Here is a 220,608-nt window from a genome sequence, read left to right on the forward strand (position 1 = left end):
CGACGAGACAACCGCCTTCCAGCAACCATCCCAATCCGCCGCCACAGTTCCATCTGAAACTCTAGAGCGAAGGACATCGTCGCCAGCAGCGCCGCCGCCCTCGTCAGTGATCGGGCTTATAGACCCTACCCCTTTTCTAAGTCAACAGCGCAGATGAAAGTTTTTTGACAATTTTATAAGTCACTGAATTTGAATATGTATTTCCGGCATCGGATTCCGATGGCGGAAATCGGGCCTTAGTCATGCCGAACCGAGGGTCGATATGCGATCTTTCCGCCTACTTCCTCACAAGACAACGCCCAAAGCCCGGTCGGCATCCGACATCGCCTATATTGCGCGCGCGCCAGCAATTGCTAGTTTGCCGCTCTGATGGCCGCCGGCCGCAACGAATGGAGCAACTGCATGCTAGTCCTCGATGAAGCCCAAACCCGCGAAGCGCTTGCCTGGCCCGCCCTGATCGACGCCATCGCCTCGATGTTCACCGGCACTTGCGTCACGCCGGTCCGGCATCATCATGAGGTGGAGGTGCCCGGCGAGGCGGCAGCGACGCTGCTTCTCATGCCTTCATGGGTGCCCGGGCAATATACAGGGGTGAAGGTGCTGACCGTCTACCCCGATAACGCCAAGCGCTCATTGCCGGCGATCTTCGGCACCTATCTTCTTTCTTCCGGCAAGACCGGCGAGATGCTCGCTGTCGTCGACGGCGGCGAGCTCACGGCGCGGCGTACCGCCGCCACCTCGGCGCTCGCCGCGCGCCACCTCGCCCGGCCCGACGCCGAGGAGCTCCTGGTCTGTGGTACCGGGCGGCTGTCGCTCAACCTGATCGAGGCGCATGCGCAGGTTCGGCCGCTCAAGCGTATTCGCGTATGGGGGCGCAATGCCGGGAACGCCGAGAAGACCGCCGCGGACGCCCGCGCGCTCGGCTTTGATGCCAAGGCCGTCGCCGATATAGAGACCGCCGCCCGCACGGCGGACATCATCTCCTGCGCGACCCTGTCGCAGGCGCCGCTGATTTGCGGCGACTGGCTGAAGCCCGGCGCGCATCTCGATCTCATCGGCGGGTTCAAGCCGGATATGCGCGAAGCCGACGACACGGCTGTGGCGCGCGCAAGCGTCTTCGTCGATACCCGCGCCGGCGCCATGAGCGAGGCCGGCGACATCGTCCAACCCCTCAAAACCGGCGTGTTGACGCCCGGGGGCATCCGCGCCGAACTCAGGGAACTCGTGGCGAAGGAGCACCCCGGCCGCCAATCCACTGAGGAGATCACCTTCTTCAAGTCGGTGGGTGCGGCGCTCGAGGATCTGGCCGGCGCCATCCTCGCCTACGAGAGCGCCCGCTCCGGACAGAAGTAAGAGATCGTGGTCAATCTTCCCGAACTACCCGTATCGCATGTGCTTGCCGAGATCTCCGAAGCGCTTGGCAAGGAACGGCGTGCGGTGCTTTCCGCGCCGCCCGGCGCCGGCAAGACGACGCTGGTGCCGCTCTACCTGCTCGACGCGCCGTGGCGTGGCGACGGGCGCGTCGTCGTGCTGGAGCCACGGAGGCTGGCGGCGCGGGCCGCGGCCGGCCGCATGGCCTCGCTGCTTGGCGAACAGGTCGGCGAGACGGTCGGCTATCGCATGCGCCTCGATAATCGCGTGTCGGCAAAAACCCGGATCGAAGTCGTGACGGAAGGTGTCTTCGCACGCATGATCCTCGACGATCCCGAGCTTTCGGGCGTGTCGGCGGTGATTTTCGACGAGTTCCACGAACGCTCGCTGGACGCCGACTTCGGTCTGGCATTGGCAATCGACGTGCAGTCGGCGCTGCGCGAGAATTTGCGCATCCTGGTGATGTCGGCCACGCTGGATGTGGCACGGGTCTCGGCCCTTCTCGATCAGCCACCGGTCATCGAGAGCATGGGACGCAGCTTTCCCGTAGACATTCGTTATCGCGACCGCCCGGGCGGCGAGCGTATCGAAGATGCGGTGACGCGCGCCATCCTCGATGCCCACGCAGAGGAAAAGGGTTCGATCCTGGCCTTTCTGCCGGGACAGGCGGAAATCACCCGCACGGCCGAGCGGCTGACGGGCCGGTTCGGACCCGAGACGGCCATAACGCCACTTTACGGCAATCTTACTCAGAAGGAGCAGGACGCGGCGATCCGGCCGGCGCCGGCCGGCACGCGCAAGATCGTGCTCGCCACCTCGATCGCCGAAACTTCGATCACCATCGACGGGGTGCGCATCATCATCGATAGCGGTCTGCAGCGTCTTCCGGTCTTCGAGGCCTCGACCGGGATTACGCGCCTGGAGACGGTGCGCGTATCCCGCGCCTCGGCCGACCAGCGCGCCGGGCGCGCCGGACGAACGGAACCGGGGATGGCGCTCCGCCTCTGGCACCAGGGTCAGACGGCGGCACTTCCCGCCTTCACACCGCCGCAGATCCTCTCGAGCGATCTGTCCGGGCTTGCTCTCGACCTTGCCCATTGGGGCGTGCAGGATCCGGCAAGCCTTGCCTTCATCGACCAGCCCCCGGCAACCACGCTTGCCGAAGCACGCGCTTTGCTTGCCCAACTCGGCGCGCTCGATCGGCAAGGCAGCCTGACGGAACGCGGGCGGCTGATGCGGGCACTTGCCCTGCCGCCAAGGCTTGCCGCCATGGTGATCGCCGCAGGCGATTTCGGCCAGGCGCGGGAAGCAGCGCTTCTGGCGGTGCTGTTGACGGAGCAGGGGCTCGGCGGCAGCTCCATCGATCTCGAAGATCGGCTGCGCCGTTTCAAGGCGGAGCGAGGCGAGCGCGCCGAGGCCGCCCGGCGGCTGGCCGGTCGGCTCGCGACGGCCGCGGGCGGAAAGGGGAAGGACGGCGGCGCGCCCGTGCTTGCCGGCCAGCTGCTGCTTCACGCCTTTCCCGACCGCATCGCCCTCCAGCGCGGGGGGCGCGGACGCTTCGTCATGGCGAACGGCCGCGGCGCGGAGATCGCCGAGACCGAACGGCTCTCAGGTTCCCCAATGCTTGTCATCGCCGACCTGACCGGGCGGGCGGCGCAGGCGCGAATTCTCTCGGCGGCGGAAATTTCGCGTGCCGACGTCGAGGCGCATCTGCCAGGCGAAATCGTCACCGAAGAGCAATGCGTCTTCGACAAGGCAAGTTGGCAGGTAAGGGCGCGGCGGGCGACCCGGCTTGGCGCCATTGTCTTCGAGGAAACGCCGTTGCCGCGTCCGGCAGGCGACGCCGTCGTCAAGGCGTTGGCGCAGGGCGTTTGCGAACTCGGGCTTGCCGTTCTGCCCTTCTCCAAGGAGGCATCGCAGTTGCGCGACCGGCTGGGCTTCCTCCAGCGCACGCTCGGCGACCCGTGGCCGGATATGGGCGAGGCAGCGCTTATGGCGCGTCTCGACGAATGGTTCGTGCCTTTCCAGGCAGATGCGCGCGGGATTGCGGACATTTCGGCAAGTGGGCTCACGAACGGACTGATGTCGCTGGTGCCGCATGAGCTGCAGCGCGATCTCGGCCGGCTGGCGCCGACGCATTTTACGGCGCCAACGGGCCAGCGACATCCGATCCAGTACGACGGCGAGGAGCCGATGCTGACCATTCGGGTTCAGGAGCTGTTCGGTCTGAAAGTGCACCCGGCCGTCGGCGGCGGGAGGCTGCCGCTGCTGCTGGAGCTCACCTCGCCCGCCCATCGGCCGATCCAGACGACGCGCGACCTGCCGGGCTTCTGGGCGGGCTCCTGGCGGGATGTGCGCGCCGACATGCGCGGCCGCTACCCACGGCATCCCTGGCCCGAAGACCCCGCCGAGGCACTCCCGACGACACGGGTAAAGCCCCGTGGTACATGACGGGCACGCGGATTCTTCGAAAGGACAGGCTTGAATGGCAGAGACGGATGTGACGCTTGAGGGCGGCCGCCAGAGCAGCCGGCGCCTGCGCCTTCAGACACTGGTTCGCCTGCGCTGGCTCGCCGTCGGGGGCCAACTGGCGACGGTGCTGATCGTTGCGTTCTGGCTCGGCTTTCCGCTGCCGCTGCTTGCCTGCGGCGTGCTGATTGCCTGCCTCGCCTGGCTCAACTTCTTCCTGACCATACGCTATCCCGCAACGCACCGGCTGGAGCCGCCCGCCGCCTTCCTGCTCCTGGCGCTCGACCTCCTGCAGCTGTCGGGACTGCTCTTCATCACCGGCGGGTTGGCCAATCCCTTCTCGGTGCTGGTCTGCGTGCCGGTCATCATTTCCTTTGCCTCGCAGCCGATCCGCTACGGCATGGCGCTGATCGGCCTCGCCATGGTCTGCATCACCGTGCTCGCACTCTCTCCCTTTGCGCTGCCCTGGTACAATGGCGTTCCGGTCAACATGCATAACGTCATGCAGCTCGGCGTCTGGTGCGCGATCGCCTCGACCATGGCGTTCGCCGCCTTTTATGCCTATCGCGTGTCGATGGAGGCGAGCCAGCTTGCCGAGGCGCTGGCTGCGACCGAGCTCGTATTACTGAGAGAAAAGCACCTTTCCCAGCTGGATGGGTTGGCCGCCGCGGCCGCCCATGAACTCGGCACACCCTTGGCGACCATCAGCGTTGTTGCCAAGGAAATGGAGCGTGAGCTCGGGCACGACGAGCGCTACCGCGAGGATGTGGCACTGCTCAGAAGCCAGAGCGAGCGCTGCCGTGACATCCTTCGACGACTGACGACGCTCTCCTCGGAGGGTGAGATACACATGAGCCGGCTGTCGCTCTCCTCGATGATGGAGGAAATCATCGCGCCGCATCGGGAATTCGGCATCGTGGTGGACTTGATCGAAAAGGCACCGCGCGCCGGCGAACCGGTGCTCAGCCGAAATGCCGGCATCATGTACGGTCTCGGCAACCTCATCGAAAACGCCGTGGACTATGCCCGGGAGAAGGTGACCGTCACCGTGGAGTTCGACCCTGCGACGCTGGTGATCACCATCGAGGACGACGGCAGCGGCTATTCGCCGGACATTCTGACGCGAATCGGTGAGCCCTACGTTACGGCCCGCCAGAAGGAAGACACAGCCGGCGGCCTCGGGCTTGGCCTCTTCATCGCCAAGACGCTGCTCGAGCGATCCGGCGCGACGCTTGCCTTCGCAAACCGCGATCCGGGCACGCCGGGCGCTCGCATCCGTATCGAATGGCCGCGCATGCTGATCGACAGCAATTCGACAAAATGAATTTCCGCGCATAAAACGGTCCCGACCAGTCAGAACGAGGGGCGGCCCACCGCAGGGATTGAACAGAATGATGGAAAAAGACCATGCCCCCGCCGGGGACGCCAACCCCGGTGCTCATGCCGACGATCATATCGGCCCAGACCCCAGCCTTTTGATCGTCGATGACGACGGTCCGTTCCTGCGGCGCCTGGCACGCGCCATGGAATTGCGTGGCTTTGCCGTCGATACGGCCGAGTCGGTCGCGGAAGGCGTCGCCAAGTCCAAAGCCAGGCCGCCGAAATATGCCGTGGTCGATCTCAGGCTCGGCGACGGCAACGGTCTCGACGTCATCGAGGCGATCCGCCAGCGCCGTGACGACACGCGCATCATCGTGCTTACGGGATACGGCAACATCGCAACGGCAGTGACGGCCGTGAAGCTCGGCGCGCTCGACTACCTCGCCAAGCCCGCCGACGCGGACGACGTCTATTCCGCGCTCACGCAGCGTCCTGGCGAGAAAGCGGAAGTTCCCGAGAATCCGATGTCTGCGGATCGCGTCCGCTGGGAACATATCCAGCGCGTCTACGAGATGTGCGAGCGGAACGTGTCGGAAACAGCAAGGCGCTTGAATATGCATCGCCGCACCCTGCAGCGTATCCTAGCCAAGCGCGCGCCGAAATAATGCCGGGCGCTATTCGATGGGAAGCGGCTTTCCCGTCGCCCATTCCGCCAGTAGCAGTCGCTGGGCGGCGATGCGGGAGAAGGAAAGCGTCACGGATTTGCGCGTCGCCGGCGGCAGGCGGTGTTCCGGTGCCTCGCGGATCATGTGAGCGCCATAGCCGTCGGAGAGGATCAGTCCGCAATCTTCAGGGAAAATGTCGAGCGGCACATCCTTGTGGGTGGCGAAAAACAGCCGGTCGCAATGCCGCCGGTAGTCCGGCCATTTGCGGTCGACGCGAAAATCCTCGATAGACGACTTGATTTCAACGATCCAGATCTCACCTTTGTCGGTGAGGGTTATCAGATCGGCGCGACGGCCGCTGGCGAGCGGCAATTCCGGTAGAACGGCATGGCGCATTTCGTGCAGCAGCTTCTGGACGCCTTTGCGCACCAGCATCGCCCTTTCGGACTGACGGCCGTCTATTAGCGGATTATTGTTGTAGAGGCTTAATATCGTCATGAGTTACCGTGGGGACAGGGCAAGCATTGTTGCAAAAAAACCATTCGGGCTTATATTGCACCGCAACGGGTCTTTGCTGCCATAGAGCCGCTTGCAATGCCGAGTTTAATCGCAAATAAACCGTTCGCAAAGATGGTTAGACAACCGCTTTCTCCCGACCCAAACATTAAGAGACGTCCATGCGTATCCGCAATGCAATGACTGTGTTCGGCCTTGTCGTGACGCTGGCAGCGACCAGCTACTCTGCGACGGCCGCCGGCGCCCAGCTCAGCTCCGCCTCATCTGCGAAGCCTCTGCAGACTTTCGACGACGCCTACGGCGTGACACCGGATGCGGGCTTCTCGCTGCCGGCGATCCCGATCCAGAGGGTGAAGCCGGAGTTCCGCCGCCAGATCGTCAGCTACCAGTCCGACGAGCGCCCCGGCACGATCATCGTCAACACGCGCGAACGTCATCTCTACTACGTGCTCGGCAACAATGAGGCCGTTCGTTACGGCATCGGCGTCGGCAAGCAGGGCTTTGCCTGGGCGGGCACGGCCTATGTCGCCTGGAAGCAGGAATGGCCGACGTGGCACCCACCGAAGGAAATGGCTGTCCGCCGTCCGGAAATCGCGAGATACGTCGATGACGGCATGGGCCCGGGCCTTGAAAACCCGCTCGGCGCGCGCGCGATGTATCTCTACAACGACAAGGGCGAGGATACGCTCTTCAGATTGCACGGCACGCCGGAGTGGTCTTCGATCGGTACGGCGGCTTCCTCGGGCTGCATCCGTCTCATGAATCAGGACGTGATCGACCTCTATAGCCGTGTCCAGCCGGGCCACAGCACCAAGGTCATCGTCATTCAGTAAAGTCTTGGGCAAGCCCAACGACAAGGCCGCCGGCGGAAACGCTCGGCGGCCTTTTTCGTTCTGCGAGATATCTCGCTGGGGGCTGCCTCAGGCCGTGGGCCGCGCCTTCAATTCCCGGCGGCGGCGGTGGAGTACGGGCTCGGTATAGCCATTCGGCTGCTCGCGACCCTGCAGCACCAGTTCGAGCGCCGCCTGGAAGGCGATCGAGTTGTCGAAATTGACCGCCATCGGCACATAGAGCGGATCGTCGGCGTTCTGGCGGTCGACGACGGCCGCCATGCGCTTCATCGTCTCGATGACCTGCGCCTCGGTAGCGACCTTGTGGAACAGCCAGTTGGCCATGTGCTGCGCGGAGATGCGCAAGGTCGCGCGGTCCTCCATCAGGCCGATATTGTTGATGTCGGGAACCTTCGAGCAGCCGACGCCATGGTCGACCCAACGCACGACATAGCCGAGGATCCCTTGCGCGTTGTTGTCAAGCTCGCGCTGGATTTCCGCAGGCGTCCAGTTCGGCCGGGTCGCGACGGGCACCGACAGAATGTCGGAAAGCTTCGCACGTGCGCGATCCTTGAGACCCTGCTGCACGCGCGCGACGTTGATGCGGTGATAATGCGTCGCGTGCAGCGTCGCCGCCGTCGGCGACGGCACCCAGGCGGTGTTGGCGCCGGCTTTCAGATGCGCGATCTTCTGCTCCAGCATGGCCGCCATCAGGTCGGGCATGGCCCACATGCCCTTGCCGATCTGGGCATGCCCGGCGAGGCCGCATTCGAGCCCGATATCGACGTTCCAGTTTTCATAGGCGGCGATCCAGGCGGCCTGCTTCATGTCGCCCTTGCGGATCATCGGTCCCGCTTCCATTGAGGTATGGATCTCGTCGCCGGTGCGGTCGAGGAAGCCGGTATTGATGAAGACGACGCGCTCGCGCGCGGCACGGATGCATTCCTTGAGGTTGACCGTGGTGCGGCGCTCCTCGTCCATGATGCCCATTTTCATGGTATTGCGCGCCATGCCGAGCAGCTCTTCGACGCGTGAGAAGATTTCGACGGCGAATGCCACCTCCTCCGGCCCATGCATCTTCGGCTTGACGACATACATTGAACCCATGCGCGAATTCTTGGCGCGGCCGTTCGGCCCGATATCGTAGAGCGCGATCAGGCCGGTGACGACAGCATCCATGATACCTTCGGGCACTTCGTTGCCGTCCCTGTCGAGGATCGCCGGATTGGTCATCAGGTGGCCGACGTTGCGCACCAGCATCAGCGAGCGTCCGTGCAGTTCAAAGCTCGAACCGTTCGGCGCCTTGTATACGGGGTCGGGGTTCAGGCTGCGCGTGAAGGTCTTGCCGCCCTTGGCGACCTCTTCGGTCAGATCGCCTTTCATCAGCCCGAGCCAGTTGCGATAGACCGTCACCTTGTCTTCCGCATCGACCGCCGCGATCGAATCCTCGCAGTCCATGATGGCGGTGATCGCGGACTCCAGGCGGACGTCGGAAATGCCGGCGGGGTCGGATTTGCCGATCTCGGTCGTCTGGTCGATGACGATCTCTATGTGAATGCCGTTGTTCTTAAGAAGGACGTGCGTCGGTGCGGCAGGCTCGCCGCGATAGCCGGCAAAATGGCCCTGATCCGCAAGAGCGACATGCTCGCCGTCCGTTGCCGTCAGCCACAGCGCCCCGTCCTTGACTGTCAGGCCGGCGATATCCGCCCATGTCGCCTCGACGAGCGGGACGGCGGTGTCGAGAAAATCGCGAACCCAGGCAATGACCTTTTCGCCACGCTTCGGATTGTAGCTCCTACCCTTCTCGGCGCCATCCTCCTCGGAAATCGCGTCCGTACCGTAGAGCGCATCGTAGAGCGAGCCCCAGCGAGCATTGGCGGCGTTTAGCGCATAGCGTGCGTTCATGACGGGCACGACGAGTTGAGGGCCTGCTATCGTCGCTATCTCCGCATCGACGCCGGAGGTCGAGACCGCGAAGTCCGACCCTTCCGGCACGATGTAACCGATATCACGCAGGAACGCCTCGTAGTCCTCGATGTCCGAAGGCGCACCGTTCTTGCGGTACCAGTCGTCGATCACGGCTTGCAGCGTGTCGCGCTTGGCGAGCAGCGTGCGATTTTTCGGCGCCAGCTCATGCACGATCGCGGAAAAACCCGCGAAGAACCGGTCCGCGTCGATACCGGTCCCCGGCAACGCCTCGCGGATCAGAAAGTCGTGCAGCGTCGCGTCGATGGCGAGCCCGTTCCTATCAATGCGCGTCATGAAATTCTCCCTTCATTGCCGCTGTCGGCCAGCGCATAACCTTCTCGAATCGGACGTGATTTAGAAGAAGATCATACGCAGATCAAAGCACTCGTCACGCTGCCACTTTGAGGCCATTCGGTGCACAGCCAATTTGGCGATAGTCGGAAAGATTTTCGCCATTATGGAAACAATCAGTCGACGGCGATACGCGGCCGGCCGCTGGCAGTGGCGACGAAACGTGCCTCGACAAGCTTGCGATTGCCCTCGATCTCCGGTGCGTCGATCTGTTCCTCTAGGGAAACCACCGGATCGTCGGCGCCGTTCAGACGCGCATGCTCGACGGCCGCAGCCGTAGCGCGGCTGCGGGCGGCCATGAAACACTCCACCTCGCCGATGAAACGCTGCGGCTCGCCGACACCGCTCAGCACATAGATGCCGTCCTCCGGCATGGTGACGAAAACGGTCGCGACGGCGCGCACGCGGCCGACCACCGCGCCGACCGCATTGGCTACGTCGGCATCGGCGGGGATGGCGCTTTCGCTTGAGAGCATGTCGGCGATCGCCGGATAATAGACCGATGCCGATGCCCCAAGGCCTACCAGCGGCCGGTCGAGCGAGACGGCAAAGCGCACGATGCCCGGCGCCCGCGTCAGCGCCCGCCCGACGGCCGCGGATTTCGACGGGTCGATTTCGCTTGCGCCGTCGTCGGCAAGGCAAGCGGCCAAGATGACGTCGGCGGACTGGCGCGTCAGCCTGGCAACGATCTTTTGCGCCAGCTCCTCGATCGTCGTCGCGATCGGTTTCGCAGATCCGTCCTTGATGCGCATCGCAAGCTGCAGGCCGAGCCGCGCCGCTTCGGCGTTCCACTGTCCTTGGCCACCAAGCGCGTGCATGGCATCGGAAGGCGTCAGCCCGCAAAGATGCACGAGGCCGCGCGCGACCAAACGGTCGAGCGTCGCCCTCTGCGGTGTCGTCGTCAGAAGCTGGTCGAGGGCTGACGGCACGGCGCCGATCCTTTCGAACAACGCCTGCTCTTGCGGCGTCAGGCCGCTCGCCAGATGATCGGGAACGCCGGTGCGCACGGCAAAACGGCCGTCGTGGCGCCCGAGGTGCCGCGCCCGTAGCTGTCGTTCGAGAACGGGAAGTATCGCCTCGGGGTGCGAATGCGCGGCAAGGCTGAGCGGCAGCAACCGGCGAGGCCCGAGTTCGAAAGCGGCGGTCAGGCCGCGCTCGTTGATCTTCACCTCGGAATCGCCGCCAAGCCCGTAGGTCCGCATCGCGACCGCTTCGACCATCGTACGAAAACCGCCGACGACTGCGCCGTCCGCATCCAGCCGCGGGCTGCCATTATCCAGAACCGCGACGTCCGTCGTCGTGCCGCCGATGTCGGAGACCACCGCGTTGTCGAGGCCAGTGAGATAGCGAGCGCCGACGAGGCTTGCCGCCGGACCGGAAAGGATCGTTTCGATCGGCCTCAGCTTCGCTTCCGTCGCCGAGACCAGAGCGCCATCGCCCCGCACCACCATCATCGGCGCCGTGATGCCGCGCGCTTCGAGAAAGCCCTCGCACGCGCCGACCAGCCGATCGATCATCGAAACGAGCCGGGCGTTCAAAAGCGTCGTCAGCGCCCGGCGCGGGCCGCCGAGTTTCGAAGAGAGCTCATGGCTGCAGGTGACGGGCAGGTGCGAGATGTCGCGAATGCAGTCGCGGACGCGGATCTCGTGAGCGGGATTGCGCACAGCGAAGTAGCCGGCCACAGCGAAGGACGACACACTCTTCGCAAGCTCGGGAAGCGCTGCCTCCAGCGCCGAAAGATCGAGCGGCTGTTCCTTGCCGTGCACGTCGTGGCCGCCGGGCAGGAAGATCACCGGATCGGAGCCGAGCGCGTCCGACAGCCCGTCGCGCTTCAGGTCTTCGGGGCCGAAACCGATCATCACGAGACCGGCCCGGCCGCCCTGCCCTTCCACCAGCGCGTTGGTCGCAAGCGTCGTCGACAGCGAGACCAGACGGATCGCCGAAAGCTCCGCACCTGCCTTGGCAATCACCGCGTCCACCGCTCCCGCGATGCCGATCGCCAGATCGTGGCGCGTAGTCAGCGATTTTGCCTTGGCAAGAACGCCGTCGGTTTCATGGAAAAGAACCGCATCGGTATAGGTGCCACCTGTGTCGATGCCGAGCAAAAGATGCGAAGTCACGCGCGTGTCGAAGTCCCTGCGGCGGAAAGTGGCCTTCTTATGCATTGTTCCGACGGCGGGCGCCACACTCTATTGCGGCATCGGCCGCCGGTTTACCCGTTAACACCAGATGCGCAGCTACACTCCACGCCGCGCGACGCGCATCGGCAGGCCGCCCTGTGGCTGTGTCGTCAATTTCTGCACGGGCCACGGGTTGGTCTTCGACGTTAGGTCGAAGCGGTAGTCGCGCATCAGGACGCCGAGCGCGATCACCGCCTCCTGCAGGGCGAAGGTCGCGCCGATGCAGACGCGCGGGCCGGCACCGAAGGGCAAATACTGGAATCGATTGATGCGGCTCCGGTTCTCCGGCAGGAAGCGCTCCGGCATGAAGGCGCGCGGCCGGTCCCAATAGAGCGCATGGCGGTGCAGCGTCCAGGGCATGATGAGAACGGTGATGCCGGCGGGGATCTCGACATATTCGCCGGAGGGGCTGATCCAGGAATCATCGGCGATCGCCGCCCGGTTGATCGACGGCGCGGGCGGATAAAGGCGCATCGCCTCCTCGAACGCCGCCCGCACGTATGGCATCCGGTCCAGCCATTCGACTGGCGGGGCGGTCGGCACCACCCGGTCGATTTCCTCTTCCATGGCGGCGCGGATATGCGGCACGTTCGCGACGCAATAGAGCGTCCAGGCAAGCGCCCGGGCGGTCGTTTCATGACCGGCGCCGATGAAGGTCAGGATATTGTCCTCGATCTCCTCCATGGTGAGGCCTTCGGGGCCCGCCTGCTCGAGCAGAAGCGTCAGGAAATCGTCCGGTGCCGCGGCGCGATCCGTCCGCATCTTCTCAAGGCGTGCATTCATCGTGTCGCGAACGATGCCGCGAAACTTGTCGAGCACTTTCTGGCCGCCGATGCGCGTCAGCCGCGGGACCCAGGAAGGAGCGCGCAAGAGATCCATGGGATCGACACGGCCCATGCGGTGCAGGAGCTGATTGACGTCGTCGGCGAAGTGACCGCTGGAGGAGACGATCTCGCCGGAAAACAGCGTCTCGGCGAGGATTGCGAAGGTCAGCTCCGTCATGTCGACGGCGATGTCGAAAACCTCTCCCGTCGGTCCTGCACCGGCATATTTCTTGGCGTAGTCCTCGCTTTGGCGCAGCATCTGGCCCGCGAAACCCTGGGCATGGCGCGGCGTGAAAACCGGGGCGAGGGCCTTGCGCGAGCGCTTCCATACCGGCCCCTCGGCTGTCAGCAGCCCATCGCGCAGGATCGGCCGGAGCACCAGTTGGCGGATGTCCGACATGCGGTAGTTTGCGGCATTGTCGACCAGCACATGCTTGATCATGCCGGGATCGTTGACGATCAGCGTTCGCTCACTAAAGAAGCGGGTGGCGATCCACGGCAGCGTATAGGAAGGCTCGCCCCAAAGTTCGAGTGGATTGCGGAGGATGGTGCGGATGATCTGCAGCCGCGACGGCGGTTTGTTGCGCGGGATGGGCGCAGGCGGCGAAAACGGTTCGGGGATCATATCCATGCCAGCGCTTTCCTTGCCCCCGCGCCCCCGCTACTCAATCGGAAACTAGAGCAGCGACTTCAGGTCGTCCAGCTTGTCGTTGATCAGCCAGCCGTAATAGTTTTCCTCCGGCCACACGGTCTGACCAGAGCTGCGGTTCCTCGCGGCAAGCGCGGCGGCGCGCTGGCGCGAATTGCCGACATTGTAGAGCGTCGCAGTCAGGCCCGGATTGTTAGAAATATCCATGCCTGCGATCGAGCGGTAGTCGTCGATCGATTTGCGGATCGATGCCGCGACGAAGGCAAGCGACATGTCCGGATCCATGATGGCGTTATAGACATCCGCCGCCTTGTGCTCGTCGAGTTTCGCAACGCCGGAGGTGCTTGCCACCAGATCCGACAGCATCAATGCCGTCAGCGGGTTGACCTGGCCGAGCCCGAAGGTCTGGCCGGCATAGAAGGGCTGGAAGAAGACGGCGCTGAAACGGTTGTTGGGAAAAGATTTTCCATCAACGGTCCGGCCCCGGAAGGCGCTGTCCCAGACGTCCTCACGGCAGGTCCAGAGACTGTAGGAATCGCTTTTGGCCGCGCAGGCTGAAAATTGCGGCCGGGCGACGAAGTCGGCGATACTTTCGCCGTCATAGGCGAAACGAAAGCTCGATCCCGCATAGGACGCGGCCTTGACGTAATAGGACTGCAGGCCGTCATAAGCATCGACATTGTAGGTATGCTCGCCGACCAGCGCGCCGATGACATGGATAGGCTCGATGCCGTAGGCGCGCGATATCGACTTTATCTTCGACATTAGCTTGGTGTCGGTCGCGAGCAACGCGCGCACCTTCTGATATTTCCGCTCGAAAGTGGAGTTCGTACCCTTTGTCCGGCGCACGGAAGCGCCCGGGATCGCCGGCTGCTCGGCGTTGCGATTGCCGGGCGGCACCACGAGAACGCTCGCGGCCCGTGCGGGTATCCAGGCAAGGCTCAGAACGGCCACGAGAAGGGAAATCAGAATGCGTCGCACGTTCGGCAGTCCCGCAAGAGGGTTCATCGGTTGTTCGTTCTTATCGCAATCTCGAGGGAAGAACGCCTCGCGCTTTTCCTGAAATTGCACCAGAGCGGTTGCCCTGTACCACAATCTTGACCGAATGATGCCGGGCGGCGCTTTGATATGGAAACGGGCCCTCCCATAAAAGGAAGAGGGCCCGCTGTCGAGAGGCGACGCTATCGCGCGGCAATCGATCCCACCGATCGCCTCAGAGAATGAAGCGCGACAGGTCGGTGTTGTTGGCGAGATCGCCGACATGCTGGCGTACATAGGCGGCGTCGATATTCACGGTCTGGCCGCCGCGGTCCGGCGCGTCGTAGGAAATCTCGTCCAGCACCCGTTCCATGACGGTCTGCAAGCGGCGGGCGCCGATGTTCTCCACCGTCGAGTTGAGATGAACGGCGACTTCGGCCAGAGCGTCGATGGCATCGTCGGTGAAATCGAGGGTCAAGCCTTCCGTTTCCATCAGCGCCTTGTACTGGCGGATCAGGCTCGCTTCGGTTTCCGTCAGGATGCGCCGGAAATCTTCCTTCGTGAGCGGCTTCAGTTCGACGCGGATCGGCAGGCGACCCTGCAGTTCGGGCAGCAGATCGGACGGCTTGGCGACATGGAAGGCGCCGGAGGCGATGAATAGGATGTGATCCGTCTTCACGGGGCCGTACTTGGTCGACACGGTCGTGCCTTCGACGAGCGGCAGCAGGTCGCGCTGCACGCCCTCGCGGGAGACACCGGCGCCCATGCCGCCATCGCGTGCGGCAATCTTGTCGATCTCATCGAGAAAGACGATGCCGTCATTTTCGGCCGCACGCACCGCTTCCCGGGTAATCGCCTCGTTGTCGATCAGTTTGTCGGATTCGTCGCGGATCAGCTCGGCATAGGATTCCTTGACCGAGGTGCGGACCTTCTTGGTACGACCGCCCATGGCTTTGCCGAACATCTCCGACAGGTTCAGCAGGCCGATATTGGCGCCGGGCATGCCGGGAATCTCGAAGCCCGGCATGCCGGAGCCGGCATCGGCCACTTCGATATCGATCTCCTTGTCGTCCAGCTCGCCGTTGCGGAGCTTCTTGCGGAAGCTGTCGCGGGTCGCCGGCGAGGAGGTGGAGCCGACCAGCGCGTCGAGCACGCGTTCCTCGGCGCTCATATGCGCTTTGGCCTGCACCTCGGCGCGCTTCTTCTCCCGCACCAGGCCGATGCCGACCTCGACAAGGTCGCGAATGATCTGCTCGACGTCGCGGCCGACATAGCCGACTTCGGTGAATTTCGTCGCTTCGACCTTGATGAACGGCGCGCCCGCAAGCTTGGCGAGACGGCGGGAGATTTCCGTCTTGCCGACGCCGGTCGGACCGATCATCAGGATGTTCTTCGGCATGACTTCGTCGCGCAGATCGGGCTGCAGCTGATGGCGGCGCCAGCGGTTGCGCAGCGCAATCGCGACCGCCCGCTTGGCCTCATGCTGGCCGATGATGTAGCGGTCGAGTTCCGAAACGATCTCTCTGGGGGAGAAGGTGGTCATTGTATATTCTCCTGGCGGTCCAGGGCCATGAGCAGCGCCCGACCGTAATTCGTAGTTGTTTCGCCAAGTCCTGGAAAGCCCGTCTTGCAACGGGCGCCCTTATTGGGAGCCCATTGTTCGGATAGGAAGCGGCAAGTCGGCTGCTGTAGCATCGCGAAAGGCGTTGCCTGTCATTCCGCGTCCAGCGTTTCGATCACCACGTTGTGATTGGTGTAGACGCAGATATCGGCGGCGATGTCGAGCGCGCGGCGGGCGACCTCTTCGGCGGATTTATCCGTGTCCATCAGGGCGAGGGCAGCCGCCAGCGCGAAGTTGCCGCCAGAGCCGATCGCCATGGCGCCATGTTCCGGCTCCAGCACGTCGCCGTTGCCGGTGATCGCCAGCGTCACCGACTTGTCGGCGACTATCATCATCGCTTCGAGATTGCGCAAGTATTTGTCTGTGCGCCAATCCTTGGCAAGCTCGACGGCCGCGCGCATCAGTTGCCCCGGATACTGCTCCAGCTTCTTTTCCAGGCGTTCGAGCAGGGTGAAGGCGTCGGCGGTGGCGCCGGCGAAGCCGGCGATCACGTCGCCCTTGCCGATACGGCGGACCTTGCGGGCATTGCCCTTCATCACCGTCTGGCCGAGGCTGACCTGGCCATCTCCCGCCAGCACCACCTTGCCACCCTTTCGAACAGTCACAATTGTTGTCATGAAACACCTTTAGGCCCGTTGCGGGCGTTCGCTTGGGACCACTCGCCGGTCCCGTTGTGCCCTATGTAAGAGGGCTTTGGCCGATTGCAAATGCCACGCTCTCTCAATTCCGTGCACGCTCGCCCGGTCGTCAGGCAGCATCGTGCTCTAACTTCTGGATATTTCCGCAAGTGCCTGATAAGGGACAGCCATATTCCGATGGAGCAGGCCATGGCAGAGACCGCAACAAGCCGTACGGCAACCGTTTCCCGCAAGACCAACGAGACGTCCGTCTCCGTGACCGTCGACCTCGACGGTGCCGGCAAGTCGACGATTTCGACGGGCGTCGGCTTTTTCGACCATATGCTGGAACAGCTGTCGCGGCATTCGCTGATCGACATGGAGATCAAGACCGAGGGCGATCTGCACATCGACGATCATCACACAGTCGAAGATACCGGCATCGCTATCGGCCAGGCTCTCGCCAAGGCGCTCGGCGACCGGCGCGGTATTGCCCGCTACGCCTCGATCGACCTTGCCATGGACGAAACCATGACGAAGGCGGCGGTGGACCTTTCCGGCCGGCCGTTCCTCGTCTGGAACGTTGCCTTCAGCGCGCCGAAGATCGGCAGCTTCGACACCGAACTGGTGCGCGAGTTCTTCCAGGCTCTGGCGCAGAATGCCGGCATCACCCTGCATATCCTCAATCACTATGGCGCAAACAACCACCATATTGCCGAGACATGCTTCAAGGCCGTTGCGCGCGCGCTTCGCGCGGCGACCGAGATCGATCCGCGGCAGGCAGGCCGCGTCCCCTCGACCAAGGGCACGCTCGCATAAGCAGCGGATCCCGATCATGAGGAGCGACCATGGCAAGCTATCTGATCCTGACGCCGCCGGGCGGGGCTGATCGCGATCAATCAAAAACGCGGTTCGTCCGCGACGGCTTTTCATTTCTGGCCTTCGTCTTCCCGACTTTATGGCTGCTCTGGCATCGGCAATGGCTTGCGGCGATCGCCGCGTTTTTGCTGCAGGGGATCGGCGGCGAACTGATGAGCCGTGAGGGATTTGGTCCCGCCGGCTTCGCCATCCTTTTCGGAACTGGCCTCCTCGTCGCTCTCGAGGGCCGGAAACTCTATGCCGACAGTCTTGTCGCGCGCGGCTGGAAAGAAGAAGGCCTTGTCTCTGCTTCGCGGCTTGGCGTGGCCGAGGATATCTATTTCGCAGGCGCCGAGAACGATCCCAACGAGGATATCACGATTAAATCATCGGATATTCCAACTCGATCGGCACCGGCCGCCCGTTCCGGCGGCCCCGCGCTTGGTCTCATCGGCTATGACGGAGGACGCTAGAGAATGCGCGTGGCCATCATCGACTATGGTTCGGGAAATCTCCGCTCCGCCACAAAGGCGTTCGAGCGCGCCGCCCGCGAGGTAGGCGTCTCAGCGGAAATCGACCTGACGGACAAGGCCGAGCGCGTCGCTACGGCAGACCGCATCGTCCTTCCGGGCGTCGGTGCCTATGCCGACTGCCGCCGTGGCCTCGGCGCCGTCGCCGGCATGATCGAGGCACTGACCGACGTCGTCGAGCATAAAGCCCGCCCTTTTCTCGGTATCTGCGTCGGCATGCAGCTGATGTCGTCGCGTGGGCTCGAAAAGACGATCACCAACGGTCTCGGCTGGATCAAGGGCGACGTCATCGAGATGACGCCGGATGATCCTTCGCTGAAGATCCCGCAGATCGGCTGGAACACTTTGGAACTAAAGCATCCGCACCCTCTCTTCGACGGGATTCCGACCGGCGCTTCCGGCTTGCACGCCTATTTCGTGCACTCCTACCATCTGGCGGCGGCAAACGCCGATGACATCGTCGCGACGACCGACTACGGCGGCCCGATGACCGCGGTTGTCGGCCGGAACAACATGGTCGGCACCCAGTTCCATCCGGAAAAGAGCCAGAAGCTCGGCCTCGCCCTGATCGCCAATTTCCTGCGCTGGAAGCCGTAAAGCGGCAGCGCGTCGAACGGACAGAACCCATGATCCTTTTTCCCGCCATCGACCTCAAGGACGGCCAGTGCGTTCGCCTGAAACTGGGCGATATGGACCAGGCGACGGTCTACAATTCCGATCCGGCCAACCAAGCCAAGTCCTTCGAGGACCAGGGTTTCGAGTGGCTTCACGTTGTTGACCTGAACGGCGCCTTCGCCGGCGAAAGCGTCAACGGCGCGGCCGTGGATGCAATTCTCGCCGCGACCAAGAACCCGGTGCAGCTCGGTGGTGGCATCCGTACGCTCGCGCATATCGAGAAATGGCTGTCGCGCGGGCTTTCCCGCGTCATCCTCGGCACGGTCGCCGTGCGCGATCCGACGCTCGTGATGGAGGCGTGCCGGCTGTTTCCGCACGGGGTCGCCGTCGGCATCGATGCCAAGGGCGGGAGGGTAGCGGTCGAGGGCTGGGCGGAGGCCTCGGAACTCGGCGTCGTCGAGCTCGCGAAACGCTTCGAAGGCGTTGGCGTGACCGCGATTATCTACACCGACATCGACCGCGACGGCATTCTGGCTGGCATCAACTGGGCCTCGACGCTGGAACTGGCAGGCGCTGTCTCCATCCCCGTCATCGCTTCGGGCGGGCTTGCATCGCTTGACGACGTTCGCCGTATGCTGGAACCGGACGCTCGAAAACTTGAAGGTGCAATATCCGGCCGTGCCCTCTATGATGGTCGCATCGACCCGAAGGAGGCGCTGGCCCTGATCAAGGCGGCGCGGGCGAAGGAAGCTGTAGAATGACCCTCAAGGCCCGCGTCATCCCCTGTCTCGACGTCAAGGACGGCCGCGTCGTCAAGGGCGTGAATTTCGTCGATCTCATCGATGCCGGCGATCCGGTGGAGGCGGCCAAGGCCTACGACGCGGCCGGCGCCGACGAACTCTGCTTCCTCGACATCACCGCCTCGTCCGACAATCGCGACACCATCTTCGACGTTGTCGCCCGCACGGCCGAGCAGTGCTTCATGCCGGTGACGGTCGGTGGCGGGGTTCGTGCTGTCGCCGATATCCGCAAGCTGCTTCTGTGCGGCGCCGACAAGGTCTCGATCAATTCCGCGGCGGTGAAAAACCCCGACTTCGTGGCGGAGGCGGCAGACAAGTTCGGCAATCAATGCATCGTGGTGTCGATCGACGCAAAGAAGGTGTCGGGCCTCGGCGAAACGCCCCGCTGGGAGATTTTCACCCATGGCGGCCGCCAGCCGACCGGCATCGATGCCGTCGAGTTCGCCGGGAAAATGGTCGAGCGCGGCGCCGGGGAATTGCTGGTGACGTCGATGGACCGTGACGGTACGAAGAGCGGCTACGACATCGATCTCACCAAGGCGATCGCCGACAGCGTCCGCGTGCCGGTGATTGCGTCGGGCGGTGTGGGAAATCTCGACGACCTCGTTGCCGGCGTGACGGAAGGCCATGCGACGGCGGTGCTCGCCGCGTCGATCTTCCACTTCGGCACCTATTCCGTCAGCGAAGCCAAGCACTATATGGCCCATCACGGCATCGCCATGCGCCTTGACTGACAGCAGAAGAGAGATGCCGATGAGCAGCTTTTCCCTTTCCGATCTCGAAACCATCGTCCGCGAACGCGCGAAAGCCCCGCCGGAGCAATCCTGGACGGCCAAGCTCGTTGCCGCCGGCCAGTCGAAGGCAGCAAAGAAGCTGGGCGAGGAAGCAGTCGAGGCGGTGATTGCCGCCGTCACCAACGACCGGCAGAACCTCACCTATGAGGCGGCCGACATGCTCTATCACCTTCTCGTCGTCTTGAAGATCGCCGACATTCCGCTTGCGGACGTCATGGGCGAGCTCGAACGCCGAACCACCCAATCCGGCCTTGCGGAAAAGGCCAACCGGCAGCCATCATGACGGTCGCGACGCCAAACACGCCGGCACACGAGCCGCTCGATCATTTTCAGGCGAATGCCTATTCGCCCTACCATTTCTTCACGTCGGAGGAATGGTCGCGATTTCGCGCCGACACGCCGCTGACCTTGACGGCCGACGAAGTGTCGCGGCTGCGCTCGATGGGCGATCCGATCGATCTCGACGAAGTGCGCCGCATCTATCTCTCGCTGTCGCGGCTGCTGTCCTCGCACGTGGAATCGTCACAGATCCTGTTCGAGCAACGCAACCGGTTCCTCAGCCTGTCCGACGTCGGCAAGACGCCTTTCGTCATCGGCATCGCCGGCTCGGTTGCCGTCGGCAAGTCCACGACGGCCCGCATCCTGAAGGAGCTTCTGCGACGCTGGCCGTCGAGCCCGAAGGTCGACCTGATCACGACCGACGGCTTTCTCTATCCGAACGCCGAGCTGCAGCGCAGGCGGCTCATGCAGCGCAAGGGGTTTCCGGAAAGCTATGACACCGCAGCGCTCTTGCGCTTCCTCTCGGCGATCAAGGCGGGCCAGCGCAACGTTGCCGCGCCCTGCTATTCGCACCTCGTCTATGACGTCCTGCCGGGAGAGTACAAGACCATCGACCGCCCCGACATTCTGATTTTCGAGGGCATCAACGTCCTGCAGTCGCGCAACCTGCCTGTGGACGGCAAGATCGTGCCGATGGTTTCCGATTTCTTCGATTTCTCGATCTATATCGACGCCGAGGAGAGCCTGATCCATAACTGGTACGTGCACCGCTTCATGAACCTTCGCCAGACGGCCTTCCGCGATCCGAACTCTTATTTCCATCGCTATGCCTCGATCTCCGAGGAGGAGGCGCTGGCGGTGGCAGAGGGGCTATGGAAGAACATCAACCTGAAGAACCTGCGCAACAACATCCTGCCGACCCGCCCACGGGCGGATCTCATTCTGCAAAAGGGCAGGAACCACCTGATTGAGCGCGTAGCGCTGAGGAAACTCTAGTTTCGCGTAATTGCGGACAGAAAAGACGCTAACCGCCCAAGATTCACCGGCGCGAACGCCTATGGCGACACACGTCGTAACGTCAGGTTTATCCGGCCGCCGTTCTTCAGAAGCGTTGAGGTTCCCGCGTGGATCCGGTCGACGCCGTGAAAGCAGAGCCTCCCCTCGCCGCCGAGCACAACGATATCGCCGCTTGCAAGCTTGAAGGATAGCGTCGGATCCTTGCGCTCCGGGCCGCCGACGCGGAACAGACAGCTGTTGCCGAGCGAGATGGAAAGGACCGGGGCGGCGAGATCCTGTTCGTCGCGATCCTGATGCAGGCCCATGCGAGCATCGTCGTCGTAGAAATTGACGAGACAGGCCTCCGGCGGCTTTTCATAGCCGGCTATTTTGTCCCAGAGAGCGAGTAGCTGCTGCGGCATTTCAGGCCAAGGCCGGCCGGTAACGGGATGCGTCGGCTGATAGCGGTAACCGCGCGCCTTGTCCGTCACCCAGCCGAGCGGGCCGCAGTTGGTCATGCGCACGGACATCGGCCTGCCGGTGCCAGGCATCACGGGGACGAAGAGCGGCGCGTCGGCCACGACGGCGCGGATCGCCTCGACCAGGGCTTCCTGAGCGGGGCGATCGAGATAATCTGGCAGATGGCGAATTCCGTTTGGCAGGAGCATGACGGTTTCCCGAATTCGGCGCTTTGACAAATAGCCTGCTGGCCGTCACTTGACGACCCGAAAGAGCATGGTCATTCGCCGCCCGGCCTGCCCCGCATCTTCTTTACTTCCGATCGCCCCGATTTTTCCTTTAGACGCCGTTCAACCGAGCCTTTCGTCGGCTTGGTTTTCTTGCGCGGCGGCGGCGGCGGGGCTGCCGCTTCGAGGATCAGCTCTTTCAGCCGTTCGCGCGCGTCCTCGCGGTTGCGGTCCTGGCTGCGGTGGCGACTTGCCTCGATCATCAGCACGCCGTCCTTCGAAACGCGCCTTCCTGCGAGTTTCAGTGCATTGGCCTTCACGCGCTCGTTGAGCGCCGGCGAGGCCGCGATGTTGAAGAAAAGCTGGACGGCGGACGACACCTTGTTGACGTGCTGGCCGCCAGGCCCGCCCGCCAGAACGAACTGTTCCGTCAGTTCCCAGCCGGCAATGACGATCCGGTCGTTGATGTAAAGCGCTTCGCTGGCCATGATTTTCTCCGCGCCCGTCTATCCCATATTGTCCGCGCCTTGAAAACCACCTTGAGCGCCGAGTCTGGACACAGAAAAGCCCGGCAACAACGCTGCCGGGTTTCACGTGAATCAGCCAATTCAAATTTCTACAGCGTCTCTTGCGGCGCTGCGTTTTGACTATTCGGCCGCGATCTTCAGACCGGGGGCCGCGTCGCGGACGGGACCGTCTACATGGTCCTCGAACTTCGTGAAGTTGTTGATGAACATCTCCGCCAGCTTCCTTGCCTGCGCGTCGTACGCGGCTCCATCGGCCCAGGTCGAGCGCGGGTCGAGGATGGCGCTATCAACACCCTCGACCGCAACCGGCACAGCGAAACCGAAATTGGCATCGCTGCGGAACTCGGCATTCTCCAGCTCACCCTTGAGAGCAGCCGAAAGCAGACGACGCGTCGCCTTGATCGGCATGCGGCGGCCGGTGCCGTATGCGCCACCGGTCCAGCCGGTGTTGACGAGCCAGCATTCGACACCATGGCGGCTGATCAGCGCCTTCAAGAGATTGCCGTATTCGGCAGGATGCCGCGGCATGAAAGGAGCGCCGAAGCATGTCGAGAAGGTTGCTTCCGGTTCCGTCACGCCCTTTTCCGTTCCCGCGACCTTGGCGGTGTAGCCGGAAAGGAAGTGGTACATGGCCTGATCGGGCGTCAGGCGCGCGATCGGCGGCATGACGCCGAAAGCATCGGCCGTCAGCATGATGATCGTCTGCGGATGGCCTGTCATGCCGCTTTCCGACGCGTTCGGAATGAAGTGCAGCGGATAGGCGGCGCGGGTGTTTTCCGTGAGCGAGCCGTCATCAAGGTCCGGGATGCCTTCCTCGTTGAGGACGACATTCTCGAGCACTGTGCCGAAGCGGCGGGTGGTTTCGTAGATCTCCGGCTCGGCCTCGGCCGAGAGACGGATCGTCTTGGCGTAGCAGCCGCCCTCGAAGTTGAAAATCCCGTTCTCACCCCAGCCGTGCTCGTCGTCGCCGATCAGCGTGCGCGTCGGATCTGCCGAGAGCGTCGTCTTGCCCGTCCCCGACAGGCCGAAGAAGACCGCAGCATCGCCTTCCGGACCGACATTGGCCGAGCAATGCATCGGCATGACGCCCTTTTCAGGCAGGAGGTAGTTGAGCACGGTAAAGACCGACTTCTTCATTTCGCCGGCATAGGAGGTGCCGCCGATCAGGATCAGGCCGCGGGTAAGATCGCAGGCGATGGCGGTTTCCGTTCGGCAACCGTGGCGCTCGGGATCGGCGCGGAAGCTCGGCAGATCGATAATCGTCAGCTGGGCCGCGAAATCCGCAAGCGTGGCGCGATCCGGGCGGATCAGCAGATTGCGGATGAACAGCGAATGCCAGGCGAATTCCGTCACCACGCGCGTCGGCAGAGCGTAGTCGACATCGGCGCCGCCGACGAGATCCTGAACGAACAGGTCCCTGTCTTTCGCATGGGCGAGCATATCGGCGTGAAGTACGGCGAAATGCGCCGGCGACATCGGCTTGTTGTTGTCCCACCAGATCTGGTCTTCGGTGGCAGCGTCGCGAACGACGAACTTGTCCTTCGGAGAACGGCCTGTGTGCTGGCCGGTGATGGCGCGAAGAGCGCCGTGGGCGGTGAGTTCCGCCTCACCCCGGCGAATCGCCTCTTGATAGAGCTGAGCCTCGGAAAGATTATAGCGAACGCTTGCCGCATGACCCAATCCGATCGTTTCCAGCCCCACTTTGAGGTTGTGCTCTCCGAACGACTCCATCGCTACCCATCCTTTGCTACGGCTCGTCGCCATTAAATCTGGATCGACGGTAGTGGGCTTCCGGAGAAAACACAAGATGGCGCGATCCAGAAAATTTAATGATATCAGTTATTTAATCGATTTAAAAGAAATTATCTAATTTTAAATCGTTTGAAGTGGTTTCACGCGTTCAATTTGTCGCACAACCTAACCGAGAACTAGCGCAACGAATGTAAAGTCCGCCCCTTTATCTTTGCCACAATTTGTTCCACCTTTATCCCGATAAGCGCGCCGGTACCGCCGACCAAGTTGGCAAACCACCTGGGCTGGAATCCAAATCCGGGAGATGCGCACTGATGACGGAGACGAATACCATGCAGACAATCGCGCTCGTTGACGACGACCGCAACATCCTCACTTCGGTGTCGATCGCGCTGGAAGCCGAGGGTTACAAGGTCGAAACCTACACCGATGGCGCTTCGGCGCTCGATGGTCTTCTCGCCCGCCCGCCGCAATTGGCCATCTTCGATATCAAGATGCCACGTATGGACGGCATGGAACTGCTGCGGAGGCTACGCCAGAAATCCGACCTGCCGGTGATCTTCCTGACGTCGAAGGACGAGGAGATCGATGAGCTGTTCGGCCTGAAGATGGGCGCTGACGACTTCATCACCAAGCCGTTCTCGCAACGCCTTCTCGTCGAGCGCGTAAAGGCGGTCTTGCGCCGCGCTTCTGCGCGCGAGGCAAGTGCCGCGGCAGGCAGCTCCGGGTCCCAGCCGAAACCCGGCGCCGTCGTCCAGGCGCGATCGCTCGAGCGTGGCCAGCTGGTCATGGACCAGGAGCGTCACACCTGCACCTGGAAAAACGAGGCGGTTACACTGACCGTCACCGAATTCCTGATCCTGCACTCGCTTGCACAACGCCCAGGCGTGGTGAAGAGCCGCGACGCGCTCATGGATGCGGCCTATGACGAGCAGGTTTACGTCGACGACCGCACCATCGACAGCCACATCAAGCGGCTCCGCAAGAAATTCAAAATGGTCGACCTCGATTTTGATATGATCGAGACGCTCTATGGCGTGGGATATCGGTTCCGCGAAGCCGCCTGACAGAGTATAGGGCGGGTAAGATGAAAGGCGTGCGGGCAGGATTTCTGAAATCCTGCCCTTCGAGAGGGCCAGGGGTTTGGCGCAGCTGGTGCAGGACAGAGACATAGACGACGCGGACAGCGCAAGCGGTAGCCGCCTATCCGGACGCCGGTGGACCCATCCCTTCACCATCATCCGCCGCATATTCGGCAATGCCGTCTTCTCGAGCCTGACGCGACGGATTCTGTTCTTCAATCTCGCCGCCTTGCTGGTCCTCGTCGGCGGCATCCTCTACCTCAACCAGTTTCGTGAAGGCTTGATCGACGCGCGCGTCGAGAGCCTTCTGACCCAGGGTGAAATCATCGCCGGCGCGGTCGCAGCCTCCGCTTCCGTCGACACCAATTCGATCACCATCGATCCGCAGAAATTGCTCGAACTGCAGGCCGGACAGAGCATCACGCCGGTTCCAAACGACGAGGATCTGGAATTTCCGATCGATCCGGAAAAGGTGGCGCCCGTGCTGCGTCGGCTGATTTCACCGACGCGGACGCGCGCCCGTATCTTCGATGCCGATGCCAATTTGCTGCTCGATTCGCGCCATCTCTATTCCCGTGGCCAGGTGCTGCGTTTCGATCTGCCGCCGGTCGAGGACGAGGCGCAAAGCTGGTCCGACTGGTTCAGCGGCCTGCTCAACAAGATCCTGCAGCCCGGCAACCTGCCGGTCTACAAGGAGGCGCCGGGTGGCGACGGCTCGATCTATCCGGAAGTCATGAACGCGCTCACCGGCGTGCGCGGCGCTGTCGTCCGCACCACCGAAAAAGGCGAACTGATCGTCTCGGTCGCCGTGCCGATCCAGCGCTTCCGCGCCGTGCTCGGGGTCATGCTCCTGTCGACGCAGGCGGGCGACATCGACAAGATCGTGCATGCCGAGCGGCTTGCCATCATGCGCGTTTTCGGCATTGCGACGCTCGTCAACGTCGTGCTGTCGCTACTTTTGTCCTCGACTATCGCCAACCCGCTGCGGCGGCTGTCGGCGGCGGCGATCCGGGTGCGGCGCGGTGCCAGGGAGCGCGAGGAAATCCCCGACTTCTCCGCGCGCCAGGACGAGATCGGCAATCTTTCCATAGCGCTGCGCGAGATGACGACGGCGCTTTACGACCGTATCGATGCCATCGAAAGTTTCGCCGCCGACGTCAGCCACGAGCTCAAGAACCCGCTGACGTCGCTACGCAGCGCCGTGGAGACACTGCCGCTTGCCCGGAACGACGACAGCAAGAAGCGCCTGATGGACGTCATCCAGCACGACGTCCGCCGCCTCGATCGGCTGATCAGCGACATTTCCGATGCTTCGCGGCTCGATGCCGAGCTTGCGCGCTCCGACGAGAAGGTGCTCGACCTCGAGGTGCTGCTGCGCGATATGATCGACATCTCCCGCCAGGTCGGCCACAGCAAGCGAGCCGTCCTCATCGAGTATTCGGTCGAGCGGAAGGCGGGCGCGAAGACGAAGTTCCTTGTCAGGGGACATGACCTGCGCCTCGGGCAGATCGTCGCCAACCTCATCGAGAACGCCCGTTCCTTCGTGCCGGAGGACGGCGGGAAGATAACCGTGCGCCTGGTGCGAACGCGTACCCGCTGCGTCGTCTACTTCGAAGACAATGGTCCGGGCATCCAGGCCGAAGACATCGACCGCATTTTCGAGCGCTTCTATACCGACCGGCCGGAATCGGAAGGCTTTGGCCAGAACTCCGGTCTCGGCCTGTCGATCAGCCGCCAAATCGCCGAAGCACATCGCGGCTCGCTGCGCGCCGAAAACATGCTGGACGGCACGGGCGCGATCACCGGCGCGCGCTTTACCCTGACGCTACCCGCCGAGGCGCATTCATGATCGGGAAGGCGGCCAACGTCCACGCCACGGCAATCGTGGTCGAGACGACCGGCCTCATCTTCGTCGGCCCGTCGGGAAGCGGCAAATCCTCGCTCGCCTTTTCCTGCCTTGCGGAGGCGCGCGCCCTCGGCCTGTCGGCGGTGCTGGTCGCCGACGACCAGGTGTTCCTCTCATTGGATGGAGCCGATGTCGTGGCGCGCTGTCCGCCAACTATTGCGGGGCTCATGGAGGTGCGCGGAACCGGCATCATCAGCCTGCCCTATCAGTCGCAAGCCGTGCTGCATTATGCCGTGATGCCGATTGATCTTGCGGTTGCCGACCGGCTGCCGCCGGAGGACGAACGCCTCGATCTTGCCGCCGACATCTCCCTGCCCCTCATCCGGATTTCCTCTACGGCGCGCAATCCGCTGGCCATCATAATGGCGAAAATCCCCGTGAGCGGGCGCTGATCGGGCCCGCGCTCGACACTCAGGCCCCCTGAACATTCATTTTCGGCTTGCACTTCGCCTTTTCATCGACAAGATGAGCCCCCACCGGGTGGACGTATTTGTTGCATTGCGATATTGCCCACCTGTTTGCCTATGCGATGGGAGCAGTAATATCATGATCGGACTTGTGCTTGTCACTCATGGCAAGCTGGCTGAAGAGTTTCGGCATGCGGTGGAGCATGTCGTTGGTCCGCAGAAATTCATCCAGACCGTCTCTATTGGTCCCGAGGACGACATGGACCAGAGAAGGCAGGATATTCTTCAAGCTGTCGCAGGCGCAGACGATGGACATGGCGTGATCATCCTCACCGACATGTTCGGCGGCACCCCGTCCAATCTCGCAATTTCCGTGATGAGCAGCGGCCACACCGAGGTCATCGCCGGCGTGAACCTACCGATGCTGATCAAACTCGCCGGCGTACGCGGCGAAAACAATATGGAAAAGGCCCTGGTCGAGGCATCCGAGGCGGGACGGAAGTATATTAACGTAGCCAGCCGCGTATTGAGCGGCAAATGAGAGACGGCGATGACTTCGCATTCGAAGGAACTTCTGATTATCAATAAGCGCGGTCTGCATGCGCGCGCTTCCGCCAAGTTCGTGCAGACGGTTGAAGCCTACGACGCCGCCATCACCGTATCGAAGGATGGCACGACGGTCGGTGGCACATCGATCATGGGCCTGATGATGCTTGCCGCGAGCCCCGGCTGCAGCGTGCTCGTCACCGCCAGCGGCAATCAGGCGACCGAAGCGCTCGATGCGCTCGATCGGCTTGTCGCCGACAGGTTCGGCGAAGAAATTTAGCTTGCCGCACCACATAAAGACATAAAGACTTCTTTATATCCTCATTGCCTTCCAGCCGGAAGCCTGCTAAACGGGCTTATCTTCGCACCTCTGCGTGCTATCCCAGGCATAGGTCCGCCGCTGGCGGTCCGGCTGCCTCATCCAGGCTGGAGACCTTCATGAGCACTGAAAAGGACTACGTCGTCGCCGATATCGGCCTTGCGGATTTCGGCCGCAAGGAAATCACGATCGCGGAAACGGAAATGCCGGGCCTGATGGCCTGCCGCGCCGAATTCGGCCAAGCCAAGCCGCTGAAGGGTGCACGCATTACCGGCTCGCTGCACATGACGATCCAGACCGCCGTGCTCATCGAGACGCTGGTGGCACTCGGGGCCGAGGTTCGCTGGGCTTCGTGCAACATCTTCTCGACGCAGGACCATGCCGCGGCCGCGATTGCCGCCTCGGGCGTCCCGGTCTTCGCCGTCAAGGGTGAATCGCTCAAAGACTACTGGATCTACACCGACAAGATCTTCCAATGGGCCGACGGCGGCCTCTCCAACATGATCCTCGACGACGGCGGCGACGCCACCATGTACATCCTGCTCGGCGCCCGCGCCGAAGCCGGTGAAGACGTGCTGTCGCACCCGCATTCGGAAGAAGAGGAAATCCTCTTCGCCCAGATCAAGAAGCGCCTTGCCGCAACGCCCGGCTGGTTCACCAAGCAGCGCGATGCCATCAAGGGCGTCACCGAAGAGACCACGACCGGCGTCAATCGCCTGTATCAGCTGAGCCAGAAGGGCCTGTTGCCCTTCCCGGCGATCAACGTCAACGACTCGGTTACGAAGTCGAAGTTCGACAACAAGTACGGCTGCAAGGAATCGCTGGTCGACGGTATCCGCCGCGCCACCGACGTCATGATGGCCGGCAAGGTCGCCGTCGTCTGCGGTTACGGCGATGTCGGCAAGGGTTCGGCCGCCTCGCTCTCCGGCGCCGGCGCCCGCGTCAAGGTCACCGAGGCCGATCCGATCTGCGCGCTGCAGGCCGCCATGGACGGCTACGAGGTCGTTCTGCTTGAGGACGTCATCAGCTCCGCCGACATCTTCATCACCACCACGGGCAACAAGGATGTCATCCGCATCGACCATATGCGTCAGATGAAGGACATGGCGATCGTCGGCAACATCGGCCACTTCGACAACGAAATCGAAGTCGCCTCGCTGCGTAACCTCAAGTGGACGAACATCAAGCCGCAGGTCGACCTGATCGAGTTCCCGAAGGGCAACCGCATCATCCTCCTGTCCGAAGGTCGTCTGCTCAACCTCGGCAACGCGACGGGCCATCCGTCCTTCGTGATGTCGGCTTCCTTCACCAACCAGACGCTGGCCCAGATCGAACTCTTCACCAAGCCCGCCCAGTACGAAAACAAGGTTTACGTCCTGCCGAAGCAGCTCGATGAAAAGGTTGCGCGCCTGCATCTCGACAAGCTCGGCGTGAAGCTGACGCAGCTTTCGCAAGAACAGGCTGCCTATATCGGCGTGACGCCGCAGGGTCCTTTCAAGTCGGACCACTATCGCTACTAATATTGCGGTTGAAAACCACTACATCTTGTAGCCCTGGTCTTGACAAAGACCAGGGCTTATTTTTTGGACGCCGGCCTTTCCGGCGATTCCCTGAGGCAGTATTGTTTTATGACATGATTCGCGGCGCGCTGATTGGCGAGGCCACGGATATGGGATGTCTTGTCGAGAATGCGGCATACTAAGGACGGAGACAGACCGAGAATGTCGGACCCAAAGGACGATCTGCCAAAGGCGGCGGACGCGCAAATTCGCGCAACCGCAGGCATGCCAAGCCTCGGCGGAACGATGCTTTTCTTCAAGAAGCAGCCGCGATATCGGACCGGCCGATCTGGCCCGCTGGCGCGGCTCCTGCAGCTTTGCGCCTCGGGGACCGCAATCGCCGGTCTCGCCGGCCCCGTGTTCGCGCAGTCTGAAGCGCCAGTCGTCCGCCTCTTCACCTCAGCCGAAATGGTCACCTCTTCACTCGTGCTCGGCATCATCTCGGCGGCACTTCTTTCGACGATCTGGCTGGTGCGGCAGCGCGGTAATCTCGAAACCGAGAGCCGCGAGATCCGCACCGCCCTTTGCGACGCCAACCAACGCATTTCCCGCTACCAGGCGCTGATCGCCGACAAGAACCGCCGCGTCGTCATCTGGGACGGCCCGAACACCCGTCCGGAGATGCTCGGACAGCTTCCCGTCGAGACCGGCGCACCGCAGGACAGCGAATTCCTGGCTTTCGGAAAGTGGCTCAAGCCATGGTCGGCGGCCGAACTCGAAAAGGCGATCGACCAGCTGCGCGGCAGCGGCCAGAGTTTTGACATGGTCGTCGAAACCGGTCGCGAAGAGGTTCTGGAGGCCCAGGGCCGCATCTCCGGCGCTCGTGCGTTCGTTCGCTTCATCGCGCTCAACAATCTTCGCGCGGAACTTGCCGAACTGAAGATCGAGCGCGACCGTCTGATGACGTCGATCTCGGCGTTCCAGGGTCTGCTCGACGCGATCGACCTTCCCGTCTGGCAACGCGACGGGGAAGGCAAGCTCAGCTGGGTCAATCAAGCCTATGGCGAAGCCGTCGAGGCTGTGACGCCCGATGAAGCGGTTCGTGAAGGCCGCGAAATCCTGAGCACGGCCGCTCGCGAACGCATCCGGGCATCAGCGACGCCCGAATCCCCTTTCCATGACAAAATTTCTACCGTCGTCGGCGGCAATCGCACCTTCTTCGACGTCGTTGACGTGAAGGTGCGGAATGGCTCGACCGGAATTGCCGTCGACGTATCCGAAATCGAGGCGATCCGCGCCGAACTCGAGCGGACGCTTAAGGCTCACGCCGAAACGCTCGACCATCTCGGCACGCCGGTGGCCATCTTCGATGGCGCCCGCCGCCTGCAATTCTATAACCAGGCTTTCGTTCAGCTCTGGCAGCTCGACATCGGCTTCCTCGAAACCAAGCCAGACAACAGCGAACTGCTCGATCGCCTGCGCTCGGCCAAGAAGCTGCCGGAACAGCTGAGCTGGAAGTCGTGGAAGGAAAACGCGCTCTCGGTCTACCGCTCGCTCGACACGCAATCCGACCTCTGGCATCTGCCCAACGGCCAGACGCTTCGCGTTTTCGCAACCGCGCATCCGCAAGGGGGCGCCACCTGGGTTTTCGAAAACCTGACCGAGCAGGTCGATCTCGAAACGCGCTACAACACGCTGGTCATGGTACAGGGCGAGACGATCGACCACCTTTCCGAAGGTGTCGCGGTGTTCGGCCCCGACGGCCGCATCCGCCTCTCCAACCCGGCCTTCCGCGCGCTTTGGGGCGTGACGGAGGCTGACTCCAAGCCCGGCACCCACATACAGGCGCTGGCCGAAGCCTGCTCCGCTTCGTATGACGGCGCCGACGGCTGGAAACGTTTCGCCGAGCAGATCACCAGTTTCGACGACGAGCGCCCCTCCTCCCAGGGCACGCTTGAACTCTTCTCCGGCCTGGTGCTCGATTTTGCCGTCACGCCGCTGCCCAACGCACAGACGATGCTGACCTTCGTCAACAAGACGGACAGCGTTCGCGCCGAACGCGCGCTGACCGAAAAGAACGATGCGCTGCGGAAGGCGGGCGAACTGAAGAACGACTTCGTGCAGCACGTCTCCTACGAATTGCGCTCGCCGCTTACCAACATCATCGGCTTCACCGATCTCCTGAAAACGCCGGGAATCGGCACGCTCAACGAGCGGCAGGCGGAGTATATCGACCATATCTCCACGTCCTCGGCCGTACTCTTGACCCTCGTCAACGACATCCTCGACCTTGCCACGGTCGACGCCGGCATCATGCGGCTGAACTACTCGGAAATCATGCTGGACGACCTTCTCGACGACGTGTCGATCCAGATCGCCGACCGGCTGCAGGAAAGCGGCGCATCGCTGGAGATCATCGCCCCCGCGCGCCTTGGCAGCATCGTCGCTGACCAGCAAAGGCTGAAGCAGATTCTCCTCAAGCTCTTGAACAACGCGGCCAATTTCGCCCCGGCAGGGTCCGTGATTACCCTCCAATGCCGCCGCGACGGCAGCGATTTCGTCTTTTCGGTCGCCGACAAAGGCCCCGGCATTCCGGAAGATCTGATGCGGACCGTGTTCAATCGCTTTGCCTCCGGCGCGAAGGGCACCAAGCGTGGCGGCGCCGGCCTCGGCCTTTCGATCGTCGAGAGTTTCGTCAGCCTCCATGACGGCCAGGTGTCGATCGACAGCCAGCCTGGCCGTGGCACCATTGTCACCTGCAGGATTCCCTCCGCGCAGCTGCCTCACTCCGTCGCGGCAGAATGACCAACGGAAGCGACATTGCGCTCTTTCTCCCCGACGAGGCGGCGACCGCGCGTCTGGGCGAGGATCTGGCGCTCGCCCTCAAGCCCGGCGATTGCCTGGCGCTCTCGGGCGATCTAGGTGCCGGGAAATCGTCACTCGCCCGTGCCCTTCTGCGGGCGGTCGCCGATGACGACGCGCTCGAGGTACCGAGCCCCACGTTCACCCTGGTGCAATCCTACGCGCTACGCGTCCCAGTCTCGCATTTCGACCTCTATCGTCTCGGTGATCCGACCGAATTGACCGAACTCGGCTTCGACGAAGCGCTGCAAGGCGGCATCTGCCTCGTCGAATGGCCTGAAATGGCCGAAGGGGAATTACCGCCCGACCGCATCACGCTCCGGTTCGAACATCAGGGCGACGGCAGGCAGGCGACGATTGCCGGGCCGGAAAAGCAGATTGCCCGCATCCGCCGCGTGCTGGCAATCCGCGCCTTGCTCGACTTGCATGGCTACACTGACGCCCGGCGCCGGTTCCTGACCGGCGACGCGTCGCTGCGTGCCTACGAACAGATCTGGCCGGCCGGCAACGGGCCACGTCTCATCCTCATGGATTGGCCGCCTTTGCCGGAGGGGCCACCGGTGCTCGACGGCAAGCCCTATCCAAAGGTCGCGCATATCGCTGAGGATGCCTATCCTTTCGTGGCGGTCGCCAACGTCCTGCGTGAGCACGGCTTTGCCGCGCCCGAAGTGTTTTGGGCCGACTACCAGCAGGGCATTCTCCTGATTGAGGATCTTGGGACCGAAGCCATCGTCGACGAAGGCGGCCAGCCGATTGCCGAGCGCTACCGCCAAAGCGCCGCCGCCCTTGCGCATCTGCACGGATTGACCATCCCGCGGGATATCCCGGTCACGGCATCCCATATCCACAGCATCCCGGACTTCGACCGCACCGCAATGACGATGGAGGCGCGGCTGCTCCTCGACTGGCATCTGCCCTTCAAGCGTGGGGAGCCTTCGACCGAGGCCGAGCGCACCGAGTATCTGGCGATCTGGGGCCATCTCATCGACCTGTTGCAGCCGGCGGAAAAAAACCTGCTGCTTCGCGATTTCCATTCCCCAAACATCATCTGGCGACCGCAGGAGCATGGGCTGAAGCGGATCGGCATCATCGATTTCCAGGATGCGATGATCGGGCCGACCGCCTACGATCTGGCGTCATTGGTACAGGATGCCCGCGTGACGATCGATCGCCCGCTGCAGCACCAGCTGCTGCAGGAATATCTTGCGCTGCGGCGGCGCCAGGCCGGTTTCGACGAAGAGGGCTTCCTGCAGGCCTTCGCGATCATGTCGGCGCAGCGAAACTGCAAGCTTGCCGGGCTTTGGGTCCGGCTGAAGCAACGCGACGGCAAGCCCGGCTATCTCAAGCATATGCCGCGCACGCTTTCCTATCTGCAAGCTGCCTTCGAGCATCCGGCGCTTGCCCCCTTGCGCGATTGGTGCGCAAGGGCTGGAATAGGCGACGACGAATCATAGATCCGGATCCAATGATCATCAGACAAGCCATGGTGCTCGCCGCGGGTCTCGGCACCCGCATGCGCCCGGTGACAGACACCATTCCAAAACCGCTGGTGAAGATTGGCGGCAAGCCGATGATCGACTATGGGCTGGACGCCCTCGTTGCCGCCGGTGTCGAAACGGCAGCCGTCAACGTTCACTATCTCGCCGAACAGATGATCGATCACCTAAGCGCCTATTCCGGCCTCGACATCGTCGTTTCCGATGAGCGCGAGCGGCTGATGAATTCCGGCGGCGGGCTGGCCAAGGGCCTGGAACTCCTGGACCGCGATCCGGTCTTCGTGATGAACGCCGATCTCTTCTGGATCGGAGAGCCGCACGGCAAACCCAGCAACCTCGAACGCTTAGCCGGCTTCTTCGATTCCGCCACAATGGATATGGCGCTTCTCTGCGTGCGCCTGGAAAACACGACCGGCCACGACGGCAAGAGGGATTTCAGCCTGGGCGAGGACGGGCGGCTGACGCGCTATCGCGAGGGTTTGCCGAACCCGGTCGTCTATGCCGGCGCTATCGTCCTTAGTCCCACTCTTTTCGACGACGCGCCGGAGGGCGCCTTCAATCTCAATATCTATTTCGATCGTGCAATCGCGGCGGGCCGGCTCCATGGCCTCGTGCTCGAAGGGCATTGGCTGACGGTCGGCACGCCGGAAGCGATCGGCGAGGCGGAAGAGACGATCCGCAAATTTTCGGAGATTGCCTAAGCGATGGCCGCCGGGGGCGGACAACGCGTCCTGACTATCCCTTCGGGTCTTCCCTTCCTGAAGACGCTCGCGGCCGCCCTTTGCGACGGCCGGTTGACGGAGCATTTCCGCCACGATCCGTCCGATCCGCTGTCGCTTGCCAGGGTGACGATCTTCCTGCCGACGCGGCGCGCGGCGCGCGTGCTGCGCTCGGAATTCGTCGACCTGCTCGGCGGCCGTTCCGCCATCCTTCCAATCATCCGCCCGCTTGGCGAAACGGACGAAGACAGCAGCTATTTTGACGAGGCACTGCCGGAAACCCTCGATCTCGCCCAGCCGCTTTCGGCTACCGCGCGGCTGATCGAGCTCGCCCGCCTGATCCTTGCCTGGCGCAACAAGCTGCCGCAGATCGTGCGTGACATTCATTCGGATTCGCCGCTGGTTGCGCCGGCAAGCCCCGCCGACGCCATCTGGCTTGCCCGCAACCTCTCCGAACTTATCGATTCTCTCGAGACCGAGGATCGCGAATGGGCGGAACTTTCGGCGCTTGATGCCGAGGATCATGCACTCTGGTGGCAGCTGACCGCACAATTCCTCGAAATCGCCAGCCAGTTCTGGCCGGCCCGGCTCGGCGAACTCGGCAAGTCGTCGGCTGCGCGAAACCGGAACGCTCTGCTGCGCGCCGAAGCCAAACGCATTGCCAGCGCCAAACACAGCGGCCCGATCATCGTTGCGGGCTCTACCGGCTCGATGCCGGCCACGGCCGAGCTGATCGCCGCCGTTGCGGCACTTCCTCAAGGCGTCATCGTGCTGCCAGGCCTCGACCGCGCCATGCCCGACGCCGATTGGATGCTCGTGGCGCCGGACTTGCGAAAGGGCGACCGCGCCGACCCGACAAGCTGCAGCCATTCGCAGTACGGTCTGGCACTTCTACTGAAGAAGCTCGGGGTGACGCGCCGCGATGTCGAGGCGCTGGCGGAACCCGACGACAATCAGACACTGCGCGCGGAGATCCTGTCGCGGGCGCTGGCGCCGTCGGCAGCGACCAGTGGCTGGGGCGAATGGCGCAAGCACCTCGCTCCCGGTGCGCTTTCCGGCGCCTTTGCCGACGTCGCCATGATTGAAGCGGCCAACGAGCGCGAGGAGGCGACCGCAATCGCGATCGCGCTGCGGTTGGCGCTGGAAAAACCCGGCAGAAACGGACGCGAAAGCCAGGCCGCGCTGATCACCCCGGACCGCAATCTGGCGCGCCGCGTGACGGCTGAACTTTCCCGCTTCGGCATCCTCGCCGACGATTCTGCCGGCACACCGCTCGCCTCCACGCCGCAGGGAGCCCTGACCCAGCTGCTTCTCGAAGCCGCGCTGCGCCCAGGCGATCCCGTGGCGATCGTTTCGCTGCTGAAACATCCGCTAGCGCGCTTCGGCCTCGAAGCGGAAAAGCTTGCTGCGGCTGTCGGAGCACTCGAATTGTTGGCACTGCGCGGCGGGGTCGCCGAGGTGGATATCGGCTTGCTGGAGCCGCTGCTCGCCCGCCGCCTTGCTGAGCAGTCCACGGAACGTCATCCGCCGCAATGGCGCCAGGCGCTGCCGGCGGAAGCTGCCGACTGGGCCGCCGATCTTGCCCGCCGCGTGGCAAACGCCACCGAGCCTCTCGTCTCCGCGCTGGTCGGGCGCAAGTCTCAAGAGCAGGGATTGACGACGGGATTTCCCCTTTCTGCGTGGGCCGAGCGCACCGGCAAAGCGCTGGAGGCGGTTGCTGCGGACGAGCGCGGCAACCTCGCGAACCTCTGGTCGGGTGAAGCCGGAGATGCGCTTGCCAGCCTGCTCCGCGACGTCATCGCAACTGACGGGCAGCTCGAAGCCGACGGCCCGCAATGGATCGACATCGTCGCCGCATTGCTGGCCGGCCAAGCGGTGAAGCCCCGCGCGCTGAGCCACCCCCACCTCTTTATCTTCGGCACACTGGAAGCCCGTCTGCAGAGCGTCGACACGCTGATCCTTGGCGGGTTGAACGAGGGTTCCTGGCCGGGGCAGACCGCCAACAATCCTTTTCTTTCCCGCTCGATGAAGACCCAGATCGGCCTTGAGCCTCCGGAACGTCGGATCGGCCAGCTTGCGCACGACTTCGAGATGGCGAATGGCACGCGCCACCTGATTTATAGCCGCGCTCTAAGGCAAGGCTCGACTCCCACCGTCGCCTCCCGCTGGCTGCAGCGACTGACAGCGCTTGGCGGCGAGGCATTCGAAGCAGAGATGAAGGCGCGGGGCGTCCGCTATCTCGACTGGGCAGCAATGATCGACGCGGGAGACGACCAGCAACCGGCGCAGCGACCTTCGCCGAAGCCGGCTATAGCGTTGCAGCCGAAGAGCTATTCCTTCAGCGAGGTCGGACGGCTGCGCCGCGACCCCTACGCGATCTATGCAAGGCGCGTACTGAGGCTCGATCCGGTGGGTCCCTTCAACCACGATCCCGGAGCAGCGGAGCGCGGAATACTCTATCACGATATTGTCGACCGCTTCGTCCGCGAGGGCCACGTCGCGGGAACGCCGGCGGGCGTGCAGGCGATGGAGCGCATCCTCACCGAACTCTTCGATGCCGAACGTCTGCCGCCCCATATCGACAGCGTCTGGCGACCCCGCTTCCGCGAGGTCGCGCGCGCTTTTCTTGCCTGGGAAAAGGAGCGCCGCCCACAGCTTCGCCACACCTTCACCGAGGCGCGTGGCGGCGTGGAAATCGAAGCGCTCGGCATCAAGCTCACCGGCGTTGCCGATCGGATAGACCTTAAGCCTGACGGCAATGCCGACATCATCGACTACAAGACCGGCTATAGCCCTTCGCCGGCGCAGGCACGCGCGCTGCTCGACCCGCAACTGGCGCTCGAGGCCTATGCACTGAAGGCGGGCGCCTTTCGAGAGGCCGGTCGGCTGACCCCGGAGGATCTGCTTTACGTCCGCCTGCGGCCGGGCCACCGTTTCAAGGTCGATGCCGTCAACAACGAACTGTCAACCCGGGACAGGAAAGCAAAGTCGGCTATGGATCTCGCCGAGGAGTCGATCGAGCAGTTCGCGAAATTCGTGTCGATGCTGCAATCGGGCGAGAAGGGTTTTTCCTCGCGGCTGATCCCGGCGCAACAATTCGAGTATGGCGGCGACTACGACCATCTTGCCCGCGTGGCGGAATGGTCCACGGCCGAGGCCGAGGAGGCCGGCGGCGATGAGTGAGCACGCACCGCTTCCCGAAGGCAACGACCCTGGAACCTGGCTCGGCTGGACGACGATCCAGCAGTCGCTTGCTTCGGATCCCGCACGCTCCGCCTGGGTTTCCGCCAATGCCGGTTCGGGCAAGACGCATGTGCTGACCCAGCGCGTCATCCGTCTGCTGCTCGCCGGCGCACGGCCCTCGGCCATCCTTTGCCTGACCTATACCAAGGCTGCGGCCTCGGAGATGTCTAACCGCGTCTTCTCACGGCTGGCGGAGTGGGCGACCCTGCCCGACGAGGCTTTGGAGCGGAAGATCGCGGAGATCGAAGGCGAGCCGCCGGGTCCTTTGAAGCTCGCGGCCGCGCGTCGGCTGTTCGCCAAGGCGCTGGAAACACCGGGTGGGCTGAAGATCCAGACCATACACGCCTTCTGCGAGGCGCTGCTGCATCAATTTCCACTGGAAGCCAATGTGGCGGGGCACTTCTCCGTGCTCGATGACCGAGCCGCGACGACGCTGCTTGCCGATGCGCGCCGCTCGCTCCTAACCGCAACGACACCGGAAGAGGACGCCGGTCTCGCGGAAGCTTTCGCGCATGTGCTCGACATCGGCGACGAAACGGGCCTGGAAACCCTGCTCGGGGACATCGTCGCCAATCGCAACGCGATCAGGCAATTTGCGCGGGCTGCCGCCATCGAGGGCGGCATCGATGCAAGCCTTCGCGCCCGCTTCGGCCTTTCTGCCGGCGACAGCGAGGCCGGCATACTGCATCAGTACTGGCCGCTACCCGGTCTCTCCGGCGCCGCGCTCAACCACTACCTCGAGCTTGCCGAGGAACGCGGCGGCCCCAGAGCGAAGGCGATCGCGGCGGGGCTGCGCCGGGCGGTTGGCGAGCCGGATCCGGCAACGCGGGCCGATATTCTGGAAGAGGTGCTGCTGACGGCGAAGGGCGAGCCCAAATCCCACGGACAGTTCTTCGTCGGAGCGATGCTCGCTGCCGCGCCCGAGCTTGCCGACGCCGTCGCGACGGCCCGCGCGCATGTCCTTTACTGCCGCGACCGGCTGCGGCGCGCGCGCCTGCACCGCGCCACACTTGCTGCGCTCACCCTTGCCGACCGACTTAATCAAGACTACGAGGCGCTGAAGAAGCGGCGCAGCCAACTCGACTTCGACGACCTGATCACGCGCACCGCCGAGCTTTTGACAAAGAGCGGCGTCGGTCCCTGGATCCACTACAAGCTCGATCAGGGGATCGACCATATCCTCGTCGACGAGGCGCAGGATACCAGCCCCGTACAGTGGACTGTCATTCAGTCGCTCGCCGAGGATTTTTTCGCCGGAGCCGGAGCGCGGCCTGGGCTGCGCACGCTCTTTGCGGTCGGCGATGAAAAGCAGTCGATCTATTCCTTCCAGGGTGCGCGGCCCGAACGCTTTTCCGAGGAAAGCGAGCGCACCCGCCGACGCGTGATCGCGGGAGGGCATGCTTTTTCCCCGGTGCGCCTGCCACTCTCGTTTCGCTCCACCGCCGACGTGCTTTCCGCGGTCGACCACGTCTTTTCCGACGTCGAAAACGCGCGGGGCTTGAGTGCGCTCGGTGATCCGATCGTGCACCTGTCGAGCCGCATTGGTCATGCCGGCGCCGTCGATCTCTGGGATATGATCGCGCCTGAGCCGGCGCCGAAGGACGAGGATTGGACAGCGCCTTTCGATGCGACGCCGGAAAGCGCCCCCGCCGCCATCCTCGCCCGCCGCATCGCCCATTCGATCGCGACGTTGGTCGGTCGCGAGACGATCATCGAAAAGGGGAAGCTGCGCCTCATCGAGGCGGGCGACATCCTGATCCTGGTGCGCAAGCGTGATGCCTTCGTCAACGCACTGACGCGCGCGCTTAAGCGGCGTGGCAACATCCCCGTTGCGGGTGCCGACCGGTTGGTCCTGACCAGCCATATCGCCATTCAGGATCTCCTGGCGCTCGGGCGCTTTCTGCTGCTGCCGGAAGATGACCTGTCGCTGGCGGCCGTGCTGAAAAGCCCGCTCTTCAATCTCTCCGAGGATGATGTCTTTTCGATCGCCGCCCTTCGCGGCGAAGGTCGAAGCGCCTGGGACCACTTGCGCGCCTTCGCCGCCGACGGGCATAAGCGTTTTGCCGACGCCGTCGAGCGCCTGAAGCTCTTCATGGGGCTCTCGAAGTCCCTATCCGTCCACGATTTCTACGCGCGCGTGCTCGGCGGCCATGGCGGACGGCGGCAGTTTCTTGCCCGGCTCGGCACCGAGGCGAGCGACATTCTCGACGAATTCCTGACCTTCGCGCTCGACCACGAAACGGCAGGTCTGCCGGGACTGCAATCCTTCGTCTCGACGCTGGAACTGCAAGCGCCCGTCGTCAAGCGCGAGCAGGACAAGGGCCGCAATGAAGTCAGGATCATGACCGTGCATGCCGCCAAGGGGCTCGAGGCGCCGATCGTCTTTCTCGTCGACGGCGGCTCGAAGCCGTTCACCCACACCCACCTGCCGAAGCTGCGGCTCATCGAAACCGCCGGTGAGATACCGACGCCCGCCTGGGTACCGGTCGGGGCGCTTGCCAATTCCCTGACCAGGAAGGACGACGCGCGCGTTCAACGCTTGGCGGAGGAGGAATACCGCCGCCTGCTCTATGTCGGCATGACGCGTGCCGCCGACCGGCTGATCGTCTGTGGCTATCGTGGTGTTCGCGAAAACCACGACACCTGGCATGCGATGATCCGCGCCGCCCTTTGCAGGCATGAGGAGCACTGCCAGCCGGCAAGCTTCTCGGGGCCTGATGGCGAATGGCAGGGACTTACCTGGCGCGTGCGGCCGATCGAGCGGCAGCTGGAACATGCCGAGTCACTCACGAAACGCGAGGAGCGCGCTGCCCTGCCGGAGAGCCTATCGCGACCCTTGCCGCCGCAGCGGGACCTGCCTCGGCCGCTCAGCCCCTCCGGCGTCGGCATTATCGTCGACGACGGGGCGGACGATCTTCTCCTTGCCTCACCGCTCTTCTCGGAAAAAGCCAGCTCTAGTCGGGCCCTGGAAAAGGGCCGGCTGCTGCACCGGATGCTGCAGGCGCTGCCTGATCTCCAGCGCGAAGACCGCGCCGATGCCGCGCGCCGCTACGCTGAGCGCGCCGCGCGCCATTGGCCCCGTGAAGAGCGGGAGACGCTTGTCAAAGCGGTACTCGCTCTCCTCGATCATCCCGATCTGCAGGGCGTCTTCGGTGCCCATGCGCAGGCCGAGGCCTCGATTATGGGCACGCTGACGCTGCAAGGGACGAACTACGCGGTTTCGGGGCGCATCGACCGGCTTGCCGTGCTCGAGGACCGTGTCGTAATCCTCGACTACAAGACCAATCGCGTCGCGCCGGAAACGGCGGGAGACATTCCCTTCTCGCATCGCGCCCAGCTTGCGATCTATCGCGAGATCCTTGCGCCACTTTATCCCGGCAAGCCTGTGGACTGCGTTCTCGTCTATACCGAGAACGTCGCGATCTACCGGCTGACCGAGACAGCCCTTGCATTCGCGCTTGCCCACATCAAGACAAAGTGAAATACCGGTCATTGCAATTTCGACCGTGCACCATCACATGTGCGACAACTACCAGTCCCTGCAAAGGAGCAGCCTATGGCTACCGTGAAAGTCGATACCGCCAACTTCCGGTCTGAAGTTCTGGAATCCGTCGAGCCCGTCGTCGTAGATTTCTGGGCTGAATGGTGCGGCCCGTGCAAGATGATCGCGCCGAGCCTGGAAGAGCTCGCCGTCGAATTCAAGGGCAAGGTGAAGGTCGCCAAGCTTAACATCGACGAAAATCCGGAACTCGCCGCACAGTTCGGTGTGCGCTCGATCCCGACGCTTGCCATGTTCAAGGCCGGCGAAGTCGCCGATATCAAGGTCGGCGCCGCCCCGAAGACCGCTCTTTCGAGCTGGATTTCGAACGCCGCCTGAACGGTATCGACCCGCAGCATGCGAAAAGCCCGGCTCAGTCCGGGCTTTTTTGCTTTCCAGCGCTGTTACGCGGCGTCGGGCGCATCCGCCCAGAGAACGACGAGATCCTCGCGGAACGCAAAGCGCTTCAGATGGTCGGCAACCACCGTCTGCATCCGCGTGCGCGTCTCTTCATCGGCAACGCCAAGCGTCATCGTCAGCGCGTCATCGCTTGCATCGAACGCGACGTTGGCCTGCGGACCGAAGGGAACGCGTCCGTGACGCTCGTTGAACTCGACCTCGAATTTGTGGCTCCAATGCTTGCAGAGCTGCTGCAAGTAACGGCTGGCGTTGCTGGTTTGAACGATCGAAACGGATGTCGGCATGCTTCTCTCCAATAAAGTTGGCTAGAAAAAGAAAGTTTCCTGCATAGCGCTACGCCAAGGCGTGGCAAGGGCATGGCTGGGGATCTGTGCACAGTCTGTTTCAAGAATGTGTGATTTCGAAAGCCTCAGCTGTCGCTATGATCCGCGGCGTCGGATGAAACGGGAGAGACGCTGTGCTGGTGGATGGAAAGTGGACCGAAGATTGGCAGCCGGTTCAGGCAAAGGATGAGAAGGGCGGCTTCGTTCGCCAGATCTCGACATTTCGCAATTGGGTGACGCCCGACGGACGCCCAGGGCCGACGGGGACGGGCGGTTTTGCCGCCGAGCCTGGACGCTACCACCTTTATGTCGCGCTGATCTGCCCATGGGCCTCGCGTACGCTGATCGGCCGCAAGCTGAAGGGACTGGAAGACGCGATCTCGGTTTCCGTGGTCGAGCCGGTACTGACGACGCAAGGCTGGCGCTTCGGTGACTATCCCGGCGCCACCGTCGACCACGTCAATGGTGCTGCCTACCTTCACCAGGTCTACACCAAGGCCGACCCGCATATGAACGGCCGCGCGACGGTACCGCTGCTTTGGGACAAGAAAGCGGGAACCGCGGTCAACAACGAGTCCGCCGATATCCTCCGGATGATGAACGATGGTTTCGGCGATCTCGCCCGCGGTCGGATCGATCTCTATCCTCGGGCGAGACATGAGGAGATCGATGCCTTCAACGCCCGCATCTACCCGGCGCTGAACAACGGCGTCTACCGCAGCGGCTTTGCGACGACGCAACTCGCCTATGATGAGGCCTTCGCCGAGGTTTTCGATTGCCTGGATTGGGTCGAGACCGAGCTCGATGGACGGGATTTCCTGTTTGCCGATCATCCGACCGAAGCCGACATTCGGTTGTTCGTGACGCTGGTGCGCTTCGACGTCGCCTATCATGGGCTGTTCAAATGCAATCTTAGGCGCGTCTCCGATTATGGAAATCTCAGCGCCTTCTGCCGGCGCATGCTCGATTGGCCGGGTGTCGCCGAGACGGTGAGTTTCGACCATATCAAGGAGGGCTACTATTCGATCCGCTCGCTCAATCCGGCGGGGATAGTCCCGGCTGGTCCGGCGATCGACGAGCTTTTCTGAGCGGAAAGGCCGCCTCGACCGCGAACGGAAACCGGTCTATGGTCCCGCCGTCCGAGATTACGGGAGGGGCGAGGATGGATTGGGAGGAGTTTCGACGCTGGTCCGAGAAGGCCGCGAATTGGGGCGCCGACTATCGACAAAACCTTCGCGACCGGCCAGTGCGGGCGCAGACGGCGCCGGGTGAAATCGCCGCGCGCATTGCCGATGCGCCACCGGAAACCGGCGAACGCATGGAGGATATCTTCGCGGATTTCGAGGATATCCTTGTACCCGGCATGACCCATTGGCAGCACCCCCGCTTCTTCGCCTATTTTCCCGCCAACGCCGCTCCAGTCTCTGTTATCGCCGAGTACCTGGTGAGCGCGATCGCCGCGCAATGCATTCTGTGGCAAACCTCGCCTTCCGCCACCGAGCTTGAGACGAAGGTACTCGATTGGCTGCGCCAGGCACTGGCGGTTCCGGACAACTTTTCCGGCGTCATCCAGGATTCGGCGTCGACCGCCACGCTTGCCGCCGTGCTTGTCATGCGCGAGCGCGCGCTCGGCTGGCAAGGGAACGCGAAGGGTCTTGCGGCCCACCCCGCGGTCAGGATCTATGCGACCGGCGAGGTCCATACCTCGATCGATCGCGCCATCTGGATTTCCGGCGTCGGCGCCGACAACCTCGTGCGCGTTCCGACGACAGGACGCAATCGCGGGATGGACGCGACCGCGCTCGAAGCTGCGATCGAGCTGGACAGGAACGCTGGCCTTCTGCCCGCCGGCGTGATTGCCTGCGTCGGCGGCACGAGCACTGGCGCTTGCGACGACATTGCTGCCGTCACCGAAGTCGCCCGCCGGCACGGACTTTACGTCCATGTCGATGCCGCCTGGGCGGGCTCGGCGATGATCTGCCCGGAATTTCGTACGCTTTGGGCGGGTATCGATGGCGTCGATTCCCTCGTCTTCAATCCGCACAAATGGCTGGGCGCCCAGTTTGACTGCTCGGTGCAATTCGTGCGCGATCCTGCAGCCCTTGTGCGGACGCTGGCGATCCATCCCGAATATCTACGGACCCATGGCCACGACGGCATCATCAACTATTCGGAATGGTCCGTGCCGCTCGGGCGGCGCTTTCGCGCGCTGAAACTCTGGTTCCTGCTTCGCTATCATGGGCTTGAGGGCCTGCGGATGATGATCCGCAATCATGTCCGCTGGTCTGAAAAGCTGGCTGACCAGTTCGCCGCCGAGCCGGATTTCGAAATCGTCACGCCGCCCTTTCTCTCGCTCTTCTCCTTCCGCCACCGGGCACCGCAGGGCGTCGATAGCGATGAGCACACGCAGCGGCTGATCAACGCCATCAACAACGATGGCCGGATCTACTTGACGCAGACACGTGTCAACGGAGCGCTCGCGATCCGCTTTCAGGTCGGCCAGTTCGAAACCACCGAAGCTGACGTCGGGCACGCCTTCCATGTCATCGTGAACATTGCCCGCGGGCGAAATCCTTAAATCGCGTGATGACACAGGTGAATGTTTCGTTCATAGGTGGATATGGAAGAATACTTGAGGAAAGGAAACCCCATGAAATTGATGCGTGTAGGCGAGCCTGGCCGCGAAAAGCCGGCGCTACTCGATAAGGACGGCAAAATCCGCGATCTATCCGCGCATGTCGCCGATATCGGTGGTGAGGCGATTTCACCGACCGGGCTTTCGAAGATTGCTGCCCTCGACGTCAACAGCCTGCCGGTCCTGCAGGAAGGACGCGTCGGCGCCTGCGTCGCCGGCACCGGCAAATTCATCTGCATCGGACTTAATTTTTCCGACCACGCCGCCGAAACCGGCGCGACGGTGCCACCCGAGCCGGTTATCTTCATGAAGGCAACCTCCGCCATCGTCGGACCGAACGACGCGGTGCTGATACCGCGCGGGTCGGAAAAGACCGACTGGGAAGTCGAGCTCGGCGTTGTCATCGGCAAAACCGCCAAATATGTAAGCGAAGCCGATGCGCTCGACTACGTCGCCGGCTATTGCGTCTCGCACGACGTTTCCGAACGCGCCTTCCAGACGGAGCGCGCCGGCCAGTGGACGAAGGGTAAGTCCTGCGACACTTTCGGCCCGATCGGACCTTGGCTGGTGACCAAGGACGAAGTCGCAGATCCGCAGGACCTCGGCATGTGGCTGAAGGTCAACGGCAAGACGATGCAGGACGGCTCGACCAAGACCATGGTCTACGGCGTTGCCCACGTCGTTTCCTATCTCAGCCAGTTCATGTCGTTGCATCCGGGCGATGTCATTTCGACGGGTACGCCGCCGGGCGTCGGCATGGGCATGAAGCCGCCGCAGTATCTGAAAGCTGGCGATGTCGTGGAACTCGGCATCGAAGGCCTCGGTACGCAGCGCCAGACGTTCGAGGCCGATCGCTGAAAGATTTGATATAATATCAAACGATTAACGACAGAATGTTGCCGGAAAGCCCGCTTTCCGGCATTTTTTGTGCTTAACATGATGCCTGCATGTTGCCTCGCAGCAAAAAATGGTATGTTTTTATGATGTTTTGAGTTTAAACAATATGGAATGTGCTGTCCGGCAAATCGCCGGGCGCCCTGAAAGGTAAAGTCTTCTATGTTTTACCAGCTTTACGAACTCAATCACGCGGCACTGGCGCCCGTGAGAGCCGCCGCCGACCTGATGCGGCTCGCCTACTCCAATCCCTTTAATCCGCTCTCAAATACGCTGTTCGGGCGTACGGTTACGGCCAGCCTCGAAGTTTTCGAGCGCACGACGCGGCGCTACAGCAAGCCCGCTTTCGGCCTCACGGAAACGGTGGTGGACGGCAGGCCGATCTCGGTTCACGAGACGGTTGGTTGGCGCCGGCCCTTCTGCAATCTCATCCATTTCGAGCGCAGCCTGCCCGCCGGCCATCCCGCGGATCCGCGGATCCTGATCGTCGCGCCGATGTCGGGCCACTATGCGACACTGCTGCGCGGTACCGTGGAGGCCCTGCTCCCGAGCGCCGACGTCTACATCACCGACTGGATCGATGCCCGCATGGTGCCGATGACGGAAGGCAGGTTCGATCTCGACGACTATATCGACTACGTCATCGACATGCTGCATCACCTCGGCCCCGACACGCATGTGATCGCCGTCTGTCAGCCGTCGGTACCGGTACTCGCTGCCGCTGCCGTCATGGAGAAGGCAAACGATCCGCTGTCGCCGTCATCCATGACGCTGATGGGCGGGCCGATCGACACCCGCATCAACCCGACAGCCGTCAACAAGCTGGCAAAGGACAAGCCGCTCAAGTGGTTCGAGGATAGCGTCGTCATGAACGTTCCTTGGCCGCAGCCCGGTTTCATGCGCCCGGTCTATCCCGGTTTTCTGCAGCTTTCCGGCTTCATGTCGATGAACCTCGACCGCCATATGATCGCGCATAAGGACTTCTTCATGCACCTCGTCAAGAACGACGGCGAGCCGGAGAAGCACCGCGAATTCTACGACGAGTATCTGGCGGTCATGGATCTGACGGCGGAGTTCTATCTGCAGACGGTCAAGGAGGTCTTCATGAAGCATTCGCTTCCGAAGGGCGAATTGATGCATCGCGGCGAACGCGTCGATCCGAGCGCGATCCGCAAGGTCGCGCTTCTGACGATCGAAGGCGAGAATGACGACATTTCCGGCGTTGGCCAGACCCATGCGGCGCAGACGATCTGCACCAACATCCCGGACACGATGCGGATGCACTATCTGCAGCCCGACGTAGGACACTACGGCGTGTTCAACGGTTCGCGCTTCCGCCGCGAAATCGCGCCGCGCATCGTCGCCTTCACGCGAGCACAGGCGCGCAGCAGTCGTCCGGCCGTGACCCGCGTCATAAAGGGCGGAAAATCGGCCTGAAGGCCGTATTGAAGCAAAATCTGCTGAAATATCGGCATTGTTTCAAACATATGTCCGATTTTTCCCGACCTGCTTATTGAAGGGTGGGGAAGGGGTAACCACATCGATTCAAGCGGTTCGGCATCTGGCCGGCCGCTTCAAGCGAGGATACCTCACGATGAACCAGTCTGCATTGATTCGGCCGGATTGGACGCCGGCTACCATTGCCTTGATGATACTCGGCTTCGTGGTCTTCTGGCCGCTCGGCCTCGCCATGCTCGGCTATATTCTCTTCGGCGAGCGGCTGAGAGGCTTCAAGCGGGATGTGAACCAGGCCGCGGACGGCATGTTTGCCGGCTGCCGTCAGCATCGCAACCGCTATCGCTCCCACCACGGTACCGGCAATGTTGCATTCGACGATTGGCGTCGCGCCGAACTGACCCGGCTCGAGGAAGAGCGCCGCAAGCTCGAAGAGATGCGCGAAGAGTTCGATACCTACGTCCGCGAACTTCGGCGCGCCAAGGATCTGGAAGAGTTCGACCGCTTCATGCGCGACCGCAAGACAAAGCGCGACGACAACGGCCCGGCTCCCGAGTTCCAGACGCCGTAACCTCTTTTCACCCGTTTCGGACCGGCATCGGCGGATGCCGGTTATTCTTTGCCCGGCAAGGGCACGAATCATATAAAAAGCACCTCATGTTCCCGCTCCTCTCGAAGCCGCGCCAATCTGTCAGGAAGCCGCCTCTCCCGGAAACGCGCACGCTCGACGTGGCCGGCCGGCTGATGCCGCTGACGATCCGCCAGCACGAGCGTGCGACGCGCATCACGCTCAGGATCGAGCCCGGCGGACGGGCGCTGAAGATGACGGTGCCACGCGGCTTGGCAGCGCGCGAGGTGAACGCCTTTCTCGACCGCCATCAGGGTTGGCTGCTGACGAAGCTTGCGAAATTCACCAAAGAGGCGACGATCCGCGACGGTGGAGAAATCCCCATTCGTGGCGTTGCTTGCCGCATTCGGCACACCGGCAGCCTGCGCGGCATCACGGAGCTGATCGAGGTCGACGGAAAACTGGTGCTGAGCGTCAGCGGACTGCCGGAACATGCCTCGCGCCGCATCGCTACCTTTCTCAAGAAGGAAGCACGCGCCGATCTCGATAGACTGGTCGTACACCACGCTTCGGCGATCCGCGCGCCGTTTTCCACCATAACGATGAAGGATACGCGCAGCCGCTGGGGCTCCTGCTCCTCGCAGGGCAATCTTTCCTTTTCCTGGCGCATCGTCATGGCGCCGCCGATGGTCATCGACTATCTCGCCGCCCACGAGGTGGCGCATTTGAAGGAAATGAACCACGGACCGCGGTTCTGGGCGCTCTGCAAGAAACTCTGCCCGCACATGGAAGAGGCAAAGACTTGGTTGAAACGGCACGGCAGCCTTTTGCACGCCATCGATTTCGACTAGATCGTTTCCGTTTTCTTCCCTCGCTCGGCTTTCAGCCAATGCGGCAACGCGCTGTCGAAACTGCCGGTGCATGCGGCGTCAACGCATTGCGCGAGGCTCCCGAAACGCACGCTTCGGCCTGATATTCCCGGACCGTAGTGGGCGTATTTGCCGGAATTCGTCATAAGCGTGCGCGCCGATATCGGGATGATCGGCTCCTCGATCATGCACCAACAGGTGTCGGTGATGAATTCAACATCGAAGGCTTCGAGGCGTTCGATCAGCGATGCCTGGCGGGCGCGATCAAGCGTTTCGCGCCCGCAGGTCACAATGATCCGGACGTTCGGTTGCCTCCGGCGGCCGTCGCAGAGGGCAGTCAGTTTCTGGAACTCCGGTAAAGAGAAATGGGGATTGCCGAGCGAAATCAGATCGATCTCGGTCCGGTTCTCGCCATCGTTGAGTTCAAGCCAGCTTTCAGCGAGATCGTGCGGCAAGATACTTGTGACGCTTAGGCCGGCGCGCAGCCGCGCGATGTCGCCGCCACTCCTGCATTCAGGCGTGATGCCGGCGATGTGAAACATCGGCGCGGCGGACGTGGTCGCGAACGCCGCGCCGAAAGCCTTCAGATCGTCATCGTCGATTTGAGCGCGCTCGAGGCCGACGATCGTTGGGATCCGGCTGCCGGTCAGGCGGCCAACGTGATAGCCGAGCAGCGGGAAGAAGGCGTCGTCGCGGGCATCAACTCTGCTGACATCAACAAGCATCGAGGGCATTCTGCCCGCGTCCAGATGACAATCCGCATAGGGCGCCCTGCCGGTGAGGGCAATGCAGATATCGAGATAGTCCGGATACTTCATGGTCCGCGCGCCAAGGACGCTGTTGGCGTAGACGACGGCGTTCGATTCCGCCCACGCGATCTGCTCGCCGGCGGACGGTGCACCGTCGAGCAGGTAGGGCGCGCATGTAAAGGTCGGCTTTGCGCCCATTTGCACATAGGCGTCGGCAAGCCGGCTTGCGGGCTCGCCGAAGGACGCATCGACGCCCTGCGCGCGCCAACGCCGTTGATCGACGGAAATCGCGTTCAACGTCGTCGGAACCCTCACACGCGCACCCCATGCGCAGAGCTTTTCCGCGAACAGGAGGCTTGCCTCGCCGGTATAGATGCATCCGTCGATATGCGCCTTGGTGACATCGAGAAGTTCGGTTGCGCCAAAGAGCGCCGCCGCCTCGACGACGATCTCCATGGCGATCTGCGCCGCCTTGCCATGGGCGCCGGAAAGCAGCGCCCGGTCCATACCGTTCACCTCGACGGGCGAGCGCGTATCCATCGTCGTGGAAGGTGCCAGGCTCGCGCGCGGAACAGCATCTTCGGAGAGGGTGATCGTGTTGCCGCTGATCGCCGCAAACGACGCATCGGAGAGTGCTTCGAAGTCTGCCTGGCCCAGCAGCACCACGGGGATCGATCGTTCGAAGACCTTGCGCGCCACGATCACCCCAATCGTCAGGATGTCTTCCCTCTCGGTGAAGACGAAGGCGGCCGGTCCTTTGCCGTTTAGCATCAGTTGCAGGAGCACGCTGCTGCCGGAACACGAGCCGCGCCCGCTCGGCATGGCAAGAACAGCACCTCCAAGCAACGCGCCGCACAATGGGTGATGCTGATCGATGATCTTGCCGCTGGCCGGATCGACGCCACCCCAGAAAGAAAGCGGGACCTTGGAGCAAAGAATCCTGCCGCGGGCATTCCCGTCGATGACGGGCTCTGCATGTAAAATCACGAGAGTTGGCTCCCTGGGGTGTTCCGGCGAAGACAATAGGTGCCCGGTTTTAGCCTCGGCCGCCTACCTTGAACAGGGCGATTGCCGCGAAAACCGGCGGGAAAGGCGGTCCAATTCGGCGGGCACGAACGCGCACGTCCGCCGTGGCCGCCGAAATTCCTTTCGCACCTCTGATTAGGCTCGACTCTTTGGTCGTTTCGTGTCACTCCGCTCTACCATGCGACCCGATATCAAGATTTGTGGGCTGAAGACGCCGGAAGCTGTCGACCGCGCGCTGGAGCGTGGAGCGACGCATATCGGCTTCATCTTCTTCGAGAAGAGCCCGCGCTACATCGAGCCGGACGTCGCCGGCGCGCTCGCCGCCCGCGCCCGTGGCAAGGCGAAGGTGGTGGCGGTCACCGTCAACCCGACGAGCGACGATCTCGACGAGATCGTGTCGCTGGTAAAGCCCGACATTCTACAATTGCATGGCGACGAGAGCCCGGAGCGCGTACTCACGATCAAGGCGGTCTACGGCCTGCCGGTGATGAAGGCGTTTTCGGTGCGCGGCCCCGACGATCTGAGGCGCGTCGAGGCCTATATCGGCATCGCCGACCGTTTTCTTTTCGACGCAAAGCCTCCCGCCGGCTCGGAACTTCCGGGCGGTAACGGCGTGGCCTTCGACTGGAGCCTCATGCATTGGCTTGACGACAGTGTCGACTACATGCTCTCCGGTGGGGTCAACAAGGAAAATGTCGCCCAGGCGCTCACATCGACGAATGCATCCGGCATAGACATATCGTCCGGCGTCGAAAGCGCGCCAGGGGTCAAGGACCTTACCAAGATCGACCAGTTTTTCGACGCGGTCGGCGAGGCCTGCGAGCCTTAACCGACTTCAGGGAGTGAAACGTGAACCAGACGCCAAAACTGAATTCCTTCCGTGCCGGCCCCGATGAGGATGGCCGCTTTGGCATCTATGGCGGCCGTTTCGTTGCCGAAACGCTGATGCCGCTGATCCTGGATCTCCAAGAGGAATGGAACAAGGCAAAAAACGATCCCGCCTTCAAGGCGCAGCTGGCTTCGCTCGGCGCGCACTATATCGGCCGCCCGAGCCCGCTCTATTTCGCTGAACGCCTGACGGAACACCTCGGCGGCGCCAAGATCTATTTCAAGCGCGAAGAGCTGAACCATACCGGTTCGCACAAGATCAACAATTGCATCGGCCAGATCCTGCTCGCCAAGCGCATGGGCAAGACGCGCATCATCGCCGAGACCGGCGCCGGCCAGCATGGCGTGGCATCGGCAACGGTCGCCGCTCGCTTCGGCCTGCCCTGCGTCGTCTACATGGGCGCGACCGACGTCGAGCGCCAGGCGCCGAACGTCTTCCGCATGAAACTGCTCGGCGCCGAAGTGAAGGCGGTATCGGCGGGCCACGGCACGCTGAAGGACGCCATGAACGAGGCGCTGCGCGACTGGGTCACCAATGTTTCCGACACCTATTACCTGATCGGCACGGCCGCCGGCCCGCATCCCTATCCGGAGCTGGTACGTGACTTCCAGTCAGTCATCGGCACGGAGGCGAAGGAGCAGATGCTCGCTGCCGAAGGCCGTCTGCCGGACCTGGTCATTGCCGCGGTCGGCGGCGGCTCCAACGCCATCGGCATCTTCCATCCCTTCCTCGACGACGAGGGCGTCAAGATCGTCGGCGTCGAGGCGGGCGGCAAGGGGCTTCAGGGCGACGAACACTGCGCCTCGATCACCGCTGGCGCACCGGGCGTGCTGCACGGCAACCGCACCTATCTGCTGCAGGACGGCGACGGGCAGATCAAGGAAGGCCATTCCATCTCGGCCGGCCTCGACTACCCCGGCATCGGCCCGGAGCATTCCTGGCTGAACGATATCGGCCGCGTGGAATATGTTCCGATCATGGACCACGAGGCGCTGGAAGCCTTCCAGGTGCTGACGAGGCTTGAAGGCATCATCCCGGCGCTGGAGCCGAGCCACGCGCTCGCCGAGGTTATCAAGCGTGCGCCCAAGATGGGCAAGGACGAGATCATCCTGATGAATCTTTCCGGCCGCGGCGACAAGGACATCTTTACCGTCGGCAAGCTTCTGGGAATGGGACTGTAAGAACATGACTGCACGCATGGACAAACGCTTTGCCGATCTGAAGCTGGAGGGCCGCCCGGCGCTCGTCACCTATTTCATGGGCGGCGATCCGGACTACGACACCTCGCTCGGCATCATGAAGGCGCTGCCCGAAGCCGGCGCCGACGTCATCGAACTCGGCATGCCCTTTTCCGATCCCATGGCCGATGGTCCGGCGATCCAGATGGCCGGACAGCGCGCCCTGAAGGCGGGACAGACCCTCAAGAAGACGCTGCAACTCGCGAGCGACTTCCGCAAGTCCGACGACAAGACGCCGATCGTGCTCATGGGCTACTACAACCCGATCTACATCTACGGTGTCGAAAAGTTCCTCGACGATGCGATTTCCGCCGGGATCGACGGCCTGATCGTCGTCGACCTGCCGCCGGAAATGGACGACGAACTCTGCATTCCGGCCCTGAGGAAAGGCGTCAACTTCATTCGTCTGGCTACGCCGACGACCGACGACAAGCGCCTGCCGACCGTTCTCAAGAATACGTCCGGTTTCGTCTACTACGTCTCGATGAACGGCATCACCGGCTCGGCGCTGCCGGATCCGTCGCTGGTTGGCGCTGCCGTCAAGCGCATCAAGGGCCATACCGATCTGCCGGTCTGCGTCGGCTTCGGCGTCAAGACGGCGGAGCATGCCAAGGTCATCGGAGGCTCAGCCGACGGCGTCGTGGTCGGCACCGCAATTGTCAACCAGATCGCTACGAGCCTGACCCCGGAAGGCAAGGCCAGCGCCGACACCATCCAGGCCGTCGCCACCCTCGTGCGCGGCCTCTCCACAGGAACGCGTTCGGCGCGCCTTGTTGCTGCCGAATAAATTCCCCACATTGTCTCATCAATGATTGGGGTTTCAGTCATCAGGAGTCTTTGATTTGAACTGGATCACGAATTACGTCCGCCCGCGGATCAATTCCATGCTGGGCCGCCGCGAGGTGCCGGAAAATCTCTGGATCAAGTGCCCGGAAACCGGCGAGATGGTCTTTCACAAGGATCTGGAAGACAACAAGTGGGTCATTCCCGCCTCCGGATATCATATGAAGATGCCGGCAAAGGCACGCCTTGCCGACCTCTTCGACAACGGCGACTACGAGGCGCTGCCGCAGCCGAAGGTGGCGCAGGACCCGCTGAAATTCCGCGATTCGAAGAAATATCTCGACCGCCTGAAGGACAGCCGCATCAAGACCGAGCAGGAAGACACGATACTGGCCGGCGTCGGCAAGGTGCAGGGGCTGAAGCTCGTCGCCGTCGTGCATGAGTTCAATTTCATGGGCGGCTCGCTCGGCATTGCCGCCGGCGAGGCGATCGTGAAGGCCTTCGAGCGCGCCATTGCTGAAAAATGCCCGCTCGTCATGTTCCCAGCATCGGGCGGCGCCCGCATGCAGGAGGGCATCCTTTCGCTGATGCAGCTGCCGCGCACCACCGTGGTCGTCGATATGCTGAAGGAAGCGGGCCAGCCCTACATCGTGGTCTTGACCAACCCGACCACGGGTGGCGTCACCGCCTCCTATGCCATGCTTGGCGACGTTCATCTCGCCGAACCCGGTGCCGAGATCTGCTTCGCCGGCAAGCGCGTCATCGAGCAGACCATCCGCGAGAAACTGCCGGAGGGATTCCAGACCTCCGAGTATCTGCTCGAGCACGGTATGGTCGACATGGTCGTGAAGCGCCATGACATTCCCGATACCCTGGCGCGTCTCTTGAAGATTCTCACCAAGAAGCCGGCGAATATTTCGTCGAAGGATATAGTCAGCGCGGTACCGATGGCTGCGCGCGCCTGAGCGAGCAGCCGACCGAAAAACGCTGCGGGATGACGCGATGGAACAATCCGCAATGACCGAGGCAGCGCGCGAGATCGAACGGCTACTGGGACTGCATCCCAAGGGCTTCGATCTGTCGCTGGAGCGAATTACCCGCCTCCTGGAAATCCTCGGTAACCCGCATAAACGGCTGCCGCCGGTCATCCATGTCGCGGGCACCAACGGCAAGGGGTCGGTCACGGCCTTCTGCCGGGCACTGCTGGAGGCGGGCGGCTACAGCGTCCATGTCCACACCTCGCCGCATTTGGTCAACTGGCATGAGCGATACCGCATCGGCGTAAAGGGCGGCCGCGGCAAACTGGTCGAAGACGCCGTGTTCGCCGAAGCGCTGCGGCGGGTGGCGGACGCAAACGGCGGCCAGAAGATCACGGTTTTCGAAATTCTGACGGCGGTCACCTTCCTTTTGTTTTCCGAGTTTCCGGCCGACGCCGCCATCATCGAAGTCGGCCTCGGCGGCCGTTTCGACGCGACCAACGTCATGTCCGATCCGGCGGTCTCCGTCATCATGCCGATCTCGCTTGACCACCAGCCCTATCTCGGCGATCGCGTCGAGCTTATCGCCGCTGAGAAGGCCGGCATCATGAAGCCGGGGCATCCGGTCGTCATTGGCCAGCAGGAATATGACGCCGCTCTCGACGTGCTGTTGACGACGGCCGAGCGCCTGCATTGCCCGACCGCCGCCTACGGGCAGGATTTCATGGCGCATGAAGAGTATGGCCGGCTTGTCTATCAGGACGAGTTCGGTCTCGCCGATTTGCCCTTGCCGCGCCTGCCAGGCCGGCATCAATACGCGAACGCCGCCGCCGCCATACGTGCGGTCAAGGCGGCCGGCTTTGCGGTCACCGAGCCGATGATGGACCGCGCGCTCACCTCAGTCGAATGGCCCGGCCGCCTGCAACGGCTGACGGAAGGAACCTTGGTGCGGCATGCGCCCGCAGGCGCGGAAATCTGGGTCGACGGCGGGCACAACCCGGGCGCTGGCCACGTAATCGCCGAAGCGATGGCGAGCTTCGAAGAGCGGCAGTCACGACCGCTGTTTCTGATCACCGGCATGATCAACACCAAGGACCCGGTTGGGTACTTCCAGGCATTCACGGGTCTTGCCGAAAAGGTCTACTGCGTGCCGATCCGACATAGCGACGCGATGATCGATCCGGTCATCCTTGCCAACGCCGCCTATGACGCAGGCCTGATTGCCGAACCGATGTCGACGGTTGGCGACGCGCTGGAGGCCATAAGGCAGGCTCTCCCGGCAACGGGGGTCGCTCCCCGTATCCTGATCGGCGGATCGCTTTATCTCGTCGGTGATGTTCTCGCCGACAACGGTACGCCGCCGCAATAAGCGATCCAAAAAGAAAGCCCGCGCGGCGATGTCCCGGCGAGCTTTCATCTCACGGTATTCGAACTGGCAGCACTCCTGACGCGTTCGCTCAGATGTCGAGGTTCGCGACGTTCAGCGCGTTGTCCTGGATAAATTCGCGACGCGGCTCGACCTCGTCGCCCATCAGGCGGGCGAAGAGCCCGTCAGCGTCGACGGCGTCGTTGACCTTCACCTGCAGCAGCGAGCGGACGTTCGGATCGAGCGTCGTTTCCCAGAGCTGCTCGGCGTTCATTTCGCCTAGACCCTTGTAGCGCTGCATCGACAAGCCTTTGCGGCCGCTCGCGAAAATCGCGTCGAGCAGCGCACGGGGGCCGGAAATTTCCGTATCGCCGTCGCGACGAACGAGGACCGGCGGCGTTGCGTAAATTTCCTTCAGACGCGCTGAGATCTGATCGATGTGCCGCGCGTCGGACGAACCGATCAACGCCATGTCTAGCACGACGGCTTCCTTCACGCCGCGCACCATGCGCTCGAATTTCAGCCCACCTTCGCCGGTGACAGCACCCGTCCAGCCACGTTCCGTTTCCTCGGCGATGAGGTCGAGCCGGCTTGCCACATCGGTGGCGAGCTGTTCTGCACGAGCACCGTCGCTGACGAGATCAGCGTTGAGCGCGCCGGCAATCGCCGCTTGCTCGACGACGGCGCGGTTATAGCGCGAATGCAGCCCGTCGAGCAGGGCACGCAGCCGCAATGCATCGACGATAACCTCGCGCAGATCCTGGCCTGCGCGAACCTCGCCGGTGCCGAGGCGAAGGTTTCCGTCCTCCAGGCCCTGGCCGATGAGATAATCCTCCAGCGCCTGTTCGTTCTTCAGGTACTGCACCGACTTGCCGCGCGTGACCTTGTAGAGCGGCGGCTGGGCGATATAGAGATGGCCGCGCTCGATGAGCGCCGGCATCTGTCGGAAGAAGAAGGTGAGCAGCAACGTGCGAATATGCGCGCCGTCGACGTCGGCGTCCGTCATGATGATGATCTTGTGGTAGCGCAGCTTGTCGGCGTTGAATTCGTCCTTGCCGATACCCGTGCCAAGCGCCGTGATCAGCGTACCGATTTCCTGGCTCGACAGCATCTTGTCGAAGCGCGCGCGCTCGACGTTCAAAATCTTGCCGCGCAGCGGCAGGATCGCCTGGTTTTCGCGCGAGCGCCCCTGCTTGGCCGAACCGCCCGCCGAATCACCCTCGACGAGAAAGACTTCGGATTTCGCCGGATCGCGTTCTGAGCAGTCGGCGAGCTTACCCGGCAGCGAGGCGATGTCGAGCGCGCCCTTGCGTCGCGTCAACTCGCGCGCCTTGCGCGCCGCCTCGCGAGCGGCAGCGGCTTCGACGACCTTGCCCACCAGCACCTTAGCCTCGCTCGGATGCTCCTCGAGCCAGGTGCTCAGCGCCTCGTTGACAAGGCTTTCGACGACCGGACGGACTTCGGAGGAGACCAGCTTGTCCTTGGTCTGCGAGGAGAATTTCGGATCCGGCACCTTGACCGACAAGACCGCCGTCAGGCCCTCGCGGCAATCGTCGCCGGTAAGCTGCACCTTTTCCTTCTTGGTGATGCCGGAGCTGTCGGCATAGGAAGTGATCTGCCGCGTAAGCGCCCCGCGGAAGCCCGCCATGTGGGTGCCACCGTCGCGCTGCGGGATGTTGTTGGTGAAGCACAGCACGTTTTCATGGTAGCTGTCGTTCCACCACATCGCCACTTCGACCGTGATGCCATCCTTTTCGCCATGGATAGCCACCGGCCTGTCGACGAGAGGCTTCTTGGCGCGATCGAGATAGGCGACGAAGGCTTCGAGGCCGCCGTCATAGAGCATCTCTTCCTGCTTGATATCGGAATGGCGCTTGTCGGTGAGCAGGATGCGGACGCCGGAATTGAGGAAGGCGAGCTCGCGCAGGCGGTGTTCAAGCGTGTGGTAGTCGAACTCCGTCATGGTAAAGGTACCGGTGCTCGGCATGAAGCTGACCTCTGTACCGGTCGCATCACCTGCCTCGCCTGTCACCTTCAGCGGCGCGTCGGCAACGCCGTGGGTGAAGCTCATCTCGTGAACCTTGCCCTGGCGGCGAATTTTAAGCTTCAGCCAGGCTGACAGCGCGTTCACCACCGATACGCCGACGCCGTGCAGGCCGCCCGAAACCTTATACGAATTCTGGTCGAATTTACCGCCCGCATGTAGCTGCGTCATGATGACTTCGGCCGCCGACACGCCTTCACCGGTATGGATGTCGGTCGGGATGCCGCGGCCGTTGTCGGTGACGGTGACAGATCCATCGGGATTGAGCGCCACGGTGACGATGTCGGCGTGGCCCCCGAGCGCTTCGTCGATCGCGTTGTCGACCACTTCGTAGACCATATGATGCAGGCCGGAGCCGTCGTCGGTGTCGCCGATATACATACCCGGCCGCTTGCGAACCGCATCGAGTCCCTTGAGAACCTTAATGGAATCGGCGCCATATTCGGTACTTGCGGCGTTCTCGGTCGCGGACGTATCGGTCATTTTTTTGAAGTCTTTCCAGCGTTTTCGAAACGAGCAGGATGCCCTTGACGAATCATCGATGTTTCCGTCCCGAACTTATAGGACGGATGGCCCCACAGTCCAAATATATGGACCCTTAAGCGCCTATAAAATAGGGGATTGCGGCAGTTTTCAGCCGTCTTTGTCGCTATTGTCGAGAACCATCGTCAATCGCGCGATGGCTGCCGGTTCCAGGTGTCGAATTGCGTTCGCAAGCCGGTTGGCAAACGCGGTGTATTCCGGCGCAAGCCCCGAGGTGTCGACGACAACGCGAGGGTCCGAGGCACGCGCCAGCATGAACAATTCCTCGGCCTCGTCCCAGATAATGCTGAAATAGCCGGCAATGCGCTGGAGAAGCTCGAAGCTTGGCACCCCACGCTTTCCATGCTCCAGCGCCGAGAGATAGGCAGGCGTGACGTTGAGCGCAGCCGCCATTTGTTTCTGCGATACGCCCTTGCGCTGCCGCAACCGCCTCACCGCCTCGCCAAAGGGCGTCATGTTTTTTCCACCCGCTGCCGTACCAGCCGAATATAGAGCGCGCCCTCGCCGCCGTGGTGCTGTGCGGCCGCTTCGTAGGACGAGATCAGGAAGCGGAATTCCGGTTTGGAGAACCACAGCGGCACGGCTCGCTTCAGCGCGCCGTCGCTGCCCATGGAGCTTCCCTTGCCGGTAACGACGAGCACGTGGCGCAGACCGCGCGTATGCGCACGCACGAGGAAATCGAGAAGCAGGGCATGCGCCTCGCTCTGGATCAGTCCGTGCAGGTCGATGCGTGCTTCGAGCGGCAGCCGTCCCTTGGCAATCTTGCGCTTGACCGGCCGCTCAAACGGCTGATGCTGGCCGGACGGCTGTTTTTGCTTCTGCGGGGGCGGAGCGTCCGCAAAGCCCACGTCCGCCTTGGGTGTCGGCCGTTCTTCCGCCGTGTCGGCATCCACCGCCGCAAGCAGCTCGTCAAATTCCGCAAGCGCCCCGTGACGACCCTGCATCGGTCGGGCGCTCTTCGCCACCCTGCCCCAGAGAATTCGCTCCTCGGCGGAAAGCTTGCGGTCCCTGGTCATCAGGCAAACCTCGCGGCGGCCGCCTTCGGGACGAGAATGAAGAAATCGGCATCGTTGCGCACCGTGCCCGCCTGCTCTCCGGCCTCGTACCCGGAGCCGGTAAAGATGTCGCCACGCGCGGTCCCGACGATGGCCGTGCCAGTGTCGAGGGCCAGCATCAGGCGCTGGAAAGGCTTGCCGTGGTCGAGATGCGTGAGACTTTCCGAGCGGATGAAGAAAGGAAAGCCGAACGTATGGATCAACCGGTCGACGGCGAGCGAGCGGCCCGCGACCAGCGGTACCTTGGCGGCGGCAATCGGCCCGGCTTCAGGATCGTCGACCTCGGCCTCGCGGAAGAAAATGTAGGATCGGTTGTGCCAGAGCACCTCGTCCACCTGGTCTGGATGGGCATACAGCCAATCGCGGATCGACTGCATCGAAACGGTCTTTGCATCGATCGCGCCGCGATCGATCAGCAGTCGGCCGACCGCGGAGAACGGATGGCCCGCCTTGGCGGCGTAGGTGATACGACGAACGGTGCCGTCCGGATAGCGAAGTCTCGCCGCACCCTGGACATGCACGAAGAAGACGTCGACCTTGCTCTTCGCCCAGGCAATCTCGAGCCCGAGGCCCAAGAGATAGCCGCGATCGATTTCGCCCCGGTCCGGATAGGCTAAGACCTTGCCGACCTTGATGCGGCCGAACATGTAGGAAGCGTCGAGATAGCCAGGGCGGTTCTGATCGTCGAGATCGACGAGATCGTCGGGCCTGCGGTAGAAGGGATAGCGGTAAATATCATCCGGCGTTGCCGAAACCGCGATCTCAGGCTCGAAAAAGGCAGTGACGAACCCACGCTTTCGGCCATCGCGGCGGATAAGAAAGGGCACGCAGCGCGCCTCGAAGAACGCCCTCGCCTCGGCCGCATCGAGCGGTTCGGCCGTGATCGCATCGGCCAGAAGCGGCAAGAGCTCGTCGGCGGTGAGGCCGAGGGCACCGGTGCGGTAGGGTTTGGTGGCGGTTATGTGGTGATGACAGGCCCGCATGGCGCCGAAAAGGCCAGAAGGATCATCGTCCTTCCAGCCCTTCAAATCCGCGAAGCTGATCCGTTCCAGCTTAAAATCCGGGAGTGACGCGCTCATTGTTCCGATTCGGTCGCCACGAGTTTCCAATTGGGATCTCGGGATCGCATATCGCGCGCAAAAGTCCACAGATCGCTGACCTCGGCCACCGCCTCGGCGTCGCCGTCGATCAGATGATCCGCCTTGTCATAGGTCGCCGAGATCATTTGGCTGACGATGCGTACTGTCACCAGCGCCTCGCTCCCGCGCATCTCTACGCGCGTGAGGTCGGCCTTGTCGATGCCGACGAACGTGGACTTGATCTTCTCGCCCTTGGCTTCGCGCTCGGCAATTGCCGCGTCGAAGCCCTCGTAGACTTCGCGCGAGAGCAGGTTCTTCAGCATTTTGCGGTCGCCATCGGCAAAAGCCATGACAATCATTTCGTAAGCCATGCGCGCGCCATTCAAGAATTCCTTCGGGCTGAAGGACGCGTCGGCCATGTTGACTTCGCGCAGCTGCTGGTTGAGCGGCGTGCCTGGAGCCGCGAACGCGTCGATGTCGGCATAGCGGCCCTCGTCTTCCGCGACATCGCGACGGGGCAGCGTCACAACCTTGCCAGCTTCTGGCGTGTCCGGGCCGGCGGCGGCATCGCGCGAAGAGCCGAAGAGATCACGCGGCGGCTTCTCGTTGCCGGTGCGACGGCCGAGAACGCTGCGAAGCTGCAAAAAGATCAGCACCGCCGCCACGAGGAAAAAAAGCGTCACGAAGTCGTTTGAACCCATTTCTTGCCGAAACCGCCGTTAACATCAAAAGTATCAATACCCATATAGTCCGCATCGCTCGATCATTCAAATAGAGGACCGGTATCTTTGTTGCGCGCGATCGATTAACGCTGCGCTGCGTCACCAAGATCAGGACAGACACGATGAGACTCTCCGCCATCCCCTTTCTTCTGTTTCTGCTGCCGCTTGGCGAAATCGCCGGCTTCGTGGTCGTGGGAAAGGCCATTGGGGTATGGGCAACGCTTGCCCTCGTTTTGCTGAGCGCGATACTCGGCGCAACGCTTCTGCGTATCCAGGGTATCGGCATTCTTCAGCGCATTTCAGCCGAGAGCCAGAAGGGTGGCGATCCCGGAAGAGAAATGGTGCATGGCGCGATGATTGTCGTTGCCGCTTTCCTGTTGCTCTTGCCTGGCTTCATCTCCGACATTTTCGGGCTCTTGCTGTTCATTCCAGCCGTCAGAGACATTGCCTGGACCTATCTCCGCCGTCGAATCATCGTCTTCGGATCCTCCTCCGCGTTTCGGAGTGGGCCAGCCGCCGGCCGCTCTTCGCCTCCGCGCAGCGGTCCGATCGTCGATCTCGATGAAGACGATTTTCGTCGCGATTCCAATGGCAATTCGCCATGGGCCGGACCGAAGCGTCTGGACGACTAAAATAGCTTGCGACTGCCCGCCGGCCGCAGGGTTGTAAGCCCCTGTTTGAAGTGTTAGATGGCGACACCCGCTTGCAGCGCCGCGCGTCATGGACGACGGGCAGGGAACGCTGCAAAGCTTGGAAACTACGCAGCCGCGAGGAACAGCTATGGCCAACGACAACAGCAACGGCGCTTCGAACCCGAGCCTCTCGGTTCTAGCCCAATACACCAAGGATCTTTCCTTCGAAAATCCCGGCGCACCGCGCTCGCTGCAGGCGCGCGACAAGGCGCCTGAAATCAATATCAACGTCAACGTCAACGCCAACCCGCTGTCGGATTCCGATTTCGACGTCGTGCTGACGCTGAACGCCGAAGCCAAGGACGGCGACAAGATCGTCTTCCACACCGAGCTCGTCTATGGCGGCGTTTTCCGTGTGACCGGCTTCCCGCAGGAGCACATGCTGCCGCTACTCTTCATCGAGTGCCCGCGCCTGCTGTTCCCCTTCGCGCGCCAGATCATCGCCGACGTCACCCGCAACGGCGGCTTCCCGCCGCTGATCATCGATCCGATCGATTTCGCAACGATGTTCACGCAGCGCGTTGCCGAAGAGCAGGCTCGTGCCCAGGTCAACGTCGTTCCGAACTGATCTGTTGAATGCATCGATCTAACAAAAATGCCCGGGCAGAACCCGGGCATTTTTGTTTGAGGAAGACCGACTGAGAACGGGCCTTTGTCGGCCACCAGAAATCCCAGGCATCTCATTCGTTAGTCGGATTCTAGTCGCTTGTGTTGCTCATTCAGATGGCGAGTATCGCGACCAGATCCCCTTGTCACCGAGCCTTACGACCAACGCCGCATGGGCCTCGCGCTCCATTTCGCTTAGGCGCGGCAACAGTTGACGCGGCCGCGCAAGCACGATGATCTCCTCGTCGAACGCAGCATCTTCATCGGCCTTGCCGTTGGCGGAGGAAGTGCCGAGCCCGAGCGCCGTCTGCCGCCCGCCGATCATCTCGATATAGACTTCGGCCAACAGTTCGGAGTCGAGCAGCGCGCCGTGCTTGGTCCGGTGGGAATTATCGATTCCGTAGCGCCGGCAAAGCGCATCCAGCGAGTTTGGACCCATCGGATGCTTGCGGCGGGCCAGCGCCAGCGTATCGAGCACGCGCTCCGGCAGGATCGGCGGCAGGTCTAGCCTTGCCAATTCCGCATTGACGAAACCCATGTCGAAGGTCGCGTTATGCGCCACCCAACGGCCATCGCCGAAGAAGTCCACGATTTTTTCCGCGACATCCCCGAATGACGGTTTGTCCTTCAGGAACTCGTCGGTGATGCCGTGAACCGCCAGTGCATCCGCATGGACCTTCTGGTCGCCCGGATTGATGTAGAGATGCAGCGTCCGGCCGGTGGGGAAATGATTGACGAGTTCGATGCCGCCGATTTCGATGACGCGGTCCAAGCGATTGTCCAGGCCGGTCGTTTCCGTGTCGAAGATGATTTCGCGCATCAAGTCTCCCCATTCGCGGCGCGTCGGCGCAAATCCGCGATGATGTCGTTCACCTGTCCCCGCGCCGCTTCGATGCCATGGCCGGTATCGACGAGGTAGTCCGCCCGCTTGCGTTTCTCCGAATCAGGCAACTGGCGCGACAGAATCATCGCGAATTTTTCCTCCGTCATGCCCGGCCGGGCAAGTACCCTGTCGTGCTGAAGCTGTGGATCACAGGTGACCACCACGATGCGATCGACACGATCGGCAGCGCCCGATTCGAAAAGCAGTGGAATATCAAGCACGACGAGATCGGCTCCGGCCTGGCTATTCTTTTCGAGAAATTGCTGCTCGCGCTCGCGCACAAGCGGATGAACGATCGCTTCGAGACGCTTGAAGGCATCGGGATCGGCCGCCAGCTGCCGCGCCAAAGCCTGCCGGTCGACGGCGCCTCCCTTTACCGATCCGGGAAAGGCCGCTTCGACAAGCGGCGCGGCCTTGCCGCTGTATAGCTGGTGCACGACAGCATCGGCATCGTTGACGGGTACGCCGGCATCGGCAAAGAGCTTCGCGGTCGTCGTCTTGCCCATGCCTATCGATCCAGTCAGCCCTACGCGGATCATGAGTGTTTTTCCATGTCGGCGATGATCAACTCGCGCAGCTCGTCATCGACCTGCGGATGCCGCCCGAACCACAGTTCGAAACCGGGCACCGCCTGGTGGAGCAACATGCCGAGGCCGTCGACGATCGCAAAACCCTGGGCTTCGGCCTGGGTGAGCAGCGGGGTCTTCAACGGCACGTATACGATGTCGGTGACGATCGCATCGGCCGCCAACGGCCTAAAGTCGATTGCGGGCGTGGCCTCGCCATCCATACCGAGCGACGTCGTGTTGATGAAAAGGGCGGCGCCAGTCATGACTTCGGAAAGGGCGTCCATACCATGGGCATGCACCCGTCGCCCAAACCGGTCCGCCAGCTCGCGCGCGCGCGCGACCGTTCGGTTGATGATGTGGATCTCTCCGATGCCGCGGTCGCGCACGGCCTGGATTACGGCCCGGCTCGCACCGCCGGCGCCGAGAATCACGGCCCGCTCGGCCCGTTCCCAGCCTGACCTGCGGGCGTCGAGATTGGCAGTAAAGCCGCGTCCGTCGGTATTGGTGGCTTGAAGCAGCCCGTCTGTCATCCAAAGCGTGTTTGACGCCCCGATTTCCTCCGACAGTTCGTCTGGCCGGTCCGCAAGCCTGAAAGCGCTTTCCTTGTGCGGGATAGTGACGTTGCCGCCGACGAAACCGGACGATCCATCCTTCAAACGGGCGATGAAGGCAGGAAAGTCATCGACTGCGACTTCCCTCGCTTCGTAGCTCCCATTCAGGCCGTACTTTTTCAGCCAGTAGCCATGGATCATCGGCGAGCGCGAATGGCGCACTGGATAACCGGTGACGAAGGCTTTCGGCTTCAATGTTTCACGTGAATCATCCATCGATCATTCCCAATTCGCGCAATTTTTGCAGAAGCGGCAGCATTGGCAGACCGAGGATGGTGAAATAGTCGCCATCGATCCCGGAGAATAGCTGGATGCCCTCTCCTTCCAGTTGATAGGCGCCGACGCTGCCCAGCGCACGCTCGCCGACCCGCATCAGATGCCGGTCGATGAATTCCGCCGAGAGATCGCGCATCGTTAACTCGGCATGAGACACATGCTCCCAAAGGATATCCCCGTCCTTTGCAAAGGCGATCGCGCTGTTCAGGCGGTGGGTCTTGCCCGAAAGCCGGCTCAGATGGTTTGCCGCATCCGCTCGGTCTTTCGGTTTGTGGAAAACTTCAGACCCCAACGACATTGTCTGGTCGGAGCCGATCACGAGGGAACCGGGAAAGCGTTCGCTCACCTCTTTGGCCTTTGCCTTGGCAAGAACCAGGGCGACCGCGTCCGGCCCCGCCCCCTCCCGCTCGAGCGGCGCCTCGATGGCGCGCTCGTCGATATCGGCCGCGATCGCAGAAAAGGTCAGGCCGGCATTCTCCATGAGCATTCGCCGGAAGGGACTGGACGAGGCTAGAATAAGGGATGCGGTCACGGATTAGCCTTTCGAAGCACTCTATCCCTGCGCTTAACGCAGCTTGGGGCGCAGAGCAACAATCGCGGCCGCCGTCTCCTCGATCGACCGCCTGGTCACGTCTATCAACGGCCAATTGTGCCGGGCGCAAAGCAAGCGGGCGTATTTCAGTTCCTCCGCGATCGTGGCGCGGTCGGTATACTCGTCGCCATTGAACGAAGTGGCGGTACCGAGCACGCGGTTTTCGCGAACCTGGGAAATGCGGTCGGTCGTTGCAATCAGCCCGACGATCAGCGGCTTGGTCGCAGTCAACAGGCTTTCCGGCAGGGGAACGCCATGGACGATCGGGATGTTGGCGGTCTTGATGCCGCGATTGGCGAGGTAGATGCTGGTCGGGGTCTTCGAGGTGCGGCTGATCCCGACGATGACGACGTCGGCGTCATTATAGTCGTCGGGCGTCTGGCCGTCATCGTGATCCATCGTATAGTTGAGCGCCTCGATGCGGGCGAAGTAGTCCGCGTTCATGACGTGCTGCGCGCCGACCCGGCGGCGCGATGCCGTTCCGAGATAGGTCTGGAAAAGCGTCATGACCGGCTCGAGCACATTGGCGCAAGGCACGCCCATCTCGCGACAGCGCTCGTCTATGATGTCGGCGAGTTCACGGTCGACCACGGTATAGAGCACGATCCCCGGGCTTCGATCGATCGCTTCCAGAACCGGCAGCAGCTGTTTGCGGTTTCTCACAAGCGGATAGACGTGCTCGATCGGTTGGCTCGCGTGAAACTGAACCGAAGCCGCGCGCCCGGCGGAGATCAGAGTCTCTCCCGTCGAGTCAGAAATGAGATGAAGATGAAAGAAGCTCCTGCGGTTCTCCACGCTATTTTCCGCTGGCTGTTGATAAGGGTGGACGATTCTGACCTAAGGCCGGGGCTGGGCCCAAGGCAAGGGAAAACCTGCCCACTTTTCCACAATACGGTTTTTTCGGAGTGCTTCAGCATGGGTCTGTGGGCAATGTGGAAAACCTGGCATCCAGTTTTTCCGTCCCCAGCTTATCCACAGATGGGGATTGACGCGACTGCAACATAAGCCATGGATTTTTTTACGCAATTCGACTTTTAGACGCTTTTCTCCGCAAAAGACCGGAATCTGTTCCTTGGCCATCGATCGGACGCGACAAATCGCGCTGCCGGTGAATTCATTTTAATCCTTGATAGAAACAGACTCTAAGAAATAGAAACATTTAGAATCTATTTAGTTCTTTTATGGGGAAGACGCCTTGAGCGAGGAATGCCGGAAAGTCCTACGGGTTTTGAAAGGGGAGACCATCTCTCCTCCTCCGATTTGGCTGATGCGCCAGGCTGGACGCTATCTGCCCGAGTATCGCGAGACCCGTTCCAAAGCTGGAAGCTTTCTCGATCTTTGCTATTCTCCGGATCACGCCGTGGAAGTGACGCTGCAGCCGATCCGTCGCTATGGCTTCGATGCTGCTATCCTGTTTTCCGATATCCTGGTTATCCCCGACGGGCTGAAACGCAACGTCCGCTTCAGCGAAGGCACCGGGCCGGAGATGGATCCGATCGATGTCCGGGGTATTCGAGCGCTCGATGGGAAGGATGTCGTCTCCCATCTCGCGCCTGTCCTTGAGACCGTGCGGCGGCTTCGGGCGGAGCTGCCGGTGGAGACGACCCTGCTTGGCTTCTGCGGCGCTCCCTGGACAGTTGCCACCTACATGATCGCCGGCCGCGGGACACCGGACCAGGCGCCTGCCCGTCTCTTCGCCTATCGTGAGCGGCAAGCGTTCGAGCACCTTCTGATGCTGCTTGCGGAGATATCGGCGGACTATCTGGTGGCACAGATCGATGCGGGTGCCGACGCCGTGCAGATCTTCGATTCCTGGGCGGGCGTGCTCGGGGAAGCGGAATTCGAAGCCTTCGCGGTGAAGCCCGTCGCCCGCATGATTGCGTCGATCAAGGAACGCCGTCCGCAGGCGAAGGTGATCGCCTTTGCCAAGGGCGCGGGCTATCTGCTGAAGACCTATCGCCAACGGACCGGAGCCGACGCAATAGGGCTCGATTGGTCGGTGCCGCTTTCCTTTGCGGCCGAGCTGCAGAGGGAGGGGCCGGTGCAGGGAAATCTCGACCCAATGCGGGTCGTCGCCGGCGGAGAGGCGCTTGACGCCGGGATTGATGCCATCCTGCAGACACTCGGAAACGGCCCGCTGATCTTCAATCTCGGTCACGGAATTACGCCGCAGGCCGATCCGGAAAACGTCGCGACGCTCGTTCGACGCGTCCGTGCGCAAGGGGGTTGAGGGCGATGGAGCGTCAGACGGACGCAGGGCCCGGCGCCTATGCGCGCCGACGGGCGCATATCGCCATCGGCTTTTTCATTCTCCTGGCGGTGGGCCTTTTCGGCTGGCGTCCGGATAATCTCTACCTTTGGATCAAGGCATTCCACATCATCGCGGTGATCTCCTGGATGGCGGGCCTTTTCTACATGCCGCGGCTTTTCATTTATCACACCGATGCCGAGCGCGGCTCGGTCCAGTCCGAGACCTTCAAGGTGATGGAACGGCGGTTGCTGAACGTCATCATGAACCCGGCGATGATGCTGAGCTGGGTCCTCGGTCTCTATCTCGCCTGGTCGGTCTATGGCTTCCACGGTGGCTGGCTGCATGCGAAGATTGCGCTCGTCGTGCTGATGACCATGGTTCATGTTTTCTTCAGCCGTTCGGTCCGTGACTTTGCCCGTGACGAGAACCGCAGGTCGGCTCGCTACTGGCGTTTTATGAATGAAGCGCCGACCGTTTTGATGATCGCAATCGTCATTCTCGTGGTGGTTAAACCGTTCGCTTGAGGGGGCGACACAGGGTCGCGCCGATAATTTGGCTGATTTTCAGCACCCCCCTTGCGGCTCTTCGCCTTAACCGCTATTTTCCCGCCATCTCATCTCGTGGCATGGTTCAGTTCACTCGCCCGCGATCTTCTCGCGGTCTCGAATCCGACAGATACCACCTTCCCCCTTTTTTAGAAAACATAGAGTAACGGTCCCTCTTCATGGCTGAAATGAAGCTTCAAGAACTTAAGAACAAATCTCCGACCGATCTGCTGGCATTCGCCGAATCGCTTGAGGTCGAAAATGCAAGCACGATGCGCAAACAGGAATTGATGTTTGCGATTCTCAAGGTGCTAGCCAGTCAGGACGTCGAAATCATCGGTGAAGGCGTTGTCGAAGTTTTGCAGGACGGCTTCGGCTTCCTACGCTCGGCGAATGCCAATTACCTGCCGGGGCCTGACGATATCTATATCTCGCCCTCGCAGATCCGCCGTTTTTCGCTAAAGACCGGCGATACGGTAGAAGGCCCCATCCGCGGTCCGAAGGAAGGCGAGCGTTATTTTGCGCTGCTGAAGGTCAACACCATCAATTTCGACGATCCGGAGAAGATCAGGCACAAGGTGCACTTCGACAACCTGACGCCGCTCTATCCCAACGAACGCTTCCGTATGGAACTCGACGTTCCCACCACGAAGGATCTGTCGCCGCGCGTCATCGATCTCGTGGCGCCGCTCGGCAAGGGCCAGCGCGGCCTGATCGTGGCGCCCCCGCGCACCGGTAAGACCGTTCTCCTGCAGAACATCGCTCACTCGATCACTGCCAACCATCCTGAATGCTACTTGATCGTGCTTCTGATCGATGAACGTCCGGAAGAAGTGACGGACATGCAGCGTTCGGTCCGGGGGGAAGTAATCTCCTCGACATTCGACGAGCCGGCGGTTCGCCACGTGCAGGTGGCCGAAATGGTCATCGAGAAGGCCAAGCGGCTCGTTGAGCACGGCCGCGACGTCGTCATCCTGCTCGATTCGATTACGCGCCTTGGCCGAGCCTATAACACCGTCGTTCCCTCGTCTGGCAAGGTCCTGACGGGTGGTGTGGACGCCAACGCTTTGCAGCGGCCGAAGCGCTTCTTCGGTGCGGCGCGCAACATCGAGGAAGGCGGGTCGCTGACAATCATCGCGACGGCTCTCATCGATACGGGCAGCCGCATGGACGAAGTTATCTTCGAAGAGTTCAAGGGCACCGGTAACTCGGAAATCGTGCTTGACCGCAAGGTCGCCGACAAGCGCATCTTCCCGGCGATGGACATCCTCAAATCCGGTACGCGTAAGGAAGAGCTACTCGTGCCGCGACAGGACCTTCAGAAGATTTTCGTGTTGCGCCGTATCCTCGCGCCGATGGGAACGACGGATGCAATCGAATTCCTTATCGACAAGTTGAAGCAAACGAAGAACAATCCGGAATTCTTCGACTCGATGAATACCTAATCATTAGCCGGATTCATCTGTTGTTCGAACGGGCTGCTGTAATGCGGCCCGTTCTTTCGTTCCGGCGATCGATTCGGTAGCGAACTAATGGCGCAAGGCGACGGCGATGAATAAGGCGACTGATACTATATACGCCCTTTCAAGCGGCGGACTTCCTTCGGGCGTCGCAGTTTTGCGCTTATCCGGCGACCGCTCGTTCCCGATCACGCAAGCGCTTATCGGATCACTTCCGCCATCAAGACAGGCGGCATTGAAAACGATTCGGACTCGGAACGGTTTAACGATTGACCAAGGGCTCGTTCTTGGCTTTCCGTCGCCTGCTTCGTTTACCGGTGAGGACTGTGTAGAGTTGCATGTGCACGGCAGTAAGGCGGTGATACTGGCTCTATACAACGAATTGGCGAGTTTTGAGCGCTGTCGCATGGCCGAGAATGGCGAATTCAGCCGTCGCGCGTTGGAAAACGGCAAGATGGATTTGGTCGAGGTCGAAGGCCTTGCGGATCTGATTTCGGCGGAAACCGAAATGCAGCGGCGGCTTGCGATCGAGCATAGCAGCGGTAAGCTGTCGGCTCTCTACGCAGGCTGGGCCGACCGTTTGACCCGAGCGCGGGCATTGATTGAGGCAGAGCTCGATTTCGCTGAAGATGACGATGTGCCTGGATCGGTGTCGGACCAGGTCTGGACGGATATGTCCCGGCTCGCCGATGAAGTGTCTGCCCACCTCGCTGGCGCCTCTTTCGGGGAGATCATCCGTGACGGCCTAAAGATCGTCATTGCGGGAGAACCGAACTCCGGCAAATCGAGCTTGATGAACGCGCTCGCAAAGAGAGAGGTGGCGATCGTCACCGATATCGCCGGCACGACGCGCGATGTGTTGCATGTCGATCTGGATATCGATGGCTATGCCGTCAAGCTGTATGACACGGCCGGGCTCCGCGATACGGCGGAGGTTGTTGAGAAGGAAGGCATTCGGCGTGCCTTAAAGACGATCGCAGAAGCGGATCTGGTGCTCTCTCTGGCGGAAATTGGCCGAGACGTTAGGACTGCCTTCGAGGGCTTTGCCGGCAAGGTCATAGGCGTCGGGACAAAATGCGATCTTCACGAGCCGAATGGCGACTACGATATCTTTCTATCCGCCTTGACCGGCGCAGGCTTGGACGAGCTTCATCGGGTTATAGCTGCGGAACTGTCTTTGCGAGCTGAGGGATTGTCTTACGCCTTGCCGAGCCGCCTCCGCCATCGCCAACTGTTGCAGGAGACACTGTGGGCGATACGGTCAGCTTGCGACGCAATCGAAGACGGCCTGGATATACGCGCGGAACACCTTCGCCTTGCCGGGCAGACTCTCGGGCGGATCACGGGGCATGTCGACGTGGAGGATTTGCTTGGCGTGATCTTTTCGGAATTCTGTATTGGCAAATGATTCACGTGAAACAATCTGTCGGCTGCATTTAGGGATAACTGTTTCACGTGAAACGCTTGACTCCCGCGCGTCTTGTGGCAAACAGGGCGCCGAAGCCGGAGCTTTGCAATGTCCCACATATTCTATGATGTTATCGTCGTCGGCGGAGGTCACGCCGGTTGTGAAGCGGCTGCGGCGTCAGCGCGCATGGGCGCGCGTACCGCCCTCCTCACGCACAAGCGCGATACAATCGGCGTCATGTCCTGCAATCCCGCGATAGGCGGGCTTGGCAAAGGCCATCTCGTTCGAGAGATTGACGCCCTTGATGGGTTGATGGGTCGCGTCGCCGACGCAGCCGGCATCCAGTTTCGAATGCTCAATCGCAAGAAGGGCCCCGCGGTCCGCGGTCCGAGGACGCAGGCAGACCGCCGGCTCTACCGTGAAGCGATGCAGCGCGAAATCGCGTCGATCGCCAATCTCGAGGTAATCGAGGGTGATGCCTTTGATCTAAGCATCGAGAATGGCCTTGTTGCCGCTGTTGTTACCAAAGATGGCCGAGTTCTCAATTGCGGTGCGGTCGTTCTGACAACAGGGACGTTTTTGCGTGGCCTTATCCACATTGGCGATCGAAAGATCCCCGCAGGTCGTGTTGGCGAAGAACCCTCGATGGGTTTGTCTTCTACGCTCGCTCGTTTCGGTCTCAACCTTGGCCGCCTGAAAACGGGCACACCGGCACGCCTCGACGGCCGGACGATCGACTGGGACTCTGTCGGCCGACAATCAGCCGATGACGCGCCGGTACCTTTCTCGTTCATGACGGATCGCATTCTCAATCCCCAGGTCGACTGCGGAGTGACGCGAACGACATCCGCCACCCACCGCATCATCGCCGATAACCTTCGCCGTTCGGCGATGTATTCCGGTCAGATCGAGGGGGTGGGTCCGCGCTACTGTCCATCTATCGAGGACAAGATCGTCAAATTTGGCGAGCGCGATGGCCACCAAATCTTCTTGGAGCCGGAGGGGTTGGATGACAATACCGTCTATCCAAACGGTATTTCGACGTCTTTGCCGGCAGAGGTGCAGGACGCCTTTATCCGCACGATCCCTGGCTTGGAACGCGTTATCATCAAGCAGGCGGGTTATGCGATTGAGTATGATCACGTGGACCCGCGCGAACTAAAGTCTTCGCTTGAGGTGAAGAAGATTCCGGGGCTCTTTCTCGCTGGCCAGATCAACGGGACGACCGGGTATGAGGAGGCAGGTGCGCAGGGCTTGCTGGCTGGGCTGAATGCCGCGAGACTGGCAGCTGACGGAGATGCTATTCATCTCAGCCGTGCTGACTCGTATATAGGTGTCATGATCGATGATTTGACCTCGCGCGGGGTCGCTGAGCCCTATCGTATGTTCACGTCGCGGGCTGAGTACCGCCTTTCGCTCCGAGCTGACAACGCCGACGTGCGTTTGACGCCGATCGGCCAGGCGCTTGGTTGTGTCGGGACGGAGCGTTCTCAACGGTTTACAGCGTATCTTGAGGCGCTGGATTCTGCGCGGGCGATGCTTAGGGAGCGCGGTCTGACGCCGAACGAGGCTGCTAAGATTGGTATCTCTTTAAATCGGGATGGCCAACGGCGTAGTGCCTATGAGCTGCTTGCCTATCCCGAACTTTCGATCGATTCGCTATCGCAACGATGGCCGGAATTTCGGGAGCTTTCACCCAAGGTCGCCGCAGCGCTCGAGATTGAGGCCACCTATGCGGTCTATATGCAGCGTCAGAGCGCCGATATCGCTCAGGTGAAGCGCGATGAGAGCAAGGTGATTCCCGGGTCTTTTGACTTCGCTGTGCTTTCCGGTCTTTCCAACGAGTTGAAGCAAAAGCTCGAGAAGGCGCGCCCGCAGAACATAGCGCAGGCTGCAAAGCTTGATGGAATGACGCCAGCGGCATTGTTACTATTGCTGACTCACTTGCGGAAAATGGATGCCGCGCGACCACTAGCTTCTTGAATTCACGTTAGAAGAGTCTTCCGATGCAGTTGAACGGCGTGCGTGTTTCACGTGAAACACAGGAGCGTTTGGAGCTATTTGCCGCGCTTTTCAAAAAATGGGCGAAGTCCATAAACCTGGTCGCACCCTCGACGCTCGAGGATTTGTGGTCGCGCCATATTGCCGATAGCGCACAGATTTTCCAGCTCTACCCCACCCCAGTCACTTGGGCGGATCTCGGTAGCGGCGGTGGATTTCCGGGGATCGTCACAGCCATTTTCCTGGCTGAGCTCGGCGGCGGCCACGTCAATCTGATTGAAAGCAATCACAAAAAGGCTGCCTTTCTCCGCACATGCCTGCGCGAGTGCCATGCCCGCGGTACCGTTCATGCAATGCGAATTGAGGAGGCAACAAAAGCCATTCCTCAGGTCGACGCAATCTCATGCCGCGCTTTGGCCGAGCTGGATCAGCTCTACTCCTATGCCGAACCATGGTGGTCACGAAGCGCAGCGACCCGTATGTTCCTACACAAAGGCCGGGATTACCAGCGTGAGGTGGACAAAGCGCGTGGTAGTTGGGAATTCGATCTGGTAGAACATCCAAGTATCGTCGAGCGCGACTCAGTCATTCTTGAGGTCACGCGGTTGCGGCGAAAAATTCAACCTTGATCGGGTGGCACGCAATGGCAGGCGAAAAGAACCGGATTATTACCATCGCGAACCAAAAAGGCGGCGTCGGCAAGACGACGACGGCCATCAACCTGGCAACAGCCTTGGCTGCCATCGGTGAGCGGGTACTGATCGTCGATCTCGATCCGCAGGGCAATGCCAGCACGGGGATGGGCATAGATCGCCGGGATCGCAAGCTTTCCTCCTACGATTTGCTTGTCGGAACCCATGGCATTTCCGAGGTCGTGCTTCCTACCGCGGTACCCAATCTGCACATCGTACCGTCGACAATGGATCTCCTCGGGATCGAGATGGAAATTGCACAGCAGAGCGATCGCGTCTTCCGTCTGCGTCGGGTGCTGGAAAGCCCTGAGGCTTTGGCGTTTTCCTACATTCTTGTCGACTGCCCGCCATCCTTCAATCTACTGACGATGAACGCTATGGCGGCTGCACACTCCGTTCTGGTGCCGCTGCAATGCGAGTTTTTTGCGCTTGAGGGACTAAGCCAGCTTTTGGAGACGGTGGATCAGGTGCGCCGTTCGGTCAATCCGACACTCGATATCCAGGGCATCGTTCTGACGATGTTCGATGCGCGCAATAATCTCGCGCAACAGGTGGTGAGCGATGTGCGAATGCACCTGGGCGAGAAAGTCTATCACACCCTCATTCCGCGCAATGTTCGCGTTTCCGAAGCACCTTCCTACGGCAAGCCGGCCATTCTGTACGATTTGAAATGTGCTGGGAGCCAGGCTTATCTGCAATTGGCGTCGGAAGTGATTCAGCGAGAGCGGCAACGCAAGGTTGCTGCTTGAGCCGTTTAGCATCCTAATAGTGAGTGATATGCGATGAGTGATGATCTTTCAAAACGGCGCTTGGGTCGTGGACTTGCTGCTCTCATCGGCGAGATGGATCAGCCGGCGCCTATTGAGGCGGGCAAGCCCTCGGTCAATCCCGACCGGCTGGTGCCCATCGAATTCGTCAGCCGGAACCCGAAGAACCCGCGCCGCTATTTCGACGAGGGGGAGTTGCATGACCTGGCCAGCTCGATCCGCCAACACGGCATCGTCCAGCCCGTTGTCGCACGCACTGTTTCGGACGGAAGATTTGAAATAATAGCCGGCGAAAGACGTTGGCGCGCGGCGCAGCTTGCCGGCCTGGTCGAGATTCCGGTGATCGTTCGTGATGTTGACGACAAGACCGCGCTGGAGATCGCAATCGTCGAGAATGTGCAGCGGTCGGATCTCAATCCGCTCGAGGAGGCGCTCGGCTACGAGCAGCTGATTGCCGAGCATGGCTATACGCAGAACGATTTGGGCGAGATCATCGGCAAAAGCCGGAGTCATGTCGCCAATTCGCTTCGCTTGCTGAAGCTGCCGGACCCTGTGCGAGATATGCTTGCGGCTGGAAGCCTGTCGGCCGGACACGCGCGCGCCCTTGTGCCCACCTCCGATCCTTCGGCTCTTGCGAAGACGATCGTTTCGAAGGGGATGTCGGTGCGCGACGCCGAGCGCCTGGCGCAAAACGATATCCGCGCGCAAAACGATCCCCGGCCCGCCATGGCGCGTCGTGATGAGAAGGACTCCGATACTCTGGCGCTTGAGAGGACGCTCTCCGACGCTCTGGGGCTCGACGTCGCGATCAATCACAAAGGCAGTGGCGGCCAGGTACGCATCGCCTATAAGTCATTGGAGCAGCTCGAGGAAATCTGCCGCCTTCTAGAACGGCGCTGACGGGAATTGGCATCGACGCCGGTCCTCCCAATATCGATTGGGCGCGGAAGCTAGGCCTTGCGAGCGGATTGCAGGGTGGTCGAGAGCAATGTGTGGAGAGCTATGCTCTCTTCGAGCGCGCCGCGCTGGCGGCTCTGAAGGATGGCGGCCTGTAAGCGGTTCATCTCCCGCGCTATCGCCGGAGCGTCCCAGTTTCGCAATGCCTGTTCGATAACGGGTTTCCGGCGGAAATGAAGGTGACGGCCAAGCGTCTGCATCACCTGCGCCGGCTGCACTCGCTTCTCTTCCATTTCAGCGCGCATCACATCAAGAAGCTGAAACTGCCGCAGGCAGCCTTGAAGCACGAGAAAGATCGGTGTCTTCGAGCTCACGATCTTCTCCACCGCGCGCAAGTAGGCGTCGGCGTCCCCCTTCAAGATCGCATCGACCGCGTCGTCCGTCGAAATGGCGCTAGCATCGCCGATGATGTCGTTGACGTGCGTATCGTCGATCGTGCCAACGTCCCGGCAATAGAGCGCCAGCTTTTTGATCTCGTTGCGCGATGCGATGCGGTCGCCGCCGAGGAGTTCCAGCAGCCGCTGGCGAGCGTCGGGCGTGATGCGAAGATTGCTCGCCGACAATTCATTATCGATCAAGGCGTTGAGGGCTCGGATGTCATCGGCATAGCAGGGGATTGCGATGACCGCGCGCGATCCTTCGGCCAGCTTACGCAACGTTGCCGTCTTTTTGAGATCGCCTGCTTCAATGATGAGGAAGCTCGCCTCAGGCGGTCGCCCGGCGAGTATCTGCAAGGCGTCGACGAGCCCCTTCTCGTTTGCCGCGCCGCGTACCCAGATAAGCTTCTCGCCGCCAAAGAGCCCAATAGTGTTCATTTCATCGAGCAGTCGTCCGGCGTCGCTATTTAGGTCACCAGCATCCAACTTCAGAAGGGAGAAAGGATCGTCGAGTGCGACCTTGGTCTTTGCAGCGATCGCGGCTGCCCGTTCGGAAACAAGGCCGCGATCGGGGCCATAGATCAGGAACATGCGATGATTGCGCACTGCTCCCTGCAGAAATCCGTCGAATTCGTGAGATTTGATTTCTGCCATGGCCGCGTTCTATCAGCGGCTAAGTGCAGCCGCGATGTCGGCACCCACAAGTTCGGCGACTTCCCGCGCTGCACGATCCTCGGCGTCGCGTTCGGCGCGAAGTTTGGCGAACTCCTGCGTCGGCAAATCGACGAGTGCGGTCGTTGCCCGGCTGCCGGCCTTCAGCACCTTGCCATCGGCGGCCTGCTTGATCACGTAAGATACCGTGACGGTAGTGCGCGCCGCCGCAGACGTATCCGACGACGGAAGATAGATGACGCCCTGCAAAGCGGAGCTGACGCTGAGGCTCACCATATACTTCGGATTGACCGCCTCGCCCGCTCCGCGCCCAGCGATGAAGATCAAGTGGTTGCGAACCTCTAGTCCAACGCGAGTGCCCACGTCCTCGAAACCGACAGAGGCAAGCTTCGCCTTCACGCCGGTGCTTTCGCCGTAAAGCGGGCGCACCTGACAGGAAGAAAGCACGCCGGCGACCACCAGCAGGGAGGCTACGCCTGCAGCGCGGGCGAGCTTTACGATGAAATCAGACGACAATGTTAACGATCCTTTGTGGAACGACGATAATCTTCTTTGGCGCCTGACCATTCAACGCGCTTTTGACTGCATCCAAAGCAAGGACTGCATTCTGAACGGCATCTTGATCTGCCTCGCGCGCGATTGTCAATTCGGCCCGCTTCTTGCCGTTGATCTGCACCGGCAATACGATCTCGTTCTCAACCACCAGGGTCGCATTGAAGGTTGGCCAGGCCGACGTCGAAACAAGCCCGCTGGCGCCGAGCGCAGCTGAGCATTCCTCTGCCAGATGCGGGGTGATCGGCGCGACAATGGCAATCAGGATCTCCACAGCGTCGCGGACGGCCGCGCAATAATCCATTCCGGCGCCGCCGGAAGCGGCTTTGCCGAGCGCCGATGCAAGCGTATTCACAAGCTCGTAGATACGCGCCACGGCCTTGTTGAACGCCAGCTTGTCGTAGTCGCCTTGAACTGCCTTCAGCGTCTTGTGTGCAGCCTGAGAAATCGCCAAAGCCTCGCCTTCGGTAGCCGGATTCGGCTCAACACCTTTCAGCGCGTCGGCGGCTTCGGAAATGAGGCGCCACAGGCGCTGCGTGAAGCGATGCGCGCCCTCGACACCGGCTTCCGACCAGATGACGTCGCGGTCGGGCGGAGAATCGGAAAGCACGAAAAACCGCGCCGTGTCCGCGCCATAGGAGGCGATGATGTCGTCGGGGTCGACCACGTTCTTCTTCGACTTCGACATTTTCTCGATGGAGCCGATCGTGACCTCCTCGCCCGTCGACAGCAGAACCGCCTGGCGCTTGCCGTCGGCCTCCTCGATGCGGATGTCGGCAGGCGCCACCCATTCGCGGCTCATGCCTTGGCCGCGGCTGTAGGTCTCGTGGACCACCATGCCTTGCGTGAAAAGACCCTTGAAAGGTTCCTTGACGTCGACGTGGCCGGTCTCGCGCATGGCTCGCGTGAAAAAGCGCGAATAAAGCAGATGCAGGATCGCGTGCTCGATGCCGCCGATATACTGGTCGACCGGGAGCCAACGGTTGGCAGCCTCGCTGTTGGTGGGCTGGTTCTCCCAGGGCGCGGTGAAGCGCGTGAAATACCAGCTCGAATCGACGAACGTGTCCATCGTATCCGTTTCACGGCGCGCGTCCTTGCCGCAATGCGGGCAGGCGACATGCCGCCAGGTCGGATGCCGGTCGAGCGGGTTGCCGGGCTGGTCGAAGGTGACGTCGTCGGGCAGCTTCACCGGCAGATCGGCTTTCGGTACCGGCACCACGCCGCAGTCATCGCAGTGGATGACCGGGATCGGGCAACCCCAATACCGCTGACGGGAAATCCCCCAATCGCGCAGGCGGAAATTGACCTTGCGCTCGGCCTGAGGCTGATTGCCGATCATGGTCGTCGAAAGCTTGGCCGCCACGGCCTCAAAAGCGTCGGTCGTTGTCATGCCGTCGATAAAGCGTGAGTTGATCATCACGCCTTCGCCGTCGAAAGCGACATCGCCGATTTCGAACGTCGCTGGATCCGCATCTTTCGGCGCGACGACCGCCACGACCGGCAGATCGTATTTGCGGGCGAAGTCGAGGTCGCGCTGGTCGCCCGAGGGGCAGCCGAAGATGGCGCCCGTGCCATAGTCCATCAAGACGAAGTTGGCGACGTAGACTGGCAGCTCCCAGCTCGGGTCGAGCGGATGTCGCACGCGAACGCCGGTGTCCATACCCTTCTTTTCGGCCGTTTCCAAAGCTGCCAGCGACGTGCCAGCGCGCCGGCACTCTTCGCAGAAAGCATCGATAGCCGGATTCGAAGCAGCCGCCTGCTTTGCCAACGGATGATCGGCGGCAATTGCGAGGAACGAGGCGCCAAACAGCGTGTCCGGGCGCGTCGTATAGACGGCGATCTCATGGGTTCCGTCTGGGGCGGTTTCGCGAACCACTTCCCAGCGGATCGTCAGCCCCTCGGAGCGGCCGATCCAGTTTTTCTGCATAAGACGCACCTTTTCCGGCCACTGGTCTAGCGTGTCGAGCGCGTCAAGAAGCTCCTGGCTGAAATCGGTTATCTTAAAGAACCACTGCGTAAGCTCACGCTGCTCGACCAACGCGCCGGAGCGCCAGCCGCGACCATCGATCACCTGCTCATTGGCAAGAACGGTGTTGTCGACCGGATCCCAATTGACCTTGGACTGCTTGCGGTAGACGAGACCTTTCTCCAGGAAGTCGAGGAAAAGGTGCTGCTGATGCTGGTAGTAAGTGACGTCGCAGGTGGCGAATTCGCGGCTCCAGTCGAGCGACAGGCCCATCGCCTTCAGCTGGGTGCGCATCGAGGCGATGTTCTGGTAGGTCCAGGCGGCCGGATGAACGCCCCGTTCCATCGCAGCGTTTTCCGCCGGCATGCCGAAGGCGTCCCAGCCCATCGGATGCAGCACGTTGAAACCGCGGGCACGTTTGTAGCGTGCAACCACGTCGCCCATGGCATAGTTGCGGACGTGGCCCATGTGGATGCGTCCCGACGGATAGGGGAACATTTCCAGCACGTAGTACTTGTCGCGCGGGTCGGAGTTGTCGGTCACGAAGACCTTCTCGTCGTTCCATTTCTGCTGCCAGCGGGGCTCGGCGTCGCGCGGATTATAACGTTCGGTGGCCATGGGGACTCGCATTCCGGAAAATCATGGGGGATTGGCGTGACCTTCATCATGAAACCAACCAAGCGTCAAGTTTGGCGGGTACCGCAAGTGCCCAAACCTAGGTCCGGACGGCGGATTTAGGGCCTCCGCCCTTGGCAACGCTCGCATCCCGCTTTACTGCAATCGCGAGAGATTGAGCAAAGGCGAGGACGACAATGGAACTCAGCGAGCGGCTGGACGATGTGCGGGCGCGGATCTCCGCTGCGGAAACCAACGCCGGGCGGTCCCACGGCGCGGTTCAACTCGTCGCGGTCTCCAAGACTTTCGAAGCCGAGGCTATTCGTCCCGCGATTGCCGGTGGACAGCGCGTCTTTGGCGAAAACCGCGTCCAGGAGAGCCAGGGCAAGTGGCCTGACCTCAAGGCCGAAACGCCGGATATCGAGCTGCATCTGATCGGGCCGCTGCAGTCCAACAAGGCTGCGGACGCAGTCGCTCTCTTCGACGTGATAGAGACCGTGGACCGGGAAAAGATCGCGCGCGCCCTTGCCGACGAGACAAAGCGGCAGGGAAAGCTGGTTCGCCTCTATGTTCAGGTCAATACCGGGATGGAGCCGCAAAAGGCGGGGATCGCGCCGGAAGAAACCGAGGCCTTCGTCGAACTCTGCCGCGGTGAACTGGGACTTCAGATCGAAGGGCTCATGTGCATTCCCCCCGCCGAGGAAAATCCCGGACCGCATTTCGCGCTCCTGGCAAGGCTTGCGAAGCAATGCGGCCTTGATCGGCTGTCCATGGGCATGTCCGGCGACTACGAAACGGCAATTGCTTTTGGCGCCACCAGCGTTCGCATCGGTTCCGCGATCTTCGGAGCGCGTTAAAGGCGCTGCTTTCTTCGGGCTTCAGTCCCCGCTCTTCCTTCGCGGCCTTGCAGGCCCTGGGAGAAAAAGATGCTTACCGGTGTGGCTGCGGAAGAATACCGTCGGCCTTGACGAATGCCGCCAGCATTCGCCGAACCTAAAATATGGTGAAGCGTCGTTGAGAGATTTTTAACCATGTACTGCGATTGTCCTTGTCAACGGCAGTCACCTTTGTTTGCGCGTACCGACGCATGATGCCCCGCCGTTTGCCGGTGCAAATCCGGAATGTCCCCCCAACTAAATCCTGAGAACCAAGGGACACCTATCGTGAGCAGCATTAAGACGAACAACGCAGCTATGGCTGCCCTCCAAACCCTGCGCAGCGTCAACTCCGACCTGCAGAAGACGCAGAACGCGGTTTCCTCTGGCTATCGTATTTCCAAGGCTGCCGACAACGCCGCCTATTGGTCGATCGCGACCACCATGCGCTCCGACGACAGCGCCATGTCGGCCGTCTCCGACGCCCTCGGCCTCGGTGCCGCGAAGGTCGATACCGCCTATACCGCGATGGACAACGCCATCGACGTTGTCTCCCAGATCAAATCCAAGCTCGTTGCCGCTACCGAAGACGGCGTCGACAAGAAAAAGGTCCAGGAAGAAATCACGCAGCTGCAGGACCAGCTGCTGAGCGTTGCCCAGTCCGCCTCCTTCTCGGGCCAGAACTGGATGGCTGCATCCGGCGGTGACACGGCTTCGGTCGTCTCGTCCTTCGTTCGCGACGCAAGCGGCGGTGTTTCGGTCAAGCAAACCACCTACACGTTCAACACCAGCTCCTCCGGCAATGTGCTCTTCGGCATGGTCAGTGGCACCACCACCGTCTCGACGACTTCGGGCATTCTCGGGTCGGCCTACGCGTTCAATGGCACGTCGGCTTCCGTCTATAGCCTCAACATCGCGAGCATGACTTCCGGCGATATTGCTGGCGCTTTGAGCATGGTCGAATCCGCTCTCACGGTCATGACCGGCGCCGGTTCCCAGCTCGGCTCGCTATCAAACCGCATCGATCTGCAGACGAGCTTTACTTCGGCTCTGCGCGACTCGATCGAATCCGGCGTGGGCAAGCTTGTCGACGCCGACATGGAAGCCGAATCCAGCCGCCTGTCGGCGTTGCAAACGCAGCAGCAGCTCGCGGTTCAGTCTCTGTCGATCGCCAACTCCTCGTCGCAGAACATCCTCACGTTGTTCCGCAGCTAATCGGCAGACGGTCGATGCGGGCTCGCCCGACCTTTTTCCAACGCATCAAAAAACCCGCCTCGGCGGGTTTTTCATGTCTTATCGGTGCTGGGAAGCGGCGAGCGCAACCTCAGTAGTGGTCGTCGTCATCCTGGGGGGTCGAAGACTTCAGCGACTTCAGCTTGGCGAAGACGGCATCGGCGTCGATTTCCTTCTCTTCCTCGCGCTCGTATCTGAAGCCGAGCTTCTCGGTCTCCTGAGCCGGCTGCAAGGTGGCGCCGAGTTCGGCAGCGGTCGGCAGCGGACGACCCTTGGCCGCCTTTTCAACTTCCATGTCGAGGTCGATCTGGCTGCAGAGGCCGAGCGTTACCGGATCCATTGGGGTCAGGTTGGTCGAGTTCCAATGAGTGCGGTCGCGGATCTGCTCGATCGTCGACTTAGTCGTGCCGACGAGACGCGAGATCTGTGCATCCTTCAGCTCGGGATGGTTGCGCACCAACCAGAGAATGGCGTTCGGACGATCCTGGCGCTTGGAGACCGGTGTGTAACGCGGCCCGCGGCGCTTTGATTCCGGCACGCGAACCTTAGGCTCGGAGAGCTTCAGCTTGTGGGCGGGGTTGGCTTCGGCGCGGGCGATTTCATCGCGCGAAAGCTGTCCGGTGGAGATAGGATCCAGGCCTTTGATGCCCTGCGCGGCTTCGCCATCGGCAATCGCTTTGACTTCCAGCGGGTGCAGCTTGCAGAATTGCGCGATTTGATCGAACGACAATGCGGTGTTGTCGACAAGCCAGATCGCCGTTGCCTTCGGCATAAGCAATTGTTGAGCCATAGATATAGTCCTTCTATCGTTCGCGTCGGCGTCGCGATCCGTGGGTAGCACCACATTGTCCGAGAATATGGCCCTATATAAACGCAGCGCAATACAATTGCAATTCTTACGGACGAAATGACCTTTGTCTAATTGCCGTCGTAACTTGACCTGCTATTGATTGCCGAAAGGGTCGTTCATTCTCCGCTCAAAAGAGCATGATCGGCAGGCATTTTGGCTTGGAGGAGAGCATGTCGGAAAAGATCTATCCGGTTCAGCAACCGGCGAAAACACGCGCCCTGATCGACAAGAAAAAATACCGCGCTTGGTACGAGGAGAGCGTCGGCAATCCGGACAAGTTCTGGGGAGAGCACGGCAAGCGGATCGACTGGTTCAAGCCCTATACCAAGGTCAAAAACACCTCCTTCAAGGGCAAGGTATCGATCAAGTGGTTCGAGGACGGCATCACAAACGTCTCCTACAATTGTATCGACCGTCATCTCGAAAAGCATGGCGACCGCGTCGCGTTGATCTGGGAAGGCGACAACCCCTATATCGATAAGAAGATCACCTATAACGAACTTTACGAACACGTCTGCCGCATGGCGAACGTGCTGAAGAAGTACGGCGTCAAGAAGGGCGACCGCGTCACCATCTACATGCCGATGATACCGGAGGCCGCTTATGCGATGCTCGCCTGCGCCCGCATCGGCGCGGTTCACTCGGTCGTCTTCGGCGGCTTCTCGCCAGATGCGCTCGCAGGCCGGATCGTCGACTGCCAGTCGACGTTTGTCATCACCTGCGATGAGGGTGTTCGCGGTGGCAAGCCGATCCCACTCAAGGAAAACACCGATACCGCCATTGATATCGCGGCCAAGAATTTCGTGATGGTCGAAAAGGTGCTGGTCGTGCGCCGCACCGGCGGCAAGACCGGTTGGGCACCCGGCCGCGACCTGTGGTACCATCAGGAGGCGGCAAGCGTGAAGGCGGAGTGCCCGCCCGTAAAGATGAAGGCGGAGGATCCGCTCTTCATCCTCTATACCTCGGGCTCGACCGGCAAGCCGAAGGGCGTGCTCCACACGACGGGCGGATATCTCGTCTATGCGGCGATGACGCACGAATACACGTTCGACTACCACCCCGGCGATGTCTACTGGTGCACCGCCGATGTCGGCTGGGTCACCGGCCACTCCTATATTGTTTATGGCCCGCTCGCGAACGCTGCGACCTCGCTGATGTTCGAGGGTGTGCCCAATTTCCCGGACCAGGGCCGTTTCTGGGAAGTCATCGACAAGCACAAGGTCAACATCTTCTACACGGCGCCGACTGCGCTCCGTTCGCTGATGGGCGCCGGCGACGCCTACGTGACACGCTCCTCGCGTTCGAGCCTGCGCCTGCTCGGCACGGTCGGCGAACCGATCAATCCGGAAGCCTGGGAATGGTACTACAACGTTGTCGGAGACGGCCGGTGCCCGGTCATCGACACCTGGTGGCAGACCGAGACCGGCGGTCACATGATCACGCCGCTGCCCGGCGCCACCGATCTCAAGCCCGGTTCCGCGACCCTGCCCTTCTTCGGCGTGAAGCCGGAGCTGGTGGACAATGAGGGCAATGTCTTGGAAGGGGCGGCCGATGGCAATCTCTGCATCACCGACAGCTGGCCGGGGCAGATGCGCACGGTCTACGGTGACCACGAGCGGTTCATCCAGACCTATTTCTCCACTTACAAGGGTAAGTACTTCACCGGCGACGGATGCCGACGCGATGCCGACGGCTATTATTGGATCACCGGCCGCGTTGACGACGTGTTAAATGTTTCCGGCCACCGGCTGGGCACTGCCGAAGTCGAATCGGCGTTGGTCTCGCACCATCTGGTCTCGGAGGCCGCGGTCGTGGGCTATCCGCATGCGATCAAGGGTCAGGGCATCTACTGCTATGTGACGCTGATGGCCGGTCACGAGGGGACGGATGCGCTGCGGCAGGAACTGGTCAAGCACGTGCGCACCGAAATCGGACCTATTGCGACGCCGGACAAGATCCAGTTCTCGCCCGGCCTGCCGAAAACCCGCTCCGGCAAAATCATGCGTCGCATTTTGCGCAAGATCGCCGAAGACGATTTCGGTGCGCTTGGCGACACCTCGACGCTAGCGGATCCCGCTGTCGTGGACGACCTCATCGCCAATCGCCAGAACAAGGTCGCTTGATGGTCAAAACGACACCCGTCGGCAAAACGGCGGGTGTCGACGGCGTCAATTCTCGTCCGGACAATGCACGATCGGCTTGCGACCGCCATCGTAGGCCGTCGCGTAGCCGGCCGCGAGCATATACCGAGCAGGATTCCGGCCGTCGCCCAAGGTAACGTCGGCGAGGATACGGCCGAAGTATTTGTCGCCGGAAATGTGCGACAGCTCGATTGCTTCCGTCGTGGCTGTCATTTCCTGTAGCGCCGCCTGCGCCTGTTCGGCCGCGTGACGTGTGGTTTCGCAATGTGCATGAAGTTCCGGCGCATCGATGCCGCGTAGTCGGACATAGACCTCGATCGTCTGCTGCGGCCAAGGGTTGGCATCGACCAGAAGCGTGTCACCGTCGATGACGCGTACAATCCTGGCCGAAACCGGCCCGGCAATCATATCGCCGCTACCCGCATAGGCGGGCATGCAAGATAGGATCGCAATGGCGAGCGTCGGGACGAGTTTGAAACAAATCATGAACAGGAAATAATTCCTGCAATCGATTCCGTCAATAGGAATATTTACCGATAAACACGACGCGGCCGGAGCGGCTAAAAATCGATCGCTCGGCCGTTGATTTCCCAGTCGCCGAAGCGCGCCGGATCAGGACCGCCTCGGCCGCCGATCTCGCGCGGCCGTGGGGTCGCGGCTTCCGCGTTCCGCCGCTCCTCGGCCTCGGCAAGCGCGCGCTTGGCGGCGGGCGAGAGGGGCTTGCGCGGCGGACTGGCGGCGGCCCCGTTCTCTAACGTCTGGCTGTTGTCGTTGTCCGCTGTCTGCATGGCGTTGTAGGTCCCAAAACATTGAAATGGACGGGCGAATAACCAAATCATAGTGCGCGTGGGCGAGAATAAAAAGATGATCCCCGCATATTCGACGGAGAGCTTGATATGAATCTCGTGCGTACTGCCATGCTGCTTGCCTTCATGACGGCTCTGTTCATGGCGGTTGGCTATTTGATCGGCGGCCAGAGCGGCATGATGATCGCGCTCGTCTTCGCCGCCGGTATGAATTTCTTTTCCTATTGGAATTCAGACAAGATGGTGCTGTCGACCTATAGCGCACAGGAGGTCGATGAGCGCAGCGCGCCGGAGTACTATCGCATCATCCGCGATTTATCCCATAATGCCGGCCTGCCGATGCCCAAGGTTTATCTTTACGACAACCCGCAGCCGAATGCCTTTGCCACCGGACGCAATCCGGAAAACGCCGCCGTTGCCGCCTCGACAGGCCTTTTGAATGCGCTGACGCCGCAGGAAGTCGCGGGCGTCATGGCGCACGAACTGGCGCATGTGCAGCATCGCGATACGCTGACCATGACGATCACAGCGACGCTTGCCGGCGCGATCTCGATGCTCGGCAATTTCGCCTTCTTCTTCGGCCGCCGTGACAATAACAATCCGCTCGGCGGTATCGGCGCTTTAGTCGCGATGATCGTGGCGCCGCTTGCGGCCATGCTGGTGCAAATGGCGATCAGCCGTACGCGCGAATACTCCGCCGACCGGCGCGGCGCCGAAATCTGTGGCAATCCGCTCTGGCTCGCTTCCGCCCTCGGCAAGATCGCCCGCGGCGCCCAGATCATTCACAACGAGGATGCCGAGCGTCATCCGGCGACGGCGCACATGTTCATCATCAATCCGCTCTCCGGCGAGCGCATGGATAATCTGTTTTCGACGCATCCGAACACGGAAAACCGTATTGCCGCGCTGCAGGACATGGCACGTGGCATGGGCGGCGACGGTTCTTTTTCGGCATCCGGGTCGACCGGGCCGGTCAGGGCTGCTAATCCGGTGCGCAAATCGCGCTCTGTTCCGGATGCGGGCTCGGGTCGCGGTGGTTCGCAACCGCCGAAAGGACCATGGTCTTGAGCGCAGACAGCACAAAAGCCGCCAACAGCAGCAAGAAATTCCAGGGTAAGGCAAAGACGGCCGAGAGTTCGGCCGCTCCCTTCAAACCTGGCCTTGCCGCGCGTCTGGCTGCTGCAAAGATTCTCGGCGCCGTCATCGACCGCAAGACGCCGCTCGACGGCATGCTGGACGCAGAGGGCGGCAATCCGGCGTATCGGGCGCTCAGCGAGAGCGATCGGGCGCTGGTTCGCGCTATCCTGAATTCGGCGTTGCGGCATCTGCCGCGCATCGAAGCGGCGATCGGCTCGCTGCTTGAAACGCCGCTGCCGGAAGGGGCGCGCGCGCTCCACCATGTACTGGTCGTGGGGGCGGCACAGATTCTCTATCTCTCAGTGCCGAACCATTCCGCGGTGGATCTCGCGGTCGAACAGGCCAATCAGGATCCGCGCAATCGTCGCTTTGCCAAGCTCGTCAACGCCCTGCTGCGGCGGATCGGTCGCGAGAAGGAGGAAATCCTCGCGCGTGTCGCGGCAGTGCCCGCCATTCCGGCCTGGTTTCTCGAACGGCTGGAGCGCGCCTACGGCGTTGAAACAGCGCTCAAGATCGCCGAGGCGCAGCTCGAGCCCGCGGCAGTCGATCTGACGGTCAAAGGCGATGCGGAGGGGTGGGCGAAGCGGCTGAACGGCGCGGTGCTTCCGACGGGCGGCGTGCGGCTTGCCGCCTTCGACGGCACCATTCCGTCGCTTGAAGGATTTGCCGAAGGCGCGTGGTGGGTGCAGGACGCGGCCGCAAGCATTCCGGCCAGGCTTTTCGGCGCGCTTGCTGGAAAACGGGTCGTCGATCTCTGCGCCGCGCCCGGCGGCAAGACTGCGCAACTCGTCCTTGCAGGGGCCGAGGTCACCGCGCTCGAGCAATCGCCCAATCGCCTTAAGCGCCTTTCCGCCAACCTTGGCCGCCTCGGGTTCGAAGCCGACACGGTTCTGTCTGATATGGCCAAGTACGAGCCAGCCGAGCTCTTTGACGCCGCTCTTCTCGACGCGCCCTGTTCTTCGACCGGAACGACACGGCGCCATCCGGACGTTCTCTGGAGCAAGGGGCCAGAAGACATTGCCAAGCTTGCGGGCGTGCAAGAGCGCATGTTGCGCCAGGCGCTCAAGATGGTGAAGCCCGGCGGCATCGTCGTCTTTTCCAACTGCTCGCTCGATCCGCAGGAGGGCGAGGAGGTGGTTGCCCGTGTGCTCGCCGACACGCCGGACATCGAGCGCGTGGCCGTGCCGGCGGCCGAGTGGCCGGGCCTTGAAGAGGCAATCACGCCGGCGGGTGAATTCCGCACCCTTCCGACGATGCTGCGTATGGGCGAAGGTTTCGCTTCCGGTCTCGACGGCTTCTATGCCGCGATCCTGCGCCGCCTGCCTTAAGAGGTATAGGGACGCATGTCCTGTCTTGGAACGATCATTTCGGCTGAATTGACGCTCCGGTAACCGCCTCTTAACCATGGTGGTTGAGAATGCATATATTCGAAAGTATCCCATAGGCGGTTGTTCATTTGTACGTCCGGGAAGCATGGCGGCGGATGTCGCGTCGCGCGGCGCTGGCGCGCTTGCGCCTTACCCGCCACGCGGTGCGCGTGCCGGAGCGCCTCATTGTCGCGCCCACCGATCTGCGCAGCATCGATCCGTTCGTCGCCGAAGAGATCCTGCGCGGCCGTATTCCCTTGGCTGGCCGCACGCTGGAAATCGGCGACAAGTCCCCCTTCTCGCTCGAATTGCCGTCGCAGGGGTTCGCGGCCCGCCTTCACAGCTTCGGCTGGTTGCGGCACATGCGGGCCGATAAGAACGATCACAGCTGTGCGGTCGCGCGTTCAATCGTCAATGATTGGATAAGCGTACACGGTCGCCGCATCGAAGGGGTCGCCTGGCGGGTCGACACGGCAGCGCAACGCCTGATCGCGTGGCTCTCGCATTCGCCGGTAGTCCTTCAGGGGACAGATGGCGGTTTCTATCGGCGCTTCATGAAGTCGCTGATCTTCCACATCCGCTTTCTGCGTCGCGTCGCTGCGACGGCGCCGGATGGTGAAGTGCGCTTTCGCGTCCGCATCGCGCTCGCCATGGCCTCGGTCGCTGTCCCCGCGCGCTCCTCGACGCTACGCGCCGCCGGCCAGGCGCTGGACCGCGAAATCGACCGGCAGATACTACCTGATGGCGGGCACATCTCGCGCAATCCCCGCGCAGCGCTCGATCTTCTCCTGGATCTCCTGCCGCTCCGGCAGACCTACGTCAATCTCGGCCACGACGTGCCGGCGCGCCTTATTCCCGGCATCGACCGGATGTACCCGGCGTTGCGCTTCTTCCGCCACCAGGATGGCGATCTGGCGCTGTTCAATGGCGCGACCTCGACGCTTGCGACCGAACTGATGGCGGTACTGCGTTACGACGAAACTGGGGGACAGCCCTTCAAGGCGCTGCCGCATGCACGATATCAGCGACTTGCGGCTGGCCAGGCGGTGATCATCGTCGATACCGGCACGCCGGCCTCCGTCGATCTGTCGCGGCGGGCGCACGCGGGTTGCCTTTCCTTCGAAATGTCGGCCGGCAAGCACCGCTTTATCATCAACTCGGGTTCGCCGAAGTTCGCCGGCAATCGCTACGTGCAGATGGCGCGGGCGACGGCGGCGCACTCGACGGTCACGCTCAACGACACATCGTCGAGCTCGTTCTCGCGCTCGGATTTTCTCGGACCCGTCATCATCAGCGGCGCGCGCAACGTCACCGTCGAACGATCGGAGCGCGAGGATGGCCGCGATGTCGTGCTTGCCTCGCACGATGGCTATCTTGCCTCCTTCGGCCTGCTTCATGAACGGGAGCTGACGCTGAACGCGAGCGGCACGATCCTGACCGGCCGGGACCGCTTCCTTGCCCCGGAAGGACGCAGCCCCGCGAAGGGCGAGCATCGGGCCTCGGCGCGCTTTCATGTCCATCCTTCCATCGTGTTGATTCAGAACGAAACCGACTCCGTGGTCATGACCGGGCCGGATGGGGAGACCTGGATGTTTACATCTCCGGGCAACGAGGTGCGGATCAGCGAGGACGTGTTCTTTGCCGATGCCTCCGGCATCCGAGCCTCGGAGCAGATCGAGGTGGCGTTCTCCATTGCGGAAAAGCCGGAGATCCGCTGGTTCCTGTCGAAACGGCGCTAAGAAATCCCAGCCGATTGCCTCGTTGAGGTTTCCTCCCGGGCGAAGCTATGCTAACGCGCCCTCAGGCCCGTAGCCAATAAATACCGTTGTGTTTTCGCCAGTGCATCCGAAGGGGATCGCCGGCGCAATCTCATGTTTTTCCCGCGCGCTGAACCCGGAGAAATCCCATGGCCGTCGTTTCCAAGAAAATTCCCGCACCCGACAAGGTGAAGGTCCGCACCGCTCTTCTCTCCGTCTCCGACAAGACGGGCATCGTCGAGCTGGCACGGGCGCTGAGCAAACAGGGCGTGCGCCTGCTGTCCACCGGTGGCACCCACAAAGCGATAGCCGCCGCCGGCCTTGCCGTCACCGACGTTTCCGCCGTCACCGGCTTTCCGGAGATCATGGACGGCCGCGTCAAGACGCTGCACCCGAAGGTGCACGGCGGGCTGCTCGCGATCCGCGATGATGCCGAGCACCAGGCGGCGATGAAGGAGCATGGCATCGAGGGCATCGACCTCGTCGTCATCAACCTCTACCCATTCGAGGATGTCCGCGCCGCGAACGGCGACTATCCGACGACGGTCGAGAACATCGACATTGGCGGCCCGGCCATGATCCGCGCCTCGGCCAAGAATCATGCCTATGTGACGATCCTCACCGATCCCGCCGACTACCCGGCGCTGCTCGAGCAGCTATCGGCCGAGACGGGCCAGACGGCTTATGCTTTCCGCCAGCGCATGGCAGCCAAGGCGTTTGCCCGAACGGCGGCCTACGACGCCATGATTTCCAACTGGTTCGCCGATGCGCTCGACATCGTCACCCCGCGCCACCGCGTCATCGGCGGCGTTTTGAAGGAAGAAATGCGCTACGGCGAAAACCCGCATCAGAAGGCAGCCTTCTATGTGACCGGTGAAAATCGCCCAGGCGTATCGACGGCGAGCCTGCTGCAAGGCAAGCAGCTCTCCTACAACAATATCAACGACACCGACGCAGCCTACGAGCTGGTTGCGGAATTCCGTCCCGAAAACGGGCCGGCCTGCGCGATCATCAAGCACGCCAACCCCTGCGGCGTCGCCACCGGCCCGAGCCTCGTCGAGGCCTACAAGCGAGCGCTCGCCTGCGACAGCACCTCGGCCTTCGGCGGCATCATCGCGCTGAACAGCCTGCTCGATGCGGAAACAGCAACCGAAATCGTCAAGCTCTTCACCGAGGTGATCATCGCGCCGGCCGTCAGCGACGAGGCCAAGGCGATCATCGCCGCCAAGCCCAACCTTCGCCTGCTTTCGGTCGGTGCACTGCCGGATCCACGCGCCGGCGGGCTTACGGCAAAGACAGTTTCAGGCGGGCTCCTGGTCCAGAGCCGCGACAATGCGCTCGTCGAGGATCTCGACTTGAAGGTTGTGACGAAGCGCGCGCCGACGGCGCAGGAGCTGGAAGACATGAAGTTCGCCTTCCGCGTCGCCAAGCACGTGAAGTCCAACGCCGTGGTCTACGCCAAGAACGGTCAAACCGCCGGCATCGGCGCCGGCCAGATGAGCCGCGTCGATTCCGCCCGCATCGCGGCGATCAAGGCAGAGGATGCCGCCAAGGCCATGGGGCTTGCCGAAGCGCTGACGCGCGGCTCGGCTGTCGCTTCCGAAGCTTTCCTGCCGTTTGCGGACGGATTGCTTTCGGCGATCGCTGCCGGCGCGACGGCAGTCATTCAGCCCGGCGGTTCCATGCGCGACCAGGAGGTGATCGCGGCCGCCGACGAGCACAACGTCGCCATGGTCTTCACCGGGGTCCGGCATTTCCGTCACTGACGGATATCCGCATACTTCAGAAGTATATCTCGGCCCGGCTTCCGCCTGGCCGAGCTTTTTTATTGGGCTTGGCGATCGGCCGGATAGGGCGTCGGTATGAGCAGGATGAGGCCGCCGGCGAGGAACAGGATCAGCGTCGCCATGCCGAGCCGCGCGGAACCGCTGCCATAGGTCATTGCCGAGAATAACAGCGTGCCCATGAAGCTCGTGGCGCGGCCGGAAAGCGCATAGATGCCGAAATAGCGACCGGCCTCGGAGACGTCGACGCTACGCGCCAGATAGGAGCGCGACGAGGCCTGAACCGGCCCGAAGGCGAGGCCGATCAGCAGGCCATAGAGGACATAGGCTCTTTCCGCCGCCGTGCCGAAAAGTCCGTTGCTGTCGGCGGTGGAGAGCGGCACCAGGCCGAAAAGCGTGAATCCCGGTCCGGTTGAGATGATGCCGACGGTGGCGACGAGCAGCAGGATGAGGCTGATGACGATCATCGTTTTCGAGCCGAGCCGGCGGTCGAGACGGCCAGCAATCAGGCAGCCGAAGATCGCCACGACATTGAGGATGATGCCGTATATGCCGATCTCGATGGTGGCCCAGCCGAACATGCCGGCGGCGAATGTGCCGCCGAGGATTAGGAGCGCATTGACGCCGTCCTGGTAAACCATGCGGGCAAAGAGAAAGCGCGCGATGCCGCGCCTTGCCTTCAGTTCGGAAAGCGTGGCGCCGAGCTCGCGCAGGCCTTCGCGGACGGCGGCGCGGAAGGGGATGCCGCGTGCGGCATCCGGCGTGAAGAAGAACATCGGCAGGATGAAAATGAAGTACCAAACCGCTGAGATCGGGCCGGTAATGCGGGCGTCCTCGCCGCTTGCGGCATCCAGGCCGAAGAGCGGCTGAAGGCCGAGAATGGTCTTGCCTGTATCGGGTTTGCCGGCGAGCAGCGCCACCACCGCGATGAGTACGATCATGCCGCCGAGATAGCCAAGCCCCCAGGCCGTATTCGAGAGGCGGCCGACCTCATCCTTGCTCACGAGCCGCGGCATCATCGAATCGTTGAAGACAATCGAAAACTCGGCCGAGACGGAAGCGAAAATCATCAAGACCACCGGCCAGATAATCGGCGAACCGGGGCTGGCGTACCAGAGGCCGAAGAGGCAGGTAATCTTGATAACGGCGAAGAAGCCGATCCAGGGTTTGCGCGCCCCGGACTGGTCGGCGATGGAGCCGAGCACTGGAGACAGAAGCGCTATAATGATGGACGAGATCGTCGCCGTGTTGCTCCATGCGGCTTGCGCGGCCACCGGATCGCTCGTCAGTCGTGAAACGAAATAGGGCCCGAAGATGAAGGTGGTGACGACCGTGAAGAACGGCTGCGCCGCCCAGTCGAAAAGCATCCACCCCCAGATGCCGCGCGCCGGCACCTTAGCCGGCGTGTCTTCATTCGAATATGCGATTTCCAAGCCCTGCTCCCGACACTCCGCCGGCGCATGACCGCTCTACCGATGTCACTCGGGAAAACCTCTGCGCACGCTCCTTGGCATAAAAAATTTGCAACGTCCGCACAACGCGCGGACGTTGCAAAAGACTGCGCGACTGTCTCACCCCGCCCGGTCGCGCGCAAGGTCGGTGAGCAGTCCGGCCGCCACTGTCATGCGCGCAAGGTTCGGATCGCCGCCCTCGCTGAGACCCGAAAGCTCCTCGGCGATACGATTGATCCGATTGCGGTCGCAGGCATGCCAAGCCTGGACCGGCTGCTTTTCCTTCGGGTGATCGCTAAGCGCGGAAATGACAATATCGCGGCGGGCGCCGGCGATCTGGTCGAGACTGCGCGCCAGCGCCAGGCTTTCGTAGTGATCGGCCGTGACGATGCGATTGCCGGAGGCAAGCAACCGGCTGATGCGGAAAGTCTGCGATACCGCGAAGTAGCTTTCCGCCGCACGCGCCAGCGCGTCGCCGGTGCGCTCGGCGATCTGCATGATCTCCGGCACGAGCATGAGTGCCGCAAGGCTGGCGACCTCACCGGCAAATTTTTCCGGCAGGCCTGCGGCGACGTACTCGGCCTGCCGCGCTGCGATCTCCGCGGCAAAATCGGCCGGCAGGTTGGCTAAAAACACCGGCCGCAGCTTCTTCGTGGCGCTCTGAAGCCGGCTAATGGTTTCCGCCATTTCACCCTTGACCATGCCCGTCTTTACCAGGAAGCGTGCAAGCACGACGTAGATATGGCCGATCTCGCCATAGATCCGGTTCTGCATCTGGCCGCCGACGCGCCCATCGAGAGCGTCGGTCTCGGTCCATAACCGTTCGAGGTCGAAGCCGTCCCGCGCGAGAACCGCGGCCTTGACGACGTCGGGAGCAGACGCACCCGTCGCATCCATCATACTGACGGCGAAGCCCGGGCCGCCGCGGTTGATCGCCTCGTTGGCGAGCGCCGTAGCGATGATTTCGCGGCGCAGGCGGTGGTTGGCGATGTCGGATGCGTGGCCGCGCTGCATCTTGACGGGGAAATAGCCGTCAAGCGTTGCGGTGAAATACGGATCGTCCGGCAAACCGCTCGCCACCAGTGCGTCGAAGAGAACAATCTTGGCGTAGGAAAGCAGCACGCCGATCTCCGCGCGCGTCAGCGGCTTGCCGTTGGCATAACGCTCGGCGAAGGTCTGCTCGTCGGGCAGCGTCTCGACTTTGCGGTTCAGTTGCTTGGCAGCTTCCAGCACGTTCATGAAGCGGGAAAGCTCCAGCCCGTTGCCAACGCCGCGACGCTCGGTCAACGAAATCGCCAGGGATTGCAAATAGTTGTTTCGGAGCACGAGTCCGCCCACCTCCTCGGTCATCGAAGATAGCAGTTGGTCCCGTTTGCCGCGGGTGAGCCGCCCGTCGTGCATGGCCGAGGCCAAGGCGATCTTGATGTTCACCTCAACGTCGGACGTGTTGACGCCGGCGGAGTTGTCGATGGCGTCGGAATTGCAGCGGCCGCCCTTCAATCCGTAGGCGATGCGTCCCTTCTGAGTAACGCCGAGATTGGCGCCCTCGCCGATGACGCGGGCGCGCACGTCCTCGGCCGTGACGCGGATTGGGTCGTTGGTGCGGTCGCCGACTTCCGTGTCGGTCTCGGCCGGCGCCTTGACGTAGGTGCCTATGCCACCGAACCAGAGGAGATCAACCGGTGCCTTGAGGATCGCCGTCATGATCTCGAACGGCGTCGCCACCGTCTTTTCGAAGCCAATGGCGGCCGCTGCCTGCGGCGTCAGCGTTACGGATTTAGCCGACCGCGAGATGATCATGCCGCCCTTCGACAGCAGGCTCTTGTCGAAATCCTGCCAGCTGGAGCGGGCCAGGTTGAACAGCCGCTGCCGTTCGGCAAGCGTCTTTGCCATGTCCGGATCGGGATCGATGAAGATATCGCGATGGTCGAAGGCAGCGATCAGGCGAATTTTCGGCGAGAGCACCATGCCGTTGCCGAAGACGTCGCCGGACATGTCGCCAACGCCGACGACGCTGAACGGCGTCGTCTGGATGTCGATGTCCAGTTCGCGGAAGTGTCGCTTGACGGTTTCCCACGCGCCACGGGCGGTGATGCCCATCTTCTTGTGGTCGTAGCCAGCCGATCCGCCTGACGCGAAGGCGTCGTCCAGCCAGAAGCCGGCTTCCTGCGCCAGCGCATTCGCAGTGTCGGAGAAGGTTGCGGTGCCTTTGTCCGCCGCGACGACGAAATAGGGGTCGTCGCCGTCGAGACGCACGGTGTCGGGCGGCGCCACGACCTCGCTGCCGGCAATATTGTCGGTGATCGACAGCAGCGTGCGGATATAGGTCTTGTAGGCTTCGCGGCCGGCGTTGAAGATTTCATCGCGGCTTCCGCCGACCGGCAGCTTCTTCGGATAGAAGCCGCCCTTGGCGCCGACCGGCACGATCACGGCGTTCTTGACCTGCTGTGCCTTGACGAGGCCGAGCACTTCCGTGCGGTAGTCCTCTGCGCGATCCGACCAGCGCAGGCCGCCGCGCGCCACCTTGCCGAAGCGCAGGTGCACGCCTTCCACCTCCACGCCGTAGACAAAGATCTCGCGGAAAGGACGGGGCTCGGGCAGCCCGTCCAAAAGCTTGGGATCAAGCTTGAAGGCAAGCATTGCCTTTGAGGTGCCATCGGGATTCTTCTGGAAGTAGTTGGTGCGCAGCGTCGAATCCACCGCGTTGACGTAGCGCCGCAGAATACGGTCGTCGTCGAGGCTAGGGACGTCGGCCAGCGCCGTTTCGATCGACTGATGTTGCTCGGTGAGCTTCTTGATGCGCTGCTTTTCGCCAAGCTTCGGATCAAGCGTGTCGTGAAACAGCCGGAAGATCGCGGCGGCAATAGCTGGATACTTATCGAGCGTGGCGGCGATATAATTCTGCGAATAGGGAATGCCGGCCTGCTGAAGATAGCGGGCATAGGCACGCATGACGTTGACTTCGCGACCGGAGAGGTTTGCCGAGACGATCAGGCGGTTGAAGCTGTCATTGTCGATCGTGCCGTCGAAAGCAGCGAGGAAGGCATCTTCCAGCGGCTGGCCGTGGCGGGCAAGATCGATCGCGACCCCGCTGCGCGCCTCCAGCTCCATGTCATGAAGGACGACATGCTCGGTCTCGCCATTCTTGCCCGCGAAATAGATGTCGAAAGTCCGTTCGCTCAGCACGTTGAAGCCGAGATTTTCGAGAAGCGGCACGCGGCGGGAGAGTGCCAGGTTGCCGCGCCGGTAAAATACCTTGAGCGAAAGAATATCGCCCTCCGGGCTTTTGCGCAGGTAGAAGGCAATGCGGATCGGTCCCTCCTTGGCGGCGGCGATCATATCCGGCAAATCAGCGACGGCTTCTTCGGGCGTAAACGCCTCCTGGAAAGCGTGGCTGACGGAAATTTGCGGCGCTTTCGGCCCTGCGAGCAGAAGGAAGCGGTCGTCCCAGCGCGCGGTGATTTCCCGGATTGCATCTTCCAGCTTCGCTTGAGGAATGCGCGGGGTCTTGCCGGTCGAGCGACCGATGATGAAATGAACGCGGGCCACGCCGCCTTCCGGGAATGCCGGATAGTAGGCGGACACGCGCCCGTCGTAGATGGTCTTCAGGTAGTCGGCGATCTTTTCGCGGACGACGGAATCGTACTCCTCGCGCGGTACATAAACGAGGACCGAGACGAAACGGTCGAAGTGGTCGATGCGCGGCAGGACCCGCACGCGTGGCCGGTCGGACAAGTCGTTGATCTGTTCGCAGAAGCTTGCCAGCAGCGACGCATCGATCTGGAAGAGGTCGTCGCGGGGGTAGGATTCAAGGGTGTTCTGCAGCATCCGTCCCGAGTGGCTGGTGGGGTCGTAGCCGAGCTGGTCGGTGACCTTCTGCACCTTGGCACGGAGCAGCGGAATGTCGGATGCGGCGGCAGTGTAGGCCGTCGAGGTGAAGAGCCCGACGATGCGCAGTTCGCCGGTGACGTTGCCGTCGGCGTCGAAGCGCTTGACGCCGATGTAATCCATGTAAGCGCGGCGATGCACGACCGATTTGACGTTCGCCTTGGTGACAATCAGGAAATCCGGTCCATCGAGGAAGGCGAGAATTTCAGGCGTGGTCGTCACCGCATCTCGGCCCTGACGTAGCACCCGGACGTCGGGATCCGAGAGAATGCCAAGTCCAGCGCCGCGGTCGCGCTCCACCTTGGCGCCGGCGCCGCGGCCGGAATAGACGTATTCGCGCATGCCGAGGAAGGTGAAGTGGTTGTCGCGCAGCCAGGTGAGGAAAGCGATCGCCTCGTCTCGGTCGGCCTTGCGGCGACCGGCATCATGGGTGGTCAGCTCCTTGATGACCGCATCGACCTTGGCAAGCATCGGCTTCCAGCCGGAGACCGTTTGATGCGTCTGTTCCAGCAGCGTGGCTATCCGCTTTCTGAGATCGTCAGCCTGCGCGGCGCTGAGCGGCGCGAGATGCAGCTGGATGTAGCTGACACGGTGGGCTGGATCGCTCGGATGATCGGCGGAATAGAGCGTCGGCTCCTGCCCTTCCTCGATGACAAGGATCGGATGCACGGCCATATAGAGATCGCGGTAAGTGCTCGTCACCTCGCCCATCGCCGATTCGTATAGGAAGGGCATGTTGTGATCGATGATCGACAGCACGGAAAGCGGCGTTCCGTCGAGTTCGATGCCCGCGATGGTCTCAAGGCTGACAAGCGGTGCCGTACCATTCCAGGCTGCGAGCTGCCGCGCCGCATGGATTGCGGATAAAGCCAGCATTTCTGGTGTGTAGCGCTCCAGGTCATCGTTGCTGGCACGGCTGAACAGGATCTCGGGATCGAGAAAAGCGTCGCCGGCTGCAAGTTTGCGTGCCGCCTCGATCTGCTTTTCCCTCTTTGGATTTGTCTTCGCCATGTAATCCTCCCGGAATATCAAAAAATGGGCTCAAATGAGCGGAAATTTTGCGGAATTGGCCAAAAACGATGCGAATCCCGCCGCGTTCGGTTCACAAACAGATATTTTTGGGCATTTTTCAATTAGATTCGTCTCAGCTTGTGAAAATTGCGCTCCCGGCGTCACAATGCCGCGCAGGCACAGTTTCATGGTTGCATGAAGCGCAGTTGACACGGCGGTAGCAAGCCCGCATCAACGCGCAGGTCACTGAGGGGAAGCATGCACCATGTCGGGCACTTCGGCGAGCGCCGTCATCGTTATTTCGAGCCATGTGATGCGCGGTTCGGTGGGCAATCGCGCCGCCGTCTTCGCGCTGGAGACGCTCGGTCATTCCGTCTGGGCTGTGCCGACCATCGTGTTGCCGTGGCATCCGGGGCACGGGCGCTCGACACGGCTAACGTTCGATGAGGCCGAGTTCGAAAAGGCGATGGACGACCTTATAGCGTCCCCCTGGATCGGCGAGGTCAAGGCGGTGCTGTCGGGCTATTTCGCCAACGCCGCCCAGGCCCGCTCGGTAGCGCGCCTGGTGACGGCGCTGAGGGAAAGGACCCCGGATCTCATTTATGCCTGCGACCCTGTCATCGGCGACCTTGGCGGCCTCTACGTCGCCGAAGAGACGGCAGAGGCGATCCGCGACCATCTCATTCCCCTCGCGTCGCTCGCTACCCCCAATCGCTACGAACTCGCATGGCTCTCGGGCGCGGCGCTGGAAGACAGCAACGCCATCATGGCGGCGGCGCTTGCACTCGGTCCGCCCCGGATGCTCGTGACCTCGGCGATCTCCATGATAGCGGGCGGTACCGGCAATCTTTATCTGAGCGGCCGTAGCGCCCTACTTGCCGAACATCGATCGGTCGACAATCCCCCGAACGGACTTGGCGACCTACTGTCTGCCGTCTTCCTGTCACGGCTTCTTGGCGGCCTCGAAGAGGAGCGGGCGCTACAGTTGGCGACGGCCAGCGTCTTCGAAGTCGTCGCGCGCGCGGTCAAGCGCGGCAGCGACGAGCTGACACTCGCAGCCGATGCCTCCAGTCTCTCGACCCCCATGGCGATGGTGCAGATGCGTCGCCTCCTGCATCCCGCGCAACGGCCGAAGAAATAGCGTGGCGGGCCGCAACGGTTCATTTTGCACTGCAACAGTTGAATTTGTCGCCGACAGGCTGTAATTCAAAGCCATGCAGCGTTTTCCAAACAATCTCCTGAACGGCTATCGCAATTTCATGAGTGGACGCTATGCCCACGAGCGCGATCGCTACCGCAATCTCGCCGAGGAAGGGCAGAATCCGACAACACTGGTTATCGCCTGCAGCGACTCGCGATCTGCGCCGGAAACGATCTTCGATGCCGGTCCTGGCGAACTCTTCGTCGTTCGCAACGTTGCCAATATGGTGCCTCCTTACGAGCCCGACGGTCATTTCCATGCGACATCAGCGGCGCTGGAATTCGCGGTGCGGGCTCTGAAGGTGAGCGATATCGTCGTCATGGGTCACGGTCGCTGCGGCGGCATCCGCGCAGCGCTCGACCCGAGCGCCGAGCCGTTGTCTCCGGGCGACTTCATCGGACGCTGGATGGCCCTGCTCAAGCCGGCCGCCGAGCAGATCCAGCTGAACGACGTCATGACGGCTGCCGAACGGCAGACGGCGCTCGAGCGGGTCTCGATCCGCAACTCGATCGACAATCTGCGCAGCTTCCCCGATATCCGTTCGCTCGAGGAAACGGGCAAATTGCAGCTGCACGGCGCCTGGTTCGACATTTCGACTGGCGAATTGTGGGTCATGGACGCCAAAACACGCGATTTCATCCGTCCGGAAGCGTAGTTCCAGACTTTATTTTGACTCCCTAGGCTAATCGCGTCGTGGCGGACGTGCGTTGGGCAAGATCCCATGAAAAACGCCGGCGCGTTGCACCGGCGTAAGTCTGGCTCCAAATATGGAGCGGCAAAACAATATCGTTATTTAATGCCGTCGATCCGGGCGCCGATATAGGCGATGGCCTCTTGATAGACGCTTGCGGCGTTCCAGCCGGCAATGGCGTTGAAGTTCGGTTCGCCGGGCTGATAGCCCTGACCGGGCTGCCAGCCGTGGCCGCGCAGGAAGTTGGCGGTCGAAGCCAGGGCATCGGCACGTGAGCCGACCAGGTCGATCCGGCCGCTGCCGTCGCCATCCACGCCGAAGTTCGCCACATTGCGCGGCAGGAATTGCGTCTGGCCGATTTCGCCATGGGCCGCGCCCCGGGCGGTTGGGTTCAGATAGCCTTTGCCGACAAGTTCCAGGGCGGCGTAGAGCTGATCGGTGAAATAGTCTGTGCGGCGGCAGTCATAGGCGAGCGTCGAAACGGCCGAAAGCGTGTGCTCCTGGCCCATGTAGCTGCCGAAGCCGGTCTCCATGCCCCAGATCGCGATAAGCGGGCCGGCCGGCACGCCGTAGCGGCGCTCGATGCTGGCAAAAAGTGCGGCGTTTGACTGCTTCATCGCCTTGCCGCGGGAAATGATGGTCTGGCCGCCGCGCTTTTTCATGAAGTCGTCGAACGACAGCTTGAAGCTCTTCTGACCTCGGTCGGCGCGGATGGTCGGCTGGTTGTAGTGCACATTCGCAAAAGCGCTATCGAGAACCGAAGGGCTGATGCCCCGGCCCGCTGCCTCCTGCTTGAAAGCAGTAAGCCACGTCGCAAAGCCCGCCGACCCGTTGCCGCATTGCGCGGCATTTGCCGAAAACGGCAAGGCAAACAGCAGGCCGCACGTCACGAGAGCCGCCAATCCAGACTTCTTCAAACGCATGATTATCCCCGATCCTCGTTCCCTGGCCGAGCGCTCTCGGCCAGCGATGTTTTTCCACGATTGTATTGCGGTGTTTTCGCAGGCTCTTTAACTATGCAACCGGCTAAAATAAGGCCGGCAAAAGCCCCGCGTCCCATTCCGGAACGCGAGGCTTGTAAGCTGTAATCGTTTATAAACCGTTTTTGCGGTTGCTGCCGGCCTATGCTGCCTGCTTGCGCGGCTTGATGAGGCCACGATTAATCAACAGCTCGGCGATCTGAATGGCATTCAGAGCCGCGCCCTTACGCAGGTTGTCTGAAACGACCCAAATGTTCAGTCCGTTCTCGACCGTCGCGTCCTCGCGTATCCGCGAGATATAGGTCGCGTCTTCGCCGGCCGATTCATAAGGGGTGATGTAGCCGCCGTCCTCGCGCTTGTCGATGACGAGGCAGCCCGGTGCCTCGCGCAGGATATCCCGGGCCTGGTCGGCGGTGATCTCGTTTTCAAACTCGATGTTGACCGATTCCGAATGGCCGATGAAGACCGGCACGCGCACGGCCGTGCAGGTGACCTTGATCTTGGGATCGAGCATCTTCTTGGTTTCGGCAAGCACCTTCCACTCTTCCTTGGTGTAGCCGTCCTCCATGAAGGTGTCGATGTGCGGGATGACGTTGAAGGCGATGCGCTTGGTGAACTTGTGCGATACGATCGGATCGGCGACAAAGACGGCGCGGGTCTGGTTGAACAGCTCGTCCATCCCGTCCTTGCCGGCGCCGGAAACCGACTGGTAAGTGGAGACGACGACGCGCTTGATCTTGGCGAAGTCATGCAGCGGCTTCAGGGCAACGACGAGCTGCGCGGTCGAGCAATTCGGGTTGGCGATGATATTGCGCCTGGTGAACAGCTCGATCGCATCCGGGTTTACTTCCGGCACGATCAGCGGCACGTCCTGGTCGTAGCGCCAGGCCGAGGAATTGTCGATAACGACACAGCCCTGCGCACCGATCTTCGGCGACCACTTCTTGGAAACGTCGCCGCCGGCCGACATCAGGCAGATATCGGTGTCGGAGAAATCATAGTTCTCGAGGTTTGCGACCTTCAGCGTCCTGTCGCCGTAGGAAACTTCTGTGCCCTGCGAGCGGGCGGAGGCGAGCGCCACGACCTCATCGGCGGGAAACCCACGCTCGGCCAGAATGTTGAGCATTTCGCGCCCGACGTTTCCGGTCGCTCCGGCAACTGCAACTTTGAAACCCATTTCTCAAGCTCTCTTTCTCTTCTCTCCTCTGTCGTGAGGGGGAACCGCCAGCCAAAACGGCGGGTTCCTGTCCCCGACCGAGCCGGGGAGAGAGCGGCAGGCCAGAGACGTCAGACGGTTTTCGTCGTCGTTTTGGCCTTGGTTTTGGAAGAAACCGGAAAACGAAAATCCCGCCCGGCCGCTGGTGCCAGGTGATCGTTCATGCTGATCGCGTCGAAACGAACCATGGGATGTAAATCCTTTTCCGCCGCCGGTAATAAGTGGTTTTGCGCGAGAGTCAAGGCGGGCAGTGGCAATCCCGCGCCCGCGCCACCTTCAGCGGTTGTCCCGGCGGGTAGCCTCGAAAAGGAACCAGGTCCGCCGCTCGGTCTCGTCGAGCCAAACCTCGAGAAGGCTTGCCGTGGCGATATCCTCGTGTTCCTCGCAGACGCCATGCATCGCGCGAAGCTCCGACCCCAGATGCAGATTGTCATCCCGCAGTTCGGCAAGCATGTCCTCCGGCTCGACGAACTCGGCATCGTTGTCCTCGATGCGCTGCTGGCGGGCGATGTGGCCGATCGATCTCAGCGTCGTGCCGCCAATCTTACGTGCCCGCTCGGCCATCGGGTCTGTCATGGCGAAGATCTGCTCGGCCTGTTCGTCAAGCAGCAGGTGGTAGTCGCGGAAATGCGCTCCGCTCATATGCCAGTGAAAATTCTTCGTCTTGAGATAAAGGGCAAAGACATCCGCCAGCAGCGCGCTGAGACCGGCCGAAACGTCGCGCGTCGCCTCCTCGCTGAGGTCGGTTCTGGTTCCGAGCTTCGATTTCGTGGTGGCTTTCATGGTGAAACACTCCCAGAGGACAGAGATGGAGAGAGGCGGGGATTGGGCAAACAACAGCTACCAACGCGCGGGGCCGCTTTCGGTTCCGTGCAAACTTTGGCGCGACATTCGCCGTGAACTGGGTGCGGCCGCCGCCGTATCGATCGTAAAGGACTGATTGCGTTAGACTAAAGTCATAAGTCCAAAGCATCGCAGCGGCGCCCAGTCGTTTCTGTCACACTCTCGAGAAGCGCGTCGCGTCGGTAGGCGGACCTGGGGGAAATTGGGTCGGGCGCGCTAGATCATTCTGTGGGAGGACAGACAATGGCAAATGCTACAACGGCGGGTCACACCAAAGCAGGCCCAATGACCAGCGAGGAGCGCAAGGTCATCTTCGCCTCGTCGCTCGGCACCGTTTTCGAATGGTACGACTTCTATCTCTATGGGTCGCTGGCGAGCTTCATCGGCGCGGCCTTCTTCACCCAATACCCTGAGACGACCCGCAACATCTTTGCCTTGCTTGCCTTTGCGGCAGGCTTTCTGGTTCGGCCGTTCGGGGCTCTGGTGTTCGGCCGTCTCGGCGATCTCGTGGGCCGCAAGTATACCTTCCTGATCACCATCGTGATCATGGGTCTTTCGACCTTCCTGGTCGGCCTGTTGCCCGGAGCCGCATCGCTCGGCATTCTCGCGCCGATCATTCTGGTCGCGCTACGCCTGCTGCAGGGCCTGGCGCTCGGCGGCGAGTATGGTGGTGCCGCGACCTATGTCGCGGAACATGCGCCGCATGGCCGCCGCGGCTATTTCACCTCGTGGATCCAGACGACGGCGACGCTCGGGCTATTCCTGTCGCTCATCGTCATTCTCCTGGTCCAATATCTGATGGGTAAGGAAGCGTTCGCGGCCTGGGGCTGGCGCATTCCCTTCCTCGTCTCCTGCCTTCTCTTGGCCGTGTCCGTCTGGATCCGTCTCAAGATGAACGAATCGCCAGCATTCCAGCGCATGAAGGCCGAGGGCAAGGGTTCGAAGGCACCGCTGACGGAGGCTTTCGGCCAGTGGCGCAATGCCAAGATCGCCCTGCTTGCGCTGTTCGGCGCCACCATGGGCCAGGCAGTTGTCTGGTATTGCGGCCAGTTCTACGCCTTGTTCTTCCTGCAGAACGTGCTGAAAGTGGACGGCCAGGCTGCCAATATCATGGTTGCCGTCGCTCTCTTCATCGGCACCGGCTTCTTCGTCTTCTTCGGTGGTCTGTCGGACAAGATCGGCCGCAAGCCGATCCTGATGGCTGGCCTCCTGCTCGCAATGCTCACCTACTTCCCGTTGTTCAAGGCCATGACCTGGACGGCCAACCCGGCACTCGCTCAGGCGCAAGCGACGGTGCGAGCAACGGTGACGGCCGATCCGGCCGACTGCAAGTTCCAGTTCAACCCGACCGGCACCGCAAAATTCACCAGTTCCTGCGACATTGCCACCGCGTTCCTTACCAAGAACTCGGTGCCCTATGACGTCGTGCCCGGCCCCGTCGGCCAGCCCGCGACGGTCAAGATCGGCGACGAAACCGCGGCCAGCTATGATGCGGTTGCCGCGGGCGACAAGGCCAAGGGGCTGAATAGCGCCTTTGAGAAGAGTCTCAATATCGCCCTTCACGACGCTGGCTATCCGCTGGTGCGCGGTGCTGCCAAGGTGCCGGACGTCAAGCTCGATGCCTTCGTCGCCGCCAATCCGGAACTTGCGCTTAATGCCGACGCGGTGCGCGGCGGCGAGAAGGCGGTGGTACCGGTCGACAAGCTCGTCGCCGACAAGTTGATCACCAAGGACGATGCCGGTGCTCTAACGGAAATGCCTGTCTACACGGTCGCCAAGGCCGGCACCTTTACGATGGTTGCTGATCCGGCCAACGTGAACTGGATCGGCACGATCGCCATCCTCGTCGTGCTCGTCATTTACGTGACGATGGTCTACGGCCCGATCGCGGCGCTGCTGGTCGAACTCTTCCCGACCCGCATCCGCTACAGCGGCATGTCGCTGCCCTACCATATCGGCAACGGCTGGTTCGGCGGCCTGCTGCCGGCCATGGCGTTTGCGATGAGCGCCGCCAAGGGCAATATCTACTACGGCCTCTGGTATCCGATCGTCTTTGCCGGCATCACCTTTGTGATCGGGATGATCTTCCTGCCGGAGACCAAGGATCGCGATATCCACACGATGGATTGATGCGGGATCAACCGGGCGGGCAACGAAAGGAAACCGGCGCTCAGGGCGCCGGTTTCTTTTTTTGGGTATTTCACGAGATCGGCCGTTTCATTGCCGGCCAGCCGTCCTCGCCGATGCGGAAAAGCACGCCGTAGCGGGAATAGACCAGGGCGACCATGAACGAGAACCAACTCCCGAGAGCAAGACCGGCGACGACATCGCTCGGATAATGCGCGCCGACCATGACGCGGGTGGCGCCGAGCCATAGCGCTGAGGCGGCAAAGACAAAGCGATGGCGGGGGAAAAGAAACGCGAGCGCGGCAAAAAAGGCCCCGATCGTCGTGGCATGTCCCGAGGGAAAGCTCGCAAAGCTGGCGTGGCCGGAAAAAGGCGAGAAAGCAAAACTTCCAAGATCGTCGAAATGCTCTGGACGGGCGCGCCCGATCGCGCGTTTCAAGAGATTGGCCGCAATGCCGGAAAGCGCGATCGTAAGGAGCAGATAACCGCCGATCCGGCTTATCTGCACTGCCCGGCACCGGCAGCGCGCCGGCTGCGTGAGCCGCGCTCTCGCCCATCCCTCGAAGAGGAGGAAAGCGCTTACGGCGATGAGCCAGCCGGACTGCCCGACATCCGTGAGCATCCGTCCGAAGAAGTGGATCGACGGATCAAGACGACCGATCCCGGCGCCGAGAGGCACATCGAGGAGGAGCGCCGACAGCAGCACCATATTGCCCGTCATGAAAAGACAAACCTGCCAACGCAATGGCGCGCATCCGACTGCTCGTCGCCGCCGCTTGTCGAGAGATCGCAGGATCGCTTGCATGCCAGTCCCCCAGCCCGCGTTGATCGTGAGCGCTTGCCGAGCGATAGCAGTGCTGTGCTACGGTTTTTTTACAGGCGCGCCGGGGGGCTTCCTCGTCAGCCGCGAGATCAACGAAAAGCCGCCGCGCCGCTGCAGCGGAACGGCGGCTTTTTCAGCTTCGCGTGGGGTCAGGCGGAGAGTGCCTTGAATTCCGCAAGGATCGCGTCGCCCATTTCCGCCGTGCCGACCTGCCTGCTGCCCTCGGCCATGATGTCGCCGGTGCGGATGCCGCTGTCGAGAACATTGGCGATCGCCTTTTCAAGGGCGTCGGCTTCCGCGACCAGGTTGAAGGAGTAGCGCAGGCACATGGCGAAGGAGGCGATCATGGCGATCGGGTTGGCGATGCCCTTGCCGGCGATATCGGGAGCGGAGCCGTGCACCGGCTCATAGAGCGCTTTTCGCTTGCCTGTCTTGGCGTCCGGTGCACCGAGCGAGGCGGACGGCAGCATGCCGAGCGAGCCTGTCAGCATGGCGGCCACGTCGGAGAGCATGTCGCCGAACAGATTGTCGGTGACGATGACGTCGAACTGTTTCGGCGCGCGCACCAGCTGCATGCCGCCGGCATCAGCGAGCATGTGATCCAGCTGCACGTCGGAATATTTCGCCTTGTGCGTCGCCGTCACCACCTGGTTCCAGAGCACGCCGGACTTCATGACGTTACGCTTTTCCATCGAGCAGACGCGGTTGTTGCGGGTGCGCGCCAGTTCGAAGGCGACGCCGGAGATGCGCTCGATTTCGTAGGTGTCGTAGACCTGCGTGTCGATGCCGCGCTTCTGGCCGTTGCCGAGATCGATGATTTCCTTCGGTTCGCCGAAGTATACGCCGCCGGTGAGTTCGCGCACGATCAGGATGTCGAGGCCTTCGACGAGTTCGGGCTTCAGCGAGGAAGCGTTGGCAAGTGCCGGATAGCAGATGGCCGGGCGCAGGTTGGCGAAGAGTTCCATGTCCTTGCGCAGGCGAAGCAGACCGGCTTCCGGGCGCACTTCGTAGGGAACGCTATCCCACTTCGGGCCGCCGACGGCGCCGAAGAGCACCGCGTCCGCCGCCATCGCCTTGGCCATGTCGGCCTCGGAGATCGCCGCGCCGTGGGCGTCATAGGCCGAACCACCGACGAGGCCTTCGTCGGTGACGAAGCCTGCATTCTTCGACGCGTTCATAAAGGCGATGATCTTGCGGACCTCGCCCATGGCTTCGGGGCCGATGCCGTCGCCCGGCAGAAGGAAAAGATTGCGCACAGTCATGGGAAATCCCTTTGCTAGTCAGATGTCGGGCGCGTTCTTAGCGCAACTTCCATTCAAGTGAAATCATTTCGACGAAAGATTTGTGCGCCTCCACCGCCTGGATCAGACTGGATCGTAGCAAAGGCTCCACTGCGGGGACCAGAACCAGCAGCGTCTTTCATCGGCCTCCCTTCCCCAAACGAGGCTTCTGACCGCATCGGCGCCGGGGGAGCTCAGGGCTTGGCGCAATCGTTCGAGATCGCCGCGGTTGCCCGGCTGCGTTAGGCCCTCCCCTTGCACGAAAGCAACGGAACAGAGCCGCGAGGCGGAAAACCCCTCTTGGCGCCGCTCGAACATAAATGCCTCTCCGTGAGAAAATCTAGGAAACCCGTAATCCGCATCCGGCACGCCCAAGGGAAGAACCAACCGCGCGCCAGGGGCCAGGCGTTCGATCCATAGGGGCATCGGCGCGCTTCCCGCGAAACTGACATAGATGCGGTCGGTCGCCTCCTCGGGCCAGAGACCGGCATCGGCGGCCATGACCCTGATGTTCTGCCGGTCCGCGAGGCAGGTCCGTGCCTTATCCGCGAGCAGAGGATCGATTTCGATCGCCGCGACTTGGCCTTCCGGCCCGACGAGTTCTGAGAGGATGGCGCTGTAGTAGCCGGTCCCTGCACCGAGATGGACGATAGTTTGGCCCGGCTGCGGCGCGAGCGCGTGCATGAGACGGGCGTGAAGGGAGGGCGAGCCGTTGTTGACGCCGCGGGCAAGGGAAAGAGGGAATAGAACGTCCTGATAGACGCAGGCCGGATCACTGACCGGGGCGGAGCGGGAGCCACGGCCGGTATCGATCGGTCGCCAGGGCGGCGATCCCAGAAAATCCTCGCGGTGGACAGCCGCGAATGCCGCCTCCAGGCGGGCGTCGCCGCTCGCATTCGCCGACGCGACGATTTTTCGGGCATAGACTTGCCGAAGCGATTGCAGCTCTGCCTCGCGCACCGCGTTATCCCTTCCGATGAAAAGGATGCGGTAGGATGGCGCAGTTTTTTGCCTTTGATATGGCAACGGCAGGTGAGATTGGGACGCTAAGTCGCCCGCGGCCCAGACATTCCGGCGGGTCAGCGCGCCTTCAGCGCGGTCACTTCGATTTCGACCAGCATTTCGGGCCGGATCAGATCGCAGACGATCATCGTGGCGGCGGGGCGGATCTCGCGGAAGGCCTCTCCGAGGATGGGAAACACCCGGTCGGCGAAGGCGGCGTCGGTGATGTAGTAGTGATTGCGCACCACGTCGGCGAGTGAGAAACCGGCTTCCGCCAAGGCGCCCTCGATCGTTTTCAGGCAGTTGCGGGTCTGTGCCTCGACCGTTTCCGGCATGGTCATGCTGGCGTAGTCGTAGCCGGTGGTACCGGAGACGAAGCACCAGTCACCCTGGACCACCGCCCGAGAATAGCCCGCCGTACGTTCGAACGGCGAGCCGGATGAGATCAGTTTACGCGGCCCGGGCATGGCGATATCAGGCCCAGGGACGAGAGGCTGCGTTCGCCTTCTCGAAGCTGTCGATGGCAGTTGCCTTCTCCAGCGTCAGGCCGATGTCGTCGAGGCCGTTCAGCAGGCAGTGACGCTTGAACTCATCGAGGTCGAACTTGATCATACCGCCGTCCGGGCCGGTGATTTCCAGGTTCTCCAGATCGATCGTCAGGATGGCGTTGGAGCCGCGCGAGGCGTCGTCCATCAGCTTGTCGAGATCCTCGTGGCTGACAGCGATCGGCAGGATGCCGTTCTTGAAACAGTTGTTGTAGAAAATGTCGGCGAACGAGGTCGAGATGACGCAGCGGATACCGAAGTCGAGGAGCGCCCAGGGCGCATGCTCGCGCGACGAGCCGCAGCCGAAATTGTCGCCTGCGATGAGGATCTTGGCGTTCTGGTAGGCCGGTTTGTTGAGAACGAAATCCGGGTTGATCGTGCCGTCTTCATTGTAGCGCGCTTCGGCAAAGAGGCCCTTGCCGAGACCGGTGCGCTTGATGGTCTTCAGATAATCTTTGGGAATGATCATGTCGGTGTCGACATTGACGACCGGCAGAGGGGCTGCGACGCCCGTGAGCTTGGTGAATTTGTCCATGACCTGGCCTCCAATTTCGGCAGATGGGATATATGGATCAGCGTTTAGTGCAGTTTCCTGCCGAAATGAAGGAAAATTTGCAAGGCGAGCCAGCCGCAGCGGTGGCGGCGGCTGGTTCCGGTCGCGACTAGGATTTTTTTGCCGGGGAGTTGATCGCCCAGAGGACGCCGAACGGATCGCGAAGCTGGCCATAACGGTCGCCCCAGAACATCAGCTCGACCGGCATGACCACTTCCGCGCCAGCGGCGACGGCCCGCTCCCACCAGAAATCTATGTCGTCGACGACCAGTTGCAGGGAGAAGGATTGCGGCTTCGTCAGCGGATGGCCGTGCTCCGGATAGGCGTCGCTCAGCATGAGGGAACTGTTGTTCACGTAGAGGTGGACATGCATCGTACGCCCCTGCTCGTCGACCGGAACCCGGAAGGCTTCCTCGGCGCCAAACGCGCGCTTGTAGAATTCCGCGGCCTTCACCGCGCCATCGACCGTCAGATAGGGCAGAAGCCCGTTCTTGACGGGCGGCATCGCATTCCCTGCTTCTTGCGTCTCTGAAACCATCTTCGTTATCCTTCTTTCTCTTAAAGGGTAGCGAGCTCAGCCCGCTCTCCCATAGGACGCCGGAGATCAGCCCCAGCCGACAACGTCGGCCGGTTTTTTCGAAGGAACGAGATCAGAGGTCGATGATGGTGCCGCGGCCGTCGTTCCAGATACGCATGTTCTGTTGCGAATTGGCGCGGGCGCGCACCGGCTGCGGCTTCATCTTCAGCGATAGTGCACGGCCGACCATCAGCGCGGTCAGGATGCCGCCGACGGCGAGCGTGAGCGAGACGGTAAACAGCGCCAGTCCGGCAAAAACGGTGATGGCGGCAAGGGCGAAGAACAAAGAACGGACGTTTTGCATGGGTGTCACCTTTCTGGACGTAATGTCGTCCTTCGCCTCCTCCTCTTCAATGGCAGCGTGGCATTTTGGTGGATTTGGCCGGCCACGGGTACAGTCGGTCCCATTCCTAGGGAACGCGGACGCGGGTCTGTGGTGCAGGGCGAAAAGACGTCAGGAAAATGAGGCCATGCCTTGTTTTCTTGTCGTTCCGATACGCTAAGGCTTTGAATAGGCGTTCTGTTTTCTTCAGAGAAGTGATTTCGAATTCGAGAATAATAGTCTAGTCTCGCCCGTATGAGCAGACAGACCCCTCTCCGTTCCGCCCGCCTGCGTCGTTCAGTGTTGAGCGTCCCTGCGATCAATGGTCGCGCCCTTCAGAAGGTTCACGATCTTGATTGCGACGGGGTCATCTTCGACCTCGAGGATTCGGTCGCGCCTGAGAAGAAGGCCGAGGCACGCGAAAACCTCAAAGCCTTCTTTGCCGGCAAGCCTCTCGGCAAAGAGACGATCATCCGCGTCAACGCGCTGTCGACTCCCTTCGGCCGAGACGACCTCGATCTCGTGCTTCGACTCAACCCCGATGCGGTGCTTCTGCCGAAGGTCGATGAGCCGCAGGATGTCTTAGGCGTCAGCGACCGGCTGGCGGAGGCCGATGCGCCGGAGGAGCTGCGTATCTGGGCGATGATCGAGACCCCGCGCGGGGTGTTGAACGCGGCGGCGATCGCCGAAGCCGGCCGCACGCCTGGAAGTCGTCTCGACTGTTTCGTCGTCGGGCTTAACGACCTGCGGAAGGAAACCGGAGTTCTGCAGCAACCCGGCCGCGCCTATCTCGTGCCGTGGCTGATGCAGGTGGTACTTGCGGTCAGCGCCTACGGGCTCGACGCGGTCGATAGCGTCTTCAATGATTTCAAGGACCAGAAGGCTTTCGCCGACGAATGCCTGCAAGGCCGTGCCATGGGCTTCGACGGCAAGATGCTGATCCATCCGGCCCAGATCAAGGCAGCCAACCGTCATTTCGGGCCGGACGAGCAGGCTGTAATGGAGGCCGAGGCAATCATCGCAGCCTTCGAGGATCCGGCAGCGGCCGGTCTCAACGTCGTCAATATCGGCGGCCGAATGGTCGAGCGCCTGCATCTTGTCCAGGCGGAGGCGCTGGTCCATAAAGCGCGCCTGATCGCGAAACGCTCGATAGCGTCAGCCTGATTACGAAAGATTGCTGGATGAAACTCTACCGCTTCCTGACCGGTCCGGACGATGCTTCCTTCTGCCATAAGGTGACGGCCGCCTTGAACAAAGGCTGGTCGCTGTCGGGTTCCCCGACCTATGCCTTCAACGCGGCAACAGGCGCGATGCAATGCGGCCAGGCGGTGGTGAAGGAAGTCGAAGGGAAGGATTACGATCCGGAGATGAAGCTCTCCGAGCAATAGGAGAATTCCAGGAAAGCTTAGCGGTCCGTCGCTTCCTCGGCGCTTTCCTCGATCCGCTCCATATCCTCGTCGCTCAGGCCGAAATGATGGCCGATCTCATGGATGAGGACGTGCGTGATGATGTCGCCGAGCGTTTCTTCGTTTTCCGCCCAGTAGTCGATGATCGGGCGGCGATAGAGCCGGATGCGGTTCGGCATTTCGCCGGTTTCGAGGGTAAAGCGCTCCGAGATGCCACGGCCTTCGAAAAGCCCGAGCAGATCGAAGGGCGTTTCCAGCGCCATGTCTTCGAACACGTCGTCGTCGGGGAAATCCTCGATCTCGATGATGAGGTTGCCGGTCAGCGCCCGGAATTCTTCCGGCAAATGGCTATAGGCCTCCGCGGCCAGAGATTCGAATGCGCTGAGCGTGGGGGCGTGGCGGTCCCGCCAATCCTCGCTCTGATCAATGCGGGCCATAAATGCTTCCTTCCTTTCCGCCCATATAGAACCTTTGATGGGGTTTTTCGAGAGCGGAATCAGTCAAAGGAATAAATTCATAGAATTGGTTGTTGACTCTTCTCTCAAGCTCTGGAATCCATAAGAACATAACAAGAACATTAAATCAGGAGCACCGTCATGGCCGAGAAAGCCGTGGCGCGGGAGACGCTTTTTGCCCTGCGCGAGACCATTGCCCGTCTGGAAGGCAAGCCGGTTCCGGCCTTGGCTGCTGCCGCTCATGAGGCCTTTGCGGTTGGCGGCGAGACGGCGGCGCAAAAGGCGCGCGGCTTTTCGCGAGATGAGCCGCCGCCTCTTTCTACCGGCATCGATGCCGTCGATGAGGCGCTGGAAGGCGGCTTGCGGCGCGATGCGCTGACCGAGATTCGATCGCAAAGCCTGCGCGATGCGGGTGCCGCGAGCGGTTTCGCGCTGGCTTTGACCGCATGCATTCAAGCCGAGGAAGATGCCGGGCCGGCTCTTTGGATCGGCGACACCGTAGCGGGCTTGGAGGCGGGTCTTCCCTATGCGATCGGGCTCAGGGATTTCGGCATCGATCCGCAACGGTTCCTGCTGGCTGCACCGCGCAAGCTGGAGGAAGCGCTATGGCTTGCGGAGACCGCGCTTTCAAGCGCCGTGTTTGCGACAATCATTTTGGAAGTGCGGGGCAACCCGGCTCGTTTCGGGCTGACCGAGAGCCGACGGCTGGCGCTCAGAGCCAAGGCGGCGGGGCGGCCGCTGTTTCTTCTGCGCCAGGCGGGAGAAGAGGAGGCGAGCAGCGCCTATCACCGCCTATGCATCGAACCCGCGCCGGCTCCGGCGCGGATTTTGCTGGATGGACCCCTGCTTGGCGGCAGCATCGGCAATCCGGCCTTCCGTGTCGTTCTGGAAAAGAGCCGCAATCCGGCTCCCCTGTCTTTCGTTCTGGAGTGGAATGCCCATGGCCGCCGTTTCCTTACCGCTTCTGACCGGCAACAGCCTGCCCTTCCCGGGGCAAGGGCAGCGCGTCCTGGCGTTGGCCTTCCCGCATTTGCCGACCGACCGGGTCGCCCGCAAGAGATGGGGTCCCTCCTGGCGTTCGGCACGCACCGCCGGCACGCTTAAGACGCCGCCTCTGGTGAGCGCCGGCCGCTCGAGCAATACCATGCGGCTGACGGCGCTTGACGAGAGGGCAGAGGCGCTGGGGCTGAAACGGGGCCAGGGCGTGGCGGAAGCGCGCGCCATCTGTCCCGCCCTCGACGTGCTGGAGGAGGACAAGGCCGCCGACCGCCGGTTTCTGGAAACCGTCGCCGACTGGTGCGACCGCTATACGCCGCTGGTGGGGTTCGACGGCGATGACGGGCTGTTTCTCGATATCACCGGCTGCACTCATCTTTTTGGCGGCGAGGCAGCGTTGCTTGACGATATTCTGGCGCGCCTTTCCCGGATGGGCATGGATGTGCGGGGTGCGATTACCTCCTCGCCCGGGCTGTCGTCTGCCGTTTGCCGCTTCGGCAGAGGCGGCGTCGTCGCCGACGAGGCGATGGAGACGGTTTTGGCGCCGCTGACGGTCGCAGCCTTGAGGCTCAAGGAAGAGACCGTGACGGCCCTGCACAAGCTCGGCCTCAAGCAGGTCGGCGATATCATGACGGCGGCGCGGGCGCCGCTTGCCCGCCGTTTCGGCGCGTTCCTCCTTCTGCGCCTCGACCAGGCGCTTGGCATCGATGAGGAGCCGGTTTCGCCGCGCCGGCCAGTGGCAAGCCTGTCGGCCGAACGACGGCTGGCCGAGCCGGTGGAAAGCGAGGAAGATATTCTTGCGCTGGCTGGCCAGATCGCGATCTCGCTGAAACCTTCGCTGGATGCACGCGGCGTCGGTGGACGCGCCTTCGAGCTCGTCCTCTTCCGCGTCGACGGGGCGGTCTTCCGGATAACGGCCGGCACCTCGCAGCCGCTCAAGGACCCGAAGCGGATCGCCGACCTCTTTTCCCGGCGCCTGCAGGCCGTTCACAACGATCTCGATGCCGGCTACGGCTTCGAAATCCTGCGGCTCAACGTCCTGCGGCACGAGCCTTTCGAGGGTATGCAGGCGAACTTTGACGGTGACCGCGAAGCCGAAACGTCCCTCGCCGCCTTCGTGGACGGCGTCTCGGCCCGGCTCGGGAAGGATTGTCTGCAGAGCTTCGATATCCGGGAAAGCCATGTGCCGGAGCGCGCGGCGGTCGCGGTTCCGGCGATTGAGGGGTTCGCGTCAGGCCGTGGGACCGGGCAAGACAGGATCCCGCCCCCTCGGGGCGAGCGCCCTTTGCGGCTTTTCGCCGTGCCGGAACGGGTGGAAACCCTGCTTGCCGAAGTGCCGGAAGGCCCGCCGCAGAGCTTTCGCTGGCGGCGCCTGCAGCATCGGGTATCGCGAAGCGAAGGCCCGGAACGCCTTGCCATGGAATGGTGGATCGACGGGGCGGAGGCCCCCACGCGCGACTATTTCCGCATCGAGGACGATGCCGGCCGCCGTCTCTGGATGTACCGCGAAGGGCTTTACGGCGAAGACCCGGCACCGCGCTGGTTCGTGCACGGCGTTTTCGCATGAGCGCGGCACCTCAATTTTTCGAGATTGGTACGAGGACAAATTTCTCCTTCCTGGAGGGAGCTTCGTCGCCCGAGGACATGGTGCTGCAGGCGGCGCTTGTCGGACTTGCCGGACTGGGGATCGCAGACCGCAATTCGGTCGCCGGCGTTGTCAGGGCGCATATGCAGGCCAAGGAGATCAGGAAGGCCTTCGATAAAGATGAGAGGCCTACGCTCCATCCCGTCCGTGTTCAGCCGGGCGCGCGGCTCGTCTTTTCCGATGGAACCCCGGATGTTCTCGCCTATCCACGGAACCGAAGGGGATGGGGGCATCTCTGCCGCTTGCTGAGCGCTGGAAACCTGCGAGCGGAAAAGGGCGCCTGCATCTTGAAGGAGGCGGATCTCATGGAATGGGGAGAGGAGATGATGCTCGCCCTTAGTCCCGATCCATACCTCGCCGACGACGCCTCCCGCGGCCAGGCGCTGGACGGCTGCCTGGAACGGTTGACCCAACGGTTCGGCAAGGCCGTCTATCTGGCCATGACGCCCGCCTATGACGGTCGCGACAGCCGGGTTTTCGCCCTTCTGGCGCAGCTTGCCACCCGCCATCGCGTGCCGTTGCTTGCCACCAACCAGCCGCTCTATCACGAGGCCGGGCGCCGCCCCCTATCGGACGTCGTGGTTTCGATTAGGGAACATGTGCCCATCGCCAGGGCGGGGTTTCTGCTCGCTCCCAATGCCGAGCGCCATCTGAAGGATGCGCGCGCGATGCGTCGGCTTTTTCGGAACTATCCGGATGCGATCGAAAACGCCGGAAAATTCTTCGCCAAGCTGTCCTTCACGCTCGACGCGCTGAAGCACAATTATCCTGCCGAGAACGACCCGGGCGAAACACCCTACGAGACCCTCGATCGCCTGACACGAACGGGAGCGGCGAAGCGCTATCCGGGCGGCGTTCCCGCGGCCGTCGCTGCGAAGATCGATTACGAACTCGATCTTATCCGGATGAAGCAATACGAATCCTACTTCCTGACGGTTCACAAGCTTGTCTGGCATGCCCGCTACGAGTTGGGCATTTTATGCCAGGGGCGTGGCTCGGCCGCCAATTCGGTCATCTGCTACTGTCTGGAAATTACCGAAGTGGATCCTCAGAAAAGCACGCTGCTTTTCGATCGTTTCATCTCCATGGATCGCGACGAACCACCCGACATCGACGTCGATTTCGAGCATGAACGACGCGAGGAGGTCATCCAGCATATCTATGAGAAATACGGCAAGGAGCATGCCGGGCTGACGGCGGGCGTCATCACCTATCGCACCCGTTCCGCCGGCCGAGAGGTTTCCAAGGCCTTCGGACTCTCTGAGGACGTGCAGTCGGCGATCGGAAGTCTGGTATGGGGCTGGTCGGAAGACAAGCTGTCGGAACGCGATGCAAAGGCTGCCGGTCTTAATCTTGCGGATCCAGTGACCCGAAACGTCCTGAAGTATGCTTCCGCTCTGCTCGGCTTTCCCCGCCACCTCACGCAGCATGTCGGCGGCTTCGTCATCACCCGTGACAGGCTCGACGAAATCGTGCCGATCATGAAAACGGCGATGCCGGGCCGGTATATGATCGAGTGGGACAAGGACGACCTCGACAATGTCGGGCTCCTCAAGGTCGACGTGCTGGCGCTCGGCATGCTGACCTGTCTCAGAAGGGCCTTCGATCTCCTTCGCCTCCATTACAATGTAAAGAAATCCCTCGCCGATCTCGGCAACAGGGAGCATGGCGAGGAGGGTAAGCCGGTTTACGACATGATCTGCCGGGCCGACACGGTCGGGGTCTTTCAGATCGAAAGCCGGGCGCAGATGAGCATGCTGCCGCGCCTTCAGCCACGGAAATTCTATGATCTGGTGATCGAGGTGGCGATTGTGCGGCCGGGGCCGATCCAGGGCGACATGGTGCATCCCTATCTGAAGCGTCGGGAACTGCGAAAGCAGAACATCCCGATCGACTATCCAAGCGAGGAACTGAAGGCTGTCCTGGAACGAACACTCGGCGTTCCCCTGTTCCAGGAGCAGGCGATGCAGATTGCCATCACCGCCGCCGGCTTCGAACCGGCGGAGGCCGACCGGCTACGGCGGGCGATGGCGACGTTCAAGAGGACCGGCACCATCGGCAATTTCGAGAAGCGCTTCATCGAAGGAATGACCTCAAAAGGCTACGCGCTCGAATTTGCCCGGCAATGCTTCAACCAGATCAAGGGGTTCGGCGAATACGGCTTTCCGGAAAGCCATGCAGCCTCCTTTGCGCTGCTCGTCTACGCCTCCTCCTGGGTCAAGGCATACTATCCCGACGTCTTCTGTGCCGCGCTTCTCAATTCCCAGCCGATGGGTTTTTATGCGCCGGCACAGCTGGTGCGGGATGCGCGCGAGCATGGGGTCGAGGTCAGGCCGGTGGATATCAATTTTTCCGAATGGGACGCGACACTTGAAGAGACCGAATTCGACCATGCCGAGGTCCACCGGAGACATGCGGACTTATGCTGCGTCATCAAGACGGGGCGGGCCGTTCGCCTTGGCTTGCGGCAAATCAAGGGACTGTCGGAAGCCGCCGTGTGCGACAGGCTCGTCGCCAACAGGGCCGGCGGTTACAGTTCGGTGCGCGATCTCTGGCTGCGCTCGGGCTTGCAGAAGGCCGAGATCGAGCGGCTGGCCGATGCCGATGCCTTCCGTTCCATAGGGCTTGCGAGGCGCGAGGCGCTGTGGGCGGTGAAGGCGCTCGATGCCAGGAGCGCTGCGGAAAAGTTGCCTCTCTTCGAACGCGCCGATCGCGCCGATCTGCAAATCGAGCCCGAGGTCGCGCTGCCCGCCATGCTGCCCGGCGAGCAGGTGATCGAGGATTATCGCTACCTGTCCCTGTCGCTGAAGGCCCATCCAGTTTCATTCCTGCGCACCGAATTCTCGCAGCTGGGTATCACGTGCAACGGGGCGCTTGCCGACGTGCCGAGCGGCAGCCAGGTGACGGTCGCCGGCCTCGTGCTCGTGCGCCAACGTCCGGGATCGGCCAATGGCGTGATCTTCATGACGCTGGAGGACGAGACAGGCGTGGCCAATGCCATCATCTGGAAAAAGGCCTTCGAGCAATACCGCTCGATCGTGATGGGCGCTCGGCTCGTCAAGATCTTCGGCCAGCTGCAGAGCGAGAGCGGCGTCATCCATGTCATTGCCCGCCATATCGAGGACATGACCCCCGCCCTCGGCCTGCTGCAGGGTGAAGCCAGGCGGTTCGGCGCCAATGAGCGGGCCGACGAAGCGCTGCGGCCGACGATGGATCATCGTCAGAAAAAGCAGGTGCAGGCGGCCGAGCGCCTTGCGCGCAATCGCCAGGCAACGGAAACCGGCCAAAGCCAAGCGGCCGAAGCCGCAAACGTCATGCCGCGCGGGCGAAACTTCCATTGAGGACATAGCCCTTGCCTAAAGGACAATTGCGAGGAGTCGATTCTTTCTTGACAAACTTCGTCTTCTTTAGCATTAAACAGGATACATAAGGTCATGTTTGACGGACTGAACGATGCTGGTCTGCAGCTGCAATTACATCACCGATCACGAAATCCGGGAAGTCATCAACAACTTCCTCGATGAGGATTGCTGGCAGCTCATCGTTCCCGCCAAAGTCTATCATGCCATGGAGAAGCGCGGCCGGTGTTGCGGCTGTTTTCCGAATGTCGTCGACATCATCATCCAGACCACCGAGGACTATCACGCCCGCCGCCACTCGACGGAGGATGAAATATTTGATTTTATGTCCCGCTTGAGACAGTTCCACGAAGAGAACAGGAGAGCGGACATTGAAAGGCGACAAAAAAGTCATCGAGCGGCTTAACGAGGCGCTTTTCCTCGAACTCGGTGCAGTCAACCAATATTGGGTTCACTACCGCCTTCTTGAGGATTGGGGTTACACCAAGCTTGCTAAGAAGGAACGCGCCGAATCCATCGAAGAGATGCATCATGCCGACCGTCTGGTCGCCCGCATCATCTTCCTTGAAGGTCATCCCAACCTGCAGACGTTGGCCCCCCTGCGCATCGGTCAGAACGTCAAGGAAGTGCTGGAAGCGGATCTTGCCGGCGAATACGACGCCCGCACCGCCTACAAGGCCTCGCGCGACATCTGTCATGACGCCGGCGACTATGTTTCGATGAAGCTCTTCGAAGAGCTTCTGGCGGACGAGGAAGGTCATATCGACTTCCTCGAGACGCAGCTCGATCTATTGAAGTCGATCGGCGAAACGAAGTATGGCCAGCTCAACGCCGACTCCGCCGACAACGCCGAATAAAACGGCATGACGCCTTGGTAACAGAGGTGTCACTCGTTAAGGGATTTTCAGCGCCTCGGGATGTCGGCTCGACACGCGGGGCGCTGCGAATGGCAATCACCGAGGTGAAGCCCGCCGCCGTTCCGGCCTTATGGAGCCGGCAGCCGCACCTGCTTTAAAATTGCTCTTTCCCCACCTTCAGTCTTCCATCGCCGGCAGGTCGGCCAAATGGTGGAATTCCGCGACGACCGTCTCGTAGACCTGGCGCTTGAAGGCGACGATCAGGTTGGGAAGTTCCGGCATGGGCTTCCAGCCCCACGCATCGAATTCCGGCTCATGTCCGCCGGGCGGCGGGTTGATGGCGATCTCACTCTCGTCACCTTCGAAGCGGAATGCGAACCAGCGTTGCGTTTGGCCCCGATATTTGCCCTTCAGGCCGATACCGATGAGATGTGCGGGGAGATCGTAGTTGATCCAATCGCGCGCTTCGGCAAGCAGCGTGACGCTGCGCATGCCCGTCTCTTCGTAAAGCTCGCGATAAGCGGCTTCCAGCGGATCCTCGCCGCCGTCGATGCCGCCCTGCGGCATCTGCCAGAGATGCGGCGAACCGTCATACTCGGAATTGCCGATCGCCACTCGGTGGCCCGCCCAGACGAGGCCTTGCCGGTTCAACACCATGATGCCGACACAGCGGCGATAGGGCAGATCCTCTGCCTTTACAGGTGATGGGCTCTTGCTCATGGCTACCTCTTGATTTCAGGGACGCTTGGGGTCGTCGACCAGCGCCGAGACCGCAACGATCTCGATGCCGCGCATGGACGCCTCCGTGCTCCATTTGCCGATCGCATCTATGCTTTCATCGAAGGCGGAGGCGACGCCGATCGCCTGGCCGTTGCGGCGCGCTATGCGTTCCAGTTCGTCGAGCTTTTGAAGGATGGCGTTCGTCTGCAACTCGCCGTCAAGCTGGAGATCGGCAAAGGCGTGGGGTGCCTCGACCGCTTTGGCGATGATCTTCGACTTGGATTGCGCCGCCGAACCGTCATCGAGAAAGAGAAGGCCGCGTTTGCCGATGTCGCGCAGAACCGGCTCGAGAGCGCTGGAACTAGAAAGAAAGCGTCCGCCGAGGTAGTTCATGATACCGGTATAATTGGTGATTTCGCCCATCGCCTTGTGCAGATCCTCGACATTGCGATCGGCGGAATGCGACGTCAGCAGAGTTTCGGAGCCAGGATTATTCGCCGGATAATCAAAGGGCTCAAGTGGCACCTGCAACAGGATTTCATGCCCTCCCCGGCGCGCTTCCTGCATCCAACGCTGCAAGCTGTTGCCGCTGGCGGCAAAGCCGAACGTAATTTCCTCGGGCAAAGCTTCGATGGCGCGCTGCGTCCCTGTCTGGCTGAGGCCTAGCCCGCCGACGACGATGGCTATCCGCGTGCCGCGTGCGCCAGACCAGGGGCGCGCGTACTGATCCATGGGGCGCAATCCGCTTGGCCCGATGATCGGCAGGCGGCCGAAAGGCGAATCCTCCAACAATTCGTCGTTCGGTAACCCGGCCATGCGCGGATCCTGACCCTTGCGGTTGGCGTCGATCAGAACGGGGCCGTCACCGTTGCGCGTGCCGGGGCTGAATGTGGTTACCACCGAGCCATCGCCCGTGACATTTCGCTGGACGTTGGCGCCGGAATTTGGGGTAGAATGGGGCATGGTATCGTCAGGCACCGGCGGCGCTGTCGTATCGGTAGGGGGTGCCTTGCTGGCGGTTTCGGCGGGGACCGTCTTTTGCAGGGTGTCCTTGGTCAGCGCTCCATAAAGCGAGAAACCTGCAACGACGATCAGGCAGAGGCCGGCAAGACCGCGGCCGAGGGGCAAGCGCCGCCTTTTTCGGCCAGAGGGTTTGTTCTGACCCAACGGTGCATGCAGATTAGTATCCAAGTCTCTCCCCGCCCGCCTACTTGGGAAAATTGCTCACGCTCGGTCCTCGCCTCGCGCGTCACAAGATGAATCGCGGCCGCGTATCCCAACGGTTGAATTGTCCGGAAAGGTACCAGCAGCGCGTCAAAGAAGCGCCGGGTCTGTTTCCAGCCCGGCGCCGATTTCTTATTTTGCGACGACCGCTTTATCCGGATTCGGCGGGAAGGCCGCATCCTTCTTGACGCCACGAAGCAGGTCGAGCGCGTAGTTCAGCTGAACGTCGTCCTTCACCTCAGGCGGCACGTAAGCGACAGAACCGGAGCCTTCGTCCGTCTCGCTCTGACCCTTGATGTGGCCGCGCAGGCTGGATTCGCCCTCGGTGGTGAGCTTGCCCTTCAGGTCTTCCGGCAACGGCTCGTCGACCTTGACGTCAGGCTCGATACCGGTGCCCTGGATAGAGCGACCCGACGGCGTGTAGTAGAGCGCCGTCGTCAGGCGCAATGCGCCGTTCTCGCCAAGCGGGATAATCGTCTGCACGGATCCCTTGCCGAAGGAGCGCGTGCCGAGCACGGTCGCCCGGCGAAGGTCCTGCAGCGCGCCGGCCACGATTTCTGAAGCCGATGCCGATCCGCCGTTGATGAGAACGATCATCGGCTTGCCGTCGGTGAGGTCGCCTGGGCCGGCGTTGAAGCGCCGGGTTTCGTCCGGATTGCGGCCGCGGGTCGAGACGACCTCGCCGCGTTCCAGGAAGTCGTCAGCGACGTTGATGGCCTGGTCGAGAAGACCGCCCGGATTGAGGCGGAGGTCGAGGACGAAGCCCTTGAGCTTGTCGGCCGGCACTTCCTTCTTGATCTTGGCGATCGCAGCTTCGAGATCCGGCGTCGTCTTTTCGGTGAACGAGATCACCCGGAGATAACCGATGTCGCCGCCTTCGATGTGCGACTTGACAGCGGCCACCGCAATCACGTCACGGATGATGGTGAGCTCGATCGGCTTATCGGCACCCTTGCGCATCAGCGTCAGCTTGATGGGCGTCTTGACCGCACCGCGCATCTTTTCGACGGCGTCTTCGAGCTTCAGGCCGCGGACGGACTGGCCGTCGATGGCGGTGATGTAGTCGCCGGCAAGCACCCCGGCCTTGGCGGCAGGCGTGTCGTCGATCGGCGTGATGACCTTCACGAGGTCATCTTCCATTGTCACTTCGATGCCGAGGCCGCCGAACTCACCCTTGGTCTGGGTGCGCATGTCTTCGGCGTCCTTCGCATTCATATAGCTCGAATGCGGGTCGAGCGAGGTGAGCATGCCGTTGATGGCGGCCTCGACCAGCTTGTCTTCCTGCGGCGGCGTCACGTACTGCGCGCGCACGCGCTCGAAGACGTCGCCGAAAATCGACAGTTCCTTGTAGGTCGAAGCACTGGCGGCTTCCGCCGGTACCCCCGCCGAGTAAATGACGCTCATCGCAGTCGCGCCCATCAATGCGCCGACGAGAACGAGAGATGCCCTACGTATCATTGCGTGCCTTTCCAGTCTCTTTGGGGGTCCACCAAGGTCGGGAATCGACTGGCTTTCCATCTTTTCGAAATTCAATGTAAAGCGTTGGCCTGTCCGTTTCCAGCGCCAAAGCGGTTGCGCTAGCGACTCTTTTTGCGCCCATCACAGCCAGCGGTTCGCCGGCAAAGACGAACTTTCCCTGCCGCGTCTTGATCGCGTCCATCCCGGAAAGCACCATGTGATAGCCACCGCCCGTATCGAGGATGACCATCTGGCCGTAGCTGCGAAATGCGCCGGCGAACACCACCAGGCCATCCGAGGGCGCGGTAACCAGCGCGCCAGCCCCGGTTGCGACCGTCGCGCCCATCGCCTCATGCCCGGTGCCGTCATCATCGCCGAACTGACGTAGGACATCGCCGGCCACAGGCAGTTCCAGCTTCTGCTTCAAGTCGGAGAAAGCATATGCTGGCGCAATGCGGTTTTTATCAGGCACCCCGCCTTCCGCGAGCGCCTTTGCCTGCTCCCGCTGCTGATCCGTCAAGAGCCGCTGGCGCTCTTCCTCGGCGCGGGCCGCAGCCGTGGCATCACGGATCGAGCCGATCTGGCTTTCGAGGGATGCAACCAGTCCCTCGAGGCTGGTTGCTTGGCTCGCAAGCTCCTCGGATCGCTTGCGTTCGGCCTCCAGCTCGGCGCTGTTCAGCTTGCCGTGCCGGTCGTTTTCGGCAATCAACAGGTCCATGCGCCGCTCCTCCTCCAGACTGTTCGTCATGGTGGTGGTGAGGTTTGCTTTTTCCGCATCGGCGCTTGCTTGCAGCGCAACGAGTTCGGCAAGATCAGCGATGAGCTTGTCCGTTTCCCGGCGCATGCCGGGGACGACGGCGCCAAGCAGGATCGCGCTGCGCACCGAGGCTAGCGCGTCTTCGGGCGTGACCAGCAGCGCCGGCGGGGGGTTGCGACCCATCCGCTCCAGCGCCGCGAGCACCTCGGCCAAAAGGCCTCGCCGTTCGTGCAGCGAGCGGCGAATGCCATCTTCCTTGACTTTGAGATCGGTGATCTTGGCTTCGCTGTCGCGAATCTCTCGGTCCATCGCCTTGCGGCGGGCGGCGGAGTCGATCAGCGCCTGGCGCAGGCTGGCATTGCTCTTATCGAGGGAGGCAATGCTATCCTGAAGCTGCTTTGCTTTCTCGTCGGAAAGGCTGAGCGTCTGGGAAAGAGCTTCCAATTCGCGGCGGGTCTGGTCGCGCTTCTCGGCAAGGTCCTCGGTCGGATCGGCAGGCGGTTGGCCGGATGCGGCAGGCGCCGGGGCGGCCAGATCGGTCTGCGGCTTGGTTGCGTCCACCTGAGGCGGAGCGGCAGGCTCCTGACCGAAGGCGAATTGATCCGAAGTGAAGAGGCCCGAGAGAAGAACAGCCGCGCCGAACCCTGCAGCCAGCGGCGTCAGGATCGGTCGCGAAAGCGTGGTGGCGGCTCGTTTCATTCAGGTTTCAATAGGAGGCTCAGTGTGGCGCGGACCCTAAGCGAATTTTCGACGATTGGCCAAGGATCATTGTCGTTCTTGCGTGAGAATCAAAACAAGCCTGCGTGAGCGGCTATACACTAGACGCGATGATAGGGGTGTCCCGAAAGGATGGTCACGGCGCGGTAGAGCTGTTCGGCGATCAGGATGCGGACGAGCTGGTGCGGCCAGGTCATCTTGCCAAGGCAGAGCGTCGTGTCGGCGCGCTCGTAAAGGGCGGGATCGAGCCCGTCTGCACCGCCAATGGCGATAACCATGTCGCGCTTGCCCTGGTCGCGGTAATCCCTGATGAGGCCTGCGAAGGTTTCGCTGTCGAACGCCTTGCCGCGTTCGTCGAGCAGAACGAGGACGCACGTATCGGGAAGCGATTTTACGAGAAGAGCAGCTTCCTCGCGCTTGCGGGTGTCGCTGTTTGATGCGCGGCTTTCGGCGACCTCGGAAACCTTCGACAGCTCGAGGCCGATGGCGGGTCCGGCTTTGGCGAAACGGTCGAGATAGCGGGCCGCAAGATCCTTTTCAGGGCCTGCTTTCAACCGGCCCACCGCAAAAAGACCTATTCGCATCCCCACTCCTTGCCGCGGCGCCAACCGCGGCGGCCAAATTTCAGCACTGCTGGAAGATTGCCTTCAGCAGCATCCAGTCCGCATGCCGGTCCGGGATCTAGGAACCGGTCAGTGCAGCGTGTTCTCTTCTATATCCGGCGCGGCCCACATCTTCTCGATGTTGTAGAACTCGCGGATTTCCGGACGGAACACATGGATAATGATGTCACCGGTGTCGATCAAGACCCAGTCGCCGCCATCGAGGCCTTCGACGCGGGCATTGCCCCAGCCGTCTTCCTTGAGGTCGGTCGTCAAATGGTCCGCGATCGCCAACACGTGCCGGCTCGAACGCCCCGAGACTACAACCATGTAGTCACCAAGCGCGGATTTTCCGGCAATGTCGATGGTAACCATATCTTCAGCTTTGGAGTCCTCGAGACTGGCGAGGACGGCGTGCAGAGCTCGGGCGGCGGCATCGGCGCCACGTTCCAGACTCTTCGGGAGCGCGATGGCCGCTCTCCCCTTGGCGTGTACTGTTGTCAGTGCTTTTCCTTTCGTCGCAGTAACAGAACAGGCGCGTCCATGATTTGAAATGAATTCAAATCACCTGATAAAGATAGGCACCAAACCCTCACGGTTTCAAGACATGGGCCCCGAAAGTTACCCGCAGATCGCCAATGCAAACACTATTTATTGCAGCGTGGCCGTCCCTAGCCCGTGTTTACCCAATTCTCAGGCAACGCTTGCCCGTGTTTGCCGCTGATCATTTCGGCGGCTGTATACAGAACACGGCCAGGCGCGTATAGACGGAGGACTATCCGAGCAGTCACCGCGCCACCATGAGCAAGCCTATCCAGCCTCTCGCACCTGTCCTTCGCATCGACTTTCCGAGGGGAAGCCGGCTCGGGCGCGGCAAGATGGAACTTCTCGAACACATTCGCGAGACCGGCTCGATCTCCGCTGCCGGCCGTGCGATGGATATGTCCTACCGCCGAGCCTGGCTTTTGATCAGCGAACTCAATGGCATGTTCGATGAGACCGTGGTGGAATCCCAGCGCGGTGGGCAGAAGGGTGGCGGTGCCATATTGACCCCCTTCGGCGAGGAGTTGCTGGCCCGTTTCCGGGGCATGGAGGCGGCGATGCGCGATGCGCTCGCGAGCGATCTCGCCTGGCTGCAGGCACATAAAAATCCCGACCTAGACATAGACACCGAGAAATGACGGAACGACAGAAGCGCTGAATGCCGGCGCTTCACGCCTCAAGGGCGACTGTCTTGATCACTGCATAGACGGGCTTTCCGACGACAAGGGCAAGCCGCTCCGCCGAAAGCTGCGTGATGCGCGCTAGCACCGGATCGCCGCCGCAATCGACCCGGACCTCGACCATCCCTTCGCCGAGGATGCCGATCTCGGTAATTACTCCGTCTAGAATGTTAAGCGCGCTCAAGCCCTCCGGCTTCACTGTCGCGAGCATGACATCGCGCGCTGGGATATGGACGCGAACACCGCCGCCCGGCGGGAGCGACTTGCCTGGAACGTAAAGCCTCGCGCTTCGCAATGCGATCACGGTCAATCCGTGCGTGCCCGTAGAACTTTCGACATGCCCTTCGATGATCGCTCCGGCTTCGCGCCGGTCCGAAGCCTTGGCGAGAGCCGGTCGGCTGAGGAGTTCCACCGCCGATCCTGCCGCCTCGACCTTGCCGTCCCGAAGGATGACGACGCGATTAGCCAGCCGCGCCACCTCCGCAAGCGAATGACTGACATAGACGATCGGCACCTTGGTCTCGTCGCGCAGCCGTTCGAGATAGGGCAGGATTTCCGCCTTGCGTGCATCGTCCAGCGCGGTCAACGGCTCGTCCATTAAGAGCAGGCGCGGGGAGGACAGAAGCGCGCGACCGATCGCGACACGGCTCTTTTCTCCCCCTGACAATTTCCCCGGGCGCCGGTCCAGCAGCGCGGCGATACCGAGCATGTCGACGATCCGATCGAGGCTCTCGACGGGTTCTGTCTTCGGCGCGAACCACGCGCCGTATTGCAGGTTCTGGCGCACCGAAAGGTGCGGAAACAGCCGTGCTTCCTGAAAGACGCAGCCGAAGCGGCGGCGATGACGCGGCACGAAGATGCCGTTTTCGGTGTCGACCAGCGTTATGCCGTCGAGCGTCACGCGGCCACTGTCCGGTTTTGCCAGGCCCGCGATGATTCGGATCATCGACGTCTTGCCCGAGCCCGACCGTCCGAAGAGCGCGGTTACCCCACCTTCTGAGCTGAAGGCTGCATCGAGCGTGAAGTCGCCGAGCCTGTGGCGGATATCGACTGCAAGCGTCATTCGAATTCCACCCTGCGGCCGATGAGGTGGGCGATCGCCTCGGAGGCGAGAAGTGCGGCCATGGAGATGACGATCGAGACGATCGTCAGTCGCCAGGCGCCGGCATCACCGCCAGGAATCTGCGTGAAGGTGTAGATTGCCGCAGAAAGCGTCTGCGTCTCGCCGGGAATGTTCGAGACGAAGGTGATGGTTGCACCGAATTCACCCATCGCCTTGGCGAAGGAGAGGATCATGCCGGCGATGATGCCGGGAAGCGTCAGCGGCAGCGTGACGGTCAGGAAGACAAGGAGGGGCCTCGCGCCGAGTGTTCCAGCGGCTTCCTCCAGCCTCTTGTCTATTGCCTCGATCGAGAGGCGGATACTTCTCACCATCAATGGGAAGCCCATGACGGCGCAGGCAAGTGCCGCGCCCGTCCACCGGAATGAGAAGACGATGCCGAAATGCTCGTCGAGAAACGCGCCGATCGGCCCCTTGCGCCCGAACAGGATGAGGAGGACGAAACCCGTGACCACCGGCGGCAGGATAAGCGGCAGGTGGATCAGGCCGTTGAGCAGCGCTTTGCCGGGAAACCGACCGCGCGCCAGCAGCAGGGCGACGACGATACCGACCGGCAAGCTCGCCAGCATGGCGACCGTCGAGACGCGCAAGCTGAGCAGGATTGCTGTCCACTCGTCGCTGCTCAAGCCCAATACGCTCACTGCATGCCTCTCATTTTCTGTGGCCGAAGCGCCGCCGCTTCAACCGATGTCTTGATGTCTCGAGTGCAGGGCGTTCGCCGTCACTTCAGAACGGTGAAGCCCTCATGCTCGAAGAATGCCGCAGCCTTAGCCGATTTCAGAAATTCGAAATAGGCGCTTGCGTTCGGATTGCTGCTGCTCGTCAGCAACGCGGCAGGGTAGATGATCGGTGGATGGCTATCTGCGGGGAACGTGCCGATGACGGCAACGCCGGTATCGGCGGCGGCGTCGGTCTGGTAGACGATGCCGAGGGGGGCTTCGCCGCGCGACACGAGCGCAAGCGCCGCGCGCACGCTTTCAGCGCCGGCGATCTTGTTTTCGACCGAGGGCCAGATGCCGAGCGATTCGAGCGCCGCCTTGCCATATTTGCCAGCCGGGACCGACTTGACTTCGCCCATGGCGAGACGACCGTCACCCAGCAGGGCGGCCAGGTCCAGGCCCTTTTCGATCTTGACGGGTTGCGCCTTATCCTTGGCGGCAACAAGGACGATACTGTTTCCGAAAAGGTTGACGCAGCTGCCCTCTTTGATCAGCTGCTTCTTGGCGACGTAGTCCATCCAGTCGAGATCCGCGGATATGAAGATGTCGGCCGGCGCACCGCTTTCAAGTTGCTTGGCAAGCGCGGAACTCGCGGCGTAGGAGACGACAACCTCGTTGCCGCTCTCTTTCGTCCAAGCCGCGTTGGCGTTGTCGAGCGCGTTCTTAAGGCTGGCGGCTGCGAAAACCGTTACCTTATCGGCAGCGTAAGCCGGTGCGGTGACTGCCGTAAAGCTTAGCCACAGGACCGAAATCGCTGCGCCCAGTAGTTTGATCCATGAATGGCGATGAGCCATGGCGAATGATCCCTATAAGTTGCCGAAATATCGCAAGGAATATAACGATCGGCTGGCCGTGACTAGGGGATATATCGCGAAAAATACATCGATAACTCTATGAATTTTATGGTCTTTGTCGAAGGCCAACATGCATTCGCCAGCTGCATGGCTCACTTCTGGTTCAGGCGAGGACCAGTGTATTAGTTGGAGTGCAAATCGATTTGGGTGGATAAACTCAGCCTGATATCCAAAGCTTTCGTTGAAATGTGTGGAATTTTTTGCGCGTCAAGCAGCCTGACGAGACGTTTTTGTGCAGAGATTCCCAGCGCTATGCGCATTGTGCATTGCTGCATTGCACTATCTGCGCTTCCCTCCGTCGGCGGTTATGGTAAAACAAAGCATCGAAACGACGATCTCCTCCTCCCAAAGTCGTTTCGATTGGATCGGCAACACTCCTCCTCCCAGTTGTCGATCAGGTTTGAAGGCCCGACGGATCTCCTCCCCCGTCGGGCTTTTCAATTTTGGGCTATCCAGACATTGCAGGGACGCAATTGGCGGGCGCCAACTCAATGGCGCGAGCAGGAGTCAAATCCTGGCCATATGCTCTCTTAGCCCGGCGAGAACCGACGGAAAATCTTCGGAAGCACCAGCGCCAAATGGCTCTGCCTCGGGGCCGGACGCTTCGACGAAGAACGTAACGCGGCAAGTATCCTGCGATAGCTGCTCAACCCTGTGATTGACGCGCACCACGTTTTCACCCATTCGCGTTTCGTCAATGAAATACTCTTGCTGCCTCACCTCGATCAGCTGGCTGCGAATGGTATCGTCGTTGGGAAACGTCATGGTAAACCACGTTCCATCAACAAACGCGCCCTGGACATCGACCGCCTTGACGCCGGCGTTCCACCGCGACCAGTTCGGCGCATCAGTCAAAACCTCCCAAAGCGCCGGCAGCCGGCTTTTGATGTCCACGCTGTAGGAAGTGTTCCAAGTGGCCATGAGGCGTTCTCTTTCACATAGAGGAAGTTGGCAGGCACTGATCTTACATCTGAGCAAGCTTGTGCGGAATTAGAGCGGCGTTGCGAAGCTGCAATACACGGGCGACTACTGCGCGGCGCGCAACTCCGTCGAGCTCAGCGCGGACCTTCGCCCATGAATGAAAGTCCAGGCGGGGGCCGGCTTCTTCCAAAGTGCGCGTGCGTCGTCCTCGTCGACACGGGCGTAATCGAAGGTCTTGGCCATCTTGGCGGAGAGATAGGTGAGCGTCGAACCGGGGCGATCGACTACGGCGATTGGAAAGGTGGAGGCGATCTCGTGCCACTTTTGCCATTTGTGGAAGGTGCCGAGGCTGTCGGCCCCCATGATCCAGATGAAATGCACATGCGGATTACGGGCCTTCACGAAGGCGAGCGTGTCGGCCGTGTAGCTGGTCGAAAGCGCCTGCTCGAAGGCGGTGACCTGGATGCGGGGATTGGTCGTCAGCGCCTCGCTTAACGCTATCCGCTCGGCGAGCGGCTTCAGTTCATTGCGGCTTTTCAGCGGATTTCCCGGCGTCACCATCCACCACAGCCGGTCCAGACCGAGCCGCCGCAGCGCAATCTCGGCGACCAGAGCATGACCGGGATGCGGCGGATTGAAGGAGCCGCCGAACAGTCCGACCACCATGCCCTTTTCGGCATGCGGCATGCGAAGGTAGCGGGCGTCCAGCAGATCTCCGGTCACGTCAGGGCCGTATCTGTCCGTTGCCGTGCACGCGGTATTTGAAGGAGGTCAGCTGCTCGACGCCGACCGGTCCGCGCGCATGCATCTTGCCGGTGGCGATCCCGATCTCGGCCCCCATGCCGAACTCGCCGCCGTCGGCGAACTGTGTCGAGGCATTGTGGAGGAGGATTGCCGAATCGATCTCGGTGAAGAAGCGTTCGACCACCGCCGGATCCTCGGCGATCACCGCCTCCGTGTGATTGGAGGAATACTTGCCGATATGGGCGATCGCGCCGGAAATGCCGTCGACCACGGCGATCGATATGATCGCGTCAAGATACTCCGTCGTCCAATCCTCTTGGCTTGCCGGCTTGGCGCCGGAGATATGGGATAGTACCTCTTCAGAGCCACGGATCTCGCATCCGGCTTCAAGCAGCGCTTCTGCGATCGGCACGAGGTGGGTGGAGAGAGCGGCGCGGTCGATCAGCAGCGTCTCGGCGGCACCGCAGATACCGGTGCGCCTCATCTTGGCGTTGACGATGATCCGTCGCGCCATTTCGAGATCCGCAGATCCGTCCACGTAGACATGGCAAAGCCCTTCAAGGTGGGCAAAGACCGGAACGCGCGCTTCGTTCTGCACGCGGGCGACCAGGCTTTTTCCACCACGCGGTACGATGACGTCTATCGCGCCGTCGAGGCCGCGCAGCATCGCGCCGACGGCCGTTCGATCGCTGACGGGCACGAGCTGGATGGCATGCTCCGGAAGCCCGGCCTTCTTCAGCCCCTCCACCAGGCAGGCGTGAATCGCCGCGGACGAACGCCGCGAATCCGAGCCGCAGCGCAGGATGACGGCGTTGCCGGCCTTGAGGCAAAGCGCGCCGGCATCCGCCGTGACATTCGGCCGGCTTTCGAAAATCACGCCGATCACCCCGAGCGGCGTCCGCACACGCTCGATCTTCAGCCCGTTCGGGCGGTCCCATGCCGCGATGACCTCGCCGACAGGATCCTTAAGCGAGGCAATGGCGCGAATGCTGTCGGCAATATCGGCGATGCGTTGGTCGTTGAGGGTCAAACGATCGACGAAGGAGGCAGGCATCTCGGTGCCCTCGACCTCGGCAAGATCGAGCCTGTTTTCCGAAAGGATGTGGTCCTTGGCAGCGATGATCGCGTCGGCCATGGCGTCAAGCGCCTTGTTTTTCGCTTCGCTCGAGGCAAAGGCAAGCGGCCGCGCGGCCGCACGCGCCTTCACGCCCATGTCCTTCATCAGGGCCTCAATGCCCTGATCGGCCGCAACTTTCTCAAGCATGGGCTTCATCCCTTGCCGGCACATCCAGGCCGGTTCTCGTGGCAAGCGTCATTACCATGTCGTCGCGATGAATCATGGCCGCGCGACCCGCGTAGCCGAGGATCGCCTCGATCTCCGCCGACTTGCGGCCGGTTATCTGGCGCGCCTCGTCGGCGTCGTAGCCAGCAAGGCCTCGGGCGATTTCGCGGCCCAGCGGCCCAATGATTGCAACCGTATCGCCGCGGCTGAACTGTCCCGCAACCCGCCTTACGCCCGCAGGCAGCAGGCTCTTGCCGGCGCCAAGTGCTGTCACCGCGCCTTCGTCGACATGCAGTTCGCCGGCCGGTTGAAGCTGACCCGCGATCCAGGTCTTGCGCGCCGTCACCGGCGCTTTCGACGGCGCGAACCAGGAGGAGCGCGCGCCTTGCTCAATGGCCGACAGCGGCCTTTCAGTCTTGCCAGAGGCGATGATCATGGCGCAGCCAGCGCCAGTGGCGATCTTGCCCGCGTCGATCTTGGTGCGCATGCCGCCGCGCGACAGTTCGGAAGCCGCCCCACCCGCCATCGCCTCTATATCCGGGGTTATCTCGGCGATCGTATCGAGGAAGGCGGCATTCGGATCGAGATGCGGCGGCGCCGTATAAAGGCCGTCGATATCCGACAGCAGGATCAACAGATCGGCGCCTGTCATGGTGGCGACGCGCGCGGCCAACCGGTCGTTGTCGCCATAGCGGATTTCGCTGGTGGCGACCGTATCATTTTCGTTGATGATAGGCACGGCGCCGATCTTCAGCAGCTGATTGATGGTGGCGCGAGCGTTGAGATATCGTCGGCGCTCTTCCGTGTCGCCGAGCGTCAGCAGGATCTGGCCGGCCACGATCGCGTCATGGGAAAGACTTTCCGACCAGGCGCGCGCCAGCGCGATCTGGCCGACGGCAGCGGCGGCCTGGCTTTCCTCCAGCTTCAGCGCGCCGGAAGGCAGATCAAGCACGGAGCGCCCAAGCGCGATGGCGCCGGAGGAAACGACCAGCACGTCGACGCCCTTGGCCTTGAGCGCCGCGATGTCGGCACTCATCCCGTCGAGCCATGTCTTCTTAAGGCCGCTTGCGCGATCGACGAGCAGGGCCGAGCCGATCTTGATAACGATGCGACGGTAGCGTTCGAGCGGCTTGCGGCTGGTCATCCCTGCTGTTCCTCGTCGTCGGCCTCGTCTTCAGCTGCCGCAGCTATGTCGCGATGGCGAAGTTTGGGCGCCTTTGCGAGTTTTTCGCCGGTGTTGTTGGCGTCAACGATGATGTCGCGCAACGCGCGCTGGATCTCGGTCATGCCACGACCGGTGACAGCGGAAATCTGGAAGGGGGTCTTGCCGCAGGCGCGCGCCAATTCACGTGTCTTCTTCTTCAGCGTCTCCTCGTCGAGGACGTCGATCTGCGACAGCGCAACGATCTCCGGCTTGTCGGTCAGGTCGTTGCCATAGGCTTCGAGCTCGTGCTTGACGGTCTTGTAGGCCTTGCCGACCTTTTCCTCCTGGGCAGAAACGAGATGCAGCAGCACGCGCGTGCGCTCGACGTGGCCGAGGAAGCGGTCACCGATCCCCACGCCCTCATGCGCGCCTTCGATCAGGCCCGGAATGTCGGCGAGCACGAATTCCTGCCCGTCGACGGTTGCAACGCCGAGATTCGGATGCAGCGTTGTGAAAGGATAATTGGCGATCTTCGGCCGCGCGCGGGTGACCGCGGCAAGGAAGGTCGATTTTCCGGCATTGGGCAGCCCGACAAGGCCGGCGTCGGCGATCAGCTTCAGCCGCAGCCAGATGGTCTTTTCGACGCCCGGAAGCCCGGGATTGGCCCAGTCCGGCGCCTGGTTCACCGAAGACTTGAAATACGCGTTGCCGAAGCCGCCGTTACCGCCCGCCGCCAGCCGGAAGCGCTGGCCCTCCTCGGTTATGTCGCAGATGAGCGTTTCCTTGTCTTCCTCGAAGATCTGCGTGCCGACCGGGACTTTCAGCGTGACATCGCTGCCATTGCCGCCGGTGCGGTTGCGCCCCATGCCATGCGTGCCAATCGTCGCTTTGAAATGTTGCTGGAAGCGGAAATCAATGAGTGTATTCAGCCCGTTGACCGCCTCCACCCAGACGTCGCCGCCGCGTCCGCCGTCGCCGCCATCCGGGCCGCCGAACTCGATGAATTTCTCCCGGCGGAAGGAGACGCTGCCGGCGCCGCCGTCACCAGACCGAATATAGACCTTTGCCTCGTCGAGAAATTTCATTTTACTTCGCTCGTTCGGTTCGGCGCATGGTCCCGAAATCAATTCAGATTTGGGAAAGCCTGATGCGCACTATTCCACAATTACCGCGTCGCTCGCACGTCCGCTAGGATATGCTGCGTGGGAATGCGCTATGCCGCCTTCGATATAGGCGGTTGCTTCGGAGGTCAAAGAATATCGTGAAGTTGGCAAGCTATAACATCCAGTACGGTTTCGGCCTCGATGGCCGGTATGATCTCAAGCGCATCGTCGACAGCATCGCGGATGCCGACATTATCGCCCTGCAGGAGGTGACCCGCGGCTTTCCGCGCAACGGCGGCGTCGACATGGTCGAGGCCATCGAAGCGCTGCTGCCGGAACATTTTTCCGCTTTCGGTGCCGCCTGCGATATGCATGCCGAGACCGTCGTTGAAAATGGCCGCAAGGTCTCCCGCCGCTTCCAGTTCGGCAACATGGTGCTGTCGCGCTGGCCGATTCTCTCGACCCGCCTGCTTCTCTTGCCGCGCAGCCGCACCATACGGAAACTCAACCTCCAGCGCGGCGCGCTGGAGGCGGTGGTCGACACGCCCGCCGGCGCGCTCCGCGTTTATTCCGTTCATCTCGACCATACCTCTCTGGATGAGCGCATTGCGCAGATCCATCACCTGAAGGAAAGGGTGAACGCCTATGCGCGAGAGGGTGGATCGCTCACAGGTGGGCGTGAGATCGGGGTCAGCGATACGCCGATTGGTGACGACTATGTCCTGATGGGCGATTTCAACATGGTGCCGGAATCGCCGGAATACGTCGCCTGCGTCGGAAGCAAGGACAGTTACTACGGCCGCGTCGCCCGTCTCGATACGCCGCTCGATGCACTCGATCTTTGCGGCTGGCACAACCCGGACAGCTATAGCTGGATGGATCCCGCCAACCGCGAAAAACGCCTGCATCTCGACTACGCCTTCGTCAGCGCCGGCCTCGAGGGCCGGCTGCGGTCGGCCCGCGTGGACACGGATCCTATCGGCTCCGACCATTTTCCCGTCTGGATCGAGATCGGGTGACGTGGCCACCGCCGCCAGGCGGCGATGGCCAATGTCTCAAGCCGCTTCGAAAAGCCGCAATGCTCCTGGCTCAAGCACGGTCTCGATGTGGGGGACCATGGTGTTGCGCGCGAAGCTGTAGACTTCCGCGCATCCGGTCACCTGGAAGCCCAGCCGTTCCTGCAGCTTCAGCGAAGCGGGATTGTCCGCAAAGACGCCAGAATGAACCGGCATCTCCGGCATTCGCCGCAGAAAGCGATCCACTGCGACCGCGACCGCTTCGGACATGATGCCTCGCCGCCAGAAATGACGGTTTAGCCAGTAGCCGAGATGCCAGCGCCCGTGGCGAAGCTCGAGAGCGACGACGCCGAGGTGGACATCGTCGCCCTCGGTGACCGCGAACGCCCAGTCGTTGGTAACGCCTGCGGCGCGCGGCACGAGCCAGTCGAGGGCATCCTGCCGGTCATAGGGTGCGGGCACCCGTGCCAGCATTCGCGTCACGGCGAAATCCGACAGCGAGCCAGCGATTGCGTCGGCATCGGAAAGCCGGTGCGGACGCAGCGTCAGCCGCGCGGTTTCGATGACGGGAACCGGACCCGGCGTCAGCGGCAGGGTTTTTTGACGTTGCAGCATGGCGGCGTTCATTTCAGAGCCCCCCAGCTTCTCAGCGACATCCACGTCTTGCGGTCCAGCCTGAACCACTCGACCGACACGTTACTGCCAAGCGCGAGCGAGGCGGCAAGGCCGGTTCCCTGGAACTGGAAGCCGCACTTTTGCAAGACGCGCCTTGAGGCGACGTTGGTTACCCGGCATCGCGCATCGATTGTTTCAACCTGGTCGCGGGTGCGAAAAACCATGTCGATCAGCGCATGCGCGGCCTCTGTCGTGTAGCCGCTGTTCCAATGGGGCTCGCCCAGCCAATAGCCGATCTCGACGGCTAGAGGATCCGCCGTCGGCTCGATGCCGCAGCAGCCGAGAAATGCGCCGTTGTCGGCTTTCGTGATCGCATAGACGCACTTGCCAATCTCGCCAAGTTTCGTGCGTCGCACGAAATCGGCGGCGTCGTTCACCGTATACGGGTGCGGCATACGCGATACCATTGTGGCGACATTGGCGTTGTTGGCGAGATGGGCAAGGGCGTCAATGTCTTCCTCGTGCGGCGCGCGCAGAACGAGCCGTTCGGATAACAAGACGGGGCAATCGGTCCTTGACCGTTCCGGCCTCAGCCGTTCCTGGGAAGACAGTTGGTCTTCCCGGAGAGACCGTGATTGGCCCTCCCTCAACAATTCGACTTGCATGGTTCAGTCCTCCTTCTGGTTGAAAAGGCAAAGAAAAAAGGGGAGATGGCGCCCCATCTCCCCTTTTTTCTGACTGAACCTGATGCGGTCGGCCGGGTCGATGAGACGCCGGCTGTTTTAGAGCGCTACCGGCTTATTCCGCTGCTTCCGCTTTCGGCATTACAGACACGTACACGCGGCCATTGGCCTTCGTACGGTAGTTCACATTGCCGGCCGTAAGTGCAAAAATCGTGTGGTCCTTGCCGAGGCCGACGTTCGAACCCGGATGCCACTGCGTACCGCGCTGACGCACGATAATGTTGCCTGCGAGCACGACTTCGCCGCCGAACTTCTTCACGCCAAGGCGCTTGGATTGGGAATCGCGACCGTTGCGCGACGAACCGCCAGCTTTTTTATGTGCCATTGGTGTTCTCCTTTAAAACCTTAGAATCCCGTAATCTTACTTGGCAGCCACGATGTCCGTGATGCGGACGACCGTGTGATGCTGGCGATGGCCGCGCGTACGCTTCGAGTTCTGGCGACGGCGCTTCTTGAAGGCGATGACCTTCTTGCCGCGATTGTGCTCGACGACTTCAGCCTTGACGGAAGCGCCGTTAACGAACGGAGCACCAATCGATGCGTCGGCGCCTTCGCCGATCACGAGGACTTCGGTGAATTCTACGGTGCCGCCGGCGGCGACTTCAAGCTTCTCGATGGTCAGCACATCGTTGGCTGCCACGCGGTACTGCTTACCGCCGGTCTTGATGACTGCGAACATTTTTTATCCTTTCATGTTCGTTCCGACTCAACTCGTCTTCAAGGACAAGCGGCCGTCTTTTTATCAGTCGAAGTTTAGCAGCGATTTCAAAGCATTGATGCTTCGATCTCGAACTGCCGGTGGAGCTTTGCGCAACGACAAAGCGGGCAAGGCGCGGATTGCTCCACGTCTACTCGGGCGTTCGGATACGCGAGGGCGGAAAATCTGTCAAGGCAAAAGGATGAAAACTCTGCACATTCGCCCTTGCCAGCCCTCGAAACACTCGCTAATAGAACGCCCGCGCCGCAAAGCGCCGACCAAGACCGCGGAGAGGTGGCAGAGTGGTCGAATGCACCGCACTCGAAATGCGGCATACCTGCAAGGGTATCGTGGGTTCAAATCCCACCCTCTCCGCCACTATATCTGTAATTTTTTGAAAATGCAGCGCAATCTGCTGCAATCAAGGTTGAATTTGCATTGCTGATTGCACTTTGGTTCCCGCCATTGATTTTGCGGAAAGCCTGCATCTAGGCGGGTAGGCTGTGGGTCTTTCTTTAGATCAGCCGGTCCGATTTCAGCGTGGAACGCGTTCTAATTCATACACCCTTCCAAAGTTGACTTTAACTATGGTGCCGGGGTGCTCCTTGATTACTTTGTTTTGAGATGCTTAGTAGAATAATCAGATGGAGAAGGTGAGCACGATTGCGCCTATTAGAACTATCATATGCGGAGCTTGTCGGAACGCCACGCTACTGGCGACTGCATCCGATGGAATTTCAACAGATTAATCTCATTGTCGGGCGAAACGCGTCCGGGAAATCGCGCTGTTTGAATGTGATAAATGCGATGGCGCAGTCACTCACCGGCGTTCGCGCGGTTCCGACAGACGGTTTGTTTGACGTCAAGTTTTCGAGCGAGAGCGATGTCTGCCGTTACAAGGTAGAAATCTCAGCTGGCGAGGTTACGAGTGAAATCTACACAAAGAACGATACACCGCTGCTTGAACGAGGAAGTGGCGGGTATGGATCGATTTATGCGCTCGAACTTGATAAAAACATTTCGTTTCAAACACCACCAAACATGCTGGCAGCCATCTCGCGCGTTGACATGGTGCAACACCCTTTCCTGTCGCCCCTCATCGAATGGGCAAAGGGCCTCTTTTATTATCCGTGCCATACCGACTTAGGCAAACAGACAGTTATTATGCTTAGACCGGACGGGCCACCAATTAATCCTAAGGACGCGAACCAAACAAACGGAGTTTATAGAGAAGGTAGCAAAAAATTTGGCCCGGCATTCGAGGAGACCGTAATTCGCGACATGGGGCGTGTTGGGTATGCAGTCGAGAAGATTGGGATAGGTAATCCCACCACAGTTCAGATCAGCGGAATGGGCGATATTGAGACGATCTTTGTAAAAGAGGAAGGCGTTGATGGCAATATTGATGCGTTTTCAATGTCAGTCGGCATGTTCCGCGCGTTAGCGGTCATCATCCATCTCAACTACGCTCTTCTAAGCAAGGAAGCGCAGACGGTGCTTATCGACGATATTGGTGAAGGTTTGGATTTTGACCGCTCCAGTAACTTGATCAAACTAATCGTTGATAAGGTTCAGTCATCGGAAATGCAGATGATCATGACGACCAACGATAGGTATGTCATGAACGGTATAGATCTGGAGTACTGGAGTGTCTTGGACCGCAAAGGACCGGAGGTATGGTCGTACAATTCCAAGAACCGACCAGAGGAATTTGAAGAATTCAGATTTACAGGGTTAAGTAATTTTGACTTCTTGGCGCGCGATTTTTTGTCGAGTAAGTGACCCGTGCAAAAAATAGCGATTTTTTCCGAAGGGCAGACGGAGCAACTATTCGTTGCTGACATAATTCGATTTCTTGCCGCCGAAAAGAATTTCTACATTACAAAGGAAAAACTTCTCGGCGGTCGCCGTTTTCCAATGATAACGATGGCAGTAGACGAGGCTGAGGGCGCCATCGACAATTGCGATTTCTATTTTCTGTTGGTCGACTGCGGCACTGATGGCCGCGTTGTTTCCGAAATCAGCGAACGCTACAATGGGCTCGTCGACAGCGGGTTTAGTACAATTATCGGCATGCGAGACCTAGCCCCCTCATTCAAGCGCGAGGAACTTGACAAGCTTTTAGACAATTCGAAGAAATATCTTCCGACTGGGGTGGTCAATACTCTTCTCGTGGTTGCGGTCATGGAAGTAGAGGCGTGGTTCATTGCAGAGAACACGCACTTCACTCGGATCGATGAAAAGCTTACTGCGAAGAAAATATTGGACGAACTCAGCATCGACGTAACGGCCGACGCTCATATGTTAGATCGCCCGTCCCACGAGTTGTCGAAGATCTACGGTTTAGCAGAAATATCCTATGGCAAGTCCAAAACTGAGATTGAAAGAACCTTAGGTGCGTTAGCGATGGCGGAGTACCGGGATGAGGCTGCCTTTCAACGCGCAGAGAGCGTAAAGCCACTATTTGAGCGATTGAGGGCTATATTTACCGGCCCGCTTGAAGCTCAACCAGCGGAATAAGTGGCGGCCACACGGCCAGTTCGGTATTGTAGGACGGCGGCAACCGCCGCGCTGGGCAAGCGGGAGATCGAGCGCAGCGGAGCGATCTAGTGGCACGGTTTCCCTTCTTGCTACCCTGCCGCGCCTGCTACTTGCAGCACGGATCGCGGGAGGCATGCGCGAACGCGAGAGAAATTATCGTCAAGATGTGATGACATTGGCTAGCGTCCGTGGGACTAGCACGCTCACCGATCATTCGCTGTAGATGATGCTTTGCGGCACGAAGTTTGGCTTCCCGATCTCCAAGTACTCCGTTGCACAGCTGGGCACTCTTCAGCACCAATGACGTTTCGTAATGGCAAACACCTCGAAAATGCTGGGTTCTTATCGATTTATGTCTCTTAATGTCAGAAGAGTACGGCGGACACCCTCTCCGCCATTTGCTACCCTGTCCCAGGTCCCCGCGCAATCTCCAGCTTCATTGGAGAGCCTGCGGCAATCGGCGCATTTCCAAAACTGCATCTTTTTAAAATCGCAGGAGGCCTATATTGTCGCGGCCGGCCCTTATTCAGTCCGGCCTGTCTTGCAATTCTTCGGCGACCGCCCGGTCGGAGTTCTATTTGATGCCCTTTACCGCCTCCAGCAACGATGCTCCGACTTTTGGGGCGATCGCCTGCGCCGATGCCAACATGCTGCCCGCAGCCTGCTGCGCATTGCTTTCCATCCACAACAATCTCAGCAAGGTGAAGGTCAGGCTTTTGCTTCTCGCGATCGGTGCGGGGGATAAGCAGGTCAGGGATATCGAGAGCTTTGCGAGCCGGCATTCGATCACGATCGAAATTCTCGGCGATCCCACTCCAAAGGCGGAGGAACCCGCGTTCGGCCGTTGGTCTCGCGCCACGCTGGCACGGCTCTATATGGATCTCACGGTGCCCGAAGATATCGATCGGCTGCTTTACATCGATGCGGACGCGGTTGCCGTTGCACCGCTCGACATGCTTTTCCAGGTGGACCTCGCCGGCAGCGCGCTTGGCGCGGTCGACGACTATCTGATGGCCTTTCCCGAAAAGATCGGACGGCGCCAGCGGCGAATTGGCCTCAAACCCGGCGGACGCTATTTCAACGCCGGCGTTCTGCTTTTCGACTGGCGCAAATCGCTCGACAATGGGCTGATCAAAAAGGCGCGCGACACGTTCGAACGCCAACCTGAACTTTATGAGGCGCACGACCAGGACGTCCTCAACATCGCCTACGAGGACAATTGGCAAGCGGTCGATGCGCGGTTCAACGCCCAGACCGGTATTCTGCCCTTCGTCGGCAAGCCGGCGATCGTGCATTTCACCGGCCGCAAGAAACCATGGCAGGCCGTTGTGCCGTGGACGCACCGGCGGATGAAGCCGTTCTATCGGGAGGCACTTGCCGGCACGGACTGGGCCCCGTTCTGCAAACCATCGTCGTTTCCCGATAATCTCGCGAGCTTCGCCGGCCACTATTCCACACTTTTGACGACCCCCGCGAAGATTGCGAGCGCCCGCGCCTATTTTCGTTGAGGCGGGATGCCGCGCGTTTGCGGCGACAACAATTCATAAATGCCTAAATTAGAACATTATTGATCGCATCCTATGGAATCGTCCCAGGATGCGAGGAACGATGTCAGATCAAACTGCGCGAATTTTTGTCGGCTTCGATTCCAAAGAAGTCGTCGCCTACCATGTCCTTTCCCAGAGCATTATCGAATACTCTTCCATTCCGGTGGAATTTTCGCCGATCGTTCTCAACCATCTCGGGGGCATCTTCACGCGCGAGCGCAATCTGCTGCAATCGACGGAATTCTCGTTCTCGCGGTTCTTGGTTCCCTATCTCAGCAACTATGAGGGATGGAGCCTGTTCATGGACTGCGACATGCTGGCGCGGACCGACATTGCCGAGCTTTGGGCTCTGCGTGACGAGCGCTATGCGGTGATGTGCGTGAAGCACGACTATCAGCCGAAGCTGGAAACGAAGTTTCTCGGCCAGACCCAGACGAAATACGAAAAGAAGAACTGGTCGAGCCTCATTCTGTTCAACAGCGCCAAATGCCGGGCGCTGACGCAGGACTATGTCAACACGGCGACCGGCCTGCAGCTCCATCAGTTCAAGTGGCTGGAGGACGACAGCCAGATCGGCGAGCTGCCGGTTGTCTGGAACTATTTGGTGAACGAATACGATCGCCGCGAGGACGCCAAGATGGTGCACTTTACCGACGGCGGACCCTATTTCGAAGAATACCGCAACGACGACTATGCCGACGAATGGTTCGCCATGCGCGATCGCATGCTCTTCGTTCAGCAGAAGTAGCCGGCGGAGACGAATCCTTGTCGTTCGAGGGCGAGACTTTGGAAAAGCAGACGCCGCCGGGCAGCACCGACGCGCTCGCGACCAATGCGGAGTGGAAAGCGCTGCTTTCGCGCTACTCGCATATCGTGCTGGTGGCAAACAGCGACGCCGTCGACCTCGCCAAGCTTCGGCGGGACATGCCCGACACCGCGCTCTTCGTGTTTTTCAACAAGGTCTACAAGGTCCTTTCCGAGCCCTTTCGCGGTAATGCGTTGCTGGTGGCGCGCAGCGGCACAATGGGCGCCAATATCGTGCACCGGCGCGAGGTCGGCGACGTACTGAAATACTTCCCCAATGCGGGTTTTCTCGGGCTCCTCAACATCCGCGTCGACGCCGGGGAGGGGTTGAGCCCGGCGGCCGACTTCGAGGGCGCACCGGTCGGCCATCTCGATCTCGCCGAGTATTTCAGCGATTTCTATCCGGCTCGGAAACTGGCGACGAGCGGCTTTGCCATGGCGCTTTGGCTGAGCGAGCTGCAACTGCCCGGGGCGATCGTGCTTGCGGGCTTTTCGGCAAGGCGCAGCGAGAAATGGAAGGTCTTTTCGGTTCACGACTGGACGTTCGAGCAGGTCTTCCTGCGGCTGTTCTCGCGGCTCGGGAAGATCGTCATCATCGGCGGCGCTGAAGCCAGTTCCTATGCGGGGCTCGCAAAAAAGTTTCCAGGCGTGCCAGCGGCCGAGATCGCGCTCGTCGCCGCCGAGGTTCTCTCGGAGCGGCTGGAGAACACCGACAATCAGATCGACCGCCTCATGTCGGTGACGAAGGGGCTGAGGAGCATCGACAATTTCTTTCGTCGCCTGAAGCCGAAGACGCGCAAGCAACGCTACCTTGCCAAGTTGCAGGAAAAGGACGGATGATCGGTCGATCATCCTCCCTTGCCTCACCCGCCGGCACTGCCGAAGAAGGCTAGCCTGGTCATCAGAGTGTAGGTCGATTCCGACATCATCATCGCCACGAACACCAGCACGATGACCGGCGGAATCACGATGGCGCAGACCAGCGCCAGCCGCTCCCAGGCCATATGCATGAATATGGCGACGATCAACCCGGCCTTCAGCATCATGAAGAGCAGGATCAGGAACCAGCGCGGATAGCCCTGGATGCCGAGATAGTCGACGAGATAGGAAAACGTGCTGAGCACGAAGAGCAAACCCCAGACTACGAGGTAGAGCTTTATCGGGTGTTGCTGAGAATGGGCCTGTCCATCTACCGTTGCCATGACACACTCCTCACCACAGATAGAAGAAAGCAAAGATGAAGACCCATACCAGATCGACGAAGTGCCAGTAGAGCCCGGTGATTTCCACGATCTCGTACTGGCCCTTGCGACTGGTGAAAAAGCCACGCTTTTCCTGTTCGAAATCACCGCGCCACACTTTGCGGGCGATGTTTAAGAGAAACAATACGCCGATCGTCACGTGCGTGCCGTGAAAGCCGGTGATCATGAAGAAGGACGATCCGAACTGTGCCGCCCCCCACGGGTTTTCCCAGGGACGTACCCCTTCCCTGATCAGCTTCGTCCATTCGAAAGCCTGCATGCCCACGAAAGACGCGCCGAGCAAGGCGGTCAGAAGCATCAGGGCAGCCGTCTTGCGGCGATCCCGGCGGTAGCCGAAGTTGACCGCCATCGCCATGGTGCCACTGCTCGAGATGAGGATGAAGGTCATGATGGCGATCAGGATCAGCGGGATGTCCTTGCCGCCGATATTGAGGGCGAAGACCTCGCTGGGATTTGGCCAGGGAACCGTCGTCGACATTCGCGCCGTCATGTAGGCCAGAAGGAAGCAGCCAAAGACGAACGTGTCGCTCAACAGGAAGATCCACATCATGGCCTTCCCCCAGGAAACGTTCTTGAACGCCCTCTGGTCCGAGGCGATGTCCGCAATCGCCCCCTGCAGGCCGACGGGCCGCAAAAGCGATTGACCGGCATGGGTTTGGGCGGTTTCATCCATCGGTTTCATCTCCCAACCGCACGGCTTGAGGGCGCGCGGCACGCAGCCACAGTCTCAATCGGACATTGACTCCTCGCAAACAGCGAGCGTCAGGTAATCAGCGCGCGGCAGAGCCCCGCGAATTCGTTTGCCCAGCCGGTCAACAGCGCGAAGAGAACCAGCCAGACCACGAGCATAAAATGCCAATAGACAGCACAAAGATCGACGCTGAGGCTTAGTCGCTCGCGTCGGACGCCGCTGAAGGCGCGTGACGTCGTCCGGCCAAGCGCTGCGAGACCGCCGAGAATATGCAGACCGTGCAGGCCCGTGATCATGTAGAAGAAGCTGTTCGACGGATTTTCGGCAACGACGTAGCCCGCGGCGACCAGCTGCCGCCAGGCGAGAACTTGCCCGCAGAGAAAAAGCACGCCCGCCACCAATCCGATGACGAGAGCGAGCTGGGTCGCCTCTATGCGTCCGCGCCTGACTTCCGTCTTCCCCCATTGCAAGGCGATGCTGCCTGCTGCCAGCACGGCAGTGTTCACCCAAAGCAGCCGCGGAACGGGGATCGACCACCAATCCGAGGCATCCATGCGCGTCAGATAGGCGCTGATAAGGAGTGTGAACAAGGCGCCGACGACTGCGAGGAAGATGCCGAGCCCGACCTTTACCGCAGCGACCGGCGATCCCTGTCGACGTGGCAACTCGCCGATATGGCCGGTCTCCAGCCAAGGCTTCGTCGTCAGGCCCTGATGCGCCATCCACCAACCGATGATGACGGCAAGGACGGCCATGAAGACCAGGATGGCGATCATGCGACGACCCCGCGCATCGGTGGCTCCAGGGACGGCTGGTTCTGGGGAATGAAATCCTCCGGCGCGCCCGGCACGCTATAGTCGTACGGCCAGCGGTAGACGATCGGCAGGTCCTTGCCCCAGTTGCCGTGGGCGGGCGGCGTCTGAGGCGTCTGCCATTCAAGCGTTGTTGCGCGCCACGGATTGCCGCCAGCGGGCTTGCCGCGATAGAGGCTCCAGACAAGGCTGAAGAGGAAGAGCACCTGCGCCGCCCCGACGACCAGGGCCGCCACGGTGATGAACTCATTGAGAGTATGGGCCGATGCGGGAATGAAGGCGGTCTCGCCGAGTTCGTAGTAACGCCGGGGAACGCCGACCAGGCCGAGATAGTGCATCGGAAAGAAGATCGCGTAGGTTCCGAGGAAGGTGACCCAGAAGTGGATCTTGCCCATGGTTTCATCGAGGATGCGGCCGGTGACCTTCGGATACCAATGGTGGATCGCGCCGAAAATGACCATCAGCGGCGCCACGCCCATTACCATGTGGAAGTGGGCGACGACGAACATGGTATCGGAGAGCGGCACGTCGACGACGACGTTGCCGAGAAAGAGGCCGGTCAGCCCGCCGTTGACGAAGGTGACGATGAAGGCGAGTGCAAACAGCATCGGCAGCGTCAGATGTATATCCCCGCGCCACAGCGTCAGCACCCAATTATAGACCTTGATCGCCGTCGGCACGGCGATGATCAGCGTCGTCGTGGCGAAGAAGAAGCCGAAATTCGGGTTCATGCCGCTGACATACATATGATGCGCCCAGACGATGAAGCTTAGCGCCCCGATAATCAGGATCGCCCAGACCATCATGCGGTAGCCGAAGATGTTCTTGCGCGCATGCGTGCTGATCAGATCGGAAACGATGCCGAAGGCGGGCAGGGCAACGATGTAGACCTCGGGGTGGCCGAAGAACCAGAAGAGATGCTGGAAGAGGATAGGGCTGCCGCCGCCGGGTTTCAGCTGTTCTCCCATCTCGACGATCGCGGGCATGAAGAAACTGGTTCCAAGCAGCCGGTCGAAGAGCAGCATGACGCACGCGACGAACAGCGCCGGAAAGGCAAGCAGCGCCATCACGGTCGCCGTGAAAATGCCCCAGACGGTCAGCGGCAGGCGCATCAGCGTCATGCCGCGGGCGCGGCCTTGCAGTACGGTCACCACGTAATTGAGCCCGCCCATCGTGAAGCCGATGATGAAGAGGATCAGCGAGGCGAGCATCAGGATGATGCCCCAGTCGCGGCCGCCGGGCGTGCCGGACAAAAGCACCTGTGGCGGATAGAGCGTCCATCCAGCTCCCGTCGGGCCGCCCGGCGCGAAGAAGCCCGCGACAAGCACGAGGACAGCGAGCAGGTAGAGCCAGTAGCTCAGCATGTTCGCATAGGGAAACACCATGTCGCGGGCGCCGACCATCAGCGGGATGAGGTAGTTGCCGAAACCGCCAAGGAAGAGCGCCGTCAGCAGATAGATCACCATGATCATGCCGTGCATGGTGATGAACTGATAATAATGCTCGGGATCGATGAAGGAGAAATAGCCGGGAAATCCAAGCTGCAAGCGCATCAGCCAGGAGAGCACCATCGCCACGACGCCGATCGAGATCGCGGTCACCGAATATTGCACGGCGATGACCTTGGCATCCTGGCTGAAGACGTATTTGGTCCACCAGCTATGGGGGTGATAGAGTTCCACATCCTCCACTTCGGCGGGATGGATCACCTCCCCGGCGCCAGCTCGAATGTCGACCATCTTACGCATCCTCCCATCATGCGGGCGCGATCGCCGATCGTCCCGCTCAGTTTGTCGTTTTCGGCTGTTCTCCTGATGCCATCGTCTGCGCGAACGTCGGCTGTTGCTGCAGCCAGGCCCGGTAGGCATCCTCATCGTCGACGATGACCGTGCCACGCATCTGAGGATGCCCGACGCCGCAAAGTTCGGCGCAGAGTATGTCGAAGGTTCCCGTACGCGTCGGCGTGAACCAGAAAAAGGTGACCGAACCCGGGATCATGTCCATCTTCGCGCGGAATTCGGGCACATAGAAATCATGCAGTACGTCGATGGAGCGCAGAAGCACGCGTACCGGCTTGCCAATCGGCAGATGCAGCTCGCCGCCGTTGATGACGACATCGTCGAGACTCGCCGTATCGGTGCGGATCACGCCGAGCGGATTGTCGGCTGCAACGGTGCGCGTATCGGCCCGCCCAAGCCGCCCGTCGGCACCGGGCAGACGAAAGCTCCATTGCCACTGCTGACCGACGACCTCGATTTCGCCGGCATCGGGTGGAACGGTAATGAACTGCTTCCAGACGACGAGACCCGGCGTCAACATTGCGGCGACGCCGAGCGCGGTTCCTCCGGCGAGCCACAGTTCCAGCCGGCGGTTTTCCGGCTCGTAAGCGGCCCGGCTGCCCGGGCGATGACGGAAACGCAGCAGGCAATAGGCCATGAACGTCACCACCGCCACGAAGACGATGCCGGTGATCCAGAAGGTGATGCTGATGGTATTGTCGATATACTGCCAATTCGAGGCGATCGGCGTCCACCACCATGGGCTGAAAAGATGGAAGGTGACGGACGCGATCACCAGCAAAACGAGAATCAGCGCAACAGCCATCTCTTGCTCCCAGACCCTTGGTCCGATCGCGAACATGCCCGCGACACGCCCATTGGTCTCTTTTAGTATGTCATGAACAGCTAATATCAGCAATTGCCGACAGGAATGGCCCTTTCGGCAACGTTTGCAGGAGTTCAGCGCGGCAACGACCGAAGCGCGAACAAATCGTCCGCCGCGCCATGTACTCCTTGCCGGCCTATTTCGAGTATTGCTTCAGGTATGCGAAGAGATTGGTGATCTGCGTGTCGTCCTTGAGCCCGACGAAGGTCATCTTTGTTCCCTTCACCTTGGCTTTCGGATCATGCAGATAGTCTCGCAGCGTCGTCTCGTCCCAGACGAGACCAGCCTTGCCGGCCGCCTGCATGGCGGGCGAATAGCTGAAATTCGGATGCGTTCCGGCCGTGCGGCCGAAGACACCGTTCAGCGATGGACCGACCTTGTTGGTGTCGGTCTCCGCGACATGACAGATGCCGCATTTTGTAAAGACGATCTTTCCCGCTGCCGCGTCTCCCTCCTGGGCGAGCGCGGCTACCGGAAAAAGAACAGCAATAGGTATGAGAAGCGCACGAAATGACATGGCAATCCTTATCCTCCTAAAGGTTGCCCCGACACATGAACAGGGCGATCAGTTTTGTCCCCCGTCGCCTGCCTTCACGTCGCGCCTTCGGCCGCGGTTGCATTTGGCGTTTATGCGCGCCTACGAAAATTAGACCTGCATGATAATAAGTCAATCAATCTGAAAGGAGAGTGCGCTCGAACGTGCAATTGTGCTGGTCATTTCGCAATTATCCACCATCAGAGGACCACAAAACCCGGCTGCCGGCGGCGTGCGATTGCGATGACAGCGTACCTCGTTGTAAATATCTCCGTCCGCGTGATTTTTAGAGGAGACGCAGCATGGACCGGTTCACGGGCGGTTGCCTGTGCGGCAACGTCCGAATTGTGGCGTCGGGTCGGCCATACCGGGTCGGCCTTTGCCACTGCCTCGATTGCCGCAAGCATCATGGAGCCCTTTTTCACGCATCCGCCGTGTTCCCTCGGGATGCGGTGACGATCGACGGCGAAACCCGCGACTATGCCGGGCGGTTTTTCTGTCCCCGTTGTGGCTCGCCGGTCTTTGGAAGCACCGCAGACGAAATCGAGGTGAACCTCGGATCGCTGGATGCCCCTGACCAACTGAAGCCAACCTACGAACTCTGGACCATCCGTCGCGAGTCCTGGCTGCCGCCGTTTCCGCTCACAAGACGATACGACCGCGATCGTGACGCCACGGGCCGCTTTGAGGAGTAGCTTGGAGCGAGCCGCGTGAAGGCGCTGTTACGACGTGACTTCGATGTTTGCCTCGACCAGCATTTTAACGAAATGTCTTAAAAAAAGAGCCTGGGACCAGATTGTGATTTCGCTTGATATCAGTCGATCGAGCCGGTTTCCGTGTCTTTCGCGCCGCTTAACGCTCTCCTATGGCCCGGTTGGCCTTGCATGTACCTTCTTCGGGGCTGGCCTCTATCATGCAATCTCCGCTTTATTAAATCGGCAGCTATGCAGGTGTTTGTGCCCGTCTGTTTGTACAGTCGAAGATCAGTCGTCCTCGTCTGCTGCCCCAACTGCGCCTTGGACAAGGCCTAGAGCTGGTCGGTATAAGAATGGAACGCGCCACATTTTACCAAACTTCTCAAAGAAGCCAGCCTCTTCCAGATCAGCGATTATCTTCGATGTTTCCGTGTCATTGAGATTCCACAGTGCAGAAAGACTCTGTAGGCTCTGAGTGGCTCGTTGCTCCCTTAGTTTTTCTACAAAGGGCTTTAGGCGCGCATACTCCGCATAAAGCGTTTGTTCTAGTCGTGTTTGAGATACACTCGGAAGAGCATCTTTGAACGAGGTCTGCTCGAACAACCGGGCTTCAGAGGGCACTTTGTCGCCACGCTCAAGTTTCTTTATCTGCTCATTTCTCAATTCATTGAGCATGTGAATCAATTCACGCGGTGCAGCGGCTTTCGAGGCGTCACTCGTACGGGTAATAAGCCACTTGAGTGTGTCTGGCTTATTGGGCCCTGAATCAACTTGCGGCGGCGAGACTTTGTAGAATAGCGCCGTTTGCTTATCAGCGTCGGCTAGAACTGGCCCCTTATCAACGCCATAGTACTCAACTATCTTCGAATTCGATAGTAAGCGTCTAACTACCAGATTGAGAATATCTTCACTTCGCCAAGTTATAGTTAGTGTTTTCTCTAGGTGGCTCGCTTCCCGAAATCCGTCTTCGACGATGTCCCGCCAAATATCCGTTCTCAAGAATATCTTTGGCCTTATGGCTCCCAACTGCTTGGTATCTAGATAGTACTTAAATAAAGCCCGCAACGCGCTCGCTTCGAGTTCCGGCATATTTGAGAAGGCGACATCAAGGCGATCAAGTAAAATCCAGATTGTTAAGCCTTCTTCCTTTAGGGCGGCATTAGCGGTGTCAAGAAGCTCGTCAATTGAAACTGCTCCCAATTTCGCTGCAGCAGCCGAAGGTTCTCGCAGAGAGATTTTTCCAGTCATGCTGGGGATTGAAGTTGCTGGATCGACGTTCAGCCCCCTTCCACGGATTCAATTCTACGCGCCAAAGCTTTCACGTAGTCGAGCGCATACTTTAGGGCCTTGGCCAAAGTGAATGAACGCGGAAGTAGGTTTGCCTCTTGGAGGGTGTCGACCACCGCGCGACACTTATCGTTTTGAAGGTCGTAGTCTTTGAAAGACTTACCGCAGAGCGTCAGGATATATAGTTTCCAGAGGCTAACAAATTCAAATTCATCTCTTGGTGGATCGTCTCTGAGAGATTGGAAAGCAACAGCACCCTGAGGATTCTCACCGGGAATAGCCAAGATGTTGCGGTCAAACAGGACGCTCTCGTTCTTCACGACCAAGCTGTAGATGGCACTTTTGCCGCTGCCCTTTGGTCCGTATACAATGTCGACCGCGCCCTCGAAAACTCGCCTCCAGTGCTCCGTCTCAACAAAATACTGAGATAGCTGCTCCACTTCCTCTTCAGCTGTACGCTGCCCAAATGATGACTGCCGCAGGACTTCAAGCGCGCTCAACTGTGAATTCATTCTATCGAACCTTTCCCGAAATACGTGCCTACAAATTACTCTGATTCTACTCGAAGTCGAGTTGCAGAGCCGATGGATGCACAACATTTGGAAAGCGCTAGGCGGGAATTGTGGAAGATGCGACCGACGATGCTGGAAGAGTCCAGTGATGGCCTCTGCCGACGGTATGATGATCTTCTGGTGTAATAGATTCACATATGGAGCAAATCAATGATTTGGCTGGGGAACCTGGATTCGAACCAAGATCGACGGAGTCAGAGTCCGCTGTTCTACCATTGAACTATTCCCCAACAGGCGGCCTTTTGAGGCAGGCCGTCGCCGGTGCGGACGTCATATAGCTAATTTTGCAGGCGATGCAAGCGCCTTTTTGGCGAGGCGAGGGTTGATCGTCATTTCTCCGCGGAGCGTCGTGGTTTTCCATTTCTCAGTGTCGCGAGCAATAGTCCAGGCGGCCTTTAGATCACCGGCACCGTCAAGAGGTTATCGGCGCTCTGCCCTTTTTCTGTCCCTTGAAGTCGGTTAAGTCTCCTTCGCGCAACGGATTTAAGGAGAATGCTTGATGTCTGAAGAAACCGTGCTTGTCGTCGGGGGTGCCGGCTATATCGGTTCGCACACCTGCCTCGAGCTTGCCAGCAGGGGCTTCAAGCCGGTCGTTTTCGATAACTTCTCCAATGGGCACCGGGAATTCGTCAAATGGGGGCCGGCCGAAGAGGGCGATATCCGCGATCGCGGCCGTGTCGACGAGGTTCTGGCCAAGCACAAGCCGGCCGCGATCCTGCACTTTGCGGCCCTGATCGAGGTCGGCCAATCGGTCGTTGATCCGGTGTCGTTCTACGAGAACAATGTCATCGGCACTCTGACGCTGCTGTCGGCCGCCCAGGCCGCCGGCATCAAGGCTTTCGTCTTTTCCTCGACCTGTGCGACCTACGGCTTGCCCCAATCGCTGCCGCTCGACGAGACGCACCGGCAGGTGCCGATCAATCCGTACGGCCGCACCAAATTCATCGTCGAGCAGGCGCTTGCCGATTATGACCGCTACACCGGCTTTCGTTCCGTCTGCCTGCGCTACTTCAATGCCGCAGGTGCGGATTTCGAAGGCCGCATCGGGGAATGGCATAAGCCGGAGACGCACGCCGTGCCGCTGGCGATCGAGGCGGCGCTCGGGCGGCGGCAGGGGTTCAAAGTGTTCGGCAGCGACTACGAGACGCGCGACGGCACCTGTGTCCGCGACTATATCCACGTGCTCGATCTCGCCGATGCCCATGTGCGCGCCGTCGACTATCTGCTTAAAGGCGGCGAAACGGTTGCGTTGAACCTCGGAACCGGGACCGGCACGACCGTCAAGGAACTGCTCTCTGCGATCGAGGACGTGACCGGGCGGCCATTCCCGGTCGACTATGCCGAGCGGCGGGAGGGCGATTCGCCGACGCTCGTCGCCGACAACGACAAGGCGCGCGCCGTCCTCGGCTGGGTGCCGCAATACGATCTCTCCGATATCATCAGGACGGCATATGAGTGGCATTCCAAATCAAACCAGCATTGAGCGGGCCAGACGCCCGAATGTCCTGCTGATCACCGCGGACCAGTGGCGGGGCGACTGCCTTTCGGCGGTCGGCCACCCTTGCGTGCGCACGCCGAATGTCGATGCTCTGGCGCGGGCAGGGGTGCTCTTTCGACGTCACTATGCCGGTGCCGCACCCTGTTCACCGGCGCGCGCGACGCTCTATACCGGCCTCTATCAGATGAACCATCGCGTCTGCCGCAATGGTTCTCCGCTTGATGCCCGGTTCGACAATCTGGCGCTTGTCGCCCGGCGCGCCGGCTATGATCCGACCTTGTTCGGCTACACCGACACGGCGCCCGATCCCCGTGGGCTTGATGAGAACGATCCGCATCTGACCACATACGAGGGCGTGCTTGCGGGGTTCAGCGTACGCCAACTTCTCCCCGAGCACGAAGGCCCATGGCTTTCCTGGTTGAGGGGTCGCGGCCATCAGAACGCAACGAGCCGCGACGTGCATATTCCGGTGGGTGCCCATCCGGGTGAGATTTGCAACGCCCCGACCTCCTATTCACGCGACGAAACGCAGACCGCGTTTCTCGCCGGGGAGTTCATCCGTTGGGTCGGTGAGCAGGACAAGCCTTGGTTTGCGCACATTTCTTTCCTCAGGCCGCATCCGCCGTTCTGTGCGCCTGCGCCTTATAACGCGATGTTCGCACCCGATGACGGCCCCCCCTTTGCTCGCGGGCCGAGCGGCGATCACGAGCAGGGGATGCATCCCTATCTCGCCTACGCCATGCCGCAGGTTTCCAAGGCGAGCTTCGTGCACGGAGGCGAAGGCCCGATCAGCGATTGGTCAGCGGAGGATGTCGCTGTTCTCCGCGCCATCTATTACGGCATGATCGCTGAGGTCGACGCGCAGCTCGGCCGGATCTGGCAGGCCTTGCGGGATGTCGGTGCCTGGGAGGATACGGTCATCGTCTTCACCTCCGATCATGCGGAAATGGCCGGCGACCACTGGACTTTCGGCAAGGGTGGCTTCTTCGATGGCAGCTATCACGTGCCGCTCGTCATCCGCGATCCCGCGACGTCGGGCAGCGGCGGTACCGTCGATAGTTTCACCAGCGCGGCCGACCTTTTTCCGACACTCGCCGCCCGGCTTGGCGCTACCCCGATAAACCACGTCGACGGCGTGTCGCTGCTGCCTTTCCTGCAAGGGGAAGAGCCCGCAGGCTGGCGGAAACAGGCTTTCTGGGAGTTTGATTTCCGCGATGTCGCGCATGGCGAGCCGGAGCGGCATTTCGGCCTCACTTCGCGCGAATGCAATCTTGCCGTCATCCGCGACGAGCGTTTCAAATATGTGCATTTCGCCGGGCTGCCGCCCTTGCTCTTCGATCTCGAGCGCGACCCGATGGAACTCGTCGACCGTGCGGGGGATGCCGACTACATGGCCGTTCGGCTCGCCTTGGCGGAGCGGCTCTTGTCGCTGCGCGCCCGGCATCTCGACCAGACGCTCGCCTTTACAGAGCTGACGCCCGAAGGGCCGGTATCCATCGGGCATTGATCCTGCGTCGTTTGGTAGTTCCGACCACCGGCGGCCGGTTGGCTCAGGTCGTCATCAACCGAACGAGCCGAGATAGTCCCGCTTGCCGACGGCCACGCCGGCATGGCGGAGAATGGCATGCGCCGTTGCGATATGAAAATAGAAGTTCGGAAGCGCGAAGGTGAGCAGGTACTCGTCGCCCCGCATGCTGACTGACGTGCCGCCGAGCGAGATCGTGACGGTGCGGGCCTCGGCAGTCTCGAACTTTTCCGGCGCAACGGTCGCGAGAAAGGCTTCCGTTTTGGCGAGGCGTTCGCGCAGTTCGGCGATCGTCTGTTCGGTATCCTCGAAGCGCGGCATCTCGACGCCCGTCACGCGCCCGATCGTGAGTTTCGCCGTATCGCTGACGCGCTGATATTGCCCGGAAAGCGGCAGCATATCCGGCGCAAGCCGTGCGCCAACCAAGGCGTCGACCTCCGTGCGCGTCTCTTGCGCAAAAGCCTCGGTCTTGTCGAGGTACGTCGACATCACTTGCAAACCGCGCTGAAAGACCGGGACGGAAAGGCGGAACATCGAGACAGTCATCTGTTTCTCCTAGAAAGCTCCGTATCGGAGCGATGCGTTGCCGGCGACGTTGGTGGAAGCGGTAATTCGTAATGTCGATATGATGGAATATTCATTCCATTGCGCGTGCGCTTTGGCCGCCGGCCGCAGATACCTAGCACGGATTTCCCATACGTCACGCGGCGATCTCGGCTGTCGGAGCAAAGATGACATGGGGGTTGACGCCGTGCACGGAAAATGGAATAAATATTCCGTCAAGCCAAATTCACGGTTTGTTTGTTCCGTTTCCCGGTTTCGTCATGGAGACAATGACGACCGGCGTCGCGATATGGCTCCGCGGCAAAAGCCCCGGAGTTCCGGCGTGAGGAGGGTGTAGCCGGGCACCGCTTTTGGAGGAGAAAATAATGAAAAAGCTTATCCTGGGCTCCGCGCTGGCGCTGATGCTTTCAACTGCCGCGCATGCCGAAACCGTCGGCGTCTCGATGTCGAAATTCGACGACAACTTCCTGACCGTACTGCGCAACGGCATGATCGACTATTCGAAGACCCTGCCTGGTGTGACGTTGCAGGTGGAGGATGCGCAGAACGATGTCGCGAAGCAGCAGAGCCAGATTCAAAACTTCATCGCTTCCGGTGTCAGTGCGATTATCGTCAATCCCGTCGATACGGACGCAACGACGGCGATGTCGAAGCTTGCCGCCGACGCCAAGATTCCACTGGTCTATGTCAACCGTGAACCGGTCAACGTCGACAGTCTGCCCGCGAACCAAGCTTTCGTGGCGTCGAACGAGCAAGAGTCCGGTACTTTGGAAACCAAGGAAATCTGCCGCCTGCTGAAGGGCAAGGGCAAGGCCATCGTGATGATGGGCGAGCTTTCCAACCAGGCGGCGCGCATGCGCACCAAGGACGTCCATGATGTCCTTGCTACGGACGATTGTAAGGGCATTGAGATCATTCAGGAGCAGACGGCCAATTGGCAGCGCACCGAGGGTTCCGATCTCATGGCCAACTGGCTCTCCAGCGGCATCGAATTCGACGCGGTCATTTCCAACAATGATGAAATGGCGATCGGCGCAATTCAGGCGCTGAAGGCGGCCGGAAAGGATCTCAGCAAGATCGTCATCGGCGGCGTCGACGCGACCCAGGATGCGCTCGCCGCGATGCAGGCCGGCGATCTCGACGTCACGGTGTTCCAGGATGCAGCCGGTCAGGGCAAAGGCTCGCTCGATGCCGCGCTGAAACTCGCCAAGGGCGAGAAGGTCGACACGAAGGTGTATATTCCCTTCCAGCTCGTGACGCCGGAAAACGTCAAGGACTTCGTCAAGAAGAACTGACGATCTCAAGATGATGGATGCGGGCCGTCCGCTCGCATCCACATCATGATCCGATAGGTCCCTCGGGAGGAAATGATATGGTTGTCAGCCCGTCCACCATGGCCGCGGTGCGTGCCAGCGGTGCCGTTCCGAATGCGGAGTTTCTGCTCGCCGCCGAGGGCATCCGCAAGGAGTTTCCCGGCGTGGTCGCGCTGGATGACGTCCAGTTCAAGCTGAAGCGCGGCACCGTGCACGCGTTGATGGGAGAGAACGGCGCCGGCAAATCGACGCTGATGAAGATCCTCGCCGGCATCTATATTCCGGATCAGGGCGAAATTCGCCTCAAGGGCGTCGGTATTCGCCTGAAGTCACCGCTCGACGCGCTCGAAAACGGCATTGCGATGATCCATCAGGAGTTGAACCTGATGCCGTTCATGACCGTTGCTGAAAATATCTGGATCCGGCGCGAGCCGCAGACGCGTTTTGGCTTCGTCGATCATCGAACCATGCGCGAGAATACGGAAGAATTATTTCGCCGGCTCAATATCACGATCGACCCGGAAATCGAGGTCCGCCATCTCTCTGTCGCCAACCGGCAGATGGTCGAGATCGCCAAAGCGGTCTCCTACAATTCCGATGTGCTGATCATGGATGAGCCGACCTCGGCGCTGACGGACCGGGAGGTGGCGCATCTATTCGACATCATCCGCGGTCTCCGCTCGCAGGGGATCGGCATTGTCTACATCACGCACAAGATGAACGAGCTGTTTGAGATCGCTGACGAATTCTCGGTGTTCCGCGACGGCAAGTATATCGGCACGCATGCCTCGACGGATGTGACGCGCGACGACATCATTCGCATGATGGTCGGCCGGGAAATCACGCAGATGTTTCCGAAGGAAGAGGTTCCGATCGGCGACGTCGTTGTCTCGGTTAAGAACTTGTGCCTCGGCAACGTCTTCCATGACGTCTCCTTCGAAGTGCGTGCCGGTGAGATCCTCGGCGTCGCCGGCCTCGTCGGTTCAGGGCGCTCCAACGTCGCGGAAACCTTGTTCGGAGTGACCCCGGCATCTTCCGGCACGATCGAACTCTTCGGCAAGCCGGTTGACATAACCTCGCCGACGGTTGCGATCCGGAACCGCATGGCATTTCTGACCGAGGATCGCAAGGAAACCGGCTGTCTCTTGATCCTCAGTGTGCTTGAAAACATGCAGGTCGCGGTTCTGCACGACAAATTCGTGAAGGGCGGTTTCGTTCAGGAAGGCGCCATCGAGGCGGCGTGCGAGGACATGGCGCGCAAGCTGCGCGTCAAAACGCCCAGCCTCGACGAGCGCGTGGAGAATCTTTCCGGCGGAAATCAACAGAAAGTACTGATTGGTCGCTGGATGCTCATCGAGCCGCGCATTCTGATCCTCGACGAACCGACGCGAGGCATCGACGTTGGCGCGAAGGCGGAGATCCACCGCCTCGTGAGCGAAATGGCACGCAACGGCGTGGCGGTCATCATGATTTCATCGGAAATGCCAGAAGTGCTCGGAATGAGCGACCGCATCATGGTGATGCACGAGGGCCGGGTGACCGGCTTCCTGGGTCGCGCCGAAGCAACCCAGATAAAGGTGATGGAACTGGCGGCTCAATGACACCGCGGCGCCCGCAAAGGGAAATTGAACATGGCTAAACGGGAGATTGGACATGGTTAGCAAAATTGCAGAAGCGGCGGCGCCGATCGCGGACCGCCCCAGGCGCCGTCGCATACCGCCCGAACTCAGCATCTTTCTCGTCCTTGTCGGCATCGCGCTCGTCTATGAGCTGCTGGGCTGGATCTTCATAGGCCAGAGCTTCCTGCTTAACCCGCAGCGGCTGACGATCATGATCCTGCAGGTGTCGGTGATCGGCATTATCGCGGTCGGGGTGACGCAGGTGATCATCACGGGCGGCATCGACCTGTCGTCCGGCTCGGTGGTCGGCATGACGGCGATGATCACCGCGAGCTTTGCGCAGGCTTCCACATGGCCGCGCGCAATGTATCCCTCGCTCACCGATCTTCCCTTCTTCATCCCGGTCGGCGTCGGCCTACTGATTGGCCTTGCTGCCGGCTTCATCAACGGCCAGCTCATCGCCAGAACCAAGATTCCGCCGTTCATCGCAACGCTCGGGATGATGGTGTCCGCGCGCGGCGTGGCGAAATGGTACACGAAGGGACAGCCGGTGTCGGGTCTTACCGACCAGTTCAACTTCATCGGCCAGGGCATCTGGCCTGTGATCGTCTTCCTGGTCGTCGCATTTATTTTTCACATCGCGCTGCGCTACACACGCTACGGCAAGTTCACCTACGCGATCGGCGCAAACGTCCAGGCAGCGCGCGTGTCCGGTATCAACGTCGAGGGGCATCTCATCAAGGTCTATGCGATCGCCGGCCTGCTGGCGGGTCTTGCCGGCATTGTCACCGCGGCCCGTGCCCAGACGGCGCAGGCGGGGATGGGCGTGATGTATGAGTTGGACGCGATCGCCGCGACCGTTATCGGCGGCACGTCGCTGACGGGCGGTGTCGGACGCGTCACCGGGACGGTCATTGGTACGATCATCCTCGGCGTCATGACCTCCGGCTTCACCTTCCTCCGCGTCGACGCCTACTACCAGGAGATCGTCAAGGGCGTGATTATCGTCGCGGCCGTCGTGGTCGACGTCTATCGCCAGAAAAAGCGCACCAAGCACTGACTTCATAAGAGACGAAGCCGGAAAAAGCGGGGCATGTCCCCGCTTTTTCAATGGGTGGACGCCACTTGCGCCGAGCACCTAAGCCCTTGAGATCCGATGCGATCCGGATCATGCCGCATGGCTTGCAGCTTGCCTTACACGTCGCATGCGGCTCCAAGCGATTTTTTTTGATTAGGGATGGCGAATTTGCGCAGCTTTCTTATGCTGGCGACTTCCGATTTGCGCCGGCGTGCCGCGTAGTCGGAAAACTACATGCCACTTCCATGCGTGAGCGGCGGATCTACGAGTTGCGGTCTCCGCATCGCCATCCGCCTGCCACGAGCCCGCAGGACAAGAAATGCAGCTGGTATTCGACGGCCACAACGACGTTCTCCTCAGACTTTGGACACATGCTCGCGACGGCGCCGATCCGATCGCAGAATTCCGCAATGGCTCCGCAATCGGCCACATCGATGGACCGCGCGCCAAGGCGGGCGGGCTCGCCGGGGGGCTCTGCGCGATCTATGTACCTTCGGGCGACCTGGTGTTTGCCGAACCTGACCGCAACGGCCACTACGTCACGCCGATGGCGGCGCCGCTTGAACCCGCGCCGTCGCTCGACATCGCCAACGGCATGGCGGCGATCGCGCTTCGACTGGACCGCGCCGGCGCCTGGAAGCTTTGCCGATCGACCGCGGACATCCGAGCCAGCATGGATCAAGGCATCTTTGCCGCAGTCCTGCACATGGAAGGCTGCGAGGCGATCGGCACCGACCTTGCGGCGCTGGAGGTTTTCCATGCGGCAGGCCTGCGCTCGCTCGGGCCTGTCTGGAGCCGGCACAACATCTTCGGTCACGGCGTGCCGTTCGCCTATCCGATGTCGCCCGATACGGGACCGGGGCTAACCGACGCCGGCTTCGCGCTGGTGCGCGAATGCAATCGTCTCGGTATTTTGATCGACCTTGCGCACATCACGGAAAAGGGCTTCTGGGATGTCGCGAAAACCACCGACCAACCGCTGGTCGCCAGCCATTCGAACGCTCATGCGTTGACCCCGGTCGCACGCAACCTCACCGATCGCCAACTCGATGCGATCCGCGAGAGCCGGGGAGTGGTTGGTGTTAACTACGCTACCGCCATGCTGCGCGCGGACGGCCGTTCCGACGCCGACACGCCGCTGTCGGATATGCTGCGCCATATCGACTATCTGGTGGAACGCGTCGGTATCGATTGCGTGGCGCTCGGGTCCGACTTTGACGGCGCAACAATTCCGGGAGAAATTGGCGACGCGGCCGGCAACCAGAGGCTGATTGTTGCGCTCAGGGACGTTGGATATGGTGACGTGGAACTTACGAAGCTGGCGCGGGAGAACTGGCTTCGCGTTCTTTCCTCCGCCTGGAAGGAAGAGGGCCGCACGGCCTCGATATGAATAGCAAAAAAACTCAAAAAGGGAACGAATACAAAATGCTGAACCGAGTTAGCCAATCTTCCCGCGTGCTCGCCGCGGGTGCCGCGCTTTCCCTGCTGATGATGGCGGCGCCTGCCGCCTTCGCAGAGACGCCGAAGGATACACTGGTCGAGGGCTTTGCCATCGACGACATCATCACCATGGACCCGGGCGAGGCGTTCGAGCTGTCGACGGCCGAAATCACCGGCAACACCTACAGCCTACTCGTCCGCCTGGATATCAACGATACGTCGAAGGTGAAAGGCGATCTCGCCGAAAGCTGGACCGTCTCCGACGACGGCCTGACCTACACCTTCAAGCTCAAGCCGGGCCTGAAATTCGCATCCGGCAACCCGATTACCGCCGAAGACGTCGCCTGGTCGTTCGAGCGTGTCATCAAGCTCGACAAGAGCCCGGCTTTCATCCTGACCCAGTTCGGCCTTAACGGCGACAATGTCGGCGAAAAGGCGAAAGCTGCCGATCCGAACACTTTCGTCTTCACCGTCGACCGGCCTTATGCACCGAGCTTCGTGCTCAACTGCCTGACGGCAACCGTCGCAAACGTCGTCGACAAGAAGCTGGTACTCGAGCACGTCAAGCCGGTGACCCCGTCGGCCGAATACAAGTATGACAACGATTTCGGAAATGATTGGCTGAAGACCGGCTATGCCGGCTCCGGCCCTTACAAGCTGCGCCAGTGGAAGGCCAATGAAGCGGTCGTGCTGGAGCGCAACGACAATTACTACGGTGACAAGCCGAAGCTTGCCCGCGTCATCTATCGCTACATGAAGGAAAGCGCCGCCCAGCGTCTGGCGCTGGAGAACGGCGACATCGATATCGCGCGCAACCTCGATCCGGGTGATCTCGACGCGATTGCCGCGAAGGGCGACCTTGCTTCGACCAGCGCGCCGAAGGGCACGGTGTATTACATCAGCCTCAACTCGAAGAACCCCAATCTGGCCAAGCCTGAAGTCCAGGAAGCCTTCAAGTACCTCGTCGACTATGACGCGATCGGCAAGACCCTGATCAAGGGTATCGGTGAAATCCACCAGACCTTCGAGCCGAAGGGTGTGCTTGGTGCGCTCGACGAAAATCCCTTCAAGCTTGACGTGGCCAAAGCCAAGGAACTTCTCGCCAAAGCCGGGCTGAAGGATGGCTTCACGGTGACGATGGACACGCGCAATAGCGAGCCGGTCACCGGCATTGCCCAATCCGTCCAGCAGTCCCTGGCTGAGGCGGGCATCAAACTGGAAATCATCCCCGGCGACGGCAAGCAGACGCTGACGAAGTACCGCGCCCGTACCCACGACATCTATATCGGCCAGTGGGGCATGGACTATTGGGATCCCCATTCCAACGCGGAAACCTTCACGACCAATCCGGACAATTCCGATGCCGGCAAGAGCAAGACGCTCGCCTGGCGCAATACCTGGGAAACGCCGGAACTGGACAAGGAAACGAAGGCTGCCCTTCTGGAGCGTGATGCCGACAAGCGTGCTGCCATGTATCAGGAGATCCAAAAGAAATTCCTGACGAACAGCCCGTTCGTCGTCATCTTCCAGCAAACGGAGGTGGGCGGCTACCGGAAGACCCTCAAGGATTTCAAACTCGGTCCGACCTTCGACACCAACTTCGTAAGCCAGATCTCGAAGGAATAATCCGGTAGGATTGGTTCGTTGAGCATCGTCGAACGGAAAATGGAGGTACGGCCCGTCAAAGGCCGTACCGCACCTGTCATTCATGCCATCCTGCGATTTCTGGTCGTTGCCGTCACGACCTATCTCGGGCTTCTGGCCGTGACCTTTTTTATCGGCCGCGTTGTGCCGATCGATCCGGTGCTCGCCATCCTTGGCGACCGGGCGCCGGCGCATGTCGTCGAGCGTGTCAGGCGTGAACTCGGCTTCGATCTGCCGCTCTATCAGCAGTTCTTCATCTATCTGAGAAGTGTGCTTTCCGGCGATTTCGGCACGTCCGTGCTGACCACGAACCCGGTCATGGACGATATCCGCCATGTCTTTCCAGCGACAATGGAGCTTGCCAGCTTCGGTACGCTGATCGGCGCGGTTTTTGGAATTCCGCTCGGCGTGCTTGCGGCGGTCCGTCGCGGCAGCATTGCCGACCAGGTCGTTCGCGTGATCGGCCTCATCGGCTATTCCGTGCCGATCTTTTGGCTGGCGCTGATCTCGCTGGTCGTCTTCTATGCGAGGCTGAAATGGGTGGCCTTTCCCGGCCGCATCGACATTGCCTATGAGTATACCTTCGAGCCGAGTACCGGCTTTTTCCTTCTCGACAGCGCCTGGCAGGGCGAATGGGATGTCTTCTGGGACGTCTTTCGCCATATCATCCTGCCGGCCTCGCTGCTTGGCTATTTTTCGCTCGCCTATATCAGCCGGATGACGCGTAGCTTCATGCTGAACGAGCTCGGTCAGGAATATATCGTTGCCGCCCGCGCCAAGGGCCTCACGGAAACGCGGGTCATTTGGGGCCACGCGCTGCGCAACGCCGCCGTACCATTGGTGACGGTCATCGCGCTGTCCTACGCCGGCCTTCTCGAAGGATCGGTGCTGACCGAAACCGTCTTTTCCTGGCCGGGGATCGGCTTTTACATCACCAACTCGTTGCAGAACGCCGACATGAATGCGGTGCTCGGCGGCACGATTGTCATAGGCACGGTCTTCATCGGCATCAATCTTCTGTCCGACCTGCTCTATCGGACGCTCGACCCAAGGACACGGCGCAAATGACGGGCCAGACGACAGCGGCGCGGCCGCAAAGCCGGCGCGAATGGCTCCTGTCCGACCGGCCGCAATCGCGGCTGCAGGCTCGGCTCGGTCGCGCCTATGTGACGTGGCGGCAATTTTCCGCCAACCATCTGGCCGTGCTCGGTCTGATCATCATCCTGGCGTTGCTTGTGATTGCGGCTTGTGCCGGTCTCATTGCCACCCATTCGCCCGTCATCGGCGATCTCGCCAATTCCCGGCTGCTGCCGCCGGGAACACCGGGTTACATTCTCGGAACCGACGACCAGGGGCGCGATATCTTCTCGCGCCTCGTCTACGGTTCGCGGCTGACATTGCTCGTCATCGTACTGGTGGCTGTCATTTCGGCGCCGATCGGCCTTCTCATCGGGACGGTATCCGGCTATGCCGGGGGCTGGGTCGATGCGGTGCTGATGCGCATCACCGACATCTTCCTTGCCTTTCCGAAGCTGGTGCTGGCGCTTGCCTTCGTTGGTGCGCTCGGCCCCGGTATCCAGAACGCGATCATTGCGATCGCCATCACCTCCTGGCCGCCCTACGCCCGCATTGCCCGTGCCGAAACCATGACGGTGCGGCATTCGGACTATATTTCGGCGGTGCGGCTGATGGGCGCTTCGCCGCTCCGGATCGTCCTCCGCCACATCATGCCGCTTTGCCTGTCTTCGCTGATCGTGCGCGTGACGCTCGACATGGCAGGCATTATCCTGACGGCGGCGGGTCTCGGCTTTCTCGGTCTCGGCGCACAGCCGCCGCTGCCGGAATGGGGCGCAATGATTGCGTCCGGCCGCCGTTTCATCCTCGATCAATGGTGGGTGGCGGCCATGCCCGGTATCGCGATCCTCGTCGTCAGCCTCGGCTTCAACCTGCTCGGCGACGGCCTGCGCGATGCGCTCGATCCTCGGGAGAGCGGCCAATGACGCCGATGTTGACCGTCGAAAACCTCAAGGTCAGTTATCCGACCCGTACCGGCGTCATCGAGGCGGTGCGCGGGGTCTCCTTTACGCTCGGCCGCGAGCGGCTCGGCATCGTCGGCGAGAGCGGCTCCGGCAAGTCGCAGACAGGCCGCGCCATCATGGGGCTAACGCCGCCGCACGCCATCGTCACCGCCGATACGCTGAATTTCAGCGGCATCGATCTCCTAAGTGCCTCGAAGGCGGAACGTCGGGCATTGCGCGGCAAGCGCATCGCCATGGTGCTGCAGGATCCCAAATACTCGCTAGACCCGGTCATGAGCATCGGACGCCAGATCGCCGAAACCCTGCGCACCCACGAAAAAGTCGGCAGGGGCGAGGCGCGCGAGCGGGCGCTTGCAATGCTGGAGGCGGTCCAGATCCGTGAACCAAAGCGCGTCTACGACCTCTATCCGCATGAAGTCTCCGGCGGCATGGGCCAGCGCGTCATGATCGCCATGATGCTCATTGCCGACCCTGAGTTGCTGATCGCCGACGAGCCGACATCAGCTCTCGACGTAACCGTGCAACTCGATGTGCTGCGCATCATGGACACGCTGGTGGCCGAGCGCGGCATGGGGCTGATCTTCGTGTCGCATGATTTGAGGTTGGTTTCCTCGTTCTGTGACCGCGTGCTCGTCATGTATGCGGGACGCGTCGTCGAAGAATTGTCGGCCGCTGAGCTTGCGAACGCACAGCATCCCTATACCCGTGGCCTGTTGAACTGCATGCCGCAGATAGGCGAAAGCCGCCATCCGCTGCCGGTCCTCGACCGCAAGCCGGAGTGGGCTCTATGAGCGCGGCCTTGACGATCGACAGCTTGAGCGTCGACTATGACGGCCACCGCGCGCTCGATGCGGTCAGCATCGAAGTGAAGAAGGGCGAGACGTTCGGGCTGGTTGGCGAATCCGGCTCCGGCAAGTCGACGCTCTTGAGGGCAGTCGCCGGCCTTGCACCGGTGAGCGCCGGCACGATCCACGTGGACGGAGAGGCGCTGACCGGGTCGAAGCGCCGCAAAGCCTTTTATCGCGCCGTCCAGATGGTGTTCCAGGATCCTTACGGTTCGCTGCATCCGCGCCAAACGATCGATCGGCTGCTCCAGGAGCCGCTGGCAATCCACCGAATAGAAGACGGCGAGCGGCGCATCACGCGCGCGCTGGACGAGGTGGGGCTCGGCTCCGGCTTTCGCTTCCGCTATCCGCATCAGCTGTCCGGCGGCCAGCGGCAGCGCGTCGCCATCGCGCGCGCGTTGATCCTTGAGCCTTCGGTGCTGCTTCTCGACGAGCCGACTTCGGCGCTCGATGCCTCCGTGCAGGCCGAGGTGCTCAATCTGCTCGAACAGGTGCGGCGCGATCGCAGCCTCACCTTCATTATGGTCAGTCACGATCTAGGCGTCGTCACCCATATGTGCGACCGCCTCGTCGTGATGCAAAACGGCGCGATCGTCGAGCGGCTGACGGCGAAAGACATGGCCGAAGGCAAGGTGGCGGAGGCCTATACGCGCAATCTCATGGTCGCCAGCAAGGGTTTCGTCCGCGCCTGAGTGCGCCGCCGCAAGGGGCCAATTGTTAAGTAGGCGTTAAAAGACGACCAATCGTATAGAGTATTGACAGGTGCCTTATTTCTGTCATGATCCCGTTAACGGCCGTTAGTTTTCGTGATCGTACGAGGTGGAGGCAGGCATGTTTTTTCTGGGCATGACCATGGGGTATCTCCAGCCGCCGGTCCCCATGAAACGGGATCAGGCCAAGGTAGCGACTCTGCCGGCGGAGAAGGATCGACGCCAGATCGAGACCACCGCGCCTGCCCCAAGAACGGCGTCCGCGGATCGTCCGCTGATTTGGGCTTGGCGGATTCTTTGCTGAGCCTGGAACTTTATCCCTATGGGTTAATTTTCCCTAATCATGCCTATGGACGAAAATTCATCTCTACCTATTTGATAGAGAATACCTGAAGATGATGCGGATATTTGGTCCGCATCGGTGCGACCATCGAAGACATTGGACGGAGGTCCCACATGGCTAATCTAGATCTTGCAAGTACGCAGGGAAGCAGAATGAGCGACACCACAGCGCGTTCTGCCAGTGCCTCGACCAAGCATAAGCTGCAGACGGTGCTGCATGTCGCTCTGTTCTCGGCTGCGTTCATTTTCGTTGCCGCACTGGTGTGCGGTGTCCTCGTCTGACGGGGGAGATATCCCGCGGACAAAGCGTCGATCGGCCGCGCGTTGGTTGACAAGCAATTTTAGGTTCATGCTGATCTAAGCCGCCATCGAGCGGCTTTACTTTTGGCCTTTGCTCCTCCTGCTTTTTCTGGAACTAAATGACGGTCTCTTTCGTTTAGGCGTCAGTAAAGGTAAAGGAGATCTCGATGCTCTACTATGCACTCGTCTTTCTTGTTGTCGCCCTCATCGCCGGCGTTCTCGGCTTCGGTGGCGTCGCAGGCGCTTCCGCTTCCATCGCCCAGGTTCTGTTCTTCCTTTTCCTGGTGCTCTTCGTCGTTTCCCTGGTTATGCGCCTTATGCGAAGAGTCTAGGCTCAAAAGCCCCGCTCATGTTACATCCGGCAGCTCACCGCTGCCGGATTTGCTTTGGGACTAGCGGCTGCGGCCGCCGCGACGCCGAGAAAAATTCACGTGCCCGATAGAATGAACGTCACAAACCCGGTAGTCTCGGCGAAAGCGCCAGGTGGGGTAATCGGCGGGGCAGGGGTCGACCGGTTCCGTGCGTTGTTGGGACTGATGGTAGCTCGCTGTTTGCGCGGCTGTTTCGACCTTCTTTCGGCCACGGGGCTCTGGCAATGGTAGTCTGTACAACCTTGCCTGAAACGATTCAGTTTGAGTTCATCTTCGGTTGGCTATGGGGGGAATTCTGCTGCCTCCCACGGCTCCCAACCGGATGAAGGCCGCAGTAGAGGGGATGCTTTATGAATTTATCGTCCTGTCTTTAGGCCTCCTTAGGCACGCCCATGTATACTACGGCATGTCTTTTACGTTTTGGCGGTCGCGGACCGCGTGGCGGTGAAAGCCGTCGCGCTGAACCAACCAAAAAAACAGACCGACGCCGGTGCTCCGCAGCCGGCGAAGGTGAGAATGCTCGCAACTCTGTCTGGATCCAGAACCGGTACCCATGTCGTCTCAAAACAATTCCACCCTTTCGCCGCGCGAGACCAAAGCAAAGCAGATCGATCAAAATGCATCGATCCGATCGACCTACTATTCAAACGATCAGCTGAGAGATTGCGCCGAGGCCTTTGCCCGTGACGGGAGGGTGGATCTTCCCGAGTTTCAGCCCTTCGACTTCTTCGCGCGCCATCGCGAGAACGAAAAGGAAATCCTGAGGGTCTACCGGTCGGCCGCCGCAGATGTCGAAGCGGGAGAAACGATCACGCCCGCGGCCGAATGGCTCCTCGACAACCACTATATCGTCGAAGAGGCGATCCAGGAGGTTCGGCGCGACTTCCCGATGAAGTTCTACCGGCAGCTTGAAACCATGACCGTCGACGGCATGGTCATGCCACGCACGCTGGCGCTCGCCTGGCTCTATGTCGCGCATACCCACAGCACGGTCACCTACAAGGGGCTGATGGCCCTGGTCGACGGCTTCCAGTCAAGCGGAACGCTGAAGATCGGCGAGCTTTGGGCTCTACCGTCTCTCGTCCGCTACGTGCTCGTTGAAAATCTGCGGCGCATTTCCAGCCGTGTCGAGAAGAGCCGCCAGACGCGTCGCAAGGCAAATCAGGCCGCCGACGAGCTGATCCGGCTCAACGACGACGCCAAGGCCGCCGAATATCTGAAGACGCTGGAGCCGCTTACGTCGGACAATACCTTCTCGACGCAGTTCCTCTATCGCCTGCGCGACGGGTCTCAGACCTCGGGCATGGCGATCTCATGGCTCGAGCGGCGGCTCGTGGAGGCTGGTACCGACGCTGAAACCGTCATGATGGCCGAGCATAGCCGCCTGTCGGCCGGCAACGTGACGATGGGCAACATCATCAAGAGCCTGCGCGAGATCGACGACACCGAATGGTCGGTGTGGGTCGAAGAGGTCAGCAAGGTCGACAAGCTGCTCTGGAAGCAGACCGACTATGCCGAACTCGATGCCGGTTCGCGCAACAAATACCGCAAACAGATCGAGAAATACGCCCGCCGTTCCGACAGGTCGGAAATAGAGGTGGCGCAGCTTGCAATCGACATGACGGAGGCCGCCAAGCGCTCCGCGGAGCCGCAGCCGCACGAGCCGAATGTGGGCGGTTTCCTGGTCGGTTCGCAGCGGCACGCCCTCGAAGCGGCGATAAACTACCGCCAGACGGCCGTGCAGCGGATCATCCGTCCGGTGCGCAAGCTGAACTGGCTGGCGATCGCCGCCCCCGTTCTGATCCTCACGGTGATCGTGCTGGCGATCGTCGGCAGCTTCATGATCCGCGCCGGTATGGGTGCCGCCGAGACCATCGTGCTTCTGCTGATGTTCTCGCTTCCGGCATCGGAAGGGGCGACCGGCCTCTTCAACACGCTGATTACCTTCTTCGTCACGCCGGCGCGTCTTGTCGGATACGAATTCAAGGAGGGCGTTCCCGAGGATGCCCGTACCCTCGTTGCCGTTCCCTGCATGATCAACAATCGTGACAGCGTCGACGAACTGGTGCGCAATCTCGAGGTTCACTACCTCGCCAATCCGCGTGGCGAGATCTATTTCGCGCTGCTCAGCGACTGGCCCGACAGCAAGGTCGAGGAAAGCGACGCCGATCTCGAGGTGCTCGACTACGCGCGGCGCGAGATTGCAAACCTTTCGATGCGCTATGCCTACGACGGCAAGACGCGCTTCTATCTGCTGCATCGCCGCCGTCTCTACAATCCGGCCGAAGGCGTCTGGATGGGCTGGGAGCGCAAACGCGGCAAGCTGCACGAACTGAACATGCTTCTGCGCGGCGACCGCGATACCACATACCTCCCCGGCGCCAACGTCGTGCCGAAGGACGTGCAGTATGTGATGACGCTCGACGCCGACACGCGGCTGATGCGCGACACCGTCACCAAGCTCGTCGGCAAGCTCTATCACCCGATCAATCGCCCAGTCGTCGATCCCGAGACAAAACGCGTTGTTTCCGGTTACGGCGTGCTGCAGCCGCGCGTGACGCCATCGCTCACCACCGGCAAGGACGCCTCCGTCTTCCAGCGCGTCTTTTCGATCAACCGCGGCCTCGATCCCTACGTTTTCACGGTCTCGGACGTCTATCAGGATCTCTGCGGCGAAGGCACGTTTACCGGCAAGGGCCTCTATCATGTCGATGCCTTCGAAAACTCGCTGAAGGGCAAGATCGACGAGAACTCGGTTCTCAGCCACGATCTGCTCGAAGGTTCGATGGCGCGCTGCGCGCTGGTCACCGACTGCGAGCTCGTCGAGGATTTCCCGATCCGCTATGAGGTCGAGGTCTCGCGCCAGCATCGCTGGGCACGCGGCGACTGGCAGCTTCTACCGTATATCTTCAGTCCGCAGCGCGGCGTCACCGGCCTCGGCCGCTGGAAGATGTTCGACAACCTGCGCCGTTCATTGACGCCGATCGCCTGGTTTTTCGCCTCGGTGCTCGGCTGGTATTTCATGGGACCGCTGGCCGCACTCATCTGGCAGATCCTGTTGATCTTCTGCCTCTTCGTGGCGCCGACGCTCTCCCTCATCAATGGCCTCGTGCCGCGCACCAGCGACATCGTCGCGCGCGCCCATCTCTATACGATCTGGACCGATATCCAGGCCGCCAACGCACAAGTGGCGCTGCGCATCGTTTTTATCGCCGACTCCGCCTGTGGTATGGCGGATGCGATCGTCCGCTCGCTCTACCGCCTGCTGGTCAGCCATAAGCTGATGCTGCAGTGGCGCACCGCCGCCAGCGCGCAGGCGATGGCGCAGACGACGATCCTCGGCCACTACCGCGTGATGTGGCACGCGCCGGCGCTTGCTGTCGCAAGCCTTGCCATCGCGGCCATTCCGGGTGACAACGCCTTCCTCGTCGGCATTCCCTTCGCGCTGCTGTGGATGCTCTCTCCGGGCGTTGCCTGGTATGTCAGCCAGACGGCCGAGACCGAGGACAAGCTGGTCGTTTCCGAACATGTCTCGAACGAACTGCGCAAGATCGCGCGCCGTACCTGGCGCTATTTCGAAAGCTTCGTCGTACCGCAGCAGCACTATCTGCCGCCGGATAACGTCCAGCAGACGCCGCATCCGGTCGTTGCCGCCCGCACGTCGCCCACCAATATCGGCGTCTACCTGCTCTCTGTCGTCTCCGCGCGCCATTTCGGCTGGATCGCCTTCGAGGAAACGATCGAGCGTCTCGAGCAGACCATCGCCACCCTCGACAAGATGGAAAAGTTCCGCGGGCATCTTCTCAACTGGTACCACACCGATACGCTGAAGCCCCTCGGCCAGCGCTACGTGTCGGCTGTCGACAGCGGCAACCTCGCGGGCCACCTGATTGCTGTATCGTCGGCATGCCGCATATGGGCGGAGGCGCCCTCAGCCCATATGCAGGGCAATCTCGACGGGATCGGCGATGTCGCCGGCATTCTCGGCGAAGTGCTCCACGACTTGCCTGATGACCGCAAGACCGTGCGTCCGCTACGCCGGCGGCTGGAAGAGCGCATCGTTGGCTTTCAAAATGCGCTCGCTGCCGTCAAGCGCGAGCACGAATTCGCTTCGATCCGTATCATCAACCTCTCGGTCCTGGCGCGCGACATCGAAAAGCTCGCCGCCAATCTCGACCATGAGGTCAAGACCGCGCAGAGCGGCGAGGTGACCAAATGGGCGGAGTCGCTGGTCAAGGTCTGCGAGGGCCATATTGCCGACAGCGTCTTCGATCTTTCCAACGTCGACGCGCTGCGCCAGCGGCTGATTCATGTTCGTGATCGTGCCCGAGACCTCGCCTTCTCGATGGATTTCGCCTTCCTGTTCCGCCCGGAACGGCGCCTTCTCTCGATCGGTTACCGCGTCGAAACCGGCGAGCTCGATGCTGCCTGCTATGACTTGCTTGCCTCGGAAGCGCGTCTGACCAGCCTGTTTGCCATCGCCAAGGGCGATCTGCCGACCGAGCACTGGTATCGCCTGGGGCGCCAAGTCGTCCCGGTCGGCTCTCGCGGTGCGCTGGTCTCCTGGTCCGGCTCGATGTTCGAGTATCTGATGCCGCCGCTCGTTATGCAGGAGCGCCAGGGTGGCATCCTCAACCAGACCAACAATCTGATCGTCATCGAGCAGATGAATTACGGCCGCCGACTGGGCATTCCGTGGGGCATTTCGGAAGCCGCCTTCAATGCGCGCGACCATCACATGAACTACCAGTACACTAATTTCGGCGTACCGACGCTCGGCCTTAAGCGCGGCCTCGGCCAGAATGCGGTCATCGCGCCTTACGCCTCGATCCTCGCAAGCATGTACGATCCGGATGCAGCCCTCGAAAACCTCGAGCGGCTGCGCAAGGTGGGCGCGCTCGGCACATACGGTTTCCACGACGCGGTCGATTTCACCCCGACCCGCGTGCCGGAAGGAAAAACTTGCGCGGTGGTCCACAACTACTATGCTCACCACCACGGCATGTCGATCGCGGCCGTTGCCAACGTCGCGTTCAACGGCCGTCTGCGCGAGCTCTTCCACTCGGATCCCGTGATCGAGGCAGCAGAGCTGCTGCTACAGGAAAAAGCGCCGCGCGAAATCCCGGTCATGGCCGCCAAGCACGAGACCGATGCTCCGGCCAACATCCAGGAGGATCTGTTGCGCCCGCAGGTTCGCAAGATCAACGATCCCGCCGCCGAGGACCGCGAGCTCGCGTTTCTCTCGAACGGCCACTACTCGCTGATGTTGACGGCAACCGGCGCCGGCTATTCGCGCTGGAACGGCCTGTCCGTCTCGCGCTGGCGTGCCGACCCGACGGAAGACCGCTGGGGTACCTTCATCTTCCTGCGCGACACCCAATCCGGCCAATGGTGGTCTGCGACCGCCGAGCCGCGCAGCATCGAGGGCGAAAAGGCCAGAGTCTCCTTCAGCGACGAAAAGGCTGAGTTCGTGAAGTCCGTCGGCGATCTCACCAGCGAGGTGGAGGTCATCGTCGCGACCGAGAACGACGCGGAGGGTCGTCGCGTCACGCTGCTGAACATGGGGCCAGAGGATCGCTTCATCGAAGTCACCTCCTATCTTGAGCCGGTGGTCGCGAGCGACGATGTCGATTCCGCCCACCCGGTCTTCGCCCGCATGTTCGTCCGCACCGAGATCGGCCGCCGCGGTGACGTCATCCGCGTCGAGCGCAACAAGCGCGACCCGAACGAACCGGACATGGCGCTTGCCCATCTGATCGTCGACAATGCGGGAACGGAGCGTCCGACCGAATTCGAGACCGATCGTCGCCGCTTCATCGGCCGTGGCCGGAGCCTTGCAGAAGCCGCTGCCTTCGATCCCGGGGCAACGCTTTCGGGAACCGACGGCTTCACGCTCGATGCCTGCCTGTCGCTGCGCCGCGTCGTTCGCGTGCCGGCCGGCAAAAAGGTCAGCGTGATCTTCTGGACGATCGCGGCACCAAGCCGGGAGGAGATCGACAAGGCCGTCGACCGCTACCGCCATCCCGACGCCTTTGCCCATGAACTCGTCCATGCCTGGACGCGAACACAGGTGCAGATGCGTCATGTCGGCGTGAGCTCGCAGGAAGCGGCGGTGTTCCAGCATCTGGCGCGCTACCTCGTCTACCCCGACATGCACCTGAGAGCCGATGCGTCCGCGGTTCATGCCGGGTTGCAGCCGCAATCGGCGCTGTGGCCGCTGACGATCTCCGGCGACCATCCGATCTTCACGCTGCGCATCAACGACGACCTCGATATTGAGAGCGTCAAGGAAGCCTTGAGCGCCCAGGAATATCTGCGCTCGCGCGGCATCATTGCAGATCTCGTTATCCTCAACGAGCGGGCTGCTTCCTATGCGCAGGATATGCAACACGCGATCGAGGCGCTCTGCGAGAACGCGCGCCGCGTCGGCCATGCCGAAGGGCATCGGCAGGATATCTTCACGGTTCGCAAGGATCTGATCGAGCCGGCGACCTACCAGGCGCTGATGGCCGTCTCCCGGGTCGTCTTCCATGCCCGAAACGGCAAGATCGTCGATCAGATCGCCCGTGCCCCGTCGCTTGCTTCGGCGCGTCAGGGCGAGCCGGCCGGCGTGCGACGGGTGGTGCCGCTGCAGCCGCTCGAACCGGTATTTTCGGCGGCGACCGTCGAGGATGCAGGTGATCTCGACTTCTGGAATGGCTATGGCGGTTTTGCCCGCAACGGCCGCGAATATGTCGTTCGCCTCTTCGGCGGCCAGTCGACGCCGCAGCCGTGGATCAACGTCATTTCCAACGAGACCTTCGGTTTCCATGTCGCGGCGGAAGGCGCCGGCTTCACCTGGAGCCGTAACTCCCGCGACTACCAGCTGACGTCGTGGACCAACGACATGGTCATCAATCGTCCGGGCGAGGCGATCTACGTGACCGACCTCGACAGCGGCGCGGTGATGACGCCCTATGCCGCACTGTCGCGACAGCCGTCCGTCCGCTTCGAAGCTCGCCATGGCCTTGGCTATTCCGTCTTCTCAAGCACTCAGGACGACATCGCGCTCGAAGTCACCCAGACCGTCGATCGCGATCGACCGGTGAAGCTGATGCGTCTGCGCGTCCGAAACAACGGATCCGGCAGCCGCCGTCTCAGGCTTTACGGCTATGCGGAATGGGTGCTCGGCAACAACCCACAGCGCACGCGGCCCTTCGTCCTCTCGTCGCACGACGAGGAGACCGGCGTGCTGATGGCGCGCAACGCTTTCAGCATCGACTATGGAACGCGCGTCGCGGCGTTTGCCGCCAGCGAAACGTCAGGCAGCTTCTCCGCCAGCCGGCGCGAGTTTATCGGCCGTCACGGCACGATCCGGATGCCGCAGGCGGTTGCCGCCGGTGCCCAGCTTTCGAACTCGGCCGATCTCGACGGCGACCCTTGCGCGGCCCTTGCCATCGATCTCACGCTCGCGGCGGGTGAAGAAAGGGACGTCTGCTTCTATATGGCCGACACGGCATCGAACGAGGAGGCGCTCAGCCTGATCGCGGATATCCGCAAGGCGAATTTCGACGATGTGCTTGCCGCAAGTCGCGCTTTCTGGGACGGCTTTACCGGGCGCATGCAGATCTCGACCCCGGACAAGGCGATGAACAACATGGTCAACGCCTGGCTGCCCTATCAGGCGCTGGGTTGCCGGATCATGGCCCGCACGGCGTTCTATCAGGCAAGCGGCGCCTTCGGCTTCCGCGACCAGCTGCAGGATACGCTGGCCTTCCTGATGAATGCGCCGGAACTAGCCCGAAAGCAGATCCTCAATGCCGCCGCTCGCCAGTTCCACGAGGGCGACGTGCAGCATTGGTGGTTGCCGAACAGCGGCGCGGGCGTGCGCACGCATATCTCGGACGACGTGGTATGGCTTGCCTACGCCATCGACCAGTATTGCACGGTGACCGGCGACCGATCGCTGCTCGACGAGGAACTGCCCTTCGTCGTCGGTGCTCAACTGATGCCCGGCATGCACGACGCTTTCTTCAAGCCGGAAGTCTCGACAGACAAGGTCAGCCTCTACGAGCATGCCGCGCTCGCGCTCGACCTTGCCATCAGCCGCAAGGGCGGTAACGGTCTGCCGCTGATCCTCGGCGGCGACTGGAACGACGGCATGAACCGCGTCGGCTTCCAAGGTCGCGGCGAAAGCACCTGGCTCGGCTGGTTTCTGGCCGGAACGCTCACGGCCTTCATTCCCTATGCCGAGGCCCGGGGCGACAAGGAGCGCGTCGAACGCTGGCGCACCCACCTGCCGGAACTCAAGAAGGCGCTCGAAAGCGCCGGCTGGGATGGCGGCTACTATCGTCGCGGTTATTTCGATGACGGCAGCCCGCTCGGTTCGCATGAGAACTTCGAATGCCAGATCGATTCGATCGCGCAGTCCTGGAACATCCTGTCGGGCGAAGGCGATCGCGAGCGTGGCGAGAAGGGCATGAACGCCGTTCTGGACCGGCTCGTCGATGACGAGGCAAGGATCATCCGCTTGTTCACGCCGCCTTTTGCCAAGTCCGCGCGGGATCCGGGCTATATCAAGGCCTATCCGCCTGGGGTTCGCGAGAACGGCGGGCAGTACACCCATGCCGCCACCTGGGTCGTCCTGGCGCTCGCGGAGATGAACCGCGGCGACGACGCATGGCGCTGCTTCGAGCATTTGAACCCGGTCAATCACGCCCTCGACCGCGCTTCCGCCGATCACTACCGCGTCGAGCCCTATGTCGTCGCCGCGGATATCTACGGCGACGGCGCGCTTACCGGCCGTGGCGGTTGGACCTGGTACACCGGGTCCGCGGGTTGGCTCTATCGTGTCGCGATCGAAGGAATCCTCGGCATCCGCGTCGCCAACGGTCACCTTTACGTGAAACCGGCACTGCCTTCGAGCTGGGACGGCTTTGCGGCAGAGCTCGATCTTCCGCACGGGAAATACCGCATTTCGGTCTCAAAACCGTCCGATAGCGTGGGCTACCTTGTGACAATCAACGATCAGGCGATCGCACGCCCCGAAGAGGGTTTTGCCATCGGTCACTAGACGAGGGCTCTCTTCACCATCTTTTGCATTGATCGCTGCGGCCGAAGGGGAAACCCTTCGGCCGCAGTCGCGTTCGTTCGCCGGGAAAGAGGAGAGGAGAGCACCATGGCCTCTGATTCAGCCGGGTCTATCAGCGGGACCCTTCGTCGCGATTTTTCGGTGGCGCCCAAGGCGGGCGATGCCAGAGGGGCGCGGCGCGACACGCGGCTCGATGTGCTGCGCGGGCTGGCCTTGATCACCATTTTCATCAACCACGTGCCGGGCCAGGTGCTCGAAAGGCTGACGACGAAGAATTTCGGCTTTTCAGACGCGGCGGAAGCTTTCGTGCTGATTTCGGGGATCGCGGTCGGGCTCGCCTATGGAAAATCCTTCGTTCCCGGTAGCCGCCTGAAGGCCAGCGTGAAGGCGATCAAGCGTGCTTTCACGCTCTACCTCGCGCACATGATCACCACCTTCATCACGCTGGTGTTCTTCGTATCGGGTGCGTGGCTCTTCAATCGTGCCGGCCTGCTCTGCGAGATCAGTATCCTGCCGGTGCTCACCAATCTTAAGGCCGGGATCCCGGCGCTGATGCTTTTAGGCCACCAGATCGGCTACAATAACATCCTGCCGATGTATGGCGCGCTGCTGTTGATGGTGCCGCTGATCCTCGCTGTGGAAGCCAAGAGCCCGCTGCTGGCGCTGGCAGTATCCGGCAGCGTCTGGCTGTTCGCAGGCATCTATCAGATCGCGCCGCATACGATGCTTCTGGAAGGCTACTGGTTTCTCAATCCTCTGTCCTGGCAGTTCCTGTTCACGATCGGTATCGTTTCGACGATGCACGTACGCCGGGGCGGGACGCTTCCCCGTCATCCGCTGCTGCTTGCGCTGGCGGCATCCTATGCGGCCTTTTCCTTGATCTGGGTGGTGCTTGAGCTCTGGAGCATCGGCGACGTGCTCGCGTCGTTCGGCCTGCCGACGGTGATCACGGGCTTCGATAAGACATTTCTGTCCCTGCCGCGCCTGCTTCATGTGCTCGCGCTCGCCTATCTGATCCTCAACGTCCCGGCTCTGTCGCAGTTTTTCACACGCCGTCCGGATCATCCGCTGACCGTGCTTGGCCGGCATTCGCTGAATATCTTCGTCGCGGGAACGATACTGGCCATGGCCGGTCAGGTGTGGCTCTACGTGTCGAACGGCGATCGCCTGACCGGCCTCTGCTATGTGATCGCCGGTATTCTGGTGCAGTTCGCCTACGCACACTTTCTCGAGCGCAAGCGGCTGCAAAGTCTTTGTAGCTATGTGCCGGGGTCATCGGGCGGTCGCGCCCTTCTGCCGGTTCGCGCCCTCGCATGGCGGCGCGACGGGCGGGGCCGGTAGGGATCACATCGCTCGGGCTACGGCCGGTGCGCCAGTATGTTGATGTGCTTGCCGAAGGGGTCGCGCACGAAGAAGCGCCGCACGCCCCACGGTTCGTCGGCGGGGCCGTAGGTAGTAATGAAGCCTGCTGCAGTCATGTCGTGAAAAACCTGGTCGACGTCATCCACCTCGATCGAAAGATCAGGCACCGGCGTTCCCGAACCGCCCTCCGTCGCGAAGCTGAGCTGCACATGCTGTTGCTCACCTGACCCGTAGGTGACGATCCAGCCGTGATCCATCAGACGCTCAAGGCCCAGTATGTCGCCATAGAAACGGTTGGCAGCCTGAAGGTCGGCCGCCGCGATGTTGGCGACGATGCGCTTGACGGTCATTCCACGCCCCCCGGAGTTTGCGATCTTCGGCTCTTCATCTGCCGTCGTGCAAAAAGCCTATCACGAGCCGGAGCCGGGTGAACAAAAACGAAAAAGGCCGGGAAAGCGATCCTTCCCGGCCTTGATGTTCTTGCGTCCGCGAAAGCTCAGGCGGCTTCCGTCTCCGTTGCATGTGCCTTGCGGACTTCCTCGTCCGTCAGGATGCCGCTGGCGCGCAGCAGGGCGGCGAAGCGACCATTGCTCCGGCTGAGTTCGTCGAAGCCGCCACGTTCGATGACGCGGCCGTCTTCGAGGAACAGAACCATGTCGGCCTCGCGAACGGTCGACAGACGGTGCGCGATGATGAAGGTGGTGCGGTTCTGGCGCAGGTTGTCGATAGCCGCCTTGACGCGCGCTTCGGTCTCGACGTCGAGCGCACTGGTCGCCTCGTCGAGCACCAGGATCGGCGCGTCCTTGAGGATGGCGCGGGCGATCGCGATGCGCTGGCGCTCGCCGCCGGAGAGCTTGTTGCCCCGCTCGCCGACGCGGGTCTCGTAGCGCTCCTCGCGCGTTTCGATGAAGTCAGAGGCGGCAGCGGCTTCGGCGGCGCGGCGCATGTCTTCCTCGCTCGCCTCTTCGCGGCCGAGACGGATGTTGTCGCTGATCGAGCGGTTCAGCAGGCCGGCATCCTGGAAGACGGTGGCGATGTAGCGGCGCAGCGACCTGCGGGTCACCTTGGTGATGTTGTTGCCATCGACTAGGATCTCACCCTTCTGCGGATCGTAGACGCGCTGCAGGAGGTTGACGAGCGTGGTCTTGCCGGCGCCGGTCGGGCCGACGATGGCGACCGTTTGGCCGGCCTTCACCGTGAAGGAGACGTCATGCAGGCCCTGTGCCGAGTTGCCGAAGCCGAACGAGACGTTGCGGAATTCCACTTCGCCCTTGACGTCCTTGATTTCGCCGAGGCCAGCCGGCTCCTCGCGTTCGCGAACGGAGTCTTCCAGAGCGTAGAAATCGACGAGCTTGGCACGCGCTTCGAAAATCTGGTTCGCGAAGCTGCGCAGCTGCTCGAGACGGGAGATCAGCACGTTTGCGAAGGCGATGAAGGTGATCAGCTGGCCAAGCCGCAGACTGCCGTCCTGAACCAGCTTGGTGCCGATCAGGAGGATCGCGACCATGGCAATGGTCGAGGCGGTACGGTTCAGCGCGCCGGCGAGCGCCCACCAATCCAGCACCGGATACTGGACGGAGAGCAGGCGTTCTGCATGCGACTTCAGCGCCTTCGTCTCGGCCTCGATGCGGTTGTAGCTATGCAGCACGGAAACGTTGCTGATGGAATCGCTGACATGCGAAAAGACGGCGTGGTAGTGATTTTCGACGGACGCCTGGCCGTCCTTGGTGCGGCTCATGACGACCCGGCTGACGAGCCAGTAGAAGACGCCGAGCAGGCCGAGCACGGCCGACAGTCTAAGGTCCATCATCAGCGCGGTCGGCACCATCACGACCAAGGCAATGGCGGTCGAGAGATGGTTGCGCATGAATTCGAGCCAGAGCCCGAACAGCGTTTCGCATGCGCGCAGCAGCGTGTTCAACGCGTTCGACGTGCCGCGCTGGCTATGCCAGGAAAGCGGCATGGAAATGATGCGCCCGAAGGCTTCGGTCAAAAGCGTCGCGCGGCGCCCATGCGCCAGCCGATCCGCTTCGCGCGAAACCACGATGAAGGCGATGGTGTTGAAGATCGCGAATGCGGCCCATACGATCATCGTCGAAGCCACAGCGGTCTTGCCCGAGATCGCGTCGAAGATCCGTCCGAAGAGAACCGGTTCCCACACCGTGATGACCGCCAGCGCGATGTTTGCGAGGACGACCAATGCGACGCGGAATCGATACGCGGCAAGATATTTCAGAGCCCGTGCGTAAACCTTGAAAAGCGACACGTGGTTTCACCTCATTGCGACTGCAGACTAGGAATGTTGCGATGCTACATTTCGCAACCTGAACCGGCGATTAACAGAATTTACCGTTGATTTTTAAGGGAAATTTCTCGTACCCCCTAAATTTAGGGATGGGCGGGCGTCTTGCAGCCCGGTTTGGAATTCTGCTAGGACGTGTCCCGGCGAGGTCCGCCGTCTCCGCTCGCGGGCGGCACTTGCTGTTTGTTTGATTTTTTCCTGTGCGGATATTGCCCGCACACCTCCGTAGCGGGAGGCAGGTTCATTTCAATCAATTTCAGGGCGGGGGTCTGTTTTGAATATTTCCAGACTTGTTCAATTGCTTCACGTCATCGAGGAGTTCCGTAGCGCGGATAGCGTTATCGAAGAATTGGCGGAAGCCATTCGCTCCTACAAGTTCGCGTATTATGGGCTCCTGCGGCAGCGGAAACCGAATACCGATCCCATGAGCCTGGTGCTTGCAGGTCACTGGCCGGCGCAGTGGCCGGGCGTCTACATCGCCAAGAAATATGTGCTGATCGACCCGACTGTCCGCTACCTGGCGCGTGCCCAGAGGCCGTTCCGCTGGCGGGACACGATGGCTGCCTTCAAGGCCGATCCGCACCGCCGCCGCATGGAGAAAATGATGTTCGACGCCCGTTCGCACGGGCTTTTCGACGGCTACATCTTTCCGATCCATGGACGCGGCGGATTGCTCGGCAACATGACGTTGGGGGGCGATGTGGTCGATCTCTCGCCGGCCGAAGTCGCACTTTTCGACGCGGTGGCCCACAAGGCATTCTGGCGCCTTCTCGAACTCAGAAACGAGACGTTCGCTCTTGAGCAGGGAACGCCGATCGATACCAAGTTGACGCACCGGGAGATGGAAATCCTGCACAACCTGGTGGATGGGTTGACGTCGGTGGAGATTGGTCGCGCGCTCAAGATCTCCAACCACACCGTGGACTGGTACATCAATGGTATTCAGGGGAAGCTGAAAGCCAAAAACCGTCAGCATATCGTAGCGCTCGCCTTCCGGTACGGCCTCGTGTCTTGAAGGTGCGCGGCCTTGCAGCGATCAGCGGCTGATCGGCAATCTTTAAGTTCAGTTTCCAAGTCCGGTTTCGGACTGGCGCGGCGGCAACGAAACTATTTTCGAGGTGCGTCAGTGCGGAAATTGAACTTCCTGTGACATCGCGTTAAGAATTCTCTTCGCGGGTGCAGCATTGCCCGCAGCGAGCGCTGAGGAGACTGACTTGCCCATATCGAAAATTCTTGTCGCCAACCGATCCGAAATCGCCATTCGCGTGTTTCGCGCGGCAAACGAGCTGGGCATAAAAACGGTCGCCATCTGGGCCGAGGAAGACAAGCTGGCGCTGCATCGGTTCAAGGCGGACGAGAGCTATCAGGTGGGTCGCGGTCCGCATCTTTCCCGCGATCTCGGGCCGATCGAGAGCTATCTGTCGATCGAGGAGGTGATCCGCGTCGCCAAGCTGTCGGGAGCGGACGCCATTCACCCCGGCTACGGCCTCCTTTCGGAAAGCCCGGAATTCGTCGACGCCTGCGAGGCGGCGGGACTGATCTTCATCGGGCCGAAGGGCGATACGATGCGTCAGCTCGGCAACAAGGTTGCCGCCCGCAATCTGGCGATCTCGGTCGGCGTGCCGGTCGTACCGGCGACCGGACCGCTGCCCGAGGACATGACGGAAGTCGCGCGCATGGCCGAGGAGATCGGCTATCCTGTCATGCTCAAGGCCTCCTGGGGCGGCGGCGGACGCGGCATGCGCGCCATCCGTGATCCCAAGGATCTGGCCAAGGAGGTGACTGAAGCCAAGCGCGAAGCGAAGGCGGCCTTCGGCAAGGACGAAGTCTATCTCGAAAAGCTGGTCGAGCGCGCCCGGCACGTCGAAAGCCAGGTTCTCGGCGATACGCATGGCAATGTCGTGCATCTCTTCGAGCGCGACTGTTCGATCCAGCGCCGCAACCAGAAGGTCGTCGAGCGCGCCCCGGCACCCTATCTAAACGAGGCGCAGCGCCAGGAGCTTGCCGCCTACTCGCTGAAGATCGCCAAGGCTACGAACTATATCGGCGCCGGCACGGTCGAGTATCTGATGGATGCCGACACGGGAACATTCTATTTCATCGAGGTCAATCCGCGCATCCAGGTCGAGCACACGGTGACGGAAGTCGTCACCGGCATCGACATCGTCAAGGCGCAGATCCACATTCTCGACGGCTACGCCATCGGTACTCCGGAATCGGGCGTTCCGAGCCAGGAGGAGATCCGCCTGCACGGTCATGCGCTGCAGTGCCGCATCACCACGGAAGATCCGGAGCAGAACTTCATCCCCGACTACGGCCGCATTACCGCTTATCGGTCAGCGGCCGGCTTCGGCATTCGCCTCGACGGCGGCACCGCCTATACGGGCGCCATCATCACGCGCTTCTACGATCCGCTGCTGGTGAAGGTCACCGCCTGGGCCTCTACCCCGGTCGAGGTGATCAGCCGTATGGACCGCGCTTTGCGCGAATTCCGTATCCGTGGCGTGGCGACCAACCTTACCTTCCTCGAAGCGATCATCGGCCACCCGAAATTTCGCGACAACTCCTACACGACGCGTTTCATCGACACGACGCCGGAGCTGTTCCAGCAGGTCAAGCGCCAGGATCGCGCCACCAAGCTGCTGACCTATCTCGCCGACGTGACGGTCAACGGTCATCCGGAGACGCGTGGCCGGCCGACGCCGTCGCCGAAGGTCGGAGTTCCTGTGCTGCCCTTTACCGAAGGCAAGGCTCCCGACGGCACGAAGCAGCGTCTCGACCAGCTTGGACCTCAGAAATTCGCCGAGTGGATGCGGAATGAAAAGCGCGTGCTGATGACGGACACGACGATGCGCGATGGCCATCAGTCGTTGCTCGCGACCCGCATGCGCACCTTCGACATCGCCCAGGTCGCCGGCACATACGCGCGCGCGCTGCCTCAGCTTCTCTCCCTCGAATGCTGGGGAGGGGCGACCTTCGACGTCTCCATGCGCTTCCTCACGGAAGACCCTTGGGAGCGCCTGTCGCTGATCCGGGAGGCTGCGCCGAACCTGCTGCTGCAGATGCTTTTGCGCGGCGCCAATGGCGTCGGCTATACGAACTATCCCGACAACGTCGTAAAATACTTCGTGCGTCAGGCGGCCAGAGGCGGCATCGACCTTTTCCGAGTGTTCGATTGCCTGAACTGGGTCGACAACATGCGCGTGTCGATGGACGCCGTGATCGAGGAGAACAAGCTCTGCGAGGCGGCGATCTGCTACACCGGCGACACTCTGAACTCCGCGCGCCCCAAGTATGACCTGAAATACTACACGGAACTTGCAGCCGAGCTCGAAAAGGCCGGTGCCCATATCATTGCCGTCAAGGACATGGCCGGCCTCCTGAAGCCGGCGGCCGCAAAGGTGCTGTTCAAGGCGCTGCGCGAGGCGACCGGACTGCCGATCCATTTCCACACGCACGACACGTCGGGCATTGCCGCCGCCACCGTGCTTGCAGCGGTCGAGGCCGGCGTCGATGCCGTCGATGCGGCGATGGATGCGCTTTCGGGCAACACCTCGCAGCCTTGCCTTGGCTCGATCGTGGAAGCGCTTGCCGGCAGCGAGCGCGATCCCGGCCTCGATCCGGAATGGATCCGCCGCATCTCGTTCTATTGGGAGGCGGTGCGCCACCAGTATGCGGCCTTTGAAAGCGACCTCAAGGGGCCGGCGTCGGAAGTCTACCTGCACGAGATGCCGGGCGGCCAGTTCACCAATCTCAAGGAGCAGGCGCGGTCGCTCGGGCTTGAAAGCCGGTGGCACCAGGTGGCGCAGGCCTATGCCGATGCCAACCAGATGTTCGGCGACATCGTCAAGGTTACCCCCTCCTCCAAGGTGGTGGGCGACATGGCGCTGATGATGGTGAGCCAGGATCTTACCGTTTCCGACGTCACCAATCCGGACAAGGAAGTATCCTTCCCGGAATCGGTCGTTTCCATGCTGAAGGGCGATCTGGGGCAGCCTCCGGGTGGTTGGCCGCAGGCGCTGCAGAAAAAGGCGTTGAAGGGCGAGAAGGCCTATACCGTCCGTCCAGGCTCGCTGCTTGCGGACGCCGATCTCGACGCCGAACGCAAGGCGATCGAAACGAAGCTTGAACGCAAGGTCGATGACTTCGAATTCGCCTCCTATCTGATGTACCCGAAGGTGTTTACCGATTTCGCGCTCGCAGCCGACACCTACGGCCCGGTCTCGGTGCTCCCGACGCCCGCTTATTTCTACGGCCTGCGGGAAGGCGGAGAGCTGTTCGCGGACATCGAACGGGGCAAGACGCTTGTCGTCGTGAACCAGGCGATGACGGCGACCGACGACAAGGGCATGGTGACGGTGTTCTTCGAGCTCAACGGCCAACCGCGCCGTATCAAGGTGCCGGACCGGGCGCACGGCGCCTCGGGCAGCGCTGTTCGCCGCAAGGTCGAGCTGGGCAACGCCGCCCATGTCGGCGCACCGATGCCGGGCGTCATATCGTCGGTGTTCGTCGCGGCGGGCCAAGCGGTCAAGGCCGGCGACGTGCTGGTTTCAATCGAGGCCATGAAGATGGAAACGGCGCTTCACGCAGAGAAGGACGGCACGATCGCCGAGATATTGGTCCGCGCCGGCGATCAGATCGACGCCAAGGATCTGCTGGTCGTCTACGCGGCCTGATCCCGACTTAGACCGTTTCCGTTTTTCTTCGAAACACGTAAACGTTCTTCCTGAATTGCTCTAGGAGGGCGGCCGCTCGGCCGTCCTTTCTATATGTCGTAGGTATGGCTCGCGTTCAGCGTGGAAATAAAGCGCTTGGTGCGCTCGCGCGTCGGCGCGGTAAAGACGTCGCGTGCCTTGCCGGTCTCGACGACGCTGCCGGCCTCGAGGAAGACAACGTCGTTGGCGATCTTCGAGGCGAGCCTGAGGTCATGGGTTGCCATGACCATCGTCGTGCCCTCGCTTGCGAGCTTGGCAAGCACGTCGACGACTTCCGCCGAGAGTTCGGGATCGAGTGCCGAGGTCGGCTCGTCGCAAAGCAGGACGCGGGGCGAGGGGGCAAGGGCTCGGGCGATTGCGACACGCTGCTGCTGCCCGCCGGAGAGCGTCGAGGGCCAGGCGTCGGCCTTGTGCGCCATGCCCACCTTGGTCAGCAATTCCATCGCGCGTTGACGCGCCCGAACCTTCGGCCATCTGAGGACCGTCACCAGGCCTTCCATGACGTTCTCGATCGCCGTCTGGTGCGGGAAGAGTTGGAAATTCTGAAAGACCATGCCGGTTTGGCGGCGGATTCTCTGGATCGCCTGCCAGCTGGTCTTCTGTCCGGGCGAAAAGCTGATCTTCTCCTCCCCGAGCCGGATCGTACCGGCCGTTGGGATTTCGAGCAGGTTAATGCAGCGCAGGAGCGTGCTCTTGCCGCCGCCGGATGGACCGACGAGCGCCGTGACGTTGCCTTCGGGGATCTGGAGGCTGATATCCTTCAGGATGACAGCTTCGCCGAAGCGCTTTTCGATTTGGGAGAGCTCGATCATGTCCGCGCCTCCAGCATGCCGCCGTAGCGCGCAAAGCGGCGTTCCAGCCGTACCTGCAGCGCCGAGAGAACGGAGCTCAGCGCCAGATAGATGAGGGCGGCCTGGATATAGAGGATCAGCGGCTCATAGGTGGCCGCGACGATCCTCTGTGCCGCCTGAAACAGCTCCGGCACGGTGATGGCGGCGGCAAGCGAGGTGTCCTTCACCAGCGAAATGAAGGTGTTGGACAGCGGCGGTACGGCGACGCGACTGGCCTGCGGCAGGATTGTTCGGGTCATCGCCTGGCGCCAGCTCATGCCGATGGAATAGGCCGCTTCCCATTGCCCCTTCGGCACCGAGGATATGACGGCGCGGATGATTTCCGAGGTGTAGGCGCCGATCGAAAGCGTGAAGCCGATCAACGCCGCAGGAAATGCATCAAGAAGGATGCCGAGGCTCGGCAGGCCGTAGAAGATGACGAAGAGCTGGACGAGCAGGGGCGTGCCGCGGATCACCCAGACATAGAAGCGCGCAGCGGCAACCACCGGCGGAGGCCCGAAAAGGCGGGCGATGGCCGTCAGCAGACCGAGGGTCAGCCCTAGGGCAAAGGAGAGCAGCGTCAAAGGGATGGTGAAGAGGAGACCCGCCCAGAGCAGCGAGCCCAGCGAATTCGCCATCAATTGCAGCCAGTGCGGCACGATCGCGCCTTTCGATAGAAGAATGCGCCCAGGAGGGACCCAGACGCATGGGAATTGGAGCTTTATGACGCTTATAGCGGATGGCGCCCGTTCATGAAACCGGGCGCCATCGGCAAGCCATCCAGCAACGGTTTATTACTTCGAAACGTCCTGGCCGAAATATTTGTCGGCGATCTTGGTATAGGTTCCGTCCGCCTTGATGTCGGCGAGTGCCTTGTTGATCGCTTCAAGGAGCTCCGGTTCGCCCTTGCGGATGATGATGCCGGAGTAGTCGGCGTTCGCCTGCTGCGCGACGATCTGAACCGGCGCGTCCGGCTTGTGCTTCTTGAAGTCGAGGAAGGAAAGGCTGTCGTTGATGGTGGCGTCGGCGCGTCCGGTGAGCACCAGCTGGATCGACTGGTCGAAGCCGTCGGTACCAACGAGCGTGGCGCCCGACTGTTCGGCGAGCTTGCCGAAGTTGCTGGTCAGCGACTGCGCCGCCTTTTTGCCCTTGAGGTCCGCGAAGTCCTTGATATAGCTATTGCCGTCCTTGACGATCAGCACGGCCTTCGAGGCGATGTAGGGCTCGGAGAAGTCGTACTTCTGCTTGCGCGCCTCGGTGATGCCGACCTGGTTGACGACGGTGTCGTAGCGGTTGGCGTCGAGGCCGGCGATCAGTCCGTCCCACTTACCTTCCTGGAATTGTGCCTTTACCCCAAGCTTCTGCGCGACCGCCTCGGCGATCTCGACGTCGAAGCCCACCAGCTTGCCGCTATCGTCATGATAGGTGAACGGCGCGTAGGTGCCTTCGGTGCCAACCTTGAGAACGCCTGCTGTCTTGATCGCCTGCAGGTTTTCGCCGGCATGGGCGGGCAGGAGAAAAGCGGCTTGCACGAGGGCGGCGGCCGCAAAAGTTTTCAACCAGTTCATCGTCATTTTTCCATTGCAAGATTTCGATGGTGCATAAATCGCAGAAAAACCCGCATAGCGAAGCGTAGAAAACTGCAATTCAAATGGGCATTTGCAAATAATTTTCTCAAGGGGTGGCGATTGGCGCCGTTATCGCCCTCTCGTCGGGCGCTCTCCGGCTCAGGTAGCGACGCGGCTCGCCCTGCGCTCGAAGAATACGATGATGCAGCCGGCGCTGAGGATCAGTGCTCCACCGGCAAAGACATTATGCGCTGGAACGTCCTGCCAGATGAGGTAGCCGAGCACGAAGGCCCAGATCAGCGACGTATACTCGAACGGCGCAAGCACCGAGACGGGCGCTTTGCGCATCCCCTCGAAGAGGGCGAACTGGGCGATACCGGCAACCACGCCGGTGCTGCAAAGCAGGGCCAGTTCATAGGCGTTCGGGGTCTTCCAAAGGAAAGGCATCGTCACGCCGGTCATCGCCAGGAAGAAACAGCTGGAGATGGCCATCTGGACCACGCTTTTTTCGTGAAGCGCCGTCTTGCGCAGGAGGACCATGGCGCAAGCCCAAAGCACCGCTGCCTGCAAGGCGAGGTAGACCGGCCAGGAAATCTTCAAACCGACGGGATTGCACGCGATGATGACGCCGACAAAGCCAACACCGACCGCCGTCCACCTTGCCGCGGTCACCCGCTCCCGCAGGACGATTCTCGCAAGTATGGTGCCGACAACCGGTGCGGCATAGTAAAGCGTGGTGACTTCCGCGAGCTGAAGATAACCGGCCGCCGAATAAAAGGAGATCCAGGCGACCAGAAGAAGCGTGCTACGCACCATCATCGGCTTGATGATTGGAGAGCGCACCATCTGCCGGGCAAAGGAGGGGCCGCCGAAGAGGAAACATCCGGCAAGAATGGTAACGCTGCGGAAAAACAGGATCTGCCAGACCGGTATCGTGGCGACAAGCAGCTTGATCGCCGCGTCATGCGCGGTGAACAGCATGTAGGCAAAGCCGGTTAGCAGGATGCCGAGGCTGACAGGGTTCTTCACGGGATAGGGACCATTGCGGCGAGCGCCGCGAGAATCAGAATGAGTGGCCTAATGGTTAGCAACGCAATCAACGGCGTCAATGGCCGCAGTTTCACTCCACGCAACGCAATTGTTTCCCGCATGTCAAAATATATGTTCACGTGCAGCTTGTGCGCACGATTGTATACGTTTATGCATGATAAAACGAGAATTGAGTTCTCAATCCATTAAATCGGCACAAACATGCAAGAGTTCCTCCTCAGAGAACGACAGAGCGTTATCTCGGACCGACTGCGCACCGACGGTCGCGTCCTGGCGGCCGCACTCGCCGTCGAGTTCGGCGTGTCGGAAGACACGGTCCGGCGCGACCTGAGAGAAATGGCCGCCGCGGGGCTTTGCGAGCGCGTCTACGGCGGCGCGCTGCCGCTTTCGCCGGCGGGCGGCAGCCTGAAACAGCGCATGGCGTTCGCCGTGGATCGCAAGCAGGCATTGGCGCGTGCGGCCGTGACCGAAATCGCAGCCGGCTCGACTGTTTTCTTCGATGCGGGCAGCACGAACCTTGCGATCGCAAACGCATTGCCGGACGAATTGGAGCTCACCGCCGTCACCAATGCGCCGGCGATTGCGGCAGCGCTGGTCGAAAGGCCCGCCATCAATGTCATCCTGATCGGCGGCATGGTCGATCGGCGCACCGGCGGTTCGCTCGGCGCAAAGGCAATGCGGGACATGGAGCAGCTCGCGCCCGACCTTTGTATTCTTGGCGCCTGCGGCGTCGATCTCAAGGCGGGTGTCACTGCCTTCGAATTCGAGGATGCCGAATTCAAGCGCTTCGCCGTCGCCAGGAGCCGAAGCGTGCTCGTGGCGGTGACCTCCGAAAAACTCGGCGCGGTTGCGCCACACAGGATCACCCCGATCAGCGAAAACGCCTGCCTGGTCGTAGAACACGATGCTGATCCCGGCCTGCTGGCGCTCTTCCGCGATTGCGGATGCCGAACGGTGATTGCCGATGCGTCGGCCTGAGCAGGATAAAGATGTTAAAGCGGCGCCCTGCGCGTCCGCTGTCCAAGGAAAGACGAGAGAGATGGACAACCAATTGACGGCGGCTACGCAGACGCGGGCCGGTTTCTTCACGAAGAACAGGGCGGCGGTCTCGCTGCTTTTCCTGATGAACGGGTTTCTTGTGGGTTGCTGGGCGCCCAAAATCCCGGAATTCGCCGAACGACTGCATTTGAACAAGTTCGAACTCGGCTTGATGATCCTGGTCTTCGGGCTGGGCTCGCTGTTCATGATGCCGCTTGCCGGCGCGCAAATCGCAAGTCGCGGCTCCAAGGTCGTGGCAAAGGCGATGGCCGTCCTGCTGCTCCCGAGCTTGATCGCTCTGACAATTACGCAAAGCGTCTGGACGGCGGCGATCGCGATCTTCCTGTTCGGCGGCTTCATCGGCGCCATGGACGTGGCGATGAACGCCAATGCGGTCGCGGTCGAACAATCGATGCATCGCGCCATCATGTCTTCCTGCCACGCATTCTGGAGCCTTGGTGGCCTGATAGGCTCTGCCATGGGCGGCTTCCTGATCTCCCATTGGGGAGCGCTTGGGCATGCGCAGGTCGCAACCGTTCTTGCGGCGATCTTTCTTGCCGCCGCATGGCCGATGATTCTCGCCGACCATCCGCATCCGGACGAGGAGAAGCCGAAGGCGCGACTGCCTATGACGCCTCTCCCCTGGCTGCTCGGCATCATGGCGCTTTTCAGCATGGTGCCTGAGGGTGCCGTGCTCGACTGGGGCGCGCTCTATCTTCGCGAGGAACTCGGCGCCTCGATCACGCTCTCGGGCTTCGCCTTTGCGGCCTTCTCGCTGACCATGTCGACCATGCGCTTTGCCGGCGATCTCGTGCGCGACCGCTTCGGCGCGGTGATGACGCTTCGTGTCTGCACGCTGTTTGCCATCGTCGGCATGCTGATTGCCAGCCGCGCGCCAAGCGCTGAAATCGCGGTTATCGGCTTTGCCCTTTGCGGGATCGGCATTTCCAATATGGTGCCGATCGCCTTTTCCGCTGCCGGCAACGTGCCCGGTCTCCAGGCCGGCATCGGTCTCTCGGTCGTGACCACCATGGGCTATTCCGGGATCCTGATCGCGCCGTCGGCGATCGGCTTCGTGGCGGAGCATGCAGGGTTTGCGGCGATCTTCACGGCGCTGCCGGTTCTGCTGGTCGTCGTCCTGCTTCTTTCGAGGCTCGCGCGCTATGCCGATGGCATCGGCGGTGCCTCCCACTGAGGCTATCGACCAAAAGTGAAACCGCGGGCGGTTGACAAGCCGCCTGCGGTGATCCACGTGATTGGCACTGTTTTTAGGCTACCTGAGAGCTTTCCATGTCGTCAGCGAGCGTATTTGATCCGAAACCGCGCCGGTCTTCCGTCGCCGTCGATGTCGGCGGCGTCATCGTCGGTGGCGGTGCGCCCGTGGTCGTGCAATCCATGACCAACACCGATACGGCGGACATCGACGGGACCGTTGCCCAGGTGGCAGCCCTCTTCAAGGCGGGCTCGGAACTGGTGCGCATCACCGTGGATCGCGACGAGAGTGCCGCGGCCGTGCCGAAGATCCGCGAGCGCTTGCTGCGGCTCGGCATGGATGTACCGCTGATCGGCGACTTCCACTATATCGGCCACAAGCTGCTTTCCGACCATCCGGCCTGTGCCGAGGCGCTGGCGAAATACCGCATCAATCCCGGCAATGTCGGTTTCAAGGACAAGAAGGACAAGCAGTTCGCCGAGATCATCGAAATGGCGATCCGCTACGACAAGCCGGTGCGCATCGGCGTCAATTGGGGCTCGCTCGACCAGGATCTGCTGACGACGCTGATGGACCGGAATGCCGAAGCCGGCTCGCCGCTTTCGGCGCGCCAGGTGACGCGCGAGGCGATCGTGCAGTCGGCGCTGATCTCGGCCAATCTGGCCGAAGAGATCGGTCTGCCGCGCAACCGCATCATTCTGTCGGCCAAGGTCAGCCAGGTCCAGGATCTGATCGCCGTCTATTCGATGCTGTCGGAGCGCTCCGACCACGCGCTGCATCTCGGGCTCACCGAGGCGGGCATGGGCACCAAGGGCGTCGTCGCCTCGTCTGCTGCGATGGGCTATGTCCTGCAGCACGGCATCGGCGATACGATCCGTGTCTCGCTGACGCCGGAGCCGAACGGCGACCGAACGCGCGAGGTGCAGGTGGCGCAGGAACTCTTGCAGGTCATGGGCTTCCGGCAGTTCGTGCCGGTCGTTGCCGCCTGTCCCGGCTGCGGGCGCACCACCTCGACCGTGTTCCAGGAGCTGGCGCAGAACATCCAGAACGATTTGCGCAAGAACATGCCGGTCTGGCGCGAGAAATATCCGGGCGTTGAAGCGCTGAATGTCGCGGTCATGGGCTGCATCGTCAACGGTCCCGGCGAGAGCAAGCATGCCGATATCGGCATTTCGCTTCCCGGCACCGGAGAGACGCCGGCCGCCCCCGTCTTCATCGACGGCAAGAAGGCGATGACGCTGCGCGGGCCGCATATCGCCTCTGACTTCGAGGCGCTGGTGATTGACTACATCGAGAAGCGTTTTGGCGCGAAGAGCGCAGCCGCCGAATAGCGGCTATACGGGTTCCTAAAGGCTGCTCGTGAGCAGCTTAATGCCGGCAAAGCCGTAAAAGCCTGCCATCGCCCCTTCGATCCAGCGACGCATGCCGCGGTAAATCTTGAGCGCATGCGGCGTCGAGAAGATCGCGGCGTAGGCCATGAAGGTGATGAAGCCCATCATCATGCAGCCGCCGATGATGAGAAAGGCGACCGAGGCCGGCGCCCCGCGCGGCATGCCGAGCGTGATGATGGCGAGCCAGGCGAATATCGCCTTCGGGTTGGTCACGTGGATCCCGTAGCCGCGCAGCACCAGAGACTTGAAGCTCGCACTCTTCGTGGCGGCGGTTGCCGCCATCTCATCATGGCTGCGTGCGGCCCGCAGCGCCTTGATGGCGAGATAAAGCAGATAGAGCCCGCCGAGCACCTTCAGTACTTCGAGAGCCATGGCATAGGCCTGAAGCAGCGTTGCCAGGCCAAGAGCCGCCGCCGTCGCCCAGGTAAGAGACCCGCCGAAAATGCCGAGCGAAATCGTCATGCCGGCGCGGCGGCCCTGCGTCATCGACGTCGAAACGATCGCCATGATCGCCGGACCGGGACTGACCACGGCGACGAGATAGGCAAGGTAGGCAGGCAGGATCTGCGGCAAATAGGCGAGCGCCTCATGCATGGGCCGGCTCCGGGCGTATACGGTGAAATCTGGGTCTCGGGGCGCCCAGGATGGCGGCGAAACTGCCATAATCCGACTGAGACGTCACCCCTTGGCAACCGGACGTCTTGTCACGGTGACAAGATTGTCAAGGCCGCCTTTCCGCTCAATTCCTGCGGTTGGCGACGAAGCGGGCGGCTTCGATGAGACCGGTTGCCTTTTCGCCGAAAGGTGCAAGCAACGTGGCCGCATCTTTTACGAGGTCACCAAGCTTCGCCTCGGCCCAAGCCTGGCCGTGCAGCGCCACCAGCGTTCCCTTGCCGCGAGCGGCGTCCTTGCCGGTCGCCTTACCCATGGCGGCGGCATCGGAGGTGAGGTCCAGGAGGTCGTCGGCGAGCTGGAAGGCAAGGCCGATCTTTTCGCCGAAGCGGCGCAGGAGGAGGCGATCGTCGGTGTTTGCGCCCGCGATGATTGCGCCGGCCTCGCAGGCGAAGCGGATGAGCGCGCCGGTTTTCATAGCCTGCAATGTAATGATGCCCTGTTCGTCCGGGGCGGTCTTTTCGGCCGCGAGATCGAGCGCCTGGCCGCCTGCCATGCCGCCCATGCCCGCCGCGCGCGATAGCGCCAGCAACAGTTCCACCTTCCGGTCGGCCGCCAGATCGGTTTCGGGAGCCGAGACAATGTCGAAGGCATAGGTCAGCAGGCTGTCGCCGGCAAGGATCGCGGTGGCCTCGTCGAAAGCGACGTGCACCGTGGGTTGGCCGCGGCGAAGATCATCGTCGTCCATCGCCGGCAGGTCGTCATGGACGAGGGAATAGCAGTGGATGCACTCGAGCGCGGCACCGACGCGCAATGCCGCCTGAACGCCGCCGCCGAAAAGGGCGGTGCTTTCCATGACGAGAAAGGGCCTCAGTCGCTTGCCGCCGTTGAGAACGCCGTGGCGCATGGCTTCCAACAACGTCGCGGGGCGGGCGACCTCATCGGCAAGGCAGGCATCGGCAAGAAGCCTCGTCAGCGTCGCCTCAATCTTGGCGGCAGCTTCCTTCAGGCGATGATCGAACGACAGCGTTTGCATTCCGGCTCTTTGACATGAGCGCGCCATAGTGGCAACGGGGAATCGTTCGCTGCGGCGTCGCGTCACCAGTGCTCTAAAAGACGCTACTAGTTTAGAGTTTGTGCATTCTCGGCGGTGGGAAACGCGCGTTACTCTGGTCATGGTGGCGTGCAAAGGCTATGACAGGCCGGGGATAATACAACGCGCAGGCTTTCGGGATTTGGATCTGTCGACGGAGAATGAAGAGGAGGTCGCCGTGCCGCCGCGCCGAGACAGGCTGGCGTGGTTCAAAGGACGGCCGATCTGGCAGCGCGCGGCATTGGTCGTAGCGGCGTTCCTGGCTCTCCCCTATCTCCTGATCTTCCTCTACTGGCCATTCTTCGTTCGCCCCGTCTCCACGCTGATGCTGCGTGATGCCGTGCTTTTGCGCGGTGCCGATCGGCAGTGGGTTTCTTTCGACAATATCGCGCCGGTTCTCGTGAAATCGGTGCTGGTTTCCGAGGATGGACAGTTCTGCTTCCATGGAGGCGTGGATTGGGGCGAAATGCGCATGCTTCTCGAAGATACGCTGCGCGGCCAGGCGACGCGGGGCGGCAGCACGATCCCGATGCAGACCTCGAAGAACCTGTTCCTGTGGAACGGTCGCTCCTTCGTGCGCAAGACGCTGGAGCTGCCGCTTGCCGTCACGTCCTCGGTCGTTTGGTCGAAGCGGCGGATGATGGAGATCTATCTCAACATAGCGGAATGGGGTCCCGGCATCTTCGGCATCGAGGCGGCGGCGCGCCATTATTTCAAGGTGCCGGCCTCGAAGCTTTCGTCGCGCCAGGCAGCACTTCTTGCCGTTTCGCTGCCCAATCCCTTCGATCGCGTGGCGAGCAAGCCCGGCCGGGGGCTGAGGCAGCTGGCTTCCCTGATCGAGCGCCGTGCGCGCAACGCCGACGACTACATCAAATGCCTTTATGATTGACATCAGAACTTGTCGTTCGATCGGCGCGCTGTCATCTGGCATTCTTGGGCGGAATGTATGGGCGGGTGGACATTCGCAGCCGCGTGCCCGTCCTCGAGCTTGATCCACCGGCCTTCTGCTCGTTCGAGGACATGAACCATTTCACCGAGCTCTTGATATTCGATTTTGAAGAATAGGACCGTATTCATGGACAGACTGACCCTCTACATCGGCAACAAGAACTATTCCTCCTGGTCCTTCCGGCCATGGATCGCGATGACGGGGTGCGGGATCGAGTTCGACGAAGTGCTGATCCCCTTCGATTTTCCGGCGGGCAATCCGCGCTTTTCCGAGATATCGCCGACCGCGCGGGTACCGGCGCTGCATCACGGCAACATCCGCGTCTGGGAGTCGCTTGCCATCATCGAATATGTGGCCGAGCTGTTTCCCGATGCCGGTCTCTGGCCGCGGCACGTCAAGGCGCGCGCCGAAGCGCGGGCGGTATCCTGCGAAATGGTGGCCGGCTTCCGCGCACTTCGCAATGCCTGCCCAATGAACATACGCCGACCGAAGCAGCGCATCGAACTTGGCGACGGCGTGATGAGCGACGTCGCGCGCATCGAGACTATCTGGCGCGACATGCGCGATCATTTCGGCGGGCCGTTTCTCTTCGGCGCTTTTTCGGCGGCGGACGCGATGTTCGCTCCGGTGGTCAATCGCTTCGAAACCTATGATCTGGTTGCGTCGGCCGACACGCTGAGCTACATGACGGCCATGAAGGAGCTGCCGGCATGGCAGGCGTGGCAGCAGGCGGCGCTTGCCGAGACGTGGATCGTGCCCGAGGACGAAGCGTAAAGTCCATTCGGCCGCGCCTTGCAAAAAATATGCATGGGGACTGGTCAAACCCCCGGGAGCCATGTATAAGCGCGCCAAATTTCCGAAATCGGTGCGTATCCGTTTCGGCCGCCTGGCTGGCCGAGGATATGTTTCGTCCGCAAAGTGGAGTAACGAGAATGGCTGTACCTAAAAGAAAAACGAGCCCGTCCAAGCGTGGTATGCGCCGCTCGGCTGACGCTCTGAAGGCTTCGACCTATGTCGAGGACAAGAACTCCGGCGAACTGCGCCGTCCGCATCACATCGACCTGAAGACGGGCATGTATCGCGGTCGTCAGGTTCTGACGCCGAAGGAAAACGCATAATCCTGCGTTATCCATTCATTTGGACAAAGGGCCGGCAATTTGCCGGCCTTTTGCGTTTCTATGATTGCCTCGTCTGCTGAGTGCGAACGGGCCGTTTTCGCAAGCGTCGAACGACGGATTCCCGTCCGCCCATCGGGGACAAAATCGAAAACGGATTGTAGGGAAGACGGCACCCGGCCGATGAAGCCGGAAAGGATCAAAGGCTGTCGAGCTTGCTTTGCAGCGCGCGTAATTGCTCTTTCAGTTCGTCGATGTCCTTCGCTTCGGCTTTCCGGCTTTCCTTGACCGCCGGCTTCATGAAGGGCGAAAACATCTGCATGGCCTGCTGGAACATTTCGGTGTTGCGGCGAACCTGATCCTCGACCATCTGGATGGGGAGTTGTAGATTCTTGCCGAGCGGCGTTTCACCAAAGGCGCGGTCGATCTGCTCGCGCATCTGCACCTGTTGTTCGGTGAAGGCTCGCATGGAGTGCTCGAGGTAGCTCGGCACGACCATCTGCATTTGATCGCCGTAGAAGCCGATCAGCTGGCGCAGGAAGGGTATCGGCAGCAGCGTATTTCCAGTCTTCGATTCCTGCTCGAAGATGATCTGCGTCAGCACAGAGTGTGTGATGTCATCGCCGCTCTTTGCATCCTGGACGTTAAATTCTTCCCCCTTTTTCACCATTTCCGCCAGATCGTCCAACGTGACATACGTGCTGGTGCCTGTATTGTAGAGGCGGCGGTTGGCATATTTCTTGATTACGATTTGGCCGTCATGTTTAGCCATTATCAGTCTCCTAACCCCGTCTGATATGATGGAATGTTCCTCCATCTCAGAGTGTAGACGGAAAGGAAGGCAAGTGACAATCGCTTTGTGCGATGCGGCAAGCCCTTTCCGCTAGCGGTATTTTCGCCGAAAGCGATGTTGCTTGTGAGCATTTGTTCGAGAATTTTGAGTGTTTGACTCCGGCACCAAGCTTTGACACCTTCGCGAAATCTGGCCAGCAATCCAAGGAGGCTACCGTGTCCAATCCATCCATCGTCATCGCAAGCGCCGCTCGTACAGCGGTCGGATCGTTCAACGGGGCGTTTGCCACTGTGGCAGCCCATGAACTCGGCGCAACTGCCATCAAGGGTGCGCTTGAGCGCGCCGGCGTCGACGCCAAGGAAGTTGACGAAGTCATCATGGGCCAGGTGCTGCAGGCCGGCGAGGGTCAGAATCCCGCCCGTCAGGCAGCAATGAAGGCCGGCGTTCCGCAGGAAGCCACGGCCTGGAGCGTCAATCAGCTGTGCGGCTCCGGTCTTCGTTCGGTCGCCCTCGGCATGCAGCAGATCCTGACCGGCGATGCCAAGATCATCGTCGCCGGCGGGCAGGAATCCATGTCCATGGCGCCGCACACCGCGCATTTGCGCGGCGGTACGAAGATGGGCGACATGAAGATGATCGACAGCATGATCAAGGATGGTCTGACAGACGCGTTCTACGGTTATCACATGGGTACGACGGCCGAGAACGTCGCCCGCCAGTGGCAGCTTTCCCGCGACGATCAGGACAATTTTGCGGTCGCTTCGCAGAACAAGGCGGAGGCCGCACAGGTAGCCGGACGCTTCAAGGACGAAATCGTGCCTTTCATCGTCAAGACCCGCAAGGGCGACGTGACCGTCGACGCCGACGAGTATATCCGCCACGGCGCGACGCTTGAGAGCATGACCAAGCTCCGGCCCGCCTTCGACAAGGAAGGCACCGTCACCGCCGGCAACGCGTCGGGTCTCAACGATGGTGCCGCAGCCACCGTCCTGATGAATGAAGCCGAGGCCTCCCGCCGCGGCATTCAGCCGCTCGCACGCATCGTTTCCTGGGCAACCGTGGGCGTCGATCCGCAGATCATGGGAACCGGGCCGATCCCGTCATCCCGCAAGGCCTTGGAGAAAGCCGGCTGGTCGGTCGGTGATCTCGACCTGGTCGAGGCCAATGAGGCGTTTGCGGCCCAGGCCTGCGCTGTCAACAAGGACCTCGGCTGGGATCCCTCGATCGTCAATGTCAACGGCGGCGCGATTGCCATCGGCCACCCGATCGGCGCCTCCGGCGCTCGCGTCCTCAACACGCTTCTGTTCGAGATGAAGCGCCGGGGCGCCCGCAAGGGTCTGGCGACGCTGTGCATCGGCGGCGGCATGGGCATCGCCATGTGCGTCGAGGCGCTTTAACAGCCGACGAGATAAGTGTTTTTCGGTGCTGCGGGCGGATGCGCCCGCGGCATGCAGATTTCAATAATAATACTCAAATAATGATGGGAGGAGTGGAACATGAGCAGAGTAGCACTGGTTACCGGAGGAACCCGCGGCATCGGCGCAGCAATCTCCATCGCGCTGAAGGATGCGGGCTACAAGGTTGCCGCGACCTATGCCGGCAATGACGAAAAGGCGCAGGCTTTCAAGGCGGCGAACGGCATCGGCGTCTACAAATGGGACGTTTCCAACTACGAAGCCTGTGGCGAGGGGATTGCAAAGATCGTGGCCGAGCTCGGTCCAATCGAAGTGCTGGTCAACAATGCCGGCATCACGCGCGATTCAATGTTCCACAAGATGACGCCGCAACAGTGGCACGAGGTCATCGACACCAACCTGACCGGCCTCTTCAACATGACACATCAGGTCTGGAGCGGGATGCGCGACGGAAACTTCGGCCGCATCATCAACATCTCCTCGATCAACGGCCAGAAGGGCCAGGCCGGGCAGGCCAACTATTCCGCCGCCAAGGCAGGCGATCTCGGCTTCACGAAGGCGCTCGCGCAGGAAGGGGCGTCAAAGAGCATCACCGTCAACGCCATCTGCCCGGGCTACATCGGCACCGAAATGGTGCTCGCGGTACCGGAGAAGGTGCTGAACGAGCGCATCATCCCGCAGATCCCGGTCGGACGCCTTGGCAAGCCGGAAGAAATTGCGCGCTGTGTCGTCTTCCTGGCATCTGACGATGCAAGCTTCATCACCGGTTCGACAATCACGGCGAACGGCGGCCAGTTCTTCGTCTGACAATAAATTGCTTGTGCTCCCCGTTTCACCCTGGTGAAGCGGGGACGGCAATCATTCCGCGTTGCTGGCGGGCAAGCCGTGCTTGCCATGCGCGCTTATCGCGGTTTGTCTTGATGTATGGACGGTCTTTACAACGCCCGTGGGCGTTTCGGCCCGGGCGGCTGCGATCTCACCTGCCTCGCGCAGGAGTTCGAAGTCTGGAAGCGGCGGAATTTGAAATCCGGTGGCAGAGGCCGAGGTCGCAACTAGGCATGCGAAACCCGCCCCAAGCAATAATCTGCTCATGGGTTTGCCCTCACGAAAGATAACGTCGGATGCCCTTAAAGTGCGCAGGGATACTACGACGATCACCTACATTAGAAAAGGAAAAAGCCCCTTGCTTCACGCTGGGGCCCTAGTCCTTTTGGTGGTGCCGTGTCGCTCAGCCGCGACGTTCGTCGTATCGATTTGGTTCTGATCTGATGGGAAGGCGCACGCGCCGGCGCTCATCTTCCATACGATTTGCCGCGACGGCTGCGAAGGCCGTGCCGATGGCCGCGATTGCGATGAATGCGAGAGCTGCCAGATTTGCGACTGTCTCGGTCATAGGACCGGTCCTTTCCACTTTGGTCCGCGAACGCTACGTGCGGGCACTGTCCTTCTGTCAGCTGTATATCGGTCGAAATTTAGGCAGGTGAAGGCGTTGATTTCCTATATCCATCGTCAACAAGGCGTTGACGGCAAATCCTGAGGATCCGCTCAGAGCTAAAACGACAAACGGACGCTTACGCGCCCGTTTGCAAAGAGTTTTGAGGCAGGCGGTTAGCGGCAAGGCGCTTCGTAGCGGTTGCCGTTGTGGTCTCGATAGTAGCAGTAGCCGCTACGGTGAGAACGACCGATCAAATTGCCGACCAGGCCACCCGCCACGGCTCCGACCGCAGCGCCGCCCCAGCTATGGGTGACCGCTCCGCCGATGGCGGCGCCGGCGCCCGCGCCGATGGCGGTTCCCCTTTCCTCCGGGGTGCACGCAGCGAGGGTTCCAACAATGGCGACCGCGGCAATGATCTTTTTCATGACTTTACTCCCCTGATATCTGTCGTGACTGCCCGGTCATATCCGGCCCATCAGCACGAGAATGAGAATGATAACGACGACGAGACCGAGACCTCCTGAAGGCCCATAGCCCCAACTGTTGCTGTAGCCCCAGTTCGGCAAGGCGCCGATCAAAAGCAAAACCAGAACGATAAGCAATATGGTGCCAAGCATGATCTGTACCTCTGCCTCCTGCGACCGAAATGCGCTTGGCGTCAACTCCTATCGCGCACAATTGTTCCAACTTTCTCGCGCTTGCAGTGCCGCGTGCGCGACGGCACGGGGCAAGCCTAACATAGCTTTTTTGCGGCGTCATGCCCGAAGCTTGGTCCGATGGCCGCGTTGTTAGTCAGCAAATTCAAATGCTTGATTGACCGAAAAGCAGATTTGTTGGCAGTCCTGATTGCGGGTCCGAAGCGCTATGACCGAGGGTTGCGATTCTTTTGGCGGTCGAACCGATCCCTTGCAAAGGTTAACCGCCTACCGCTTTCGACGTAGAACGTGCTTCTTCGCCCTCTCCATTTGGAGGGGGAACATCGATGGAGACGCAAGATCTAGCAGTGAACAAATCGAGAAAATAGCCGAATCGCCGATTCGTCGCCGATTCGTTCCGGCTTTGATCGAAAGGTTAACCCCTGCAAACAGAAATTGTATTTTTGACCCGTTCGACCGACGCCTGCCGGAATGGTTAATTGCAATCGATGATTCTGGTCGCCGCGGCGCTGCAATCATCCAGAGTCCTGTGGCCGATCGCCCTCAGGCCACTACATCTTGTATGGAACAAAGCAAGAAAGCTCTTGAATCAGCGATTCGTCGCCGATTCGTTCAGTCTTTGATCCAATGGTTACCGAGGCTCTGCCGGGGCGTTGCCTGGCGTCAAAATTCAGGCCTTTACAAAAGGTTAACGATTGCTACCGGCGGCTGAACAGAATTCTGGCCGGCTTCTGGCGAGTCGCCGATTGTCGGCTCCGGGGACGCCGATCGCTCGTTCTCCGATTCAGGATTTGGTGTGATTTCCTGAGTCGCGACCTATATCTAGGCGTGAACAAATCAGAAACCCGACGGAGTCAGCGATTCGTCGCCGATTCGTTCTCAGGCTGTTCCGACTCCACTAGGACTCGCTGTGGGTGTAAGATGAATACATCTTCCGCGTGTCTTGCAGCCCTGCTTTTCGATCACAATGGTCGGGCCTGCGCAAATCGATCCTTGCCTTTGCCGCATAAGGCCGTCATTTGTTTCGGCCTTCGAGGCTGAGCGTGTTGTCTAGGCGCGTACGCCTCATCCTTGCGTGGAATTATGACTTTGACTTCGCATCCCATGATCCTGAGCGGCCGCGGCGTGACGGCGGTACTCGGACCGACCAATACCGGCAAGACGCATTATGCCATCGAGCGTATGGTCGCGCAGGGCAGCGGCGTGATCGGCCTGCCCCTGCGGCTGCTCGCGCGCGAGGTCTATACACGCGTCGTGGAGAAGGTCGGCGCGAAGCATGTCGCGCTAATCACCGGCGAGGAAAAGATAACGCCTCCCGATGCGCGTTATTCCGTCTGCACCGTCGAAGCCATGCCACGGGAGACGCGGGCGGCCTTTGTCGCCATCGACGAAGTGCAGCTGGCCGGCGATCTCGAGCGCGGCCACATTTTTACGGACCGCATCCTGCACCTGCGCGGTCGCGACGAGACGCTGCTGCTTGGTGCCGGAACCATGCGCCCGATCCTCGAACAGCTGTTGCCGGGCATCACGGTCGTCGAGCGGCCGCGCCTGTCGCATCTTTTTTATGCGGGGCAGAAGAAGATCACGCGGCTGCCACAGCGCACGGCAATCGTCGCCTTTTCGGCCGACGAGGTCTACGCGGTTGCCGAGTTGATCCGGCGCCAGCGTGGCGGGGCGGCGGTCGTTCTCGGTGCGTTGAGCCCGCGAACCCGCAACGCTCAAGTAGCGCTCTATCAGGCGGGAGACGTCGAGTATCTGGTCGCCACCGACGCCATCGGCATGGGCCTCAATCTCGACGTCGACCATGTCGCGTTTGCCCAAGACCGCAAGTTCGACGGTTACCAGTATCGCAATCTCAACGCTGCCGAACTCGGCCAGATCGCCGGCCGCGCCGGCAGGCATCTCAAGGACGGCACGTTTGGCGTGACCGGTCAGGTCGACCCCTTCGACGACGATCTGGTCAGGCGTATCGAGGGGCATGAATTCGACACAGTCAAGGTGCTGCAATGGCGCACGAAGGCGTTCGATTTCACCTCGATTGCGGCCCTCAGAGCGAGCCTCGATGCGGCGCCGCGCGTCGGCGGATTGACGCGGGCGCTGCCGGCGGTCGATCAGCAGGCGCTCGAATATCTGTCGCGCGATATGGAAATCAGGGACCTGGCGAGTACGCCGGAACGGGTCGAGAAACTGTGGGAAGCATGCGCCCTGCCGGACTACCGGCGGATTACACCGGCGCAGCACGCAGATCTGATTGCCACCCTCTTTTCCGATCTTGTGCGCTATGGCACGGTGAACGAGGAGTTTCTGGCTGAACAGGTTCGGCGGGCCGATCGTACCGATGGCGAGATTGACACGCTTTCGGCACGAATCGCGCAGATAAGGACCTGGACCTATGTCTCGAATCGGCCAAATTGGCTTGCCGATCCGACACACTGGCAGGAAAAGACGCGGGAAATCGAAGATCGATTGTCCGATGCGTTACATGAAAGGTTGACGAAACGCTTTGTTGATCGCAGGACATCTGTGCTCATGAAGCGCCTGAGAGAGAATGCGATGCTGGAAGCTGAAATCAGTGTAAATGGAGATGTCTTTGTCGAAGGACATCATGTGGGACAATTGACCGGTTTCCGGTTCACCCCTGTCTCGGGTGCCGAAGGCCCGGACGCGAGAGCGGTCCAGTCGGCAGCGCAAAAGGCGCTGGGGCTGGAGTTCGAGGCGCGTGCGGCCCGCATCCATGCGGCCGGCAATAGCGACCTGGCGATCAGCGCCGATGGCGTTGTGCGCTGGCTGGGCGATCCCGTGGCGAGGCTTGCGGGCAGCGATCACATCATGCGTCCGCGCGTAATCATCCTGGCAGACGAGCAGTTGACGGGCAACGCCCGCGATCATGTGGCAGCTCGCATCGAGCGCTTCGTGAACCACCACATCTCGACGGTGCTGAAGCCGCTCGACGATCTCTCCCGCGCCGAGGACCTTCAGGGTCTCGCCAAGGGACTTGCATTCCAGCTCGTCGAAAATCTCGGCGTGCTCTTCCGCCGCGACGTTACCGAAGAAGTCAAATCGCTCGATCAGGATGGCCGCGCTTCGATGCGCCGCTATGGCGTGCGCTTCGGCGCCTACCATATTTTCGTCCCAGCGCTGCTGAAGCCCGCACCTGCCGAGTTGATCACGCTGCTCTGGGCGCTGAAGAACGACGGTCTCGACAAGCCGGGCTATGGCGATCTCATTCCGGTGTTGGCTGCCGGCCGTACCTCGGTCGTCACCGACGCGAGCTACGAGCGGACGTTCTACAAGCTGGCCGGTTTCCGTTTCCTCGGCAAGCGCGCCGTGCGCATCGATATCTTGGAGCGCCTCGCCGACATTATTCGTCCGCTTCTCCAGTGGAAGCCCGGCCAGGCCTCACGTCCTGAGGGCGCCTATGACGGTCGCCGGTTCACGACGACCACGGCGATGCTTTCCATTCTTGGTGCGACGCTTGAGGACATGGAAGAAATCCTCAAGGGTCTCGGCTATCGGGCCGATCCGGTCACTGCCGAGGATGCCGCCGCGCATCTTGCCAAGCAAAACACGGCCGCGGCCCCAGCTGTTGCCGATGCCAAGCCGGAAGAGGGCGAAAAAGCCGATCACGACGACGCCGATGCGGCGACTGACGAGCCGGCTACCGAAGCCGCTGAGCCCGTGAGTGCTGCCGATGCCTCGGTGACTGCTGCCGAGACCCCGGTGGCTGCCGCCGCCGAGACGACAGAGACAGTCGCCGACACCTCTGAGGCTGTTACCGAAGCCACAGAGACAGTCGCCGAAACCTCTGAGGTTGCCGCCGAAGCCACTGAGACCGTCGTCGCAGCAGCCGCGACCGGTGAAGAAGGGAATGGCGAGCAAGCAGCGGCCGAAGCCACGGAGCCGAAGCCGGTGCTGTTGTGGCGCCTGGGCGGCCGCAACGACAACCAGCGTCAGCCACGCGGCGATCGCCGAGGCGGCCAAGGCCAGCAGAACAACCGTCGCGAAGGCACTCAGGCGGCCGGCGAGGCAGGCCGCGAGGCGCGCGACAATCGCGGGCCGCGCAACAAGGACGGTGGGCGTCCTCAGCAGCAGCGCAACCGCGATGAGCGTAACGGCGAGCGTCCCGATCGGGGCGACCGCAATGAGCGTCAGGGTCGCAACGATCGCAACGACCGCAACAATCGCGGTGCGGCGCAGCCGCTGCGTTTCGAGGCGAAGCCGCCGCGCAAGGAGAAGCCGATCGATCCGGATTCACCCTTCGCCAAGCTCGCGGCCCTCAAGGATCAGATGAAGAAGTAAGCTATGACGGGCGACAAGCAGCCATTATCGGTATCGCGCCAGCGGATCGACAAATGGCTGTTCTTTGCCCGCATGGCGAAGTCTCGTTCGCTGGCCCAGGCGCATATCCAGGATGGGCATGTGCGCGTCAACGGCGAGCGGGTCGTTCAGCCGAGCCACAATGTGAAGGTCGGCGACCGCGTCGAATTGTCGCTGCAGCGAAGGGACCTAGCCCTGGTCGTCCTTCAACCGGGATCACGGCGTGGTCCTTTCGAAGAGGCGAGGCTTCTCTACGAGGACGTCTCTCCGCCCGTAGATGAGGCGAACCGGCCCACTCCTTTCGAACAGGCTCAGCGCATGCCCGGGAGCGGGCGACCGACGAAGCGCGAACGCCGAGACATCGACCGGCTAATGTCCGGCGACGAATAGAAAACTCTGCCTGCGAACGACGGCTTTGGGGATTGTTTATCCTTGAAATCCACGAACAAAGCCGATACGTCACGATCCACCTGCTGGCAACTGCCGGCCGATATAGGCGGACGTTCGAGAACCGCCATGTCTGCTTCGGCTGCCGGGGGGATGCGCGCGACGTTCCAGGTCGCCGGCCCCTCGGAAAACCCACGATTCCTCGGAGTGCCTCATGACATATGTCGTGACTGACAATTGCATTCGCTGCAAGTATTTGGACTGCGTCGAAGTCTGCCCGGTCGATTGCTTCTATGAGGGCGAGAACTTCCTCGTCATTCATCCCGACGAATGCATCGATTGCGGCGTCTGCGAACCGGAATGTCCTGCTGAGGCCATCAAGCCCGACACCGAGCCGGGCCTAGAGAAATGGCTGAAAATCAACACGGAATATGCCTCGATCTGGCCCAATGTCACGGTCAAGCGCGACGCGATGCCGGAAGCCAAGGAGATGGACGGCGTCGAGGGCAAATTCGAGCAGTTCTTCTCGCCGAATCCAGGCACCGGTGACTGAGACGGTTGCCGCGCCGCGATCGGCAGGAAGCTGTCGATCGCGTGCGTGATATGGCTTGAAACGGCCGTGCCAGCCCCGCTTGGCATGGGGACCGCCGCGCCGTCCATGGGCCTGGCGAAGCGAAATATTGATTTCCTCAGTTTTTTGTGATAAGGTCCCTTTACTGTTCCAAATGTGGCATACGAATGCCCCAAACCACCACGAAAGCAAACTATCGATCCGCACGCGGTTTCCTCGACATATCAAAGTATTGACTTGTCGGGAGCATAGATCGCGATGACCGGAATTTCTTTGCATGTGTCTGGCTGGACCAGATGAAGTCACCCCGACGGTCGTTCCGTCTCATCCGGGCCCGACTGACCCGGCCCCGGCGTTTGCCGGGTGTGTATTAGGGAGTTTTTGAAAAGAATGACGACCCAGCAGAAAAAGCCTTCCGCGCGCCATGGCTTCAAGACCGGTGAACCAATCGTATATCCCGCCCATGGCGTTGGTATGATCACCGCGATCGAAGAGCAGGAAGTTGCTGGCATGAAGCTTGAGCTTTTTGTCATCGACTTCGAGAAGGATAAGATGCGCCTGAAGGTGCCGGTGGCGAAGGCCATGAGCATCGGGATGCGCAAGCTTTCCGAGACGGATTTCGTCGATCGCGCGTTGAAGGTCGTTCAGGGCAAGGCCCGCGTCAAGCGCACCATGTGGTCGCGCCGCGCGCAGGAATACGATGCCAAGATCAATTCCGGCGATCTCATTTCCATCGCGGAAGTGGTTCGCGATCTCTATCGCGCCGAGAACCAGCCGGAGCAATCCTACTCGGAGCGCCAGCTCTATGAGGCTGCGCTCGACCGCATGGCTCGCGAGATCGCGGCCGTCAACAAGATGTCCGAAACAGAAGCCGTTCGCCTTGTGGAGACCAATCTCAACAAGGGTCCGAAGCGTGGCAAGGCTGTCGACGAAGACGACTCCCAGGACGAGGCAGCCTAATCATACAGGCGGAAGCCATTGCAAAAAACCCGGCCGTCGAGCCGGGTTTTTTATTGTCTCATTTTTCGGAACTTTTCTCATCATGCCGCGTTTTACAAATGTCTCTGCGGCCTTGCGAACGCGCGCTCGACCCTCCGCTGCAGCGGCATGTTCAGGATGACTGAACTATGCGTTGTTCAACACCCCTGGTTACCCTGGGTAAGTAGGTCTCCGCATCGTTCTGACAAGTCTGACTGAACGGGATAAATGCCCGGACTGTCGTCGATGCTCCGGTTGCTTTTGAAATCCAGTCCTTTTCATCCGCGCAGCAATGCGCGGGACGGGTTGTTTATGCTTTTGGCTACCAGGCCTGGCCGGATTTGAGGAGATCGATATGAAGAATATGTCCGCAGATCGCCGCATGATCAAAATTGCAATGGCAGCCCCCTATCTCGATAGAGAAGAGGAGCATGATCTGGCGGTGCGCTGGAAGGCGCACGAGGATCGCAGCGCCCGCAACAAGATTGCAACGGCGCATATGCGACTGGTCATCTCGATGGCGGGTAAGTTTCGCAACTTCGGCTTGCCGATGAGCGACCTCGTGCAAGAGGGCTATGTCGGATTGCTGGAGGCCGCCGCCCGCTTCGAGCCTGAGCGCGAAGTTCGATTTTCGACCTATGCCAGCTGGTGGATCCGGGCCTCCATACAGGACTTTATCCTTAGAAACTGGTCGATCGTGCGCGGCGGCACGAGTTCCGCGCAGAAGGCATTGTTCTTCAATCTGCGCCGGCTTCGCGCCAAGCTCGCCAGGGGCGATGCGCATCTGACGGTCCGCTCGATCCATCAGGAAATCGCCGCAGCGCTCGGCGTCAGCGTCAACGACGTGCAAACGATGGATGCCCGCCTGTCGAGCAGCGACACATCCCTGCAGGCGCCGTCGATCGCCAGCGATGCCGAGAGTGCCGAGCGCATGGATTTCCTGATCAGCGACGATCCACTGCCTGACGAGCAGGTGTCGAACATGATCGACGGCGAGCGCCGCCGCGTCTGGCTCGCCTCCGCGCTTACCCACCTCAACGAGCGGGAGATGAAGATCATCCGTGCTCGCCGGCTGGCGGAGGATGGCGCGACGCTCGAGGAGCTCGGAGCCGATCTCGGCATTTCCAAGGAGCGCGTTCGTCAGATCGAAAGCAGGGCGATGGAAAAGCTGCGCTCAGCGCTGGTCAGCGCCGATCCCCGCATGGCGGCCTACGCCTGATCATCTTAAAACCCGGCCAAGCGCCGGGTTTTTCATTCCGAGATAATCTTCATGCGATCGCCCGGCGAAATCGCCGCCCCCGTCGGAAGGGCGTTGATGAGCTTGAAGAGATCGAGCTTGCGATCTGTACCCATCATTCGCGAGGCAAGTGTCGTGATGGTGTCGCCCGGTTTGACGGTAACGACCCGCACGCGGAGTGGCCTGAGCGATGCCGCCTCTTCCGGGGTCATGTGCCGGAAGCTGGCTCTCAGCGCATTTGCGGTCGGATCGAGCGCCGCGCTGCCCTTCGGAACGGCCGTCAGGAAGCGGAAGATCTGCTGCTTGTCGCGAATGACGGTAACGTCGAAATCCCAGCGGTCGGCGGAAGCGCGGGCGGTTGCGGCTTCCATGCCATTGACTGTGATCTGCCGGATCGTCGAGGGGTCGAGGCCGGTTACCCAGCCGCTGGAGATATAGTTGGTGAGCGCCTGGCCTTGGCTGTCGGCAACGCCGTCGAAACGGATCGCCACGTCGCCCGGACCAGTTGCCAGCACCGCCTCGACCTTGTTGTCGATACGGAAATCCTCGGGCACGTCGAAACGGATGCCGAGCCCGCCATGCAGGAAGGTCTGGCCGCGGACATAGCCTTCTTCCGGGCTGTCGCCGTAGAGCAATCCATCGATGCCGTCGAGAAAATAGCCCCGCCCAGCGTCAACCTTGTTGTCACCCGCGGCGGCGCGGGCATGCTCTCTCGCGAGCTCGATGCGCTGGGGCGTATTCGGATGGCTGGAAAGGAAGTCCAGGCTCTGGTCGGCGTCGGAATTGACCGACATATAGCGGCTGTAGGCTTCCATGGAGTCGAGGAAGCGCGAGGCGGCAAAGGGATCGTAGCCGGCTTCGGAAAGCGTGCGGATGCCGATTTCGTCAGCCTGCAGCTCCTGCTGGCGCGAGAAGGCGGCAAGCCTGAGCTTGCCCCGCGCCAGTGCCTGCTTGCCGGCAAGATCGCTCGACAGCACTTCAGCGACGACGCGGCTGGCGATAACCTCCGCTTCCTCGCGTTTCTGGCGCTCGATGCCGTGATTGGCGGTGACGTGCGCCATCTCGTGCGCCAGGACGGCAGCCACCTCAGATGCGTCGTTGGCAAGCGCGAGCAGACCGCGCGTGACGTAGAGATAGCCGCCTGGAAGCGCAAACGCGTTGATCGCCGGCGAATTCAGGATGGTGATACGATAGGACTGGTTCGGGTTTTCCGACACGCTGGTCAGCGCGCCCGCGATCCGCGCCACGAGGCGCTCCGTCTTGGCGTCCTTGTACTCACCGCCATAGCTGGCAACGATGCGTGGATGCTCGCGCGCGCCCATCTGCGCACGCGGATCGTTCTTTTGAACCTCGGAGACGATCTGGGGGCTGTTCGACGGACCGACATGGGGCTGGTAGGTCTGGTCCATCATGCTCTGGCAGCCGGCGATGAGGCTGGCGCCAAAAAGTATGACGAAGAGAGCCCGGGCGCGTCGGGAGCCGCCTCGCCTTGCTGCGATGCCAGATCCGGATGCTAGCCGCTCGCGCCTCGTGTCGTTCAGTGCCTGTTTCCTGCTCATCTCGTGTTCATGCCGTTAAGCACCAGTTGGATCATCGCCGCATCGCGTCAATTTTCGACCCGGGGACTGTCCGCCCTGTCCTAACGGTATAGGCCTTCTGCTTAGCTGATTTCGGCACTGGTTGCATAGCGCACATCCGCGTTATTATGGAGGCGTTGTATTTTAGCAAGCACGTCGCTTCGAATTCCGTATCCTCCCGCAACACTGAAATTATGGCGAAAATTGCGGCGAAATGCTGCATTGCACTCAATCGTCCAGAAATTGCCTTAGCGACGGCAGCGTCCGACATTCCAGAAACTCGCTAAGCGGCGCGGCGAGCCGGATCTCACCTCCGTCAATGAAGACGGCAAAATCGGCGAGACGACGCACCTCCTTCGGGTCGTGCGAAACGATCACCACGGTATTTCCGGTTTCGCGATGCAGGTCCAAAAGCAATTCCGCCATGTCGACGCGCAGGCTTGGATCGAGAGCCGCGAAGGGTTCGTCGAGCAAAAGCACCGGACGGTGGCGGACAAGCGCCCGGGCAAAGGCCGCACGCTGCCGTTCGCCGCCCGAAAGCGTCCCCGGCATGCGCTTTTCGTATCCGCCAAGGCCCACCCGGACAAGCGCCTCGGATATCCGCTCCCGGTCGGGCGTGGAAAGACGCATGGAGGGGCTGATGCCGAGGCCGACATTGGTGAAAAGATCGAGGTGGGCGAAAAGATTGTTATCCTGAAAGATCAGCGAGACCGGCCGTTCGGCTGGATGCCGGCCCGTCATGTCGACGCCATCGAAAGCGATGCGGCCGCTCTCCGCCGTCTCGAAGCCGGCGAGCAGGTTGAGAAGGGTCGACTTGCCGGAACCGGAGGGTCCGGTGACGGCGATGATCCGTCCCTTCGGCAGCGCGCAGTCGAAGCGGAAGTCGCGCAGCCCGAGCCGCAGCCGCACGCCCGACATGATGATGGCATCATCCATGCCGTGCCTCCTCCTCGTCGGTCTGTCCGGCGGTCCCCAATACAGTCAGCACAAAACAGACCAGCCCGAGAATGAGTGCGAAGCCTGCGGCATCATTCGTCCGGTAGCTGCCGAGCTTGCTGTAGACGAGCCATGGAAGCGTGACCAGGCTATCCGATCCGAAGAGCGCGACGGCACCGAGATCGCCGAGCGAGAGCGCCATTGCGAAGGAAAGCGCGGTGAGGAGCGGTCGCCTAAGGCCCGGCCAGTCGACAAGCCGCAGTCGCGAGAAGCCGGAAAGCCCAAGGCTTGCGGCGAGCCGGCCGGTGCGCCTTCGGTGGATGGCGTAGGCCGGCTCAAGAACGCGGATGACGAAGGGCAGCGCCATGAGCGCATTGATAAGGACGATGAGGGTCGCGGCAAAACGCGACGGATCGCCGAAAGGCATCAGAGCCATGAACCAGCCGGTTGCGAGCACGATCGGCGGCACCAGCAGAATGAGCGAGGAGCATGCGCCAAGCGCTGCGTCGAGCAAGCGGGCATGCAACGGCCTTCTGCGTTCGGCGGCAACGGCATGGCGGGCACGATTGATGGCAAGAGCGATCGTAACCGCCAACAATCCCGAGGAAAGCGCGATCGAAAGGCTCGTCAGCGCCGCCCGCAGGAACAGGGGATCCATCGCAAGCTTCAAAAGATTGGCCTTCAGCCCGTCAAGAACGAGGGCCACAAGCGGCAGCGCGACGAAGAGCGCGGCCGCAACAAGCACCACGCCGTCCTTGGCGCGGGCAGACACGACCGTGCCGTCGATACGGCGCACCGCCTTGCCCGCCGTCGTGCCGTGATCTCTAGGCGCTGGAAAGAGCATCATGGCCGCAAGGACGACAGCGGTCACGGCAATCTGCAAAAGCGACAGCGCCACTGCGCGGCCAGGGTCGAAATCGAAGCGGAGCGCCTGGTAGATCGCCACCTCGATCGTGGTGGCCGCCGGTCCGCCGCCAAGCGTCAGCACCAGCGTGAAACTCGTGGCGCAGAGCATGAAGATCAGCCCGGCGATGCCAGGGAGAAGCGGCCGAAGCACCGGCCATTCCACGAAGCGAAAGAGGGCGGCGGGCCGCATGCCGAGCCCACCCGAAATCAGCCAGTATTCGGCCGGCACTCGCTCCAGCCCCGCCAGCATAAGCCGGCAGGCGAGCGGCAGGTTGAAAAACACATGTGCAATTAGAATGCCCGATAGCCCATAGATCGAAATCGGCTGGTCAAGCCCGATGCCTTGCAGGAGGGCGTTCAAAAGCCCCTGGCGGCCCCAGATGCCAAGAAGGCCGAGAGCGCCGATCAGCACCGGCAACCCCATCGGCACCGCCATCAGGCGAATGAGCCAGATGCGGCCGGGAAAGCGCGGCTGACGAGCGAGCGCGCGGGCGACCGGGATGGCAAGCGCGACCGACAGGAGCGTCGAAAGCGTTGCCTGCAGCAGCGTGAAGCGCAATACGCGCAAAATATAGGGATCGATCAGCGGACCGGCGGAGGGGCTCGCGACGCCGGCGTTCAAGAGAGCGCCGACCGCAAGCCCGGCAAACAGCAGTATGCCGGCGAGGCTCAACACCCCGCCGGTCATCGCATGCCGTTTCTCAGCGCGGCTGAGCATCGTTGGCCGTCAGTTCGAGCTGGTGGCGACCAGCCATTCGTCGATCCAGGCCTTACGGTTCTTGGCGACGTCCTGCGGGCTCATCAGGAAGGTCTTTGCAGGCACCACCAGCTTGTTGAAAGCATCGGGCAGCGGCTCGGAGGTGGCGGCGACCGGCATCATCCAGTTGTTGGTCGGGATCGTATCCTGGAAGCCCGGCGTGCCCATGAACTTCAGGAATTCGCGGGCTAGATCCGCATTCTGAGACGATTTCGTAAGCCCGGCCACTTCGACCTGAATGTAGTGGCCTTCGGAAAAGTCCGCTGCCTGATAGCGGTCCGTCTTCTCCTCGATCATGTGGTAGGCGGGCGAGGTGGTGTAGGAAAGCACCATCGGCGCTTCACCCTTGGTGAAGAGGCCGTAGGCCTCCGACCAGCCCGGCGTCACGGTGAGAACGCGACCTTTAAGCTTTCCCCAGGCTTCCGGCGCCTTGTCGCCATAGACCGACTTCACCCAGAGCAGCAGGCCGAGGCCTGGGGTCGAGGTGCGTGGGTCTTCGATAACGATCTTCTGCGCCGGATCGCCGTCGACCAGTTCCTTCAGGCTTGTCGGCGGGTTCTTCAGCGTCTGGGTGTCGTAGACGACGGCGAAATGGCCGTAGTCATAGGGCACGAAGACGTCGTCCTTGAAATCGCCGGGCACCTTCAGGCCGGAAGTATCGATGCCGTGCGGAGCAAAGAGCCCGGTGTCCTTGGCTTCCTGGACGAGATTGGTGTCGAGGCCGAGCACGAGGTCAGCCTTGGTGCCGGCGCCCTCGAGCTTGAGGCGCGAAAGCAGCGCCACGCCGTCCGTGACGCTGACATAGTTGACGGTGCAGCCGCAGGTCTTTTCGAACGCGGCCTTCACCTTGGCGCCGGGGCCCCAATCGGCGGTGAAGCTCTCATAGGTGTAGATGGTCAGCGTTTTGTCCGCGGCCTCAGCGCTTGCGGCGCCAAGGAAAGCGGTACCGGCGGCGAGCGCCAGGCCGGTCATGAGGGTCTTCAGATAGCGGGCGGTCATATAGCGCCTCCTCCGTGGTTTCGTTGTTGAACGGGAAAAGGGCGCTGTGGTGTCACGCGTCTAATCCCTCCGCCGGTCTTAACCGGATCAGGTTCCGCGGGTTGGCTCGTAAAAGCCTCTCAGCCAGATGTCCGGGTGGACATGCGGGCACCCCGTTAGAGCGTCGTGAGATTTAGCCCCGCAGGCGGCGGATGGCAAGAGGTCTGCTCTTGGCCGCCGCGGGCGCCTGTTGTGCTTGTGCCGGCTATTCCGCCGCCTGAGCCGTCGTCTCGGCGTCCGCTCGCTTTGCGGCGCCCGGAAGCTGCACGTTCTTCAGGCGGACAGCCAGGCATAGGCCGAAGAGGCAGAAGCCGGCCGCCGTCATGAAGAGGGGGTGGAAGGCGCCGGCATAGGCCTCGGCGATGGCTTGACGTGCCGCATCGGGAAGGGCCGCCATCATCTTCGGCGTCAGCTCCTCGATATTGCCGACGCCGGGGATGGAGACGCCGACATGGCCGAGCTTCGCGCCGATGATCGCACCGTAGATCGAGATCGCGATCGAGGCGCCGCCCATGCGCGACAGCGTGACGGCGCCAGTGGCCGCCCCGACATCGCGGCTGGGAGCGGCATTCTGCACGCCGATTACCGGCACCTGCTGGGCAAGTCCGATGCCGATGCCGTGCAGCAGCATCAGCCCGCCGATGACATAGATCGGCACGCCTGCGGGAACCATCGTCAACAGCAGGAAGGCGATGCTGCTGCAGCACAGGCTTGCGACCGCGAAGGGCTTGTAGCGTCCGGTGATCGATATCAGCCGGCCGGCCGAAAGCGAGCCGCAGACGATGCCGCCGGTCAGCAGGATGAAGAGCAGACCGGCCATGGAGGGCGAAAGGCCGGTCGTTGTCTGCAGATAGAGCGCGAAATAGTTGACCATGCCGATGGCGACGCCGCCGCTGAGCACGGAAATGGCGAGCAGCATGCCAAAAGTCGGATTGCGAAACAGCGACATAGGCACGATCGGTTCCGGCGCGCGCCGTTCGACCACCACCCACATGATCGCGGCAAGCACGCCGGCCCCGATGATGGCGAGACTCTGCGGCGCCAACAGCGAGCCGAAAAGTTCCGTGGCGTCGGCGACGAGCACGATACTCGTTGTCGTCAGCGCAAGCAGGACCGCGCCGGCATAGTCGATCTTCGGTTTGCGCACCGGCTTGCGATAGGGGAGCATGGTGATGAGGCCGGCCATCACGATAAAGCCGATCGGCACATTGACCAGAAAGATCGAGCGCCAGCCGAAGAGGTCGCTCATCGTGCCGCCGAGCGCCGGCCCGATGGCACCGGAGGCCATCAGGACGAGGCTGGAATAGCTCTGATAGCGAGCCCGCTCGCGCGGCTCGAACAAGTCAGCGTTGATCGAGAAGATCGAGACCATCAAGCCGCCGCCGCCAAAGCCCTGCAGCACGCGGGCGGCGATCAGCGTGTTCATCGACACCGCAAGTCCGCATACCGCCGACCCGATGGTAAAGATCGCAATGGCCGTCAGCATCACGTATTTGCGCCCGAAGAGGTCGCCGAGCTTGCCGTAAACCGGCATCACCGCGCTCAACGACAGAAGATAGGCCGAGCCGATCCAGCCGAAACGCTCAAGATGTCCAAATTCGCCGACGATGGTCGGCAGCGCGGTCGAGACGATCTGATGGTCCAGGGTCGCCATGAACATCGCGGTCATCAGGAAGAAGAAAAGGATGAGCCGGCGACGGGGATCCGTTACGAGCGGGGCGGTCGTGGTCTGCATGTCCATGGTTGCGTGCTTGTCCGTTTGGGAATGGCTTATATATGTGCTATTAGCATATAAATGTCAATCGCACGATAATGCGCGATGCATATTTAAAATCACCCGCGCCTCTGGTATGGTGAATTCATGACGGCAGCTTCGAAGACACGCGAAAGTGAAACGCCCGAGGGCGGCGACGAGAACATCCGGCGCATCGGCCAGGTGATGACGCGCATGCGCCTGATGACCGGGCGGCGAGTGATCGGCCGCCTCGCGATTCAGAATGTCGCGCCCGGTATGGAGCTGTCGCATCTCGATGTGCTGGAAGCGGTGCGCCGCGCCGAGCAGTTCGGCGAGGTCACCGTGGGCACCGTCGCCGAAAAGTTGCGGATCGACCCTTCGCGCGCAAGCCGGATCATTGCCGAAATGGTCGGCCGCGGCGTGTTGCGGCGCAAGGCCTCGCAGGCGGATGCGCGCCGGATCGTCGTCGTTCTGACCGCGCTCGGCCAGCGGCTGTTGCAGGAGATCCACGCGCAGAAGCTCACCGTCGTCCAGTCGATCACCGCCGGCTGGCCGCGCGAGGACGTCGAAGCCTTCGCGCGCCTGTTCGATCGCTTCGTCAGCGGTTTCGAAGAGGCTTTTCAGGCACGCGAAAAGGATTCGGACGGCTGATACCGCTCAGAGCCTCAGAGCGAGGCACCGTCAACCGGCTCAAACGTGATGCGCGTTGCCTTGGCAAGGCTTTGTGTCGACTATCGTTCCTTTTCGGCGCCCGTGGGACGTTTCTCTTTCCTCTCCGCCCCACTTTGCGCTAAGGGCATGTCCCCATGAGCGAACCCACCTTTACCATCCTGCTTGGCGGCGAACTGCGCCTGACGGAGCGGCTGCGCCAGCGCGTGGTCGGCAGCCGATTCATCGCGGCCGACGGCGGTATGCGGCATGCGGCGGCGCTTGGCGTGGTGCCGGAACTCTGGGTCGGTGATTTCGATTCCACGCCTGCCGATCTGGAGCGCGCGTTCGCCGAAGTGCCCAAGCAACCCTATCCGGCTGCGAAGGCGGTGACGGACGGCGAGATCGCCGTTTCGGAGGCGATCGAACGTGGCGCGCGTGGCCTGATCCTTGCTGGTGCTCTCGGTGGTGAGCGCTCGGACCACGCTCTCCAGCATCTTCTCTTCGGTGTGACCCTCGCCGAGCAAGGTTTCGATGTGCTCTTGACCTCGGGCGATGAAGAGGCTGTGCCGTTGCTTGCGGGGACGATTGACCTTGCGCTTCCGGCAGAATCGCTGTTTTCGGTACTGGGTCTCAGCGAACTCAAGGGCCTCTTCATCGAGAATGCCCGCTATCCCCTGCGCGACTTCCACCTGCCTTTCGGTTCGTCGCGCACGATTTCCAATGTGGCGGAGGGCCCTTTGCGCCTTTCGCTTGGCAGCGGCAGGGCGGTCGTCCTTGCCCGCCCCTATGACCTTTCCGGAGTGTGATTTTTGGCGCCCCCCATCCTGAAACTTGACGATGTTTTCCTGAGCTTCGGCGGCGCGCCGCTATTGGCGGGCGCTGCCCTACAGGTCGAGCCGGGAGACAGGATCTGTCTGGTCGGGCGCAACGGCTCGGGCAAATCGACGCTTTTGAAGATCGCGGCCGGCATGGTCGAAGCCCAATCCGGCGAGGTTTTCCGGCATCCGTCCGCGACGGTTCGCTATCTCGACCAAGCGCCGGATTTCGCCGGCTACAAGACCGTTGCGGCCTATGCCGAAGCTGGACTTGGTCCCGGCGACGATCCCTATCGCGTCACCTACCTGCTGTCCCATCTCGGACTGACCGGAGAGGAGGATCCGAACAGCCTTTCCGGCGGTGAAGCGCGCCGCGCGGCTCTCGCCCGCGTGCTGGCGCCGGAACCGGATATCCTCTTGCTCGACGAGCCGACGAACCATCTCGACCTGCCGACAATCGAGTGGCTGGAAGGCGAGCTGCAGAAGACCCGCAGCGCCCTCGTCCTTATCTCGCACGACCGCCGTTTTCTTGAAAAGGTATCGACCGCGACGGTCTGGCTCGACCGGGGCACCTCGCGCCGGCTCGACCAGGGTTTTGGCGCCTTCGAGGCTTGGCGCGACCAGGTGCTGGAGGCGGAGGAACTCGAGCAGCACAAGCTCGGCAAGGCGATCGAACGCGAGGAGCATTGGCTGCGTTACGGCGTCACGGCGCGGCGCAAGCGCAACATGCGCCGTCTCGGCGAGCTGCAGGGCATGCGCGCCCGCTACCGCGGCCACAAGGGTCCGCAGGGTTCGGTGCAGGCAAGCGCCTCCGATGCGCAGGAATCCGGCAAGCTCGTCATCGAGGCGGAAAAAATCACCAAGAGCTACGGCGACCGCACGATCGTCGCGCCGTTTTCCATCCGCGTTCACCGCGGCGATTGCATAGGTCTCGTCGGCCCGAACGGCGCCGGCAAGACGACGCTGCTGAAGATGCTGACCGGGCAGCTTGCGCCGGACGCGGGCACGGTGAAGCTCGGCACCAATCTGGAAATCGCGACCCTCGACCAGAAACGCGAAGACCTCAATCCGGAGGAGACGCTCGCCCATTACCTGACCGACGGTCGCGGGGAAAACCTCATCGTCAACGGCGAGCAGCGCCATGTCACCGGCTACATGAAGGAATTCCTCTTCCAGCCGGAGCAGGCACGCACGCCGATCAGGAACCTCTCGGGCGGTGAGCGTGCCCGGCTGATGCTGGCGCGCATCCTGTCGCGGCCGACCAATCTCCTGATCCTCGACGAGCCGACAAACGACCTCGATATCGAAACGCTGGACCTGTTGCAGGAAATCGTCGCTGGCTTCACGGGCACGGTCATTCTCGTCAGCCATGACCGCGATTTTCTTGACCGCACCGTGACCTCGACGATCGCGCCGGCCAATCCTGAGGATCCCGATGGTCGCTGGATCGAATATGCCGGCGGTTATTCCGACATGCTCGCCCAGCGCAAGGGGGCGATCGAGGAACGCCGGAAGGCTGAAAGAGCCGCCGAAAAACAGAAGCCGCAAGAGACGGCGGGCGGCTCGGACGCTTCGAAAGCCAAGGGCAAGCTCTCCTACAAGCAGAAATTCGCCCTGGAGAACCTTCCAAAGGAAATGGCCAGGGCGGAGGCCGAGATCGCGGCCCGCGAGAAAAAGATGGCCGACCCCAACTTTTTCTCCAGGGATCCCGCAGCCTTCAACCGGCTTGCCGCCGAGATGGAAAAGCTGCGCCACGGCCTGACGAAGATGGAAGAGGAATGGCTGGAGCTGGAAATGCTGCGCGAAGAGCTGGGAGGCTGAGGCCGCCCTCACATCGCATGTCCATGACTTGATTGCCGAAGTCTATTTACTTCGAAATCAGAATAGGCAAGATTTCAGCCGCGACCGAGGATTTTTCCCGAGCGGCTGACACGAGCCGCCATGCAGTGCATGACTGATGCTTGCTGGCCCGTCCCATCCAACTGACGGCGTGACTTAGACTTTCACATTCCTCCTCGGCCAGACTGCGCTCTGAATGACGTTATCGGCTGGCTGCGACATCGCGCCAGTCTGTTGCTCGAACGAGGGTTTTGCATGACACGCGATCTGTTGCGTTCCCTGCTCGTCGGTTGCTGCCTTGCTCTCATTTCGCTGCCCGCATCGGCCCAGACGGCACCGCCGGCCCCACCCGTGACCGTTGCCAAGCCCGTCGTGCGCGACGTCGTCGACAATGACGAATTCATTGGCCGGTTCCAGGCCGTGGACGAAGTGCAGGTTCGCGCGCGTGTCGGCGGCTATCTTCAGGAAGTACATTTCCAGGACGGCGCCATGGTCAAGCAGGGCGATCTGCTCTTCGTCATCGACCAACGGCCGTTCCAGACGGCGCTCAATGAGGCAACGGCGGCGCTCGAGGTCGCCAAATCGACGCTGACGCTCGCCGACGCGCAGTTCAAGCGGACGGAATCGCTGGCAAGCACCGGCAGCCAGTCCGCTTCGAACCTCGACGACCGCCGCCGCGACTTGATCGCCGCGCAGGCGAACGTGCGCGGCGCGCAGGCCGCCGTCGATCGCGCGACGCTGGACATGGACTATACGAAGATCACGGCGCCGCTGGGCGGCCGTATCGACCGGAGGCTGATTTCCACGGGCAATCTCGTGCAGGCCGACCAGACGGTGCTGACCACTATCGTCGCGCTCGACCCGATCGATTTCTATTTCGATGTCGATGAGCGGCGGCTTCTGTCCTACGCCACCACGGCCCGTGGTCGCGGCAGCGCGTTGCAGCAGGGCGGCGGCGCGCTCGACGTCTCCGTCGCCATCGCCGATTCAACGCAGCAGCCCTTCAAGGGCAAGCTCGACTTCGCCGAAAACCGCGTCGACAATCAGACCGGGACGATGCGCCTGCGCGCGCGCTTTCCCAATCCGGAACTCATCCTGCAGCCCGGCCTGTTCGGACGCATCCAGATTGCCGGTTCCAACACCTACAAGGCCATCCTCGTGCCCGACGAAGCGATCGCGGCCGACCAGGACAAGCGTCTCGTCTATAGCGTTGCGGATGACGGCAGCATAACGCCGAAGACGGTGCGGCTGGGACCGAAGCTGCATGGCTACCGGGTGATCCGCGACGGCATGACCGGCGACGAAACGATCGTCGTCAACGGACTGATGCGCATCAGGCCCGGGGTCAAGGTGGCGCCGCAGATGATCGAACTGCCGCCCGAGGGCATGACACCAGGAGCGAGCCAATGAGGTTCGCGCATTTCTTCATCGATCGGCCGATCTTCGCGTCGGTTCTATCCATCGTGCTTCTGATCGTCGGCGGGATCGCCTACTTCCAGCTGTCTGTCGCGCAATATCCGGAGATCGCGCCGCCGACCATCGTCGTCCGCACCGCTTATCCGGGCGCGGACGCTCAGACCATCGCCGACACGGTGGCGACGCCGATCGAGCAGGAGGTCAACGGCGTCGAGGACATGCTCTACATGTCTTCCTATTCGAGCGCCGACGGCTCGATGGCGCTGACCATTACCTTCAAGCTTGGCACCGATCTCGACAAGGCACAGGTCCTCGTCCAGAACCGCGTCGCGATTGCCGAGCCGCGACTGCCGGAAGACGTTCGCCGCATCGGCGTCACGACGGCGAAGAGCTCGCCCGACCTGATGATGGTGGTGCATCTGCTCTCGCCCGACGACCGCTACGATCAGCTCTATATCTCCAACTATGCCCGCAACCGCATCCGCGACTCGCTGGTGCGGCTCGATGGCGTCGGCGACGTGATCCTCTTTGGCGAGCGCGAATATTCGCTGCGCGTCTGGCTCGATCCGCAGAAACTGTCGGCCTATGGCATGACGTCCGGCGACGTCGTCCAGGCGCTAAGGGATCAGAACGTTCAGGTCTCCGGCGGCTCGATCGGCGGCCCGCCCAATCCCGGCAGCAGCGCCTTTCAGTATACCGTGACGACCCAAGGCCGCTTCGCCGATCCGCGACAATTCCGCTATGTCATCGTCAAGGCGACCGACGCGGGCCGACTGGTCCAGCTCCAGGACGTGGCGCGCGTCGAACTCGGCGCCAAGGACTATGTCACCAACAGCTACCTCAACGGCAAGCCGGCCGTGGCGATCGGTATTTTCTCCCGCCCGGGCACGAATGCGCTTGCCGCGGCAGACAGCATCAAGACGCTGATGACCAATCTCTCGCAGGATTTTCCGCAGGGGCTCGAATATCGCATCGTCTACAATCCGACGGAGTTCATCGCTGAATCGATCGCGGAGGTCTACAAGACGATATTCGAGGCGGCCATACTGGTCGCGATCGTCGTCCTCGTCTTTCTCCAGTCCTGGCGCACCGCGATCATCCCGATTGTCGCGATCCCGGTCTCGCTGATCGGCACCTTTGCCTTTCTGTTCGCCTTCGGCTTTTCGCTGAACATGCTCACCCTTTTCGGTCTGGTGCTGGCAATCGGCATCGTCGTCGACGACGCGATCGTGGTGGTGGAGAACGTGGAGCGAAATCTCGCAAGCGGCATGACGCCGAGGGAGGCGTCCCACGTCACCATGGACGAGGTCGGCACCGCCGTCGTCGCGATCTCGCTGGTGCTGATCGCGGTCTTCGTGCCCACAGCCTTCATTCCGGGCATTTCCGGCCAGTTCTATCGTCAGTTCGCGGTGACGATTTCGGTGGCGACGGCGATTTCGGCGTTGAATTCGCTGACGCTGTCACCGGCGCTGGCGGCGATCGTTTTGAGGCCGCACGGCCACAAGCAATCGGGAAACCCGATCGCGCGCTTTGGACGTGGTCTCGCCAACGGCTTCAATCGCGGCTTTGACCGGATGAGCGCCGGCTATTCCGCCATCGTTCGCCGTCTTGTCTCGACGCCGCTTGCCGTCGGCTGCTGCCTGCTCGTCTTTGTGGGGCTGCTAGGCGCGACCTGGTATATGGGCCGCATCGTGCCGCGCGGCTTCATTCCGCTGCTGGATCAGGGCTATGCCATCGTCGTCGTGCAGCTGCCGGACGGCGCTTCGCTCTCGCGCACCGACGCCGTGATCAAGCAGGCATCCGAGATCATCCGCAAGACGCCGGGCGTCAAGAACGCGGTTGCCTTTTCCGGCTTCAGCGGCGCCACGTTCACCAACGCTTCGAACTCGGGCGTGGTCTTCGCGGCCTTCGAACCTTTCGAGGAGCGCGAGAAGCACGGCCAAACGGGTGGGGCGATCATCAAGCAGCTCTATGGCAGCCTGCAGAGCATCCAGGAGGCATTCATCATCGCCATCCCGCCGCCGTCGATCCGCGGCGTCGGCAATTCCGGCGGCTTCAAGATGCAGCTGCTCGACCGCGAATATCCCGACATGCGCCGCATCCTGCCACTCGCCTACGAGATCATGGGCGCTGCGGCCAAAACCTCGGGGCTTTCGGGGGTCTTCACCACGTTTTCTGCCAATAGCCCGCAATACTTCCTTCAGATCGATCGCGACAAGGCCCGCGCGCTGAACGTGCCGATCCCCAACATTTTCGACACGCTCTCGATCAATCTCGGCACATCCTATGTCAATGATTTCAACGCATTCGGCCGTGTCTACCAGGTGCGGGCGCAGGCCGATCAGCAGTACCGGCTGGATCGGGAAGACATTCTGGCGCTGAAGGTACGCTCCGCCACCGGCGCGCTCGTCCCGTTGGGTACGCTGGTCGATATCAAGGACACGACCGGCCCAGCGCTCGTGCAGCGCTACAACATGTATGTGTCGGTCCCCGTTCAGGGCAATCCAGCGCCCGGCTATTCCACCGGCAGCGCGCTCGACGCGATGGAGACGCTGACGAAGAGCGTCCTGCCCCCGGGCACCGCCTTCGAATGGACCGAACTCGCCTTCCAGGAGCGCAACACCGGCAACACGGCGATCTACATCTTTGTGTTGTCGGTCGTTTTCGTCTTCCTGGCGCTCTCGGCGCAGTATGAAAGCTGGATACTGCCACTTGCCATCATCCTCATCGTGCCTCTCGCGGTCCTTGCCGCGCTGATCGGCGTGCACTTGAGGGGCATGGACAACAATATCCTGACGCAGATCGGCCTCATCGTGCTGATCGGCCTTGCGGCGAAGAACGCCATCCTGATCGTGGAGTTTGCGCGGCAAGCCGAACTGGAAGGAAAAACGCCGGTGGAAGCGGCGATCGAGGCGAGCCACCTGAGACTGCGGCCGATCCTGATGACGGCCTTTGCCTTCATTTTCGGCGTCGTACCGTTGATGATCGCGCGCGGTCCCGGGTCGGAGATGCGCCAGTCGCTCGGCACGGCGGTCTTTTCCGGCATGCTCGGGGTGACGTTGTTCGGCCTCTTCCTGACGCCGGTCTTCTATGTCGCCCTGCGCTGGCGCCGCCGGCGGGTCACAAGCGAGGCGGCCGAGCAGGTCGCCGCCTGATCGGCGTTCCGCGATTTTTACGTGCAGAAAAAAAATTTTCGCGCAGGCATACACATCGGTCAAAACCATACCTACATTACCCGTGCTTCCGCCGCCGGAGTGTTTCGCGAGACGTTCGCGGGCAGGCGGAGGCCGGCGCCTCTGCCCGATACCGTAACGTGCGGCGAAGGCAGGGGAGGTGAATGCCGCGGCGGCGCGGCCGGCAGTCTGA

191 protein-coding genes, 2 tRNA genes, 1 pseudogene and 1 riboswitch are annotated in these 220,608 nt (G+C 61.4%); of the genes and pseudogenes, 108 read left to right on the plus strand and 86 right to left on the minus strand.

Features of this window, described 5'->3' with window-relative positions; genetic code table 11:
* Positions 1-402 precede the first annotated feature (402 nt).
* From AB4048_RS05450 to AB4048_RS05465, 4 genes are all read left to right on the plus strand, one after another.
* On the plus strand, positions 403-1,353 hold the full coding sequence (locus AB4048_RS05450; RefSeq protein WP_442200907.1) for an ornithine cyclodeaminase family protein: 951 nt from the start codon (positions 403-405) through the stop codon (positions 1,351-1,353).
* A 3-nt stretch (positions 1,354-1,356) separates the two neighbouring features.
* The gene (hrpB, locus tag AB4048_RS05455) at positions 1,357-3,822 is read left to right on the plus strand and encodes an ATP-dependent helicase HrpB (protein ID WP_442201084.1); all 2,466 of its coding nucleotides are present in this window, start codon (positions 1,357-1,359) and stop codon (positions 3,820-3,822) included.
* A gap of 34 nt (positions 3,823-3,856) precedes the next feature.
* The gene (locus tag AB4048_RS05460; protein WP_442200908.1) at positions 3,857-5,164 is read left to right on the plus strand and encodes an ActS/PrrB/RegB family redox-sensitive histidine kinase; all 1,308 of its coding nucleotides are present in this window, start codon (positions 3,857-3,859) and stop codon (positions 5,162-5,164) included.
* Between the two features lie 67 nt (positions 5,165-5,231).
* The gene (locus AB4048_RS05465; RefSeq protein WP_442200909.1) at positions 5,232-5,825 is read left to right on the plus strand and encodes an ActR/PrrA/RegA family redox response regulator transcription factor; all 594 of its coding nucleotides are present in this window, start codon (positions 5,232-5,234) and stop codon (positions 5,823-5,825) included.
* Between the two features lie 9 nt (positions 5,826-5,834).
* On the opposite strand, the gene AB4048_RS05470 is transcribed toward AB4048_RS05465, so the two are convergent.
* A complete protein-coding gene (locus AB4048_RS05470) occupies positions 5,835-6,323 on the minus strand; it encodes an MmcB family DNA repair protein (RefSeq protein ID WP_442200910.1) in 489 nt (162 codons plus the stop codon).
* A 179-nt stretch (positions 6,324-6,502) separates the two neighbouring features.
* On the opposite strand from AB4048_RS05470, the gene AB4048_RS05475 reads away from it, so the two are divergent.
* Positions 6,503-7,174: a L,D-transpeptidase gene (locus AB4048_RS05475; protein WP_442200911.1), complete on the plus strand. Its 672-nt coding sequence runs from the start codon at positions 6,503-6,505 to the stop codon at positions 7,172-7,174.
* A gap of 87 nt (positions 7,175-7,261) precedes the next feature.
* Here AB4048_RS05475 and AB4048_RS05480 read toward each other — a convergent pair whose 3' ends face one another.
* The 6 genes from AB4048_RS05480 to hslV all read right to left on the minus strand — a co-directional run bounded on the left by AB4048_RS05480 (position 7,262) and on the right by hslV (position 16,359).
* Positions 7,262-9,433: a malate synthase G gene (locus tag AB4048_RS05480; protein ID WP_442200912.1), complete on the minus strand. Its 2,172-nt coding sequence runs from the start codon at positions 9,431-9,433 to the stop codon at positions 7,262-7,264.
* Positions 9,434-9,606: 173 nt separating this feature from the next.
* On the minus strand, positions 9,607-11,610 hold the full coding sequence (locus AB4048_RS05485; RefSeq protein ID WP_442200913.1) for a hydantoinase/oxoprolinase N-terminal domain-containing protein: 2,004 nt from the start codon (positions 11,608-11,610) through the stop codon (positions 9,607-9,609).
* A 117-nt stretch (positions 11,611-11,727) separates the two neighbouring features.
* Complete coding sequence (locus AB4048_RS05490; protein WP_442200914.1) at positions 11,728-13,125, minus strand: cytochrome P450; 1,398 nt, start codon at positions 13,123-13,125, stop codon at positions 11,728-11,730.
* Positions 13,126-13,170: 45 nt separating this feature from the next.
* On the minus strand, positions 13,171-14,124 hold the full coding sequence (locus AB4048_RS05495; RefSeq protein WP_442201085.1) for a DUF1402 family protein: 954 nt from the start codon (positions 14,122-14,124) through the stop codon (positions 13,171-13,173).
* 232 nt (positions 14,125-14,356) lie between these two features.
* Positions 14,357-15,664 (minus strand): ATP-dependent protease ATPase subunit HslU, encoded by a 1,308-nt coding sequence (hslU, locus tag AB4048_RS05500; RefSeq protein ID WP_442200915.1) that lies wholly within the window; start codon positions 15,662-15,664, stop codon positions 14,357-14,359.
* 170 nt (positions 15,665-15,834) lie between these two features.
* A complete protein-coding gene (gene hslV / locus AB4048_RS05505) occupies positions 15,835-16,359 on the minus strand; it encodes an ATP-dependent protease subunit HslV (RefSeq protein ID WP_442200916.1) in 525 nt (174 codons plus the stop codon).
* 210 nt (positions 16,360-16,569) lie between these two features.
* Between hslV and hisB the strand changes: the two genes are divergently transcribed.
* The 7 genes from hisB to coaA are packed head-to-tail and all read left to right on the plus strand — an operon-like array spanning position 16,570 to position 21,231.
* Positions 16,570-17,178, plus strand: coding sequence for an imidazoleglycerol-phosphate dehydratase HisB (hisB, locus tag AB4048_RS05510; protein ID WP_442200917.1), 609 nt, complete (start codon positions 16,570-16,572; stop codon positions 17,176-17,178).
* A gap of 29 nt (positions 17,179-17,207) precedes the next feature.
* Positions 17,208-17,690, plus strand: a complete 483-nt coding sequence (locus AB4048_RS05515; protein WP_442200918.1) for a DUF2628 domain-containing protein — start codon at positions 17,208-17,210, stop codon at positions 17,688-17,690.
* Between the two features lie 3 nt (positions 17,691-17,693).
* Positions 17,694-18,344: an imidazole glycerol phosphate synthase subunit HisH gene (gene hisH, locus AB4048_RS05520; RefSeq protein ID WP_442200919.1), complete on the plus strand. Its 651-nt coding sequence runs from the start codon at positions 17,694-17,696 to the stop codon at positions 18,342-18,344.
* A gap of 29 nt (positions 18,345-18,373) precedes the next feature.
* Positions 18,374-19,123, plus strand: coding sequence for a 1-(5-phosphoribosyl)-5-[(5-phosphoribosylamino)methylideneamino]imidazole-4-carboxamide isomerase (gene hisA / locus AB4048_RS05525; RefSeq protein WP_442200920.1), 750 nt, complete (start codon positions 18,374-18,376; stop codon positions 19,121-19,123).
* Positions 19,120-19,896 carry an imidazole glycerol phosphate synthase subunit HisF gene (gene hisF / locus AB4048_RS05530; RefSeq protein WP_442200921.1) on the plus strand — a complete coding sequence of 259 codons (777 nt, stop codon included), beginning with the start codon at positions 19,120-19,122 and terminating at the stop codon, positions 19,894-19,896. The genes hisA and hisF overlap by 4 nt, the downstream gene beginning before the upstream one ends.
* A gap of 19 nt (positions 19,897-19,915) precedes the next feature.
* Positions 19,916-20,239, plus strand: a complete 324-nt coding sequence (locus AB4048_RS05535; RefSeq protein ID WP_442200922.1) for a phosphoribosyl-ATP diphosphatase — start codon at positions 19,916-19,918, stop codon at positions 20,237-20,239.
* Positions 20,236-21,231: a type I pantothenate kinase gene (gene coaA / locus AB4048_RS05540; RefSeq protein WP_442200923.1), complete on the plus strand. Its 996-nt coding sequence runs from the start codon at positions 20,236-20,238 to the stop codon at positions 21,229-21,231. The genes AB4048_RS05535 and coaA overlap by 4 nt, the downstream gene beginning before the upstream one ends.
* A gap of 59 nt (positions 21,232-21,290) precedes the next feature.
* Here coaA and AB4048_RS05545 read toward each other — a convergent pair whose 3' ends face one another.
* The 3 genes from AB4048_RS05545 to AB4048_RS05555 all read right to left on the minus strand — a co-directional run bounded on the left by AB4048_RS05545 (position 21,291) and on the right by AB4048_RS05555 (position 24,175).
* Positions 21,291-21,899 (minus strand): alpha-ketoglutarate-dependent dioxygenase AlkB family protein, encoded by a 609-nt coding sequence (locus AB4048_RS05545; protein ID WP_442200924.1) that lies wholly within the window; start codon positions 21,897-21,899, stop codon positions 21,291-21,293.
* Positions 21,900-21,970: 71 nt separating this feature from the next.
* A complete protein-coding gene (gene arfB / locus AB4048_RS05550; protein WP_442200925.1) occupies positions 21,971-22,405 on the minus strand; it encodes an alternative ribosome rescue aminoacyl-tRNA hydrolase ArfB in 435 nt (144 codons plus the stop codon).
* 159 nt (positions 22,406-22,564) lie between these two features.
* Positions 22,565-24,175 (minus strand): phosphoenolpyruvate carboxykinase, encoded by a 1,611-nt coding sequence (locus tag AB4048_RS05555; protein ID WP_442200926.1) that lies wholly within the window; start codon positions 24,173-24,175, stop codon positions 22,565-22,567.
* Positions 24,176-24,528: 353 nt separating this feature from the next.
* Between AB4048_RS05555 and AB4048_RS05560 the strand changes: the two genes are divergently transcribed.
* The 12 genes from AB4048_RS05560 (at position 24,529) to trxA (ending at position 42,152) form a co-directional block, all read left to right on the plus strand.
* Positions 24,529-25,263: a response regulator transcription factor gene (locus AB4048_RS05560; protein WP_442201086.1), complete on the plus strand. Its 735-nt coding sequence runs from the start codon at positions 24,529-24,531 to the stop codon at positions 25,261-25,263.
* Between the two features lie 76 nt (positions 25,264-25,339).
* Positions 25,340-27,127: a stimulus-sensing domain-containing protein gene (locus tag AB4048_RS05565; protein ID WP_442200927.1), complete on the plus strand. Its 1,788-nt coding sequence runs from the start codon at positions 25,340-25,342 to the stop codon at positions 27,125-27,127.
* Positions 27,124-27,576: an HPr kinase/phosphorylase gene (locus tag AB4048_RS05570; RefSeq protein ID WP_442200928.1), complete on the plus strand. Its 453-nt coding sequence runs from the start codon at positions 27,124-27,126 to the stop codon at positions 27,574-27,576. The genes AB4048_RS05565 and AB4048_RS05570 overlap by 4 nt, the downstream gene beginning before the upstream one ends.
* Before the next feature lie 154 nt (positions 27,577-27,730).
* Positions 27,731-28,132 (plus strand): PTS sugar transporter subunit IIA, encoded by a 402-nt coding sequence (locus AB4048_RS05575; RefSeq protein WP_442200929.1) that lies wholly within the window; start codon positions 27,731-27,733, stop codon positions 28,130-28,132.
* 9 nt (positions 28,133-28,141) lie between these two features.
* Positions 28,142-28,417, plus strand: coding sequence for an HPr family phosphocarrier protein (locus AB4048_RS05580; protein ID WP_442200930.1), 276 nt, complete (start codon positions 28,142-28,144; stop codon positions 28,415-28,417).
* Positions 28,418-28,575: 158 nt separating this feature from the next.
* A complete protein-coding gene (gene ahcY, locus AB4048_RS05585; protein WP_442200931.1) occupies positions 28,576-29,976 on the plus strand; it encodes an adenosylhomocysteinase in 1,401 nt (466 codons plus the stop codon).
* Positions 29,977-30,261: 285 nt separating this feature from the next.
* Positions 30,262-32,760: an ATP-binding protein gene (locus AB4048_RS05590; protein ID WP_442201087.1), complete on the plus strand. Its 2,499-nt coding sequence runs from the start codon at positions 30,262-30,264 to the stop codon at positions 32,758-32,760.
* On the plus strand, positions 32,757-34,271 hold the full coding sequence (tsaE, locus tag AB4048_RS05595) for a tRNA (adenosine(37)-N6)-threonylcarbamoyltransferase complex ATPase subunit type 1 TsaE (RefSeq protein ID WP_442200932.1): 1,515 nt from the start codon (positions 32,757-32,759) through the stop codon (positions 34,269-34,271). The genes AB4048_RS05590 and tsaE overlap by 4 nt, the downstream gene beginning before the upstream one ends.
* Before the next feature lie 11 nt (positions 34,272-34,282).
* Entirely contained in the window at positions 34,283-35,014 is a 732-nt protein-coding gene (locus tag AB4048_RS05600) for a nucleotidyltransferase family protein (RefSeq protein WP_442200933.1), read from the plus strand.
* 3 nt (positions 35,015-35,017) lie between these two features.
* Positions 35,018-38,215, plus strand: coding sequence for a double-strand break repair protein AddB (addB, locus tag AB4048_RS05605; protein WP_442200934.1), 3,198 nt, complete (start codon positions 35,018-35,020; stop codon positions 38,213-38,215).
* Positions 38,208-41,756, plus strand: coding sequence for a double-strand break repair helicase AddA (gene addA, locus AB4048_RS05610; protein ID WP_442200935.1), 3,549 nt, complete (start codon positions 38,208-38,210; stop codon positions 41,754-41,756). The genes addB and addA overlap by 8 nt, the downstream gene beginning before the upstream one ends.
* Before the next feature lie 75 nt (positions 41,757-41,831).
* The gene (gene trxA / locus AB4048_RS05615) at positions 41,832-42,152 is read left to right on the plus strand and encodes a thioredoxin (protein WP_442200936.1); all 321 of its coding nucleotides are present in this window, start codon (positions 41,832-41,834) and stop codon (positions 42,150-42,152) included.
* Positions 42,153-42,217: 65 nt separating this feature from the next.
* Here the strand turns inward: trxA and AB4048_RS05620 are convergent, their stop codons facing one another.
* Complete coding sequence (locus AB4048_RS05620) at positions 42,218-42,517, minus strand: DUF2218 domain-containing protein (RefSeq protein WP_442200937.1); 300 nt, start codon at positions 42,515-42,517, stop codon at positions 42,218-42,220.
* A 173-nt stretch (positions 42,518-42,690) separates the two neighbouring features.
* Here AB4048_RS05620 and AB4048_RS05625 point away from each other — a divergent pair, with 173 nt between their 5' ends.
* From AB4048_RS05625 to AB4048_RS05650, 6 genes are all read left to right on the plus strand, one after another.
* Positions 42,691-43,644 carry a glutathione S-transferase family protein gene (locus AB4048_RS05625; RefSeq protein WP_442200938.1) on the plus strand — a complete coding sequence of 318 codons (954 nt, stop codon included), beginning with the start codon at positions 42,691-42,693 and terminating at the stop codon, positions 43,642-43,644.
* 74 nt (positions 43,645-43,718) lie between these two features.
* Complete coding sequence (locus AB4048_RS05630; protein WP_442200939.1) at positions 43,719-45,134, plus strand: pyridoxal phosphate-dependent decarboxylase family protein; 1,416 nt, start codon at positions 43,719-43,721, stop codon at positions 45,132-45,134.
* Positions 45,135-45,206: 72 nt separating this feature from the next.
* Positions 45,207-46,049 (plus strand): fumarylacetoacetate hydrolase family protein, encoded by an 843-nt coding sequence (locus AB4048_RS05635; protein WP_442200940.1) that lies wholly within the window; start codon positions 45,207-45,209, stop codon positions 46,047-46,049.
* 198 nt (positions 46,050-46,247) lie between these two features.
* Positions 46,248-47,522, plus strand: a complete 1,275-nt coding sequence (locus tag AB4048_RS05640; RefSeq protein WP_442200941.1) for a polyhydroxyalkanoate depolymerase — start codon at positions 46,248-46,250, stop codon at positions 47,520-47,522.
* 157 nt (positions 47,523-47,679) lie between these two features.
* Entirely contained in the window at positions 47,680-48,111 is a 432-nt protein-coding gene (locus AB4048_RS05645) for a DUF2852 domain-containing protein (RefSeq protein ID WP_442200942.1), read from the plus strand.
* A gap of 86 nt (positions 48,112-48,197) precedes the next feature.
* On the plus strand, positions 48,198-48,959 hold the full coding sequence (locus AB4048_RS05650) for a M48 family metallopeptidase (protein ID WP_442200943.1): 762 nt from the start codon (positions 48,198-48,200) through the stop codon (positions 48,957-48,959).
* On the opposite strand, the gene lhpI is transcribed toward AB4048_RS05650, so the two are convergent.
* Complete coding sequence (gene lhpI, locus AB4048_RS05655) at positions 48,956-50,710, minus strand: cis-3-hydroxy-L-proline dehydratase (protein ID WP_442201088.1); 1,755 nt, start codon at positions 50,708-50,710, stop codon at positions 48,956-48,958. The genes AB4048_RS05650 and lhpI overlap by 4 nt on opposite strands.
* A gap of 220 nt (positions 50,711-50,930) precedes the next feature.
* Between lhpI and AB4048_RS05660 the strand changes: the two genes are divergently transcribed.
* From AB4048_RS05660 to AB4048_RS05680, 5 genes are read left to right on the plus strand one after another with little or no spacing between them, the layout of a single operon-like run.
* Complete coding sequence (locus AB4048_RS05660; protein WP_442201089.1) at positions 50,931-51,581, plus strand: phosphoribosylanthranilate isomerase; 651 nt, start codon at positions 50,931-50,933, stop codon at positions 51,579-51,581.
* Between the two features lie 20 nt (positions 51,582-51,601).
* Positions 51,602-52,822 (plus strand): tryptophan synthase subunit beta, encoded by a 1,221-nt coding sequence (gene trpB, locus AB4048_RS05665; RefSeq protein ID WP_442200944.1) that lies wholly within the window; start codon positions 51,602-51,604, stop codon positions 52,820-52,822.
* Positions 52,823-52,826: 4 nt separating this feature from the next.
* The gene (trpA, locus tag AB4048_RS05670) at positions 52,827-53,666 is read left to right on the plus strand and encodes a tryptophan synthase subunit alpha (RefSeq protein WP_442200945.1); all 840 of its coding nucleotides are present in this window, start codon (positions 52,827-52,829) and stop codon (positions 53,664-53,666) included.
* A gap of 55 nt (positions 53,667-53,721) precedes the next feature.
* The gene (gene accD / locus AB4048_RS05675) at positions 53,722-54,627 is read left to right on the plus strand and encodes an acetyl-CoA carboxylase, carboxyltransferase subunit beta (protein ID WP_442200946.1); all 906 of its coding nucleotides are present in this window, start codon (positions 53,722-53,724) and stop codon (positions 54,625-54,627) included.
* Positions 54,628-54,679: 52 nt separating this feature from the next.
* Positions 54,680-56,008 carry a bifunctional folylpolyglutamate synthase/dihydrofolate synthase gene (locus tag AB4048_RS05680; protein WP_442201090.1) on the plus strand — a complete coding sequence of 443 codons (1,329 nt, stop codon included), beginning with the start codon at positions 54,680-54,682 and terminating at the stop codon, positions 56,006-56,008.
* Positions 56,009-56,096: 88 nt separating this feature from the next.
* Here the strand turns inward: AB4048_RS05680 and gyrB are convergent, their stop codons facing one another.
* The 5 genes from gyrB to AB4048_RS05705 form a co-directional block, all read right to left on the minus strand.
* Complete coding sequence (gyrB, locus tag AB4048_RS05685) at positions 56,097-58,532, minus strand: DNA topoisomerase (ATP-hydrolyzing) subunit B (RefSeq protein WP_442200947.1); 2,436 nt, start codon at positions 58,530-58,532, stop codon at positions 56,097-56,099.
* 150 nt (positions 58,533-58,682) lie between these two features.
* Positions 58,683-59,048 carry a helix-turn-helix domain-containing protein gene (locus AB4048_RS05690; protein ID WP_442200948.1) on the minus strand — a complete coding sequence of 122 codons (366 nt, stop codon included), beginning with the start codon at positions 59,046-59,048 and terminating at the stop codon, positions 58,683-58,685.
* Complete coding sequence (locus AB4048_RS05695; RefSeq protein ID WP_442200949.1) at positions 59,045-59,608, minus strand: Smr/MutS family protein; 564 nt, start codon at positions 59,606-59,608, stop codon at positions 59,045-59,047. Before AB4048_RS05695 ends, AB4048_RS05690 begins: the two co-directional genes overlap by 4 nt.
* Positions 59,608-60,726, minus strand: a complete 1,119-nt coding sequence (mltA, locus tag AB4048_RS05700; protein ID WP_442200950.1) for a murein transglycosylase A — start codon at positions 60,724-60,726, stop codon at positions 59,608-59,610. The genes AB4048_RS05695 and mltA overlap by 1 nt, the downstream gene beginning before the upstream one ends.
* Complete coding sequence (locus AB4048_RS05705) at positions 60,723-61,427, minus strand: Tim44/TimA family putative adaptor protein (protein ID WP_442200951.1); 705 nt, start codon at positions 61,425-61,427, stop codon at positions 60,723-60,725. Before AB4048_RS05705 ends, mltA begins: the two co-directional genes overlap by 4 nt.
* A gap of 143 nt (positions 61,428-61,570) precedes the next feature.
* Here AB4048_RS05705 and AB4048_RS05710 point away from each other — a divergent pair, with 143 nt between their 5' ends.
* Both AB4048_RS05710 and secB read left to right on the plus strand, forming a co-directional pair.
* Positions 61,571-62,080 (plus strand): FxsA family protein, encoded by a 510-nt coding sequence (locus AB4048_RS05710; RefSeq protein ID WP_442200952.1) that lies wholly within the window; start codon positions 61,571-61,573, stop codon positions 62,078-62,080.
* Between the two features lie 148 nt (positions 62,081-62,228).
* Positions 62,229-62,708 carry a protein-export chaperone SecB gene (secB, locus tag AB4048_RS05715; protein WP_442200953.1) on the plus strand — a complete coding sequence of 160 codons (480 nt, stop codon included), beginning with the start codon at positions 62,229-62,231 and terminating at the stop codon, positions 62,706-62,708.
* Positions 62,709-62,855: 147 nt separating this feature from the next.
* Here secB and dnaQ read toward each other — a convergent pair whose 3' ends face one another.
* The 5 genes from dnaQ to AB4048_RS05740 are packed head-to-tail and all read right to left on the minus strand — an operon-like array spanning position 62,856 to position 66,472.
* On the minus strand, positions 62,856-63,566 hold the full coding sequence (gene dnaQ, locus AB4048_RS05720) for a DNA polymerase III subunit epsilon (RefSeq protein WP_442200954.1): 711 nt from the start codon (positions 63,564-63,566) through the stop codon (positions 62,856-62,858).
* Positions 63,566-64,168, minus strand: coding sequence for a dephospho-CoA kinase (gene coaE / locus AB4048_RS05725; RefSeq protein ID WP_442200955.1), 603 nt, complete (start codon positions 64,166-64,168; stop codon positions 63,566-63,568). The genes dnaQ and coaE overlap by 1 nt, the downstream gene beginning before the upstream one ends.
* A complete protein-coding gene (locus AB4048_RS05730; RefSeq protein WP_442200956.1) occupies positions 64,165-65,025 on the minus strand; it encodes a shikimate dehydrogenase in 861 nt (286 codons plus the stop codon). The genes coaE and AB4048_RS05730 overlap by 4 nt, the downstream gene beginning before the upstream one ends.
* Positions 65,018-65,617 (minus strand): Maf-like protein, encoded by a 600-nt coding sequence (locus AB4048_RS05735; RefSeq protein WP_442200957.1) that lies wholly within the window; start codon positions 65,615-65,617, stop codon positions 65,018-65,020. The genes AB4048_RS05730 and AB4048_RS05735 overlap by 8 nt, the downstream gene beginning before the upstream one ends.
* Before the next feature lie 33 nt (positions 65,618-65,650).
* Positions 65,651-66,472: a pyruvate, water dikinase regulatory protein gene (locus AB4048_RS05740; RefSeq protein ID WP_442200958.1), complete on the minus strand. Its 822-nt coding sequence runs from the start codon at positions 66,470-66,472 to the stop codon at positions 65,651-65,653.
* A gap of 400 nt (positions 66,473-66,872) precedes the next feature.
* Between AB4048_RS05740 and hemE the strand changes: the two genes are divergently transcribed.
* From hemE to AB4048_RS05780, 8 genes are all read left to right on the plus strand, one after another.
* Positions 66,873-67,907: a uroporphyrinogen decarboxylase gene (gene hemE, locus AB4048_RS05745; RefSeq protein ID WP_442200959.1), complete on the plus strand. Its 1,035-nt coding sequence runs from the start codon at positions 66,873-66,875 to the stop codon at positions 67,905-67,907.
* A gap of 5 nt (positions 67,908-67,912) precedes the next feature.
* A complete protein-coding gene (gene hemJ, locus AB4048_RS05750) occupies positions 67,913-68,452 on the plus strand; it encodes a protoporphyrinogen oxidase HemJ (RefSeq protein ID WP_442200960.1) in 540 nt (179 codons plus the stop codon).
* 200 nt (positions 68,453-68,652) lie between these two features.
* Entirely contained in the window at positions 68,653-69,918 is a 1,266-nt protein-coding gene (rho, locus tag AB4048_RS05755) for a transcription termination factor Rho (protein WP_442200961.1), read from the plus strand.
* Positions 69,919-70,024: 106 nt separating this feature from the next.
* Positions 70,025-71,341 (plus strand): tRNA uridine-5-carboxymethylaminomethyl(34) synthesis GTPase MnmE, encoded by a 1,317-nt coding sequence (gene mnmE, locus AB4048_RS05760; RefSeq protein WP_442200962.1) that lies wholly within the window; start codon positions 70,025-70,027, stop codon positions 71,339-71,341.
* Positions 71,342-71,449: 108 nt separating this feature from the next.
* Positions 71,450-73,324 (plus strand): tRNA uridine-5-carboxymethylaminomethyl(34) synthesis enzyme MnmG, encoded by a 1,875-nt coding sequence (mnmG, locus tag AB4048_RS05765; protein WP_442200963.1) that lies wholly within the window; start codon positions 71,450-71,452, stop codon positions 73,322-73,324.
* 23 nt (positions 73,325-73,347) lie between these two features.
* On the plus strand, positions 73,348-73,971 hold the full coding sequence (gene rsmG / locus AB4048_RS05770; protein ID WP_442200964.1) for a 16S rRNA (guanine(527)-N(7))-methyltransferase RsmG: 624 nt from the start codon (positions 73,348-73,350) through the stop codon (positions 73,969-73,971).
* 14 nt (positions 73,972-73,985) lie between these two features.
* Positions 73,986-74,783 carry a ParA family protein gene (locus AB4048_RS05775; RefSeq protein WP_442200965.1) on the plus strand — a complete coding sequence of 266 codons (798 nt, stop codon included), beginning with the start codon at positions 73,986-73,988 and terminating at the stop codon, positions 74,781-74,783.
* A gap of 33 nt (positions 74,784-74,816) precedes the next feature.
* Positions 74,817-75,701 carry a ParB/RepB/Spo0J family partition protein gene (locus AB4048_RS05780; RefSeq protein ID WP_442200966.1) on the plus strand — a complete coding sequence of 295 codons (885 nt, stop codon included), beginning with the start codon at positions 74,817-74,819 and terminating at the stop codon, positions 75,699-75,701.
* Between the two features lie 50 nt (positions 75,702-75,751).
* Here AB4048_RS05780 and holA read toward each other — a convergent pair whose 3' ends face one another.
* From holA to leuS, 3 genes are read right to left on the minus strand one after another with little or no spacing between them, the layout of a single operon-like run.
* Positions 75,752-76,789, minus strand: coding sequence for a DNA polymerase III subunit delta (holA, locus tag AB4048_RS05785; RefSeq protein WP_442200967.1), 1,038 nt, complete (start codon positions 76,787-76,789; stop codon positions 75,752-75,754).
* 12 nt (positions 76,790-76,801) lie between these two features.
* Positions 76,802-77,323, minus strand: a complete 522-nt coding sequence (gene lptE, locus AB4048_RS05790) for an LPS assembly lipoprotein LptE (RefSeq protein ID WP_442200968.1) — start codon at positions 77,321-77,323, stop codon at positions 76,802-76,804.
* Positions 77,313-79,943: a leucine--tRNA ligase gene (gene leuS, locus AB4048_RS05795; RefSeq protein ID WP_442200969.1), complete on the minus strand. Its 2,631-nt coding sequence runs from the start codon at positions 79,941-79,943 to the stop codon at positions 77,313-77,315. The genes lptE and leuS overlap by 11 nt, the downstream gene beginning before the upstream one ends.
* A 194-nt stretch (positions 79,944-80,137) precedes the next feature.
* On the opposite strand from leuS, the gene AB4048_RS05800 reads away from it, so the two are divergent.
* Positions 80,138-80,797 carry a YggS family pyridoxal phosphate-dependent enzyme gene (locus AB4048_RS05800; RefSeq protein ID WP_442200970.1) on the plus strand — a complete coding sequence of 220 codons (660 nt, stop codon included), beginning with the start codon at positions 80,138-80,140 and terminating at the stop codon, positions 80,795-80,797.
* A gap of 306 nt (positions 80,798-81,103) precedes the next feature.
* A complete protein-coding gene (locus AB4048_RS05805; protein ID WP_442200971.1) occupies positions 81,104-82,030 on the plus strand; it encodes a flagellin N-terminal helical domain-containing protein in 927 nt (308 codons plus the stop codon).
* Positions 82,031-82,139: 109 nt separating this feature from the next.
* Here the strand turns inward: AB4048_RS05805 and AB4048_RS05810 are convergent, their stop codons facing one another.
* Positions 82,140-82,838 carry a DUF1013 domain-containing protein gene (locus AB4048_RS05810; protein ID WP_442200972.1) on the minus strand — a complete coding sequence of 233 codons (699 nt, stop codon included), beginning with the start codon at positions 82,836-82,838 and terminating at the stop codon, positions 82,140-82,142.
* Between the two features lie 230 nt (positions 82,839-83,068).
* Between AB4048_RS05810 and acs the strand changes: the two genes are divergently transcribed.
* The gene (gene acs / locus AB4048_RS05815) at positions 83,069-85,021 is read left to right on the plus strand and encodes an acetate--CoA ligase (RefSeq protein ID WP_442200973.1); all 1,953 of its coding nucleotides are present in this window, start codon (positions 83,069-83,071) and stop codon (positions 85,019-85,021) included.
* 45 nt (positions 85,022-85,066) lie between these two features.
* Here acs and AB4048_RS05820 read toward each other — a convergent pair whose 3' ends face one another.
* Together AB4048_RS05820 and AB4048_RS05825 are read right to left on the minus strand one after the other, a co-directional pair.
* The gene (locus AB4048_RS05820; RefSeq protein WP_442200974.1) at positions 85,067-85,525 is read right to left on the minus strand and encodes a thermonuclease family protein; all 459 of its coding nucleotides are present in this window, start codon (positions 85,523-85,525) and stop codon (positions 85,067-85,069) included.
* 74 nt (positions 85,526-85,599) lie between these two features.
* Complete coding sequence (locus AB4048_RS05825) at positions 85,600-85,827, minus strand: DUF1674 domain-containing protein (protein ID WP_442200975.1); 228 nt, start codon at positions 85,825-85,827, stop codon at positions 85,600-85,602.
* A gap of 108 nt (positions 85,828-85,935) precedes the next feature.
* Between AB4048_RS05825 and htpX the strand changes: the two genes are divergently transcribed.
* From htpX to purH, 4 genes are all read left to right on the plus strand, one after another.
* Positions 85,936-86,913, plus strand: coding sequence for a zinc metalloprotease HtpX (gene htpX, locus AB4048_RS05830; protein WP_442200976.1), 978 nt, complete (start codon positions 85,936-85,938; stop codon positions 86,911-86,913).
* Complete coding sequence (locus AB4048_RS05835; RefSeq protein ID WP_442200977.1) at positions 86,904-88,310, plus strand: RsmB/NOP family class I SAM-dependent RNA methyltransferase; 1,407 nt, start codon at positions 86,904-86,906, stop codon at positions 88,308-88,310. Before htpX ends, AB4048_RS05835 begins: the two co-directional genes overlap by 10 nt.
* A gap of 155 nt (positions 88,311-88,465) precedes the next feature.
* A complete protein-coding gene (locus tag AB4048_RS05840) occupies positions 88,466-90,088 on the plus strand; it encodes a heparinase II/III family protein (protein WP_442200978.1) in 1,623 nt (540 codons plus the stop codon).
* Between the two features lie 167 nt (positions 90,089-90,255).
* The gene (purH, locus tag AB4048_RS05845; protein ID WP_442200979.1) at positions 90,256-91,872 is read left to right on the plus strand and encodes a bifunctional phosphoribosylaminoimidazolecarboxamide formyltransferase/IMP cyclohydrolase; all 1,617 of its coding nucleotides are present in this window, start codon (positions 90,256-90,258) and stop codon (positions 91,870-91,872) included.
* Between the two features lie 59 nt (positions 91,873-91,931).
* Here purH and AB4048_RS05850 read toward each other — a convergent pair whose 3' ends face one another.
* On the minus strand, positions 91,932-93,323 hold the full coding sequence (locus AB4048_RS05850; protein ID WP_442200980.1) for an MFS transporter: 1,392 nt from the start codon (positions 93,321-93,323) through the stop codon (positions 91,932-91,934).
* Between the two features lie 138 nt (positions 93,324-93,461).
* Positions 93,462-98,240, minus strand: coding sequence for an NAD-glutamate dehydrogenase (locus tag AB4048_RS05855; protein ID WP_442200981.1), 4,779 nt, complete (start codon positions 98,238-98,240; stop codon positions 93,462-93,464).
* A 265-nt stretch (positions 98,241-98,505) separates the two neighbouring features.
* Here AB4048_RS05855 and pdxY point away from each other — a divergent pair, with 265 nt between their 5' ends.
* Entirely contained in the window at positions 98,506-99,381 is an 876-nt protein-coding gene (pdxY, locus tag AB4048_RS05860) for a pyridoxal kinase PdxY (RefSeq protein ID WP_442200982.1), read from the plus strand.
* Positions 99,382-99,454: 73 nt separating this feature from the next.
* Positions 99,455-100,096 (plus strand): carbonic anhydrase, encoded by a 642-nt coding sequence (locus AB4048_RS05865; RefSeq protein ID WP_442200983.1) that lies wholly within the window; start codon positions 99,455-99,457, stop codon positions 100,094-100,096.
* Positions 100,097-100,230: 134 nt separating this feature from the next.
* Here the strand turns inward: AB4048_RS05865 and AB4048_RS05870 are convergent, their stop codons facing one another.
* The 3 genes from AB4048_RS05870 to AB4048_RS05880 all read right to left on the minus strand — a co-directional run bounded on the left by AB4048_RS05870 (position 100,231) and on the right by AB4048_RS05880 (position 103,111).
* A complete protein-coding gene (locus AB4048_RS05870; RefSeq protein ID WP_442200984.1) occupies positions 100,231-101,055 on the minus strand; it encodes a lytic murein transglycosylase in 825 nt (274 codons plus the stop codon).
* Positions 101,056-101,254: 199 nt separating this feature from the next.
* Positions 101,255-102,289: an aspartate-semialdehyde dehydrogenase gene (locus AB4048_RS05875; protein WP_442200985.1), complete on the minus strand. Its 1,035-nt coding sequence runs from the start codon at positions 102,287-102,289 to the stop codon at positions 101,255-101,257.
* A 315-nt stretch (positions 102,290-102,604) separates the two neighbouring features.
* Entirely contained in the window at positions 102,605-103,111 is a 507-nt protein-coding gene (locus tag AB4048_RS05880) for a Dps family protein (protein ID WP_442200986.1), read from the minus strand.
* A 303-nt stretch (positions 103,112-103,414) separates the two neighbouring features.
* On the opposite strand from AB4048_RS05880, the gene AB4048_RS05885 reads away from it, so the two are divergent.
* Positions 103,415-105,301, plus strand: a complete 1,887-nt coding sequence (locus tag AB4048_RS05885; RefSeq protein ID WP_442200987.1) for an MFS transporter — start codon at positions 103,415-103,417, stop codon at positions 105,299-105,301.
* A gap of 70 nt (positions 105,302-105,371) precedes the next feature.
* Here AB4048_RS05885 and lpxE read toward each other — a convergent pair whose 3' ends face one another.
* The 7 genes from lpxE to AB4048_RS05920 form a co-directional block, all read right to left on the minus strand.
* Complete coding sequence (gene lpxE / locus AB4048_RS05890) at positions 105,372-106,103, minus strand: lipid A 1-phosphatase LpxE (RefSeq protein WP_442200988.1); 732 nt, start codon at positions 106,101-106,103, stop codon at positions 105,372-105,374.
* Between the two features lie 167 nt (positions 106,104-106,270).
* The gene (leuB, locus tag AB4048_RS05895) at positions 106,271-107,383 is read right to left on the minus strand and encodes a 3-isopropylmalate dehydrogenase (protein ID WP_442200989.1); all 1,113 of its coding nucleotides are present in this window, start codon (positions 107,381-107,383) and stop codon (positions 106,271-106,273) included.
* Positions 107,384-107,485: 102 nt separating this feature from the next.
* On the minus strand, positions 107,486-108,361 hold the full coding sequence (locus tag AB4048_RS05900; RefSeq protein WP_442200990.1) for a protein-L-isoaspartate O-methyltransferase family protein: 876 nt from the start codon (positions 108,359-108,361) through the stop codon (positions 107,486-107,488).
* A 119-nt stretch (positions 108,362-108,480) separates the two neighbouring features.
* Positions 108,481-108,870 carry a RidA family protein gene (locus AB4048_RS05905; protein ID WP_442200991.1) on the minus strand — a complete coding sequence of 130 codons (390 nt, stop codon included), beginning with the start codon at positions 108,868-108,870 and terminating at the stop codon, positions 108,481-108,483.
* A 7-nt stretch (positions 108,871-108,877) separates the two neighbouring features.
* Complete coding sequence (gene leuD, locus AB4048_RS05910; RefSeq protein WP_442200992.1) at positions 108,878-109,483, minus strand: 3-isopropylmalate dehydratase small subunit; 606 nt, start codon at positions 109,481-109,483, stop codon at positions 108,878-108,880.
* A gap of 127 nt (positions 109,484-109,610) precedes the next feature.
* Positions 109,611-110,039, minus strand: a complete 429-nt coding sequence (locus AB4048_RS05915) for a VOC family protein (RefSeq protein ID WP_442200993.1) — start codon at positions 110,037-110,039, stop codon at positions 109,611-109,613.
* A gap of 112 nt (positions 110,040-110,151) precedes the next feature.
* Positions 110,152-110,382, minus strand: coding sequence for a hypothetical protein (locus tag AB4048_RS05920; protein ID WP_442200994.1), 231 nt, complete (start codon positions 110,380-110,382; stop codon positions 110,152-110,154).
* Between the two features lie 273 nt (positions 110,383-110,655).
* Here AB4048_RS05920 and AB4048_RS05925 point away from each other — a divergent pair, with 273 nt between their 5' ends.
* A complete protein-coding gene (locus AB4048_RS05925) occupies positions 110,656-111,564 on the plus strand; it encodes an HpcH/HpaI aldolase/citrate lyase family protein (RefSeq protein ID WP_442200995.1) in 909 nt (302 codons plus the stop codon).
* A gap of 17 nt (positions 111,565-111,581) precedes the next feature.
* Positions 111,582-111,788 (plus strand): DUF1737 domain-containing protein, encoded by a 207-nt coding sequence (locus AB4048_RS05930; RefSeq protein ID WP_442200996.1) that lies wholly within the window; start codon positions 111,582-111,584, stop codon positions 111,786-111,788.
* 17 nt (positions 111,789-111,805) lie between these two features.
* Here the strand turns inward: AB4048_RS05930 and AB4048_RS05935 are convergent, their stop codons facing one another.
* Positions 111,806-112,243, minus strand: a complete 438-nt coding sequence (locus AB4048_RS05935) for a metallopeptidase family protein (protein WP_442200997.1) — start codon at positions 112,241-112,243, stop codon at positions 111,806-111,808.
* Between the two features lie 159 nt (positions 112,244-112,402).
* Between AB4048_RS05935 and AB4048_RS05940 the strand changes: the two genes are divergently transcribed.
* From AB4048_RS05940 to bfr, 5 genes are all read left to right on the plus strand, one after another.
* Positions 112,403-113,365, plus strand: a complete 963-nt coding sequence (locus AB4048_RS05940) for an ImuA family protein (protein ID WP_442200998.1) — start codon at positions 112,403-112,405, stop codon at positions 113,363-113,365.
* 40 nt (positions 113,366-113,405) lie between these two features.
* Positions 113,406-114,824 (plus strand): Y-family DNA polymerase, encoded by a 1,419-nt coding sequence (locus tag AB4048_RS05945; protein WP_442201091.1) that lies wholly within the window; start codon positions 113,406-113,408, stop codon positions 114,822-114,824.
* The gene (locus AB4048_RS05950; RefSeq protein WP_442200999.1) at positions 114,821-118,243 is read left to right on the plus strand and encodes an error-prone DNA polymerase; all 3,423 of its coding nucleotides are present in this window, start codon (positions 114,821-114,823) and stop codon (positions 118,241-118,243) included. The genes AB4048_RS05945 and AB4048_RS05950 overlap by 4 nt, the downstream gene beginning before the upstream one ends.
* Positions 118,244-118,355: 112 nt before the next feature.
* Complete coding sequence (locus AB4048_RS05955; protein WP_442201000.1) at positions 118,356-118,667, plus strand: (2Fe-2S)-binding protein; 312 nt, start codon at positions 118,356-118,358, stop codon at positions 118,665-118,667.
* The gene (bfr, locus tag AB4048_RS05960; protein ID WP_442201001.1) at positions 118,633-119,118 is read left to right on the plus strand and encodes a bacterioferritin; all 486 of its coding nucleotides are present in this window, start codon (positions 118,633-118,635) and stop codon (positions 119,116-119,118) included. Before AB4048_RS05955 ends, bfr begins: the two co-directional genes overlap by 35 nt.
* 177 nt (positions 119,119-119,295) lie before the next feature.
* Here bfr and AB4048_RS05965 read toward each other — a convergent pair whose 3' ends face one another.
* The 6 genes from AB4048_RS05965 to rsfS all read right to left on the minus strand — a co-directional run bounded on the left by AB4048_RS05965 (position 119,296) and on the right by rsfS (position 125,151).
* The gene (locus tag AB4048_RS05965; RefSeq protein WP_442201002.1) at positions 119,296-119,838 is read right to left on the minus strand and encodes an RNA pyrophosphohydrolase; all 543 of its coding nucleotides are present in this window, start codon (positions 119,836-119,838) and stop codon (positions 119,296-119,298) included.
* Positions 119,839-119,853: 15 nt separating this feature from the next.
* Positions 119,854-121,029, minus strand: a complete 1,176-nt coding sequence (locus tag AB4048_RS05970; RefSeq protein WP_442201003.1) for a divergent polysaccharide deacetylase family protein — start codon at positions 121,027-121,029, stop codon at positions 119,854-119,856.
* A 165-nt stretch (positions 121,030-121,194) separates the two neighbouring features.
* Positions 121,195-122,520 carry a S41 family peptidase gene (locus AB4048_RS05975; protein WP_442201004.1) on the minus strand — a complete coding sequence of 442 codons (1,326 nt, stop codon included), beginning with the start codon at positions 122,518-122,520 and terminating at the stop codon, positions 121,195-121,197.
* On the minus strand, positions 122,510-123,976 hold the full coding sequence (locus AB4048_RS05980) for a murein hydrolase activator EnvC family protein (protein WP_442201005.1): 1,467 nt from the start codon (positions 123,974-123,976) through the stop codon (positions 122,510-122,512). The genes AB4048_RS05975 and AB4048_RS05980 overlap by 11 nt, the downstream gene beginning before the upstream one ends.
* Before the next feature lie 119 nt (positions 123,977-124,095).
* Positions 124,096-124,578 (minus strand): 23S rRNA (pseudouridine(1915)-N(3))-methyltransferase RlmH, encoded by a 483-nt coding sequence (gene rlmH / locus AB4048_RS05985; protein ID WP_442201006.1) that lies wholly within the window; start codon positions 124,576-124,578, stop codon positions 124,096-124,098.
* Between the two features lie 108 nt (positions 124,579-124,686).
* Complete coding sequence (gene rsfS, locus AB4048_RS05990; protein ID WP_442201092.1) at positions 124,687-125,151, minus strand: ribosome silencing factor; 465 nt, start codon at positions 125,149-125,151, stop codon at positions 124,687-124,689.
* A 245-nt stretch (positions 125,152-125,396) separates the two neighbouring features.
* Here rsfS and AB4048_RS05995 point away from each other — a divergent pair, with 245 nt between their 5' ends.
* A complete protein-coding gene (locus AB4048_RS05995) occupies positions 125,397-125,777 on the plus strand; it encodes a winged helix-turn-helix domain-containing protein (protein WP_442201007.1) in 381 nt (126 codons plus the stop codon).
* Between the two features lie 31 nt (positions 125,778-125,808).
* Here the strand turns inward: AB4048_RS05995 and modC are convergent, their stop codons facing one another.
* From modC to obgE, 8 genes are all read right to left on the minus strand, one after another.
* The gene (modC, locus tag AB4048_RS06000; protein WP_442201008.1) at positions 125,809-126,882 is read right to left on the minus strand and encodes a molybdenum ABC transporter ATP-binding protein; all 1,074 of its coding nucleotides are present in this window, start codon (positions 126,880-126,882) and stop codon (positions 125,809-125,811) included.
* Positions 126,879-127,580 (minus strand): molybdate ABC transporter permease subunit, encoded by a 702-nt coding sequence (gene modB, locus AB4048_RS06005; RefSeq protein ID WP_442201009.1) that lies wholly within the window; start codon positions 127,578-127,580, stop codon positions 126,879-126,881. Before modB ends, modC begins: the two co-directional genes overlap by 4 nt.
* Before the next feature lie 80 nt (positions 127,581-127,660).
* The gene (modA, locus tag AB4048_RS06010) at positions 127,661-128,452 is read right to left on the minus strand and encodes a molybdate ABC transporter substrate-binding protein (protein ID WP_442201010.1); all 792 of its coding nucleotides are present in this window, start codon (positions 128,450-128,452) and stop codon (positions 127,661-127,663) included.
* Between the two features lie 567 nt (positions 128,453-129,019).
* The gene (locus AB4048_RS06015) at positions 129,020-129,433 is read right to left on the minus strand and encodes an SRPBCC family protein (RefSeq protein WP_442201011.1); all 414 of its coding nucleotides are present in this window, start codon (positions 129,431-129,433) and stop codon (positions 129,020-129,022) included.
* A gap of 105 nt (positions 129,434-129,538) precedes the next feature.
* The gene (locus AB4048_RS06020; protein ID WP_442201093.1) at positions 129,539-130,120 is read right to left on the minus strand and encodes a nicotinate-nucleotide adenylyltransferase; all 582 of its coding nucleotides are present in this window, start codon (positions 130,118-130,120) and stop codon (positions 129,539-129,541) included.
* 37 nt (positions 130,121-130,157) lie between these two features.
* Positions 130,158-131,441, minus strand: coding sequence for a glutamate-5-semialdehyde dehydrogenase (locus tag AB4048_RS06025; RefSeq protein WP_442201012.1), 1,284 nt, complete (start codon positions 131,439-131,441; stop codon positions 130,158-130,160).
* Complete coding sequence (gene proB, locus AB4048_RS06030; protein WP_442201013.1) at positions 131,434-132,603, minus strand: glutamate 5-kinase; 1,170 nt, start codon at positions 132,601-132,603, stop codon at positions 131,434-131,436. The genes AB4048_RS06025 and proB overlap by 8 nt, the downstream gene beginning before the upstream one ends.
* Positions 132,600-133,688, minus strand: coding sequence for a GTPase ObgE (gene obgE, locus AB4048_RS06035; RefSeq protein ID WP_442201014.1), 1,089 nt, complete (start codon positions 133,686-133,688; stop codon positions 132,600-132,602). The genes proB and obgE overlap by 4 nt, the downstream gene beginning before the upstream one ends.
* 176 nt (positions 133,689-133,864) lie before the next feature.
* Between obgE and AB4048_RS06040 the strand changes: the two genes are divergently transcribed.
* Positions 133,865-134,725, plus strand: a complete 861-nt coding sequence (locus AB4048_RS06040) for an endonuclease/exonuclease/phosphatase family protein (protein ID WP_442201015.1) — start codon at positions 133,865-133,867, stop codon at positions 134,723-134,725.
* 36 nt (positions 134,726-134,761) lie between these two features.
* Here AB4048_RS06040 and AB4048_RS06045 read toward each other — a convergent pair whose 3' ends face one another.
* The 4 genes from AB4048_RS06045 to rplU form a co-directional block, all read right to left on the minus strand.
* Positions 134,762-135,349: a GNAT family N-acetyltransferase gene (locus tag AB4048_RS06045; RefSeq protein WP_442201016.1), complete on the minus strand. Its 588-nt coding sequence runs from the start codon at positions 135,347-135,349 to the stop codon at positions 134,762-134,764.
* On the minus strand, positions 135,346-136,002 hold the full coding sequence (locus tag AB4048_RS06050; protein ID WP_442201017.1) for a GNAT family N-acetyltransferase: 657 nt from the start codon (positions 136,000-136,002) through the stop codon (positions 135,346-135,348). Before AB4048_RS06050 ends, AB4048_RS06045 begins: the two co-directional genes overlap by 4 nt.
* 133 nt (positions 136,003-136,135) lie before the next feature.
* Positions 136,136-136,405: a 50S ribosomal protein L27 gene (gene rpmA / locus AB4048_RS06055; protein WP_442201018.1), complete on the minus strand. Its 270-nt coding sequence runs from the start codon at positions 136,403-136,405 to the stop codon at positions 136,136-136,138.
* A 36-nt stretch (positions 136,406-136,441) separates the two neighbouring features.
* Positions 136,442-136,759 carry a 50S ribosomal protein L21 gene (gene rplU, locus AB4048_RS06060; protein WP_442201019.1) on the minus strand — a complete coding sequence of 106 codons (318 nt, stop codon included), beginning with the start codon at positions 136,757-136,759 and terminating at the stop codon, positions 136,442-136,444.
* Positions 136,760-137,065: 306 nt separating this feature from the next.
* Between rplU and AB4048_RS06065 the strand changes: the two genes are divergently transcribed.
* The 6 genes from AB4048_RS06065 (at position 137,066) to AB4048_RS06090 (ending at position 142,509) form a co-directional block, all read left to right on the plus strand.
* Positions 137,066-137,155 (plus strand) — tRNA-Ser (locus AB4048_RS06065).
* Positions 137,156-137,506: 351 nt separating this feature from the next.
* Complete coding sequence (locus AB4048_RS06070; RefSeq protein WP_442201020.1) at positions 137,507-138,559, plus strand: hypothetical protein; 1,053 nt, start codon at positions 137,507-137,509, stop codon at positions 138,557-138,559.
* Positions 138,560-138,562: 3 nt separating this feature from the next.
* The gene (locus AB4048_RS06075; RefSeq protein WP_442201021.1) at positions 138,563-139,297 is read left to right on the plus strand and encodes a hypothetical protein; all 735 of its coding nucleotides are present in this window, start codon (positions 138,563-138,565) and stop codon (positions 139,295-139,297) included.
* A 602-nt stretch (positions 139,298-139,899) separates the two neighbouring features.
* Positions 139,900-140,826, plus strand: a complete 927-nt coding sequence (locus AB4048_RS06080) for a glycosyltransferase family 8 protein (RefSeq protein ID WP_442201022.1) — start codon at positions 139,900-139,902, stop codon at positions 140,824-140,826.
* A 100-nt stretch (positions 140,827-140,926) separates the two neighbouring features.
* Positions 140,927-141,613, plus strand: coding sequence for a glycosyltransferase (locus tag AB4048_RS06085; RefSeq protein ID WP_442201023.1), 687 nt, complete (start codon positions 140,927-140,929; stop codon positions 141,611-141,613).
* Positions 141,614-141,651: 38 nt separating this feature from the next.
* Complete coding sequence (locus AB4048_RS06090) at positions 141,652-142,509, plus strand: 3-deoxy-manno-octulosonate cytidylyltransferase (protein ID WP_442201094.1); 858 nt, start codon at positions 141,652-141,654, stop codon at positions 142,507-142,509.
* Between the two features lie 23 nt (positions 142,510-142,532).
* Here AB4048_RS06090 and AB4048_RS06095 read toward each other — a convergent pair whose 3' ends face one another.
* The 6 genes from AB4048_RS06095 to AB4048_RS06120 all read right to left on the minus strand — a co-directional run bounded on the left by AB4048_RS06095 (position 142,533) and on the right by AB4048_RS06120 (position 147,615).
* The gene (locus tag AB4048_RS06095) at positions 142,533-142,871 is read right to left on the minus strand and encodes a cytochrome C oxidase subunit IV family protein (protein ID WP_442201024.1); all 339 of its coding nucleotides are present in this window, start codon (positions 142,869-142,871) and stop codon (positions 142,533-142,535) included.
* 10 nt (positions 142,872-142,881) lie between these two features.
* Positions 142,882-143,604, minus strand: a complete 723-nt coding sequence (locus tag AB4048_RS06100; RefSeq protein ID WP_442201025.1) for a heme-copper oxidase subunit III family protein — start codon at positions 143,602-143,604, stop codon at positions 142,882-142,884.
* Positions 143,605-143,693: 89 nt separating this feature from the next.
* The gene (locus tag AB4048_RS06105) at positions 143,694-144,398 is read right to left on the minus strand and encodes a cytochrome c oxidase subunit 3 (protein ID WP_442201026.1); all 705 of its coding nucleotides are present in this window, start codon (positions 144,396-144,398) and stop codon (positions 143,694-143,696) included.
* Positions 144,395-146,173 carry a cbb3-type cytochrome c oxidase subunit I gene (locus tag AB4048_RS06110; protein ID WP_442201027.1) on the minus strand — a complete coding sequence of 593 codons (1,779 nt, stop codon included), beginning with the start codon at positions 146,171-146,173 and terminating at the stop codon, positions 144,395-144,397. The genes AB4048_RS06105 and AB4048_RS06110 overlap by 4 nt, the downstream gene beginning before the upstream one ends.
* 46 nt (positions 146,174-146,219) lie before the next feature.
* Positions 146,220-147,038 carry a cytochrome c oxidase subunit II gene (locus tag AB4048_RS06115; RefSeq protein ID WP_442201028.1) on the minus strand — a complete coding sequence of 273 codons (819 nt, stop codon included), beginning with the start codon at positions 147,036-147,038 and terminating at the stop codon, positions 146,220-146,222.
* 196 nt (positions 147,039-147,234) lie between these two features.
* Positions 147,235-147,615, minus strand: a complete 381-nt coding sequence (locus AB4048_RS06120; protein ID WP_442201029.1) for a c-type cytochrome — start codon at positions 147,613-147,615, stop codon at positions 147,235-147,237.
* Between the two features lie 320 nt (positions 147,616-147,935).
* Between AB4048_RS06120 and AB4048_RS06125 the strand changes: the two genes are divergently transcribed.
* A complete protein-coding gene (locus AB4048_RS06125; RefSeq protein WP_442201030.1) occupies positions 147,936-148,328 on the plus strand; it encodes a GFA family protein in 393 nt (130 codons plus the stop codon).
* 288 nt (positions 148,329-148,616) lie between these two features.
* Here AB4048_RS06125 and AB4048_RS06130 read toward each other — a convergent pair whose 3' ends face one another.
* The 3 genes from AB4048_RS06130 to AB4048_RS06140 form a co-directional block, all read right to left on the minus strand.
* Positions 148,617-149,576: a P-loop ATPase, Sll1717 family gene (locus AB4048_RS06130; RefSeq protein WP_442201031.1), complete on the minus strand. Its 960-nt coding sequence runs from the start codon at positions 149,574-149,576 to the stop codon at positions 148,617-148,619.
* Positions 149,577-149,605: 29 nt separating this feature from the next.
* Positions 149,606-150,127, minus strand: coding sequence for a P-loop ATPase, Sll1717 family (locus AB4048_RS06135; RefSeq protein ID WP_442201032.1), 522 nt, complete (start codon positions 150,125-150,127; stop codon positions 149,606-149,608).
* Positions 150,128-150,343: 216 nt separating this feature from the next.
* Positions 150,344-150,417 (minus strand) — tRNA-Gln (locus AB4048_RS06140).
* A gap of 269 nt (positions 150,418-150,686) precedes the next feature.
* On the opposite strand from AB4048_RS06140, the gene galE reads away from it, so the two are divergent.
* Both galE and AB4048_RS06150 read left to right on the plus strand, forming a co-directional pair.
* A complete protein-coding gene (gene galE, locus AB4048_RS06145) occupies positions 150,687-151,670 on the plus strand; it encodes a UDP-glucose 4-epimerase GalE (RefSeq protein WP_442201033.1) in 984 nt (327 codons plus the stop codon).
* Complete coding sequence (locus tag AB4048_RS06150; protein ID WP_442201034.1) at positions 151,639-153,192, plus strand: alkaline phosphatase family protein; 1,554 nt, start codon at positions 151,639-151,641, stop codon at positions 153,190-153,192. Before galE ends, AB4048_RS06150 begins: the two co-directional genes overlap by 32 nt.
* Before the next feature lie 54 nt (positions 153,193-153,246).
* Here AB4048_RS06150 and AB4048_RS06155 read toward each other — a convergent pair whose 3' ends face one another.
* On the minus strand, positions 153,247-153,756 hold the full coding sequence (locus tag AB4048_RS06155) for a DUF1993 domain-containing protein (RefSeq protein ID WP_442201035.1): 510 nt from the start codon (positions 153,754-153,756) through the stop codon (positions 153,247-153,249).
* Between the two features lie 383 nt (positions 153,757-154,139).
* Here AB4048_RS06155 and AB4048_RS06160 point away from each other — a divergent pair, with 383 nt between their 5' ends.
* The 14 genes from AB4048_RS06160 (at position 154,140) to AB4048_RS06225 (ending at position 175,886) form a co-directional block, all read left to right on the plus strand.
* Positions 154,140-155,069, plus strand: coding sequence for a sugar ABC transporter substrate-binding protein (locus tag AB4048_RS06160; protein ID WP_442201036.1), 930 nt, complete (start codon positions 154,140-154,142; stop codon positions 155,067-155,069).
* 77 nt (positions 155,070-155,146) lie between these two features.
* Complete coding sequence (locus AB4048_RS06165) at positions 155,147-156,688, plus strand: sugar ABC transporter ATP-binding protein (protein ID WP_442201037.1); 1,542 nt, start codon at positions 155,147-155,149, stop codon at positions 156,686-156,688.
* A 52-nt stretch (positions 156,689-156,740) separates the two neighbouring features.
* A complete protein-coding gene (locus tag AB4048_RS06170; protein WP_442201038.1) occupies positions 156,741-157,766 on the plus strand; it encodes an ABC transporter permease in 1,026 nt (341 codons plus the stop codon).
* A gap of 337 nt (positions 157,767-158,103) precedes the next feature.
* The gene (locus AB4048_RS06175; RefSeq protein ID WP_442201039.1) at positions 158,104-159,174 is read left to right on the plus strand and encodes a dipeptidase; all 1,071 of its coding nucleotides are present in this window, start codon (positions 158,104-158,106) and stop codon (positions 159,172-159,174) included.
* Positions 159,175-159,209: 35 nt separating this feature from the next.
* Positions 159,210-160,850 carry an ABC transporter substrate-binding protein gene (locus AB4048_RS06180; protein ID WP_442201040.1) on the plus strand — a complete coding sequence of 547 codons (1,641 nt, stop codon included), beginning with the start codon at positions 159,210-159,212 and terminating at the stop codon, positions 160,848-160,850.
* Positions 160,851-160,868: 18 nt separating this feature from the next.
* Complete coding sequence (locus AB4048_RS06185) at positions 160,869-161,936, plus strand: ABC transporter permease (protein ID WP_442201041.1); 1,068 nt, start codon at positions 160,869-160,871, stop codon at positions 161,934-161,936.
* A complete protein-coding gene (locus AB4048_RS06190; RefSeq protein WP_442201042.1) occupies positions 161,933-162,868 on the plus strand; it encodes an ABC transporter permease in 936 nt (311 codons plus the stop codon). The genes AB4048_RS06185 and AB4048_RS06190 overlap by 4 nt, the downstream gene beginning before the upstream one ends.
* On the plus strand, positions 162,865-163,698 hold the full coding sequence (locus AB4048_RS06195) for an ABC transporter ATP-binding protein (protein WP_442201043.1): 834 nt from the start codon (positions 162,865-162,867) through the stop codon (positions 163,696-163,698). The genes AB4048_RS06190 and AB4048_RS06195 overlap by 4 nt, the downstream gene beginning before the upstream one ends.
* On the plus strand, positions 163,695-164,444 hold the full coding sequence (locus tag AB4048_RS06200; RefSeq protein ID WP_442201044.1) for an ABC transporter ATP-binding protein: 750 nt from the start codon (positions 163,695-163,697) through the stop codon (positions 164,442-164,444). Before AB4048_RS06195 ends, AB4048_RS06200 begins: the two co-directional genes overlap by 4 nt.
* A 139-nt stretch (positions 164,445-164,583) precedes the next feature.
* Complete coding sequence (locus tag AB4048_RS06205) at positions 164,584-164,766, plus strand: hypothetical protein (protein ID WP_442201045.1); 183 nt, start codon at positions 164,584-164,586, stop codon at positions 164,764-164,766.
* A gap of 191 nt (positions 164,767-164,957) precedes the next feature.
* Entirely contained in the window at positions 164,958-165,086 is a 129-nt protein-coding gene (locus AB4048_RS06210; RefSeq protein WP_442201046.1) for a hypothetical protein, read from the plus strand.
* Between the two features lie 185 nt (positions 165,087-165,271).
* Positions 165,272-165,436, plus strand: coding sequence for a DUF1328 domain-containing protein (locus tag AB4048_RS06215; RefSeq protein WP_442201047.1), 165 nt, complete (start codon positions 165,272-165,274; stop codon positions 165,434-165,436).
* Positions 165,437-166,028: 592 nt separating this feature from the next.
* Positions 166,029-174,527 (plus strand): GH36-type glycosyl hydrolase domain-containing protein, encoded by an 8,499-nt coding sequence (locus AB4048_RS06220; protein ID WP_442201048.1) that lies wholly within the window; start codon positions 166,029-166,031, stop codon positions 174,525-174,527.
* Positions 174,528-174,632: 105 nt separating this feature from the next.
* Positions 174,633-175,886 (plus strand): OpgC family protein, encoded by a 1,254-nt coding sequence (locus AB4048_RS06225; RefSeq protein ID WP_442201049.1) that lies wholly within the window; start codon positions 174,633-174,635, stop codon positions 175,884-175,886.
* A 17-nt stretch (positions 175,887-175,903) separates the two neighbouring features.
* Here AB4048_RS06225 and AB4048_RS06230 read toward each other — a convergent pair whose 3' ends face one another.
* Both AB4048_RS06230 and AB4048_RS06235 read right to left on the minus strand, forming a co-directional pair.
* Positions 175,904-176,257 carry a VOC family protein gene (locus AB4048_RS06230; RefSeq protein WP_442201050.1) on the minus strand — a complete coding sequence of 118 codons (354 nt, stop codon included), beginning with the start codon at positions 176,255-176,257 and terminating at the stop codon, positions 175,904-175,906.
* 146 nt (positions 176,258-176,403) lie between these two features.
* Positions 176,404-178,173, minus strand: a complete 1,770-nt coding sequence (locus tag AB4048_RS06235; RefSeq protein WP_442201051.1) for a glucan ABC transporter ATP-binding protein/ permease — start codon at positions 178,171-178,173, stop codon at positions 176,404-176,406.
* A gap of 310 nt (positions 178,174-178,483) precedes the next feature.
* Here AB4048_RS06235 and AB4048_RS06240 point away from each other — a divergent pair, with 310 nt between their 5' ends.
* Both AB4048_RS06240 and pyc read left to right on the plus strand, forming a co-directional pair.
* Positions 178,484-179,224 carry an autoinducer binding domain-containing protein gene (locus tag AB4048_RS06240; protein WP_442201052.1) on the plus strand — a complete coding sequence of 247 codons (741 nt, stop codon included), beginning with the start codon at positions 178,484-178,486 and terminating at the stop codon, positions 179,222-179,224.
* A gap of 199 nt (positions 179,225-179,423) precedes the next feature.
* Complete coding sequence (pyc, locus tag AB4048_RS06245; RefSeq protein WP_442201053.1) at positions 179,424-182,885, plus strand: pyruvate carboxylase; 3,462 nt, start codon at positions 179,424-179,426, stop codon at positions 182,883-182,885.
* Between the two features lie 89 nt (positions 182,886-182,974).
* On the opposite strand, the gene AB4048_RS06250 is transcribed toward pyc, so the two are convergent.
* The 4 genes from AB4048_RS06250 to AB4048_RS06265 all read right to left on the minus strand — a co-directional run bounded on the left by AB4048_RS06250 (position 182,975) and on the right by AB4048_RS06265 (position 186,351).
* A complete protein-coding gene (locus AB4048_RS06250) occupies positions 182,975-183,736 on the minus strand; it encodes an amino acid ABC transporter ATP-binding protein (protein WP_442201054.1) in 762 nt (253 codons plus the stop codon).
* Positions 183,733-184,413 (minus strand): amino acid ABC transporter permease, encoded by a 681-nt coding sequence (locus tag AB4048_RS06255; protein WP_442201055.1) that lies wholly within the window; start codon positions 184,411-184,413, stop codon positions 183,733-183,735. Before AB4048_RS06255 ends, AB4048_RS06250 begins: the two co-directional genes overlap by 4 nt.
* A 135-nt stretch (positions 184,414-184,548) precedes the next feature.
* Entirely contained in the window at positions 184,549-185,322 is a 774-nt protein-coding gene (locus AB4048_RS06260; RefSeq protein WP_442201056.1) for an amino acid ABC transporter substrate-binding protein, read from the minus strand.
* A 159-nt stretch (positions 185,323-185,481) separates the two neighbouring features.
* Positions 185,482-186,351, minus strand: coding sequence for a DMT family transporter (locus tag AB4048_RS06265; protein ID WP_442201057.1), 870 nt, complete (start codon positions 186,349-186,351; stop codon positions 185,482-185,484).
* Between the two features lie 222 nt (positions 186,352-186,573).
* Between AB4048_RS06265 and AB4048_RS06270 the strand changes: the two genes are divergently transcribed.
* The 3 genes from AB4048_RS06270 to ispG all read left to right on the plus strand — a co-directional run bounded on the left by AB4048_RS06270 (position 186,574) and on the right by ispG (position 189,954).
* Positions 186,574-187,350: a DeoR/GlpR family DNA-binding transcription regulator gene (locus AB4048_RS06270; protein WP_442201058.1), complete on the plus strand. Its 777-nt coding sequence runs from the start codon at positions 186,574-186,576 to the stop codon at positions 187,348-187,350.
* 61 nt (positions 187,351-187,411) lie between these two features.
* Positions 187,412-188,605, plus strand: coding sequence for an MFS transporter (locus tag AB4048_RS06275; protein ID WP_442201059.1), 1,194 nt, complete (start codon positions 187,412-187,414; stop codon positions 188,603-188,605).
* Between the two features lie 95 nt (positions 188,606-188,700).
* Complete coding sequence (gene ispG / locus AB4048_RS06280) at positions 188,701-189,954, plus strand: flavodoxin-dependent (E)-4-hydroxy-3-methylbut-2-enyl-diphosphate synthase (protein WP_442201060.1); 1,254 nt, start codon at positions 188,701-188,703, stop codon at positions 189,952-189,954.
* A gap of 15 nt (positions 189,955-189,969) precedes the next feature.
* Here the strand turns inward: ispG and AB4048_RS06285 are convergent, their stop codons facing one another.
* Positions 189,970-190,608, minus strand: coding sequence for a LysE family translocator (locus AB4048_RS06285; protein WP_442201061.1), 639 nt, complete (start codon positions 190,606-190,608; stop codon positions 189,970-189,972).
* 145 nt (positions 190,609-190,753) lie between these two features.
* Positions 190,754-191,662 carry a polyprenyl synthetase family protein gene (locus tag AB4048_RS06290; RefSeq protein ID WP_442201062.1) on the minus strand — a complete coding sequence of 303 codons (909 nt, stop codon included), beginning with the start codon at positions 191,660-191,662 and terminating at the stop codon, positions 190,754-190,756.
* 199 nt (positions 191,663-191,861) lie between these two features.
* Between AB4048_RS06290 and mtgA the strand changes: the two genes are divergently transcribed.
* The 4 genes and pseudogenes from mtgA (at position 191,862) to rpmF (ending at position 193,786) form a co-directional block, all read left to right on the plus strand.
* On the plus strand, positions 191,862-192,608 hold the full coding sequence (gene mtgA / locus AB4048_RS06295) for a monofunctional biosynthetic peptidoglycan transglycosylase (protein ID WP_442201063.1): 747 nt from the start codon (positions 191,862-191,864) through the stop codon (positions 192,606-192,608).
* An 89-nt stretch (positions 192,609-192,697) separates the two neighbouring features.
* Positions 192,698-192,784: pseudogene (locus tag AB4048_RS06300) on the plus strand (DUF1868 domain-containing protein); the annotation flags it as partial.
* Positions 192,785-192,794: 10 nt separating this feature from the next.
* A complete protein-coding gene (locus AB4048_RS06305; protein WP_442201064.1) occupies positions 192,795-193,442 on the plus strand; it encodes a glutathione S-transferase family protein in 648 nt (215 codons plus the stop codon).
* Between the two features lie 158 nt (positions 193,443-193,600).
* Complete coding sequence (rpmF, locus tag AB4048_RS06310; protein WP_025603474.1) at positions 193,601-193,786, plus strand: 50S ribosomal protein L32; 186 nt, start codon at positions 193,601-193,603, stop codon at positions 193,784-193,786.
* 196 nt (positions 193,787-193,982) lie between these two features.
* Here rpmF and phaR read toward each other — a convergent pair whose 3' ends face one another.
* Positions 193,983-194,555: a polyhydroxyalkanoate synthesis repressor PhaR gene (gene phaR / locus AB4048_RS06315; protein ID WP_442201065.1), complete on the minus strand. Its 573-nt coding sequence runs from the start codon at positions 194,553-194,555 to the stop codon at positions 193,983-193,985.
* A gap of 236 nt (positions 194,556-194,791) precedes the next feature.
* Here phaR and AB4048_RS06320 point away from each other — a divergent pair, with 236 nt between their 5' ends.
* Together AB4048_RS06320 and AB4048_RS06325 are read left to right on the plus strand one after the other, a co-directional pair.
* Positions 194,792-195,973, plus strand: coding sequence for an acetyl-CoA C-acetyltransferase (locus tag AB4048_RS06320; protein ID WP_442201066.1), 1,182 nt, complete (start codon positions 194,792-194,794; stop codon positions 195,971-195,973).
* 99 nt (positions 195,974-196,072) lie between these two features.
* Positions 196,073-196,798 (plus strand): beta-ketoacyl-ACP reductase, encoded by a 726-nt coding sequence (locus AB4048_RS06325; RefSeq protein WP_442201067.1) that lies wholly within the window; start codon positions 196,073-196,075, stop codon positions 196,796-196,798.
* A 421-nt stretch (positions 196,799-197,219) separates the two neighbouring features.
* Here the strand turns inward: AB4048_RS06325 and AB4048_RS06330 are convergent, their stop codons facing one another.
* The 3 genes from AB4048_RS06330 to AB4048_RS06340 form a co-directional block, all read right to left on the minus strand.
* A complete protein-coding gene (locus AB4048_RS06330) occupies positions 197,220-197,384 on the minus strand; it encodes a hypothetical protein (protein WP_442201068.1) in 165 nt (54 codons plus the stop codon).
* A 215-nt stretch (positions 197,385-197,599) separates the two neighbouring features.
* Positions 197,600-197,851: a YMGG-like glycine zipper-containing protein gene (locus AB4048_RS06335; RefSeq protein ID WP_442201069.1), complete on the minus strand. Its 252-nt coding sequence runs from the start codon at positions 197,849-197,851 to the stop codon at positions 197,600-197,602.
* A 36-nt stretch (positions 197,852-197,887) separates the two neighbouring features.
* On the minus strand, positions 197,888-198,043 hold the full coding sequence (locus AB4048_RS06340; RefSeq protein WP_442201070.1) for a DUF3309 family protein: 156 nt from the start codon (positions 198,041-198,043) through the stop codon (positions 197,888-197,890).
* A gap of 1,122 nt (positions 198,044-199,165) precedes the next feature.
* Here AB4048_RS06340 and AB4048_RS06345 point away from each other — a divergent pair.
* The 5 genes from AB4048_RS06345 (at position 199,166) to AB4048_RS06365 (ending at position 205,554) form a co-directional block, all read left to right on the plus strand.
* On the plus strand, positions 199,166-202,381 hold the full coding sequence (locus tag AB4048_RS06345) for a helicase-related protein (protein WP_442201071.1): 3,216 nt from the start codon (positions 199,166-199,168) through the stop codon (positions 202,379-202,381).
* A 3-nt stretch (positions 202,382-202,384) separates the two neighbouring features.
* The gene (locus AB4048_RS06350) at positions 202,385-202,789 is read left to right on the plus strand and encodes an RNA-binding S4 domain-containing protein (RefSeq protein ID WP_442201072.1); all 405 of its coding nucleotides are present in this window, start codon (positions 202,385-202,387) and stop codon (positions 202,787-202,789) included.
* A gap of 211 nt (positions 202,790-203,000) precedes the next feature.
* The gene (gene fdxA, locus AB4048_RS06355; RefSeq protein WP_442201073.1) at positions 203,001-203,339 is read left to right on the plus strand and encodes a ferredoxin FdxA; all 339 of its coding nucleotides are present in this window, start codon (positions 203,001-203,003) and stop codon (positions 203,337-203,339) included.
* A gap of 408 nt (positions 203,340-203,747) precedes the next feature.
* Positions 203,748-204,317, plus strand: coding sequence for a CarD family transcriptional regulator (locus AB4048_RS06360; RefSeq protein ID WP_442201074.1), 570 nt, complete (start codon positions 203,748-203,750; stop codon positions 204,315-204,317).
* A 373-nt stretch (positions 204,318-204,690) separates the two neighbouring features.
* On the plus strand, positions 204,691-205,554 hold the full coding sequence (locus AB4048_RS06365; RefSeq protein ID WP_442201075.1) for an RNA polymerase factor sigma-32: 864 nt from the start codon (positions 204,691-204,693) through the stop codon (positions 205,552-205,554).
* Positions 205,555-205,586: 32 nt separating this feature from the next.
* On the opposite strand, the gene AB4048_RS06370 is transcribed toward AB4048_RS06365, so the two are convergent.
* From AB4048_RS06370 to AB4048_RS06390, 5 genes are all read right to left on the minus strand, one after another.
* Positions 205,587-206,984, minus strand: a complete 1,398-nt coding sequence (locus AB4048_RS06370) for a M48 family metalloprotease (protein ID WP_442201095.1) — start codon at positions 206,982-206,984, stop codon at positions 205,587-205,589.
* Between the two features lie 393 nt (positions 206,985-207,377).
* A complete protein-coding gene (locus AB4048_RS06375; protein ID WP_442201076.1) occupies positions 207,378-208,085 on the minus strand; it encodes a thiamine ABC transporter ATP-binding protein in 708 nt (235 codons plus the stop codon).
* Positions 208,078-209,709 (minus strand): thiamine/thiamine pyrophosphate ABC transporter permease ThiP, encoded by a 1,632-nt coding sequence (gene thiP / locus AB4048_RS06380; protein ID WP_442201077.1) that lies wholly within the window; start codon positions 209,707-209,709, stop codon positions 208,078-208,080. Before thiP ends, AB4048_RS06375 begins: the two co-directional genes overlap by 8 nt.
* Before the next feature lie 9 nt (positions 209,710-209,718).
* Positions 209,719-210,720 (minus strand): thiamine ABC transporter substrate binding subunit, encoded by a 1,002-nt coding sequence (gene thiB / locus AB4048_RS06385; RefSeq protein WP_442201096.1) that lies wholly within the window; start codon positions 210,718-210,720, stop codon positions 209,719-209,721.
* A 74-nt stretch (positions 210,721-210,794) separates the two neighbouring features.
* A riboswitch (TPP riboswitch) is annotated at positions 210,795-210,912 on the minus strand.
* Positions 210,913-210,991: 79 nt separating this feature from the next.
* A complete protein-coding gene (locus AB4048_RS06390; protein WP_442201078.1) occupies positions 210,992-212,527 on the minus strand; it encodes an MDR family MFS transporter in 1,536 nt (511 codons plus the stop codon).
* A 120-nt stretch (positions 212,528-212,647) separates the two neighbouring features.
* Here AB4048_RS06390 and AB4048_RS06395 point away from each other — a divergent pair, with 120 nt between their 5' ends.
* The 5 genes from AB4048_RS06395 to AB4048_RS06415 all read left to right on the plus strand — a co-directional run bounded on the left by AB4048_RS06395 (position 212,648) and on the right by AB4048_RS06415 (position 220,397).
* Positions 212,648-213,172, plus strand: a complete 525-nt coding sequence (locus AB4048_RS06395; protein WP_442201079.1) for a MarR family winged helix-turn-helix transcriptional regulator — start codon at positions 212,648-212,650, stop codon at positions 213,170-213,172.
* Positions 213,173-213,327: 155 nt separating this feature from the next.
* Positions 213,328-213,978 carry a thiamine diphosphokinase gene (locus tag AB4048_RS06400; protein ID WP_442201080.1) on the plus strand — a complete coding sequence of 217 codons (651 nt, stop codon included), beginning with the start codon at positions 213,328-213,330 and terminating at the stop codon, positions 213,976-213,978.
* 3 nt (positions 213,979-213,981) lie between these two features.
* A complete protein-coding gene (locus AB4048_RS06405) occupies positions 213,982-215,808 on the plus strand; it encodes an ABC-F family ATP-binding cassette domain-containing protein (RefSeq protein WP_442201081.1) in 1,827 nt (608 codons plus the stop codon).
* A gap of 273 nt (positions 215,809-216,081) precedes the next feature.
* Positions 216,082-217,236 (plus strand): efflux RND transporter periplasmic adaptor subunit, encoded by a 1,155-nt coding sequence (locus tag AB4048_RS06410; protein ID WP_442201082.1) that lies wholly within the window; start codon positions 216,082-216,084, stop codon positions 217,234-217,236.
* The gene (locus tag AB4048_RS06415; protein ID WP_442201083.1) at positions 217,233-220,397 is read left to right on the plus strand and encodes an efflux RND transporter permease subunit; all 3,165 of its coding nucleotides are present in this window, start codon (positions 217,233-217,235) and stop codon (positions 220,395-220,397) included. The genes AB4048_RS06410 and AB4048_RS06415 overlap by 4 nt, the downstream gene beginning before the upstream one ends.
* Positions 220,398-220,608: the final 211 nt, after the last annotated feature.

The sequence above is a fragment of the Rhizobium sp. RAF56 genome (assembly GCF_052113965.1).
In the GTDB taxonomy this organism is placed as follows: Bacteria; Pseudomonadota; Alphaproteobacteria; order Rhizobiales; family Rhizobiaceae; genus Rhizobium.

Coding starts and splice junctions, on each gene's coding strand:
- AB4048_RS05450 (WP_442200907.1), top strand. CDS start 403: ATGCTAGTCCTCGATGAAGCCCAAACCCGCGAAGCGCTTGCCTGGCCC.
- AB4048_RS05460 (WP_442200908.1), top strand. CDS start 3,857: ATGGCAGAGACGGATGTGACGCTTGAGGGCGGCCGCCAGAGCAGCCGG.
- AB4048_RS05465 (WP_442200909.1), top strand. CDS start 5,232: ATGATGGAAAAAGACCATGCCCCCGCCGGGGACGCCAACCCCGGTGCT.
- AB4048_RS05470 (WP_442200910.1), bottom strand. CDS start 6,323: ATGACGATATTAAGCCTCTACAACAATAATCCGCTAATAGACGGCCGT.
- AB4048_RS05475 (WP_442200911.1), top strand. CDS start 6,503: ATGCGTATCCGCAATGCAATGACTGTGTTCGGCCTTGTCGTGACGCTG.
- AB4048_RS05480 (WP_442200912.1), bottom strand. CDS start 9,433: ATGACGCGCATTGATAGGAACGGGCTCGCCATCGACGCGACGCTGCAC.
- AB4048_RS05490 (WP_442200914.1), bottom strand. CDS start 13,125: ATGGATATGATCCCCGAACCGTTTTCGCCGCCTGCGCCCATCCCGCGC.
- hslU (WP_442200915.1), bottom strand. CDS start 15,664: ATGACCACCTTCTCCCCCAGAGAGATCGTTTCGGAACTCGACCGCTAC.
- hslV (WP_442200916.1), bottom strand. CDS start 16,359: ATGACAACAATTGTGACTGTTCGAAAGGGTGGCAAGGTGGTGCTGGCG.
- hisB (WP_442200917.1), top strand. CDS start 16,570: ATGGCAGAGACCGCAACAAGCCGTACGGCAACCGTTTCCCGCAAGACC.
- AB4048_RS05515 (WP_442200918.1), top strand. CDS start 17,208: ATGGCAAGCTATCTGATCCTGACGCCGCCGGGCGGGGCTGATCGCGAT.
- hisH (WP_442200919.1), top strand. CDS start 17,694: ATGCGCGTGGCCATCATCGACTATGGTTCGGGAAATCTCCGCTCCGCC.
- hisA (WP_442200920.1), top strand. CDS start 18,374: ATGATCCTTTTTCCCGCCATCGACCTCAAGGACGGCCAGTGCGTTCGC.
- hisF (WP_442200921.1), top strand. CDS start 19,120: ATGACCCTCAAGGCCCGCGTCATCCCCTGTCTCGACGTCAAGGACGGC.
- AB4048_RS05535 (WP_442200922.1), top strand. CDS start 19,916: ATGAGCAGCTTTTCCCTTTCCGATCTCGAAACCATCGTCCGCGAACGC.
- coaA (WP_442200923.1), top strand. CDS start 20,236: ATGACGGTCGCGACGCCAAACACGCCGGCACACGAGCCGCTCGATCAT.
- AB4048_RS05545 (WP_442200924.1), bottom strand. CDS start 21,899: ATGCTCCTGCCAAACGGAATTCGCCATCTGCCAGATTATCTCGATCGC.
- arfB (WP_442200925.1), bottom strand. CDS start 22,405: ATGGCCAGCGAAGCGCTTTACATCAACGACCGGATCGTCATTGCCGGC.
- AB4048_RS05555 (WP_442200926.1), bottom strand. CDS start 24,175: ATGGAGTCGTTCGGAGAGCACAACCTCAAAGTGGGGCTGGAAACGATC.
- AB4048_RS05560 (WP_442201086.1), top strand. CDS start 24,529: ATGCAGACAATCGCGCTCGTTGACGACGACCGCAACATCCTCACTTCG.
- AB4048_RS05570 (WP_442200928.1), top strand. CDS start 27,124: ATGATCGGGAAGGCGGCCAACGTCCACGCCACGGCAATCGTGGTCGAG.
- AB4048_RS05575 (WP_442200929.1), top strand. CDS start 27,731: ATGATCGGACTTGTGCTTGTCACTCATGGCAAGCTGGCTGAAGAGTTT.
- AB4048_RS05580 (WP_442200930.1), top strand. CDS start 28,142: ATGACTTCGCATTCGAAGGAACTTCTGATTATCAATAAGCGCGGTCTG.
- ahcY (WP_442200931.1), top strand. CDS start 28,576: ATGAGCACTGAAAAGGACTACGTCGTCGCCGATATCGGCCTTGCGGAT.
- AB4048_RS05590 (WP_442201087.1), top strand. CDS start 30,262: ATGCTTTTCTTCAAGAAGCAGCCGCGATATCGGACCGGCCGATCTGGC.
- tsaE (WP_442200932.1), top strand. CDS start 32,757: ATGACCAACGGAAGCGACATTGCGCTCTTTCTCCCCGACGAGGCGGCG.
- AB4048_RS05600 (WP_442200933.1), top strand. CDS start 34,283: ATGATCATCAGACAAGCCATGGTGCTCGCCGCGGGTCTCGGCACCCGC.
- addB (WP_442200934.1), top strand. CDS start 35,018: ATGGCCGCCGGGGGCGGACAACGCGTCCTGACTATCCCTTCGGGTCTT.
- addA (WP_442200935.1), top strand. CDS start 38,208: ATGAGTGAGCACGCACCGCTTCCCGAAGGCAACGACCCTGGAACCTGG.
- trxA (WP_442200936.1), top strand. CDS start 41,832: ATGGCTACCGTGAAAGTCGATACCGCCAACTTCCGGTCTGAAGTTCTG.
- AB4048_RS05620 (WP_442200937.1), bottom strand. CDS start 42,517: ATGCCGACATCCGTTTCGATCGTTCAAACCAGCAACGCCAGCCGTTAC.
- AB4048_RS05630 (WP_442200939.1), top strand. CDS start 43,719: ATGGATTGGGAGGAGTTTCGACGCTGGTCCGAGAAGGCCGCGAATTGG.
- AB4048_RS05635 (WP_442200940.1), top strand. CDS start 45,207: ATGAAATTGATGCGTGTAGGCGAGCCTGGCCGCGAAAAGCCGGCGCTA.
- AB4048_RS05640 (WP_442200941.1), top strand. CDS start 46,248: ATGTTTTACCAGCTTTACGAACTCAATCACGCGGCACTGGCGCCCGTG.
- AB4048_RS05645 (WP_442200942.1), top strand. CDS start 47,680: ATGAACCAGTCTGCATTGATTCGGCCGGATTGGACGCCGGCTACCATT.
- AB4048_RS05650 (WP_442200943.1), top strand. CDS start 48,198: ATGTTCCCGCTCCTCTCGAAGCCGCGCCAATCTGTCAGGAAGCCGCCT.
- AB4048_RS05660 (WP_442201089.1), top strand. CDS start 50,931: ATGCGACCCGATATCAAGATTTGTGGGCTGAAGACGCCGGAAGCTGTC.
- trpA (WP_442200945.1), top strand. CDS start 52,827: ATGACTGCACGCATGGACAAACGCTTTGCCGATCTGAAGCTGGAGGGC.
- AB4048_RS05680 (WP_442201090.1), top strand. CDS start 54,680: ATGACCGAGGCAGCGCGCGAGATCGAACGGCTACTGGGACTGCATCCC.
- gyrB (WP_442200947.1), bottom strand. CDS start 58,532: ATGACCGATACGTCCGCGACCGAGAACGCCGCAAGTACCGAATATGGC.
- AB4048_RS05690 (WP_442200948.1), bottom strand. CDS start 59,048: ATGACGCCCTTTGGCGAGGCGGTGAGGCGGTTGCGGCAGCGCAAGGGC.
- AB4048_RS05695 (WP_442200949.1), bottom strand. CDS start 59,608: ATGACCAGGGACCGCAAGCTTTCCGCCGAGGAGCGAATTCTCTGGGGC.
- mltA (WP_442200950.1), bottom strand. CDS start 60,726: ATGAGCGCGTCACTCCCGGATTTTAAGCTGGAACGGATCAGCTTCGCG.
- AB4048_RS05705 (WP_442200951.1), bottom strand. CDS start 61,427: ATGGGTTCAAACGACTTCGTGACGCTTTTTTTCCTCGTGGCGGCGGTG.
- AB4048_RS05710 (WP_442200952.1), top strand. CDS start 61,571: ATGAGACTCTCCGCCATCCCCTTTCTTCTGTTTCTGCTGCCGCTTGGC.
- secB (WP_442200953.1), top strand. CDS start 62,229: ATGGCCAACGACAACAGCAACGGCGCTTCGAACCCGAGCCTCTCGGTT.
- dnaQ (WP_442200954.1), bottom strand. CDS start 63,566: ATGCGCGAAATCATCTTCGACACGGAAACGACCGGCCTGGACAATCGC.
- coaE (WP_442200955.1), bottom strand. CDS start 64,168: ATGATCCGCGTAGGGCTGACTGGATCGATAGGCATGGGCAAGACGACG.
- AB4048_RS05730 (WP_442200956.1), bottom strand. CDS start 65,025: ATGGATGATTCACGTGAAACATTGAAGCCGAAAGCCTTCGTCACCGGT.
- hemJ (WP_442200960.1), top strand. CDS start 67,913: ATGGAGCGTCAGACGGACGCAGGGCCCGGCGCCTATGCGCGCCGACGG.
- rho (WP_442200961.1), top strand. CDS start 68,653: ATGGCTGAAATGAAGCTTCAAGAACTTAAGAACAAATCTCCGACCGAT.
- mnmE (WP_442200962.1), top strand. CDS start 70,025: ATGAATAAGGCGACTGATACTATATACGCCCTTTCAAGCGGCGGACTT.
- mnmG (WP_442200963.1), top strand. CDS start 71,450: ATGTCCCACATATTCTATGATGTTATCGTCGTCGGCGGAGGTCACGCC.
- rsmG (WP_442200964.1), top strand. CDS start 73,348: ATGCAGTTGAACGGCGTGCGTGTTTCACGTGAAACACAGGAGCGTTTG.
- AB4048_RS05775 (WP_442200965.1), top strand. CDS start 73,986: ATGGCAGGCGAAAAGAACCGGATTATTACCATCGCGAACCAAAAAGGC.
- AB4048_RS05780 (WP_442200966.1), top strand. CDS start 74,817: ATGAGTGATGATCTTTCAAAACGGCGCTTGGGTCGTGGACTTGCTGCT.
- holA (WP_442200967.1), bottom strand. CDS start 76,789: ATGGCAGAAATCAAATCTCACGAATTCGACGGATTTCTGCAGGGAGCA.
- leuS (WP_442200969.1), bottom strand. CDS start 79,943: ATGGCCACCGAACGTTATAATCCGCGCGACGCCGAGCCCCGCTGGCAG.
- AB4048_RS05800 (WP_442200970.1), top strand. CDS start 80,138: ATGGAACTCAGCGAGCGGCTGGACGATGTGCGGGCGCGGATCTCCGCT.
- AB4048_RS05810 (WP_442200972.1), bottom strand. CDS start 82,838: ATGGCTCAACAATTGCTTATGCCGAAGGCAACGGCGATCTGGCTTGTC.
- acs (WP_442200973.1), top strand. CDS start 83,069: ATGTCGGAAAAGATCTATCCGGTTCAGCAACCGGCGAAAACACGCGCC.
- AB4048_RS05820 (WP_442200974.1), bottom strand. CDS start 85,525: ATGATTTGTTTCAAACTCGTCCCGACGCTCGCCATTGCGATCCTATCT.
- AB4048_RS05825 (WP_442200975.1), bottom strand. CDS start 85,827: ATGCAGACAGCGGACAACGACAACAGCCAGACGTTAGAGAACGGGGCC.
- htpX (WP_442200976.1), top strand. CDS start 85,936: ATGAATCTCGTGCGTACTGCCATGCTGCTTGCCTTCATGACGGCTCTG.
- AB4048_RS05835 (WP_442200977.1), top strand. CDS start 86,904: ATGGTCTTGAGCGCAGACAGCACAAAAGCCGCCAACAGCAGCAAGAAA.
- AB4048_RS05840 (WP_442200978.1), top strand. CDS start 88,466: ATGTCGCGTCGCGCGGCGCTGGCGCGCTTGCGCCTTACCCGCCACGCG.
- purH (WP_442200979.1), top strand. CDS start 90,256: ATGGCCGTCGTTTCCAAGAAAATTCCCGCACCCGACAAGGTGAAGGTC.
- AB4048_RS05855 (WP_442200981.1), bottom strand. CDS start 98,240: ATGGCGAAGACAAATCCAAAGAGGGAAAAGCAGATCGAGGCGGCACGC.
- pdxY (WP_442200982.1), top strand. CDS start 98,506: ATGTCGGGCACTTCGGCGAGCGCCGTCATCGTTATTTCGAGCCATGTG.
- AB4048_RS05865 (WP_442200983.1), top strand. CDS start 99,455: ATGCAGCGTTTTCCAAACAATCTCCTGAACGGCTATCGCAATTTCATG.
- AB4048_RS05870 (WP_442200984.1), bottom strand. CDS start 101,055: ATGCGTTTGAAGAAGTCTGGATTGGCGGCTCTCGTGACGTGCGGCCTG.
- AB4048_RS05875 (WP_442200985.1), bottom strand. CDS start 102,289: ATGGGTTTCAAAGTTGCAGTTGCCGGAGCGACCGGAAACGTCGGGCGC.
- AB4048_RS05880 (WP_442200986.1), bottom strand. CDS start 103,111: ATGAAAGCCACCACGAAATCGAAGCTCGGAACCAGAACCGACCTCAGC.
- AB4048_RS05885 (WP_442200987.1), top strand. CDS start 103,415: ATGGCAAATGCTACAACGGCGGGTCACACCAAAGCAGGCCCAATGACC.
- lpxE (WP_442200988.1), bottom strand. CDS start 106,103: ATGCAAGCGATCCTGCGATCTCTCGACAAGCGGCGGCGACGAGCAGTC.
- leuB (WP_442200989.1), bottom strand. CDS start 107,383: ATGACTGTGCGCAATCTTTTCCTTCTGCCGGGCGACGGCATCGGCCCC.
- AB4048_RS05905 (WP_442200991.1), bottom strand. CDS start 108,870: ATGCCCGGGCCGCGTAAACTGATCTCATCCGGCTCGCCGTTCGAACGT.
- leuD (WP_442200992.1), bottom strand. CDS start 109,483: ATGGACAAATTCACCAAGCTCACGGGCGTCGCAGCCCCTCTGCCGGTC.
- AB4048_RS05915 (WP_442200993.1), bottom strand. CDS start 110,039: ATGGTTTCAGAGACGCAAGAAGCAGGGAATGCGATGCCGCCCGTCAAG.
- AB4048_RS05920 (WP_442200994.1), bottom strand. CDS start 110,382: ATGCAAAACGTCCGTTCTTTGTTCTTCGCCCTTGCCGCCATCACCGTT.
- AB4048_RS05925 (WP_442200995.1), top strand. CDS start 110,656: ATGAGCAGACAGACCCCTCTCCGTTCCGCCCGCCTGCGTCGTTCAGTG.
- AB4048_RS05930 (WP_442200996.1), top strand. CDS start 111,582: ATGAAACTCTACCGCTTCCTGACCGGTCCGGACGATGCTTCCTTCTGC.
- AB4048_RS05935 (WP_442200997.1), bottom strand. CDS start 112,243: ATGGCCCGCATTGATCAGAGCGAGGATTGGCGGGACCGCCACGCCCCC.
- AB4048_RS05940 (WP_442200998.1), top strand. CDS start 112,403: ATGGCCGAGAAAGCCGTGGCGCGGGAGACGCTTTTTGCCCTGCGCGAG.
- AB4048_RS05945 (WP_442201091.1), top strand. CDS start 113,406: ATGCGGCTGACGGCGCTTGACGAGAGGGCAGAGGCGCTGGGGCTGAAA.
- AB4048_RS05950 (WP_442200999.1), top strand. CDS start 114,821: ATGAGCGCGGCACCTCAATTTTTCGAGATTGGTACGAGGACAAATTTC.
- AB4048_RS05955 (WP_442201000.1), top strand. CDS start 118,356: ATGCTGGTCTGCAGCTGCAATTACATCACCGATCACGAAATCCGGGAA.
- AB4048_RS05965 (WP_442201002.1), bottom strand. CDS start 119,838: ATGAGCAAGAGCCCATCACCTGTAAAGGCAGAGGATCTGCCCTATCGC.
- AB4048_RS05975 (WP_442201004.1), bottom strand. CDS start 122,520: ATGATACGTAGGGCATCTCTCGTTCTCGTCGGCGCATTGATGGGCGCG.
- AB4048_RS05980 (WP_442201005.1), bottom strand. CDS start 123,976: ATGAAACGAGCCGCCACCACGCTTTCGCGACCGATCCTGACGCCGCTG.
- rlmH (WP_442201006.1), bottom strand. CDS start 124,578: ATGCGAATAGGTCTTTTTGCGGTGGGCCGGTTGAAAGCAGGCCCTGAA.
- AB4048_RS05995 (WP_442201007.1), top strand. CDS start 125,397: ATGAGCAAGCCTATCCAGCCTCTCGCACCTGTCCTTCGCATCGACTTT.
- modC (WP_442201008.1), bottom strand. CDS start 126,882: ATGACGCTTGCAGTCGATATCCGCCACAGGCTCGGCGACTTCACGCTC.
- modA (WP_442201010.1), bottom strand. CDS start 128,452: ATGGCTCATCGCCATTCATGGATCAAACTACTGGGCGCAGCGATTTCG.
- AB4048_RS06015 (WP_442201011.1), bottom strand. CDS start 129,433: ATGGCCACTTGGAACACTTCCTACAGCGTGGACATCAAAAGCCGGCTG.
- AB4048_RS06020 (WP_442201093.1), bottom strand. CDS start 130,120: ATGCCGCATGCCGAAAAGGGCATGGTGGTCGGACTGTTCGGCGGCTCC.
- AB4048_RS06025 (WP_442201012.1), bottom strand. CDS start 131,441: ATGCTTGAGAAAGTTGCGGCCGATCAGGGCATTGAGGCCCTGATGAAG.
- proB (WP_442201013.1), bottom strand. CDS start 132,603: ATGACCAGCCGCAAGCCGCTCGAACGCTACCGTCGCATCGTTATCAAG.
- obgE (WP_442201014.1), bottom strand. CDS start 133,688: ATGAAATTTCTCGACGAGGCAAAGGTCTATATTCGGTCTGGTGACGGC.
- AB4048_RS06045 (WP_442201016.1), bottom strand. CDS start 135,349: ATGAACGCCGCCATGCTGCAACGTCAAAAAACCCTGCCGCTGACGCCG.
- AB4048_RS06050 (WP_442201017.1), bottom strand. CDS start 136,002: ATGCAAGTCGAATTGTTGAGGGAGGGCCAATCACGGTCTCTCCGGGAA.
- rpmA (WP_442201018.1), bottom strand. CDS start 136,405: ATGGCACATAAAAAAGCTGGCGGTTCGTCGCGCAACGGTCGCGATTCC.
- rplU (WP_442201019.1), bottom strand. CDS start 136,759: ATGTTCGCAGTCATCAAGACCGGCGGTAAGCAGTACCGCGTGGCAGCC.
- AB4048_RS06070 (WP_442201020.1), top strand. CDS start 137,507: ATGGAATTTCAACAGATTAATCTCATTGTCGGGCGAAACGCGTCCGGG.
- AB4048_RS06080 (WP_442201022.1), top strand. CDS start 139,900: ATGCCCTTTACCGCCTCCAGCAACGATGCTCCGACTTTTGGGGCGATC.
- AB4048_RS06085 (WP_442201023.1), top strand. CDS start 140,927: ATGTCAGATCAAACTGCGCGAATTTTTGTCGGCTTCGATTCCAAAGAA.
- AB4048_RS06095 (WP_442201024.1), bottom strand. CDS start 142,871: ATGGCAACGGTAGATGGACAGGCCCATTCTCAGCAACACCCGATAAAG.
- AB4048_RS06100 (WP_442201025.1), bottom strand. CDS start 143,604: ATGGATGAAACCGCCCAAACCCATGCCGGTCAATCGCTTTTGCGGCCC.
- AB4048_RS06105 (WP_442201026.1), bottom strand. CDS start 144,398: ATGATCGCCATCCTGGTCTTCATGGCCGTCCTTGCCGTCATCATCGGT.
- AB4048_RS06110 (WP_442201027.1), bottom strand. CDS start 146,173: ATGGTCGACATTCGAGCTGGCGCCGGGGAGGTGATCCATCCCGCCGAA.
- AB4048_RS06115 (WP_442201028.1), bottom strand. CDS start 147,038: ATGGCTGTTGCGCTGATTCTCGTTTTGCTGGTGATCGCGTCCGTCACC.
- AB4048_RS06120 (WP_442201029.1), bottom strand. CDS start 147,615: ATGTCATTTCGTGCGCTTCTCATACCTATTGCTGTTCTTTTTCCGGTA.
- AB4048_RS06125 (WP_442201030.1), top strand. CDS start 147,936: ATGGACCGGTTCACGGGCGGTTGCCTGTGCGGCAACGTCCGAATTGTG.
- AB4048_RS06130 (WP_442201031.1), bottom strand. CDS start 149,576: ATGACTGGAAAAATCTCTCTGCGAGAACCTTCGGCTGCTGCAGCGAAA.
- AB4048_RS06135 (WP_442201032.1), bottom strand. CDS start 150,127: ATGAATTCACAGTTGAGCGCGCTTGAAGTCCTGCGGCAGTCATCATTT.
- galE (WP_442201033.1), top strand. CDS start 150,687: ATGTCTGAAGAAACCGTGCTTGTCGTCGGGGGTGCCGGCTATATCGGT.
- AB4048_RS06150 (WP_442201034.1), top strand. CDS start 151,639: ATGAGTGGCATTCCAAATCAAACCAGCATTGAGCGGGCCAGACGCCCG.
- AB4048_RS06155 (WP_442201035.1), bottom strand. CDS start 153,756: ATGACTGTCTCGATGTTCCGCCTTTCCGTCCCGGTCTTTCAGCGCGGT.
- AB4048_RS06160 (WP_442201036.1), top strand. CDS start 154,140: ATGAAAAAGCTTATCCTGGGCTCCGCGCTGGCGCTGATGCTTTCAACT.
- AB4048_RS06165 (WP_442201037.1), top strand. CDS start 155,147: ATGGTTGTCAGCCCGTCCACCATGGCCGCGGTGCGTGCCAGCGGTGCC.
- AB4048_RS06170 (WP_442201038.1), top strand. CDS start 156,741: ATGGTTAGCAAAATTGCAGAAGCGGCGGCGCCGATCGCGGACCGCCCC.
- AB4048_RS06175 (WP_442201039.1), top strand. CDS start 158,104: ATGCAGCTGGTATTCGACGGCCACAACGACGTTCTCCTCAGACTTTGG.
- AB4048_RS06180 (WP_442201040.1), top strand. CDS start 159,210: ATGCTGAACCGAGTTAGCCAATCTTCCCGCGTGCTCGCCGCGGGTGCC.
- AB4048_RS06190 (WP_442201042.1), top strand. CDS start 161,933: ATGACGGGCCAGACGACAGCGGCGCGGCCGCAAAGCCGGCGCGAATGG.
- AB4048_RS06195 (WP_442201043.1), top strand. CDS start 162,865: ATGACGCCGATGTTGACCGTCGAAAACCTCAAGGTCAGTTATCCGACC.
- AB4048_RS06200 (WP_442201044.1), top strand. CDS start 163,695: ATGAGCGCGGCCTTGACGATCGACAGCTTGAGCGTCGACTATGACGGC.
- AB4048_RS06205 (WP_442201045.1), top strand. CDS start 164,584: ATGTTTTTTCTGGGCATGACCATGGGGTATCTCCAGCCGCCGGTCCCC.
- AB4048_RS06210 (WP_442201046.1), top strand. CDS start 164,958: ATGAGCGACACCACAGCGCGTTCTGCCAGTGCCTCGACCAAGCATAAG.
- AB4048_RS06215 (WP_442201047.1), top strand. CDS start 165,272: ATGCTCTACTATGCACTCGTCTTTCTTGTTGTCGCCCTCATCGCCGGC.
- AB4048_RS06220 (WP_442201048.1), top strand. CDS start 166,029: ATGTCGTCTCAAAACAATTCCACCCTTTCGCCGCGCGAGACCAAAGCA.
- AB4048_RS06225 (WP_442201049.1), top strand. CDS start 174,633: ATGGCCTCTGATTCAGCCGGGTCTATCAGCGGGACCCTTCGTCGCGAT.
- AB4048_RS06230 (WP_442201050.1), bottom strand. CDS start 176,257: ATGACCGTCAAGCGCATCGTCGCCAACATCGCGGCGGCCGACCTTCAG.
- AB4048_RS06250 (WP_442201054.1), bottom strand. CDS start 183,736: ATGATCGAGCTCTCCCAAATCGAAAAGCGCTTCGGCGAAGCTGTCATC.
- AB4048_RS06260 (WP_442201056.1), bottom strand. CDS start 185,322: ATGAACTGGTTGAAAACTTTTGCGGCCGCCGCCCTCGTGCAAGCCGCT.
- AB4048_RS06270 (WP_442201058.1), top strand. CDS start 186,574: ATGCAAGAGTTCCTCCTCAGAGAACGACAGAGCGTTATCTCGGACCGA.
- AB4048_RS06275 (WP_442201059.1), top strand. CDS start 187,412: ATGGACAACCAATTGACGGCGGCTACGCAGACGCGGGCCGGTTTCTTC.
- ispG (WP_442201060.1), top strand. CDS start 188,701: ATGTCGTCAGCGAGCGTATTTGATCCGAAACCGCGCCGGTCTTCCGTC.
- AB4048_RS06285 (WP_442201061.1), bottom strand. CDS start 190,608: ATGCATGAGGCGCTCGCCTATTTGCCGCAGATCCTGCCTGCCTACCTT.
- AB4048_RS06290 (WP_442201062.1), bottom strand. CDS start 191,662: ATGCAAACGCTGTCGTTCGATCATCGCCTGAAGGAAGCTGCCGCCAAG.
- AB4048_RS06305 (WP_442201064.1), top strand. CDS start 192,795: ATGGACAGACTGACCCTCTACATCGGCAACAAGAACTATTCCTCCTGG.
- rpmF (WP_025603474.1), top strand. CDS start 193,601: ATGGCTGTACCTAAAAGAAAAACGAGCCCGTCCAAGCGTGGTATGCGC.
- phaR (WP_442201065.1), bottom strand. CDS start 194,555: ATGGCTAAACATGACGGCCAAATCGTAATCAAGAAATATGCCAACCGC.
- AB4048_RS06325 (WP_442201067.1), top strand. CDS start 196,073: ATGAGCAGAGTAGCACTGGTTACCGGAGGAACCCGCGGCATCGGCGCA.
- AB4048_RS06330 (WP_442201068.1), bottom strand. CDS start 197,384: ATGACCGAGACAGTCGCAAATCTGGCAGCTCTCGCATTCATCGCAATC.
- AB4048_RS06335 (WP_442201069.1), bottom strand. CDS start 197,851: ATGAAAAAGATCATTGCCGCGGTCGCCATTGTTGGAACCCTCGCTGCG.
- AB4048_RS06340 (WP_442201070.1), bottom strand. CDS start 198,043: ATGCTTGGCACCATATTGCTTATCGTTCTGGTTTTGCTTTTGATCGGC.
- AB4048_RS06345 (WP_442201071.1), top strand. CDS start 199,166: ATGACTTTGACTTCGCATCCCATGATCCTGAGCGGCCGCGGCGTGACG.
- AB4048_RS06350 (WP_442201072.1), top strand. CDS start 202,385: ATGACGGGCGACAAGCAGCCATTATCGGTATCGCGCCAGCGGATCGAC.
- fdxA (WP_442201073.1), top strand. CDS start 203,001: ATGACATATGTCGTGACTGACAATTGCATTCGCTGCAAGTATTTGGAC.
- AB4048_RS06360 (WP_442201074.1), top strand. CDS start 203,748: ATGACGACCCAGCAGAAAAAGCCTTCCGCGCGCCATGGCTTCAAGACC.
- AB4048_RS06365 (WP_442201075.1), top strand. CDS start 204,691: ATGAAGAATATGTCCGCAGATCGCCGCATGATCAAAATTGCAATGGCA.
- AB4048_RS06370 (WP_442201095.1), bottom strand. CDS start 206,984: ATGATGGACCAGACCTACCAGCCCCATGTCGGTCCGTCGAACAGCCCC.
- AB4048_RS06375 (WP_442201076.1), bottom strand. CDS start 208,085: ATGGATGATGCCATCATCATGTCGGGCGTGCGGCTGCGGCTCGGGCTG.
- thiP (WP_442201077.1), bottom strand. CDS start 209,709: ATGCTCAGCCGCGCTGAGAAACGGCATGCGATGACCGGCGGGGTGTTG.
- thiB (WP_442201096.1), bottom strand. CDS start 210,720: ATGACCGGCCTGGCGCTCGCCGCCGGTACCGCTTTCCTTGGCGCCGCA.
- AB4048_RS06390 (WP_442201078.1), bottom strand. CDS start 212,527: ATGGACATGCAGACCACGACCGCCCCGCTCGTAACGGATCCCCGTCGC.
- AB4048_RS06395 (WP_442201079.1), top strand. CDS start 212,648: ATGACGGCAGCTTCGAAGACACGCGAAAGTGAAACGCCCGAGGGCGGC.
- AB4048_RS06400 (WP_442201080.1), top strand. CDS start 213,328: ATGAGCGAACCCACCTTTACCATCCTGCTTGGCGGCGAACTGCGCCTG.
- AB4048_RS06410 (WP_442201082.1), top strand. CDS start 216,082: ATGACACGCGATCTGTTGCGTTCCCTGCTCGTCGGTTGCTGCCTTGCT.
- AB4048_RS06415 (WP_442201083.1), top strand. CDS start 217,233: ATGAGGTTCGCGCATTTCTTCATCGATCGGCCGATCTTCGCGTCGGTT.